This is a genomic window from Rudaea cellulosilytica DSM 22992 (assembly GCF_000378125.1).
In the GTDB taxonomy this organism is placed as follows: Bacteria; Pseudomonadota; Gammaproteobacteria; order Xanthomonadales; family Rhodanobacteraceae; genus Rudaea; species Rudaea cellulosilytica.
The window spans coordinates 285652-516337 of the sequence record NZ_KB899241.1; the positions used below are offsets into that span (position 1 = coordinate 285652).

Genomic DNA, 230686 nt, shown 5'->3' on the forward strand with positions numbered 1-230686 from the left:
ACGCTCAACGTCCAATCGGGCAGCGGCGGCATGTTCCCACCAAACTTCGACAAGACCAGGATCGTGCGCACCAACTGGGGCACGCTGACCCTGAAATTCACCGACTGCAACAACGCCACGGCGCAATGGAATCCGGTCATCCCGGCTTACCCGAACGGCTCGATGGACCTGGTTCGCCTCAGCGGCGTCAGCGGACTGGCTTGCCCATGAGCAGCCACGCAAGCAACTCGCCCGCGGCGAAGCCGGTACCTCGGCTTCGTCGCGCGGCGATCGCGATGCTCGCCGCGGCGATGTTGCTCGCGGCCGACATCGGCCATGCGGTCGGCGTTGGCGAACGCGCCCCGGATTTTCGTCTGCCGCAGCTCGGCAAGGACGCGCCGCTCGGCCTCGCTGACCTGCACGGCAAGATCGTCTTCGTCGACTTCTGGGCCTCGTGGTGCAGCCCGTGTCGCGAGGCGATGCCGCAGTACGAAAAACTGCGCGCTTCGCTGCCGGGTGACGGATTCGCGATCCTCGCGGTCAACGTCGACGAAACGCGCGCCGATGCGGAGAAATTCCTCGCCGCGCATCCGGTCGGCTACGCGATCGTGCTCGATCCCGCGGGCGAAGTGCCAAAGGCCTACGGCCTTGTCGGCATGCCGACTTCCTACTTGATCGATCGCAACGGCGTCGTGCGCTGGCGCGGCCAGGGCTTCAAATCCGTCGACATCGACACGCTGCGGCAGGAAATCGACAAACTCACCAAGGAACCTGTGCATGCGTCCTGATCTTTTGCTTCGCCTCACCTGCGCGCTCGCATGCGGCGCCGCGCTCGCCGCCTGCGCGACTAAACCCGTACAGCCCTGGGAACGCGCGCATCTCGCGCGCTGGGACATGCGTTGGGACCCGGACTCCGCACAAACCGCAATGAAGCAGCATGCGTATTTCAGCAAGGAAGGATCGAGCGGCACGATCGGCGCCGCCGGCGCCGGCTGCGGGTGCAACTGATGCTTCGCCCCTCCGCCTCACTCGCCGCCCTGCTCTCCGCCGCCGCGGCCTTGCTGCCGGCCACACCAGCGAATGCCGCCGATAGCGACGAAGCGAACACGCATGCGAGCTACCGTTTTTCCGAGTATGACGAAGATGCGCTCCACGGCAGCGTAGTCGGCGATCCGCGCCGCTATCGCGTGCTCTCGCAACAGCTCGACGTCGATACCAAGCTCGATGGCGGCGCCTGGGGCCTCAAGCTCGATGCGACGCACGAAGTGATGAGCGGTTCGTCGCCCTGGTTCGTCGCTCCCGACGCGCAGCTGCGCCCGGTGCAGGTGTTGAGCGGCGCGACGATACGCGACCATCGCAGCGCGCTGTCGGTCGCGCTGACGCAGAACCCTGGCACGAGCGCGAACACGACCTACACCGCCTCGTACTCGAGCGAGCGCGACTACCGCGCCGCCGCGATCGGCGTAGAGCGCAGCCAGCCGCTCGATGCCGCAACCACGCTCGGCTACGGCGGCAGTTTCTCGCACGACGTGATCGAGCCGACCGACGCGGCGCTGTACAACCGCATCACGCACGCGACAAAAAACACCGCGTCCACGTTTGCCAGCCTCGCCTGGGTGCTCGACCGCGACTCGGTGCTGCAGGCCGGCGTGCAGGTCAACCTCGGCCACGGTTACCTGACCGATCCGTACAAGTTGTTTACCTACGGCGCGGACATCCTCGCCGAGCGGCGCCCCGACCGCCGCGTCGAAGCCGCCGGCCTCGTTCGCTATCGCCGCTCGTACGCGCAGATCGATGCCGCGCTGCATCTCGACTACCGCTACGCGCAGGACAGCTGGGGCCTGACTTCGCATACGATCGAAGCATCCTGGTATCAGGGCCTTGGCCATGGCTGGCGCCTCGTGCCGACCCTGCGTTGGTATAGCCAGTCGGCTGCGCGCTTTTATGCACCGTTCCTTGCCGCGCCGGCCGGGCAACGCTACTACTCGAGCGACTATCGGCTCGGCACCTATGGTGCATTTTCCACAAGTATAAATATCCGCAAGGCGATCGGCCGCTGGGAGTTCAGCCTCGGCGCGGAGCGCTACCACAGCGCCAAGGGCCTGGCGCTCGACGGTGGCGGCGCGGCGGTGCCGGCCTTGGTCGACTCCACGCGGGTCTGGGCAGGGCTCGATTTCGGCATCGACTGATGCGACAGTTCGGCAATGGACCTGCACCGCTACGCGTTCTCGAGCATGGGCTGCCCGTGCGAGATCCAGTTCGAAACGGATTTTGAGTCTGTTGCGCGCGCCGCGGCAGCAAAGGCGCAAACCGAAGTCGCTCGTCTCGACGAGAAATATTCGCATTACCGCGATGACAATTGGCTCGCGCGTCTTTGCGCGAGCGCCGGCAGCGGGCGCGCGATCGAACTCGACGAAGAAGCCGCCAACCTGATCGACTTCGCCGCCGCGCTGCACGCGCAAAGCGCGGGCCGTTTCGACATCACCGCTGGCGCGCTGACCAAACTCTGGGATCTGCAAAGTGGACGCGTTCCCGCGCAAGCACAGATCGACGACGCCGTCGCACGCACCGGCTGGCATCGCGTCGAATGGCAGCGCCCGTACCTGCGCCTGCCGATCGCCGGCATGCGCATCGACTTCGGCGGCATGGTCAAGGAATACGCCGCCGACCGCGCCGCGGAAATCTGTCGGCAGAACGGAGTCACCCACGGCATCGTCGACCTCGGCGGCGATCTCGCCGTCATCGGTGCGCATGCCGGCGGCAGCGCCTGGCTGGCCGGGATCAAGTCGCCGCGCAATCCGGCCAACGTGTACGCCACTATTCAACTCGCGCGAGGTGGCCTGGCCACGAGCGGCGACTACGAGCGCGTCATGATCGTCGACGGCAAGCGTTACTCGCACATCGTCGATCCGACGAACGGGCGACCCGTGGACAGCTTTGCGAGCGTCAGTGTGCTCGCCGACAGTTGCCTCGTCGCCGGTGCGGCGTCGACCGTGGCGATGCTGCTCGGTCTCGAGCAGGGCGCCGCCTATCTGCGCGAACTCGGCCTGCCTTGGCTCGCGGTCGATGCCGATGGCAGGACACGAGGAACGATCGAGGTCGCTGCGAAATGACCCGCCTCAACGACCCGCTTGTGTCGCCAGCTCACGCGTTCCGCGCAGTCGCCATGCAGTCCAGCAGGCGCCGCCTGCGGCGAACGTCGCGAGGCAGGCGAAGCCGGTTGTGGTCATGCCGAGGCCACGCAGGCCGTTCATCGCCAGCGCAATGGTGAAGTCGCCGAGACGCCATACGGCCGTATCGATGAAGCCCTTGGCCTTGTAGCGTTCTTCGCGATCGACGCGTGTGTACAGGCTGTCCGAACTCGGCTTTTCCATGCCATAGGCGAACGAGCGTGTGGCGACGAGCGCGACCGCGATCAAGGCCGGATTGCCGACCAGCACGAGCAGGAGCAGGCCCGCCACTTTGACCGCGTCGGCCGTGATCACGGCGATGACCGGCCCGCGCCGCGTCAGCACCCACGGAGTCAAGGTGAGTTGCAGTACGGTTTGCGTGACATTGATGGCGAGATCGATGTGGGCGAAGAACTCGGTGCGCGCTATGCCGTCGGGAAAATGCGCCTTCGCGTAGTCCGCCTGCAGCGCGTAGAGCACCGTGCCGACGCCGTCGCCGAGCAGCAACAGCAAGGCCATGCTGCGCAGGAAAGGCGATGCGAACACCTGCCTCGCGCCTGCAAGCATGCCGCCGCCGATCACGACCTCGTTGCGGTCGACCCCCTTCTCGATCGGATTGCGCCGCGACCACACGACGAGACCCGCGATGCAGGCGATCGAACATCCGAGCAGGCCGGCCGATACCGCGAGCAGCTTGGCGATGCCGATATGGCCGACGAGACTGCCAGCGAGCAGCGAACCGCCGATCGCGCCGAGCCCGCCGCCAATCGAAATCACGCTGAACAGCCGGTGCGACTGGTCGACGGTGAAGATGTCGGCCATGAAGCTCCAGAACACCGCGACGACGAACAGATTGAACACGCTGACCCAGACGAAGAACACGCCGCCGAGCACCTTCGGATTCAACTGCCCCTGGATTTCGAAGAACGGGATGAAGGCGATCAGGCACAGGATGAAGAACGCATAGACGATCGGCACGAAACGCTTGCGCGGGAAGCGCGCGACGAGCGCGCCGTAGATCGGCGTCAGCGCGAGCGTGACGAGAAAGGTCGCGAGATAAAACGACGGCAGCGAAGTGGACCCGACCGCCGCGACCAGCTGCTCGCGCACCGGCCGCATCACGTAGTACGAGCCGAGCACGCAGAAGAAATACGCGAACGAGAGCAGCAACGCGGGCCATTCCGCGGACTTGATGCGGAAGAAGCCGCGGCTCTGTTCGGTGCTGGATGTCGCCAAGGCGCTGTCGCCGATTGCCGGGGGCGTGAAGGGTAACATGCGTGACGCGGTTTGCCGCCGCTCTGTCGCCGGAAGAAGGCAGGAGATGCCATCTGCAATGCGCTTACCGTATCCTTTGCCGATGACCTTCGCGCTCGCCTCGATCCACATCTATCCGCTGAAATCCGGCGCGCCGCTGGCGCTCAAGTCCTCGGCGGTCGAGACGCGCGGACTCGCCCGCGACCGGCGTTGGATGGCGGTCGATGCCGACGGCAAATTCCTCACCGGGCGCGAGCAGGCGCGCCTGACCCTGATCCGCGCGCTGCCGAATGCGGACGGCTCGCTGCATCTCGACGCACCCGCGACCTCGGGCATTCGCGTTGCCGTGCCCGATACCCACGGCCGACGCATCGCCACCGCGGTGTGGGACAACCCGGTCGCGCCGCTACTTGCCGATGAAACCACGAACGCGTGGCTGAGCAAGTTCCTCGGCAAACCAGCGCGCCTGGTGTACATGGACGCGGAATGCGTGCGCGCGGTCGACGCGAAGTATGCGCGCGCCGGCGATGAAGTCAGCTTCGCCGACGGCTTCCCGCTGCTGCTGATCTCGCAGGCGGCACTCGACCTGCTCAACTCGAAACTCGCCGTGCCCGTGACTATGCTGCGCTTCCGCCCGAATCTCGTTGTCGCCGGCAGCGAACCGCATGCCGAGGACGGCTGGAAACGCATCCGCGTCGGCGAGGTCGAGTTCGACGTGGTCAAGCCCTGCGTTCGCTGTGTGTTCACCACGGTCGATTTTGAGCGCGGCGAGCGCGATCCTTCCGGCGAACCCCTGCGCACGCTGATCGGCTACCGCCGCGGCGAAAAGGGCGTGACCTTCGGACAGAACCTGATTCCTCGCGGGCGGGGCGTGGTGCGTGTCGGCGACAGCGTCAGCGTCATCGCGTGAAGCTCGTCGTTCCGGCAGGGACTGCCGGAACCCAGATTACAGGGATGTCAATCTGAAGAAATGCCGTGGAGAAGCACCCCTGCGTCTACATCCTTGCCAGCGGACGCAACGGCACACTCTACATCGGCGTAACGTCCGACCTGATCAAGCGCATTTACGAGCATCGTAACGATGTCGTCGAGGGATTCACAAACAAGTACATCGTCCATGACCTGGTCTGGTACGAGCAGCACGCTGAAATGCTTTCGGCTATCGCACGCGAAAGGCAATTGAAGAAATGGTCGCGCAAAGCCAAGATTGTCCTTGTCGAACGGCACAACCCACAGTGGAAGGATTTGTGGTCTGATTTGATCGAAGGGTGATCGACACCTGGCATCCGTGCGGTCTGGATTCCGGCAATCCATGCCGGAATGACGAGAAAAAGGGTGAGCCGCCAGATCGCGCAAGCATGACTTCCGGCCTACCGGACCGGCGCGGAGCGCTTGCTATGCTGCGCCGTCGTCCACAAGGATCCCGCAATGCGCCGCGTACTCGCCGCCCTCGTCGTCTTTTCCACATCCACGATCGCGCAGGCTATGGCGCCTGTGCCGGCCGACACACCGTATCCCGGCGTGCTGAAGCTGCAGGTGGATGCGACCGATCTCGACCATCGCATCTTTCGCGTGCACGAAGAAATTCCGGCGACACCCGGGGGGCTGACCCTGCTCTATCCGCAATGGCTGCCCGGCAACCACGCACCGCGCGGGCCGATCGACAAATTCGCCGGTCTCGTGATCCGCGCCAACGGCAAGACGCTGGCGTGGCGGCGCGATCCGGAAAACGTCTACGCCTTTCACGTCGACGTGCCCGAGGGTGCGAACGCGATCGAGGCGGAATTCCAGTTCCTCTCGCCGCTGGACGGCGGCCAGGGCCGCGTCGTGATGACGCCGGAGATGCTCAACCTGCAATGGAACACGGTCGCGCTGTATCCGGCCGGACACAATGCGAGCCAGGTGCAGGTCGCCGCGAGCGTGACGCTGCCCGCCGGCTGGGAATTCGCCACCGCGCTCGAACGCGACGGCGCGAGCAGCGACGGCAAAGCCAACTTCAAGCCGGTCGACTTCGCCACGCTGGTCGACTCGCCGATGTTCGCCGGCCGCTATTTCAAGCGCGTCGACCTCGATCCCGGTGCGAAGGTACCGGTGCATCTCAACATCGTCGCCGACGAGGCGAAGTACCTCGAGATCAAACCCGAACAGTTGAAGGTGCACCAGCAATTGGTCAAGCAGGCGTACAAGCTCTACGGCTCGCAGCATTACGACCACTACGACTTCCTGTTCGCGCTGTCGAACAAGCTCAGCGGCATCGGCCTCGAACACCATCGCTCCAGCGAAAACGGCGTCGCGCCCGAGTACTTCACCGATTGGAACAAGCAGGCCGGTGAACGCGACCTGCTGCCGCACGAGTACACGCATTCGTGGAACGGCAAGTTCCGCCGCCCGGCGGACCTCGCCACGCCGAACTTCAACGTGAGCATGGGCGATACCCTGCTCTGGGTCTACGAAGGCCAGACGCAATACTGGGGCAACGTGCTCGCCGCACGCGCGGGCCTGCACAGCGCCGAACAGGCGCGCGACGAGCTCGCGATCACGGTGGCCAACTACGCCGACAACCGCCCGGGGTTTTCCTGGCGCAACGTGCAGGACACGACCAACGACCCGACCATCGCCCAGCGTCGCCCGCTGCCGTATCGCAACTATCAGATGAGCGAGGACTACTACAGCGCCGGCGCGCTGGTCTGGCTCGCGGTCGACACGAAGCTGCGTGAACTCAGTCAAGAAAAGAAGTCGCTCGATGATTTCGCCCACGCCTTCTTCGGTGTCGACAACGGCGACTGGAAGGTCAAAACGTATACTTTCGACGACGTCGCCGCGACGCTGAACGCGATCGCGCCGAACGACTGGGCGAAATTCCTGCGCGAACGCGTCGACGCCAATGCGCCGCCGCTCGACGGCCTCGCCGCCGCCGGCTGGAAGCTCGTCTACACCGACAAGCCCAGCGACTACCAGAAGAACGCCGAAGGCAACGCGAAGACGAACAACTTCGCCGCCTCGATCGGTCTCATGGTCGCGAGCGACGGCGGCCGCATCTCCGACGTGCGCTGGAACGGCCCCGCGTTCAAGGCCGGCATCGCGCCCGGCGGCACGCTAATCGCGATCAACGGTCGCGAGTACCGGCCAGAACGCCTCGCCGACACGATCAAGGAAGCCAAGAGCAGCAATGCGCCGATCGAACTGCTGGTGAAGAGCGGCGACCTCTATCGCACGTTCAAAATCGACTACCACAACGGCGCGAAGTACCCGCACCTCGAACGCATCCCCGGCACCGTCGACCGGCTCGGCGCAATCCTCGCGCCGCGCTGACGGCGTCCGCCGCCGTTGCCCTGCATTGCCCCTTCCCAATCGACATGTGACGACGTCAATGAGAAATCCCGTTGCCGACGAGAACCTCACGATTAGGCCGCGGAGTCAGGTGGAATTTTGTGATTGAAGGCTAGTCACAGGTGGCACAGAAATGCCCTATCCAGCCTTGTTGGTCGTATTAGCTCTAGTGACCCTGATTCTCTGGGGCATCATCTTCGGCGGGAAAGGATGCGTTCGGACACTTGAAGAGTGGTACAAAAAATATGGCGACGCGCTTTAACCCTTCTCCTGGCTCAAGCACTAGGGCGCGCGTAAGCCCAGGACATCGACCTATGGCAGAAAAACCAACTGCGGAAGACGTCGCGCTTTGGCAGAGGCGTTTGGCCTCTCAGGCCAACAACCGAGCGTGGACGCTCGCTGAAATGCTTCGCCGCTCGCCCGAGGAAGATGAAGAGATGCTGCAGGCTGCACATGCGGCGATGTACTTCTGGAAGATTGTTGGCAAGCCGAGCAATCACGCCCATGCCGCGCAGTTGCTTGCGCACGTGTACGCACTGCTCAGACTCCCCGGACCTGCAGCGCACTATCTGGGCAAATCGCTGCCGCACTTCACGCAACACGACTGTGCGCCATGGGAGCTGGCGTTTGCCCATGCGGTGGCGGCCAACGTCGCCTCAGCAAAAGGCGACACAGCGGCACATGCCGAGCACTACTTGCAGGCCAAAGCAGCCGCCGAGCACATAACCGACGCGGAGACGCGCGAGATGTTCGCCGCCACGTTGCGTGTCGTACCCGCGCCCAATCCCTGAGCACAGGTTTTGAGGCAAGGTGCAGCCAAGCTATTCGGTCGGGTGGACCGCCGCGATGGGCTTCGGTATCGTCGTGCGCTCTGCGGCAGCGGCCGCTTAGTTCAAGCGCTGAGTGTCTTCGATGCGACTTTGGTCATTGCATCCGCGGTACCTTGATCCTCAAGGCCTCGTCGCGCTGTGGCGAGAAGCGCTGCTGGCCCGCGCCGTTCTCGCCGGGAGCACCCGCGGCTACCGCAATCATCCGCAGCTCGAACGGTTTCGCGCGCACTCGACGCCGCGCTCCGCGATCAGTTCCTATCTTCGCGGCGTTCATGCCGAAGCATTGGCCCGCGGCTATTCCTTCGATCGCGACAAGATAGGCCGCGGGCAGGTGCAGGCGCCCATTCCGGTCAATACGGGACAGATGCAATACGAATGGGATCACCTGTTGCGCAAGCTGGCGGTACGCAATCCCGCGCTATGGGAGCAGTGGCGTCACATCAGCACTCCCGAATCCCATCCGATATTCCGTATCCGGCCCGGTCCGATCGAATCATGGGAGCGCATCGATGACACTCGGTCGAAACGCGACTGACCCTCGCCAATCGATGTAGACAAAGAGGCCATGATGAGCAACGAACGCGATGCCCGAGACCAATGCGGTGGACATCGCCAAACACCGGCGAGTTGAAACGCAACGGGATAGGCGTTGCGCTAAGCTGTCGCCCCCGGAGCGGCAACGGCCGCCCGGCCCCGCCGTCAGGCGGCCCACGGCATCGACAATCTACGCGGACGGACGAATCATGGCTAAAGTTACAGGAATCGGCGGCGTCTTCTTCAAGAGCAGAAACGACAACAAGGCGCTGGCCGCTTGGTATCAGAAGCACCTGGGCATACCGCTGCAGGCCTGGGGCGGCGCGGCACTGCGCTGGCCGGACGACAAGGCCGATGACAAAGGAGTGACCGCATGGCATGTCGCCGGCAAGGACAGCCAGTGGTTCAGCCCCAGCGACTCCGCCTTCATGATCAATTATCGCGTCGACGATCTTGGCGAGTTGATCGCGCAGCTGCGCGCGGACGGGATCGAAATCGTCAGCGGCCCCGAGTCGCACGAAAACGGCAAGTTCGCCTGGGTCATGGACCCGGACGGCAACAAGGTGGAGCTGTGGCAGCCGATGGCTTGGGACGAGAAGAACAAGAGCGCGTGAGGGAATCTCTGCACAAGCTGCTGCGCTCGACATTTCGCACGTCGGCGGTGCTCGGACTGCGAAGGCAGGATGCCGGAGCGAACGGCGAAGCCGGCCCGAAGGGCGAGCCGCGGATGCGGCGAGTCATCCTCACATACTTCTATGTATGCTCCGGTTCCTGCGCTCCGGCGGCACACGAACTGTCTTCGCTCGCGACGCTTGTGCAGAGATTCCTGGGGACGCCGCTTCTTTTCGAACGCGAAACGCCGTGAACGCATCTGCCGAGCAGCCGCTGCAGTCCGGCGTGCTGACTTCGCCGGCGGATCCGCTGCTCGCCGATGCCGTCGCGCGGACCCTGCGTGCACCGGCTGCCGATCGCGCCGCGCTGTTCGCCGGTCTGGTTCGCGACATCGAGGCCTTCATGGCCGCGCGTCCGCAGGAACGCCCGTGGACATGCAAGGTCTATCGTGGCACCGAAGGCTCGGTGATCTTTCGCGGCGGCGTCGGCCACTCGCTCGTGATCGATCCTGCCGGCCGCCTCTGGCGCGCGCGAAGCTACGAGGATTTCGAAACCACCTATGTGTTCGCAGGCGGCAGCTGCGACATCGACACGCTGACCCCGATCTATGCGCAGATGCGCGAATACCTTCCCGCGTGAGTCAGCATTGGCATCCCTTGCCTTCAACCCTTTCCACGGATATCTCCCATGAGCGCAGACACTCCTCTCACCGAATACCTCGTCATCTCGCGCGGCCAGTGGGACGCGTCCGCACCGAAGGAAGACATCCAGCGCGCGATCGACGCGTTCTATGTCTGGCACGAGCGCATGGTCACGGAGGGCAAGGCGACACGAGGAAGCCGGCTGATGAAGGACGGCAGGTTCGTCTCGCGCCGCGGCGTGGTCGACGGACCCTACTCCGAAGCAAAAGAAGTGATCGGTGGCTATTGGTCCGTGTATGCGCGCAGTCTCGACAAGGCGGCGCATTTGCTCGCACAGAATCCGTGCCTGGCCTTCGGACTCGTCAACGAGGTACGCGAACTCGACCCGGCGCAGGGCAACGCCTTCGCCGTGACTGCGGAAACGCCGGCAGCCGGCTGAGCATGCGATGATCGCGGTACCGGAAATCGCACTCGCCACGATCGCCGACGCGCAGGCCATCGCCGTGCTCGCGCGCGATGAGATCGAGCACGGACTGGGCTGGTCGTGGACGCCGGCGCGGGTGCAACATTGCATCCGCGATCCGCGCAGCAACGTGATCGTCGCCCGCGATGGCGTAGGCGTGATCGGCTTCGCGTTGATGAGCTACGACGCGGAACACGCACATCTCCTGTTGTTCGGCATCGCGCCGGCATGGCGGCGCCGCGGCGTCGCCAGCGCGCTGTGGGCCTGGCTCGAGGCGACGCTGCGCACGGCCGGCATCCGCAGTGCCCAGGTCGAACTGCGCGCCTCCAATCTCGCTGCGCGGGCGTTCTACGAGCGCGTCGGTTTCGAGCAGGTCAACGCAACGCAGCGCTACTACCGCGGCGTCGAGACGGCGCTGCACATGGTCAAGGAATTGACCGCGGGAAGTTCGTGACCCGCAGGCGTCGCGTGCTGCGCTGCGATGGAGCATCTGCTCTAGCGCCCCCCTTTAGCCTCGCCGAAGTCTGCCGCGCAAGCGGCGCAGGGATTTCCGCATGAAGTACGACTGCATCATCGTCGGCGCCGGATCGGCCGGCTGCGTGCTGGCCAATCGCCTGAGCGAGGATCCGAACCGGCGTGTGCTGCTGCTTGAAGCGGGCCCATCCGACTGGCACCCGTTCATTCACATGCCGGCCGGCATCGCCAAGCTGGTCGGCAAGAAAGGCATCAACTGGAACTACACGACCGAGCCCGAAGCGCAGCTCGGCGGTCGCCGTCTGTGGTGGCCGCGCGGACGCGTGCTCGGCGGCTCGAGTTCGATCAACGCGATGTGCTACGTGCGCGGCGTTGCCGGCGACTACGATGGTTGGGCGCACGCGAGCGGCGATGAGCGCTGGGCCTGGCGCAACGTGCTGCCCGTGTTCAAGCGCTCGGAGAACAATGTGCGCGGCGCGAGCGAATGGCACGGGGTCGGCGGCGCCCTCAGCGTATCGGACCTGCTCTACCACAACGAACTCTCGCAGGCGTTCATTGATGCCGCTGTGGCGGGTGGGCATGCGCGCAACGACGATTTCAATGCCGGAGAACAGGCCGGCTTCGGCTACTATCAGGTGACGCAGAAGAACGGCGCACGTGCCTCGGCCGCGCAGGCCTTCCTTAAGCCGGCGCGCGCACGCGCGAACCTGACCGTGCTCACGCGCGCGGCGACGGAACGCGTGCTGCTCTCGGGCGCGCGTGCGATCGGCGTCGACTACCGCCACCGCGGCCGGCTCACGCGCGCGGAAGGCGGCGAAGTCATCCTCTGTGGCGGCGCGATCAACTCGCCGCAACTGCTGATGCTCTCGGGCATCGGCCCGGCCGACCATCTGCGCGCGCTCGGCATCGCGGTGGCGCACGATCTCGCCGGCGTCGGCGGCAATCTGCAGGATCATCTCGACGTCTGCACCTTGCAGCACAGCACGCAGCCGATCACCTACGACAAGCTCAACGACGCGGCCGTGGCCTGGCAGTATCTGACCAAGCGCAAAGGTCCCGGCACCTCGAACGTGGCCGAGGCCGGCGGCTTTGCGCGTTCGCGTTTCGCGCGCGACGCGAACTGCGACGTGCAATTCCACTTCGTCCCGGCGATGCTCGACGATCACGGCCGCCATCGCCTGCCCGGCCACGGCTACACCGTGCATGCCTGCTTCCTGCGTCCGCGCAGCCGCGGCACGATCCGGCTGCGCTCGGCCGATCCATCCGCACCGGCGCGGATCCAGGCGAACTATCTCTCCGATGCCGAAGGCTTCGACCTGAAAATGATGATCGAGGCGACCAAGCTGTCGCGCGAGATCTTCGCTCAAGCGCCGTTCGACGCGTACCGCGGCAGCGAAATTTTTCCGGGTGCCGAGGCGAAGACGGATGCCGAACTCGAAGCGTTCGTGCGCAACAAGGCCGAGACGATCTACCATCCAGTGGGTACCTGTCGCATGGGCACGGACAACGGCGCCGTGGTCGATTCCGAATTGCGCGTGCGCGGCATCGAAGCGCTGCGCGTGGTCGATGCTTCGGTCATGCCTTCGTTGCTTGGCGGCAATACGAATGCGCCGACGATCATGATCGCGGAGCGTGCGGCGGATCTGATCCGGTCCGCCTAGCACGGTTCATCGTGCCCGTTTTTTGATTTTATCTGACCGTGTCCATCCGGTTTTCCGCGCGCGTCCAGCGTGCGGGTCACTTTCTCTTGCTTGTGCAAGAGAAAGTGACCAAAGAGAACACACTCCGGATGCCGCGCTGCCTGCGGCAGTGCGCGAGGTCAGGCCGGGGTTCGTTGAACGCACGTCCCTGATGCGTGCAGCGAACTCGCGCGCATCGTGCGCGCGCTCCTGCGGACATTTCCGTCCTGCCCTCGCCGCGGCAAACGGGGACCCGAAGATCACGAGCCGGATCAAGAGCAAGGGCATGCGAGGCGCCTCTGCTTCTGCTTTCGCGCACAGGATGCGCGCTGCTTTGGTTTTTTCGGGTCCCCATTACATTGCGGCGGCAGCGGTCGGAAACGCCCGCAGGGGCGGCGCGAGGGATCGCGCCGACCGCTGACGCGGACCCGGAGCGCAGGATGCGCGCAGGGCGCAATGTTCTGGGGCGTGTCTCTTTGCTTACTTTCTCTGCACGAGCAGAGAAAGTAAGACGCTCGTCCGCAGGACGAGTGGAAGCCCTTGCTCTAAAAAGCAAAAGATCAAAGAATCGAGAGGCGGCGCGCCTCTATGCTGCCTGCTCAAGCAGCGGCGGCAGCGGACAATGCAGCGCCGCGCAGATCGTGCGCAACAACTCGGCCTCGCTGACCGAGACCATGCCGTCGGCGCCGACCGCGCGCGTGAGGCCACGCACGAGCAGTTCCTTGCCGGCGGGCACGAGCCGATCGAGCTTCGGCAGTGCGGCGTCGAGCGCGCGCACGAAATCCTCGGGCGGCGCATAGCGCGCATTCGCATCGGGCAGCACCTCGTGCATGCCAAGCTGGAACGCACGCGCGGCCTCGGCCGCATCGTCGTTGCCGTAGCGCGCGATCGTGGCGACCACAGTGATGATCTCAGTGGCGCAATCGGTCAGCTTGCTGCTGCCGCCCGCAGCGGTCTTCGACGGGTCGAGCGCTTCGATCACCTGGGCCGAGACCAAAGTGGCAAGGCAGTACTCCTCGAGCTGGACGCGACCGTCGGTCTGGATGAGCTGGCGCAGCACGATGACGAAGGTCTGCAGCTCGCCGCGCGCGCGCTTGCGCAAGGCAGGGAACGCGAGTTGGGCAAGCGGCAGGCGCTGCATCGGGTGCAGGTTGGCGACGTCGGCGGCGATCTCCTCGATGCCGGCGCGCGTGGCGGTACCGAAATACTTTTCGATGAGGCCGAGCTGCTTGGCGCGAAGGTCTGCGCCGGCGTCGAGGGCCAGCGCAAGCACGACCTGCGGCGCGCGCTCGGCCGAATAGGCGTAAGCGCGCAGCGTGTCGGCGATCGTCGTATGGATCGCGCTCGCGGCGCGGTAATCGTCCGATCCCGGATGCGCGACCTGAGTGACAACCTTGTTCGGGGTCAGCGCGATCGCCGCATCGACCGGTGGCAGCACGCCGGGGGTCGCGGACGCGCGCGCACGTGACGCACCTGCGGGCGCGAGCCCGGAGATCGAGACCTCGGCGCCTTCTTCGTCGACCGCCTCGACCGGCGCGCTCCAGGCCTTGGCGATCGCCACCAGTTCCTGCGGATCGAACTGCGGATCGATCGCAAGGATGCGCTTGTGCAGCGGCGGATGGGTGGCGAACAGCGCGGAGTAGCCGACGCCGTCGCCGAAGAACATGTGCGCGGCTTCCTCGCGCTCCGAGGTTTCGAGTTTGGAGCCTTCGGCGAGTCCGGCGATTTTCTTCAGCGCGCCGGCGATCCCCTGCGACTGGCGCGTGAACTGCACGGCGGAAGCGTCGGCGAGGTATTCGCGCTGACGCGACACGCCGGCCTTGATCAGGCGGCCGAAGAACAGGCCGATCGAGCCGATGATCAGCAGCGCGATGCCGAGGAACACCTGCCAGTTCGAATCGCGCCCGCGCCCGCTCCACTGCAGCATCTTGCTGCCGACGATGCCGATGACGAGGATGCCGAACAGCACGCCCATGAGGCGGATGTTGAGGCGCATGTCGCCGTTGAGCACGTGGCTGAACTCGTGCGCAATCACGCCCTGCAGTTCGTCGCGCGTGAGCTTGTCGAGGCAGCCGCGCGTCACCGTGATCGCCGCGTCGGAGGAGGTATAGCCCGAGGCGAAAGCATTGATTCCCGGCTCGTTCTCGAGCACGTAGACCTCGGGTACGGGAACGCCCGAGGCGATTGCGATTTCCTCGACCACGTTGCGCAGGCGCTTGTAGGCGAAATTGCCGGCGACGGCCGGATCGTGGGGATCGAGCAGGGTCGCGCCGAGCTGGCGCGCGACTACGCCGCCGCCGGCGCGCAGGCTCGAAATCTTGTACAGCATCGAGCAGCCGATCACAGCGAGCACGACCAGCGTCGTAGCGACGAGCACGCCGGTCTGCGGCGAGGCCGCCGCGCGATAGGCGTTGCGATGGCCGTCGCCCATGACGCCGAACGCGATCGCGACGACGAGGTCGACCGCGGCGACGATGCACACCACCGCGATGGTGAACAACACGAGCATGCGCCGCGTCTGCGCGCGGGCACGATCCTGCTGGGCGAAGAAATTCATCTGCGAGGCGGGAATGGGTGCCAGGAAGCAGGGAACAGAAAGCGGCTTTCGTCGCTCTCCCGTTCCCTTTCCCGTTCCCGCTTTAGGTGAACGACACCTTGACCGCCTTGCGCGCTTCCGGCGACTCGATTTCGAGCGGCGTCGCCGGGGTGAAGGCGAACGAGTTGGCGATGATCGAGTTGGGGAACACTTCGCGCTTGTTGTTGTAGAACAACACGCCGTCGTTGTAGGCCTGACGCGCGAACGCGACTTTGTTCTCGGTCGAGGTCAGCTCCTCGGAGAGCTGCATCATGTTCTGATTGGCCTTGAGGTCGGGATACGCCTCGGCGACCGCGTTGAACTTCAAGAGCGCCTGCTGCAATTGCGTCTCTGCGCCGGACAGCGCCTGCATCGCCGACGGATCGCCCGGATTCGCCTTGGCCGCGGCCAGTCCGTTCATCGCCGCACCGCGCGCAGCGGTGACTGCCTGCAGCGTGTCGGCTTCATGCTTCATGTAACCCTTGGCCGTCTCGACCAGGTTCGGGATCAGGTCATAGCGGCGCTGCAGCTGCACGTCGATTTGCGCAAACGCGTTCTTGTAGCCGTTGCGCGCCGTCACCAAGCCATTGTAGATGCCGACCAACCACAAGCCGACCACTACGACGACGGCCAACAGAATTAGTACAGACATAACATTTTCCCCGTTTCTTGGCGCTAGAATGGCGCCCCGTGTAAGAGCATAGCACGGGGTTTTTGTTCGGATTTCGCCCGTGCAATAACAAGATCCACGCACGGAGCACGACCCGATGAATACGAAATGGCCCTTCGATCGCACGCGCTGCTGATTCTCGCAACGCTGAGCCTCGCCCCGCTCGGACTGTCGGCGGCTACGCCGACCTCCGCTGGCACGACGAAAAAAACTACTGCCTCCGCGCCGACGAAGAAGCAGTCCGCTGCCAAAAATGCGGCGGTCGGTGAAGCCGTTCCCGAAGAAGCCGAATCCGAGGACATCACGCCCATCATCAAGGGCGAGGCCGCACGCAGTGTGGGCGATGCCTCCGCCTCTGCCGCCGAGCTCGATCGCCTGCTCGACAAGGTCGAGGAAGGCAATCGCATCGCCGGTCTCGCCGTTGCCGTGGTCAAGGATGACAAGGTACTGCTGCAACGGGGCGTCGGCTACGCCGATGCAAAAGCTGGCTTGAAGGTGACGCCCGATACGGTGTTCCGTCTCGCCTCGTTGTCGAAGGCTTTCGCCAGCGCCACGGCCGCCATCCTGGTCGACGATGGCGCGTTTTCGTGGGACACGACCGTCGCCAGCCTCGTGCCGGCTTTCGAACTGATCGACGCCGACGCGAGCAGCAAGCTCACCGTGCGCGACGTGCTCAGCCAGCGCGTCGGCCTGCCACACAACACCTACGATCGCATGATCGAGGCGAACGAGCCGTATCCGCTGCTCGTCGACCGGCTCAAGGAAGTGCCGATGACTTGCGATGTCGGCGAATGCTATGGCTACCAGAACGTCACCTACTCGCTGATCGGCGACGTGATCTACGCGACCACCGGCGACTTCTTCAGCCATCAGGTCGAGAAGCGTCTGTTCCGTCCGCTCGGCATGACCACGGCGAGCTATGGCCGCGAGGCGCTCGAGTCCAGCGCGAGCTGGGCGCGCCCGCACGCACACGGTCGCGCAGGCTGGGTACCGTTCGAGAATCGGGAAGGCTACTACCACGTTGCGCCAGCAGCTGGAGTCAACGCCAGCATCAAGGACATGACGGCGTGGCTGATCGCGCAGATGGGCGGACGTCCCGACGTGCTCAGCGCGGCTGAACTCGAGACGCTGCATACGCCGCAGATCGATACGCCGCACGAGCGCCGCGTCGCGCCATGGCGGCGCGCACGCGTCAGCGACTCGCAGTACGCGCTTGGTTGGCGTGTATTCGACTATGGCGGCGAAACGCTCCTCTTTCACGCCGGCTACGTGAAGGGCTATCACTCGATGATCGCGTTCTTTCCGAAAACGCGCTTCGGCACGGTGATGCTGTGGAACTGCGAGACCGCGCTGCCGTCGGGCCTGCTGCCGATGCTGCTCGACCGCTATCTCGGCCTGCCCGAAGTCGACTGGGCGGGACTCGACGCGCCTGCCGCGCCCGTGCCGAAGCGCGCGCGCGTCGTCGCCGGCCGCAAGCGCTGATTTTTTCGTTCCGGAAAGCACAACGCCGTTCCCGCGTGCGTGGGAACGGCATCGTTCTGCCGGTATCGAACCCGGCGACTATTTATCCGGCAACTTGAACTCGATGCGCGTGCGCATCGTCTGTTCGGCTGGCTGGCCATTTTCCAGGCGCGGCTGGAACTTCCAATCCGCGATCGCGCGCAACGCCGCCGCGTTGAACAACCGCGGCGGATTGGCGTTGACCACACTGCCATTCTTGACGCTGCCGTCGGCGGCTACGGTGAACGCGACTTCAACCCAGCCTTCCTGGCGCGAGCGGAAAGCATCCGGCGGATAGCGCGGTGCTGACTGGCTGGTCACGACGGCGGCGCGCGTTTCCGCGGAAGATGCGGCCGGCGCGGCAGGCTTTGCCGGCGCGGTCGCAGGCGCTGCCGCCGGCTTCGGCGTGGCATCGGCCACCGCAGCCTTGCTCTCCGTCGCGGCCGGCGTGGCCGGCGCCGCTGCAGGCGCGGTCGTCGCCGGCGTCGCGGCATTCTTGGCCGCATTCGTCGCGAGCGCCTTCTCCTGGTCGCGCTTCTCCTGCTCGCGATCCATCTGCTTCTTCTTCAGATCGAGCTTGTTGCGCAGGATCGTCAGCGTGTAGTTGTTCGAGTCGAACTTGCCGAGCAAATCGATCGCGCGGCGACTCTCGTCGAGTTGGCCGGCATTGATCTTCTGCTCGATTTCGCCGGTAGCGAGCGGAAGCAGCTCGCGTAGGCCCTCCTGCGCTGCCGCGTTGTTCGCATCGCGACCGAGTACCAGCAGATAGAAATCGACCGCGCTGTTGTCAGGCGGATCGATGTAGCGCTTCTCGCTCAACGCGCTGCCAGCGTTGCGCAATAGATCCGCAATCGTCAAATCGGTTCGCTTGGATGCTTCGCCCCCAGCCACCTCGGCCGGCTTGCTCGGCGCGGCGGTCGATGCCGCAGCCGGTGCGCTGGACGCAGGCACGGGTTGCCCCGTACCGGTGTCACGCCTTAGAAAGAAATAAGCCGAAACTGCCGCAACCGCTACCACCACCACCAGAGCGGCCCAAAGACCGGGCCCCTTGCGTCCGCTCGCCATGCCACTTCGCCCCCTATTTTTTGCGAAGTGCGATGGATACCACGTTATGCGATCGCAATTCAATGATTACGGTCATGTTCCGTGCACAAACCCCGGCATGCCGGCGCTATCGGGATGTGACGAAGGGGAATGGTATTGCGCCACGACCGCGAGCACGCGGTGGGCAGTAGCGGAAGGAATCGGGAGCGGACGCTCCGAGCAGATGGGTTCGTTTAAGGCCTCTTCCCGCGCTGGGCAGTCACGGGAAGAGGTAAACGGGGTGTCGCTTTTCTTGTTCTGGCAAAACCGGATGCCAACTCCGCATCCGTGAATCCATCGAACCCGAAGGTTCGCGATCAGTACTGCATGTGAAAAGATGAAACGGGTGAAGCTTACTTCTTCTTGGCGGCCTTCTTGGCAACCTTCTTCGCGGCCTTCTTCACAACCTTGGCCTTCGCAACTTTCTTCACAGCTTTCTTGGCAGGTGCCTTCTTTGCAGCTTTCTTCGTAGCCATATCGCGTCTTAGCTCCTCGTCAGTTGGTAGTTGTTGCCCAGTAAAAGCATGCAGAAATGCTTCGACCAGCAAATCGCTGTTCGTCGCATGTCTTAAATTGTTCACCTGTCGGCGCGTACGTTCATCAGAGAGAAGTTTGAGTACGTGAAGCGGGATGGATACCGTCACTTTCTTCACGGCGTCGGACTTGCTGCCGTGTTCGATGTAAGGCTTTACAAACTTCGCCGCCGTCATGGATTCCATGTGCAGGTGTAACGACGGCGCAAAAATTATTCCCGAAGTGTTTAGCTGTCAACAGATTTGTGTTAACGCATGTGCAGTCCGACCGGCTGCGCGCCACCCAAGCGCCGCCCCGACCGTGGAGATCGCACCATGCGCGCACAAACAAGTATGGACGTTTGGACATCCGTTTGATCACCACCGAATTTCCGGAAACGCAGGTCGCTTGCACGACCACACCTTGGCCAACCCGAAAAAAGCTAGATTTGATGCGGGTTTCAGCGATCATGGCGCGACGCACTTAAGTATACTTTTACTGAAATGGATTTATATAAAAATGATCTCGACCGTTTCACGCCCGCGTCGCATGCGCACCGCCGAGCGGCATGCGCTCGGCAACGGCGTCTGAACAGCGGTGGCGGCAACCGAAAAATTTTTTTTCACCGCGGTCGGAAAACGGCGATTTTCGATCCGATTTGCGCGAATTTGCGCGAAGTATACTTTCTCGATACTCGCCCGGAACGCGATGGAAGCGGCCCGACTCCACTCACCTGCCGCGAAATTTTCCGCGCGCAGGTGCGAGCAAAGATCAGCTCAACGCATGCCGCAGTGCTTGCGCGAAACGATCGAGGTCGGCAGCGGTCTTCGTCTCGGTCGCGCAGACGAGCAGCGCGTTCTCGTGCTGCGCGTATTCCTCGCCGAGCGCAAAGCCGGCGACGATGTCGGCGTCCCTCGCCAACCGCTCGATGACTTCATGCGCCGGCCGCGGCAGGTCGAGCGCGACCTCGTGGAAGAACGGCCGCAAATACAGCTGACGCACGCCGGGAATGGCGACGAGAAGATCGCGCAGCGCGCGCGTGTTGCGCATGCTCGCGTTGGCGATGCGCGATGCGCCCTCCGGGCCGAGCATCGCCATGGTGATCGTCGCCGCGGTGACGAGCAGGCCCTGGTTGGTGCAGATGTTCGAGGTCGCCTTGGCGCGGCGGATATGCTGTTCGCGCGCCTGCAGGGTCAGGGCGAAGCCTTGCTTGCCGTCGAGGTCGGTGGTGCGGCCGACGATGCGCCCCGGCATCTGACGCACGAACTCCTGCTTGCAGGCGAGGATGCCGAAGTACGGACCGCCCGAGGACAGCGGCACGCCGAACGGCTGGCCGTCGCCACAGACGATGTCGGCACCGGTCGCGCCCCAATCGCGCGGCGGCTTCAACACCGCGAGCGACAGCGGGTTGACCACGCCGATGACGAGCGCACCCTTGGCGTGCGCCCAGTCGGTCAGCGTATCGACGTCCTCGAGCGCGCCGAAGAAGTTCGGCTGCGGCACGACCAGCGCGGTGAACGCGCCGACGTCTTGCGCGGCGAGCGCGGCGGCATCGATGCCGCCGTCGGTGGCGACGTCGAGTTCGACGATCTCGATGTTCTGCAGCGGCAGGATCGTGTGCAGGGTCTTGCGGTAGGCGGGGTGCACCGACTTCGGCACGAGCACACGGCGCGGACCTTTCTTGGCGCAGCGCTCGGCCATCAGCGCGGCTTCGGCGAGCGAGGTCGCGCCGTCGTACATCGACGCGTTGGATACGTCCATGCCGGTCAGGCGCGTCATCATCGTCTGGTATTCGTAGATCAGCTGCAGCGTGCCCTGGCTCGCTTCAGCCTGATACGGCGTGTAGGCCGAATAGAACTCGCCACGCGAGACGATCGCCCAGACCGCTGCAGGGATGTGGTGTTCGTAAGCGCCTGCGCCGCAGAAATTGAGCGGCGTGCCGTCCTGGGCCGCGCGTTCCTTCATCAAACGCGTGATCTCCATTTCGCTCAAGCCCGGCGGCACCGCCTTGAGCTCGTCGATCTTGAGCGCGGCGGGAATTTCGTCGAACAAGTCTTCGATCCGGCTTGCGCCGATCGCTTTCAGCATCGCGGCGACGTCGGCTTCGGAATGGGGAATGAAAGGCATGGCGTGGGACTCGCTATAAATCAAAGGGCGCGTCGAAGACGCGCCCTGCGTTGGGAAACGGGCTGCTGCGGCAAATCAGTGCTCTTCGTCTTCGATCGACTCGGCGTAGGCGTCCGGATCGAGCAGCTCCTCGCTCTCCTCGGCAAGGTTGGACGGCTTGACGACGAAAATCCAGCCTTCGCCATACGCGTCTTCATTGATCGTCTCGGGCTTGTCGCCGAGCGCGGAATTCACCGCGACCACTTCGCCCGAGACCGGCGCGTAGACGTCCGAGGCGGCCTTGACCGATTCGACCACGGCGCAGGCGTTGCCAGCCTTGACCTCGTCGCCGACGCTCGGCAGTTCGACATAGACCAGATCGCCGAGCAGACCTTGAGCGTGATCGGAAATACCGACGGTCACGTTGCCGTTGTCCTCGACACGCGCCCACTCGTGGGACTTCATGAATTTCAGATCGCCGGGAATTTCGTTCATGGCTTCAATCCTGAGGGGTAGCCGAGAGATAGGGAGAAAACGGGAGACGAATTTTACACCGCCTGCAGCAGCAAACATCAAATCGCCGCCCCGGGCGCGATCAAATGCCTTCGCAGGCCTTGCCGTCGCGCACGAACGGATACTTTACCAAGCGCACCGGCACGAGCTTGCCGCGGATATCGACTTCGACGCCGGTCGTCGCACCCGCGGGCACGCGCGCGAACGCGATCGCCTTGCCCAGCGTCGGCGAGAACGTGCCGGACAGGATTTCGCCATCGCCCTGCGCCGTGGCGACGCGCTGGCCGTGGCGCAACACGCCCTTCTCGTCCATCACCAGACCGACCAGTGCGCGCGGCACGCCGTCGGCCTTCTGCTTTTCGAGTACGGCGCGACCGATGAAATCACGGCCCGGCTCGAGCGATACGGTCCAGGCGAGCCCGGCTTCCCAAGGCGTGATTGCCTCATCCATGTCCTGGCCATAGAGATTCATGCCGGCTTCGAGGCGCAGCGTGTCGCGCGCACCGAGACCCGCCGGGGCGACACCGGCGTCCTTCAACTTGTTCCATAGCGACACTGCGTCGCCTTCGGGAACGATGATCTCGTAGCCGTCCTCACCGGTGTAGCCGGTGCGCGCGATGAACAGATTGTCGCCCTCGATCGCGGCGAACTTACCGACCTTGGCCGCCGCTTCGCGCGTGGCCGGCGACAGCAACGACTGCACCTTGGCGCGCGCGTTCGGCCCCTGCACCGCGATCATGGCGAGATCGGCGCGCTCGGCGACCTTCACGTCGAACGCCTTGGCCTGCTTCTCGATCCAGGCCAGGTCTTTGTCGTGCGTGGCCGCGTTGACGACGACGCGGAAAAAATCCTCGGTGAGGAAATAGACGATCAGATCGTCGATCACGCCGCCCTGCTCGTTGAGCATGCACGAATACAGCGCTTTGCCCCGCGTCTTGAGCTTGTCGACGCTGTTGGCGAACAGGTGGCGCAGGAATTCGCGCGTACGCGCGCCGTGCAGATCGACCACGGTCATGTGGGAGACGTCGAACATGCCGGCGTCGCGGCGTACGGCGTGGTGCTCCTCGATCTGCGAACCGTAGTTGAGCGGCATGTCCCAACCGCCGAAGTCGACCATCTTCGCGCCAAGCGCGCGGTGGGTTTCGTTGAGTATGGTCTTCTGCGTCATGACGGGCGCCGAGCGGAAAAATGGACGCGCATTATCGCATGCCCGGAGGGCATCTCGAAAAACCGTAGCGAGCGAAGAGCCGATCCTATCCGAGATCGGGCGCGTCGCCGGAGCGCAGGAACCGGAGCATACACACGAGTATGTGAGGATTACTCGCCGCTTCCGCGGCTCGCCCTTCGGGCCGGCTTCGCCGTTCGCTCCGGCATCCTGCCTGCGCAGTCCGAGCACCGCCGGCGCGCAAATTGTCGAGCGCAGCAGGTTTTTCGAGATGCCCGGGAATAAAACCGTGCCGTGGACGATCTTGTCGGTCGTGTACCTCACCCGCCGCCAGGAACCGCCATGGATACGAACGACAAAACCTCGCCTCTCGCTCTCGACGACACGCATGACCCGAATCGCCGCAAAGCCCTGAGTTGCCTCGCCGCATGGACCGGCGCCGCCGTGGTCTGGACCGTGGCCGGCGGCGTTCCGCGTGCGCTCGGCGCCACCACGGATGGCAAGACGACCGCCGCCGCGAAGAACGCACTGACTTTCGTCCAGATCAGCGACACCCACATCGGCTTCAAGAAGGACGCCAACCCCGACGTGGTCGGCTCGCTGCGTCGCGCGATCGCCGATATCCATACGCTGCCGCAGGCGCCGGCCTTCGTCGTGCACACAGGCGACATCAGCCACCTGTCCAGGGCCGACGAGTTCGGCCAGGCGCGCGAGCTGTTCCAGGAGCTGAAGGTCGACCGCCTGCACACCGTGCCGGGCGAGCACGACACGATCGACGACGGCCTCAGCGGCTATCTCAAGTTCTTCGACCACGACGGCAAGGGCAAGGGCTGGTATAGCTTCGACCAGAGCGGCGTGCATTTCATCGGTCTGACCAACACGCTCAACTTCAAGATGGGCACGATGACCTCACTCGGCGACGAACAACTCGCCTGGCTCAAATCGGACCTGGCCCGCGTCTCGCACTCGACCCCCGTCGTCGTGCTGGCCCACATTCCAATGTGGACCGTGTACGCGCAATGGGGCTGGGGCACGGCCGATGCCGACCAGGCGCTCGCGCTGCTGCGCCCGTTCGGCTCGGTCACCGTGCTCAACGGCCACATCCACCAGGTGCTGCAGAAGGTCGAGGGCAACGTCGCCCTGCATACGGCCATGTCGCTCGCCTATCCGCTGCCGACTCCAGGGCAGGAAGGCATCGGCGAGCCGGGCCCACTCAAAGTGCCGGCCGGTGAACTCGGCAAACGCCTCGGCATCCGCCAGCTCAGCGTCGTACGCGGCCAACGCGAATTGGCGCTGATCGATCGACCGCTCGAACGCTGAGCGTCCTGCGCATAAACCTCCCGACCCTGAAGACACACACATATATATATGTACGGACTCATCACCCGCCTTGCGGCGACGCCAGCTCGCGTCGCCGCCATTCTCATCGCGGTCTTTTCGATCGCCTTCGCCACGCCGTCGCTGCTCGCCGCCACGGCTTCCACGCAGACGGTCGAAATCACCAAGTTCGCCTACGCGCCGAAGGAAATCACGGTTGCTCCCGGCACCAAGATCACCTGGACCAATCGCGACGAAATCCCGCATACGGTCACCGCGAAGGACAAATCCTTCGACTCGAAGGCTTTGGATACCGGCGACAAGTTCGAGCATACTTTCGCCACGGAAGGCGATTTCGAATACTTCTGTACGGTGCATCCATTCATGACCGGCGTCGTGCACGTGCGCAAGCAGTAGCGAACCCATTACCGAGGCTCGATGAAGTGACCACGGTGGCAGCACCCGGCTGGATTGGCGACCTCGCGTTGCACAATCTCGACGCGGCCTACAACCTCGGCCGCTGGCTGCTCGGCAACGAGCACGACGCAGCCGATGCCGTGCACGACGCATTCCTGCGCGCCGCGCGTGCGGCCGACACCTACGCCGGCGGCAGCGCGCGCGCGTGGTGGTTGGCGATCGTGCGCAACTGCTGCCTCGCGCGACTCGAAACGCGCAACAAGGACCGGCGCAACGTTTCGATCGACAGTGCAGCGAACGACGACGGTCCCGCGCGCAGCATCATCGAGCAACTGCTGCCGCGCAGTGAAGCAAACGAGGTCGAGGAACGTCTCGATCAGGCACAACGACGCACGCTCATCGCGCGCGCGCTGCGCGAGCTGCCGGCCGAATTCCGCGAAACGCTGATCCTGCGCGAGATCGAGGAACTCTCCTATCGCGAGATCGCCGACGTGCTGCAAACACCGATCGGCACTGTCATGTCGCGCCTCGCGCGCGGCCGCGCACTGCTGCAAAAAACCCTGGCCGGCACCGCCGCGGCCAGCGAGGTGACGCATGGACTGTAAGACCGCACAAGACACCCTAGCGCTGTATTTCGACGGCGAACTCGACCGCGCCGCGAGTCGCGAATTCGAGACACATCTCGATGCCTGCGCCGACTGCCGCGCCGCGCTGATCGAGCTCGACGCGCTGCGCGCCGCGCTGCGCCATAACGCCCCGCGCCATGCCGCGCCGGAACTGCTGCGCAAGCGCATCGAAAAACTTGCCACCACGCAGACGGATGCCCCAGCGCCGGTTTCCGCCGGCCGCACCGCCATGCGCGCGCCGCGCTGGCTTGCCTACGCCGCCTCGACGGTACTCGCCTTCGCCGCCGGCGGCATGACTGTTTCGCTCTGGGATTCATCGGGCCGCAACGCCGAGCCTGCACAAGCATCCGCAAACGCACAGCTCGCGCGCGACCTGTTCGCCAGCCACTGGCGTGCGCTCGCCGCCGCATCGCCGGTCGACGTCGTCTCGACCGACCGGCACACGGTCAAGCCGTGGTTCGAGGGCAAGATTGGCATCGCGCCGACCGTGCACGATTTCGCCGAACAAGGCTTCGCCCTCGTCGGTGGACGCATCGATTATGCCGGCGACCTGCGCGTGCCCGTCCTCGTGTACCGGCACGGCCAGCATCTGATCGACGTGTTCGTGCTGCCGTATTCTGCAACGCTGCCCGGCGACAATGCCAAGCTGCAATCCGGTTACCGGCTGGACGCGGTCAAGCTCGGCGGCCAGAGCGCGGCCATCGTGTCGGATCTGGACCAGGTCGAACTCACCCGCTTCGCGCAACTACTCGACGGGATCAAATAGCCTACGCCCGCAGGTTCAAACCGGGCGCACCTTGATCGTCGTGCCGTTGACGCCGATCACCTCGACCTCGCTGCCGGCCGGTAGATCCGGTCCCTCGGCCAGCCACGGCGAATCGCCGATGCGCACCTTGCCGCGGCCGCCGACGATCGCCGTGTCGAGCGTGTAGCGCTGGCCGATGAACTGCTCGGCACGGCGGTTGAGCAAGGGCTGGTCGCTGCGCTCGTGGACGATTTTGCGCACGAAACGCCAATAGACGAAGCAGCTCGCCAGGGCGAGCACGGCGAACAGCACGGCCTGCGCAAGGAATGAAATTCCCGGGATCAAAAAGCTGACGACACCGAGCGCCGCTGCGGCGAAGCCGATCCAGACCAGAAAATAACCCGGCGCGAGCAGCTCGGCACCGATCAGGACGAGGGCGAGAATCCACCAACCGTAGTGCATGACGTGCTCCGTAAGCCCGTATTCGCGATCAAGCCTGTGAGTTTGGCGGCAGCGCTTTCGGCGACGCAGCCGGCTTCGCCGCAGGCGCGCCCTGTTGTTCTTGCAGGCTCGATTTCGCCAGTTCGGCGATGCCGGCGAGCGAACCGAGTATCCCGGTCGCCTCCATCGGCAACAGCATGATCTTCTGGTTCGGCGCGCCGACCATCGCCTTGAGCGCATCGACGTACTTGGTCGCGACGAAGTAGTTGATCGCGTTGATGTCGCCGGCGCGGATCGCCTGCGAGACCATCTCGGTCGCCTTCGCTTCGGCTTGCGCCGAGCGCTCGCGCGCCTCGGCTTCGCGGAACGCGGCCTCGCGCTTGCCTTCGGCGGCGAGGATCGCCGCCTGCTTCTCGCCTTCGGCCTTGAGGATCGCGGCCTGGCGGAAACCTTCGGCTTCGAGGATGTTCGCGCGCTTCTCGCGCTCGGCCTTCATCTGCCGCGCCATCGAGTCGATCAGGTTCTGCGGCGGCTGGATGTCCTTGATCTCGATGCGGTTGCATTTGAGACCCCAGGGATGCGTCGCCTCATCGACGACCTTGAGCAGGCGTGCATTGATCTCGTCGCGCTTGGACAGCGATTCGTCGAGATCCATCGAACCGAGCACGGTGCGGATGTTGGTCATGATCAGGTTGAGGATCGCCTGATTGAGATTGGCGACCTCGTAGGCCGCCTTGGCCGCGTCCAGCACCTGGTAGAACACGACGCCGTCGACGCGCACGACCGCATTGTCCTTGGTAATGACGTCCTGCGAAGGCACGTCGAGCACCTGCTCCATCATGTTCATCTTGCGCCCGACGCTGTGGTAGATCGGCACGAGAATATGCAGGCCAGGCTCCATCGTCGAGGTGTAGCGGCCGAACGTCTCCTTGGTCCACTCGTAGCCCTGCGGCACGATGCGAATCGTTTTCGAGATGCCGACGAAGATCAGCACCACCAGTACCAATGCGACTACGCCACTACCGCCCATATCTTTCTCCCCATCGAATTTGGACTGCACTGCGGCAGTATAGCTCCGGGATCTTGCCGATTTCGTGTCGCCAAAGTCACTGTCGTTGCGGCAAGGTCAACATTACCGTCAACCCGCCGCCGTCGCGGTTGGCCAGCGCGATGCGGCCGCCGTGTGCCTCGACGATCTCGCGCGCGAGCGCGAGGCCGAGGCCGGTACCGCTGCGCTTGGTCGAGTAGAACGGCAACAATGCGCTCGCGAGCACGGTCTCGTTCATGCCGCCGCCACGGTCGCGCACCTCGATGCGCACATCGTTGCCGCGCTCAGCGAGCATGAGTTCGATCTCTTCTCCGGCCCCACCCGCTTCATGTGCGTTCTTCAACAGGTTGATCAGCACTTGTTCGACCTGCGCGCGATCGAATGCGCCGGCGCGCTTCGGCATCTCGCCGACGAGGCGGAACGCATATTGCTGGGCGAGACCACCGAGGAATTCCGCCCACACGACGTTCTCGATGCGCGGCTGCGGTAATTTGGCGAATTCCGCATAACCGGCGATGAAGCCGTGCAGGTGGCGCGCACGGCCTTCGATCGTGTCGAACACCGGCGCCAGTTTTTCCGTCGCGCCGCGGCGCGCGAGTTCGCGCCCGGAATGCGCGAGCGAGGAGATCGGCGCGAGCGAGTTGTTGAGCTCGTGGCTGATCACGCGGATCACCTTTTTCCAGGTCTGCACTTCCTGGCGCGAGAGCTCGCGCGTCAGGCGCTTGATCAGTAGCATGCGATGCTCGCGGCCGTGCAGGCGGAAGGTCTTCTGGCTCAAGTGGAAGGTCTCCGCCTCGCCGTCGATGTCGACGCTGAACAGTCCGTCCTGATGGCCGATCAGCGCAGTACGCAGAGCCGGCGGGCAGCTGTCGACGAGTTCGTCGAAAGCGACGCCATTCATCGCGCGGCCGTCGTTGAGCAACGCGCGCGCGGCGAGGTTGGCGTAGACGACGAACTGCGACGCGTCGATCAGGACGAGGGCGGTCGGCGAGTTCTGCACCATCGTGTCGAGCAGCAGCTCGCGCTCGATCAGGTTCTGGCGCTGCTCGCGCAGCACGCGGCCGAGTTCGTTGTGCGCAGCGACCAGCTCGCCGAATTCGTCGCGCCGCGCTTCAACCAGCGAGGTGGAAAAATCACCGTCGCGGTAGCGCGCGACGCCACCCGACAACGCGCGCATCAGGCTTTGCACCGGCCTGGTCGCGGAATGCGCCAGCATCGATGCGGGAAGCGCAAACGCGACGCACACCGCCACCGCAGCGAACCATGGCGGCAGCCACAGCGCGAGCAGCGCGGTCGCCGCGCAGCCGACGAGCAGCGCGCCGACGAGCAGCGCGGCGAGCTTGCCTTCTAGGGAAAAGAAACGCATGCCGACAAGGCTAACCGAACCGGCACCCGGCGGGAATCGCCGCAACCCCAGGCGGCAACGATGCAGCGCAAAAAGCATCGGCGAGGACTTGTACTATGCTTGCCCCGCGGCGGCGATGCGAACACCCGACCGCAGCCACGTTCCGCCCCGGGGAAACTTTGCCATGCGCCATCGATCCCGCAGTGATTCGGCCAATGCGCCGCGTCGACATTTCCTGCAACAAGCCGGCGCGCTCGGCCTCGGCAGCGTACTCGGTGTCGCTCCGCTCGCCGCGCTCGCGGCCCAGAGTGTCGTCGATCTGCCGTTCGGCAACGGCGAACGCGCGCTTGTGAAATATCCGCAGAAGCGGCCTCTGCTGCGTCTGACCGCGCGGCCGCCGCAGCTCGAAACACCGTTCGCGGTGTTCGACGAAAACATCATCACGCCGAACGACGCGTTCTTCGTGCGTTACCACCTCGCCGGCATTCCGACCCAGATCGACCCAGCCAAGCACCGCATCAGCGTGCAGGGCAAGGTCGCCACGCCGCTGTCGCTCAGCGTCGAGGATCTGAGGAAGAATTTCGAGCCGATCGAATACGTCGCGGTCAACCAGTGCTCGGGCAACAGCCGCGGTTTTTCCGAACCGCGCGTGCCGGGCGGCCAGCTAGCCAACGGCGCAATGGGCAACGCACGCTGGAAAGGCGTGCCGCTCAAGGCCGTACTCGAAAAAGCCGGCGTGCAGGCCGGCGCGAAGCAGGCCAGCTTCAACGGCCTCGACACGCCGGTGCTGCCGACCACGCCCGATTTCGTCAAAGCGCTCGATCTCGACCACGCGCTCGATGGCGAAGTCATGCTCGCCTACGCGATGAACGGCGCCGACCTGCCGATGCTCAACGGCTATCCGGTGCGTCTGATCGTGCCGGGCCACTACGGCACCTACTGGGTCAAGCATCTGTCCGAGATCACGGTGCTCGACGAGACGTTCTCGGGATTCTGGATGAGCACGGCCTATCGCGTCCCGGCCAACGCCTGCGCCTGCGTCGAGCCGGGCACCGCACCGACGAAGACCGTGCCGATCGGCCGCTTCGACGTGCGCTCGTTCATCACCAATCTCGCCGACGGCGCGCAGCTGAAAGCGAACCAGGCACAGACCGTGCGCGGCATCGCCTTCGACGGCGGCTACGGCATCCGCGAGGTGCTGTTCTCCGACGACGGCGGCACGAACTGGCGCACTGCCAAGCTCGGTGAGGACCTCGGCAAGTACTCGTTCCGAGCGTGGACGATCGAGACCACGCTCGCGCCGGGCGCGCATGCGCTGCAGGTGCGCGCGCTCAACCGCATCGGCCAGTCGCAGCCGCTCGCCCCGCTGTGGAATCCGCCGGGCTATATGCGCAACGTGGTCGAGACCACGCACGTCACGGCGGCCTGAGGAGACGACCATGCCATCGCTGCATCGCCTCATCATCATCGCAACCGCAACGTTCGCCGCGACGCTGGCCAACGCCGGGGTTCTCAAGATCGATCTGCCGAAGGAATCGGCGACCACGTACAAACCGGGACCGAATCTTGAACTCGTCAACGCGCGCTGCCTGATCTGCCATTCAGCCGACTACGCCGCGATGCAGCCGCCGAACATGCCGCGCAAGACCTGGGAGGCGGAGGTGACGAAGATGAAGAAAGTCTACGGCGCGCCGATCGCCGACGACGAGATCGCCACGCTGGCCGACTATTTCGCCAAGACCTACGGTAACGAGGCCACGGCTGCGGCCAAACCCTAGCTTTCGATTCCCATCTTCTCCATGCGCCGATACAGCGCCTGGCGTGACAGTCCGAGTTCGGCGGCCGCCTGGCTGATGACGCCTTTCGCGCGCGCGATCGCGTCCTCGATCGCGGCGCGATCGAGTTCGCTCTCGACGCTTGCGCGCACCGGCGCCGGTGCACGCACGGCAAGGCCGAGGTCCTCCGGTTCGATCACGCCGTCGCGACAAAACAGGCTTGCGCGCTGGATCGCGTTCTTCAGTTCGCGCACGTTGCCCGGCCATACATGCGCAACGAGTGCCGCACGCGCCTGGGCACTCAACTTCACCTCGCCGCCGGCGAACGCTTCCGCCAGCGGCAGCACGTCGTCGGGCCGCGATGCGAGCGGCGGCAGTGCAAGTTCGATCACGTTGAGGCGGTAGTACAGGTCTTCGCGGAACGTGCCGGCGCGGATCATCGCCGCAAGATCGGCATTGGTCGCGCTGACCACGCGCACCTTGACCTCGCGCGTCTTGCTCGATCCGAGGCGCTCGAACTTGCCGGTCTCGAGGATGCGCAGCAATTTCATCTGTCCCGGCAACGGCAGGTTGCCGATTTCGTCGAGCAGCAGCGTGCCACCATCGGCCGCCTCGAAGCGGCCTTCGCGCGCCTTGTTCGCACCGGTGTAGGCACCGGCCTCGGCGCCGAACAGCTCGGCCTCGATCAGGTCCTGAGGCAGCGCGCCGCAATTGACCATGACGAACGGGCCGGACTTCACCGCCGAGTTGTAGTGCACGATCTCGGCGATGCGTTCCTTGCCTGCACCGTTCGGCCCGGTGATCAGCACCGGCGCATCTGCGCGCGCGACGCGGCAGGCGAGCTCGATCAGGCGTTCCATTGCAGACGAGGCGAACACGGTGCCGCGCAGGTCGAAGCGCTCGCGCAACGCACTGCGGTGGGCGCGGCGTTCGCCGTGCAGGCGCGACACTTCGCGCGAGCTTTCGGAAAGCTCCAGTAGATTCTCGACCGCGGCAACGAGCTTGTGGTCGTCCCAGGGCTTGGCCAGATAGTCCGCCGCGCCGGCCTTGACCAGCTCGACCGCGGTTTCCAGATGCGTCCACGCGGTGAGCAGGATCACCGGCAAGTCCGGCTCGCGCTCGCGGATCGCGCGGAACAGCGCGACGCCCTCCTCGCCCGAAGTGGTGTCGGCGCGGAAATTCATGTCCTGCAGGACGAGATCGACGCGCTCGCGCGCGAGCACGGCAAGCCCTTCCTCGGGCGAGGCAGCATGCAGCGTGCGAATGTCGCGCAGGCTCAACAGTACGTCGAGCGCAGTGACGATCGCGGGATTGTCGTCGATGACGAGTACGGTACGCATCGCTTTATGAAATAGAGGTCGGCCGTCGCGCATGCGGGTTTGGATGCGCCGGACTCGGTTTTGGTTGCAGCCGAGAATAAAGGAAGCGGCCGCTGCTGCAAAATCCGCGGCCGTTCACCGACATCTAGCGCCAGCCCGAGGTGATCGGATAACGGCGCTCGCGCCCAAAGGCGCGCCGCGACACCTTCGGTCCCGGCGCAGCCTGATGTCGCTTCCACTCGTTGATGCGCACGAGGCGCAGCACGTGATCGACGACCTCCGCATTGTAGCCCGCGCGCACGATGTCCTCGCGCGACTGCTCCTGGTCGACATACCGATACAGAATCGCGTCGAGCACGTCGTACGGCGGCAGCGAATCCTGGTCGGTCTGGTTCTCGCGCAGCTCGGCGGTCGGCGCGCGCTCGATAACCTCGATCGGAATGACCGGTGCGCCGGCGACCGTGTTGCGCCAGTTCGCGAGCGCATAGACATCGGTCTTGTACAGGTCCTTGATCGGCGCGTAGCCGCCGCACATGTCGCCGTAGATCGTTGCATAGCCGACCGCGTATTCGCTCTTGTTACCCGTGGTCAGCACGAGGCCGCCGAACTTGTTCGACAGCGCCATCAGGATTGCGCCGCGGCTGCGCGATTGCAGATTTTCTTCGGTCGCGTCGGGTGCGCAGCCGACGAAGACCGGGGCGAGCGCGTCGAGGAAACCTGCAAACGGCGCCTCGATCGGAACCGTCAGCAGCTTCACGCCGAGAGCATACGCCTGCAGGTCGGCCAGATCATTGCTTTGCGCGGAGGTATATTTTGACGGCAGGCGCACGCCGACTACGTTGTCGGCTCCGAGTGCATCGACCGCGATCGCCAGCACGAGCGCCGAATCGATGCCTCCGGAGAGCCCGACCCAGACCTTGTTGAAGCCGTTCTTAGCGCAGTAGTCGCGCGTGCCGCGCACGATCGCGCGCCAGGCGAGCGCGTCGCGGCTCTCGTCGCCGTCGGCCGGCCAGGCGACCGGGGTGAACTTGCGCGCGGGCGCATCGTAGTCGGCGAGGCACCAGTGATCCTCGAACGCGCGTGCCGCATGATGGATGTGGCCATCGCCGTCGGCGAGCACCGAAGCCCCGTCGAACACGAGTGCGTCTTGGCCGCCGACGACGTTGAGGTAAGCGACCGCGGTGCCCGACCCGTAACGATGCGTTTCCTTCACGCGCATGGCGAGCAGGGCATCTCGCTGCGCGTGCTTGTCGCGTTCGAACGGCGAGGCGTTCGGCACGAGCACGAGTTCGGCACCCGCCGCCGCCGTGGCAGCGAGCGGCTCGGGGAACCACAAGTCTTCGCAGATGACCAGGCCGACCGGCACACCTTTCACCTCGAACACGCAGGCGCCGCCATCCGGATCGACGTCGAAATAGCGACGCTCGTCAAAGACGGCGTAGTTGGGCAACTCGCGCTTGCGGTAGGTCGTCTCGACGCGACCGTCACGCAGCACCGAGGCGGCGTTGTAGACCACCGAACCCGCTGCCTGCGGCCAGCCGACGACGGCAACGACGCCGCGCACGCTTGCCGCAACACGCTGCAAACTCGCTTCGCACTCGGCGAGAAAACTCGGTCGCATGAGCAGGTCTTCCGGCGGATAGCCGCTGATCGCCAACTCCGGGAACAGCACGAGATCGGCACGATGCACGTCGCGCGCCTCGGCGATCATCGCGGCGATGCGCTCGGCATTGCGCGCGACGGCGCCGACGGGGAAATCGAACTGGGCAAGGGCGATGCGCAAAGTCGACATGCGTGTTCCAGAAAGCGAAAAGGCCGCGGAAGACCACGGCCTTATTATCGTCGATTGCAGCGATCGAGTTTACTTCTTGAGCTTTAACGCAATCGCCTTGCCCAGATCGGCAGGCGATTTGACCGTGGTGACGCCTGCCTTTTCCAGCGCTTCGAACTTGGCCGCGGCCGTGCCCTTGCCGCCGGAGATGATCGCGCCGGCATGGCCCATGCGCTTGCCCGCCGGGGCCGACGCGCCGGCGATAAACGCGACGACCGGCTTGGTCACGTATTCGGCGATGAATTCGGCCGCTTCTTCCTCGGCGCTGCCGCCGATTTCGCCGACCATGATGATGCCTTCGGTCTGCGCATCGTCCTGGAACAGTTTCAGGCAATCGATGAAGTTGAGGCCATTGATCGGGTCGCCGCCGATGCCGATGCAGGTCGACTGGCCGAGACCCTCGTTCGTGGTCTGGAACACGGCCTCGTAGGTGAGCGTGCCCGAGCGCGAGACGATGCCGACCTTGCCCGGCTTGTGGATGTGGCCGGGCATGATGCCGATCTTGCACTCACCCGGGGTGATGATGCCGGGGCAGTTCGGCCCGATCAGCACGGTTTCGGGATAGTCCTTGAGACGGTTCTTCACGCGCAGCATGTCGAGCACCGGGATGCCCTCGGTGATCGCGACGATGACCCTGATGCCCGCGTCGGCCGCTTCGAGGATCGCGTCAGCCGCAAACGGCGGCGGCACGAAGATCATCGTGGCATCGGCGCCGGTCTCGTCGACCGCATCCTGCACGGTGTTGAACACGGGCAGGCCGATGTGCTGCGTACCGCCCTTGCCCGGGGTCACGCCGCCGACGACCTTGGTGCCGTAGTCGAGCGCCTGCTCGGAGTGGAACGTGCCCTGCTGGCCGGTGAAGCCCTGGGTGATGACTTTCGTATTCTTGTTGACCAAAACGCTCATTTGTCTGATTCCTTCGGCTTAGGCGGCTTTGACGGCGGCAACGGCTTTCTGCGCCGCATCGTTCAAGTCGAGCGCCGGGGTGATCTTCAAGCCGGAATTGGCGAGCAGCTCGCGCCCGGCTTCGACGTTCGTGCCTTCGAGACGTGCAACGACCGGAATCGTCAGTCCCACTTCCTTCACCGCACCGATGATGCCCTCGGCGATCAGGTCGCAGCGCACGATGCCGCCGAAGATGTTGACCAGGATGCACTTGACCTTGTCGGAGGAGAGAATCAGCTTGAACGCCTCGGTCACGCGCTCCTTGGTTGCGCCGCCGCCGACGTCGAGGAAGTTCGCCGGCTCCGCACCGTTGAGCTTGATCACGTCCATCGTCGCCATCGCCAGGCCGGCGCCGTTGACCATGCAGCCGATGTTGCCGTCCATGGTGACGTAGTTGAGGTTGTGCTTGACCGCGACCGCCTCGGCCGGGTCCTCCTGCGACTCGTCGCGCATCGCGGCAAGGTCGGCATGACGGAATTCGGCGTTGTCGTCGGAGTTGACCTTGCCGTCGAGGGCGATGAGATCGCCGGCCTTGTTGATCGCAAGCGGATTCAATTCGACCAGGGCGAGATCCTTCTCGTTGAACAGCTTGTACAGGCCGAGCATGATCTTGGTCAGCTGACCGGCCTGCTTGGCGTTCAGGCCCATCGCGAAGCCGAGCTGGCGGCACTTGTATGGCTGCAGGCCTTCGACGAAGTTCACTTCGAGGGTGTGGATGTCCTCGGGGTTCTCGCGCGCGACCTGTTCGATATCGACGCCGCCTCGCGCGGATGCGATAAAGGCAACGGATTTCGTGGCGCGATCGACCAGCACCGAAAGATACAGTTCCTTGGCGATGTCGCTGGCTTCGGTAATCAGCACCACATTGACCGGCAGCGCGCGGCCGCCCGACTGGTAGGTTTCCATGTTCGTGCCGAGCATCTTGGCTGATGCGGCCTTGACCTCGTCGAAGGTTTTTACCAGCTTGACGCCGCCGGCCTTGCCGCGGCCACCGGCGTGGATCTGCGCCTTGACCACCCATTCGTCGCCGCCGAGCGCTTTCGCGGCCTCGACCGCCTCTTCCGCCGTCCTGGCGATCTTGCCGGGCGGTACGGGGATGCCGTAATCGGCGAACAATTGCTTGGCCTGATACTCGTGGAAATTCATGCGACCACCTTGGGGGGAGTGACGAAACGGCGCGAAACGCCGGCGGGGCGCGTATTGTGATGAATCGCCCGGCCAAAAAAAAGTCTGAACGGCACCGAAGGGGGGCAATCGCCCAAAGAACACTTGACCCACGGCACGGGGCTCTCCCCGGACTTGCCAAACGCTTATACTTGCGGCAAGGGGGAACACAAGGCTCAAGGAGTCTCTTGATCGTGGTCGCAGCCGCCATTCAAACCAACGTGGCCAGCCGCTCCGCCGGCGATTTAGACACGATCACGCGCGAATTCCATTTCTTCAATCTTTTCCGCGTGCTCGAGGCGGTCATCATCGTCGCCTTGATGTTCAGCCCGTATGCGGTCGAGTGGGTCAGCCTCGTGCACCCGCTGCTCGGGCGCGGCACTGCAATCTGCTACCTGATCTTCGCCCTGTTCGTGGCCGCATTCGCTTCGCGCGAACCGCGCCACTACCGGATCTGGCTCGACCTGTCGCTGGCCGTCGACATCTTCGCTTGCGCGCTGGCGATGTTCTCGATCCGCAACCAGTTCATCAGCCTAGCCTTGCTGTTGCTGGTCAATGTCGGCGGCGCCGCCACCTTGTTGCCGCGCCGCATCTCGTTCTTCTTCGCCGCGCTGGCGACATTCGGTGTGTTCGGCCAGAACGTCGTCGGCAACCTGCTCAACGGCGATCACCGCGAAGCGCTCGAAGCCGGCATCTGCGGCCTCGCCTACTTCTCGGTGACCGGCTTGTGTCTGTTCCTAGGCCGGCGCATGCGCGCCTCGGAAGCCCTGGCGAGCCGGCGCGGCAGCGACTTGCGCAATCTCGCCCAGATCAACGAGCTGATCATCCGGCGCATGAAAACCGGCGTCCTCGTCGTCGACAGCGACAACATCGTGCACCGCTGGAACGAGGCCGCGGCGGCGCTGATCGGCAATCCGACCGATGGCCACAACGACCTGGGCCGCATCGCGCCGGAGCTGTCGCGCCGGCTCTATCACTGGCGCACCTCGCGCAAGATCGACAATACCGCGATCTCGTTCGCCGAAGGCGCTCCGGAAGTGATCCCGCGGTTCACGCGCATGGCTGCGAACGACGATGAGAACGTGCTCGTCTTCCTCGACGACACCTCGCTCGTCTCGCGCCGCGCCGAGCAGCTCACGCTCGCTTCGATGGGTCGGCTGGCAGCCTCGATCGCGCACGAGATCCGCAATCCGCTCGCCGCAATCAGCTATTCGGCGCAGCTGCTCGCCGAGTCCGAAGCGCTCGACACCGCCGACCAGCGCATGATCGAGATCATCCGCAACCACGCCGGACGCGTCAACGAGATCGTCGAGAACATTCTCCACCTCGCCCGACGCGAGCGCTCGATGCCTGAGAGCATCGATCTGGTCGCCTGGGCCGAGCGTTTCATCGTCGACTTCAAGGCCACGCTCGACATCGGCGCGAACACGCTCGCGTGCAAGCCACAGAAGGCCAGCGTAGAGACGCTGGTCGATCCGAAACAACTGCACCAGGTCGTGTGGAATCTTGTGCAGAACGCGCAGCGTTACGGCCATCTCCCGGGCGAACCGGCACGGATCAACCTGATCGTGCGCCAGGCCGGCGAGAATGGACTGCCGATCCTCGACGTCGTCGACCGCGGACCGGGCATTCCGGCCAAGGTCGCCGCGCAGATCTTCGAGCCGTTCTTCACCACACACGAACTCGGCACCGGCCTCGGCCTCTATCTCGCGCGCGAGATGTGCATAGCCAATCTTGCCTCGCTCGACTATCTTCCGATTGCCGGCGGCGGCAGTTGCTTCCGCATCACCTTCCCGCCGCCACCGTCACCGTCGCTCGCCTGAGCGCAAAGACACAGCGAACCGCGGCACAACCTTAGCAAAGCGATCTGCCTGATGAGCCAACCCGCAGCACTCATAGTCGACGACGAACGCGATATCCGCGAACTGCTGGCGATCACGCTCGGCCGCATGGGGCTGAGCGTGGACACCGCCGCCGACATCGCCCAAGCGAAGGCCAGGCTCGCCGATACGCGCTATTCGCTCTGCTTCACCGACATGATGCTGCCGGACGGCTCTGGCCTCGAGATCATCGAGTGGATCGCCGCGCAGTACCCGCAAACGCCGGTGGCGATGATCACCGCGCACGGCAATATCGATGCGGCGGTAACGGCGCTCAAGGCCGGCGCCTTCGACTTCGTCTCCAAACCGGTCGACATCTCGGTGCTGCGCCGCCTGGTCCAGGCCGCGCTCAAGCTAGCCGAGGAGAAAGCCGCCGACGCGCCGAAGACCGACGCCTCGCGCTTGCTCGGCGACTCGCCGGCGATGATCCAGTTGCGCGCGACGATCGGCAAGCTCGCACGCAGCCAGGCACCGGTCTACATCTCCGGCGAATCCGGCGTCGGCAAGGAGCTCGTCGCACGCTTGATCCACGAACAGGGGCCGCGCACCGCGGCGCCATTCGTGCCGGTCAACTGCGGCGCGATCCCGGCCGAGCTCATGGAAAGCGAGTTCTTCGGCCACATGAAGGGCAGCTTCACCGGCGCGGGTGCGGACAAGACCGGCCTGTTCCAGGCCGCTGCCGGCGGCACCCTGTTCCTCGACGAGGTTGCCGACCTGCCCGTGCACATGCAGGTGAAGCTGCTGCGCGTGATCCAGGAAAAGGCAGTGCGCCCGATCGGCGGCCGCGCCGAACTGCCGATCGACGTGCGCATCCTCTGCGCCACGCACAAGGATCTCGGCCGTCTCGTCGAAGCGGGCCAATTCCGCCAGGACCTCTACTACCGCATCAATGTGATCGAGCTGCGCGTGCCGCCGTTGCGCGAGCGCCGCGAGGACGTGCCCCGGCTCGCCGGCCGCATTCTCGAGCGGCTCGCGAAAGGCTCGGGCCAGCCGCCGGTGCGGCTCAGCCCCGAGGCGCTCGATGCGCTGCTGCGCTATTCCTTTCCGGGCAACGTGCGCGAACTCGAGAACGTGCTCGAACGCGCCGTCGCGCTGTGCGAGAACAACCTGATCGTGGCCGACGACCTGCAGCTCTCGGCACGCGCACGCGCGCCGGCATCCACGGGCACGGCGACGCCATTCTCCGCGCCGGAGGAAGAAGACGATCTCGATGACCTGAGCGCGGAGGTCGGGCTCGGCAGCTACATCTCCAATCTCGAGCGCGAAGCGATCATGAAGGCGCTACAGGAGACGCGCTACAACAAGACCGCCGCGGCGAAGAAGCTCGGCATCACCTTCCGCGCGATGCGTTACAAGCTGAAGAAGCTCGGCATCGATTGAGGGAACCGAGGAACCCATGAGCTCGGACTCCACCCGGGCGGCAGCCGAGCAGCTCCGACTCGGCGCTGCTCGACAGCAAGCCGGCCAACTTGCTGCGGCGCTGAATCATTTTCGTCGCGCGACCAGACTCGACGCATCCAACCCCCAGGCCTGGTACTCCCTCGGCTTGGGCGAATTGCTGTCCGGCAACCATCAAGACGCAGCGGAATGTTTCCGCAACTGCGTGGAACGCAATCCGAGCGCTGCGGAGGCCTACAACAACCTGGGTGTTGCGTTGCGTCGGCTGGGCAATCATGCCGACGCCATCGCAGCGTTCCGTTCCGCGATGGCTGCGCGCGAAAAATACGCCAACGCGGCCTTCAATCTCGGCTTGAGCCTGGAAACGACGGGCGCCCTGGCCGAAGCAGAAGCAGCCTATCGGCAGGCGACGGCCTGGAATGGTGGCGATTTCAACGCCGCCAACGCATTGGGCAATCTGCTCCTGCGCACGAAGCGCGCGGAACAGGCACTGCCCTTTCTCAAATCCGCACGACAACTGCGTCCCGACAGCGCGCGCAGCAACGGCGTGCTGGCGATGGCGCTGCTCGAACTGAACCGCCCAAGGGAAGCGCTGGGCTACGTACGCACGGCGACAACAATCGAAACGGACGATGCTCACTGGTGGGCCACGCTCGGCAGAATCCAGCGCCTTCTGCATGAGGTGGAGCCGGCCATCGATGCGCTGCGTCGCGCCGTGGCGTTGAACCCGCAGGACTGGGTTTCGCGCTGTGAACTCGGCCTCGCCCTCGCCGAAGCGGGCGAAGTGCACGAAGCGCGCGAGATTCTCGCCAGCACGCAAGGCGGCGCGCATGTCGCCGAACGCCTGCGCTGGACGATGCTGCTTTCCTTGCCCTCGGTCTACGCCGACGAGGCCGAAGTGGATGCCGAGCGCTCGCGCTTCGTGCGTGGGCTCGAAGAAATCGCCGCGAACTTGCGCTTGGAGACGGCGCAGGAGCGCGAGTACGCGTTCACCGCGGTATGCGGCATCACCCTGTTCAACCTCGACTATCAGGCGCGCGACAACACCGCATCGCATTTGCGCTTCGGCGAAGTGGTCGAAAAGGTCATGGCTGCGGTCGCGGCGGAGCGCCTTCCATCGCCGTCTGCACCTGCACGGGGGCGCTCGGATCGCATCCGCATCGGCGTGGTCAGCAATCATCTGATGCACCACACGGTCTCGCGCTATTTCCGCAAGCTGCTGACCGGTCTGGACCCGGCGCGCTTCGAACTGCACGTCTGGTACGGAGGCGAGGCAGAGGACTTCAGCACCGCGGAAATCGTCCGCCAGGCGAAGACGTTCAACCGCAGCCACGAAGACCCGCTGCGAACCGCCGCTGAAATCCGTGCCGCGCAACTGGACGCGTTGATCTACCCCGAAATCGGCATGGACCCGTATCACAGCGCATTGGGTGCGTTGCGCCTGGCCCCGGTGCAATGCGTGCTCTACGGCCACCCTGTCACCAGCGGCCTCGCCAGCATCGACTACTTTCTCGGCGCGGACGCACTCGAGCCCGCGAACGCGCAGGAACACTATCGGGAAACTCTGGTCCGACTGCCCGGCCTCGGCACGATACCGGAACGCCCCCCGGCGCCAAGCGACGGCAGTTGGCTCGACGCACATTCGCACGGCGCTCCGATCGCACTATGCCTGCAGAATCACCTCAAGTTGCCGCCGTCGTTCGATACGACGCTCGTGCGCATCGTTCAACGATGCGGTGCGCGCCTCGGCTTCTTCGTGCGCAATACCGGTGTCGGCCAGCGCTTTCGCCGGCGCATCGAGAATGCATTTCGCGCACACGGACTTGATCCGGAGCAACATCTGACGTTCCTGCCGGCACGCAACCACGAGGAATATCTCGGCGCCATCGCGCGTGCGAACCTGATCCTCGATACGCCTGGATTCTCCGGCGGCGCGACCAGCCTCGACGCGTTCAGCGTCGGTGCGCCGGTGCTGACCTGGCAAGGCACCATGGCACGCGGCCGCCAGACCGCCGGCATGCTCGCGCTCATGGGTGTCGACGGCCTGGTCGCCACGGACGAGGACGATTACGTCGACAAAGCGGTCACGCTCATCACCGATGCCGCGCTGCGCGCAGCGCTGCACGCGCGCATCCTGGAACGTAATGGCGTGCTGTTCGAAGGCGCCGGTGTCATCGCCGCCCTCGAGAATTTCCTCGATGCGGCGACGCGGCGAGCTTCGACCAGCTAGCGCGGCAGATCGAGCGCCTGGGTCAGATCGCCCATGGGCGCCGCGCCATTCATCTTCAGCGCCGTATCGCGTTGTTCGATGCCAGGCAATGGCTTGATGCCGAAGCGATGGTTGATCAGGCGCTGGATCGAACCGGTGTCGTATTGCGTGTGATCGACCTGACCACGCCTGGAGAACGGCGAAATCACGATCGTCGGAATGCGCAGGCCCGGTCCCCAGCGATCGCCCTTCGGCGGCGCGACGTGGTCCCACCAGCCGCCGTTTTCGTCGTAGGTGACGATGACGACCATGTTCTTCCACTGCGGGCTTTTCTCCAGGTGCGCGATCACCTCGGCGATATGCGCATCGCCGGCGCTGATGGTCGCGTAGCCCGCGTGCTGGTTGAGATTGCCCTGCGGCTTGTAGAACGTCACCTGCGGCAACCTGCCGGCGTCGATATCAGCGAGGAACTTCGCGCCGTCCATGCCGCCATCGCGCAGATGCTCGGCGCGCGCGGGCGTGCCGGGCGCATAGTTTGCGTAGTAGTTGAACGGCTGGTGGTGATACTGGAACGCGATGCGCGACAGCTCCTTGCTTTCATCGAGGGCAACCTGCCATGCCCCCGAATACCACGCCCAACTCACGCTTGCCGCGCTGAGCCGGTCGCCGATCGTCTCCGCGACCTGCGGGCTCAGCGTATTGCGCTTGTCCGCATCGGCGTAGCGCGCATCGCCGCCCTTGGCCGCGGTGTTGCCCGAAGGCTGATATGGCGGCTGCATCGTATTCACCGCGTAATAGTCGGGCGTGAGCGTGCCGTAGCGTACGTACTTGGGCGGCCCATCGAGTGCGGATGCGGGATTCTTCGGGTCGAGCGTCAGGCTGACGCCGTCGGCGTTGACCACGGAAACATTGCTCTCGTAGGTTTTCGGATCGGCTTTGGTCTTGAAATCGAACGGTGCGCAGGCGCAGATCAGATACTGATGGTTGAGGAACGACGAGCCGAACGCGCCGTGGAAGAAGTTGTCGGCCAGAGTATACTTTTGCGCAACTCCCCACAGCGTCATCTTCGAACCGTCGAAATGACCCATGGTCTCGCCGCCGGCATCGCTGTAGGCGGCGAACATGTCGTTCTTGCCGCCATTGATCTGCATCTGCTCGTTGTAGAACGCGTGGATCAGATCATGCAGCTGGTAGTCGAGGCCGATGCCGTAGCCGTTCACATCATCGAGCGCATACGGACGATTGGGATGGCCGCGCGTCGCCTCGGTCGGAATCTGTTTGGGATCGGATGCGGTCGTGAGCGCATTCGGCACCGGCGGCAATTCCTTGAGGACGCTGCCGTCACGATCGCGCTGCAGGTACTGCTCGGGCTTGAGGTTCTGCAGGCCGTTCGCGCCGGGAAACATGCCGTAGAGCTGGTCGAACGACCGGTTTTCGGCATAGATGACGACGATGGTCTGGATCGCGTCGAGCTTGGCTTCGCGCCCCGTAGCGCCAGGCTTGCGTGCAGTCGGCGGGGACTGACAGGCAACCAGTAAAGCGGCGGTGACGATCAGAGCGATCGGGCGAAGACGGAGCATGCGAGTCACCATTCCAGGCAAGACATTGAGGCAGAATGGTCGCATGCGCCGCAGCCTTTGTGTACTTCTTGTGACAGCTTGCCAGCTCCTTATGCCGGTACTCGTCGCGGCGACGGAAACCGCGTCGTACGCGCAGGCACGCGAGCGTACCGCGCAATTGCGCCAGGCGGGACGGGAAATTTTCTCCGACCCGGCCTTCTCGGCCTCGGGCAAACAGTCCTGTGCCAGCTGTCACGCTCCGGCACGCCGCTACAACCCGCCGAACGCGCGCGACGTGCAGATGGGCGGACCCAAGCTGCGCGACCAGGGCCTGCGCGCGCCGCCGACGCTGACCTATCTCGACCGCATACCGCCCTACGACAACCACCACTACGATTCTGAAGACGAAGCCGATAACTCAGTCGACAACGGTCCCACGGGCGGCCTGACCTGGGATGGCCGCGTCGATACTGGCGCGCAACAGGCGACGATTCCGCTGACATCGAAGTTCGAGATGGCGAACACGGTCGCCGGTGTCGCCGCGGCCGCGCGTAAGGCGCCGCATGCCGCGCGGCTGCGCGCCGCGCTCGGTGACGATGCACTGGTCGACGACACGCGCGCGTTCGCCGCCGTCGGGCGCGCGCTGGCCGCGTTCGAGGAAGACTCCGCCGAATTCAGCCCGTATACGAGCAAGTACGATGCCTTCCTCACCGGGCAGGCATCGTTGAGCGCACAGGAAAAACGCGGCCTGGCCCTGTTCGAGGACGAACGCAAGGGCAACTGCGCGCAATGCCACCTGTCGAAGCGCGGACTCGACGGTACGCCGCCGGCACTCTCCGACTACGGCCTGATCGCGCTCGCCGTGCCGCGCAACGCGAACCTCGCGCGCAATCGCGATCCCACGTTCTTCGACCTCGGCGCCTGCGGCCCCGAGCGCCACGACAAGGCCGGCCAACGCGAATACTGCGGCCTGTTCCGCACGCCGACGCTGCGCAACGTCGCTCTGCGCGGTGCTTTTTTCCACAATGGGAAATTCCACGATCTGCGTGAAGTGGTCGAGTTCTATGTCACGCGTGACATCACGCCCGAGCGCTGGTACGCAAGGGACGCACTTGGAAAAACCTTCGCCTACGACGATCTGCCTGCGCTCTACCACGCCAACATCAACCGCGATCCGCCGTTCGCGGATCAGCATCGCAACTCGACGCCAGCGCTCAGCCCGCGTGAGATCGATGACGTCGTCGCCTTCATCCGTACCCTGACCGACGGCTATCTGAAGGACAATCCCTACCACGGCGAGCGGCGTCGCATGGCAGCCTCGCCAGACGACGCCGTGAAACCGCGTTGACTTGGCGCTGCGATCAGCTTGCGCTGCCGGTGACCACGATAGCCTCGAGACGCTTGACCGAGTCCGGGTACGTTGGCGCCACCGAGTTCGCCGGTGCGGCGGGTTCACCTTCGAGACGGAACTGCATCGGCACGAGCACGTCGCTTTCGACCGGCGCACCGTTGCGCGTTTGCGGGTTGAACTGCCAAGCCTTCAACGCAGCCAGCGCGGGCTCCTTCAAAACGAGTGCCGAGACCGGCACGGCCTGGTCGACATAGGCATCGGCGACATTGCCGTCGGCATCGATGTGCGCGCGCATGTACAACGCACCGCTGACTTTTGCGGCGATCGCCTCGCGCGGATAGACCGGCGGTCGCATCTTGCGATAGCTGACATTGACCTCGCTGACCGGGTCGGGCGGCGGCATCGGATTGCCATCGTCGTCGCGCAACATGAAATCGACCGGCACCATCACCGAGCCGCCTGCGGGAACGCCATCCTTGATGCCCGGATTGAAGCGCCACTTCATCGCCGTGGCGATGGCGGCATCGGCGAGTACGCGCGCGGATTCTTCCGGCTTGACGCTTTCCACTTCCGCCGAAGTCGGCATCCCACGCTCGTCCACGCTCACCTTGAGCATCACCTTGCCGGTTACGCGGTTGCGCACGGCTTCGGCCGGATATTTCGGCGGATACATGCGCCGATAGCTCAGGTCTTCCGTCGGCGGCGTGTCGGCGATCTTGCGCATCGTGAGGGCAAGCCCAAGGCCCTGTGCCCAGCCGTCGTTGCCTACGACGACTCCGGGCTCGGCCGGTGACGCGCTGGTGCTCGGCGGATTCGTCGCGGCGCTACCGCCTGTTCCCACTCGCACCGCTGCCTGCTTGCCGTCGACCGCGACAAGGCTGGGTTTGCTGATCACGGCGCCGTTGTGCCAAATCGTGCCGTCGAACTCGATCGTGCCATCGCCTAGGTCTTTGGCCACACCGTCCAGGTCATAGGTCTCATTGTCGCGGCGAGCCGAGATCCGGAATGTCTCGCCGAACCGGTTGAGAACAGCGAAGCTCCCGTCCCGCGTATTGACAATGGCATCGCCATCGAAGGTTGTGGTCCAACCGCCGCCCGTTAAGTCGGCGTTTCGCTGATCAGCCTTGGTGGCGAAGATACGCACGCCGTCGATGGTCAGCGCGAAATCGGTCTGCACCATCGCCGAAGCCGACGTTTGGTTGGACATCTTCGCCATCGGGGCCTGGGTTGTGGGAGCGCTGCCCGGCTGCGCTGCCCAGCTCGCGTAACCCGCGCTCGATACCAACGCGACGATCGCGGCACTTGCCAACGCGCGTCGCACACCTGTCATTGCCGGAAATTTCAACATCGCAATTCGCTCCTTCAAGGGATGGCTCTGGGGCCAATGGCAACCGGCCGGCAGTCGCAGCTCCTGTCGCGACCTGCCGACCAGTTGCGCCTTCAACATCGCGTCGGCGTAACACCGGCGCGCTTCCGGAAAACGGGACATCACGGCCGCATCGCAGGCGATTTCCTGATCGAAACGAAAACGCGACGCGGCGAGATGGAATAGCGGATTGAACCAGTTCAGGCAGCGCAACAGCGCGGCGAGTGCGTTGATCTGCGCGTCGCCGCGCACGAGGTGCGTGCGCTCGTGGGCGAGCACGAGTTCGCGCTCGCGCGGCGTGTAGCGCGACTCGAAGTCGCTCGGCACGACGATGCGCGGGCGCAAGGCACCGACCAAAGCCGGACAACCATCGGTCGCCTGCGCACGCAAGGCGCCGTGATTGTCGGCGCTGAGTACGCCGAGGTTCTTCAGGTAGCGACGCTGCTGGCGTGCGAATACAACGACCAGCGCGAGCGCACCGGCGATCCACAACGCGAGCAGCCACGGCTGCCAGTCGAAGGACACCGCTTGCGCAACCGCGGCCTGCAGTTCGATGGTTTGTGAAGACGACGGCATGGACGACGCGACCTGCAACGCGGGAATCAACGGCCGAGCGGGGGCCGGCAACAACGTCGCCAGCGCAGCGACTGGCACGAGCAGCCATAACCGGTACGCGAATGCGGCACCGAGCCAGCGCCGAGCCGGCACGCGCATGGCCAGCACAACGGCGAGGGCGAGGCCAGCGGCCAGCGCGCCGCGACCGAGGGCTATCAGCAGATCATGCGTCATTGTCGAGCTCCTCGATCAGCCGCCTGAGTTCGGCGAGATCCTTCTTGCTCAACTTGCCCGCTTCGGAAAAATGCGCGACCAGCGGTGCAACGCGGCCACCGAACAGGCGGTCGATCAAGCCCTTGCTTTCGGTGTGCACATAGTCCTCGCGCTTGAGCCGGGCGCTGTAGAGATAGCGCTTGCCGTCGCGTGTGGCGCTGATCGCGCGCTTGCCGAGCAGGCGGTTGAGCAGGGTCTTGATCGTCGCCTCCCGCCAGTCGCTGCTGCTGGCCAACGCGGCGACCACGTCCTCTGCGCTCATCGGCACGCGACTGCGCCAGAGCACGTCCATCACCACGCTTTCGGCATCGCTGATCGGCATCGCACACTCCAATTACGACCGTAATTGATTGATAGATTACAGACGTAAATGAAGAAGTCAAGTGCCGACGCAACAGCGGCGGCGCGGTTACAATTTACGCGCCGCTACAGGAAAGCATCCATGCCATACACACCCATCCTCGCCACGCTTGGCTATGTGCTCTCGCCCGACCGCAAGCGCGTGCTGATGATCCACCGCAACATGCGCGAAGGCGATCATCATCTCGGCAAGTACAACGGCCTCGGCGGCAAGCTCGAGGCGAACGAGGATGTCGTCGCCGGCATGCGCCGCGAGATCATGGAAGAAGCAGGAATCGATTGCCTCGCCATGGACTTGCGCGGCACGATCAGCTGGCCCGGCTTCGGCAAGCACGGCGAGGACTGGTTTGGCTTCGTCTTCGTAATCACGCGCTATGCGGGCTCGCCGCTGGAGCACAACGCCGAAGGCACGCTCGAGTGGGTGGAGACGGAAAAGATTCTCGACCTGCCGCTATGGGAGGGCGACCGCCATTTCCTGCCGCTGGTGTTCGACGCCGATCCGCGCGCATTCCATGGCGTGATGCCTTATCGCGACGGCAGGATGGTGAGCTGGACAGTCAGCCGCGTCTGACCGAGTCGATGTCGGGCCCCTTCGCCGCCGACGGCGAAGGGGCGAAAGCCTCACTTCAGGTTCTTCACCGCATCGGCCACCGCGGTCGCGGTGATGTCGAAGTAGGTGAACAATTGCTCGGCCGGCGCCGACGCGCCGAAACGGTCGAGACCAACCACCGCACCATCGAGTCCGACATACTTGCGCCAGTACGCGGTTACGCCCGCCTCGACTGCGACGCGTTTGCGACACCACGACGGCAGCACGCCCTCGCGGTAGGCCAGCGGTTGACGATCGAACACCTCGGCGCACGGCATCGACACGACGCGTACGGCAACTCCCTGCTGTTCGAGCATGCGCATTGCCTCCATCGCGAGGCCGACTTCCGAACCTGTGGCGATGATGATCGCATCGAATTTCGCGCTGGCCGGGTCGCTGAGCACATAGCCGCCGAGTTCGATCAGGCCAAGCTGTTCGTCGCTGCGCGACTGGTGCGGCAGGTTCTGGCGCGAGAAGATCAGGCAATCCGGACCTTCCTTGCGTTCGATCGCTGCCTTCCACGCGACCGCGCTCTCGACCGCGTCACACGGGCGCCAGACATGGTTGTTCGGAATCAGGCGCAGCGAGGCGATATGCTCGACCGGCTGATGGGTCGGGCCGTCCTCGCCGAGGCCGATCGAGTCGTGCGTGTAGACGTGGATCGCACGCGTCGGAACCAGCGCCGACATGCGCACCGCGTTGCGTGCGTAATCGGAGAACACGAGGAAGGTGGCATCGTAAGGAATGAAGCCGCCGTACAGCGCGAGGCCATTGCTGATCGCGGTCATCCCGAACTCGCGCACGCCGTAATGCACGTAGTTGGCTTTGGCGTCGTTCGACTGGACGTCCTTCGAGCCCTTCCAGATCGTCAGGTTCGACGGCGCGAGGTCGGCCGAGCCGCCGATCAGTTCGGGCAGCAAAGGGCCGTAGGCATCGAGCGACATCTGCGAGGCCTTGCGCGAGGCGACGATCGGGCCTTCCTTCTGCAGCTTGGCGATGAATGCGTCGGCCTGCACGTGGAAATCGGGCGGCAGTTCGCCGCTGACGCGACGTTCGAACTCGGCCGCAAGCTCGGGGTACGTTTTTTTATACTTCGCGAATTTTTCGTTCCAGGTCGCCTCGCGCTCAGCCCCAGCTTTCTTGGTGTCCCAGCCCGCATAGATCTCGTCGGGCACGACGAACGGCGGATAATTCCAACCGAGCGTCTTGCGCGCGGCAGCCACTTCGTCCTTGCCCAGCGCAGCACCGTGCGCCGACTCGGTGCCCTGCTTGTTCGGCGCACCGAAGCCGATGATCGTCTTGCAGATGATCAGCGTCGGCTTGTTCTCGTTCTCCTGCGCGCTGATGATCGCGGCCTTGACCGCGTCAGCATCGTGTCCATCGATCGGACCGATCACCTGCCAGCCGTAGGCCTCAAAGCGCTTGTGCGTGTCATCGGTGAACCAACCGTGCACCTCGCCGTCGATCGAAATGCCATTGTCGTCGTAGAACGCGATGAGCTTGCCGAGCTGCCAAGTGCCGGCAAGCGAGCAGACCTCGTGCGAGATACCTTCCATGAGGCAGCCATCGCCGAGGAAAACGTAGGTGCGATTGTCGACGAGCTTGATGTCGGCCTGATTGAAGCGCGCCGCGAGTACTTTCTCGGCAAGGGCGAAACCGACTGCATTCGCGAGGCCTTGGCCCAACGGCCCGGTCGTCGTCTCGATGCCGGGAAATTCGCTCGCCTCGGGATGTCCCGCCGTCTTCGAATGCAACTGGCGGAATTTTTTCAGCTGGTCGATCGGCAGACCGTAACCGGTCAAGTGCAGCAGCGAGTAGAGCAGCATCGAGCCGTGGCCATTCGAGAGCACGAAACGATCGCGCCCCGGCCATTTCGGATTGGCCGGATTGTGCTTGAGGAAATCAACCCATAGCACCTGCGCGATGTCGGCCATGCCCATCGGCATGCCCGGATGCCCGGACTTGGCGGCTTCGACCGCGTCCATACTCAACGCACGAATTGCGTTGGCCAGCTCTTTGCGACTTGGCATTCTGTCTACCCTGGGTAAAATCATATTGTCGCGTACTTGCGCCGGCTTGTCGCGGGATTCACCTGCGGCAGGGTTTGCCCGATGTGCCGACTTCGGCCAGAATCGCCGAACATCTTGCGCGCACGCCGCGCCTCTACGGGAATTCCCATGCAACAAAACAAGGCGATTCGCCGCGAAGTGGGTGCGTTCGCGCTGATGCTGACCGGCCTCGGCTCGATCATCGGCTCGGGCTGGCTGTTCGGCGCCTGGCGCGCGGCCGGACTGGCCGGCCCGGGCGCGGTCTGGGCCTGGGTGATCGGCGCGGTCGTGATCACGACGATCGCGCTGACTTACGCCGAGCTCGGCGCGATGTTCCCCGAGTCGGGCGGCATGGTGCGCATGAGCCAGTATTCGCACGGTTCGCTGGTCGGCTTCATCGGCGCTTGGGCAAATTGGATTGCCATCGTCTCGGTGATTCCGGTCGAAGCCGAGGCTTCGGTGCAGTACATGGCCTCGTGGCCGTGGCAATGGGCGCAGGACCTGTACATGCACCTGCCCGACGGCCACGGCGAGCTGACGCCGCCTGGCATCGCGATCGCCGCCGTTCTGGTAATTGTATACTTTCTGCTGAACTACTGGAGCGTGAAGCTGTTCGCGCGCTCGAACAGCGCGATCACCGTGTTCAAGCTCGTCGTGCCCGCGCTTACCGGCGTCGCCCTGATCGCCAGCGGCTTTCACTCTGAGAACTTCAGCGTCGGCATCGACGGCAGCGGCCATACGATCGACTTCGCCGCCGTGCTGACCGCGGTCGCGACCGCCGGCATCGTGTTCAGCTTCAATGGCTTCCAGAGCCCGGTCAACCTCGCCGGCGAGGCGCGCAATCCGGAGCGCAGCATTCCGTTCGCGATCTTCGGCTCGATCGCGCTGGCGACAGTCGTCTACCTGTTGCTGCAGATCGCCTATCTCGGCTCGGTGCCGCCCGATCTGCTCGCCAAAGCCGGCTGGAAGGGCATCGATTTCCGCTCGCCGTTCGCCGAACTCGCGTTGCTTGTCAATCTCAACTGGCTGGCGATGCTGCTCTACGCCGATGCCTTCATCAGCCCGAGCGGCACCGGCATCACCTACACCGCGACGACCGCGCGCATGCTTTTCGGCATGCAGAAGAACGGCACGATGCCCGAGGCGTTCGGTCGCGTGCATCCGGTCTGGGGCATCCCGCGCGCTGCGATGTGGTTCAACCTCGGCGTGTCCTACCTGTTCCTGTTCTTCTTCCGCGGCTGGGGTACGCTCGCGGCGGTGATCTCGGTGGCGACGATCATCTCGTACATGACCGGCCCGGTCAGCGCGATGACCCTGCGCCGCACCGCGCCGGAACTGCACCGGCCGCTGCACATGTCGGCGCTGCCGATCTTCGCCCTGCTCGCATTCGTGTTCTCGACCGAACTGCTGTACTGGGCGAAGTGGCCGCTGACCGGCGAGATCATCCTGCTCATCGTGGTCGCGCTGCCGTGGTATTTCTACTACCAGGCGAAAAACGGCTGGCGCGATTTCCGCCGCCAGCTCGACGGCGCATGGTGGCTGATCTGCTACCTGCCCGCGATCGCGCTCGTCTCCTGGGGCGGCAGCACGCGCTTCGGTGGCCACGGCTACCTGCCCTACGGCTGGGACCTCGTCGTCGTCGCGCTCGTCGGCGCCGCATTCTACTTCTGGGGTCTCAAGTGCGGCTGGCGTACACCCGACGTCGAGCAGAACAGCGCTCAGGCGGCACGCGATAGGGCTGCGCCTGAAGCACTGACGGCGACGACTGCTTCCGCCGGCTAAGGTTGTGCCGCGAGCAGGAGATCCTCGCCCGCTCGATAGGCGTGTAATTTGCAAACATTGAAGTCGCGGTACACGACGCTGCGTCCATCCGCGAAACCGATGCGCAGATCGCGCCGGCAGTTGCCGTCGCCCATGCGCACCACAACGGTGGTGGTATTGCCGGCGTCCCCGAAAGGCTGGCTTCTAATCGGCGCCGGACGAAAGCGATCGCTGCCGCGCCCGGCAATCTCGAACGAAGTGATGCGGCTTGGCGTGGCGACGAGATCGAGGTAGTAGGCGACGTCAGCCAGAGCGACGTTCGACAGCCCAGCGAGCAACGCGGCGAGAAAAAACTTGTGCATGACCTGCTCCGATTCGTGGACGGAAGGCGGAATTGCGGCAAGCCGAACCCGTCGGCATCGTTCGATGCCGTTTTTTCTGCAGACGAGTGACTGCCGCCAGATCAGATGCCGTGACGGTGAAATTGGTTGCCATGTTTCGGCTTCAGCGAAGCCCTAGTCGGGATGAATCGAAATAGCGAATGCCGATGGTTTCGGCGTCGGACCGGACTCAGTGCAGTGTTTGCACCGATTCGTCCGATCGCTTCGTCGCAAACGGATACAGCGGTGGCAGCGCTGACTGCGTTTTCCCTGCGGGCGTCACAATGAAGGCAAGGCCGTCGCGGAATGCCGCAGCGACACGAGCACCATCGCACGGTTGCGGGTTCGCCGCATAGAGATGGCGCTCAACTTCGATCGAGGCGGCACGCTGCGTTGCATCGAGCGTATGCGCGAGTTCGCCAAGCGTGCGCGCGTCACTGCCTTCAGCGTGCGCCCAGGCGATCAATGCGCGTGCGATCGCCGGCGCGTCGCTGCGCTTGCATGCACCGATGAAAGCCGAGCGAGCCGTGCTCGCGTTCGCGCCGGCGCGTACATCCGATGTGGGGACCGGCCCCGCATCGGCCGCCAGGCGCCGCCGTGCCACGACCGAAGCCGACCATGCCACCACGGTCAGCAACCAAAGGCCGGCCGCGACCAGCGCGAGGTTGCGCCACGGTGCCCCGGCACCGCTTCCGGGCTCTGCCTTCGGCGAAACCGGCGCAGTCGTCGGCGCAATACTTTGTATATTTGTGGAATTTGTCGCCGGAGACGCCGCGGACGTGGCAGCGCCAGCGGCAACGGCGACATTGACGGCCTGCGCAGCCACGTCGGCGCTTGCGGCACGATCATGCGCGACATCCCACCAGGCGAGGCTCAGCGCCGGCAGCGTCAGCGTGCCGGCACGGTTGGGCACGATCGCGAACTTGCGCGTGCGCTCGCCGTATTGCCAGGCGCCGTCGTCGCGGTTGACCGTGGTTTCCTTGTCGGGATAGACGTCGGCGCCCTCGATCTTCGGCAGTTTCAGTTCGGGCAACTGTTCGAAGCCAAGTCCCTGCGCCTTCAAATGCAAGGTCAACGTCAACGGCTCGCCGACGCGCGCCTGCGTGCTCGCATCGATGCCGTCCGCGCTCAGAGTGAGCGATTGCGCGGGCAGCCAAGCGTCGCTGCCCGAGTTCGCGGGACGCGGGCGCACCTGCAGCGTCGCACCGGGCACGCGCGCGGTGACACTGCGACCACGCGTGAAGAAGCTATTGACGTCGTTCGGGTTGACCGCGTGGCCACGAAACAGGATCGGCTCGATCGCGGCCGCTCCACTTTTCTCCACCGTCAGCGCGTAGTGGCGTTCGAGCACGCGGTAGCGACGACCTTCCACATCCGCGGTGTAGCTCGCGTCCTGGCCGAGCTTGCGCGCGTTGATGCCGTCGCCATGCGGATCCTCAAGGTTGCCGTCGGTCAGGTTGAGCGCGAAGAAAAGCTTGACCGTGACGCGCACTTGCTGCTGCACATAAGGTGACTTCGGCTCGACTTCGAGGTCGAGGAACAGGTCATCGCCGGCCTTGCCCGACGTGGAGCTCGCGGGGCTGACCGTCAGCGTCAACGGTTGCGTCTGCGCGCCGGCGACGGCTAGGGCCGGAATCGTCAGCGTCCCAGCATGCTTGGGTTCGAGCCCGACGGCCCAAAGCAGCTTGGAGCTGGCCGCGCCGTTGACGATGTTCATCGACGTCGAGCTCTGCGTGCCGAGCAGGGTGAAGTCCTGCTGCAGCACGTTGAAGTCAGGCTGTGCCGCGCCGGCGTTGTCGCTGACCTCGACGTTGAGCGTGACCGTCTCGCCGAGCTGCATGCTGTTGCGATCGAGCCACGCGCGCACCTGGGCGGCGTGGGCGTTGATGCCGGTGAGCAGCGCGAACAGCATCGCCACGATTCGCGCTGCTTTGCTCGACATGATTTTCTTCATTGCGATTCGTCCTGCGCCGCGCCTTGCTGGCGGCGTTGATGTTCGAGCTGGAACTTGCGCCGCAGCAGGCCGCCCGGATCGTCGGGCACGCGCTGCAGCCATTGCTCGACGGCCTGGTCCTTTTCGCTGCGCGCTTCGCCTTCACGCGCGCCGAGGCGTACGGGCTGCGGGTTCTTGCCGTCGTCGGCCTTCTGGTCCAACGCCTTGTCGATGCTCTGCTGGAATTTCTCCTGCGACTCCTTGCCGGCCTCGCTGCCTTGTGCAGGCGTGTTCTTTTCCGCGCCGGGCTTGTCGCGTCCGTTCGCGGACTTGTCCTGTTGCTGCGAATCCTGCGGCTTGCCGTCTTGCTCGCTGCTGCCCTTGTCGTCCTTGCCCTGATCCTTCGACTCTTTCTTCTCGCCGCTGTCGTCACCTTGCTGATCGCCCTTGCCGTCCTTCGAATCCTTCGAGTCCTGCGGCTGGTCGTTGCCCGGCTGTTGTTGCTTGTTGCCCTGATGGTCCTGCGAACCTTTCTGCTGCTGATCCTGTTTCTGCTGTTGTTGCTTCTTGAGGAAATCCTCGACTGCCTTCTTGTTCGCCTTGGCGTCGTCCATGTCCGGCGCATGCTTGAGCGCTTCGTCATAGGCGGCGATTGCCTCGGGAAGCTTGCCTTGCTTCGCCAGCGCGTTGCCGCGGTTGTACGACACGTCGGCGGAATCCTTCTGCGCGGCGGCCGCGGCGAAATCCGTCGTCGCCGCGACAAAGTCGCCCGCGCGATACGCCGCGCTGCCACGCAACTCGGGATTCTTGGCCAACGCCTGCGCTTCTTTCGCATTGCCCGCGTCGAGCTGCGTTTGCGCCTGCTGGTCGGCGCGCTGCCACAAGTCGGTCCACACGTTCGCTTCGGCGCGCTGCGGTTGCGCGAGCAATACAAGCGGCAGCAGCACCAGCCAGCCGCGACGAAAACCGAGCGCGGCAAGCGGCAGCAGCGCGAGCAGCAGCCACGGCCCGCGATCGAGGAAGCGCGCGCTCTGCACTTCGACGCCGGCCGCATCCTTCGCCGCTTCGCTGCCCGATGCGAGCACACCGAGCAGCGCATCGAGATCACCCGCGTCGTTGCGATATTCTGCGTAGCGTCCGCCGCCCGCCTGCGCGAGCGCGGCCAGCGCCGGGCCGTCGAGCTTGGGCAGCACGATGTTTCCGGTCCTGTCCTTGAGGAAGCCGCCGTCGCCGAGCGCGATCGGGGCACCTTGCGCGCTGCCGATGCCGAGCACCGACACGTGCATGCCGGCGCTGCGCGCACGCGCGGCCGCTGCATCGGCGCCGTCGCCCACACCGTCGGCGAGCAAGACGATTTCGCCTTCGCGCAGGCCGGCCTGATGGATCAGCTTGACGCCAAGGTCGATGGCACGGCCGGTGTCGTTGCCCGGCGCCGGCATCACCGACGGATCGAGCGAATCGACGAGGCTGGCGACCGTGTTCGCATCGTCGGTCAGCGGCGCGACGACGAAGGCATCGCCGGCGTAGGCGATCAGCGCTACCTGCGCATCGCCCGAGCGTTTCAAGATGTCGGCGATCTTGTAACGCGCGCGCTCGAAACGGCTCGGCTTCACGTCCTGCGCGGCCATCGTGGCCGACAACTCGAGCGCGATCACGCGCGCGGCCTGGTTCTTGTACAGCGGCTGCGGCAGGCGCTCCCATGCCGGCCCCGCGAGCGCGAGGCTTGCGATCACAAGCGCGGCGAGCGCAAGCCACACCGGCCCACGCGCAGGCGCCGCGTCCGCATTGCGCACGAGCAGATGTTCGAGCAGATGCGCGTCGACCGCGCCACGCCACGCCTGCGCGTCGCCGGCCGCCGACTTCAGCACGCGCCAGAGCAGCGGCAGCGCGAACAGCAACAGCAGCCACGCCGGGCGCAGGAAGTGGAAATCGTGCAGCGCGTTCACGAGGCGGCCTCGCGGGTACGCGCGAGGCGCGGTTGGCGCAGCGACGCAGCAAGCGGCGCGAATGCGCCGAGTAACGCGAGCAACACCGCGGCGCCCAGCGGCCAGAAAAACCACTCGTCGATCGGACGGAACTGCTGGCCCTTGTCGACGCCGGGTTCGAGCTTGTCGATGTCGCGATAGATCTGCGCAAGCTCTGCCGTGTCGCGCGCGCGGAAGTAACGCCCGCCGGTTTTTTCCGCCATGTCTGCGAGCATCTTCTCGTCGATCTCGGCCGAAGGATTAACCACGCGACTGCCGAAGAAACCGTCATTGATGCGCATCGCCTCGGCGCCGATGCCGATGGTATAGATTTTCACTTTTTCCGCGACCGCGAGATCGATCGCCTTGGCTGGGTCGAGCTCGCCCGCGTCGTTGACACCGTCGGTGAGCAGAATCGCAACGCGCCGATCCTCCGGACGCTCGCGCAGGCGCTTGACCGCGAGCCCGACCGCGTCGCCTATCGCCGTCTCGCGACCCGGCAGGCCGACCGCCGACTCGGCGAGCTGCTTGCCGACCGTGCCGCGATCGAAGGTCAGCGGCGTGAGCAGATAAGCCTGGCTGCCGAACACGATCAGGCCGAGACGATCGCCGACGCGGCGCTTGATGAAATCCCCCGCGATCGCCTTGACCGCGCCGTAGCGCGTGACCTCCTGACCGCCGATGCGCATGTCGGGCGTATCCATGCTGCCCGAGGCGTCGACCATCAGCATCAGATCGCGGCCGCTGCGTTCGAGATCGATCGGCTCGCCGATCCACTGCGGCCGCGCTGCCGCGGCGACGAGCAGCACCCATACGAGCCATGCGAGCCAGCGCTTCCATGGCGCGACCGGATTCGCGCCACCGGCGAGATCGAAATCGGAGAGCGCGATCGGCAGGCGCAGCGCGGTGCCCACCTCGGCCAATGCCGGCTTCAGCGTGCGCGCGACGAGCCACGGCAACGGCAGCAGCACGAACAGCCAGGGCCACGCGAACTCAAACATGCACGACCTCTTTCTCGCAGAATCTGTGCACTGTCCGACGCGTAAGCGCGACCAGCGCCGGCGCATCGAACTCGGCCTGCGCGCGATAGGGGGCCTCAATCAGAGCGCGACCGACACCTTTGGAAAACTCCTCGCCGCCGAGTCGGGCGTCGAGATGCGCAAGCCATGCTTCACCTGCGAGCGTGGCTGCGGATGGCGTCGCGTGCATCGCGAGACGGCGCAGGAAGGCGGACAGCGTCGCCGCGAGCGCAGGCGGATCCAATTGCGACGCCGACGCGGTGCGTTCGAACTCCGCCAGCAGCGCACGACGACGCAGCCGGCGTTGCCGCCTCCGGTAAAAGTACCGAAGCAAAAAAATGCACAATGTGATCGCGAGGATCGCGAGCAGCCACCAGCCCGGCGCGGGCGGCCACCACGACGGCGGCGCAGGCAGGTGGATATCGCGCAGCTCGGGGCCTTGTGTGGCGGCGGCCTGCAGCATCTCAACCCGCCCTCTTCTTACGTGCATCGAGACCGAGCAGGCTGCGCAATGCGGCTTCCGGCTCCGCCGAGGTATCGAGCACCGTCGAATTCAGCGCACGACGCTTGAGCATGGCGAGGAAGCCGCCACGCTGCTCCTCGAACCACGCCGGCCAGCGCGCACGCGTTTGCTGTGCGGAGAAATCGATCAGCACCGGCCCGCCTTCGCCCTGCAACGCATAGCGTGCCGGCGGCGGCGCGACGTGTTCGAGCGGATCACTCAGGATCACCGCGGCGACATCGCAATGCTCGGCGAGCATGGTCAACGCGGGCTCCGCGGCTTCGTCACAATCGAAACCATCGGTGAAGAGGATGACCTGGGTGCCGGGATGCCCGAGGCGCCGCGCACGTTGCAGCGCCTGCGAAAGCGGAACGGAGTCTTTCGCGCCGCGCGTGATCGCGTCCCACTCGACGAACGCACGCAGGCAGCGCAGTGCACCGCGCACGCCGCCGCCGGGTTTCACTTCCGCGTTAAGGCCGGGTCCATAGCCGATCGCGCCGATGCGATCGCCCGACAGCGCGGTCGCCCAGGCAAGCAACGCCGCCGCGCGCGCGGCCTGCACCGACTTGAAGCGCAAGCGCGTGCCAAAGCGCATCGACGGGTTGCAGTTCAGCACGACAAGCACGCTGCGCTCACGCTCCTCGGTGAACAGCTTGGTGTGTGGCCGCCCAGTGCGCGCGGTGACGCGCCAGTCCATCTGGCGGATATCGTCGCCGGGCTGGTAGGCGCGCGATTCGGCGTAGTCGACGCCGCGGCCGCGAAAGCGCGAAGCGTGCACGGCCGCATGGCTGCCGGCGACACGCTGCGCGCGCTGCGCGAGGCGCGCAGCGCGCAGGCGCATGGCGAGGAGGTCGTCGAGCTGGACTTGAATGGCGTTGTTCATTGACAAAAAGCTTTTGATTTTCTTCGCACACCGCGAGAAGGTGCTAAAGGGCGGATACGGGTGCGGGATCTACGCCGGCGTTGCCGCGACCGAACCCTCATCCTGCGCTTTCGCCCATCTTCTGCCGATGCGAGAAGGAAAATCAGGGCAACGGCACGCGGTCGAGTAGCGCCGAAACGACGCGCTCCGGCGTCACGCCTTCGGCCTCGGCCTCATAGCTCAGCAAGATGCGATGGCGCAGCACGTCGGTCGCGACCGCGTGCACGTCCTCGGGCGAGACGAAATCGCGGCCGGCGAGCCAGGCGTGCGCGCGTGCGCAGCGGTCGAGCGCGATCGTGCCGCGCGGGCTGGCGCCATAGGCGATCCAGCGCGCCAGATCATTGCCGTAGGCCTTCGGCGTGCGCGAGCCGAGCACGAGCTGGACGATGTATTCCTCGAGCGCAGGCGCTAAGTGCAGATTCAGCACCTCGGCACGCGCGGAAAAGATCTGCGCCTGGTTGAGCAGACGTTGCGGCACGATCGTTTCACGCAGCGTCTCACGCGCACGTTCGCGCGCGAGCTTGAGGATCGCCGCCTCTGAAGCGCCGTCGGGATAGCCGATGCGCACATGCATGAGGAAGCGGTCGAGTTGCGCCTCGGGCAACGGATACGTGCCCTCCTGCTCGATCGGGTTCTGCGTCGCCATGACAAGAAACAGCCGTGGCAGCGGATACGTGGTGCGGCCGACCGTGACCTGGCGCTCGCCCATCGCCTCGAGCAGCGCCGACTGCACCTTGGCCGGCGCGCGGTTGACCTCGTCGGCGAGCAGCAGGTTGTGGAAGATCGGGCCTTTCTGGAATTCGAAACTCGCCGTCTGCGGGCGATAAATCTCGGTGCCGGTCAAATCGGCCGGCAGCAGGTCCGGGGTGAACTGGATGCGGTGGAAATCGCCTTCGATGCGTGCGGCGAGTTCCTTGACCGCGAGCGTCTTGGCGAGACCCGGCGCGCCCTCGACGAGCAGATGGCCGTCGGCGAGCAGCGCGATGAGCAGGCGGTCGACGAGCGCGCTCTGACCGATGATGCAGGTAGAAAGCTCATCGCGCAGGTCGTGAAAGGCCGCGGTAAGGGTCGGGGCCGGGGAGTTGTCAGGCATGTCCATGTCGGAATCGTGAGGAGCGGCGAATATATCGCGTCCTCGGACAGCGCGACCGTGCCAAAGGTTTCCCTGAAGCCGTGCCTCAATGCCCATTCTTGCAGAATAAAAAGGGCTGCATCGAGCAGCCCTTTTTTTCGAAGCCTTGATTCAACGTCAAGGGAATGTAGCGGTACAGGTGGATGCACCGGAAATCGGAACCGTTGCCGACGTCCCGGAGCCGCTACAACCATTCGACCACGTGACACCTGCGGTGGAGGTAGCCACCATGGTTTGAGTCACCGTCGTCGCGATCGCCCATGGCCCGCAGGTTTGCGTGCTACTAGCGCTGTTGACCGAGCATGCCGGCGGAGGCGACAACGGGGAGCCCGTCCACGTAACCGTGGCGCTGCTCGTCGCGGGTCCCGTGATCACGGTGACGGTAAGCGAATTCCCCGAACCAGGCGATCCGCTCGAAGAACAGCCTCCGCTATTCAGACAGGCGCCTTGAAGATTCACAGTAGCGGTCGGTGAGCCCGTCGCGGTCGTGAAGGTGCAACTGCCGGAGCCAGGGGCGGTGGTGGCGCTATCGCTGTCCAGACTTGCCGTGATCACCGCTTGAGTACTGCCGTCTGCTCCCGTCACGCCGGGACCCGAGGCCACTCCCACGGTGTTGCCCGTACAACTTTGAACGGTCAGCTGCACACCTGGGACAGGAACGCCATTGCCGGAAAGCAAGGTTAATGTAACCGTGCCTCCGGTGCCAGGCAGCGCAGAAGGCTTCGCTTTCAGGATAAGGTCTCCACTGGCCGTGATCGGAATTGCCACGGAAGCCGTGCTGCCGGCGCTGTAACCCGCAGCGACAAAGGTCACTGTCGGCGTACCCGACGAGCCGCTGCCGCCGCCACTGCTGGACGAGCCGGCAATGCCCTGTGTGGAAACATTGGCGACAACGCAGCCGTCCGCACCGGTGACGTTCTCGGTCCAGCCCGATCCGGCAACGCCGTCGACTTCACCCGAGCCGACTCCAAGGTCGGTGAAGTTGAACCTGAAGCGCAGGCCAGGAACCGGAACATGCTGGGCGTCGGTAACGCACACGTTCACAGCCACCGTCGTGTTGCCTGCGATCGGATTCGGGCTAGCGCTGACGATCAGATCCGCCACCGCGGGATACGTGGTCATGATCGCATCGGTGACGAGGCGCGTGGTCGGATTGCCGTTGCTGTCCTTGAATGCCGTATCCGGACCCGTGCCCTGCGCCCAGATGACGACGCCGCGGTTGAGCATGGACGACGGATAGTTGAGCTTCGTCGTCGCCGTTCCGGTTACGGTTGCCGCGCCGGAACTATCGGTCGCTACAGGCGAATTGATGTTGCCGATCGTGGCGCGGCCGATCACGTACGGCAGCGGATCCGAGAGCACGCTGGCGCCGGTCGTGTCGTTGCGGTTGAACGGGAACAGGGTGAACAACTGCGTATTGCTGGCGATACCGCTGATCTGCAGCGCACTCTCAAGATCGTCGTTGCCCGCAGCAACACCATGCCATTGCTTGCCGAAGACGACCAGCGTATCGCCCGGGCCCGCGCCACCGCCCGCGGTCTTGAACTGGCCGTCAGGCGAGCTGAAATACAACGTGCCCGGTTGCGGGTTGCCCAAGGTTCCGCAGATCTGGAATGCCCCCAGCCCGTTGCAGGTCGAGGTGAAATCGGGTGCCTGCGGCGTGTCGATCAGGCCGAAGCGGATCTCGGTGCCCGGGAGAACCGGGTTGCCCTGACGGTCGGTCGCGATCGCGCTGACCGTGAGGCTGTAGGTGGCGTCTGGATTCGTGGTCGTCGTTCCACCACTGCTGCCGCTGGTGGACGTCGACGATGTGATGCCATTGACCGCGATTGCGTTGACCATCGGCGAAGTGATCGTGATGCTGTACAGCTGCCCGTCGGAGACGACCACGGTCGTGGTCGCCGTGATCGGAAGGGTGACACCGTTGCCGGCATCACCGTCGTACGCATCGACCGTCGCACGGATCTGCACCGGACCTTGCGTGTGTCCGGCGAACAGGTAGACGCTGGCGCCGGCAGCACCGGTGGCAGTCAGCACCGAGGAACCAATTTGCGGCCAGCCACTGTTGCTGAGGCCGAACAGTTGTGCATCGGTGCCACTCGGCCCGACGATGTCGAAGCGGATATTGTCGACGCCCGGATTGGGAATCGCAGGCGTGCCATAGATGTTGGTCACCGTCGCGGTGATGAGCTTGCTCTGCGGTCCATTCGAATCCTTGACGTAGACACCGCCGGCTGCTTGCGACAAGGTAAGCGCGGTCGGCAGATTGGCGCCCGGCGGGGTCACCACGTTCACATTGAGCTGCGAGGAGATCGTGCGGTTCGTCTCCGGATCGAGCGCGGTGATCGTCAACGTCGCCGGACCGGTCGTAGCCTGAGAATGGACGAAGATCGTGGCGATGCCGGCCGTGACCTTCACCGGACCGCTGCCTAGTTCGGTGAGGAATTCGTTGCCTTCCGCGGTGGGCGGCGTCTTGGCCTCTCCGGTCCACGGCGTCGTGGGATCATCGAGCGTCGAGAACGCGAGCGATCCCACCGGCGAGGTGGCGACGCTGATCGTGCCGTTGAGCAACTGCCCGGTGATCAGGCCACGCCATTCAACCGTGAGTTCGGCCATGTAGGGCGAGCCGAAATACGGGGCTGCGCCCACGAGGTTCTGCGGCAGCGTGACCGACGACGGCGAAATCTTCAGGCTCGGATTGTTGCCGTCGCCTTGGACCACCGTGATCGGGACCTTGGAGACGACCGTGTTCGGATAACCGTTGGCTGGCGGCAACGAAATCGAGACCGTCGCCGTACCCGGCGTATTGCCGGCGATGAAGACGAACGAGGCGACACCGCCGACGAGCGGACTCGTGCTGCCGCTCGCGGTACCGCTTGCGCCGACGCCGGCGACGGCGCCGATCGTCGGCGGCGACACCGTCGCGCTGATGACCGTGCCATCGGTCTCTGGCGCGCCGTTACGGCGCGTGACCGTCACGGTCAGCGTCGCGGTCGAATTGGTGCCCACCGAAGTCGAGGACACAGCGATCTTCACGCTGTCCGCCGAAGGCGGTCCAAACGCGGAAGCGCGAACGAGTCCGCTGCCGGCGATAACGAACAGAGAGCCGAACAGCAGGGTGAGGAATCGAATCGGCGCTTTCATGATGACGTCTCCGGTACTGCTATGACGATTTGCTTGGGGCAGATGGATAAAAACGGGATTTCGAATCGGAATGGACTCGAAACTGATTGGGCTACCTCAGATTCTCATCGAGAATCTTGGGCGTGACGAAGATCAGCAGCTCTGCCTTCTGGTTCGACTTCTTAACGTTGCGGAAGAACGCACCGAGGCCGGGCAGGTCGCCCAGGAACGGCACCTTGGTCACGCTGTCCTGCTTGTCAAATTCGTAGACACCGCCGAGCACGACGGTCTGGCCGTTGTCGACCAGCACCGAGGTGGTCATCTCGCGCTTGTCGATGATCGGATAGGAACCGGTGGCATTCGTGTAGTAACTGTTCAACGCATCCTTCTTCACCTCGAGAACGAGGAACACGCGGCCGTCGGCGGTGATGTTCGGCGTCACTTTGAGAGCGAGCGCCGCCTCCTTGAACGCGACGGTCGGCAACGCCCCGCCGCCTGCCGCCGAGGTGATCGTCGAATAGGGAATTTCCTGACCCTGGGTGATGTTCGCTTCCTTCTGGTTCGCGGTGACGACTCGCGGGCTCGAGATCAGTTCGCTGCGGCCCTCGGTCTGGCCGGCCGACAATTCCAGATCGAGCAGCACATTTGCGCCGAGCACGGATAACCCGATACTGCCCGCATTGGTCGTGCTCGTCGGCAGGTTGACGTTGAGACGATCGCCTAGATTGGTAGCGCCTGTCGAGCTGCCGCCGGTCACGCCCGGCGGCAGGACCGGAAACGGATCGCCCGTGGCCAATCGGTTGGCTAGGGCCTGATTGGTCATGTACTGCGAACCGTTGAGATTGCCGCTGGTCGAGACCACGCTGCTGCCGACCGTGGTCGCACCGCTGATGCCGAACTTGGCACCGAGCTCGCGCGCGAAATTGTCGGCGGCGACGACGACGCGCGCTTCGATCAGCACCTGCTGCACCGGCTTGTCGAGCTTGGCCACGAGCTCGCGTATCGCCCGCACCTTGTCGGGCGTGTCGACGACGAGCAGAGTGTTGGTGCGGTCGTCGGCGGACACGCGGCCACGCTCGGAAAGGAAGCCACTTGTGATTGCCTGACCGCTGCTGCCGCCGGTACCCTGCTTGGATTTCTGTGTCAGCAAGTCCGCAATATCCTTGGCTTGGCCATAGCTGATCGGAATGTATTCGGTGACCGTCTCGCTGACCTGCTCGAGCTTGAGCCTAGCGTCGGCCATTGCCTGTTCGCGATCGGCGATTTCCTTCTGCGGTGCTACCCAGACCACATTGCCGTTCCTGCGCTTGTCGAGTCCCTTGGACTGCAGCACGATGTCAAGCGCCTGGTCCCATGGCACGTTGTTGAGGCGCAGGGTGACGTTGCCGGTAACGCTGTCGGCAACGACGATGTTGAGTTCGGATTCCTGCGCGATCAGCTGCAACACCGCACGCGTGGGGATGTCCTGGAAATCGAAGGTGACCCGCTTGCCGGAATACACCGGGGGCGCGTTCGGGTCTCTCTTCTCCTTCTCCTTGGCCGGCGCAACTTCGACGATGTACTGGTTACCGGTCTGATAGGCGAGCTGCTCGAACGGCGCCTTGGCCGTGATGTCCATGTGCGCGCCGCCACCCTTGCTGTGCGTCTCGATGAACTGCACGGGTGTCGCGAAATCGAGCACGTCCAGGCGCTGGGCGAGCTGAGAAGGCAAGCGCGCGTTGTAGACGTCGAGCGAAATCTTGTCGCCCTGGCGCTTCAGGTCCGCGCTGGACCCTTCACCGGAAAAGGTGATGATGATGCGGCCCTCACCGTTCTTGCCGCGCCGGAAGTCAATGTTGGAAACCTCCTGCACCGCAGCGCCGACGGCCTTGGTCTGGTCGCCCGCGGCGATCACCGCGGCAGCGTTGGCAGCGTTGCCGTTGTTGACCACGAGGACGAAATTGTTGCCATCGGCGTGCGTCTCATAGGTGGAAACGCGATACAGATCGACCACGACGCGCGTACGCCCGGCCGCCTCGGCGACGTTGATGGCGCTGGCCGCGCCGCTGCCAACTTCGATATGCCGCTGGCTCGCAGTCGAACGCGTGTCGGGAATGTCGAGCGCGATGCGTGGCGGCGTCTCCGTGGTGAAGGCGCGAACCCCGGACGCGGGGCTGGCCAGCTTCAGCGTGACCTGCACGCGCCCGCCCGCCAATGGGGCATAGCTGACGTCCTGCAATACGTTTTCGGCATGCGCCGCCGCTGCCGCGACGAACGAGGCCAGCAGCACGCAGAGTGCTGCGCCGAATCGTTGCGCGGCGGTCCGCCGGATTGCGCCCGCGATGGTCCACTTCATGGTCTTCCCCGATCCGATGTTCGTTTCGCCAAACTTCACCGCGCCAACCGCAATCTGGCGCGTCATTTCGTACTGATTTCAATCGACGCCGGCCGCTCCATCCAGCCGCCGTTGCCGTTGCTCACCAATTCGACCAATTCAAGGCTGTCCGCGTGGATCGCCCTGATCTTGCCGTTGTTCTGACCGAGATAGTTTCCCGGCTTGACGCGCGACACCGTCCCTTCCGGATCGCGGATCAGTGCGACCATGGCCGGACCAGTATTGATGGTGCCCACCATCTTCAGGCTGTCGAGCGCAAACTCCTCGAGCTTTTCCTTCGGGTGCGGATCGGGCACGGCATTCTTCGCATCTTCCTCTGCTTTCTGCTCGGCGAGGCTCGGCGCGAATGGATCGCGCTGCGTCTGCGCCTTGTATTCGAATGTCTCGAACGTTTTGAGCACCGGCAGCGGCGGCAACGGACCGCCCGGCAGGTTCTTCTCGTCCGCGACCCACTTGTGCAGATCCTCAGTACCCTTCAAGCAGCCGCCGAGCAACAGCAGGGCGACGAGCAGGCCGCAACGCAGCATGGTTTGCATCGATCCCGTGCTCATTTGCCCGCCTTTGCCGCCGGCGCATTCGGCGCTCCCGGCTTCTTCGGCGCGGCCGCATCGGCCTCGTCCTCATCGACGTAACGATAGGTCTTCACCGTGCCCTCGAGCGTAAGCTGACTCGGTGCCTTGCCTGCGGCGGGCGCAGACGGCTTCAGCGAAACGTCGTGCATTGTCAGGATGACGACTCGCGGCAGTCTTGCGACCTCGCTGATGAAAGTCCCGAACTGGTGATAATTGCCAAGCATGCGCAACTTGATCGGCTTTTCAGCGTAAAAACCTTCTTGGATCGCTTCCGGTCCGGGCTCGAACAGTTGCGTTTCCAATCCGGCCGACAATGCCGCTTGCGACACATCGACCAGCAGTTCGGGCATTTCCGTTTTGCTCGGCAGCTGGCGCAGCAACTGGCGCAGGATCTCGCGCATGTCGTCGAGCTGGGTCTTCAGCCTCTCCAGATTGACGACCTTGAGTTGCTTGTCGTGAAAATCCTTCTTGAGGTCGATTTCCTGCTTCTGCTTCTGCACCAACGTGTCCGACTGGTCGCTGATCGACCACCACCAACCGAGGCCCAACAGGATGATGAAGATGAGAACGCAGGCCGCATACTTGATCCAGTCTGGCCAAGCACCGACGTTGTTGCGATCGAGATTGCGCAGATCCGAAAGCTTCATGGCGCCCTCCCCGCCGGCACGGCAGCGGGCTTGGCGGCGGGCGGCGCATCCGGCTTGGCCGGCGTGTTGCCAGGCGCAGCTGCGTTCGGCTGCTGTTCGGCCGAGCGCAACTTGACCGAGAGACCGAACTCATAGCGATTGCGCTTGTCGCTGCCCTTGATTTCGGTCTTCTTCAGATCCGAGCGCTGCATCCAGTTCGATGCATCGAGATTGCGCATGTAGTTGGCCACATCGCCGTTCGCCTGGGCCACGCCCTCAAGCGCGAGCTGGTCGCCGGTCTGCTTGATCGAAGCCAGACGAACGCCGTCCGGTATCGTCCGGACCAGTTCGTCGAACAGGTGCACCATCTGCGAACGGCTCGCCTGCAGCTGCTCGATGATCTGCTTGCGCGCGAGCAACTTGGCCTTGGTCGTCTCCAGATCCTTGATCTCTTTCAGCTTGCCTTCGAGCTGCTGGATCTCCGTGCGCAGATAGCCGTTGCGGCCTTCCTGGTCGTCGATGCGCTGGTTCATCCACCAGCCCCAGACAAGCCACGCAAGCACCGCCGAAACGGCGGCGGCAGCGAGCATGAGATAGAAGTCCCGCTCGCGCTGACGGCGCCGCTCCGCGCGCCAGGGAAGTAGATTGATATTGGCCATTAGTCGAAGCTCCGCATGGCCAGGCCCGCGGCGATCATCAGCATCGGCGCATCCTGTCTGAGCACCGCCGCCTGACTCTGCAGGCGCGGCGACAGTGACATGTTGGCGAGCGGATTGGCGATGATGCACGGCACATCGAGCTGCTGCAAAATCTTCGCGCCGATGTCGGGCACGAGTGCGCAACCGCCGGCAAGCACGATCTGATCCACCCGCGTGTAGTCACTGCCGGCGTAGAAGAACTGCAGCAGTCGGCTGATCTGCTGCACGATCGCTTCCTTGAACGGCTCGAGCACTTCGACTTCGTAGGATTCGGGCAGGCCGCCTTGACGCTTGGCGGCGCCAGCCTCCTCGTACGACAGGCCGTAGCGCCGCATCACCTCTTCGGTGAGCTGCTTGCCACCGAACACCTGTTCGCGCGAATAGATGGTGCGCTGATTCTTCAGCACGATCAGCGTGGTCATCGTCGCGCCGATGTCGACGACCGCAACGACGGCGTCCGACGGCACGGTAAGCTGATCGGCGATCAGCTTGCATGCGTTCTCCATCGCGAACGCTTCGACGTCGATGACCTTTGCGGTCAGTCCAGCGAGCTCGAGTGCGGACACGCGCAAATCGACGTTCTCGAGACGCGAGGCGGCAATGAGGACATTCACGCTGCCCGGAGCATCCTTCACCGGCCCCAGCACTTCGAAGTCGAGGCTCACTTCCTCGATCGGATAGGGGATGTACTGGTTGGCCTCGACCTGGATCTGTTCCTCCAGCGCATCCTCATCCAGCTCGGCGGGCATCGTGATGACCTTGGTAATCACTGAAGAACCGGCGACTGCCGAAGCCGCGAGCTTGAGTTTCGAGCCCGAGCGCGCTAGCGCGCGGCGCAGCGCCTCGCCAACCGGCTCTACCGCGACGATGTTCTTTTCGACGACAGAGTTTGGCGGCAATGGCTCGACCGCGTAGTGTTCGATGCGATAGCGCCCGCCGGATCGGCTCAGTTGCAGCAATTTCACTGCAGACGAGCTGATGTCCACGCCAAGTAGCGCCATCGATTTGGTCTGAAAGAAGTTCAACCCCAGATCCCCCAACCGCAAAAACGTTTGAGAAACAACACGTCCGCAGACGCCATTAAACCCGACTGTTAAATTTTTGGCAATGGGGAAATTTGCTGGACTAACAAGCACTTCCAAAAAAATTTTAGCGAACTGGATCGCATTTTCGCGTTTACCCCCCGAAAAATCGCCCTTTTGCTGCCCGCGAGCGGCCACGATCTTTCCCTATCGACCCCTCGAGCAGCCGCATATAATTCGTAATCGCCCCGCTTGTGGGCCGCCCGGCAAGATTCCATGCGTTTTTTTCGTCGCCTGCTTCGCTACACGCTGATCCTCGGGGTTGTTTGCATCGCGCTTGGAGCCATCGGCATCGGGGTCGTCTACTGGCTCATCGTGCCGCGCCTGCCTTCAGTTGAGTCGCTGCGCGACATCACCTTGCAGGTACCACTGCGCATCTACAGCGCAGACAACAAGCTTATCGCCACCTATGGCGAAACGCGCCGCATCCCAGTCAAGATCGAGGACGTGCCGCAGCAGGTGAGGAACGCATTCCTCGCTGCCGAAGATGCAAACTTCTACAGCCACCCCGGCGTGGATTATCAAGGCATCCTGCGCGCGTTCGGCCTGATGATCTCCAAGCGCACGCTGCACGTACCCGGCGGCAGCACGATCACTCAGCAGGTTGCACGCGATTTCTTCCTGAGCTCCGAGGTAAGCCTGTCGCGCAAGGCGACGGAGATCTTCCTCTCGTTCAAGATCGAGAACACGCTGAGCAAAGATCAGATCCTCGAGCTGTATCTCAACAAGATCTTCCTCGGCAACCGCGCCTACGGTGTCGCCGCCGCGGCCGAGTTCTACTATGGCAAGACACTCGACCAGCTCGACCTGGCCGAGTGCGCAATGCTCGCCTCGCTGCCGAAATTTCCCTCGACCGGGAACCCGCTCAACAACCGCGCGCGCGCACTCGAGCGCCGCCGCTATGTGCTGCAGCGCATGCTGGAGAACGGCTACATTTCGGACACCCAATTCAAGCAGGCCGACGCCGAACCCGAGCGCGCGTTCGCGCATGAGCCGCCGATCGAAGTCGAGGCGCCCTACGTCGCCGAACTCGTGCGCCAGGAAGCAATTCAGCGCCTCGGCAACAACGCACTGACCGACGCCTACACGATCCGCACCACGATCGATTCGCGCGATCAGGCTGCAGCGAACGACGCCGTGCGCGCAGGCCTGATCGCGTACGACCGACGTCACGGCTGGCGCGGTCCCGAGGCACATGTCGAGCTGGCAAGCAACACGACCGACGCCGATCTCGAGCGCAAGCTCGATGCGTTCCGCACGACATTCGGCCTTGTTCCCGCAATCGTCACCGGGAGCACGGAGAAGGAAGCGCATCTGCGCCTCAACGACGGCCAGGCCATCGTGCTCAGCCTCGAAGACATCGCCTGGGCGCGCCGTTATCAGGACGAAACCAGCCGCGGGCCCGCGCCGAAGCGGGTCGACGCTGCGCTCAAGCCGGGCGACATCGTGCGTGTCGCTAAAACAAGCGATCCGAAGAAGGAAGGCCGCTGGCAGCTCGCACAGATTCCTGCGGTGCAAGGCGCGCTCGTTGCGCTCGATCCCGAGGACGGCGCGGTGCGCGCGGAAGTCGGCGGCTTTTCGTTCGCGCGCAGCAAATTCAATCGCGTAGTGCAATCGCAACGCAACCCCGGTTCGAGCTTCAAGCCGCTGTTCTATGCCGCGGCGTTCGAGCATGGTTTCACCCCAGCCTCGGTGGTCAACGACGCGCCGGTAGTGTTCCCCGATCCGTCCAAACCAAACGGACAATGGACGCCCAAGAACGACGACGATGCATTCGCCGGCCCCATGCGTCTGCGTGAGGCGATGGTGCAATCGAAGAACCTCGTCTCGGTGCGTCTGCTCGACGCGATCGGCGTGCGCTATGCACGCGAGTTCGTCACCCGTTTCGGCTTGAGCCTCGAACAGGTACCGCCGAACCTGTCGATGGCGCTCGGCACCGCCTCGGTGTCGCCGATGAACATGGCGCGCGCGTACACCGTAATCGCAAACGGCGGTTACCTCGTCGATCCGTACTTCGTCGACGCGATCTACGACCGCGACGGCAAGGAGGTTTACAAGGCGCAGCCCGTGCAGGTGTGTGCGCAGTGCCCCGAGCGCGCCGGCGATGATGGCCGCGCGGGTGCACCGTCGACGACGCGCACCGTGGTCGACAACAATGGGGTGACGAAGGATGTCCTCTCGCCGATCGCGAGCGCGCAAGCGACGACCACAACTGGGCCTGTGACTAAGCTTGCCCCGCGCGCGCTCGACGCACGCACTGCCTATTTGATCGGCTCTCTGCTGCGCGATGTGGTCCGCCGCGGAACCGGCTCTGGCGCGATGGTACTCAAGCGCAACGACCTGTTCGGCAAGACCGGCTCGACCAACGACCATCGCGACGGCTGGTTCGTCGGCTACAACGCCGACCTCGTCGCAACGGCCTGGATGGGCTTCGACGACTTCGGCTCGATGGGGCATATCGAATTCGGCGCGCAGACCGCACTGCCGATCTGGATCGACTTCATGCGCGTCGCCCTCGACGGCGTGCCCGAGAAGCCTTTCAACACACCCGCGGGGATCAGCACGGCGCAGATCGATCCCGAAACCGGGTTCCTCGCCTCGCCGGGCACCGAGCACACGATCTCCGAGGTCTTCCGCACCGAGGACCTCACTCGCATCGCCAACAGCCCGAACCAGCCGACCGAGGCGGAGAAAAAGGTACAGCAAGAAGCCTACGGAATTTTCTGATGAGCCAGCGTCATGCCGATCGACGCGCGCAGCGCGGGCAGGATTCGCACGCATCGCGCCACCTAGACTCAGTTCGCGCGCGCATCGCGTTCGAAGCAGCACGCTTGATCAGCGAATCCGGTATCCGCGATTACGCGCTGGCCAAGCGCAAGGCCGCAACACTTCTGGGCGTCGATGCGGAATCCGCGCTGCCAAAAAATGCCGACATTGAAGACGCGTTGCGCGAATACCAGCGCCTGTTCCACTCCGAGGACCAGCCGCGGCGGTTGCGCGTGCTGCGCGAGGCTGCGATCGAAGCGATGCGCTTCTTCGCGCCATTCGAGCCGCGCCTTGTCGGCGCGGTGCTCGACGGCACCGCGGACGCGCACTCCGCAATCTGCCTGCACCTATTCAGCGACGACCCCGACGCGCCAGTACGCCTGCTCGACGAACATGGCATCGCCCATGAAATCGACACCCACCGATTTCGCCTGGATCGTGATCACGAAGCGGAATTCCCGGCCGTCCGTTTCGTTGCGGACAAAATCGTGGTTGACACCACAATTTTCGGCTACGACGGCTTGCGTCAAGCGCCGCTAAATCGCAATGGCCAGTCAATGCAGCGCGCGGCGCTTCAGGCGGTGGAGTCTCTGCTCTCGTAGGCCGGCAGCGAACCACGTCGCGTGATATCGCCAGCAAGGTTGACCTAGTGCGTGTCCGGCGCGAAAAGAGCGCCGGACACGAGTACAAGCATCAGCGCTTGTCGAGCGGCACGTAGTCGCGGTTGGTCGGACCGGTGTAGATCTGGCGCGGACGGCCGATCTTGGTGTCCTTATCGGTATGCTGCTCGAGCCAGTGCGCGACCCAGCCCGCGGTACGCGCGATTGCGAACATCACGGTGAACATCTCAGTCGGGATTTTCAGCGCCTTGTAGATGATGCCGGAGTAGAAATCGACATTCGGGTAGAGCTTGCGCTCGACGAAGTACGGATCCTTGAGCGCGACTTCCTCGAGCTTCATTGCCACATCGAGCAGCGGATCGTTGACGCCGAGATCGGCGAGCACTTTGTGGCACATTTCGCGGATGATCGTCGCGCGCGGATCGAAGTTCTTGTAAACGCGATGGCCGAAGCCCATGAGGCGGAAGCCGGAGTTCTTGTCCTTCGCCTTGTCGACCGCCTTGGACACCTTGTCGGCAGTGCCGATCTCGCCGAGCATCTTGAGCACGGCCTCGTTCGCGCCGCCATGCGCGGGCCCCCACAGCGCGGCGATGCCGGCGGCGACGCAGGCATACGGGTTCGCGCCGGTCGAGCCGACCAGGCGCACAGTCGAGGTCGACGCGTTCTGCTCATGGTCGGCGTGCAGGATGAACAGCAGATCAAGCGCCTTCGCCGCGACCGGCGAGAGCTGCAGCGGCTCGCTTGGCACTTCGAACATCATGTGCAGGAAACGGGTGACATATTCGAGGTTGTTGCGCGGGTAGCGCAACGGCCAGTCGATCGAGAAGCGGTAGGCCGCGGCGGCCAGCGTCGGCATCTTTGCAATCAGTCGGATCGCGGCGAGGCGACGCTGCTCGGGATCATTGATGTCGAGCGTATCGTGATAGAACGCCGACAGCGTCGCGACCGAGCCGCACAGCATCGCCATCGGGTGCGCGTCGTAGCGGAAACCGCTCAGGTAATGACGCAGCGACTCGTGCATCATTGTGTGATGCGTCACTTCGTCGTCGAATGCGCCGAACTCGGTGGCCGTCGGCAACTCGCCGTTGAGGAGGAGATAGGCGACTTCGAGGAAGCTCGACTGCTTGGCAAGCTGTTCGATCGGGTAGCCGCGGTAGAGCAACACGCCCTTGTCACCATCGATGAAGGTGATGGCGCTGCGCGTTGACACCGTATTGGTGAAACCGGGATCGAACGTGTAATAACCGGTGTCCTTGTTCAACTTGGCGATATCGAGCGCCGGATCGCCGAGGCTGCCGGAGACGACCGGCAACGTCGTGGATTTCGCGGACGCGGAATCGGTCAGTACTACGCTCTTGTCGGACACGGACGGGCTCCTGAAAAAGGGGGAAGCGGGGACGGTGCATCAGGCGAGATCGGCGTATTGGCAACGTCGAACGGCCGATTGAATTATCGCATGCCGCCGTATGCTGCGAAACAGCATAAAAAGGGCAAAAAAAACGGCGGGGCCCCTTGCCCCGCCGCGATGAACCGGTCACATCTGGCGTCTATGCGCCTGAATTTCCTAAATTTAATTCCGATTACTTACCGCCTTGCACACCGCATTCATCGTCTGGCACGGCGTTGGAAGTAGACACCGGTCAGCAGCAGCCCCAATCCTGCGAACAGCAACAATGCCAACTTCGACAGCGGCGCTGGGGTCGCATTCTGCGGCGGCGGTGGAGGCGGAGCCTGGTCGCTGTTCGTGATCGAGCAAGTCGCGTTCTGACCCTGCACCAGAGTCACCGTTCCACCGGCCGCACAGTCGCCGCCCCAAGCTCCGGCCGTGTAGGTGCTCAAAGTCGTCTCGCTGACCGTGTGCGTTCCCGCATTCACCGCTACCGCCGTCACCCAGGTCGTCGCCGTGCCGTCGATGCTCGGGGTGAAGCTCGACGTGGTCGCCGTGCCGCCGTGTGTATTCGACACCGTCTTCACCAGCGTCAGCGTCGTCGGCTGGTCGCTGTTGGTGATCGTGCAGATCGCGTTCTGGCCCACCGTCAGCGTGACCGCACCGTTCGCCGCACAGTCCCCTCCCCACGAACTCGCCGTATAGCCAGTCAAGCTCGTCTCGCTCGCCGTGTGTGCGCCTGCACCCAATGTTACCGCCGTGCCCCAGCTCGTCGCCGTACCGTCGACACTCGGCGTGAAGCTCGCCGACGTGGCCGTACCGCCATGCGTGTTCGACACCGTCTTTACGAGTGTCAGCGTCGCGGCCTGGTCGCTGTTCGTGATCGTGCAGGTTGCGTTCTGGCCCACTGTTAGCGTGACCGTGCCATTCGCCGCACAGGCTCCGCCCCACGAACCCGCCGTGTAACCCGCGAGAGCCGTCTCGGTAGCCGTATGCGAACCGGCGCCCAGCGACACCGCCGTGCCCCAGGTCGTTGCCGTACCGTCGATGCTCGGTGTGAAGCTCGATGCCGTAGCCGTGCCGCCGTGCGTGTTCGATACCGTCTTCACCAGCGTCAGCGTCGGCGCTACGTCGCTATTGGTGATCGTGCACGTTGCATTCTGGCCCGCCGTCAGCGTGACTGTGCCATCCGCCGCACAGGCACCGCCCCACGATCCGGCCGTGTAGCCGGCCAAGCTCGTCTCGCTCGCCGTATGCAGACCGGCGCTAACTCCCACCGCCGTGCCCCAAGTCGCCGCCGTGCCGTCGACGCTCGGCGTGAAGCTCGCCGACGTGGCCGTACCGCCATGCGTGTTCGACACCGTCTTGACCAGCGTAAGCGTCGCCACTTGGTCGCTATTGGTGATCGTGCAGGTCGCATTCTGCCCCGGGGTCAGCGTCACCGTGCCGTTCGCCGCACAGTCTCCACCCCATGAACCCGCCGTGTAGCCCGCCAGACTGGTCTCAGTTGCTGTGTGCGCGCCCGCACCCAACGTCACTGCCGTGCCCCAGCTCGTCGCCGTGCCATCGATGCTCGGCGTGAAGTTCGCCGATGTCGCCGTGCCGCCGTGTGTATTCGACACCGTCTTCACCAGCGTCAATGTCGCCGACTGGTCGCTGTTGGTGATCGTGCAGGTCGCGTTCTGACCCTGGACCAAGGTCACCGTGCCGTTCGCCGCACAGGCACCGCCCCACGACCCAGCCGTATAGCCGGCCAAGCTCGTCTCCGTTGCGGTATGCGCACCGGCAGTGACCGGCACCGCCGTGTTCCACGTCGTCGCCGTGCCGTCGACGCTCGGCGTGAAGTTCGCCGATGTCGCCGTGCCGCCGTGCGTATTCGACACCGTCTTCACCAGCGTCAGCGTTGTTTGCTGGTCGCTGTTGGTGATCGTGCAAGTCGCATTCTGACCCGGCGTCAGCGTTACCGTGCCGCCCGCCGCGCAGTCTCCGCCCCATGAACCCGCCGTATAACCCGTCAGGCTGGTCTCGGTGGCCGTATGCGCACCGGCATTGACCGCAACTGCCGTGCCCCAAGTCGCCGCCGTACCGTCGATGCTCGGCGTGAAGTTCGCCGACGTCGCCGTGCCGCCGTGCGTGTTCGACACCGTCTTTACCAGGGTCAGCGTCGTCGGCTGGTCGCTGTTCGTGATCGTGCAGGTCGCGTTCTGGCCCAACGAGAGCGTCACCGCGCCGTTTGCTGCACAGGCTCCGCCCCACGAACCGGCCGCGTAACCCGTCAGGGTCGTCTCACTCGCCGTGTGCGCACCGGCATTCACCGCCACCGCCGTGCCCCAGCTCGTCGCCGTGCCGTCGATGCTCGGCGTGAAGTTCGCCGACGTCGCTGTACCGCCGTGCGTGTTCGACACCGTCTTCACCAGGGTCAGAGTCGGCGCCTGATCGCTGTTGGTGATCGTACAGGTCGCATTCTGGCCCGGGGTCAGCGTTACCGAGCCGTTTGCCGCACAGGCACCGCCCCAAGATCCGGCCGTATACCCCGCGAGCCCCGTTTCGCTCGCCGTATGCGAACCTGCAGCCACCACCACCGCCGTGCCCCACGCCGTCGCGGTGCCGTCGATGCTCGGCGTGAAGTTCGCCGCCGTCGCCGTACCGCCATGCGTGTTGGACATCGTCTTCACCAAGGTCAGCGTCGCCGACTGCACGTTGGTATAGGTGCAGGTCGCGCTCGGATGGGTGCCGGTCAACGACGCCGACACTTGTCCGGTCGCCTGATTGACGGTGACGAAGCTGCTGGCGTCCGCGCCGTTGATGTCGACGCAGCTGATCGAGCCCAGCGTCCATCCGGCCGGAAGGGATCCCAGAGTTTCCTGCGCGGAAAGGACTTGGGCCGTCGTGGAGAGTGTGGTAGCAGTTTGAATCACCTGCTGGCCGGCGTCCGCGAGCGAGAAGTTGGCCGGGCTCGGGCTTCCAGTAAAGGGGAATGACGTGGCGCCACCGCCCGACGCCACCTTCTTGACGATGAGGCTGCCGAACACCGGAATGACAAATGCACCGGACTTGCACTTCGATGGAGCGCCGAGCACGAGCTGTGATGCGGTAGTACATGTCGCCGTGTTCTGGGCCCAAACAGCGACGGCATTGAGCGTCACGCTGCCCGAACTGCCCGGGGTGCATGGCACGTCCACGGTATGCGGCAGGGCATACGTACCCTGCGTTGAAGTCACGTTGCCGCAGGTATTCCCCGCATCCACCGAGAACGGCGAGGTAATCGGAGTGCTGAAAGCATCGCAGCTGGCGGAACCCGGACCGCTGGCGTTCGTAAACGGCACCGTCGGATCCTTGCCATCTAAGGCAATGTAAATGCCCACGTTGTGGCGGACATTCGAACTGGACTGCAACTGCGCATTCAGCTGGAGCGTCGCGACCGGATCAACGCCAGCGATGCAAGTCACCGAGCCGTTGTTGACCAGCGCGATGCTGAGATCGTTGGCAGTACACGAGCCGAGCGCGCCAGCGGGGTTGGTAGAGCCGATACATTGGACATTCGTGGCGTAGACGGGGGCCGTATTGGAAGAATCCGCCAGCGCCGCACTCGGGGCGATCAGCGCGAGCGCGGTCCCGGCGAGCGCCGCTTTGAAGACGCTTGCTAAGTGCGAAAAACGCGATCTGCCAGATATCGATTCGACCGCGAGATGCCTAGCCCGCCCTCCTTCCGATTCGATTGCAAACTCCCAACTGCCTTTGGCCCCACCCAGATTGCGGCTGGATCGACTTGTGCGTTTGAACATGACTTTCCCCTGTGATTTCGGCAATGGTCTCCGCCCAGGAGACGCGCCCCGAATTGGCGCGATGTGATTGCGGAACCTCGGCAGCCTGTTGCGCGGCAAACTTCGATGCACAACAGGCGGGCATGACGCTCCGCCCCCCTGAGCCTGTTGGGGAGTTCTTATACGCCCGGAAATAAGAGACGCACATCACTCAAATGAGCGATCTCGTGAAGTGCCTCTTGTTTTTTGCCCCCCAGAATGAGCGATTGCGCGCACTAGCCCGCTGTGGCAACCTGTTAGCATGGGGGATTATGAGCTGGTATCGCTTTTGCTCGTCGATGACGAGCCTGCGCTATTGGCGCGGCTGTGTCGCATCCTGAAAACCCTATGCGGAGAGGATGCGACCCTGTTCTGCGTGGAGAGTATCGCGCAGGCCAAGGCAGCTGCCACGGGTCGGCTGTTCACCATGGCCCTGGTCGATCTGGGACTCCCCGACGGCAGCGGCATCGAATTGATCCAATGGCTGCGCGCGCGGTCGGAGATGCCGATCCTGGTAATTTCCGCGTGGAGCACCGAGGACACGATACTCGATGCGCTGCGTGCCGGAGCGACGGGATACCTGCTCAAGGAACGCGACGATGATGAAATCGCCATGCTCCTGCGCACCGCGCTGAAGGGCGGCATGCCGATCGACCCGTTCATTGCACGCCGCATCCTCGGCGCCACGGCCTCCGTGCGTTCGGCACAAGACGAAGCAGACGTCTCCTCGAGTCAAGAGACGCTGTCGAAACGCGAAGTACAAATACTCGAGCTCGTCGCCCAAGGCCTCAGCAACCTCGAAATCGCCGAGCACACCAATCTCTCGCGCTGGACAGTGGCCACCCACGTGAAAAGCATCTACGCGAAGTTCGCGGTACATACGCGCACCGCCGCCGTTCGCGCCGGCCGCGGCAGCGGGATTTTGCGTTAACCCCAAAGCATTTTCCGAACCCCGGAAAGCAGGCGCGACCTTTCCCGCGAGATGCGACGGTGGCACTAGGGTGTTCTAGCGCCTGCTCGCATGCAAAGAGCGCATAATATGCTGACGACTTTGCGCCGGAAGGGGACCGCGCAGTGGGCTCGATAGTTCGCATTTCATTGCGCTGCTGCCTGTGGCTGGCGATTTGTTTTTTTTGTCCGCCGACAACTCAAGCGCAGGCCCCGATACGGCAGTGGCCAGGCAATGTGCACGCCGTCCGCGGCGACTGGAACATCACGACCCCGCCGCGCGAAGGATGGGTCGGCGTCGATCTGCCCGACGATTGGCGTCGCCGCTGGCCGCAATTCGACGGCGTCGTCTGGTATCGACTGAACTGGAATATCGAGGGACCGCCTGAAGACACCGGGCTATTCGTCGATTACCTCAATCTCGCCGGCACGATCAGTATCAACGGCAACGAGCTTCAGCGCGACGCCAATCTCGTCGAACCACTCTCGCGCATGTGGAACACGCCGCGCTATCTGTTGTTGCCAGCATCGATGCTGCATGCAGGCGAGAACGAAGTCCTGATTCGAGTCAGCGGGTTTGCTGATCACCAGCCGGCATTGGGCAATGTGACGATAGGTTCGCCGGCGGCAATGTTGGCCGTGTGGAAACGGACCCATTGGCTGCGCGTCGACCTGCAGTGGCTCAATCTCGGCATCGGCACGACCCTGGGGACCTTCTTCCTTGCCCTGTGGCTGATCCGTCGACGCGAAACGGCTTTCGGCTGGTATGCCGCGCAACAAGCAGCATGGTTCGTGTTCTCCTACAACTTCATATCCGTCAGCGCGTGGCCGTTCGCCACCACCGACGCGTATTCGGCGGCGATCACCGCTTCCTATCTCATCTACGATGCCTGCAGTGCGATGTTCATGCTGCGCATCATGGGACGCCACTGGGCGCGAACCGAAACGGCGATGTGGCTGCTCACCGCGCTCGTCATAGCGGGGATGCTGCTGACCCCGCATGCCCGCCTGGGCGAAATGCGCGATGCGCTTTCGCTGTTCTCCATGGCAATGATCATCGTCACCACGGCGGTGTTTCTCCACCTCGCCTGGCGGCGCAATGGCAACATCCCGCAACGCGTGCTGTCCTTGATCGCGCTGGCCGTGCTCCTGGCGAGAGCCCACGACTTCCTGGTTTTCCTCGGACTGATCGCGAGCAATCTCTATTTGGTCACTTATGCCGAGACCTTGTCGATGGTCGGCTTCGCGTTGACCCTGGCCTGGACTTTCGCGACCAATATCCGCCGCATCGAAAGTTTCAACAGCGAGCTGACCAGCTCGGTCGCGCGCGCGCGCGAAGAACTCGCGACGACACTGGAACGCCAGCACGAACTCGAGCTCGTCCACGCCCGTCTGGACGAACGCCTCACCCTCGCCCACGATCTGCACGACGGTCTCGGCGGCATCCTCATCGGCAACATCGCCACGTTCGAGGAAGCGCCCGAGACTGTGCCCACGCGTACCGTACTCGATCTATTGCGCGAACTGCGCGACGACCTGCGCCTGATCATCGACACCGCCTCGTCGCAGACCTACGGCGAAGACTCGCTCGGCGAACTCGTCGGATTGCTGCGGCATCGCATGACACGTCTGTTCGAAGCGCGCCGGATTGCGATTCGCTGGCATATCGAGGGAATCGATCGATTGCGCCTGACCTCAACGCAGAGCATGGACGTCCTGCGCATCCTGCAGGAAGCGCTGTCGAACGCGCTCAAGCACAGCGGTGCGACCGGCGTCGAAGTCGATCTGATCCATGCGGAACGCCGCCTGCTCATGGAAGTGCGCGACAACGGGGTCGGACTCCCGGCGAATGGCGGCACCCCGGGGACCGGCATACGCAGCATGCGCACGCGCGCCCGACGACTTGGGGCACAATTGACGGTCAACGCCGATGGCGGCGTGACCTTTATCCGCCTGGATGTCCCCAAGCCGGCGTCGCCGCGCGTCGCGGGCTAGGGTCGTTGCCGGGAATCGAAGCGCGAGCGGACAGGCCAGCCGGGGCGTCGAAACGCACGCTGCAACGCGCCGTGACAGCGCGTCGAAGCGGGTTCGTGCTTACTTGGCGCCGTAGCGCTTGCGGAACTTGTCCACGCGACCGCCGGAATCGACGATCTTGTGCTTGCCCGTGTAGAACGGGTGCGAGGCGCTGGAAATTTCGATCTTGACGACCGGGTATTCCTGGCCGTCTTCCCACTTGATCTTATCCTTGCTCGTCATCGTCGACCGCGTGAGGATCGCGAAGTTGGACGAGACATCCTGGAAGACCACGGGTTTGTATTCGGGATGGATGTCAGCTTTCATGGTTTTGGGCTCCGCGGATGCGGTATCGCACTGAGAAAAGAGCCGAATTTTAGCCTGAATCTCGTTTTTCGCGCAAGTTTCGAGCAAATGCCGCCGGCGAAGCGCCCGTGGCAGCCGTTAGCCAGCCGGCAGCGGTTGGGTTTGAAGTCGGCATAATGCCCTGCCCAGGCGCCTTCCACGCCATTTGAATCCCCGACTCCCCGCCGAATGCCACATCTGCTCCTCTCCTCCTTTCGTCCTCGTCGGCCCAGGCTCTCGGCCTTGTTCGCCTTCATCCTCGCGGCGATCGCGTTTGCTCCAACCGCTCGGCCCGCGCAGACCTCGAACGCCCCCCTGGCGCCGACCCAGGCGCAGCAGCTGCCTGCCGCGCTCGATGATGCGATCAACGCCGCGTTGACCGCCCTGCCGCGCGCGCGCGACCTCAACACCGACCAGCGCAAGAAAGCCGAAGACCTGCTGCGTGACGCATTGAGCGACGACCAGGCCGCAAGCGAAGCCGTAACCCGGCGCCAAGGATTTCTCGATGCCGCGCTGAAGGCGGCGCCGGTCGAGGCGACGACAGCGGTGTCCGGCAGCGACATCGGCCAGAGCTTCGCCGACTGGCGGGCGAAACTGCCGAACGACGAGGACGCGACATCGCTCACCAACCTGCTCGAAAGCGAGCGCAACCAACTCGGTGCCGCGCAGGCCTCGCTGCGCAGCCTGGAAGACACCTTGCAGAAACAGACCCAGCGGCCGGACGCGCTGCGCGACGAACTCAGCGAAGGGCGTTCGCAGCAAGCCGCCGACACGCTGTCGACGTCCGATGCACCGCGCACGCTCGCCGCCGCGATGCGCCTGCGCGCGCAGGCTGCCGATCGTCTGCAACGTTGTCGCATCGCCGAACTGGAAGCCGAGCAGCGCACCTACGAAGCACGCATCCGTGCGCTGTTCGCGCAACGCACGGCGGTCCGCCGCAGCATCGACGAGCACGGCCAGCGCGTGCACTGGCTCGAGAACATGGTCATCGATCGCTACACGAGCAAAGTCAGCGACCTCGTCACCGAACTCGCCGCCGAACGCGATAAGCTCGATGCGGCCGGCAGCGCACCGGTACTGCGCGAAACCGCAGCGGAGAATCTTGCGCTCGGCCAGGACCTCGTCGCCACGATCAAACGCATCTCCGCCTTGCGCGATCTGCAAAGCACCTACTCCAGCGAGCGCGCCGACACCGAACAGGCGGTGAAGAACACCAAGGCACGCCTCGACCTCGGCGGGGTCAGCGAGGAAGTCGGCGCACTGCTGCTTGCCGAGCGACGCAAGCTGAAATCGTTGAGCGTGCTGAATCGCGAACTTGCCGACACACGCAACCAACTCGCGCAAAGCAAACTTGCCATGATCGACCTGCGCGAGCAGCAGGATCACCTCGAAAACATGGACGGCGCGATCGCCGCCGCACTCGCACATGCGGGACAGCCGCCGGCGATCACCGGTCCGTTGCACGACGGGCTCGAACGCCTGCTCATTGCGCGCAGCGATCTGTACACGCGCCTGATCGCGGCGAAAACACGCCAGACCTCGATTACCGAAGACGCCGAACAACAGCTTGCCGGCCTGATTGCCAGCACGACCGCGCTGAACGGCATGCTCGATTCCAACCTGCTCGCGATCCCGAGCCACGCGCCGATCAACCTGGCCTGGTTCGGCGACCTCGGACATGCGCTGCGCGGTCTCGCCCATCCGAAAGAGACAACCCAGATCGTAAGCGTCGCCGACACTTTGCGCTCGAACGTAACTCTATCGATCGCCGGCCTGCTCATGCTGCTCGCCGCCGTGTACGCGCGCCGCCGCGTGCCGACCGAATTCGAGCGCATCGCCGCGCCGATGCGACGCATCCGCACCGACCGTTACCGCTACACGACCTGGGCACTCGCGCTCACTTTGCTTGCCTCCGCTCCGGTCGCGCTGTTCTGGACGATCCTCGGGCGCCTGTTCCTGCACACCTCGAATGTAGATGCGCTCGAGGGTCCGCTCGGCCTGGCCACCGGCGCAATAGCCGTGCCGTGGTTTGTGCTCGCCTTCCTGCATTGGCTCAACCGCGACGACGGCCTGGCGCATGCACACTTCCGCTGGCTGCGCGCGCGACGCGTGTCGCTGCGCCGCGCGGTGCCATGGATCGCGCTTGCCGTGCTCGTACCGACATTCATCCACAATTGGCTGCGCGAAATCAGCAATGACGAAATCGACGCGACGATGGGTCGAGCGCTATTCATCGCCGGCACGCTCGGACTCGCCACGATCACCTGGCATCTGCTCGGTCCCGGCGGAATCTGGGCACAACGCGGCGGCAAACTCGACGACGAGCCGATACGTCTGCGCCAGTTCGCGCGACTCGGATTCACCGCGGCATTCGTGGCATTCGCCGTGCTCGCCGCGCTCGGCTATTTTTTCACCGCGATCATTTTCACCGAACACCTGCTGCTCTCGATGGTCGCGATCCTCGGCGTCAGCGTGATCCACGGCCTCGCGGTGCGCTGGCTGATCCTCGGCGAGCGCCGCCTCGCCCTAAAGCGCGCGGAAGACCGGATGCGCGCCGAAGCAGAGGCGATGGGGCCGCCGACCGAAGGCGAAGCCTTGCCCGAAGTCGAACCCGACGAAACCGATGTCGCCGCTCTCGGCGCACAGACACGGCGCGTGTTGCGCCTCGCGCTCACGCTGCTGCTCGGGGCGAGCCTGCTCGTGATCTGGTCGGACATCGCGCCCGCGCTGAACTTCCTCGACAAGATCAGCGTCTGGCCGTCCACCTTCGTCGACGAAAACGGCAAGCAGATCGCGTTCAACGTGACCCTGCGTTCGGTGCTCGAATCCGCGCTGCTGCTCGTGATGACCTTCATCGCCACGCGCAACCTGCCCGGCCTGCTCGAAATCGGCGTGCTGCGCCGGCTCAACATCGATGCGCCGACGCGCTACGCCATCGTCAGCATCGTGCGCTATCTCATCGTGCTCGTCGGCGTGCTCGTCGGCCTGGGCCTGCTCGGCCTGCATTGGTCGAACCTGCAGTGGCTCGCCGCCGGCCTGACCGTCGGCCTCGGCTTCGGCCTGCAGGAAATCTTCGCCAACTTCATCTCCGGCCTCATCGTGCTGTTCGAGCGTCCATGCCGGGTCGGCGACATCATCACGATCGGCAACATTGAAGGCACGGTCACGCGCATCCGCACGCGCGCGACGACGATCCTCGATTGGGACAACAAGGAAGTCATCGTGCCGAACAAGGCGTTCATCACCGAGCGCTTGGTCAACTGGACGCTGAGCGACACGACCACGCGCGTCGTCATCAAGATCGGCGTTGCTTATCGCAACGACGCGCGCCTCGCACAAAAACTGTTGCTGCAAGTCGCGACCGAACACCCGCTCGTGCTCAACGATCCGCAGCCGCTCGCCTGGATGACCGGCTTCGGCGACTCGACTCAGGATTTCGAGCTGCGCTTCTTCGTCGCCGAAATCAGCCAGCGCAACCTCGTGCGCACCGAACTGGTCATGCGTATCGCCGAGGTGTTCCGCGACAACGACGTCGAGATTGCCTACCCGACGCGCGACGTGTGGTTCCGCAACACGCTCGACACTGCCGGCTCGAGCGCACCGTCTCAGGCGGCGCCGACGGCAGAGGCGAGCAAGCCTTCGAATCGCGCCTGATCGATATCGAGCACGATATGCGCGTTCGCGCGCTTGCCGAGGCGATCCTGCCAGTCGACCACGGTGGCGCCGCGCGTGATCCGCCCGTCGAGTTCGACGCCGACGTGATGTTCCTCGGCGTGCGTGACGATGTCGGGCTGCAGCGCGACCGCCATCGCGAGCGCATCGGCGATGAGCAATTTCGGCCGACCGCGTTCGCGCGACCAGGCGCGCGTCTTCGCCGTGATTGAATCGTAGAACTTCGCACGCGCATCGCCCTTGGCCAGCATCGCCTCGAAGCGTTCGAAATCGAGGCCGTGGCGCATCGTCGCCTCCCAGTCGACCAGGGTGAAGCGCGGCCACTGCGAGAACACGACGTGCGCGGCCTCGGGATCGAAGCCGACATTGAACTCCGCCGGCACTGTGCCGTAGTTGCCGCGCCCGCTCACCGCGCCGCCCATGACCACGAGCCGCGCCACGCGCAGCGGCAGGTCCGGATCGAGCTTGAGGGCAAGCGCGAGATTGGTCAGCGGCGCGAGCGCGACGAGGACGAGACTGCCCGCGAATTCGTGCGAGGCGCGCAGGATCGCGAGCGCGGCATGCTCGCTCTCCGCCTCGCGCGCGCTCGGCGTATAGCCGGTGTCGCCAAAGCCGTCGCTGCCGTGCACATCGGCTGCGTCTGCGGCGGAATGCACGAGCGGTGTCGCGCAGCCGGCGTAAACCGGCGTCGTCGCACCGATCACCTCGACGAGCTTGAGCGCGTTCGCGACCGTGTGCTCGATGCCGACGTTGCCGGCCGCCACTGACAGGCCGACCACCTCGGCGCGATCGTGCGCCATCAGGATCGCCATCGCGTCGTCGACGCCCGGATCGGTATCGATCAGCATTTTATACTTTTGCACTTCACGCCCTTTCATCGCTTGTGTTTCGCACATTCTAGCGGAATGCCGCGCACGCACCTGTTCCGCACGCCGCCACCCAGCCGCTATCATGAGCGCTTCGCATTGCATACGTGCATGACTTGGCAGGCATTCTCGACTCCCTGATCGATCCCGGCGCGCGGCGCGACGTCGACGTCTTCGCCGCGCGCTTCGCGCAGGCGCAGCCGTTTCGCCACGTCGTGATCGAGAACTTCCTCGCGCGCGATTTCGCGAACGCGCTGCTCGCTGCGTTCCCGGCGTTCGAGCGCGGCAACGCGATCGGCGACGATGGCGTCACCGGAGGCAAGTCCACGGTCGAGCGCATGACTGCGCTCGGCGCGGACTATCGCCAGCTCGACGCGCTGGTCCGCGCGGACGAATTTCTGCGCTTCGTGGGTCGCCTCACCAGCATCGACGACTTGCTCTACGATCCGTTCTACCTCGGCGGCGGCACGCATGAGAACCGCAACGGCCAGGCTCTGCAGGCGCACATCGATTTCAATTACCACCCGAGCGAACGCTGGCACCGGCGCCTGAACCTAATCGTCTACCTCAACCCCGACTGGAGCGAGGGCTGGGGCGGCAATCTGGAACTTTGGCGCGATCCGTACGCCGACGCCGCGCCGGCCGCGCGCATCGTGCCGGCGTTCAACCGCTGCGTGATCTTCGAGACCACCGAGCATAGCTGGCACGGTTTCGACCGCATCGCGCTGCCGGTCGAGCAAACGGGCCGCTCGCGCAAATCGATCGCCCTGTACTTTTATACCACCGCGCGGCCCGCCGCCGAAACCGCGGGCAAGCACACTACTCACTACGTGAATCGACAGTTGCCGGTGCGCTTGGTTGCGGGCCATACGCTCGACGCCGCCGACCTCGCCGAACTGCGTGAGCTGATCGCGCACCGCGACAACCAGCTGCAGCAGTTGTACGCCGAGAACGCGAGACTTCTGCAGGCGCAGGAACGCGGCCTAGGCGGCCAGATCCTCTACCTGCTCAAGCGGCTCTACGTGCGCTATCGCCGGTAGCCGGGCTGGTCCGGCGTGCAGCCGTCGAACGGTGCGAAGCCCAGCGCATGCACGGCCTGCAGACCCCGCAGCGCCGCGTCCGCACCGTCGTAGTGCATGCCCTGCAGCAGTGCATGGTCGACCTGCGGCCAGGTCGCGCACAGGATCGCCGCCTGCGCATGCGCTTCGTTCGCCAGCCGCGCAGCCCGCTTGGTCATCGCGCCTGCATTCAACAGCGCGAAGGCGATGACGACACCGAGCGCGATCGATTGCGCGCGCGGCTTGTGCGCCGTGTTCTGCGTGGCAACGGCGCACAAGCCAGTCCAGCCCATCCAGAACACCGATGAGAAGCTCACGTAGCGGCTGACAAATGCCTGCGCCGCGCCTTCGTCGACACGCGCCAGCGCGGTGAGAAACGCGCTTGCCGCGCCGAACAGCATCAACGCCGCCCACGGCCGCGCCGCGCGGCGATGTCGCGTCGCGACCATCGCAACGGCGCCGCTGACGAGCGCGAACAGGGCCAGCCAAGGCGCCGCAGCGGCGGCAAAACGCGCGACGCCGGCGCCGAGATAGTTGAGTGCATAGTGCGCATCGCGCAGGAGCGCCATCGCAATTTGGCCCTCGCCCGCATGCACATATTGAGTTAGAAAACTCGCGCCGCCCGACATCGTGTACGCGGCAGCCAAACCGCACGCCATCCAGGGAACGGCAAGACCGATGCGTCGGCCGACGCTCGACTCCGAGCGAACGGCGATCGCAAACAAGGCCACCGGCAGCAACGCGAGCGCCGTGCCGAAACTCAGCAGCGCGAGCGCGGCGGCGAGCAGCGCGCGCAGGTTGCCCTTCCAGTCCAGCTCCGCCGCGGTGAGCAGGCGGATCGTCGCCGCGCTGCCGAACAGGCACAGGAACACCGCCACCTGCCAGCCCCATTGCAGATTGGCGAGATGTCCCGGATACAGTGCGAAAAAAATCACGAGTGCGGCGATGACGCGCGCCCTCGCATCGTCCATGTGCAGTGTTTCGCGACAGATGGCGAACACGATCGCCGCGTAGCCGCACAGCAAAACCCAGCTCGCCAGGCAATCGAGCCAGGTCTGCCCGTGCGAAAGCCAGGTCGTCGCGAGCAGCACGACATACGCCGCCGTGTGCAGATGGCCACCGTGGATGCGGTAAAAAATCGTCTGTGCCAGCGTGCCGTTCTGCCAGCCGGCGTACATAGGCGCCAAGTCGAGGTGGTCCCAGAGCATGAACGGGATGCGCCAGACCAACGTCGCCACGAGCAGACCCAGGGCAAGTGCGACAGCGAACAGGCGCAAGCCCGGAACAGATTTCGGAATCATGCGTCGATTGTATTCGGCGACGCGCGATCAGACCGGCAACGCGGTGGTTCTCTTGACCGTGCGCAACGCCAGCGTCGATTGCACGCGCACGACGCCGGGCAATTGGGTCAGGATCCCGGTGTGAATGCGCTCGAAGTCCGCAGCATTCGCATACACCACGCGCACCATGTAGTCGGCGGTGCCGGCGAGCAGGCAGCACTCCGTAACCTCGGCGTGACCTTGGATCGCGGCCTCGAACGCGTCGAGCGCCGCGCGCCCCTGCTGATCGAGCGTGACGAGCACGAATGCGGTACCCGGCAGTCCCGCCGCCTTTTCATCGACCAGCATGACGTAGCGCGAGATGAGCCCGCGTTCTTCGAGCAGTTTTACCCGGCGCAGGCAGGCCGAGGGCGAAAGATTGATCTGCGCGGCGAGTTCGAGATTGGTCAGGCGCCCGTCCTGCTGAAGCAGGCGCAGGATCGCGCGGTCGCGCTCGTCGAGGGTCGGGTCGTGAATCGGCATAATAATTCAGATAAACAAGAAAAAGACGCGAAATATTCTACGACGCAACGCTAACACACGATAAATGGGCGATCAATTGCTCGATATCTCAATCATACTGCCGCACTGGCAGCGCCGCCGCAACGGCGCACAACAGACCAACCAATCAATTGAGGGAGATCGCAGTCATGCGTATCGGCGTACCGAAAGAGATCAAGAACCACGAATACCGCGTTGGCCTCGTCCCTTCGTCCGTACAGGAGCTGGTGCATCACGGCCATCAGGTCGCCGTGCAAACGGGCGCCGGTCTCGGTGCGGGCATCCCCGATGCCGACTACACGGCCGTCGGCGCCACCCTCGTCGACAGTGCCGACCAGATCTTCGCCGATGCCGAGATGATCGTGAAGGTGAAGGAACCGCTGGCCGTCGAACGCAAGAAACTGCGCAAGGGTCAGATCCTCTTCACCTACCTGCACCTCGCCCCCGACGCAGAGCAGACGAAAGACCTGATCGACTCCGGCGCCATCTGCATCGCCTACGAGACGGTGACGGCACCGAACGGTTCGCTGCCGCTGCTGACACCGATGTCCGAAGTCGCCGGCCGTCTCGCCCCGCAGGTCGGCGCGCATGCGCTGGAAAAAGCGCAGGGCGGCCGCGGCGTGCTGCTCGGCGGCGTGCCCGGCGTGCCGGCGGCCGAAGTGGTCATTCTCGGCGGCGGCGTGTCGGGTACGCACGCGGCGACGATCGCGGTCGGCATGGGTGCGCAGGTGACCGTAGTCGACCGCTCCGCCGATGCGCTAAAGCGCCTGGCCGCGCAGTTCGGCACATCGATCTCGACCGTGTTCTCCACGCGCGCGGCGATCGAGGAACTCGTGCGCCGCGCCGACCTGTTGATTGGTACGGTGCTGATTCCGGGCGCCGCCGCGCCGAAACTGGTCACGCGCGCCATGCTGAGCACGATGAAACCGGGCTCGGTGATCGTCGATGTCGCCATCGACCAGGGCGGTTGCGTGGAAACTTCACACGCGACCACGCACGCCGATCCGACCTACGTGGTCGACGGCGTCGTGCATTACTGTGTCGCCAACATGCCGGGCGCGGTCGCGCGCACGTCCACGTTCGCGCTCAACAGCGTGACTTTGCCGTTCGCGCTCGCCCTCGCCAACAATGGCTGGAAAAAGGCGCTGGCGCAGGACGTGCACCTGCGCAACGGCCTCAACGTCGCCGACGGCAAGGTGACCTGCGAACCGGTCGCCCAGGCGCACGGCCTGCCCTACGTCAAAGCGGAAAGCGTGATCGGCCTGTAACCACTGCTATCCCAGCGACCCGTCTCGTTTGATCGGAGGCGGGTCGACTGCGTAAGACTCGCCTAGGCGCCGGCAAAGCGCGCCGCATGCCCGATCCAGCGTGCGATCAGACGTGCGACCAAATCAGGGTGTTCGCGCATGAGGACTTCACCGGCGCGCTGCACGGCGGGCAACAGATGCGCATCGCGCGCGAGGTCGGCGACGCGGAATGCAGCCTCGCCGGTCTGACGCGTGCCGAGCACTTCGCCGGGGCCGCGCAATTCCAGATCCTTCTCGGCGATGCGGAAGCCGTCGTTGGTCTCGCGCAGCACGTCGAGGCGCGCGCGTGCCGTGGCCGACAGCGGCGCCTGGTATAAAAGTACACAACTCGATTTCGCCGTGCCGCGGCCGACGCGACCGCGCAGCTGGTGCAATTGGGCAAGGCCAAGCCGCTCGGCGTTCTCGATCACCATCAGGCTGGCGTTGGGCACGTCGACGCCGACCTCGATCACCGTGGTCGCGACGAGCAGGGAAATTTCGCCGCGCTTGAACGCGTCCATCGCCGCCTGCTTCTCGGCCGGTTTCATGCGCCCGTGGACGAGGCCGATGCGCATGCCGGGCAGCGCCGCAGCAAGCTCTGCATGCGCTACTTCGGCCGCCTGCGCTTCGAGCACTTCCGATTCTTCGATGACTGTGCAGACCCAGTACGCCTGCCGTCCTTCGGCACAGGCGGCGCGAATGCGCTCGACGACTTCGCTGCGGCGCGTGCCGTTGAGCACCACGGTCGCCACGGGCGTGCGGCCTGGCGGCAACTCGTCGATGATAGATACGTCGAGATCGGCGTAGGCAGTCATCGCCAGCGTGCGTGGGATCGGTGTTGCGGTGAGCACGAGCTGGTGCGGAATCTCGCTGCCGGCGCGGCCCTTGTCCCTCAGCGCGAGGCGTTGATCGACGCCGAAGCGATGCTGCTCGTCGATGATGACGAGGCCGAGGCGGTCGAATTCGACGCCTTCCTGCATCAGTGCATGCGTACCGATCGCGATCTGCGCCGGTCCGCGCAGGCTGGCAAGCGCCGCAGTGCGAGCTTTTCCCTTGAGCTTGCCGGCGAGCCAGACGACTTCGATGCCGAGCGGGGAAATCCACTTGTGGAAATTGATAAAATGTTGCTCGGCAAGCAGTTCGGTCGGCGCCATCAGCGCGGCCTGCCTGCCCGCTTCGACCGCGGCCAGCGCGGCAAGCGCGGCGACCACAGTCTTGCCCGAGCCGACGTCGCCTTGAACGAGACGCAGCATCGGCGCGGCTTCGCGGAGATCGCGCGCCACTTCCGCGGCGACGCGCGCCTGCGCCTTGGTCGGGGCGAACGCCAGCGCGGCGAGGAAGCGACGACGCAGCTTGCCGTCGCCGCGCAGCACCGGTGCCGCATGCGCACGCAGGCGATTGCGCAATTGCCGTAGCGAAAGATGCTGAGCCAGCAGCTCCTCGAACGCAAGCCGGCGCTGCGCCGGATGCGTGCCGAGGCTGAGCTGTGTCAGATCTGCGTCCGGCGGGGGGCGATGCATGTAGAGCAAGGCGTCGCGCAGCGAGATCGCCGCGTTCGCCTCGCGTAGCGCGGGAGGAACCAATTCCAGCAACTCGTCCTGCGGCAAAAGTGCGAGCGCACGCTGGATCAAGCCGCCGAGGCGCTTCTGACCGAGGCCTTCGGTGGTCGGATAGATCGGGGTCAGACGCTCCTCGACTTCGCTCGCGGCATCCTCGGCCAGGCGTTGGTACTGCGGATGCACCATCTCGAGGCTGTGCTGGCCACGGCGCACTTCGCCGTAGCAGCGCAGGCGTGTGCCGATCGCGAGCTGGTTGACCTGCGCGTTGTTGAAGTGGAAGAAGCGCAGCAGCAAGGTCGACTGCGAATCGTCCGCACCCGTGCTGTCCGAGATCGCGATGCGCAGCTGCGGACGGAATCGGAAACCCTTTTCGATCGCCTCGATGCGACCTTCGACCTGCGCCGTATCGCCGACACGTAAGTCGCGGATCGAGCTGATCCGGGTCTTGTCCTCGTAGCGCAGCGGCAGGTGGAACCAGAGATCCTGCAAGGTGAGCAGCCCGAGTTTCGCCAGCGACTCGCGCAACGCGGGGCCGACGCCGGCAAGCGACGTCAGCGAGGCGGCACCGGGATCGTTGGAAAACGCGGCAGTCGGCATGGCGATGCTTTCGTTCCCCCGTGCGGAGAAGTTGGCGCGAAGCGCCGGATGAGTGAGATGCCTCACGCCTTCCAACAGCGCGACAGTCCGTGGCGTCCTTCCGTCATCCGCTCCTTCGGGCACCTTCTCCCGGCGGGAGAAATATCAATCCACCACCGCGACCATATCGATTTCGACTTGCGCGCCTTTCGGCAAGCCCTTGACCTCGATCGTCGAACGCGCCGGATACGGCGCCTGGAAGTAATCGGCCATGACCGCATTGACCGCGGCAAAATTGGCGAGATCGGTCAGGTAGATGCCGACGCGCGCAACGTCGCCGAAGTTGATCTGTGCCGCAGCCGCCACCGCCTTGAGATTCTCGAACACCTGCACGGCTTGCTTGACGATGTCGCCTACGACGAGTTCCCCGGTCGCGGGATCGATCGGCGTCTGGCCGGAGAAGTAGATCGTGTTGCCGATGCTCACGGCCTGCGAGTACGGACCGATCGCCTTCGGGGCGCTATCGCTATGGATGGGGTTGCGGGGCATAGTCTTCGGATTCCTTGGGTTCGGTTTTTGTGAAGAGCATTGCAGACACCTCGTCCCCATGAAACCGGGACGGGGAGTAAACATCTCACTCCGGATAGCGATACACGCCGTGCACCACGCTCGCCCGGCGCACGCGATTCATCACTTCATCGAGGTGTTTGCGATCGCGCACTTCGATCGTGAACATTAGCGAGGAGGTGTTGAGGTCGCGGTCCTGGTATTCGACGTTCTCGATATTCGAGTCGGCGCCGGCGATCGCGGCCGCGATCGTCGCGAGCACGCCAGGCTTGTTCTCGACGACGATGCGCAGGCGCACGCGGTAGTCGCCGGCGACGTCGCGGTCCCAGCCCATCGCGATGATGCGTTCGGGCGTCTTGCGGTATTCGGCCGCGTTCGGGCAGTCGACGCGGTGCACGACCACGCCCTTGCCCTGCGAGAGATAGCCGAAGATCTCGTCACCCGGCAGCGGATGACAGCACTGGCCGAAGCTGAGCACGCCGCGCTCGCTGCCGGTGATCAGCACCTTCTCCTGCGCATGCCGCGCGGACTTGGTCGTCCGCGCCGCGCCTTCGGCCAGTGCTGTGGCGACCTGGTCGGGCATGCGGTTGCCGAGCGCGATGTCGGCGAGCAGCTCCTCGAGACGCTTGAACTTGGCATCGGCGAGATAGCGATCGAGCGTCTTCAGCGGAATCGCGTCGAGCGTGACACCCTGTGCCTCGAGCGCGCGATCGAGCATGCGGTGGCCAAGTTCGACCGCGTCCTCGTGCTGCAGATGTTTCAGATTGTTGCGGATCGCCACACGCGCGCGCGCGGACACGACCCACTCCAGCCATTGCGGCATCGGTTGCGCCGACGGCGCGGTGATGATCTCGACCGTCTCGCCCGAGTTCAGACGCGTGCGCAGCGGCGCGAGCTTCCTGTCGACGCGCGCAGCGACGGCATGGTTGCCGACGTCGGTGTGGACGAAGTAGGCGTAGTCGAGCGCGGTCGCATTGCGTGGCAGGGAAAAAATCTTGCCTTTCGGCGAGAACAGGTAGACATCATCGGGGAACAGGTCGACCTTGACGTTTTCGAGGAACTCCGCCGATGAGGACGTCTCGCGCGCCTGCGTCTCGACCAAGCCGGTGATCCAGTCGCGCGCGCGCGACTGCGCGGCATTCGCGGGTTCCGCCGCGGTTTTGTAGACCCAGTGCGCGGCGACACCGCGCTCGGCGGCCTGGTCCATTTCCGCGGTGCGGATTTGTATTTCTATCGGTGCGCCGAACGGGCCGAACAGCACGGTGTGCAGCGACTGGTAGCCGTTCGCCTTGGGAATTGCGATGAAGTCGCGGAAGCGCCCGTCCAGCGGCTTGAACAGCGAATGGATCGCGCCGAGCGCGTGGTAGCACTGCATCGTGTTCTCGACGATGACGCGGAAGCCGTACACGTCCATGACCTGGGCGAAGGTCTTGTGCTCCTTGTGCATCTTCGAATACGTGCTGTACGGCGTCTTGATCCGGCTCATGACGCGCGCCGGGATATGCTCGGCGACGAGGCGCGCCGCGAGCGCGGCCTCGATCTTGCCCATTGCTTCGCGGCGGTTGCCGAGCACGCCCTTGATGCGCTCGACGATGACGCGGTAGCGGTCGGGGTAGAGCGCGCGGAAGCCGAGATCCTGCAGTTCGGAACGGAACCGGTTCATGCCGAGGCGCTGCGCGATCGGCGCGTAGATGTCGAGCGTCTCGCGCGCGATGCGCCGGCGCGAGGCCAGCGCCATGCTGCCGAGCGTGCGCATGTTGTGCAGGCGGTCGGCGAGCTTGATCAGGATGACGCGCAGATCGCGCGCCATCGCCAGCAGCATCTTGCGGAAGCTTTCGGCCGCGGCGTCCTGCTGGTTGCGAAACTTGACCTTGTCGAGCTTGGTGACGCCGTCGACGAGTTCGGCCACTACGGAACCGAACTTCGATTCGATCTCCGCGCGAGGCAGCGGCGTGTCCTCGAGCGTGTCGTGCAGGATCGCGGCGATGATCGTTTCCGCGTCCATGCCGAGATCGGCGAGGATGGCCGCGACCGCGACCGGATGGGTAATGTAGGGTTCGCCGCTCTTACGTTTCTGCCCTTCGTGCGCACGCGCGCCGGTGAAGTAGGCCTCGCGCACGCGCGCGACCTGCTCGGCAGGAAGATAGGCAGCAAGACGCTGTTCGAGCGCCAGCACGTCGGCAGGGACAGCTTCCTGCAGCGCCGTGCTCATGTCGTGTTCCTAGCGCGTTACGCGAAGAAGGAGTGGAACGCGTGTGGCATGCGCGCGCCAGCCGCGCGCGGCGCGCATTGCGGAAAAGCTATGGCTTGCGCCATCGCTCACAGGTCGTCGCCGCCCTTGAGGTCGTCGTCGACTTCGGCGGCAGCCCATTCCAGCGCCTCGCGCTCGGCTTTCTCGCGCGCAGCCTTGTCGACCTCGTCGATCAGGTTCTGGTCGATCTTGCGGCCGGCGATTTCGCGCAAGGCGAGCACGGTCGGCTTGTCGTTCGCCGAATCGATCGTCGCGTCGGCGCCATTGGCGAGCTGACGCGCGCGCTTGGTCGCCATAAGGACGAGTTCGAAGCGGTTGTCGACCACTTCCAGACAATCTTCCACGGTAATGCGTGCCATAAAAAACACCTCGAAAAACCAAACTGCGAAGCCCGGGCCGCACGCGATCCGAAAGGAACCGCGCGAAACTCGAATCGTCTCGAATGCGCCGATCCGGCGCGGACCTGGGGACGTGCCTGCATGCGAATCCGTGATCAATCACACGAAACCCGCACGGGCTGGTCAAAACTATACGTTTCACATTGTAGCCGCAGCGCCGCATGCCGCGCAAACCCGATCGTCCGGAACTGAACTGCCGCTGTATTCCGCGCGGCTTGAAAGTGGGCAGGCGCGTCGCAATTGCGTACGCTTGCGCGTCAGACAGGGAAATGCGCCCTGCGCGCCCGCGCTGCGGATAGCCCAAGGACAGCCCATCGATGCCGAAAATCTCGACTACCCTCTCCCGCCTCGCCCTCGCTGCCACCGGCGCCGCCGTGCTGGCCGGCTGCGCGACGCCGGCGCCGCGCCGGGACGATCCCTACGAGAAGTTCAACCGCAAGATGTACGCGTTCAACGACTTCGCCGATCGGGTTGCAATCCGGCCGGTCGCAGTCGGCTACCGCAAGGTCACCAACGATACCTCGCGCCGTCTGATCAGCAACTTCTTCGCCAACGTCAAGTCGCCGATCACGATCGTCAACGACGTGCTGCAATGGCAGCCGAAGTATGCGTTCACACAAACCAGCCGCCTGGTCATCAACACGACCGTCGGCGTCCTCGGTCTGTTCGATCCGGCCAGCGAAATGGGCATCGATGCGCACACGACCGACTTCGGCGTGACCCTGGCCAGGTGGGGCGTGCCCGAGGGACCGTATCTCGTGCTACCGCTGTTCGGCCCGACCACTGGGCGCGATCTGCCCGCGATCGCGGTCGATCAGTACTTCCTCGACCCGCTCTCGTGGTATGCCAGTAGTCACGATTTCAAATGGCATGCCGAATATCTGCCGCAGGGGGCCTACCTCGTCACCTTGCGTTCGAGCGCCATCGACGCCGAAGGCCTGCTAGAAGGCGTCTACGACCCGTACGTGTTCTACCGCGACGCATATCGCCAGCGCCGCCTGTACAAGATCTACAACGGCAATCCGCCGATGGAAGCGATCCAGGCGCTGCAGGGCGACGAGAATCTCGACGTCGACAAGTTGCTTGAAGAGCAGCAGCAGTACGAGAAGAAGACGCCGCAGAAGCAATAACGCGCCGCTGGCGTTGACGTGATCGCCGCTTAGACGAGCGTCACGCCCACCCCTGCGCTTTCGAGCGCTTCAACGTATTCCGGCGCAGCGGCGGTGTCGCTGATCACCTTGTGCAGGCCCGACAGCGGCGCGATCACCGACAGGCTGCGCTGGCCGAACTTGCTCGAATCGAACACGCCGACGACCTCGCGCGAAACACGGATCATCAATGCATTGAGCGTCGCTTCCTGCGGATCGGGCGTGGTCACGCCGATTTCCGGATCGATGCCGTCGACGCCAAGGAACAGACGGTCGGCGGAAAGTTGAGCAAGCATCTGCTCGGCCCCGGAGCCGACCAGCGACTGCGAGCTCGCGCGCAACAGGCCGCCGAGCATCATCACGCGGATCGCCGGGATCGCACCGAGCTCGAGCGCGATGTGCAGTCCGTTCGTGATCACGGTCAGCTCGCTCCATTTGCGTTGGCGCAGCGCGCGCGCAATTTCGATCGTGGTCGAGCCCGAGTCGAGAATGATCGTCTCGCCGTCTTCGACGAGTCTGGCGGCGGCCTGGCCGATTAGCCGCTTCTGCGCGTGGTGGCGCGTTTCCTTGATGCTGAGCGGTGTGTCGACTGCATGCGCCGGCGCAGGCAATGCGCCGCCATGCGAGCGCACGATCGCGGCGTTGCGTGCGAGCGCTTCGAGGTCCGCACGGATCGTCACCGGCGAAATTTTGAAGCGCGCGGCAAGTTCCTCAACCGTGGCGCGGCCCGCGCGCTCGACCTGCTCAACGATGAGACGGCGACGTTCTTCGACGAGCAGACGGGGCGAGGACGGCGGTCGGTTCATGTACTCAAGCCAAGCAAGCGGGTAGCGTTGTAGTAGTTGTAGTAATAGATCTCGTGCGGGATCGCCTCGGGCAGGCCGATGCCGAAGATCGACCAGCGCCCACGCGGCGGAACGTCAGCGGGAGCATAGTCGAAATACTCGTCTTCCGTCTCCAGGCAGCGATTGCATATCTCGTAGAGTTCATCGTCGAGCAGTTGCCGCGGCACCCCGTCGCCCTCGTGCACGTCGATTGCCGGAAAGCGCGTCTCGCGCACGCGCAACATGCAGCGCGACTGAAGGTCGGTCGGTCGCAGATCGGCCTTGCCATCGCGCGCGGTCTGCAACGGGCTTTTGCCAGCACTGCCGCGCACGATCGACAGCGGCGGCGTAGCAAAAGCATCGGGCCCGCGCCAGCGACGCCATCGGTGGTTTGCGTTGGGTCGATGTTTTCATTCTGCTCGCCCTGGGCGTCTCACGCCGCAAAAAAGCCGCCGCTTCAATCATTGCTTTCGATCGATCGGAACGCGCGCCGCCTGTATGCAGGGCGACGCAGGCGATGAGGCACGAAAAGGATCCGTCGACCGGCGTTTGCGGCAAAACTGAAAAATGCTTGAAAGTTTCATTTACTTTCAATTACTGTATTATTCATCGTATATTACTTTCATATTACGTCAATTTGCTTCGAATGCCGGCCTCTACTTTCCTTCTCTCACCCTCGGCGAATTCAGCCAGCTCCCGCGGGCAGTGCCAAGGAACAGCGTCGGGCCGGCTACGTCGCCGTACGTCAAAACGAACGAACCGCGGCGAATGCTCTTCGCTTGCGGCCAAGGATTTTTGCAGTTGGGGGCGCTTTGCCGAGGGAGCGACGCAGCGTCGGGATCGAGAATTTCACTTGAGGCATTGACATGAAAACCAGAACCATCGGGTCGCGTTGCGCATTGAAGAAGACCTTGCTTGCAGCGAGTCTGCTCACGGCATTCGGCGCCAATTTTTCCTACGCGCAGATCATCACCGGCGGCCTCTATGGCAGCGAACCGGCGGCGGGCAGCAGCGTCGTCGTCACGAATGCGGCGACCGGCTATCGCAAGGAAGTGCAGGTCGACAAGAACGGCCGCTACAGCCTGGACGGACTCAACCCGGGCATCTACACCGTCACCGTATCGCGCGACGGCAAGGAAGTGGGCTCGCGCAACGTGCTGGTCAAGACCAACAACAATTCGCCCGTGCCGGCGATCGCCGCGGCGACGTCAGTCACGGGCGCCGCCGGCAACGCAGCCGAACTGGGCAGCGTCGAGGTGACCGCGACATCGCGCGTCGTCGACATCGCACCGATCGACGTGAGCACGCCGACCTTCATCAATCACTACGACATGCAGATCGTCAACCAGCTGCCGACGGGACGCAGCATGGAAAGCATCGCGCTGCTGCGTTCGAATGTCGTGTATGACGACCAGACGACCAAGCTCGCCGTGGCCGGCGGCGCCAGCCCGGCAGAGAACCGTTACTTCTATAACGGCTTCGACACGACGAACGAATTCATGAAGAGCGGCCCCGGCGCGAATCGCCTGCCTCCGGAAGCGCTGCAAGGTGTCGACGTCATTTCGAGCGCCGGCAGCGCGAGCTGGACCAACGTCACCGGCGGCCTCTACGCAGGCACGGTGCGCCAGGGCACGAACGAATACCAGGGCGGCTATACGCTCTACATCACGCCGGGCACATCGAGCCTGAATCCGGCATCGCCCAATTCGTACTACACCGACGCCAGCGGCAAACAGCAGTACTACCGCTACTACTCAGACAATCGGCACAACACCCAGGTCGAGCAATACATCTGGGGCTCCGGTCCGATCATCAAGGACACGCTGTTCCTGTTTGCCATGATCGGGAACAAGCCCAACTGGCAGAGCACGTCGTACTCCGTCAATCGCGCATCGGACGTCACCAACCGCGACAAGAACGGCATGGTCAACCTGACCTGGAACATCAACGCCGACCAGACCTTCGACGTGGTTGCCGAGAAGGATGTCACGACCAGTTTCACCAATCTGTACGCGCTGACCCAGAACTACACGCCGAGTTCGATCGGTGCCTACAAAGGCTGGACGCGGACCAATACGACAGACAAGTTTTTGATCGGCAACTACACCTGGCACATCAACGACAAGATGAGCTTTGTCGTGATGGGCGGTTATCTGAGCGATTATCAATACAATCCCACTTCGAGCAGCGGTACCGGGTTGCCCTACGTGACCGAAGTCGATCCGATCACGCAGCAATCGAGCAACATCGGCATTTCGAATAACTCGCTGCAGACATTCCCACAGGATTACTGGAAGCGCGGCTTCAACGCCAAGCTCAACTGGGAACTCGGCGACCACAAGATCTCGCTCGGCGCCGAGCACTATCATCACTTCGTCGACAGCCACGGCAACACGACTACCGACGGCGGCGTCTGGACTTACTACACCAAGCCCGGCACGATCCTGCCGAACGGCACGCCCGTGCCCGGCAATGGCCAGTACGTGCAACAATTCTTCGAGCGCGAAGGCGGCTCGTTCAACACGGTCAACAAGGGCGCCTTCCTCGAAGACTATTGGCAAGTGGCCGATCGTTGGGTGATTTACCTCGGCACGCGTTTCGACGAATACGCGAACAAGGATGCGAACAACAACAACTTCATGCGCCTGCCGCTGCTCTCGCCACGCATCGGCGCGGCCTGGGACGTGCACGGCGACAGCTCGACCAAGATCGGCGCGAATCTCGGCAAGTACGGGCTGGCGATACCCTCGGCCGTGAATGCCGGCGTCGGCAGCGCATCCTACATATGGAACCGCTGGTACACCTACACCGGCCGCGATCCGGTTACGCGCGCGCCGACCGGCCTGAGCCAGCTTGGCGCACAGCAGACGGTGCTCGGCGGCGAGGGCGCAGTGCAGCCTTACTACACGCTAGCTTCTTCCAACATCAAAGCACCGTATCAGTACGAACTACAGGTGTACTGGCAGCAAGCCCTGCAAAACAGCTGGTCGTTCAATCTCGAAGGCGGGTTCAGCCAGCTCAAGCGCATCGTGGACGACACCAACTGGTCGGACGGCATCACCGCCTATGCTAATGCGCACGGCTATCCGAACTACGTCGACAGCACGTTCCCGATGATCAATCCCGGCTACGCGCAACTCATCACGCGCGACTACAACGGCGACGGCAAACTCGAGTCGCTGCTGTTCCCGGCCAATTACTTCGGGCCGAAAGCCAAGCGCAACTATGCGCACATCACCTTTGAGATGATGCACGCACGCACCGAAGACGAGCCCTACTTCCTCGACCTGAGCTACACCTGGGCGCATCTGTACGGCAACGACGACGGTTATCTGAGCTTGAGCGAGCGTGTCGGCGGCGGCGTCGCCCAGCAGCCGCTGTGGGACTTCCCCGACATGATGCAGTACAGCTATGGCGATCTCGCGGCCGATGTCCGCCACAAGCTGAACCTCAATGGCGTGTACTACTTCAACACCGGTTTTCGCGTCAGCGGCATCCTGCAAATGCAAACCGGAAAACCCTTGAGCTGCTTCGGCAGCTATCCCGATCCGGACAACGAAGCGAACTACGACGGTCCACTCAGCCACTACTGCAACAACCAGCCGGCACCGGCCGGTACGGCAGGACGCACCCCGTTCTTCTGGACGCTAGGGCTAGGCGCCGGCTACGACTGGCAGGTCGGCGGCAAGAACCACTTCAGCATCGACCTGCAGATGCAGAATGTCACCAACCGCAAGGGCGTGATCGATCGCTACCAGCAATTCGACACGGGCAATCTGAACACCGATGGAAGCTGGCAGCGCGACCTCAGATACGGCACGTCGAGCTATCAAGCGCCGCGCACGACCACGCTGGTATTCCGCTACAGCTACCAGTGACTGCAACGCGCCGGCACGACGCCGGCGCGATCTTCGCCGGCCGGTTTGCAGCGCACCGGTCAGCCTTGCGGCTTCATCCGCGACCGCAAGTCAGGACGAACCCAGGGGGTGCGGACCACCCTTTTCTGTCTCATCTCTCTACGGAGGCTTTGTGCAAAACTTCGGATATCGAATTGGCGGACTGTTGCTCGTTTCCGGTTTGCTGGCTGCATCGGTCGAAGCCGCACCCACGACTGTTCCCTTGGGCGGCAACACGTACATCACGCAGTCGAAGAACAAGCCGGACGAGTCGATCGACAACACCGGCCTGCACAACTGGGATTCGTCCTCGACCACGATCAGCACCTACGTCGATGTACTGCAGCCGGGCGATCTTCAAGTCTCGCTCGTCGGCGGCCTGTTTGGCTCGACCCAGAGTACGGTCAGGGTATCGATCGGCGATCAATCGAAGATAATCTCCCTCGCGCCGGCCGGCATAGCGAACTCGGTGTTCCCTGCGGGCACGTTCACGATCAATCAGCCGGGTTACGTGAAGATCGACCTGCAAGGCGTCTCGAACGACGCCGGTTATTTCGGTGACATCTCCGCGCTGCAACTCGACGGCTCGGCGACTGCGGGCGGTCTGCTCTTCGCCAACGATCCGGACAACTTCTACTGGTCGCGGCGCGGCCCATCGGTGCATCTTGGCTTCGACGTTCCCGCGGCGACGGAATATTTCTACAGCGAAATCACCGTGCCGGTCGGGCAGGATCCGGTCGGCACGTACTACATGGCAAACGGCTTCAACGTCGGCTACTTCGGCATGCAGGTGAACGCGCCGAACAAACGCTGGATCCTGTTTTCGGTATGGGATCCGACGAGCGGCAGCACCACGCTCGTCACCAAGGGCAACCAGACCCTCGTCGACAATTTCGGCGGCGAAGGCACCGGCGGACAAAGTCATATGATCTGCAATTGGGTAGCGGGGAGCACCTATCGTTTCATCACGCGCGCCCAACCCGACGGTCAGGGCAACACGTTGTTCTCGGCCTGGTTCGGCACGCCGCAGGGCGACAACGCCTGCGGTGACAATGGTCAGGGTGCCAACCAGATACAGGCGGGTGTCAAATGGAATTTCCTCGCCACGTGGAAATATCCCGGCACATCGATGTATCACAAGGGCATGTATTCCTTCCTCGAAGGTTTCAATCCGGACACCGGCTATCTTGGGCGGCGCGGGAATTTCGGCAACGAGTGGGCGATCAGCTCGACCGGCGAGTGGACCGAGATCACTTCGGCCTGGTACGACGTCGATCCGACCGGTTACAACAACCAGCGCGCGGATTTCGCCGGCGGAGCCATCGATAATCAGTTCTACCTGCGCAATGACGGCTTCTTCACGCCGTCGGTCGCTTCGCATCAGTGGTTCTATCGCCAGGCGAACGGCACGCATCCCAGCGTGGATTTGAGCAGCTTGCCGCAACAATAGGCGCAGCCGAGCAGCCGGCGCGACGGTCGCGTCGGCTGCTTCTTCCAGATCATCGATTGGACGAGAAATTCCATGTTCGCAACGTTTCCCCGCTACGGTCATCGCGAAAGCCTTCCGCTCCGCACAGCAAAACGCGAGCTTATCTGCACGGTCGTTTCACTTGCGCTCGCAATCGCCGCAACCAACTGTGTCTTCGCCAAGGGAGATGACGCAGTCTCGGCGAAGACGACACTGACCCTGGGCAAATCCAAGTCGAGCATGGGCAATGACGCGATAGCGGCGACGTGGAAATCCGCCGATGGCCACTTGAGCGATTTTGTCGTCGTCGATCGCGCCGGCAGCACGCCGCTCAAGATCGCCGATCCGTTCACCCTCATCCTCGCCGACGGCAGGACGATCAAGGCAGCGGACATGACCCTCGTCGGCGAATCCGGCAAGCACGCGCTGAGCGCAAATCCGAAGGCATCGCGCCTCGTCGAACATTTCGCCGGCCAGGACGCCAAGGCGAGTTTCCGCGACGCCGATGGCCGCTTCCGCGTCGACTGGCAACTCGAGCAACGCGACGGATCGGCATATGTTCACCAGCGCATCACGATTACCGCGCTCAAGCAGGACGAGTCGATCGCCGAAGTGGGACAGCTGAAAGTCGACGACGTTCTCGGCGCGACGGTTTATGGCGATGTGAAGGGCTCGCCGATCGTGTTCGGGCGCTATTACTTCGGCTTCGAGAATCCGCTGTCGGAAAGCGAAGTTCGCGGCGCGCGCGCGCGAACGTTCATCAAGCGCAGCCTGCCGCTGCGCAAAGGCCAATCCATCGACTACTCCGCCGTCGTCGGCGTGAGCCGCGAAGGCCAGCTGCGTCGCGACTTCGCGACGTACGTCGAGCGCGAGCGCGCGCATCCGTATCGGCCGTTCCTGCACTACAACTCGTGGTACGACATCGGCTACTTCACGCCATACACGCAGGAGCAGGCACTCGATCGCATCAAGGCGTTCGGCGAGGAATTGAGCGTGAAGCGCCAGGTCAAGCTCGATTCGTTCCTGTTCGACGACGGTTGGGACGATCGCAGCGGCAGCTGGCATTTCAGCCAGAAAGATTTCCCGCAGGGCTTTGTGCCGCTGAAGGATGCCGCCGCGAAGTACGGCGCGGCGCCCGGCGTGTGGCTGTCGCCGTGGGGTGGATACAGCAAGCCGAAAGAAGAGCGCGTAAAGAACGGTAAGGAGGCCGGCTACGAAATCATCGACAACGGCCTCGCGCTGTCCGGACCGAAATACTACCAGCGCTTCCACGATGCAGTGCTGGAACTGCTGACGAAGAATGGCATCAACCAGTTCAAGTTCGACGGCACCGGCAACGCGGACAAGGTGTTCCCGGGCAGCCGCTTCGACAGCGATTTCGCCGCGGCGATCGAATTGATCGACGATATCCGCGCGGCCAAGCCGGACACGTTCGTCAATCTCACGACCGGCACCTATCCGTCACCGTTCTGGCTGCGTTATGCAGATTCGATCTGGCGCGACGGCGAGGATGACGATTTCGCCGGCGTCGGCACAAACCGCGAACGTTGGATCACCTACCGCGATGTGCAGACCTATCGCAACATCGTCCAGCGTGGGCCGCTGTTCCCGCTCAATTCGCTGATGCTTCACGGCATCATCTACGCGCAGATGAACAAGCGCCTCAACGCCGACCCCGGCCACGACTTCGCCAACGAAGTGCATTCATACTTCGCCAGCGGCACGCAGTTGCAGGAGATGTACATCACGCCGTCGCTGCTGAGCGGCGCCGACTGGGACACGCTCGCCGAAGGGGCGCGCTGGTCGCGCACGAACGCCGAAGTGCTGCGCGACTCGCACTGGATCGGCGGCGATCCGGGCCGTCTGGATGCCTACGGCTGGGCCGCGTGGACGCCGAAGAAGGCGATCATCACGCTGCGCAATCCCGACGCGAAACCGCAGCTCGCCGTGATCGATCTGCAGCGCCAGCTCGAACTGCCGCCGGGCAGCGCGCGACGTTATGTGGCGAAATCGGTTTGGGGCGGCGGCGAGCAGACGACATTCGACGCCGATCAAGCAACGACGCTGACCCTCGCACCGTTCCAGGTGATCACGTTCGAATTGACGCCACAGTGACGATGAACGGGGCAGGATGTCCCGCTCATGTGGGAAATTTCGAAACGCCTCTCCGTTACCGCCATGCCGCGCTTGTGCGCGGATGGCGGTCTATATTTCAGAGGCCGAGCAGGCCGTCGATGTCGGACAGGTGCGCGAGATTGCGCAGCGCGGGCGGCGCGTTGAGGTAGCGCAGCGTCGTGCCGCGCGCCCGCGCCTGGGCAGACCAGGCGATCAGCACGGCCAGCGTCGCGCTGTCCGCGTCGGCCAGCTTCGACAAATCGACGCTGTCGGTCGCTGGCGGATTGCCCAACGCAGCGCCGGCATTGTCGAAACTGATCCTCACTTCTTGATGCCTTCCGAGTCCATCGACTCGAGCGCCTTGGCGCCCTGGCTTTCCAGGCGTGTGGTCAACGCATCGAGGCTAGATTTCTGAATTTCCTCGGCGACCTGGTTGCGATAGTTGGTCACGTAGGAGATGCCTTCGATGATCACGTCGTAGGCCTTCCAGTCACCCTGCGAGGTCTTGCGGAATGCGTAGTCGACCGGCACGAGCTTGCCGTCGTCGAGCACGACCTGGGTGCGCACGAGCGTGCGCTTGTCGTTGAGTTCGCCCTGCTGCGGCAGCACGCGCACACGGCCCTCGGTGTACTTGAGCAGGCCTTCGGCGTAGCGGTGCGTGATCGAGTTGTACATCGCCTTGGCGAAGCGCGCGCGCTGTTCCGGAGATGCCGTGCGTGCGTTCTGGCCGAGCACGAGGATCGAAGCGTAGTCGATGTCGAAATGCGGCAGCACGATCTGGTCGATGACCTTGATCAGGCCTTCGCGATCCTTGGCGAGTTCGGCGCGGCGCGCCTCCATCGTCTTGCCGAGTTCGTCGACCAGAGTCTGCACGACCTGATTCGGCGCGGGCGCCTCGGCCAATGCCGGAGTCGCCGTCGCCAACGCGAGTACACAGAGCAAAGAATACAGAATGCGCATACGTCACCTTTTCAATTCGCCGGCGGATGCCCGTGCCTCCGCCCTTCCCGAAAGCCCCGCAGCCGCGCGGAGTTTCCATCCTTACGATCGCCTACGGCTTCGCCGGCGGCTTGTCCTTGTCCGCACCCGCGGCCTTGTCGCCCGCATTCTTCGCAGCGTCGCCGCTGCCGACCAGATACTTCCCGATCAGCTCCTCAAGCTGCATCGAACTCTGGGTCAGGATCACTTCGTCGCCGTTCTTGAACATGTCCGGCGAGCCGCCAGGCTGGATCGCAACATACTGGTCGCCCAATAAACCGCTGGTGAATACCGCGGCGGCCGAGTCATCGGGGATTTTGCTGAAGCGCTTGTCGATCGACAGCGTGACGAGTGCATCGAGCTTGTCCGGCTCAAGCACCACGTTCGCGACCGAACCGATGCGCACGCCTGCGATCTTCACCGGTGCGCGCAGCTTGAGCTGACCGACATTGGTAAAGCGCGCCTTCAGGTCGTAACTGTCGCCCTGGCTGAAGTTCGCGACCGAGGTGGTCTGCGTCGCCAGATAGGCAAGCGCGGCGAAGCCGAGCAGGATGAACAGCCCGGTGCCGATCTGGAAGGATTGTCGTTGTGCCATCGTTGTTCCCTTGCCTTACATCAGGAAGGCAGTCATGACGAAATCGAGCGCAAGCGTCGCGATCGAAGAAAACACCACCGTGCGCGTGGTCGCATAGGCCACGCCTTCGCTGGTCGGCGCGGTCGTGTAGCCCTGAAACGTCGCGATCAGCGTGCATACGGCGCCGAAGGCGACGCTCTTCCACACGCCGTTGATCACGTCTTTCCAAACGTCGACGCTCGAGGTCATGTTCGACCAGAACGTGCCGTTGTCGAGGCCGAGCCAGCTCACGCCAACGAGATGCGCGCCGAAGATGCCGAGCGCGTTAAACACGCAGGCGAGCAGCGGCATCGCGATGACTCCGGCGATGAAGCGCGGCGCGACGACATAGGCGAGCGGATCGACCGCCATCATTTCCATCGCCGAGATTTGGTCGGTCGCACGCATCAGGCCGATCTCGGCCGTGATCGAGGTACCGGCGCGACCGGCGAACAGCAGCGCAGTGACGACCGGCCCGAGCTCGCGGTACAGCGACAGCGACACCACCGTGCCGAGCGCCGCAGTGCCGCCGAAGATCGACAGCACGTAATAGAGTTGCAAGCCGAGCACCATGCCGACGAACAGGCCGCAGGTCATGATGATCGTCAGGCTCATCGCGCCGACGAACCAGACCTGGCGAATCGTTTCCTTGATATGGCGCAGACTGCTCGGAATGGCAGCGAGAATCTGCAGCAGGAACAGGCCGCAGGCGCCGACCTGGGCGATGCCGTCGACGAGGTAGGAGGGCTTGCGCACCGTGCTCATGCGCCCGCTCCGGCGAGGCCAAGCTGGGTGGCGTAGTCGGGCGCGGGATACTGGAACGGCACCGGGCCATCCGCCGCACCGGTGAAAAACTGCTTGGTCCACGGCGTCTCGCCGCGCGCAAGCTCGTCGGGCGTGCCGTGCGCGGCGATCTTGCCACCGGCAATCAAGAAGATGCTGTCGGCGATCAGGCGGACCGCGGCGAGCTCGTGCGCGACGAGGATACTGGTGATGCCGAGCGTATCGTTCAAGACCCGGATGAGCTTGAGGATCTGATTGAGTGCGATCGGATCGAGGCCGACGAACGGCTCGTCGTAGATGATCAGCATCGGATCGCGCACGATGGCCCTGGCAAGTGCAACGCGCCGTATCATGCCGCCCGACAGTTCGTGCGGCGTCAGCTCGGCCGCACCGCGCAGACCGACCGCCTGCAACTTGGTCAGCACGAGGTTGCGCACGAGCACTTCGGGCAGGTCGAGGTGCTGGCGCAGCGGAAACGCGACGTTCTCGAATACCGAGTAGTCGGTGAGCAGCGCCGAGTTCTGGAACAGGTAGCCGATCTTCTCGCGCAGCGCGAACAGTTTCGCGCGATCGAGCTTGACGACGTTCTGCCCGTCGACCCACACCTCGCCCGCATCGGGGGCGAGCTGGCCGGTGATGTGGCGCATCAGCGTGGTCTTGCCGGTGCCGCTGGGTCCCATGATCGCAGTGATCTTGCCGCGCGGGATGTCGAGGTCGACCTTGTCGAAGATCGTCTTGCCGTTGAGCACGGTCGACAGGCCGCGGATCCTGATCAGAGGATTCGGAGTCGGGGCATTGCCGGCAGCGGGTGCTTGCGGTTCGGTGCTCATCTCAAACAAGAAAACGGCGCATGACGCGCCCGAATGCAGTCACCTTACCGGAAGGCCGCAGGCAACGGAAGTCGCGTGAAATTGCGGTTAAGCGCCTCGTCAGGCGCGGCCGCGTTTAACTCACGCCGCGAACAGATGCAAAGCGGCGTACTGCAGCAGCATGATCGTCTTGCCGTCGCGGATGGCACCACTGCGGATCGCGGCCAGCGCCGCGTCGAAGTCCATCTCGACCACCTCGATGTCCTCGTCGTCGACGCCGCCGCCGTCGCCCACGCGCGCGGCCGCCGAGTATTCGGCGACGAAGAAATGCAGGATCTCGGTCACCGATCCGGGCGACATGTAGGCTTCGAACACCTTGCGCACCGCGCCGATCTCGTAGCCGGTCTCCTCGCGCGTTTCGCGGCGGATGGCATCCTCGGGGTTGTCCGCATCGAGCAGGCCTGCGCAGGTTTCCAGCAACATGCCCGAGGCGTTGCCGTTGACGTAGGTCGGCAGGCGGAACTGCCGCGTCAGCAACACCGTGCGGCGCTGCAGATCGTAAAGCAGGATCGTCGCGCCATTGCCGCGGTCGTAGGCTTCGCGCGTGCGCTCCGCCCAGGTTCCATCGGGCTTGCGCATGCGGTAATGCACCTTGCGCAGCACGTACCAGTTGTCGGAAAGGACTTCGGTCTTGACGATATCGATGTCGGGATTCACGCGTGCGTTCAATCCTTGAGCAAATCGGCAAGCAACGCGGCGAAGCGCTCGCGCTGGTTGTTCACACGCAGTTGCCGCGTCGTCACGATCGAGCGCAGGTCGGACAGCGCAGTGGCGAAGTCGTCGTTGACCACGATGTAGTCGAACTCGACCGCATGCGCGATGTCCTCGCGCGAGTCGGCGAGGCGGCGGCGGATCGTCGCGTCCGAATCCTGCGCGCGCGCGCGCAGGCGGCGCTCGAGCTCGACGCGCGACGGCGGCAGGATGAAGATGCTGACCGTATCCTGCATCTGCGCGCGCACCTGGCGCGCGCCCTGCCAGTCGATCTCGAGCAGCACATCCTTGCCCGAGCCGAGCGTACGCTCGACCGCGGTGCGCGCGGTGCCCTTGAGATCGCCGTGCACGATCGCGTGCTCGAAAAACTCGCCGCGCTTGATCATTTCCTCGAACACACCGCGCGAAACGAAGTGGTAGTGCACGCCATCGACTTCGCCCGGCCGCGGCAGGCGCGAGGTATAGGACACCGACAAGGCGATGTTCGGCTCGCGCTCGAGCAGCGCGCGGGTAAGGCTGGTTTTGCCGCCGCCCGAGGGCGCGGCGATGATGTAGAGGGTTCCCGACATCGGCCTATTCTATATTCTGCACTTGCTCGCGCATCTGCTCGATCAGCACTTTCAGCTCAACCGCAGCCTGCGTGGTGCGCGCATCGACCGACTTGGAGCCGAGCGTGTTCGCCTCACGGTTGAATTCCTGCATGAGGAAGTCGAGCCGGCGTCCCGCCGGGTCCGGCGCGGCTAGGATGCGCCGCGCCTCGGCGATGTGCGCGGTGAGGCGGTCGAGTTCTTCATCCACGTCAATGCGCGACAGCTGCAGCACGAGTTCCTGTTCGAGCCGGCTGTTATCGGCGCGCAAAAATTCGGCCGATTGCATGATCTCGGCGAGCTTGGCTTCCAGCCGCGCGCGCAACGCCTTACGGATGTCGGGCAGCCAAGCGCGCACGTCGGCGACGATGCGCGCGATGCCGTCGAGGCGTTCGCGCAGGAAGCCGCCGAGGCGCTCGCCCTCGCGTGCACGCGTGGCGACCATGTCGGCGAGCGCGCGCTCGAGCAGGTCGAGCGCTGCCTGGCGCAGTCCTTCCTGGTCCACCTCTTCACGCTTGAGCACGCCGGGCCAGCCGAGCAGGCTGGCGAAATCGACGTTGAGCTTTGGAAAGCGCTCGGCGAACAGCGCGGCGGTCGCTTCGAGCTTGTCGAGTACCGCGTCATTGAGGCGAATCTCGCTGGCCGCGGCCTCGCTTGCGCGAAAACGCAGGCTCAGGTCGACCTTGCCGCGCGTGAGCTTGGCGGCGGTGCGTTCGCGCAGCGCGGGCTCGATCGCGCGCAATTCGTCGGGCAGGCGCAGACCAAGCTCGAGATAGCGATGGTTCACCGAGCGCAATTCGAAGCTCAACGCGCCCCACGGCGTGTCGGCGTCGGCGCTGGCGAAGGCGGTCATGCTGCGGATCATGGGCGTGTCGCTGCGGAATTCGGACGCAAAGTATAGCGGACGCGGGAGATGGACCCCGAAGCAGGCTCGGAACGCGATCATTCCGGTCTTCTCGCGAAGCGATGAGCAAAAATTTTCTCCGCTCAAACTACAATACGGCCTCCGACGACATGGCGACTGCAATCCGATGACGAATTTTCAACGCCCCAGCGGCCGCACCGCCGACCAATTACGCCCGGTCACGATCGAACGCCGCTATACGCGCCATGCCGAAGGCTCGGTGCTGATCGCGTTCGGCGACACGCGCGTGCTGTGCACGGCCAGCGTCGAGGAAAAGGTGCCGCCGTTCCTGCGCGGCAAGGGCGAGGGCTGGGTCACGGCCGAGTACGGCATGCTGCCGCGCGCGACCAAGGAACGCACCCAGCGCGAAGCCGCACGCGGCGGCCAGGGCGGCCGCACGATGGAAATACAGCGGCTCATAGGTCGATCCTTGCGCGCATGCGTCGACCGCGCGGCGCTCGGCGAACGCACGATCACGCTCGACTGCGACGTGCTCCAGGCCGACGGCGGCACACGCACCGCGGCGATCACCGGCGCCTATGTCGCGCTGGTCGACGCGATCGGCGCGCTGACCAAGCGCGGCGCGCTGAAGAAGGCGCCGATCCTCGGTGCCGTCGCCGCGATCTCGGTCGGTATCTACCGCGGCACGCCGGTGCTCGATCTCGACTATCCCGAGGATTCCGCCTGCGACACCGATCTCAACGTCGTCATGAACGACGGCGGCGGTTTCATCGAATTGCAGGGCACCGCCGAAGGCCACGCGTTCCGCCGCGAGGAACTCGACGCGTTGCTCGGCCTCGCCAACAAGGGCATCGGCGAGTTGCTGCAGTTCCAGCAAGAGGCGTTGGCGCGTGCGTAAGATCGTTTTGGCGAGCAGCAATCCGGGCAAGCTCGCCGAGATTCGCGAGGTGCTCGCCGACAGCGGCATCGAACTCGTCGCGCAAGGCGAATTCGGCATAGGCGACGCCGAGGAAACCGGCACCACGTTCGTCGAGAATGCGCTGATCAAGGCGCGGCATGCGGCGCGGCTCTCCGGCCTGCCTGCGCTCGGCGACGACTCCGGCATCTGCGTTGACGTGCTCGGCGGCGCGCCGGGCCTGTACTCGGCGCGTTACGCCGGCACCCACGGCGACAATGCGGCGAATAATGCCAAGCTGCTGGCCACGCTGCGCGATGTAGCGGACAAGGAACGCACGGCGCACTTTCATTGCACCCTGGTCCTGCTGCGCAGCGCCGACGATCCCGCGCCGCTGATCGCCGAAGGCCTCTGGCGCGGGCGCATCCTGCACGCGCCGCAGGGCAGTCGGGGCTTTGGCTACGATCCCGTATTTTTCGATCCGGCGAATGGCCCCGCAGGCGAACTCGCGCCCGCGTTGAAGAACCGCATCAGCCACCGCGGCCTCGCGCTCGCGCGCCTGCGCGAGTTGCTCGACACAGAAAAGCGATGACGCTGCCGCCGCTCGCGCTCTACATCCACATCCCATGGTGCGTGCGCAAATGCCCGTACTGCGATTTCAATTCGCACAATGCGCCGGACGCCCTGCCGCAGCGCGAATACGTTGAGGCGTTGCTCGCCGACCTCGACCGCGATTTGCCACTGGCACAGGGCCGGCCGCTGCGCAGCATCTTCTTCGGCGGCGGCACGCCGAGCCTATTCTCGCCCGACAGCATTGCGCGCATCCTCGATGGCGCGAACGCGCGTCTCGCGTTCGCGCCGGGCATCGAAGTCACGATGGAAACCAATCCGGGCACGGTCGAGCACGGCGATTTCGCCGCGTACCGCCGCGCCGGCGTCAACCGCCTCAGCTTCGGCGTGCAGAGTTTCGACGACGCGGCGCTCAAGCGCATCGGCCGCATCCACGACGCGCAACAGGCCGAGCGCGCGATCAAGCGCGCGCAGGACGACGGTCTAAACAATCTCAATCTCGACCTGATGTACGCGCTGCCGCAACAGACGCTGGACGGCGCACTCGCCGACATCGACAAGGCGCTCGCGTTCGACACGCCGCACCTGTCGCACTACCAACTCACGCTCGAACCAAACACGCAATTCGCCGCGAATCCACCGCCACTGCCCGACGAGGACAGCGCCTGGGACATGCAGGAAGCCTGTCAGGCGCGCATCGCCGCGGCGGGCTTCGGCCACTACGAGGTGTCGGCCTACGCGCGAGCGGGCGGCGAAAGTGCGCATAATCTCAATTACTGGCATTTCGGCGACTATCTCGGCATCGGCGCCGGCGCGCATGGCAAGTATTCGAGCATCGATGAAAGCGGCGCATTGCAGGTGTGGCGGCGCTGGAAGGTGCGCGCGCCGCGCGGCTATCTCGAACATGCGAAATCGGAACGCGTGATTGGCGGCGACGATCCCGTGGCGGTCGAGCAATTGCCATTCGAGTTCATGCTCAACGGACTGCGTCTGACCGGTGGAATTCCGCTGACGGATTTTCATGCGACGACCGGGCTCGGCTCCGATGCAATTCGCCCGCAGGTCGAGGAAGCCCTGCGCCGCGGCTGGCTCGCGCCGCAAAGTGATCGGCTGCAGCCTACCGAATCGGGCCAGCGTTTCCTCAATGACCTGATCACGCTGTTTCTGCCGGAAAAGGGTGGTGAAACATGAGCGACATGGCACTCGAATTCGTGCGCATCGATTGCCCGTACTGCGGCGAAAGCTTCGAGACGCAGGTCGATCTGTCCGCGGGCTCGCAGAGCTATATCGAGGATTGCGCGGTGTGCTGCAGGCCGATCGAGATCGCCTTGCGGGTCAGCGACGAGGGCGAGTTGCTTGGCGTCGAGACGCGCACGGATCGGGAGTGACATAGCTTCCCTCGCGCGCGCGGAGAAGGAAAGCAACGCTTGCTTCGCTGGCGCCCGCTCCCTACACTGCGCGCCTCGCAGGTGCCCCGGATCAAGATCTCGGGGTGAAACGGGAAGCCGGTGTGATTCCGGCGCTGCCCCCGCAACGGTAAGCAAGTTCGAGTTCGATCACACGCCACTGTGCATGCACGGGAAGGCGATCGAACCTGGCGTCCAGACGCCGCTTGCAAGCCCGGAGACCGGCCTGCGTCGGGATCGCGTGCGATCCCACAGCTTGCGGCGTTGCGGTGGGCAACGGACGGGCGTATCGCGCGTCGTTCGCACGCCGCTACTCCTCTCCGAAACCTCCCGCGCCGCATCCCGGCGGGTGTGCTTTCGGAGTATAAAATGTCGCAAAAATCCCTTTTGTCCCTCGCCGTCGGTGCCGCACTTGCCGGCAGCTTCTTCCACGCCTCCACCGCGCGGGCGCAGGAAGCGCAATTGCAGCCTACGATCGAAGTCACCGCCTCGCGCGTCGCGCAGACGGTCGATGCGAGCCTCGCCGACGTATCGATCATCACGCGCGCCGACATCGAGAAGACCGGCGCGCCAGACCTGATCGAAGTGCTGCGCCTGCAGGCCGGCGTCGACGTCGCGCGCCTCGGCGGCGCGGGATTCCAGACCGGCGTGTTCCTGCGCGGCACCAATTCCAACCACGTGCTCGTGCTGATCGACGGCGTGCGCGTGGCCTCGGCGAACACCGGTGCGTTCGCATTCGAGAACCTGCCGCTGGACGCGGTCGAACGCATCGAGATCGTGCGCGGCCCGCGCGCGAGCTACTGGGGCTCGGACGCAGTCGGCGGCGTGATCCAGATTTTCACGCGCAAGCTCGACGGCGCGCACCTCGCCGCGAGCGTCGGCAGCTACGGCAGCGCGGACGGCAGCGTCGGCTATGGCATGCAGGGAGACACCTGGGGCTTCTCGGCACAGGCCGGCGGTCGCCATGTCGACGGTTTCTCCGCCTCGAACGTGCTTGCCGGTCCCTACGTCTACAACCCCGACGACAACCCGATGCAGAACCACAACCAGGTCGCGCAGGCCTGGTACAAACTCGGTACGCAGACCTTGTCGGCCAGCGCGTTCCGCAGCATCGGCACGCAGAGTTTCGACAACGGCCCGATCTTCGACAATGGCGGCGGCCCGGGAATTTCACACACGCTCGACCAGGCGATCGGCGTCAACCTCGAAGGCGCGCTCACGCCCGATTGGCAGCATCGACTTTCCGTCGGCACGACGCGCACAAACATCGATACACCCGCGTTCGGCTCGGCCTACCGTTCCACGCGCGAGCAGTTGTCGTGGACGAACGATTTCACGATCGCGGCGAACCAGCACCTCATCGCCGGCTTCGACTACGTGAACGACCGCGGCCGCAGCCTCGACACCTTCGGCGGCACGACGCAGTACGACAAGACGCGCGACAACAGCGGCGTCTTCGCCGGCTGGCGCGCGCAGGCCGATGCGCTCGACGGCGAAATCTCGGGCCGCTACGACCACAACAGCGATTTCGGCGGCGAGTTTTCCGGCTCGATCGCCGGCGGCTACCGTTTGAGCGACAGCCTGCGCCTGACCGCCAGCTACGGCACTGCGTTCAGCGCACCGACGCTGAGCCAGCTCTACTCGCCGGGCTACGGCGGCTACTACGCCGGTAATCCGCTGCTCGACCCGGAGCGCTCGCGCACGGGCGAGATCGGCCTCGAGTGGAAGATCGACGACGCCAACCGCTTCGACGCGCGTGCATTCAGCACGCGCGTGCGTGACCTGATCGATTTCTCCGGCGGTGCCACGTTCCAGGCGATCAACATCAACCACGCCTCGATCGACGGCCTGGAACTGACCCACAATTGGCGCGCCGGCGCCTACTCGTGGACGAACACGCTGACCTTGCAGGACCCGCGCAACGAGGACACCGACACACAACTGCTGCGCCGGCCCAAGCAGAAATTCAACAGCGTGTTCGATGCGCAACTCAGCGATGCGTTCAGCGCCGGAGCGGAACTCGTTTACGCCGGCCGCGCGGACGACTTCGGCGGCAAGCTCGGTGCCTACGCCATCGTCAATCTGCATGCGAGCTACGCGGTCAATCCGCAATGGCGCTTCGGTGCGCGCCTGGAAAACCTCGGCGACAGGAACTACCAGCTCGCGTATGGCTACAACACGCCGGGTCGCTCGGGATATCTCACGGTGAGCTGGTCTCCGGCGAAATAACTGCTCGTCATTCCGGCCTGGATTGCCGGACCGCAGTTGGCATCCATGCAGTCTGGGTCCCGGCATTCCTTGCCGGGACGACACGCGGGATTCCGCGTGTCGCTTGCGGCACAATACGCGCATACGAATCCGCGGATGCGCGTCATGACCGACCTTCTTGCCAAACTCTATCCCGACCATCTCGCGGCGTTGAAACAACGCAGCGACGCAGCGCTCGCGCGCGGCGGCCACGACCACCTCGTCATCGCCGCGGGCCAGCCGCGCATCCAGTTTCTTGACGATCGTCCGTATCCGTTCGCGGTCAATCCGCATTTCAAGCACTGGCTGCCGGTGACCAAGGCGCCGGGCTCGTGGATCGTCTATACGCCCGGGCAAAGGCCCAAACTCGTCTACCTGCAGCCGCACGATTATTGGCATGTCGTACCCGACGCACCGGCCGGCTACTGGGTCGAGCATTTCGAGATCGCGATCATCCGCGAGGCCGACGAAGCCAAGGCGCACCTGCCGAAAGATATCGCGCGCTGCGCGATCATCGGCGAAGACAGTGCCGCGATCGGTGAATACCTGCCGAACAATCCCGAGAGCGTGCTCAACTACCTGCATTGGCACCGCGCCTACAAGACCGACTACGAGCTCGGCATGATGCGCGTCGCTTCCAAGCTCGGCGTGCGTGCGCACCGTGCAGCGGAAGCGGCTTTCCGCAACGGCGCGAGCGAATACGACATCAACACGGCCTACCTCAACGCCGTGCACGAGACCGAAAACGAGCTGCCCTACACGAACATCATCGCGCTCAACCAGCATGGCGCGGTACTGCACTACATGGACCTCAACCGCGCGCCGCCGGCACACTCGAATTCGTTCGTGATCGACGCGGGCGCAAGCTTCCATGGCTATGCCTCCGACATCACGCGCACCTATGCCGCGAAGCAAGCCGGCGAATTCCAGGCGCTGATCGACGCAGTCGATTCGGCACAGAAAAGTTTCGTGGAAAAAGTGCAGAAGGGCACGAACTACGCCGACCTGCACCTGCATGCGCACCATGCCCTCGCCGGCATCCTGCGCGACCAGGGTTTTATCCGCATGAGTGCCGAAGCCGCCGTGGCGTCGGGCGTGTCGAGCGCGTTCTTCCCGCACGGGCTCGGCCATCCGATCGGCCTGCAGGTACACGACGTCGGCGGCTTCCAGAAGGACGAAGGCGGCGGCACGATTGCGAAGCCGCCGGGCCATCCCTACCTGCGCATGACGCGCACGCTCGAGCCGCGCATGGTCGTGACGATCGAACCCGGCCTCTATTTCATCGACATGCTGTTGGCCGAACTGAAGGCCAAGCCCGAGGCCAAAGACGTCGCCTGGGACAAGGTCGACTACTTCCGCCAGTACGGCGGCATCCGTATCGAGGACGACGTGGCCTGCGGCGAAACGATGCCGGAAAACCTGACGCGCGATGCGTTCTCGGCGGTCTAGAACCGTCAATTCACGCAAACTCTTTCACATTTTTCGGCTTCGAAACGACCGCAAGGGCATCATTTGCCCTATCGAAAAATAGTTGCCGTGATAGCCGGCACCTGTCTTTGACGCTTTCTTAGGATTGCAGCGGCATACTCACGCTGTGTCCCTCCCCACAGAAGAAATTACGTCATGGCTCACGCGCCTGCGCCTCCACAGCATGATGTGAAGAACCTGACGCTGAGTCGCCGCGAAGTACTCCGGCGCATCTCGCTCGGCGCATTGATGAGCATCGGCGCGCCATGGGCGATGAATCGCGCCTTGGCCGTATCGCCGTCTCTGCGCGGCAGTTGCGGCCGTGAGCTGACACCCACGCAGGGTGGCGCGCGCGCACCCTGTCTCGACCAACCGCCACGCGTCAATCCGCGAGCGGACTACGTTCCTGCAGTCGCCGATCCCTGGACCGGCAGCAAGATTGTCATTGACTCGATCGTCTCGTTCGCCGCGATCAATCCGGAAATCGCGCCGTTCGCCATCGTGATCGGCGGGTTGCTCAGCTGGCTCTGGCCGCAATCCTCGCCCACGCCGGGCCAGACCGCCGACGATATCTGGAAGTTGATCAAGGACAAGGTGCAAGCGCTGATCGACCAATCAATCTCGACCGCATTCAACGACCTCTACCAGAGCTTGGCCAAGAACGAGATCGCGTCGCTGAAGGACCTGATCTATGGCCTCGACGGCTACCAAATGCACGTGCGCAACTTGACCCGGTATCTCGCGCAGCCGGTGTCGGATCCTGCGCGCGCCGCCAACATCGAGGCGGAGCAGAGAGACATCCAGCGCCGGGCCAACGACGTTCAGAAATTCATGGAGACCAATCTGCGCACGTTCGGCGGCCTGAACTCGACGGTTCCCGCTTGGACCATGCTGCCATTTTACGTGCAAGCGACCAATCTGTACTTTGGCGTGCTCCACGACGTGTTGCTGCATGGCGACCAGTACGGGTTTGCAGCGACGGACCTGAATACCTTCCTCGGTCTTTGGCAGGCCGCGCTTAAGCAGGACACGAAGAATCCTAATTTGGCGTTCGACTGCTATGCCTACGCTTCGACGACGCTGCAGGCGGCACTCGACGGCTTCGAGCAGGACTACCAAGCGCGACGCTCGACAAGCTTCGCCGAATGGTACCCGGCGGATTTCGACGACAGCTACCGCAACGCCCACGCGGCGTTGAAGTGCCTGCAGTGGTCCGACAAGAATGTACAAAACGATAAGAACAGCCAGCTGACGATCACGGTGGCGGATTTCCTGCACATCTGGGCGAAATATCCACTGGACCCATTGAACGTTCCCGTCCCCCTGCCGCCTGTCGTCCTCGATCGCGTGCTCTGGTCCGGCCCGCATGGCGTCCCGGAGGGCCACGACATCGGCTTCTTTTGGGAGGAACACAACAACGGCCACAACGACTACGTCCAAGTTCCCGTGGTCCCGTTTCCGTCGGGCCATCCATTCCCCGATGTTCCTCCCCCTCCCGCCGTTCCCGATGGCCACCTGACCGGAATTTCCATCGATTTCACTTTCAATGCCGGTTATGAATGGCGCACCATAAATACTTGCACCAATTATCATGGTGGAGATCAACCGATATTGAATGGGGTTGATTTCAAAATCGCGTTCCCCGCCAGCAATCCGATAGTCAAGGTGGTGTTGCATGCTTGCGACTTCGCCTATGCGGGCAACTTCTGCACGGCAGGACTGTTTGTTGCCGCCCTCGGATTCGTATTCGCGGACAATAGCCAGAGTGTGGCTGGAAATAGTTACCAAACGATTGTCCCCGCTGGCTGGGGCATCTACGACAATTTCACTGTCGAGAAATACTTCGACGGACACGCGCTCTGCTTCATCGATGTGACTTCGCGCCTGTCCGGCTTGTGGACCAACGACGGCGATGCCGGCCTGCAATCGGCAGGCAGCCTGAGGCTCGCCTTCCGCCTCGTCGATCCGACCCTGAAGCCATCATTCCAACAACTCGCCAATTTGTACGTCACCAGCGCGTCGGCGTTGACGGTCGAGCAGATCGCCGCCCTCGGACACCACATCTATCGCAGCAAGGGACAGGAGCTGTCCGAGGCGGAAGCAGCCTCCATGCAAAAAGAGATCGCCGACCACATCGCACGTGAGCGGCTCGATCTGCGCCGCGAGGAATTCTGGAATCGCAACACGGCGATGACGTATTGAGGGCCGCGAACAGCGCTCTCGATCGCGCTGACAAGATCCCCATCTCATTTTCACCGCAGAAAAAACTATGATCACCCTACTCACTTCGGCTTGCCGAACACAGACTTTCCGCGCCGGCATGCTGCGTATCACATGCGTGGCGGCGATAGCGCTCGCAGCCACTGGCTGCGCGAACCTCGCCCACGCGGATGCACAGGCTGTGGCCTGCGCGGCCGATTCTCCTGTGGTTCCGAACGAGTTTTCCGGCATCGACATACCCGCAGCGCAGATCGATGCCGCCGTCGGTCAGGTCGATGCGCTCGCGCAGAAGCTGATGACTTCGAGCGGCGTCCCCGGCATGGCTGTCGCCGTCGTGCGCGACGGCAAGACCGTATTTGCAAAAGGCTACGGCGTGCGCAGCCTCGACACCGGCGTGCCAGTCGATGCCGACACAGTGTTCCAGCTCGCCTCGATGTCCAAATCGATCGGCGCGACCGTGGTCGCGCACCAGGTCGGCGCCGGCGTGGTCGCCTGGGACACGCGCATGCAGAAACTGATGCCGGCATTCAAATTGTCGGAGTGGTATGCGACGAACAACGTCACCCTCGGCGATCTGTACGCGCACCGCTCGGGCCTGCCCGAACACATCGCCGATTTCCTCGAAGATCTCGGCTTCAATCGTGCGCAGATGCTCGACAAGCTGCGCTACGCACCGCTCGCGCCGTTCCGCGCGCACTACGCCTACACGAATTTCGGCATGACCGCCGCGGCCGCAGCGGTCGCCGCCGCGAGCGGCAGCGACTGGGCCACGCTGTCGCAGCAGGCGCTGTATGCGCCGCTCGGAATGAACTCGACCAGTTCGCGCTACGCCGATTTCCTCGCGCGTGCGAACCGCGCGGTCGGCCATGTCAAGGACGGCAGCCGCTTCGTCGTCACGCCGTCGCAGCGCGATCCCGACGCGCAGTCGCCCGCGGGCGGCGTCAGTTCCAGCATCAACGATGTCGCGCGCTGGATGAACATGGTGCTCGCCAACGGCTGCGCGAACGGCACGCAACTGATCGCGGGTGCGGCGTTGCTGTCGGCGATCTCGCCGCAGGTCGTTGCCGCCGCACCGCCGAATCCGCGCTCGCGCGCGTCGTTCTATGGCTACGGCTTCAACGTCGGCGAGTCCGGCGCGGGTCGCGTCGTGCTGACGCACTCGGGCGCGTTCGCGCTCGGCGCGGCGACGGCGTACACGCTGATTCCGTCGGCCAACATCGGCATCGTCACGCTGACCAACGCGTTGCCGACCGGCGCGCCGGAAACCTTGAACGCCGAATTCGCCGACCTCGTCCAGTTTGGCCGCATCACCCTGCCGTGGGACGAGTTGTATGCGGGCGCGTTCAAGGGAATCCTCGCGCCGACCGGCGAGCATGCCTGCGCGCCGAAGCTCGACGGCGGATTCGATTGTCCCGCGCCGCCGGCCGACGCCGTACCCGCACAGCCGCTCGCGCGCTATGCCGGCAGCTACGCGAGCGACTTCTATGGACCGGCAGAAATTCTCGTCGCCGGCAGTGCGCTCAAGCTGCGCATCGGCCCGCAGAACATGACCTTCGACCTGAGCCACTGGTCCGGGGACGAATTCCTGATGACCCCGCCCGGCGAAAGCGCGATGCCCGGTTCGCGCTCGACGGTCGCGTTCGCCGACGGCACGATGACGATCGAGTACATGAATGCGGGAGACGAAAAAGGCCTCGGCGTGTTCCGCAGCGCGCGCCGGCCGCAGCCGTGACGGAGGCAGCGACGCGCTGCTCACGGAGGTCCGCTGCTCGCCGGCGCAGCACGCTGCACAAAGAATCCCGCACTCGCTAACGTTCGTTTACCGCGCCACAGTAAACGGCTTGCGCGAGGCGGCGTTGTATCCGCTGTGGCCATAGCCACCCTTTCCCACAACGGAGAACACCATGTCACGCACCCTCTTTTTCGCCCTGCTCGCCGCACTGGCCGCGGCGCCGTTCGCTGCATTCGCGCAATCGAACGGCACGAACACCGCCACGGCCGCCACGCACCCCTCACCGTTCGCGCACATGCTGAAGAAGATGGACAGCGACAGCGACGGCAAGATCTCGTCGGCGGAATTCCAGGCCGCAGCCGCGGCGCGCTTCGCAGCCATTGACACGCAAGGCGCCGGCAAGATCACGGCTGCGCAGATCGCCGCCGCGCACGGCGCTGGCGAACGCGGCGAGAAGTTCGCCGATCGCGAAGTGGCCAAGGTCGGCAGCGACGGCACGATCACCAAGGACCAGTACCTCGCCGCCGCGCAGGCCCGCTTTGCCAAGCTCGACAAGAACGGCGACGGCTTCATCACCTCCGACGAGGTGCCGGCCGGTCGCTGGGCGAAGAAGGACGGCGCGCAGCCTAAATAAGCGGCACGCGGAAAACGGTTTCAGCCTGGGGCCGCGCAAGCGGCCCTTTTTTCACTCCGTCAAACAATGGGTTTGTCACAAGCGATCGCGGTTTCGTCGCAGACCGCATTACATCCGCGATGTGCGCGGCTATGCTGCGCCCCAATCGGTTTCGATGGAACTTCGCGGTCATGGCAGGTCTTCTCTTCATCGGGCGCACGGCGCTAGTCTGGTTCATCGCGGCATTGGCCGTGACGGCACTCTGGCACATCGTCGGCTTTCCGCACATCCGTCCTCTCGACTGGCTGTTCGCCGTCGCGGTCATCGGCTTCGTGACGGCGAAGGTCATCCACGCGATCGCGCATCTGCGCCGTGTGCAGCTGATCAAGGGACGCATCGATGCGGACGCGCTGAGCCAGCGCCAACGCCGCCAGATCGAGATTCCGTTCGACACCGCCGAAGCATTCGCGATCGTGGATGCCTCGATCCGCGAACTGCCGAACATCAGCATCGACGAAAGCACTCGCGACAGCCTCAACCTGCGCGCGCACATCGAAAAGCCGGTCGCGCCCAAGGCCTACATGTTCGCCGGCATCGACTTCGGTTTCCTCGTCGTGCGCCGCCACCAGATTCTCGCCACGCTGACGCCGGCGAACGGCACCAGCAGCGCGCTGCTGATCTGCGAGGCAGCAGGCGGCATCTTCAGTGACTGGCTGCAGTTCGACGACGGCTCTAACCTCGAAAACGCGGAAGCGCTGACGCGCGCGATCACGCGCCGCATCGCCGAGCGCCGGCGCGGCGAGCAGGCCAGCGCGCAGCAGACCAGCACGGAGAAGGAACTCGCCGTGGCCAAGCTCAATCTGCTGCACGCGCAGATCGAACCGCATTTTCTCTACAACACCCTGGCGAACGCGCAGATCCTCACGCGCACCGATCCCGCGCGTGCCGACGAAATGCTCGGCAACCTCATCGCCTACCTGCGCTCTTCGATGCCGCGCCCCGAGAACGCGCCGTCCACGCTCGGCGAGGAACTCGAGCGCTCGCGCGCCTATCTGGAAATCCTGCGCATCCGCATGGGCGATCGGCTCAAGCTGCAGATCGAAGTGCCGGAAAGCCTCAAGTCGGCAGCGTTCCCGGCAATGATGCTGCAAACCCTGGTCGAGAACGCGATCAAGCACGGCCTCGAACCGAAGTACGGCGGCGGCACGATCTGGATTCTCGCGCGCGAGAACGCGGGCCAGCTCACCGTCACCGTCGCCGATGACGGCCAGGGTTTCAACGCGCAATCGAGCGGCACGGGCATCGGCCTGAAGAACGTGCGCGAACGCCTGAAGCTCGCCTACGGCACGGCGGCATCGTTCGTGATCGCGGCAAATTTCCCCAACGGTGTCGCGGCGACGATCACGGTGCCGATTTCGACGGACGCCGCCGCAACGGGAGCGAACCATGCCTAAGTGCGTCGTCGCCGAAGACGAACCGCTGCTGCGCGAGTCGCTTGTCGGCCTGCTGCGCGAAGTCTGGCCGCAGCTCGACATCGTCGCCGAGTGCGAGGACGGCGGCGAGGCGCTGGAAGCAATCGCCGAGCATCAGCCCGATGTTGCTTTTCTCGACATCCGCATGCCGGGGCTGACCGGGCTCGAAGTCGCCGCGGCCAGCGCCGACGCGAGTCCGCAAACGCAGATCGTCTTCGTCACTGCTTACAACCAGTACGCGATCGATGCCTTCGACAAGGGTGCGGTCGATTACCTGTTGAAACCGATCGCGCGCGATCGCCTCGCCGCAACGGTCGCGCGCCTGCAGGCACGCAGTGCAAGCGACGCGGGCGCGCTTGCTGCGGTCATCCGCCAGCTCGGCATCGTGCCACACGTGGCCGACAAGCCGCCGCTGGTCTGGATCACCGCGAGCACGGGCAAGGAAACCAAGCTGATCCTGGTCGACGACGTGGCCTATTTCCAGGCTGACAACAAGTACACAGTCGTGATGACCAAGGACGGCGAAGCACTGCTGCGCACGCCGATCCGCGAGCTGCTCGGCCTGCTCGATCCGACCGTGTTCAAGCAGATCCACCGCGCGACCATCGTCAACCTCAAGGCGATCGCCTCGATCGTGCGCGACGACACCGGCCGCGGCACGGTGAAGCTGAAGACGCGGCCGGAGACGCTGACCGTGAGTCAGCCGTTCATGACCCTGTTCCGTTCGATGTAACGCTCCCTACCGAGATCCGACCATGCGCCCGATAGCCTTCATCGCCACGCTGCCCCTGATCCTCGCCGGTTGCAACTATGCGCCCAGCACCTCGATCACCACGACGACGGTCAACGGCGTCGATGTGCTCGACTCGGCCATTCGCGAATCGACGCCGGGCATTACCCAATTCGCCTGCAACGAGAGCGCGAGCGGACATTGCTACTACGCGGTGTTCACGAGCGACTGCCACGACGACGGCAAGGATGCGCGCGCAAGCACCTGCACGACGCACCGCATCGCGGATTTCACCCTTGCCAAGGGCGAGTCAAAGTCGCTTAGCGGCCTGCCCGCCAGCTACAAGCACTGCGTCGCGCGTACGATGCCGACGCCCCCGTATTGCGCAACGGCAACGCAAGGCGGATAGGCGGCAAACCGGATGCGCGCCCGATAGCTCACCGCAGCAGCAGCCACGCGGCTTGCCTGTTCCGCGAACAGGGTTCGGCATGTGATGCCGCTCGCAGTAGCCGGAAAGGGATCGAGTCGGCCATTCTTTTCCAAAAGGTTACGACTCATGCGCCTGGCTTCGCTCCTCGCAACAATGCTGTTCGCATCGACTGCCTTCGGCCAGCCCTCAACCACGCACGAGCGCGGCAGGATAGATGCCTTCGTGCAGAAAGAAATGCGGGAACGCCACATCCCCGGGATGCAGGTGGCCGTAGTCCAGCACGGGAAGCTGGTCCTGACGCGCGCCTATGGCCTCGCGGATGTCCAACATTCCATTCCTGTGACCCCGAGAACGCCGTTTTCGATTGCATCCATCACCAAGGCCTTTACCGGGGTGGCTGTCATGCAACTCGTGGAGGAAGGAAAGCTGGATCTCGATGCACCGGTTTCGCGATACCTCGACAACCTCCCCCTGTCGTGGCGGCCGGTGACGCTGCGCCAGCTGCTGACGCACGTTTCCGGCATACCCGACATCGTTGATCAAAAGAGCGGAAAACTCGTGCGGGACAGCGACCCGGAGGCCTTTGTCAGCGAAGCCAATACCTTGCCTATGGAATTCGCTCGCGGGGAGAGATTCAGCTACAACCAGACGAATTATCTGCTTCTCGGCAAAATCATCGAAAAAGCCGGCGGCCAACCGTTCGTGCAGTTCGTGACTCGCAGGCAATTCGATGTCGCCGATATGCGAAACACCCAATTCGGCGGCTTCTCGGACATCATCAAGGATCGAGCCCAGCCTTATACGCTGCAGCGCATCGCCACCGGCAACGGCGATGCGGACGTGCCGATGAATATTTTCTACGAATCGGTGCCTGCCCTACTGCCCGCGAACGGGATCAACACTTCTGCCGAGCAAGTCGCCAACTGGATCATCGCTCTCCAGCACGGGCGATTGCTAAGAAAGGAAGGCAGTCTGAGCACGATGTGGACGCCCGGCGTACTCAACAACGGATCCCATGGCGGTTTTGGAGGGCCCCTGAACGGCTACGCGTTGGGCTGGCCGGTGATCGTCCGTACCGCGCACAAAGCCGTGGCGCCGATCGGAGGAAATTGGTCCGCGTTTTTCATCTACCCGGACGACGATCTGTCCGTGGTGATTCTGACCAACTTGCAGGGTTCCCATCCCGAGGCCTTCGTCGACGAGGTGGCCGGCTATTTCGTTGCGGACATCCGCGATGCGGTTGGCTTCGGCGTACCCCGCCTCATCCGCGAGCTCGAAGGCGAGTTGACGAAGGCAGGCTTCGACCATGCCCTCGACATCGTCAACGATTCCCGACACGCGGCGGCAAAGAATCAGTTGCGCGAGGAAGATGTCAACGCCTGGGGATACAGGCTGCGCGGACAGGGGCGGCAGGCTCAGGCCCTGGAAATATTCAAACTGAATGTCGTTCTGTTCCCGCAGAGCGCCAACACCTACGACAGCTTGGCCGACGCGTACGAAGGACTCGGCGAGCAGAGCCTGGCCATCGACAACTACAGGCGGTCACTGGCATTGAATCCCAAAAATCGGAATGCCGCGGAGCGCCTGAAGGCTCTCGGATCCGGCCCTGCCGAATAGCGGCGCGCGGTTCCGCCACTACACGCGCCCTTGGAGCTTTTGCTCCAGCCAATCGGGTAAAATCGCCTTCCCCTCCGCTACGCCTGCGTACGGAACCCACCAGGGAAGTCAGCACTCGATGAAAATTCTTGTCGGCTACAAGCGCGTCGTCGATTACAACGTGCGCATCCAGGTCAAGCCGGACGGTTCCGGCGTTGTCACGGAAGGCGTCAAGCTGTCGGCCAACCCGTTCGACGACATCGCGCTCGAAGAAGCGCTGCGCCTGCGGGAGAAAGGCATCGCGAGCGAAGTCGTCGTCGCCACGATCGCGCCGGCCGACGCCCAGGCGCATCTGCGCAACGGCCTCGCCATGGGCGCGAACCGCGCGATCCATGTCGTCACGGGAGATGCCGTGCAGCCGCTCACCGCGGCGCGCGTGTTTCTCAAGCTGATCGAGAAGGAACAACCGCAGATCGTGATCCTCGGCAAGCAGGCGATCGACGACGACTGCAACCAGACCGGGCAGATGCTCGCCGCGCTGTGGGACCGGCCGCAGGCGACGTTCGCCTCGAAGGTCGAAGTATCCGGCAACGCGGCCAAGGTCACGCGCGAAGTCGACGCGGGCCTGGAAACGATCGAAGTCGATCTGCCTGCGGTGATCACCACCGACCTGCGCTTGAACGAGCCGCGCTTCATCAAGCTGCCGGACATCATGAAGGCCAAGTCCAAGCCGCTGGAGACGCTGCAACTCGCCGATCTCGGCGTCGCCTCGGGCGATACGCTGAAGACCACGAACTACGCGCCGCCGGCCAAGCGCAGCAAGGGCGTGATGGTGAAGGACGCCGCCGAACTCGTCGCGGCGCTGAAAACCAAAGGACTCCTGTGATGAGCAAAGTTCTGATTATTGCCGAACACCTGAACGGCAAACTCAATCCGAGCACCGCACGCTGCGTGAGCTGCGCGCAGGCGATCAAAGCGGACAGCATCGACGTCCTCGTGCTCGCCGATACGCCTGACGCCATCGGCGCGGAAGCGGCCAAGATCCAGGGCGTATCGAAAGTCCTGACAGTTGCCAATCCGGTGAACGCGCATGCGCTCGCGGCGATCTATGCGCCGCAGATCGTCGCAGCCGCGAAGAATGGTTATACCCACGTGCTCGCACCGTCGACCACGTTCGGCAAGGACGTCGCGCCGCGCGTCGCCGCGTTGCTCGGGGTAGCTCAAGTCAGCGACATCATAAGCGTGGTCGATGCGCACACATTCACGCGCCCGATTTACGCAGGCAACGCGATCATCACCGTGCAAGCGCCGGCGGACCAGATTCTCGTCGCGACCGTGCGTACGGCGTCGTGGCCGGCCGCTGCGAATGGCGGCAACGCGCCGATCGAGGCGCTCACCGTCGGCGTCGAATTGCCGAGCCACACGCGCTTCGTCGAACTTGCGCAGGGGTCGAGCGAACGCCCGGATCTGCAGAGCGCCTCCAAGGTCGTCTCCGGCGGTCGCGGCGTCGGTTCGGCGGAGAACTTCGCGATCATCTTCAAGCTCGCCGACAAGCTCGGCGCGGCCGTAGGCGCCTCGCGCGCCGCGGTCGATGCGGGCTACGTGCCGAGCGACCTGCAGGTCGGCCAGACCGGCAAGATCATCGCACCGCAACTGTACATGGCGATCGGCATTTCCGGCGCGATCCAGCATCTGACCGGAATCAAGGACGCCGGTACGATCGTCGCGATCAACAAGGACGCCGAGGCGCCAATCTTCGAGATCGCCGACATCGGCCTCGTCGGCGACCTGTTCAAGATCATTCCGGAACTCGAAGCGGCGTTGGGTTGATCGATCCCGCCGCGGGTCGAGAACCCGGGACGGCGCGCGAAGCCCACTGCTGGCAAAGCGTGGGCGCGGCGGCTTGTGTCCGGCGTTCACGTTCGATCGTGCGTACGCTGCGAAAAAACCGTTCGGCAACATGATGTGAGACGCCAGGGTTCCCTGCGCTGATTTATAATCGGTGCCAGCCAGGCCACTGCATAGGGAATGTCGCTTGAACACCCAACGCCCCATCTGGGAACCGAGCAAGGAGCGCATCGAACGCGCGAACCTGTCCCGTTTCATCCGCTTCGTGCAGACCGAGCACAAGGCGCAGGTCGAGGACCACTACAGCCTCTACGACTATTCGATCCGCCAGCCGGAGGCGTTTTGGCGCGCCGTGTGGGAATTCTGCGGCATCCGCGCCTCGGGCGACTTCGACCAGGTGCTCGTCGACGCCGACAAGATGCCCGGCGCGCGTTGGTTTCCCGGTGTGCGCCTTAACTTCGCCCAGAACCTGCTGCGCTACAAGGATGACCGTGTCGCCCTGGTTGCGCGCAACGAATGGGGACACAAGCGCGAGTTCACCTACGCGCAGTTGCACGAGGAAGTCGGCAAGCTCGCGCATGCGTTGCGCGAAGCCGGCGTCGCTGCCGGCGATCGCGTCGCCGGCTTCATGCCGAACATCCCCGAAACCGTGATCGCGATGCTCGCGGCGACTTCGCTCGGCGCAACCTGGTCGTCTTGCTCGCCCGACTTCGGCATCAACGGCGTCGTCGACCGCTTCGGCCAGATTGCGCCGAAGGTGCTGTTCACGGCGGACGCCTATCCGTACGGCGGCAAGAGCTTCGACTGTCTCGCCAAGATCCGCGACGTGCTCGCACAGATTCCCTCGGTCGAGAAGCTCGTCGTCGTGCCATATTCGGGCGCGGCGCTCAAACTCGACGGCATCGCCAATGCAGTCGCCTGGTCGGACTTCCTCGGCGACGAAGCGCGCGAGCTCGAATTCACACCGACGGCGTTCGACCACCCGCTCTACGTGATGTATTCCTCCGGCACCACCGGCGTGCCGAAATGCATCGTGCACGGCGCCGGCGGCACGCTGATCCAGCACCTGAAGGAACTCGTGCTGCACACGGATCTCAAGCGCGAAGACAAGATCTTTTATTACACCACCTGTGGCTGGATGATGTGGAACTGGCTCGTGTCGAGCCTCGCCGTCGGCGCGACACTCGTGCTCTACGACGGCTCGCCGTCCCATCCCGACGCGACGGCGCTGTGGGACCTGATCGACGAAGTCGGTATCAGCGTATTCGGCACGAGCGCGAAATGGATCGCGGCGAGCGAAAAGGCCGGAATCAAGCCGCGCGAATCGCACAAGCTGATCACGCTGAAGACGATCCTCTCGACCGGCTCGCCGCTCGCCGACGAGAGCTTCGACTATGTTTACCGTGACGTGAAGGAGCGCCTGCTGCTCGCCTCGATCTCGGGCGGCACCGACATCATTTCCTGCTTCGCGCTCGGCAGCCCGCTGCTGCCGGTGTACCGCGGCGAATTGCAATGCCGCGGCCTCGGATTGAAAGTCGAGATACTCGATGACGACGGCAAACCGCTGCGCGGCGAGAAAGGCGAGCTCGCCTGCACCGCGCCGTTCCCGTGCATGCCAGTCGGCTTCTGGAACGACCCGGACGGATCGAAGTATAAAAATGCCTATTTTTCCAAAGTGGAAAATGTCTGGTGTCACGGCGACCATGCTTTATTGACCGAGCACGACGGCATCGTCATCTACGGCCGCTCCGACGCGGTGCTCAACCCGGGCGGCGTGCGCATCGGCACGGCTGAGATCTACCGCCAGGTCGAGCAGCTGCCCGAGGTGCTCGAGTCGATCGCGGTCGGCCAGGAGTGGGACAGCGACGTGCGTGTGATTCTGTTCGTGCGCCTGCGCGAGGGCTTCACCCTCGACGATGCGCTGCGCGAACGCATCAAGAAGCAGGTCCGCACGAACACGACACCGCGTCACGTGCCAGCGAAGATCCTGCAAGTGGCCGACATCCCGCGCACGATCTCGGGCAAGATCACTGAGATCGCGGTGCGCGAAACGATTCACGGTCGGCCGGTGAAGAACACCGATGCGCTGGCCAACCCGCAAGCACTGAAATTGTTCGAGGCATTGCGCCCGCAACTGCAGGAAATGTCCTCGTAATGGAAGCCATCGCTGGGGCGGAGGATTGGCTCGCCCGACGAAACTGGGCAGCCTGGTTCCTGGCTTTCACGGCATCGGCACTCGTTCTGGCCCTGCGCGCACCGGACAGCCTTGTCCATCCGCAATTCTGGGCAGAGGACGGGAGCGTATTCTTCGCCGATCAACTGCATCACGGCGCTCCTCGACTGTTCCTGCCCTATGCGGGGTACCTGCTTCTGATTCCGCGCGCGGTTGCATGGATCGCGTCAGCCTTCTCGGCCTTCTACGCACCGGCCATCTACAGTTACTCCGCCCTTCTCATTGGCGCGGCGAGCATCGCCAGCCTGCGCGAGATGCGCCTGGGCCTCGGTGGCTTTGCCTTCCTACTCGCACCTTTCGCATTGACGCCCACAAACGGCGAGGTATTCGGAACCCTGACGAACGTGCAGTGGTTCACCCAGTTCTATGAAATCGTCGTGGTCAGCCGTTTCATCGATGGCAGGCCGCCGGCAAACACTTGGCGCGCGGGGGCGGCGACTATCCTCGCCGGGTTGACCGGTCCGTTCTGCGTGTTCGCCTCTGCAGCCGCCGCGATCGGCTGGCTTTGGATCTGGCGCGTCGGACAGCGTGGTGCCTCCTCGCCGTGGTCGCGATTGCGTTCGCCCGCTGCTTATGGCGTCGGAATCCTGATGCTATGCAGCTTCGTCCAGTTGTGGGTGATGCGAAACGGTGCTGAGGATACGCATGCCACGTTTGCGCAGTGGATCGGCGGTGTCGATATCATGTTCGCAGCGCTGCAATCCCATTTCTTCGGCCACAGACTGATGTGGGACAGTGTTTTCCTTGCGATCGTGACGATCGTCGTCGCGGCCAGCCTCATCTGGATTCCGCTTGCCGGCGGAGACCGTGCCACCCTTGCCTGCATCCTTGTATTCGTTCTCGCCGGCTTTCTCGCCGCTGGCATCAAAGCCCACAATCCGGCCCTGATCTGGACGGAAATCGTTTTCGGCGACCGCTACTTCTTCGCGACCAAGATATTCATATGGTGGTGTGTGGCCGCCGCGCTTGCACTGATTTTGCGTCGCGGTCCCGGCGTTCGACTCGCAACGCTTACGCTCTTGCTCGGCGCCAGTGTCGTATACGCAAATTCCTCGCTGCAGCGTGCGCCCATGCAGAACAAGAACTGGGGGCAATTCGCAAGACAGATCGACAACGGCGAGGCGGTGACAGTCCCCATCAATCCGAATTGGCAAATGAGTTTGCCGGCACGCAAACCGCCGTCATTCGAGCAATGAAGGCTACTGCCAGCCGCGCAGCCACTCAGGATCGATAGCGCTGGAGTGGCCACCGCAACTCTCGCCGGAATCCGGCGATCTTCAAGCCAGAAATCACTCCGGCACACGATCGTCGTTTAGAATTGCACGAACCCCACGACTTCGCCTCGCGCGCATGCACGACCAGGCCTTTCCTCTCTGCGTCGATCTCGACGGCACCTTGATCCGCTCTGACCTGCTGATCGAGTCGACGCTCGGGCTCGTGCGGCGCAATCCGCTCAACATCCTGCGCTGCGGCGTTTGGCTGCTGCGCGGCAAGGCGGCAATGAAACGCGAGATCGCCGCACGCAGCGAAATCGATGTTGCCCTGCTGCCCTATGACGAACGTGTCGTCGCGCGGCTGCGCGAGTCGACTCGGCACCGCGTGCTCTGCACTGCTTCCGACCGCAAATACGCGGAGGCTGTTGCCGCGCACATCGGCGTGTTCGATGAGGTGATTGCCAGCGACGGCGAGCACAATCTTGCCGGCGCGAACAAGGCGCATGCACTCGTCGAACGCTACGGCGAACGCGGCTTCGACTATGCTGGCAACGCCACGCCGGATCTCAAAGTGTGGCGTTCCGCACGGCGCGCGATCGTCGTCAACGCCTCCGCTGGTCTCGCGGCCAGTGCCGCCGCGGTAACCCAAGTCGATGAGGTACTGCCGCGTGAAGGCGGTGGCTTGCGCGTGTGGTTCAAGGCATTGCGCCTGCACCAGTGGTTGAAGAATCTGCTCGTGTTCCTGCCGCTGCTCGCCGCGCACAAGCTGTTCCAGTTCGACGCGGCGTTGCTGTCGCTGCTCGCCTTCGTCGCGTTCGGCCTGTGTGCGTCGGGCGTCTATGTGCTCAACGATCTGCTTGATCTCGAGTCCGACCGCAATCATCCGCGCAAGCGCCTGCGCCCGTTCGCAGCCGGCACATTGCCGCTCGCATCGGGCCTCGTCGCCGCGCCGCTGCTGACGATCGCCGCATTCGTGGTGGCGCTCGCGGTCGGGGCGAAATTCGCGCTCGTGCTGTTCGGTTACTGGCTGCTAACGCTAGCCTATTCGTTCCGCCTCAAGCGCATCGCGATGCTCGATACCATCGTGCTCGCCGCACTGTATACGCTGCGCATCATCGCCGGCACCGCGGCGATCCACTCGGCGCTGTCGTTCTGGCTACTGGCCTTCTCGATGTTCCTATTCCTGAGTCTGGCCCTGGTCAAGCGCTACACCGAGCTGCAGAGCCTGGTTCAGCAAGGCCGCGATCGCACCGATGGACGCGGCTATGAAGTGGATGATCTCGGCCTCATCGCCTCGCTCGGCGGCTCCAGCGGCTATCTCGCCGTGCTCGTGCTCGCGCTCTACATCAACAGCGCCGCGAGCGAGGCGCTGTATCGGCATCAGCAGGTGCTGTGGCTGCTGTGCCCATTGCTGCTGTACTGGGTCAGCCGCGTCTGGTTCAAGGCGCATCGCGGCTTGATGGACGACGATCCGATCGTGTTCGCGCTGACCGATTACGTCAGCCGCGTCGTGCTCGTGCTGTGCGCTGTCGTGATCGTCGCGGCGATCTGATGTCTGCGATCGGTACATCCTGGGGCCGCTATCCGCATGCGCGGCAGGCCGTCGTGCCGCTGCACTGGCGCGATGCCGCGCTGCCGTCGACTGAAGGCAATATGCTGCCTTATGGCAACGGCCGCAGCTACGGCGACGTCTGCCTCAATGATGGCGGCACGCTTCTGCACACGCGCGGACTCGACCGCTACATCGCCTTCGATCCGGCCAGCGGCATCCTGCGTTGCGAGGCCGGCGTGCTGTTCGCCGATATTCTGGACTTCGCCGTGCCACGGGGCTGGTTCCTGCCGGTGACGCCGGGCACGCGCTTCGTCACCGTCGGCGGGGCGATCGCCAACGACGTGCACGGCAAGAATCATCACGGCGCAGGCACGTTCGGCGAGCATCTGCTGCGCTTCGAGCTGTTGCGCTCGGACGGCACGCGCATCGAGTGCAGTCCGACGCAACATGCGGATTTGTATAGCGCGACGATTGCCGGCCTCGGCCTGACCGGCGTCATCGTCTGGGCAGAGTTCCGCCTGTTGCGTATCGCCAGCCCATGGATGGCGCAGGAGACGCGGCGCTTCGCCAACCTCGGCGAATTCTTCGCCCTATCCGCGCAGTCCGAACGCGACTACGCCTACACCGTCGCCTGGATCGACTGTGCCGCGAGCGGCGACAGCTTCGGTCGCGGCCTGTTCTTCCGTGCCAATCACGCACCGGTCACGGCTGCGACGCGCACGCCGCGGCAGCGCCGGCTCGCCGTGCCGTTCACACCGCCGTTTTCGCTGATCAATGGCCTGAGCCTGCGCGCGTTCAACGAGCTGTACTTCCGCCGCGCGCGCGAAGGCAATGCGATAGTGCACTACGAGCCGTACTTCTATCCGCTCGACGCGGTAGGCGAGTGGAATCGCATTTACGGCCCGCGCGGATTTCTGCAGTACCAGTGCGTGGTGCCTCCGGCGGCAGCGGAAGCGGCGGTCACCGAATTGCTCAAGCGCATCGCGGCGAGCGGCACCGGCTCGTTCCTGGCAGTGCTCAAGGTCTTCGCCGATCGCGCGCCAGCAGGTATACTTTCATTCCCGCGCGCCGGCACGACGCTGGCGCTGGATTTCCCCAATCGCGGCGCAGCGACGTTCTCGCTGCTCGACCGGCTCGACGACATCGTCGCCGCAGCCGGTGGCGCCGTGTATCCAGCCAAGGACGCACGCATGAGCGGCGTGCGTTTTCGTCAATATTTTCCGCACTGGCAATCCATGCTGCCGCGGATCGACCCCAAGTTTTCCTCCGGATTCTGGCGTCGGGTAATGGAATGAGTTCATGAAAAAAATCCTGATCATCGGCGCCACATCGGCGATCGCCGAAGTCACCGCGCGCATCTTCGCCGCGCGCGGCGAGGCGTTGTTCCTTGTCGCGCGCAATGCCGAACGGCTGCAGGCAATCAAGGCCGATCTCGACGTGCGCGGCGCCGTGCGCACCGCGACCGCGACGCTCGACGTCGCCGATGTCGCCGCGCAGCAGGCGATCATCGACCAAGCCGAACGCGAGCTCGGTGGCCTCGATATCGTATTGATCGCGCACGGCACACTGTCGGATCAGGGCGAGTGTGAGAAATCCGTAGCCGCGCTGCGCCGCGAATTCGAAGTCAACGCATTGTCTACCATGGCGCTGCTTACGATATTGGCGAACACATTTGAAGCACGCAGGACCGGTACGCTCGCGGTGATTTCCTCGGTCGCTGGCGACCGTGGGCGCCAGAGCAACTATGTCTACGGCGCCGCCAAGGCCGCCGTGACGGCGTTTCTTTCGGGCCTGCGCCAGCGTTTGGCGAAATCGAATGTCGACGTGCTGACGATCAAGCCCGGTTTCGTCGATACGCCTATGACCGCGAACGTCGCGAACAAGGGCGCGCTGTGGGCCAAGCCCGATGCTGTGGCCGCGGGCATCGTGCGCGCAATCGACAAGCGCCGCAACGTAGTTTATCTGCCCGGGTTCTGGGCGCTGATCATGCTCGTGATCAAGCATATTCCGGAAGCGATCTTCAAGAAATTGAAGCTGTGACGAACCGCATCATATGATCGCCAAGGACGCAAAAATCGTTCTGACCGGAGCCGCCGGCCTGGTCGGGCAGAACCTCGTCGTTGAACTGAAGGCGCAGGGCTACACCAACCTCGTCGCGATCGACAAGCACGAGTACAACCTCGGCATCCTGCGCCGGCTGCATCCGGACGTGCAGGCGATCCTCGCCGATGTCGCCGAGCGCGGCGAGTGGCAGTCGAGCTTCGACGGCGCTGCCTGCGTCGTGCAGTTGCACGCGCAGATCACCGGCAAGCAAGCCGAAATCTTCGTGCGCAACAACATCGACGCGACGCGCGTCGTGCTCGACGCAGTGAAACGCTACGACGTGCCCTATCTCGTGCACATATCTTCGTCGGTCGTGAATTCGGTCGCGAACGACGACTACACGAACACGAAGAAGGCACAGGAAAAACTCGTCATCGAATCTGGCATCACGCATTGCGTGCTGCGTCCGACACTGATGTTCGGCTGGTTTGACCCCAAGCATCTGGGCTGGCTGTCGCGTTTCATGGCGAAGACGCCCGTGTTTCCGATTCCCGGCGATGGCAAGTACATGCGCCAGCCGCTGTACGAGCGCGATTTTTGCCGCTGTATCGCCAGATGCATCGAGACGCAGCCCGACGGCGCGGTCTACGACGTTTGCGGCGACACGCGCATCGATTACGTCGACATCATCCGCACGATCAAGCGCGTCAAGCGGCTGCACACACTGATCGTGCATATCCCCTATTCGCTGTTCCGTTTCCTGCTCAAAGTCTATGCGCTGTTCAGCGGCAAGCCGCCTTTCACTGCTGACCAGCTCGAGGCGCTCAGTGCCGGTGACGAGTTTCACGGCGTCGATACGCGCGCGACGTTTGGTGTCGTGCAAACGCCATTCGAAGACGCCGTAAGCGAAAGCTATTGCGATCCGCGTTACAGCGGCGTGGTATTGCGCCGCTGAACGACCCGAACGTGTCCATCTGGAGGTAATCACATGACAGAGCACGGAGCCGATCTGGAAAAGCTATATGATCAACGCTTTCCCGAGAAGGAATTGGCTCAGAAACACGCAATCTGGGAGGTATTGTGCAAGCACTTCTTCCAGCGATTTGTCGATCCGTCGGCGACCGTTGTCGACGTCGGTGCGGGCTACTGCGAATTCATCAACAATATCCGCGCCGCGCACAAGATCGCCGTGGACCTGAATCCGGATGTGCGGCGTTTCGCGGGAGCCGAGGTTCAGGTGATGAATGCCCCGTGCACGGCAATCAGCCAACTCGACGCCGAGAGCGTCGACATTGTTTTCATGAGCAATTTCCTCGAGCATCTGCCGAGCAAGCAGCTCGTTCTCGACACATTCCGCGAGGCCTCACGCATCCTGAAAACCGGCGGCAAGATCATTGTGCTGCAACCCAATATCCGCTTCCTTCCCGGCGAATATTGGGATTTTTTCGATCACCACACCCCGCTGACCGACCGCAGTCTCGTCGAAGGCTTACAGTTGGCAGGATTTGAAGCGGAGACTGTCCATCCGCGGTTCCTGCCGTACACCACGAAAAGCCGTCTGCCGAAGGCTGCCTGGTTGGTCGGGCTATACCTCCGTGTGCCGCTGGCTTGGCGCTTTCTCGGCAAGCAGGCATTGGTCGTTGCGGTGAAGCGCCCACAGTCCGCGCCGAGCAACGGACAGCGGAGCTGACCGGTTCATGAAGAAAACATCAACCGCCATTATCGGCGCCGGCCCGATGGGCCTGATCTGCGCGCTCGACCTGCTCAAGGCCGGGCACGAGGTCGACGTCTACGAGCGCGACGATCGTATCGGCGGCATGTCCGCGCATTTCGATTTCGACGGCCTCGCGATCGAGCGCTACTACCACTTCATCTGCAAGACCGACTATCCGCTGTTCGACCTGCTTGCCGAGTTGAATCTGTCCGATCGGCTGCATTGGACCGACACGAAGATGGGTTTCTACTGGAACGGCCGCTTGTACAAGTGGGGCACGCCGCAGGCGCTGTTGCGCTTCGACGGGCTGAGCCTGATCGAGAAGATCCGCTACGCGCTGCAGGTGATGAAGACCAAGAGCGTCAAGGACTGGACGGCACTCGACAAGATCGGTGCGCTGCCCTGGCTCAAATCCTGGCTCGGCGAGCGCGCCTACAAAGTGCTGTGGGAGCGCTTGTTTTATCTCAAGTTCTACGAACTGAGCGACCAGCTCTCAGCGGCGTGGCTCGGCACCCGCATCAAGCGCGTGGCGCTGTCGCGGCGAGACCTGTTCCATGAATCGCTCGGCTATCTCGACGGCGGCTCAATCACGCTGCTCGATGCACTGCGCGCGCGCATCGAGTCACTCGGCGGTCGCATTCACCTGCGTTCGGGCATCGACAGGGTGACGACCAACGGCTTGAGCAAAGTGCGCGGCATCGTGGTCGCAGGCGAAGAACGCGCAGTCGACAACGTCGTCAGCACGGCGCCGATCCAATATCTGCCGGAACTCGTACCCGACCTGCCCGAGGACTTCGCCGCGCGCATCCGTGCGATCAGGAACATTCCGGTCGCCTGCGTCATTCTGAAATTGAAACAGCCGCTGAGCGAGAATTTCTGGATGAACATCTGTGACGAGAGCATCGAGATTCCGGGCGTCATCGAATACTCCAACCTGAATCCTGGTACCGGGCCCGCGATCGTCTACGCGCCGTTCTACATGCCGAAGACGCACCCGAAGTACGCACGCGACAACCAGTCTTTCATCGACGAGACGATTGGTTATCTGGCAAAGCTCAACCCGCAGTTCAAACCGGACTGGGTGCTCGCGAGCCACTGCCACCGCTATGACTTCGCGCAGACGATCTGTCCGCCGGGCTTCGCCGCAATGCTGCCGCCTATGAAGACTCCGATCGCGGGCTTCTACATGGCCGACACGTCGTACTACTACCCCGAAGATCGTTCGATTTCCGAGAGCGTGAAGATCGGGCGCGAGCTCGCGCGCGCGACGCTGGCATGAATCGCGAGCCGGCTGCCGCGTCTCCTTTTCTACGCTTTCTCGCCGTTGGCGGATTCGCCGCAGCGGTCAACTTCGGCTCGCGCATCGTGCTGAGCCGCTGGCTGCCGTATTCGGCGGCGATCGTCGTTGCCTATCTGCTCGGGCTGATCACCGCGTTCGTGCTCAACCGCCTGTTCGTCTTCACCGGTGCAACCAACCGCCTGCATCAGCAGATATTCTGGTTCGTCGCGGTGAACGCCGTCGCACTGCTGCAGACCCTGCTCGTCAGCCTGCTGTTTCGGAACGTGGTCCTCCCTTGGCTCGGAATCGGCCGGCATGCGGACGAAATTGCCCATGCCGTCGGCATCGTCACGCCGATATTCACGAGCTATCTCGGACACAGGCACTTTTCGTTTTCTGCGCGAACGCCTTCCAATTCGCAGAGCAAATGAGGTTCGGTTACACTTTATTTCTTGTATATCCTTGGATTTCTGGATGTCGGCCACATTGTCGCAAATTCCACTCCAGGGTCAGGCGTTGCCGGCAGTCACGGTCACGATCCCGCTCTACAACGAAGCGGAAAACATTCCGATTCTGTATGAACGCCTGGCGGCGGCGATGGACCAGTGCGGTCGCACGTGGGAAGCGGTACTCGTGAACGACGGCAGCACGGACGATTCCGCGTCGCGGCTCGACGCAATCGCTAGTGCGGATTCACGCATCACGATCGTGCACTTTCGCCGCAACTATGGCCAGACCGCCGCTTTCATGGCCGGCCTCGACCATGCACGCGGCGAGATTATCGTGCCAATGGATGGCGACCTGCAGAACGATCCCGCCGATGTATCGCGTCTGCTGGCCAGACTGGACGAAGGCTTCGATGTCGTTTCCGGCTGGCGCAAGGATCGCAAGGACAATGCGATCAGGCGCAATCTGCCGAGCCGGATCGCGAACAGCCTGATTTCCCGGGTTTCCGGTGTGCATCTGCACGACTACGGGTGCTCGCTCAAGGCGTATCGCCGCGACGTGCTGGACGGGGTGAAGCTGTACGGCGAAATGCACCGCTTCGTCCCGGTCTATGCGGCATGGAACGGCGCGCGCGTGACGGAAATGGAAGTCACCCATCATCCGCGCTTGCACGGCGAGTCCAAATACGGACTGGAACGCGTGATAAAGGTCGTGCTCGATCTGATCGTCGTCAAATTTCTGTTCCGCTACGCCTCGAAACCAATCTATGTTTTCGGCGGTTTCGGTTTTCTGAGCATTCTTCTCGGTGGGCTGCTCGGCATCACCGCCCTCGCCCTGAAGGCAATCTACGGCACCTCGTTGATCCAGACCCCGCTGCCTTTGCTGAGTGTCTTTCTCTGCGTCGTCGGCATCTTGAGTATCCTCATGGGGCTGCTGGCAGAAATGCTCAACCGTACTTATCACGAATCGCAGGCGAAGGCGGTCTATCGCGTTGGCCGTGTGGTCAATGGCGCGAAAGCCCCTTAGCGCATGTGCGGAATAACAGGAATCCTCGGCGCGGGCGACGCGGACGTCCTGCGCCGCATGACGGCGCGCATCGCGCATCGCGGTCCGGACGACGAAGCCTTCCTTATCCAGGCCGAGCGCGGCGTGTACCTGGGCTTCCGCCGCCTCGCCTTTCTCGACATCGAAGGCGGCCGCCAACCGATGACGACGCTGGACGGTCGCCTGTCGATCGTCTTCAACGGCGAAATCTACAACTTCGCCGAATTGCGGCGCGAACTGGAACAGCTCGGCGCAGTATTCGCCACCGATCACTCCGACACCGAAGTCCTGTTGCACGGCTGGCGACACTGGGGCAAGGACTTGCCGAATCGACTCAACGGCATGTGGGCGTTCGCCCTCGTCGATCGCGAGCAAGGCCAGGTGTTTTTTTCGCGCGACCGCTTCGGCAAGAAACCGCTTTTTTTCTATCCCGGCAAGCGCGCATTTGTGTTCGCCTCGGAATTGACCGCCCTGCGCGAGCATCCCGACGTGCCAACCGCGCCGGACGAGCGCGCGCTGCGCAAATACTTCGCCTACGGCTACGTGCCGGCACCGCTGACGCTCCTGCGCGGTGTTTCGAAATTGCCTGCCGGCCATTCGCTCACGCTCGATCTAGCGACCCTGGAACATCGGATCGAACGCTACTGGCATTACGTCCCCGACCCGGGTGAGGTGCGCGACGAGAACCAGTGCGTGGAAGAGTTCCGCGCGCTGCTCGACGCGGCCGTGGCGCGCCGGCTCGTCGCCGACGTGCCAATCGGTTGTTTCCTTTCCGGCGGCATCGATTCATCGGCTGTCACCGCGCTCGCAGTCAAGCACGCGGGAGCCGAACGCATCAAGGCATTCTCGATCGGTTTCGAGGAAGCAAGCTTCGACGAAACGCGCTATGCGCGACTCGTCGCGGAACACGTCGGCGCGGATCACCGCATCGAAACACTGTCCGTGCAGCGCGCGCTCGACATCCTGCCTGACCTCGCCGCGCGTCTCGACGAACCGATCGCCGACTCGTCGATCCTGCCGACCTATCTGCTGTGTGAGCACGCACGGCATTTCGTCACCGGCGCCCTCGGCGGCGACGGCGCGGACGAACTGCTTGCCGGCTACGACCCGTTCCGTGCGCTGCGTTATGCGCGCTGGTACGAAAAATTCGTGCCGAAGCCGATGCATCGCGGCATGTCGCTGGCCATTTCGCGCCTGCCCGTTTCGCACCAATACATGAGCCTGGATTTCCGGCTCAAACGCACGCTACGCGGCCTCGACCACCGCCCGGCACTGTGGCTGCCGGTCTGGATGGCACCGCTGGCGCCATCGGAACTGGACGAGTTGTTTTCCGCGCCCGTGGATCTCGATGACGTCTACAGCGAGGCGATCGACGCCTGGGACAGTTGCCCATCGGGCGATCCGGTCGACCGCACGATCGCGTTCTATATCCGCCTGTATCTGCAGGACGACATTCTGGTCAAGGTCGATCGCGCCAGCATGCTGCATTCGCTCGAGGTGCGCGCGCCGTTCCTCGACATCGAACTGGTCGAGTTTCTGCGCCGCCTCCCCTCGCGGATGAAACTCCGCGGCACGCAAACGAAATGGATTCTGCGCCAATCCGTACGCTCGTTGTTGCCCAAGGAAATCCTTGAACGTAGCAAGCAGGGGTTTGCCGTCCCTGTCGGCCGCTGGTTCAAGGATGGTCTTCTCGCGCCAGACGATGCGTCGATCCCGATCAACCCCGCCTTCTGGCGCAAGCGCCTGGACGAGCACCGCAACGGAAGATCGGACCAACGCTTGTATCTGTGGAGCAAATGGATGCTCGCCAGCATGCGACATCCGCCATCGCTCGGTTGACAACGCGGTCCGCCGCGTCGCTGCGCAGCACGAAGTGACATTCGCCACCTCGGTTTATGCTGCGGTGCAGTATCGAATTTTAGGCTTGCGCCCTTTGTCGGCCTACCTCATCCAATCGATTTCTGTTAGCTTGATCACGGTTTGCCTGATAGCGACTATCGCAACCGCGTTTTGGGGCTCACAAGCGTATTCCGCTCGGCAGGCAGACTGCACTCACGTAATTTCTTTTGCGTTTTCCGTAAATGCATCAGGCGGTTTGGCGAAAGACCGGCAACACGGAGTGACACATCCCCATCCCTTTTTACGTCTGCTTAAGGGACGGAGAACTGGAGAAAGTGGTTCATCGTCAAACAATGCTTTGCGCCACCGACCTTTTTCCGAATATTTTCTCTAGGAGACGCACCATGAACACTCGCAAGTTTCGCTCGTTCGGCCCGCAGCTGACCGCCATTGCCGCAAGCCTGCTCGTTTCCGCGGCGGCTTTCGCCGCCGGACCGGTAGCAGGTCCCGCTGGCCCCGCGAACGCGCCGGCAAAAAAGACGCTGAGCGCGGCCCAGCTCGCAGAAGCCCAGGCGCGCGTGAATCTGGCCAACCAGATCGTGCAGAACGTCGCCGCCGACGCGCTCGCCAACGGCGCCACCGATTCCTGGCGCCTCAGTCTGCTCGCCAACTTGTACAACACGCCGAGCAGCGCCCTGCAGAATATTCGTGGTTCGGCGACCACGCTCGGCAAGGTGCAGGAAATGGCCTTGGCAGCGCGCGCGCAGGCCGCAGCCAGCGCTGCCCCTGCAGCGGGAGGCACCTCCGCAGCTAGCGGTGCGGGCCCGACCTCCTCGACCGATGGCCTGGGCAGCACGACCGACAGCCTGGTCTTCACCCCGATGACGCCCTGCCGCTTCATCGATACGCGCAATATCGGCACGCCGATCGGCACGAGTGCTGCAACATTCGACACGTTCAATTTCGGCAGCAGCTACGGCGGTTCCGGCACCTGCACCCTGCCAAGCATCGGCGAACCGGCCATCGCGGTCAATGTCACCGTCGTCAACCCGAGCGCGGCGCCGGGCTATATCAACGTCCGCCCGGCCGGCAGCACGCAGAATACCAGCTTCATCAACTGGTACCAGAGCGGCGCTTCCGTGCAGGTGGCAAACGCCGGCATCATCGCCACCGCGCTGACCGGCGGCCACTACAAATTCGAAATGTTGACTGGCGGCGGCACCGCTAGCGCGATCATGGACTACTTCGGCTATTTCGGAGCAAGCGCGGCCGTGGCGCTCACTGTGACAGAGCCGGCTTCAGAAGCTGTCACGCTTGCCTCCGGCTACAACAATTTCCATTACACGACCTCAACTTGCCCCAGCGGCACGACAGCGGTTTCGGCATATTGCTACAACAGCCAAATCGATGGCGTATATCTCGTCGGTTCCGGAGTCAATGGCGGTGCCTGGTGTGGTTGGCGCAATCTGACTGGCGCCACCCAAACGGTTTATCAGAGCACGTTCTGCGCCTCGGTACCGTAATAGAAGGCATATAGGAGGAATCAAAGGCACCGGTAAAGCCGGTGCCTTTTTTTGCGTCTGCGGGACGTGGCTCGCTCCGTCACATACGGCGTGCCGGCTCGGCAAAACCGGGTTCGGCGGTATACTGATACCGTATGACGACCCTGCAAATGGAAACCCTCAACGCCTGTCCCCTTTGCGGCACCTCGGCGTTGCGCCACACCCTCACCGCCCCGGATTACGAGTCCCACACAGGCGACTACGGCATCGACGAATGCAGCGGCTGCGGCGCGGCATTCACCAACCCGCGTCCGGTCGAGGCGGACCTGCCCAAGCTTTATGCGCAGCGCAGCACCGTGGATTTTCCCGCGCTCGACAGCGGGCTTGTCGCGCGCCTGCGCGATTTTGCGATCGACCGCTATCTCGCCGATCCGTTGCGCTGCCTGAACTCCGCTCCGACCGAGCGCAGCGTCGACATCCTCGATTACGGTTGCGGCGACGGCGCGCTTGCGCGTGGCCTCGTGCGCGCTGCGCGCAAACACGGTCGCGACTATCGCATCACCGCGACGGATTTTCACGATGCCGCGCCACCGCGCCTCGCCGGCATCGAGTCGATCCGTTACGTACCGCAGGCCCACTCGCAAAACGAAGACTTCCGCTACCACGCGATCTTCCTGCGCCATGTCGTCGAACACCACCCGCAACCGGACCGGCTGATCCGCGAACTGAAAACCCGGCTGCATCCCGGCGGGCGCCTGTTCATCGAAGTGCCGAACCGGCGCAGCATCTGGGCGCGCGCGTTCGGCGGCGCCTACTGCGCGTACAATCTGCCGCGGCACCTGTTCCATTTCGATGCGCGCAGCCTGAGCGGCGCGATCGAACGGGGAAATTTGCGCTGCGAACGCGTCGCGCTTGCGCACACCCCGCTGCTCGGGCACTCGCTCGGTTATCTGCTCTCGCGCAAGATTCAGAATACGGGTTTGGTCGGCGTGGCCACGTATCCGCTCCAGATCGCCGTCGATGCGCTGGCGCGCACATCGTCGACCTTACGCGCCACCGCCGTCGCCGATGGCTGAGGTCACACTCGCCATCCCGGTGTTCAACTCGGGCGCATTTCTCGACGATCTGTTCGCCTGCATCCTGCAACTCGATCCGCCGCCGCGCGAAGTCGTCTTCCTCGACGATGCCTCGCGCGACGATTCGCTTGCCCGCGTGCAACGATTCGCCGCCAGCGGCGCGTGCAAAGCGCCGGTGCGCGCGTTGAGCAATGAGCGCAACCTCGGCATCGCCGGCACCTACAATCGTCTGGTTGGCGAAGCGCGCAGCGAGTGGGTGCAGCTGCTCGATGCGGACGATCTGATCGTCGAGCGCGATTTCTATCGACGCGCAGGCGCCGATCTCGACAGCGGCAATGGCCTCGTGGTAGCAGCTTTGCAAAGCAATGCGCGTCTGCTGCATATCGGCGCCGACATCGTGTCGCGTTTCGTTCCACGCCGGTTGCCGCGTTGGTTGCCCGTGCTCGGCACCGTTGCCACGCGCGCAGGCGTGCTGTATCGCCGTGAAGCAGCAGCCGCACTGCCGTTTCCCGATCCGGCCTATCCGGGTTCCGACGTCGTCCACCTGCTGCGCCTTCGCCAGACGCAGCGTTGCGCGTTCGTGCGCCGCGCGCATGTGCGCTACCGCATCCATGCCGCGGCGCAGTCCGCTCAGGCGCGAGACTATTCGCTCTACCGCGACGCGCTCGCCCGCTTCGATCTGCCGACGCGGCTCGCCCACCGTTTCGACTTGTGGCTGCGCCAACTTGCCCAGCGCATAGTCCGATGAGCAGGCTGCTCCAGGCGATCCGATCCAACGCAGCACGCAGCGTACTCAAACTGCTGATCGGCATCGCGCTTATCGCGCTGCTGCTCAGGCGGCTGGACTTTCATGCCGTACTGGAAGCGTTCCATCGCTTCAGCGCCAGCAGCATCATCCTCACGCTCACCCTGTTCGTCGCCTCGTGGCCGATCGCCGCGGCGCGCTGGAAATTGTTCGCCCCGCGGTTTGCGTTTCGCCGCCTGTTCGAACTGACCATGATCGGCCAGTTTTATTCGATCGTCTTGCCCGGCCAAATCGCCGGCGAGGCAGTGAAGGCCTATCGCCTGGCGAAGGGCAATGCGGATGCGGAACGCCTCGCCGCCTCGGTGGCCATGGACCGCATCATCGGCATGATCGCGCTGCTGCTTATCGCCGGCGTTGGCACCGCCCTGACTCCGCACGCCGTACCAGCTAGTCTGCGCGTGCTGCTCCCGTCGATCTGTGCGGTGTTGGTCTTCGGCCTGTTCGGATTTCGCATTCCGATGCTGCATGCGGCCGCCTTGCGACTCACGGACGCGGTCGGCGCGCTGCCGCCGTTGCGGCGCTTCATTCCTGCACTGCAACGCCTCGTCCATGCATGGCGCGATTTCGCCCACATGCCCGCACGGGTATTCGCAAGCCTGGCTCTTGCCTGCCTTTTCCAGCTCCTCGCACTCGGCACCTATGCGGCCCTGGCCAGCGGCCTCGGCATTGAATTGCCTGCGGCCGATTGGGCCTGGGTCGTTGCGGTCGCTTCACTCGCGGTGCTGCTGCCCGTCTCGATCGGCGGCCTGGGCCTGCGCGAAGGCGCCCTGGTCGGTTGCCTCAGTTATCTGGGCGTGCCGGGCGAGCTGGCTATCGCGCTTTCACTCGGGTTGTTTGCAGTAATGCTTTCCGGGGCGATTGTCGGAGGCCTGATCGAAATGACGGCTCACGTACCGGATGCACAGTAGCGCATCTTCAGTGCATGAGCACTAGCGGCATGGCAAACCAGAGGAAAGACCCGACTCCGATGGCGGCCGCCGTCAGGACGACCGCTGCGACTCGGCGATGACTCAACCGCTCAGCACCTGCACACGCCGCCATAGCGAGCAAGGCGAGGATCGGAAACAGATATCGCCCTTGCGGTTCCAGCGCATAGACCCAGCTCAACAGCAGGGACTGCGTGAACACGAGCAGGCTCACGCCCAGAACAATCGCCATCAGGCGCATTCCTTGCGCGGGATGGGCACGCCTGACGGCCGCCAGGGACAAGGCGAGAAACATCAAGAACAAGAGCCCCAACGCCCAGTAAGTCCATTCCGGTGCGTAATAGATCATGTAGCCGTATACGCCGAAGGCGCTGCAGAGGGTACGGGACAGCCACTCTTTCTTCGGCGCGAACATGACGTCCTTGAGCGATACCCCATGCGCGGCGAGCGCCAGTCCTTCGTAGCCTTCGCCGACGGCGATGGCGGATGGCTTGAAGTCAGCACGCGCGCGCGCTTCGACCGTCGTCTCCAGCTTTGCGCTTTTCTCTGCCGGCGTTCCGTTTTTCCAGACGTCCCACGCGAGACGCGGAGCCGCGACCGCCAAGCACAGGAGCACCATCGCAACCAGACGCAGGAATATTTTTCGCTTCGAGGGATCCTTCGAGCAGATCCACGTGAACGACAGAGTCGGGATGATCGCCGCGAGACCACCGACCACGATCATCCCCTTCGGCATCCCAGTCGCCGATATGGCAGGGACCTGGACGAGGAAGAACGCCATCCCCAGCGCGAGCAGGCCGAACAGGATGGCAAGCAGATCGCGCATGCGCAGATCCAGATGCAGCACCGCAAGCCAGAGCACAATCGCAGGAAAGACCGCCATGTAGTTGCGCTTGGAGACGAGCAACAATCCCAGGCATACGATCGCCGCAAGCGCCCCTGCGCCGAACTTGTCTCCTGCTAGATAACGCCTCAGTCCGCTCTCCTCGTCGCCGACAAACAGGACCGCCAATAACGCCAAGGTCAGCGGAAACGCATCGGCGTTGAAGTACGAAAACACGTACCAGATCTGCGGCGACAGCAGCAACACGCTCAGGCCCCAGGCCCAACGCCGTTTGCGCAGCGCGGTCACGCAAAGCAGGAGCCACAGACCCAACTGGAACATGCGGGCGGCAAACAAGTCGTCCGACCAGACCGATGCCAGCGGCGCGGCAATTCGCGCTGCGATGGCGTAGACGACATCGAGTTCTTCCAGATAGCTGTGCCCCCACATCGAGGTCGACGGAATCGTTGCCGGGTCGTCCACCGCCGGAGGCAGCGGATGCTCCAGGTAGTACTGAAACGCCCCCAGATGCGAGCGCTCGTCGGGCTGATGGTGGATGTAAGCCGACTGCGCCATGGCCAGGATGAGCACCGCCACTACCCAGGGTGCCACGACCACCGGCTTGAGCAGGGTCTCGTCTCCGGCGGAAAGCCAGCGGCGCAGCAATGCGGCAAGAATCCAGCCGAGCATAACCGCCACGAACACGCGCTCGATCGGATACGGGTCGTCGGCGCTCAAGCCAAGGGTTTCAGTCGAAATCAACTCCAACCCGGGATCCATGGTCTTTCCAGGCACGATGGCAAGGCCTGCGTCGGCCCACTCGACCACCGTTTCGCGGAGAGGTTTCCATACTTCCGGAGACAGCTCGCGCCATTCCGACGAGGGGATGCGTGCTTGCGGAGAGAGCTTTCGCCAAGCCGCCAACGTGGCGCGCGAGCGCACGGCGATGCGGGTCATGACCACGCCCGCATCGGAATCGATCGGATCCAGACGCAGGCCACGCAAGTGTTCGAGCGAAAAGACGAAACTCACATGATTGGTGCCCTTGCTCAACGGCAGCCGAGTGGTTTCCTGCTCGGAATAACCCCGGCCGGTATCCAGATACAGCTGCACGTAGCCTTTTGCCGTCGCCTCGAGATCGACGCTCAACTCCGCGCGCTGTCCGAGCAACGACAACGCCGCCCAAATCGCGAGCGTCGACAGCAACCACAGCGCGATCTGCGGCCAATGTGACTTGCGATCGCCCACAGGAGCCGCGGACCGGAACACTTGCGTCATGCTCGCCTCATCGAAATTCCGCAATCATACGAACGGAGCCATGTACCAAATCATCACCTGAAATCCCGTCGACGAATCAGCGCGACAACGAGCCATGCGAAAACAACTGCCGAATTGCACCGGAGAGATAGTCGGCATCGTAGAAGCGCGGAGTCATGTATCGAAGAAATGCCCTGCCGCGAATCGCCTTGCGGGATTGGATCGTGCGCCGCTTGCGCAGCATCGCCGGCATTCCGCGCAACGCATCGCGGTAAAGCCTGAAAACTACTCGCACCTTGCCGCGCAGGCTGTGACGAACCGCAATGGCGATATGTAACGCCACGATCAAAGGACTGCAGAGCAGCAACACGGGCCAGGGCACGCACTTTATCAACACCCAGACGGAGTTGCGAATGCCGTGATACAGCACAAAATCGCTGAAGCCGCCGCCGCTGCTGACCTGGCCCTCGTGGCGAGCGACGACGCCGTCGAAATACGCCGGCCGGTAGCCGAGCAGCAGCGCACGCGCCGCGACATCCGTGTCTTCCGCATAGCAGAAAAACTCGGAGTCGAACATGTGGCCATGCTCGGCCTGTAACGCCTCGAGCAATTCGCGGCGGTAGATCGCACAACCGCCGGTCGGACCAAAAAAACGGTCGCCTGTCGTCATCCGGTTCGATGCGAGGCAAGAGGCGTAAAACGCGATACCGAGCGAATCTATCGCACCCGACGGTTTGATCATGCGTCCGCCGACGAGGCCGATGTTTGGACCGGCAGAGAATAAATCCAACATGGGCGCAACGGAACCGGGTACGAGTTGCGCATCGCTGTTCAAGAACAATACGCCGTCACAATCGCGTGATGCGAGCGCCGCGCGAATTCCCGCGTTGCTGCCTTCGGCGAACCCGAGATTGGATTCAAGCCGGACCATTTCCGCGCGCGGCTCATCTGCTATGAAACGCGTCAACTCGGCCAGATCATTCTCCGCCGAGCCGTTGTCCAGCACCAGGATGCGGGTAATTTCTGGCTCCTCGCGCAGACTGGCCACGCAGCTCCATGTGTATGCTGCCGTATTGAAATTGATGACCACTGCAGTCAAACGCATCTAGGCTCGTTCCGATTCGCCCTTGCTCGGGAAACGCCAGCTTCGGCAAAAGCGACTAGCTGGCTGGTGCGGCCAAGTATACGGTTGTTATCATGCTAAATAAGGTCAAGAGGGGTTCGCACGAATGAGTAGTATGGAATACGTCACCGCCACCCTCTTGATTCTGTTCTGGTATCTCACGCGCCTCAAAGTTTCATTCGGCCGATCGCTGCCGGGGATCAGCGTAGAAATCATTTCACTATGGTTTGCCGCCGCGTATTCGATATCCGAAACAACGCAATTTCTCACGATAGACGAAACAGGCCTGACTGCAGCCCTCGCGAGCGACGGCAAGTTCATCCTCATGCAATGGATGGCAGTCACATTTCATACGACCCCGGCAATTTTGTTGCCAATCGCCAAGCTCGCCAGCTGGCGTGGGATTTCCCTCGAGGATTCAATCCAGATCCTGAAAGCACTGCACTGGCTGCTTTCCGCCTCGATTCTTGCGGCAATAGCACACTATTGTGCGGCATCGATTGATTCACCCTGCGCCGAGCTGCGCGCGCGCGCGGAATCCATTTTTCTCGCGATGCTTCTGCTGTTGCCGATCGATCAACTCGCGTTGAAGGTGTTCAATTACGATGCAGTTGCATTGTTTGGTGGCGTTCTTGCAGTCCTGCTCGTCGCAAAAGCACTTCAGTCCAACAACAAAAGGCTGGGATATTTCGCCGTAATCGTCGCCACGCTGGCTGCCGCCGAAAAAATCAGTTCCTCACCGCTGCTTCTGCTGACCCTCATGGGAAATGCGCTGCTCGCAGCGAGAACCTCCAATGCCGCACCCTGGACGCATGCGGTGCGCGTCCTGCTGTATTCAATTTCCGCCAGCATCGCGTGCTCGTTGTTGCTTGGCCTGCTCTACGCAGCCTGCACCTCCAACGATCTCCCCGAAGGATATTGGACCACCACGCTCGCCCCAATCAGCTCATGGTTGGTGCTTCCAGCGATATTCCTGTTCAAAAGCTCAAACCCCTACGATCATCTGGCAATCTTTTCAGTCGTAACGATATTCACGCTGATCCTCGCGGTTATTTTGTTGGTGTATTTCGACAACCAGAAATTATTCGCGGAACTGCAAGCGAGATCACGCAGTTTGAATTTGTACCCCGTCCTTGCCGCAATCTTTGTCGTTGGCGCCGTCGGGGTATATTCGGTACATCCGTACTACGCACCGATGCTGGCCAGCAACATTCCGCGATTGCAGAATTCGTTCGCCTTCAATGGCCTGGTTCTGCATTTTGGCGCAAGCAATCTTCCTCAGCATTACCTCGAATATGTCATCTACAGTGCAACGATATTCGTGTGCGCGATTCCCAGCGCACTATGGCTTGGCCTAGTTCTCGGGTATCGATCCCGCAAGGTACAAGGCTCCATTCCGGGCCTCGGCTTTCTCGTACTGGTCGGCCTGTTGCTGACTTTAGTCGCAATCATAAACGGGGTACCGATATTGAGCAGATATTTGGGGGTCGCGATTCTACCTATCTACCTTTATCTGGCGGCCCCTTTGATCAGCCATATCGCCGCGGCAAGGACAACGGCCGGCAGGGCGCTGGCACTGACGTTCTGCGTCGCATTCATAATGGAGATACTGCCCTTCGCGCCACTGTCCGCGACGTTTCGCCCGTTTTGGGCCAACTATCCCGATCCTGTGCCGCGCCCCGGGGTGCTGAATCCGTCGTGGACTGGCTGGGGCGAAGAATTGATGCAAGCGGGTAAAGAATTGGTTGCCCGTTGCGTCGCCTCGCCCGATCATCGTCTAGCGGACGTTCCATGCGAGCAATTGCGCATACACACCCTCTATCCGGGGGGATGGGTGCATCCGACGATACAGGCGGACACGCAGCCGAAATTTCCAAATCCGGCACTGAGTACTGACGCTGATTACTATGTGCTCAACCGATCCGCTGCGACACAGCACTACGTCGATTTTCCCACGATCGATCCAGAGTTCACTATCGACGCGCGCGGGTATCCGATGGCCTGGGTTTATCGGGGCGATCGCTTGATGCTAGCGACATCGCGCTGACGACGTTCACCCGGCAGCCGCGACTCCGACGCGCAAACGCCGGGAGGTTGCCGTCAACCAATAGCGGAAAAGTCCTGCTTCTGTTCGGCTTCCGCAACGATCTGCCAACTCCTCACCCGCTCCGTCGGATCGGGTGAATGTGTCATATGGACAAAGAATTCAAACGTATCGCGCTGGGTCACGACCAAGCGCTCGCAACCAAATTCGAGCAATCCGTCGCGCGCGAGTTCGAGCATGAGTGAGGCGAAGGACGCCGGAGTGAACACCCAGCAATGCACGTCGTGATAAGTGCCGTTGTGCTCCGCCTCCTGCGCCAGGCGGATTGCCCGCTCGTGAGTGTACATATGACGCAAGCTGGCGAGGTCGAGCCCATTTCGCCAGGCTTTCTGGCAATCGACCTCTACGGAATTGAGCGCGAAGTCGAGCACTCTCGAAGACGAAGGAACTTTGCGCTGGCGCACGTGCCCATCGAAAACCTCCGCCAGCGTCGTGGTGTTCCGGAGTATGTCGAAGGTATAGCGCTTATCCGGCACAGCCAAACGCAAGGATCCCCGCTCCTTCAACACACCCGAGAGCTCCTGCAGCCAACCGATGAGGTTGGGAACGTGCTCGATCACGTGCGATGCAATCACGTAGTCGAGGCGAGTATCGGCACCGGCGACAGCAGCGATCGACTCGCGAAGCGGATTCGATCGCCATACCGCATCTACCTCTATCTTAGCTTCATCGACGTTCGGGTCCGACGCCCATCTTCTTCTCAGCTCCGTTGTGTCGCAATGATCCACGTAGATCACGCGCCCGCTTCCCGCATCCGACCTCTGAACCAACGGTCGGTCCAGAGGACCAATCTCGGCTCCGATCATTCGCTTGAGATCTAGCCCCGACAGAATGCTTTCATCTCTATTCGGCATGGTACTGCCTTTCAATGAAGGTGTTGCGATGGCCACGAACCATCAGCGCCTCCACGTCACCGCGGCGAGAATCGCATTCAGCATCGCCGAACCTGAGTAGGCGCCCACGGCTTTGTCCCGCGTCGCCTGCATCATATCGAGATGCTTGTCGAAATCACCGATCGCGTTTTCAAGAACGGACTCCCATTCCAGGCTCGACGACAGCCAGCCGTTGACTCCGGGTTCGATCGCCGCGGAATACGTTGAAGTCGGACTCGCCACGGTCAAGCATCCCACGGCGGCCGCCTCGAAATACTTCAGTTCCGACTTGCAGTTCGTGAAAACGTTGTCGACCAAGGGGACGACATTGATTTCCACGAGCGAAATGATCCGCTGCAGATTGACGAAATCGTGCAATGGATAAATCTCGGTCCGATCTTTAAAACGTTCCAGCATCGGCGGAAGCGAAAGATAGCCGACGATGAACAGCCTCGCGTGATCGTAACGTTCGAGCAACGACGCCAGCGCCGGCACGGCGAGATCGAAGTCGCGCTTGTGCGTGGGAGTGCCGCTGAAGTAACCGATATGACACCGGCCGTTGCGCTGAAATGCTCGCGCGCGCTTGTCTTCGTACAACGCCGCGGAGAACTCCAGCTGTTGCCGGTTCATGTAGTTCGGCACGATGAATACCGGCTTGCCGCTGAATTCGGTGATGCGCCGGGCGAGAAACGGGTTGGTCGTGATCGCCGCATCGCACATGCGCAACGTCGTGCCGATGCGCGAGATGTACGCGAACCAGTGATCCCAGACACCGGGATGTTTGAAGTCCTGCGCCAGCGTGCCCAAGATGAGATGGGTCAGGTCGGTATCGAATACGAGGTCGTCCACATCGTAGAGAACGGTCTTGCCCATCGATCGGGCACGGGCGACGATATGGCTGATGTTGGCGTCGTAGCGCATGCGGCAAAGCACGACCGTATCGGCCAGCTTGAGAACGGAATCGATGCGGCCACTGCCGTCGCTCGGGAAAAAGTATCCGGCCGAAACGTCGCTCGTCGAATCGGCAAGCGTCTGCACCATGTTGTAGGCGCGATAACGAAACGTGCTGTTGTCCGCCTTTTCGTAAAAATAGGCGACGCGATGCGACCCTTTGCGAAACGTGGCGAAGCGGGACCAGAAATCTTCCGACCAGGGATCGGAATAGTCGCGCGGCGGCGTATCGATGAAAAACATCAGCCCTCGTCTCCGGCGAACCGGCAATGCGCAAACGCGCTCCTCCAGCTGCGGCCCAGGCCACTGCTCGCATAGTTGCGTTCACGCCGCTCATCGTTTCGGGTCAAATCCACAGCATGCTGCAAGCCCGCAAGCAGTTGCTCCAGTTCCAACGGCGCAACGACGATGTTTTCGGAGTAGTGAGAGAGATCTGTCTTGGAGCCAAACTGGTTGGTCAGCACCACGCCCCCCGACGCTGCAAGATCGAGCGGCGGATAGCTTGGATGCGGGGTGCTCATCAGATATACGCCGAGATCCACGCTGCGCAGGAAGTTGGCGTATTCGTCCCACTCCATGGTCCCGAGCACGCGCGGCTCGCAACCGCAGGCAAGCGACAGCCGCGGGATGTCTTTGCCGACGAAGACGATTTCCCATTGGTCGGGATCGAGCACGCCGCGCAGCAGCGCCTCGTTGAGCAGTTCGATGCCGCGATAGAACAGGTTGCGCAGGTTGTTCGGCCTGGCGTAAAAACACAATCTCGATTTCGAACCGGGTTCGCGCGGCGCGGCGTGGAATACCGCGTCGGGAAAAGCCGGCTCGAACCAGGTCGCACACTCGGCGATGTTGCGAAGCCCGCTGCCGATCAGGTGGTCATAGAGCAGCTTCGTATTGATGAGGAAGCGGATGTCGGGGCGCGCCAGGGTCTCGTGACAACGTACCCAGTCGTCGCCGAGCGGATAGAACATGCGCTCGTCCTCCTGCAGCAAATAGGTAACTCGCTCGGGAGCGATACTGCGCAGAGTGGAATTCGTCGTCCACCACGACGTCGTGATGAATTCGTCATTGTCATGCACGTCGAGAAACGCGTTCGCATCCGCCAACGGCACATGGGCAATCTCGGGATTTAGCTTCGTCGCGATGCCGTTGGCGGTAAGCACACGGTATACGCCGCGCGGATTGGGCGCCTCCGTCCGGGTGACGATGCGCAGCTGCGCGTTCAAGGCATTTGCGCGTTGCGCGGCGAGAATCAACGCCGTGCCGACACCGCCGAACAGGCTTCCGGCATTGACCGAATCGGTGATCATGTTGACGCGTGGCGGGCCCGCGGGCACACGCACGACCTGCAGCGCTCGCAGTTGCCCGAAACGAGCCTCGACAATGGCGTCCGCCGTAGGCGCGGCGCCGACTTCGGCGACGACCCGGGCCAGCCCCTCTGCCTTTTGCTGTGCCGCTCCGAAGACGACGCGAAAGGCGTGCCTGATCACGGCGATCAGCCCGTAGTCGCGGTAGTAAGCGGGGATATTCTTGATTGAGTGCATTCTTGTTCCTTGATCAGGATTTGCGTCCGAGCAAGCGGCTCAAGAACGATCGGGATCGTGAATCGGCTTCAGAAGATGCTTCATCGTTGTTCGGCTCTGCCGTTGCCGTGCGAGGGTTGCTGCCCAGCATTTCGTCCAGTGTGCGCCGCATCGCAAGGGCCGCGTCGCGCGCACGGTCATGCGAGATCTGAAGCTTCTCCAATTCCTGTTTACTTGCCGCGACGGCTGCTTGTTCGTGCGCAAGTTGTTCGGCAATTTCCTGGCGCCCCAAAGCCTGCGTATGTTCGCGTTCGGTCGCCAGCGCGAGACTTGATTCCAGTCCGACCACTTGCTCCTGCAGGAGATCGCGTTCCTTCGCAGTCGCGGACAACTCGCCAGCCAAACGCGCGTGTATGTCCGCCATCTCCGTCAGCCGGTGTTCCGCTGCGGCGATGTCCTGGCGATACTGATCGAGTTGCTCCATACACCCTTTCAGCTCGGCCTCGCGACGCACCCCCTCGAAAACCGCGTGCTCCAAATCGCGCATTCGCTGGCTGATGACGGCACTCGCGAAATCCATCGATGCCCGCCATTCTTGTCCGGCGAGAACCACGGCGGCTTGCGTCACGACCTGACCATGGCGCACATCCTGCTCGGCCGTCAGCGCCCGCTGCATCCAATTCTTGTGCTGGACACGACTGGCCTGGAGAAGATTCGACAACCCTGTCGCTTTCATCATCTTGAGCACGACAGAGTACGCATTTGCATTGTCGGCAACCCATTCGTCGAGCGGAACGGCACCTCGCCCCCGTCGTCCTGGAATGTGGCGCAGCCTAGGTTCAATCACGCTGCTGGCAGCCTCAACCAGGCTCGGATCGCTGCCCACGAATTCACCCAGCTGTTTCGCTACCCCTCGGGGATCGTCGAGCAGCATATCGAAATCAACGGCAACCCAAGGATGGGATCTGACGAAATAGCTGGCCGCCAACGACGACAGAACGGCGATTCTGCGATTGTGCTCCGGTTCAAGGACTCGATTTACCTGCGCGTTCGATGCGACAACCGCTTCGTTGGCGCGTCTGGTGATAACGCATTGGAGTTCAAAACCGGACTCGCGCAGCAACGAGCACCACAGCGGAAGCGTGAAGCAGAATCGCGGATCCTTGAGACCAATTCGCGCCGATCCAGAATAAGTGTCGGCGAGGAATGCGGAAACGCGTGGCTGGAACTTCGCGCACAGTTCATCGGTGAAGTCCGACTGAGCCGGAATGACATCGCAGTCGATGAAACTGCCGCCGAGTTCGGCCAGGATTTCATCATTGATCGCATTCAATTCGACCTGCTCGAAGAAAATCGGATTGTGCGAGTTCTCCTCCGGGCTGACGAAAGTGGAGGGATCACCGAACTCCATTCCGAGCCGGCTGAGCATGTGCGATACGGCAGACGTTCCGCTGCGTGGAGAGCCTACGACGAGAACGGCGAGCTTGCGGCCGTTCGTATCCGATGTGGTGGTGGCCAAAGTTGTCATCGAGCTTCACTGGGAATCAAGGTGAGTCTTACTGCCGGCTCGACACTGATGTCGAAGAATCCGTCTAACCGCCTGTTTGTTTGAGTGGAATCGATGCGGAACATCACGGCATCGACAATGCGATGCACGAATACGTCGCTCTGACCGTTTACGACACCCATGACCCCGGCATTCAGGAAATACGTCCCCGGCACCATCAGCGCCGCCAATTCGAACTGCACCCGAATCCGGCTGCCGGCGCGGACCAGGGGAATGGCGTCGCCATGCGCGTGCGAAGCCATCCCAGACAGTTCTACGCCGCTCACCGACTTGACCATCATGCCGAAATGGACGCGCTCGACGTCGCGGTCGAACTCGACGTCGTAACAATACACATAGGTCTTCCTCGGCGAGAGGACATTGACGGCCTCGCCGGCGTCGGTTTCCAGATGCGGGGCGAGGATGCGTGCGCCCAGCGACGCGTATTCCAAGGTGCTGGCCGGCTTCATGTTCGCGTCGAGCCAATGCGTGGACTCCGACCGGCTGATCTTGCTGAGCGGTATCTCGGCGCCGTCGACTTCGCTCAACACGGGGTCCTCCAGTGCAAGAGGCAATTCATCCGCCATGCGCGCATCGTCTTTGCAAATCTGCTCGAGGATGGCCGCGCGCTCAGCCGCAGGCGCGTTGATCAACTTCTGGTAGCGCGCCACCACCGCCTTTGGTTCGCCGGTCATGATCCGGCGCCCGCCGTCCAGCAGGATTGCGCGATCACACAGTTGCGTGACCATACTCGCCGAATGCGAGACGAAAAGAATCGTCGCGCCATCACGCTTCATCTGCTCGATGCGTGCGAAGCACTTGCGCTGGAACGCTTCGTCGCCGACAGACAGCGCTTCGTCGATGATCAGCACATCGGGATTCACGCTGATCGCGACGGCAAAAGCGAGCCGGATGTACATGCCGCTTGAATAAGTGCGAACCGGCTCGTCGACGAACTCTCCTATGTCGGCGAAGTCCAGTATCGCCTGCATGCGGCTGTCGATCAGAGCCCCTTCGAGTCCCAGCACCGCGGCATTCAACCGGATGTTCTCGCGGCCAGTGAACTCGGGGTTGAATCCGGTGCCCAGTTCGAGCAGCGCCGCCACCCGGCCGACGACCTCCACCGAACCTTCCGAGGGGGAAACCGTGCCGCTGACGATCTGCAGCAAGGTGGACTTGCCGGAACCGTTGCGGCCGACGATACCCACCGTTTCGCCCTTCTTGATGGAAAAATCCACGTCGCGCAACGCCCAGAAAGCGCGTCCGCGCTCGGCCGAAGGGCTCAGCATGTCCAGAAGCCGATGGTGCGGCTTGGCGTAGATCTGATACTTCTTGCCTAGCCCCTGGGCTGCGATACACACGTCAGAGGACATCGGCAAACCCCGTTCTAGCTTTCTGGAACCAGGCGAATCCCGACAGCGCGAAAACGATCGCCAATGCGCAGTACACGGCCAACGCAGTCCAATCTGGCAGGCCGCCCTGCAGCGTCACGATGCGAAGCTGGTCGACGATCAGGGTAATCGGGTTCATCTTGAAATAAATCTGATACTCAGCCGGCACAAGACCCACGGGCATGATCGTCGAGGAAATAAACAGCATCGCCGTGGTGACAACCGGCATCATCTGTCCGATGTCGCGGAAATAGACGCTGAGCGCACCCAGCCACCATGCGAAGCCGAGCGCGACGATCGCCATCGGCAAAAACACCAGCGGAGCGAGCAGGAAAGTGAGGGGAATCGCCCCATGCACCACGAGCAACCCGATCGCGAGCACAAGGAGATTCGCCAGGAAATGAAATGCCGAAGCAATCACCAACGGCCATGGCAGGATCTCCAGGGGGAAAACCACACGCTTGACGTATGCTGGATTCGACGTAACCAGCATCGGGGCGCGGTTGAGACATTCGGCCAAGAACCCGTGCGTTATCAGGCCGACGAAAATGATCAGGACGAATTCACTTGTCGAATCGACGCCGGGCCAGCGCGATTTCAATATATGGCCAAAGGCGATCGAATACACCCCAAGCATCACGAACGGCGCGAGGACAGACCAGACCACTCCGAGCAGCGCGCCGCGATAGCGCCCGAGTACCTCGCGCTTCGACAACTCGACCACCATCGAGCGATACGGATTCCAAGCGGGGACGAGTATCGAATTCCTCGAGTTCACGCGCAGACTACTCCGATCCATCAGGCGAGCGCGGCGGAAAGCTCGGCGCGCAGGTCGCTCACGTCTTCGACACCGACGGACAACCGGATCAGGCCGTCACTGATGCCGAGCTGCTTGCGGTTCGCCGGAGGAATCGAGGCGTGAGTCATGATCGCCGGATGCTCGATCAGGCTTTCGACGCCGCCGAGCGATTCGGCCAGCGCAAACAGATGGCAGCGCTCGAGCACGCGGCGCGCCTTGCGCAGACCGCCCTTGACCTCGACCGAGATGATCCCGCCCGGGCCGTCCATCTGTTTCTTCGCGAGCGCATGCTGCCGGTGCGACTTCAGGCCCGGATAGATCACGCGTTCGACCGCGGGATGTTTTTCCACCCAGCTGGCGAGTTCCTGTGCGCTCGCGCAATGCGCGCGCATGCGCAGATGCAGCGTCTTCAGGCCGCGCATCGCGAGGAAGGCGTCGAACGGCCCCGCGATCGCACCGACCGAGTTGTGCAGGAACGCCATCTGCTCGGCGAGTTCCTTGTCGTCGCCGGCGACGACGATGCCGCCGACCATGTCGGAATGGCCGTTGAGATATTTCGTCGCCGAATGCAGCACCAGATGCGCGCCGTATTCGAGCGGACGTTGCAGCATCGGCGAGCAGAACGTGTTGTCGACGACGAAGATCAGTCCGTGCTTCTTCGCGAATGCGCCAACCTTGGCGAGATCGACCAGAGTCAGCATCGGATTGGTCGGCGTCTCGGCCCAGATCATGCGCGTGTTCGGCTTGAGCGCCGCTTTCAACGCAGCCTGATCGTTCAAGTCGAGAAACGTGAAATCCAATCCGGCGGAACGCCGGCGCACGCGCTCGAACAGGCGGTAACTGCCGCCGTAGAGATCGTTCATCGCGATGACGTGACTGCCCGAGTCGAGAAGGTCGAGCACCGTACTCGCTGCGGCGAGGCCGGACGCAAACGCATAGCCGCGCGTGCCGCCTTCGAGGTCGGCGACGCAACGCTCATAGGCCATGCGCGTCGGATTCTGCGTGCGGCTGTACTCGTAGCCTTTGTGCACGCCCGGGCTCGACTGCACATAGGTCGAGGTCGCGTAGATCGGCGTCATGATCGCGCCGGTCGAGGGATCGGGGTGCTGGCCGGCGTGGATTGCGCGCGTACCGAGGCCGAGAGATTTCACTGACTTTGTCATGGATGTGCTTTTTTTTGGAAAGTGCAATCAGGGATGACTGCTTTTGGTTCTCGTGATCGGGGACGATCTCAAAAATTACTGCACGCGTCTGCGCAGATAGTTGAGCAGATCGATACGCGTGATCAGACCGAGGAACTTGTCACCGTCCACGACGATGGCAACGTGGCCGGCATCGAACACCGGCAGCAGCGCCTCGATCGGCGATTTGACGTCGAGCTTCTGCAGCTTGCCGACCATCGCGGTCGAGACCGGATCGCGGAATTTTGACTCGTCGCCGTAGACGTGCAACAGCACGTCGGATTCGTCGACGATGCCGACGATCGCATCGCCGTCCATCACCGGCAGTTGCGACACGTCGTACAGCTTCATGCGCTGGTAGGCGGTGACGAGCGGTTCGGCCGGGCCGACGACGACAGTGTCGCGCTGCGAGTAGGGGCGCAAGATCAGATCGCGCAGGTCGCCGTAATGCTCGCGCTCGAGGAAGCCGTTGTCGAGCATCCAGTAGTCGTTGTACATCTTCGACAGGTATTTGTTGCCGGTGTCGCAGACGAAAACGAGCACGCGCTTCTTCGTCGTCTGCGCGCGGCAGTACTTGAGCGCCGCGGCGGTCAGCGTGCCGGTGGACGAGCCGCCGAAGATGCCTTCCTTCGCGAGCAGCTCGCGCGCGGCAAGGAAGCTTTCCTTGTCGGTGATCGCATACGCCTTCTTCACGCGCGAGAAATCGGAGATCGACGGCAGGAAATCCTCGCCGATGCCCTCGACCATCCAGCTCGCCGACTTGGTCGAAAGCGTACCCTCATTGATGTACTGGGCGAGGATCGAGCCGACCGGGTCGGCAAGGACCAACTCGACGTTCGGCGCCGCCTTGGCGAAGTATCGCGACAGGCCGGTCATCGTGCCTGAGGAGCCGCAGCCGAACACGATCGCGTCGAGTTTGCCGTCCATCTGGCGCAGGATCTCGGGGCCGGTGCCTTCCTCGTGCGCACGCGGGTTGTCGGGATTGCCGAACTGGTTGATGAAGTATGCGCCCGGCGTGTCGTCGGCGATCTGCTGAGCCAGATCCTGGTAGTACTGCGGATGGCCCTTGGCCACGTCCGAACGCGTCAGCACGACCTCGGCACCCATCGCCTTCAAATTGAAGATCTTCTCGCGGCTCATCTTGTCGGGCACGACGAGGATCAACCGGTAGCCCTTCTGCTGAGCGACGAGCGCAAGGCCGATGCCGGTGTTGCCCGCGGTGCCTTCGACCAGCGTGTCGCCGGGCTTGATCTTGCCGGCCTTTTCCGCGGCTTCGATCATCGACAGGCCGATACGATCCTTGATCGAGCCACCGGGGTTGGCGCTTTCGAGCTTGAAATACAGCTCGCACGGACCCGCGTCGAGGCGTTGCGCCTGGACGATCGGCGTCTCGCCGATCAGTTCGAGCACGCTGCGGTGTACGGCCATGAAGACTCCTGTATGCAGGTACCGGCACAGGAGCCGGCGACTGGGCCGAATATGATACAGGACTAAGCGCGCCGGGCCTTTGCGGTCGCGCGCGGGGCGCCTTGGGGGTTACGGACCACAGGGGCGCTATCGATCAAGCAAGCCCCTGCGATCCACCGGGAAAGCCCGGTTTTGTGTGTGGTGATCGCCGGTCAGTGCAACGACTGATGGCGGTCCCACAGCTCGGTGAGACGGTCCTTGGTGCGCAACTTTTCGCGCTTCATGGTCATCAGGGTCATGCTGTCCATCGGCAGCACGCCTATTTCGGCGTCGTGCACTTTCTTGTCGAGATCCTTGTGATGCCGGTACAGGTCGCGAAACTCCGTGTCGCTGGCCAGCAGGGCATCGATTTCGCTTTTCTGACGGTCTTCGAACATCGGCCAATCTCCTCTTTCAGGGGTGCACGCCGACGCCGCTCCGGCCGCGGGGCCGGAACGTGGGGGTGTGCAGGGTCAAGGAAGGAGCGAAGGGTGCATGCCAGCTACGCTTCACCGCGGCGGGTGAAGTGCAGGCGCAATGGAAGGCGAAGGCTGCACTCATGGGCTCGGCTGCCGGCCCGCTGAGGACGGAACGGCAACCCCACGCTACTCCTTTGCCGGCGCTCGCGCAACCCGCAAAATGCCCGGGGTTCAGCGGTCGGAAAAGCTGGCCACTGCCCCGCGTGAAGCACCGCTCTTGGCGCCGGCACCGACCGCGCTGATGCGCTTGGCTGGGACGCCGGCGGCGACCAAGGCGTCGCGAACCGCCTGCGCGCGCAGCTGTGACAGGGCCTGGTTGGCTTTGGCTCCGCCGCCGTCGTTGGCGTACGCCTCGATATGCACGGACTTGCCCGCGGCGGCCGCGGCGATCTTGGCGATCTGAGCGCTGCCGGCTGGCTTGAGTGCGGCCTGGCCAGGCGCAAAGGCAGCCTCGCCGAGTGCAATTGGCGCGACCGATTTGGCCGCCGGCGCCGCGGGTTTGCCGGCGCCGGGCGGCGGCTTGGCCCCGCTCGCGGCGAGCAATTCGGCCTCCTTGCGCGCCAGCTCCGCCTCGCGCGCCTGCGCATCGGCGAGCTTACGCGCCTGCGCCGCTTGTTTCTTTGCGGTTTCGGCCTGCTTGGTCGTCTGCGCGCTGGTCTCGCGTGCCTCGTCGGCCTCGGCGCGCAGGCGATCGGCCTCTTCCTGCTGGGCGAGGCTCTGGATGCGCTGACGCTCGAGCTCGAGGCGTGCCTGTTCCGCATCGCGCCGGCTTGCGGCGATCAGGATCTGATCGTGCTCGCGGTCGAGTGTCTGGATCTTGCGCTCCTGCACCACCGCCTGCGCCGCGGCGTAGGCGATATCGATGCGGCGCTCGGCGAGGAAAACGTAGTGGTCGTGTAGCTTGCGCTTGCCGCCGAACTCGGCGAGATTGGCCAGCGCCTGCTCGGCCAATGCGACTTCTGCCGGCGCCAGGCCGCCGAGCGTGCGATCGCCGATCAACTGGTTGAGGCTGCCGCGCAATCGATCGTAGTCGGGGTCATCTTTTTGCGCCCAGGCCGTGCCGGCAAGCGCCAGCAGCAGCAAGAAAGCGACGCGACGCAGCGGTCGAATCCCGAACCTCGAACCATCCATCGCGGCTTTCACTGAAACCCCTCCTGCTTCGCCTCGGCCGGTATCGACAGGTCGTTGCGCAATTGTGTGTTCTCGCGCATACGCGCGTCGACGCGCTCGCGCGCCTTGCCCAGCCGGGTCTTGGCCTGAGCGAGATCGCCGGCCACCTGCGCCTCGTCGGCGAACTGCGCGGCCACGTCGTAATCTTCCTGCTTCATCGCCCCGCGTGCTTGGCCGAGACGCTCCTGCGCCATGCGCAGCTCTGCGGATGCGTAGATCGAGGCGCCGGCCTCGCGCGCGCTGTCCACGCGTCGCGTAGCCTCCTGCATCTCTGCGAGTGGTGGCTTGGTCTGCGCGCAGCCCGCGACGCAGATCACAAAAATCGAGAACCCGGACAGGGCCATGGCACGCAGGATTGTCATATCATTCCGCAGGGGTTCAAAAGCTCGAAGTCGGTTCGCGCATTGTCCACAAAGCGCAGGCACAATGGCAACGACCGCATCGGCATCGCAACGACAGGGGCAAGACTCAGCGTGGATATCGGCTATTTCCTCAAATTGATGAACGAGAAGAACGCTTCGGACCTGTTTCTGTCCACGGGCGCTCCAATCAACATCAAGATTTCCGGCGTGCTGACGCCGCTGGGCACCGCCGCGATGCCAGCCGGTCTGGCCAAGCGCATCGCCTACTCGATGATGGACGAAAACCAGATCATGCGGTTCGAGCGCGATCTGGAGATGAACCTCGTCACCCAACTCAAGGACGTGGGCCGCTTCCGCGTCAACATCTTCAAGCAGCGCGGCGAGATCGGCCTGGTGATCCGCGCGATCAAGGCCGTCGTGCCAAGCGTCGAAGAACTGCAATTGCCGCTCGTGCTCAAGGACCTGATCATGGAGCCGCGCGGACTCGTGCTCGCCGTCGGCTCGACCGGTTCGGGCAAATCGACCACGCTCGCCGCGATGGTCGACCATCGCAACACGAGCATGGCGGGCCACATCCTCACGATCGAGGACCCGATCGAATACCTGCATAGCCACAAGAAATCGATCGTCAATCAGCGCGAGGTCGGCTTCGATACGCACAGTTTCCACGATGCGCTGAAGAACGCGATGCGCGAAGCGCCCGATGTGATCATGATCGGCGAGATCCGCGACTCGGAGACGATGGAGGCGGCGATCGCCTTCTCCGAAACCGGCCATCTTTGCCTGGCCACGCTGCACTCGAACAACGCCGACCAAGCGCTCGAGCGCATCCTCAACTTCTTCCCCGAGGCCGCGCACCGCAACACGCTGCTGAACCTCGCACTCAACCTGCGCGGCATCATCGCCCAGCGCCTCGTCGTCGGCGTAGACGGTCAGCGTCTGCCCGCCGTCGAAGTGCTGATCAACACGCCGCTGATCCGCGACATGATCCGCCGCGGCCAGGTGCACGAGATCAAGGAAGCGATGGACCGCAGCTTGTCCGAAGGCACCCAGACCTTCGATCAGTCGCTGCTCCGACTCTACCGCGACGGCCGCATCGACCTAGAAGAGGCGCTGTCGAAAGCCGACTCGCGCGACGGCCTCGCGCTCAAGATCCGTCTCGGCGAAGGCACCGAGGACATGCACCTGCCGATGCTCGACTCGTTCGAGATGCCGAATTTGTAGGCGGTGTTCGTGCGATCGATCCTTGGCCGCACTTCGGTATATCTGTGCATTCGTCCGTGAATGCGAAAAGTCAAAAAAGCGGCCATCGCTGGCCGCACTTCGCAATAGAAGCTTCGACCCCTCAGGCTTTTTCGATCTTCTGCTCAATCGAGCCGAACACGTTCGCGCCCGCGCGGTCGAACATCTCGATACGCACGCTGTCACCGAACTTGAGGAATGGCGTCGACGGCTTGCCGTCGCGGATCGTCTCGAGCGTGCGCTTCTCGGCAAGGCAGGATGCGCCTTTCGATTCGTCCTGATTCGCGATCGTGCCCGAGCCGACGATCGTGCCGGCCGACAGCGGCCGCGTCTTCGCCGCATGCGCGACGAGGTCGGCGAACGAGAACTGCATGTCCTCGCCCGCTTCGGGCTGGCCGAACAACTTGCCGTTGATGTGCGTGGTCAGCGCCAGATGCACCTTCGAACTCTTCCACGCGTCACCGAGTTCGTCCGGCGTGACGAACACCGGCGACAGCGCCGAGCGCGGCTTCGATTGCAGGAAGCCGAAGCCCTTCGCCAGCTCGCCCGGAATCAGATTGCGCAGGCTCACGTCGTTGACCAGACCGACCAGCTGGATATGCTCGGCGGCCTGCGCGATCGTCACCGCCATCGGCACGTCGTCGGTGACGACGACGACTTCGGCTTCAAGGTCGATGCCGTAGTCCTCGCTGGTCACGCGCACCGCGTCGCGCGGTCCGTAGAAGCCCGCGCCGACGGCGTGGTACATGAGCGGATCGGTGTAGAAGCTCTCCGGCACCTCGGCGCCGCGCGCGCGGCGCACGCGCTCGACGTGCGGCAGATAGGCGCTGCCGTCGACGAACTCGTAACTACGCGGCAACGGCGCGGCGAGTGCCGCCGCATCGAGCACGAACACGCTCTCGCCGTTGATCGTCTGCGCGCGCGTCGCGTCGTTGAGCAGCTCGTAGACGCGATGCAGGCGCGGCGCGGCGTTATGCCAGTCCTCGAGCGCGCGTTGCAGCGTGTGGGCGATATCGGTCGCGCGCACGGCACGCGAAAGATCGCGACTGACGACGATGAGCGTGCCGTCGCGGCCGCCTTCCTTCAGGCTTGCAAGTTTCATCGATGGATATCCCTGTTATTTCTGCGGCGGGCGGAAATGTTTCTCCAACCCTTGCCAGCATTGATGATAATCGGGCTGCAATTGCGCCGACTCCAGCGCCTGTTTCGTCGGCCTGATCACCGCGCGCGTCTCGAACATGAAGGCCATGGTGTCGACGATATGGTCGGGCTTGGTCGTATCGGCTGCGCTCGCCTTGTCGAAGCTGGCCGCATCGGGACCGTGGCCGCTCATCGAATTGTGCAGGCTCGCGCCGCCGGGGACGAAGCCGCCGGCCTTCGCATCGTAGGCGCCGTGCACGAGGCCCATGAATTCGCTCGCGATGTTGCGATGGAACCACGGCGGGCGGAACGTGTCTTCGGCCACGAGCCAGCGCGGCGGGAAGATGACGAAATCCATGTTCGCCGTGCCGGGCGTGTCGCTCGGCGAAGTCAGCACGGTGAAGATCGACGGATCGGGATGATCGTAGGAGATCGAACCGATCGTGTTGAAGCGGCGCAGATCGTATTTGTACGGCGCGTAATTGCCGTGCCAGGCGACGACATCGAGCGGCGAATGATCGATCTTCGCCGACCAGAGATGACCCTGGAATTTCGCAATCAGCTCGAATTCGCCGTCGACATCTTCGTAGGCTGCGACCGGCGTGAGGAAATCGCGCGCGTTGGCGAGGCAGTTCGAACCGATCGGGCCAAGATCGGGCAAGCGCAACATCGCGCCGAAATTCTCCGCGACGTAGCCACGTGCTTCACCATCGAGCAGTTCGACGCGAAAGCGCACGCCGCGCGGGATCACCGCGATTTCCTGCGGCTCGACTTCGATTGCGCCGAATTCGGTCGCCAAACGCAGGCGGCCGAGCTGCGGCACGATCAGCAGTTCGCCGTCGGCATCGTAGAAATAGCGCCCCTGCATCGAGCGGTTCGCCGCGTAGATATGGACGCCGATGCCGGCCTGCATCGCCGCAGTACCGTTGCCGGCGATCGCGACCAGGCCATCGACGAAATCGGTCGGCGCGCTCGGCAGCGGCCATGGGTCCCAACGCAATTGGTTCGGCGTCGCCGGGACCTCGTCGAATATGTTGTGGAATTTTCCACTTTTCAGCATCGAGAAAGGTTGATGCATCGCCGCCGGTCGAATGCGGTACAGCCAGCTGCGCCGGTTCGCATGGCGTGGCGCGGTGAATGCCGTACCCGAAAGCTGCTCGGCATAGAGCCCGAGCGCTACGCGCTGCGGCGAATTTCGGCCTTCGGGCAACGTGCCCGCGACCGCTTCGCTCGCGAACTCGTTGCCGAAGCCGGATTGATAGTCGAGCGCGCTCACAGCACCCCGCGCTCCATCTGCTCGCGTTCGATCGACTCGAACAGCGCCTGGAAATTGCCTTCGCCGAAGCCGCTGTTGCCCTTGCGCTGAATGATCTCGAAGAAGATCGGGCCGACGCAGTTCTTGGTGAATATCTGCAGCAGCAGCTTCTGCTTCGTCTCCACATCAGCGTCGATCAGGATCTTGTTCTGCTTCATGCGCGCAATGTCTTCGCCGTGATGCGGAATGCGCTGGTCGATCACGCTGTAATAAGCATTCGGCGTGTCGAGAAACTCGATTCCGCGCGCGCGCATCGCCTCGACCGTTTCGTAGATGTTGTCGGTGAAGCAGGCGATGTGCTGGATGCCCTCGCCGTTGTACTGCTCGAGGTATTCGTTGATCTGGCTCTTCGGATCGGCCGACTCGTTGAGCGGAATGCGCACCATGCCGTCGGGCGCGGTCATCGCCTTCGACAAAAGGCCGGTCTTCGCGCCCTTGATGTCGAAGTAGCGGATCTCGCGGAACTGGAATAGACGCTCGTAGTAGTCCGCCCACTTCGCCATGTTGCCGAAGTAAAGGTTGTGGGTCAGATGGTCGATGAAAGTGAGACCGAAACCGCGCGGCATCATTTCCGCGCCCGGCAGCCATTCCCAATCCGGATCGTGGATCGTCCCTTTGTCGTCGTAGCGATCGACGATATAGAGCATGCAGCCGCCGATGCCCTCGATCACGGGCGCGGCGACGGCCTTCGAGGTTTCCTTGTACTCGATCGACTTGGCGCCATTCTTCAGCGCCTGCACGCGCACCCACTCGGCGAGCTTGGACACGCGGATCGCGAAACCACACGCGCTCGGTCCGTGCTTGCGCGCGAATTCGCCGGCGAACGAGTCCGGGTCCTCGTTGATCAGAAAAGTGCAATCGCCCTGGCGATAGTTGTAGATCGGCCGCGTCTTGTGCCGCGCCACCTGGACGAAACCGAGGTTGCGGAACAGCTCGTGCAGTTTCGCAGGCTCCGGCGAGGCGAATTCGACGAACTCGAAGCCGTCGATGCCCATCGGGTTCTCGAAAATCACCGGCGGCATGCCGGATGGTTGGGAATGCGTCTGCATCTGTGCGTTCATAATCGGCTCCGCGGGGCTCGCGAGCCCCGGCTGTCGTCGGACCTGCAGCTGGCGCTTGCGCACGCCCGACTTTGCAATGGGGAAAGATTGCATTAATCTAGTTTCAATTGAAACTAATTGCAAGCGGCGAGCAGCATGAAGAAGAATGCGCAAGGCAAACGGATAGCGGCGGACCAGGCGATCCTCGAACTCGAGCAGTTCCTGCCGTATCGCCTGTCGGTGTTGTCGAACACGGCGAGCCGCGCGATCGCCGATCTGTACGAAAGCCGCTATGGCCTGTCGATCGCCGAATGGCGCACGATGGCCGTGCTCGGCAGCTACGACGGCATCGCCGCGCGCGAGGTCGCCGAGCGCACGGCGATGGACAAGGTCGCGGTCAGCCGCGCGCTCGCACGCTTGATCGCAGACGGCCGCGTGCGCCGGCGCACCGCCGAGCACGACAAGCGCCGGTCGGTGCTCGGCCTGACCGCGAAGGGCTGGAAGGTCTACGCCGAAGTGGCGCCGCTCGCACTCGAACACGAGAAGCGCCTGCTCTCCCACCTCAACGCCGAGGAACGGCGCTGGCTCGCCCACATCCTCGACCGCTTATGGCAGGCGGAGTTGGAGGAGATCGCGAAGTAGCATCGACAGGCCGATCGGTCCGTCAAACCTCAACCGGGACAGGGCGTGCACCACGTGATCGCGAGCTCGTCCGTGCACTGGTAGAGCTGCTGGTTCGCCGAGCACCGCTCATTCCAATCCTGGATGCACACGGGCACCGGACCGCCGTTGCAATAAGTGTGTTGGGATCCGCCGATCACCGGACAATTTGGGTCCCTTTGTACCCCGCCGCAGGAACCGCCGTTGATGTTGTACTTGCTGCAGGCCAAGATGACCTCCACCTTGTCGTGCGCAAACAGATTCCAGTTCGTCATCAGTATGTCGTACGTTTGCGGGGTGACGTCGCGGACGATCCCCATGGCGCTGATCGACGGGGAACCGGTTTGTATGTATGTGTAGTAATTGGCGTACGGATAGGCCCCGACGCAAGTGTAGCCCTGCGCTATCGATCCCCACGGACCAATGTCCTGCCAAGGCTGGGGCTGGACCTGGCACTCTCTGATCCCATTGCATACCGAAGTGTCAGTGGAGAGCGGAGGGCTCGCCTGTCGGGCCTCCGACCTGTGCTGGTGACCCATGAACCGCGTCGGCGCCAGGTGGCGCGATTGCTGCACCACACTTCCCGCGTAAGGCTGGGTTGAGCAGCCGAGCGAGACCTCGAACTCTCCCACCGTCGAGGTGGTGTTTACGCCTTCGACCGTCACCGTCCGGCGGTCGATCGCGACCATCTGGACAGTGACGTGCTCGTGCTGCGCGGAGTCCCACGCCCACAGGTTGGGATGGCTGTCCGGGCAGGCGAAGCGCTCCGCCTTTTTCTTGCTCGCGGGCACGACGACTCTCGCCATGGTCGCGGACAGGCAGGAGGGAACACCCGAGCATTCGTTCTTGTTGGATGCAACGAACAGATCCGTGCGATAGCCCAGTGGGTCGTTGCCGGCACCGGCATTGGCGGCGATCGCTGCGAAGGCAAAAGCGAAGCCAAGGCGTGCGACGAAGGCATGCTGCATCGAAATCCGCATAAACGCTCCAGGCGGCGAATGCCGCGTAGTTGGTCAGGGATTGAAGCGACTGCACCCGCGCACCTACGATACCGTATTTACAGTGGGGTAACATCCTCCGCACATCACGACGGAGACATCTTCATGCGCGTTGCGCTCGTGCTCGCAGTCGGTGCCCTGTTTACCTGCATCACGTCCACAAGCGCGGGCGCAGAGGTTGGCACGGGCTCATGGCACACCCACGGCCACCGCATCGAGGACAGCGCCAATCAGCCCCTGCGCCTCGCGGGCATCAACTGGTTCGGCTTGGAGACGAGCAACTTCGCTCCGCATGGCCTTTGGGCGCGCGGCTACAAGTCGATGCTCGACCAGATCAAAGCGCAGGGTTACAACACGATCCGCCTGCCGTACAGCAACCAGCTGTTCGACGCCGGCAGCATTCCCAACGGCATCGACTTCGCGCAGAACGCGGATCTCGCCGGACTCACCGGATTGCAGATCATGGACAAGATCGTCGCGTACGCAAGCGAGATCGGCCTGCGCATCCTGCTCGACCGCCATCGTCCGGACGCCAACGGCCAATCGGAGCTCTGGTACACCGCGCAGTACGATGAAGCGCGCTGGATCAATGACTGGACGATGCTCGCCACGCGATACGCGGGCAACCACACGGTGATCGGCGCGGACTTGCACAACGAGCCGCATGGCGCGGCGTGCTGGGGATGCGGCGACCTCGCGCGCGATTGGCGGCTCGCGGCCGAGCGCGCCGGCAATGCGATTCTTGCCGCGAATCCGGACTGGCTGATCGTCGTCGAAGGTGTCGAGAGCTACAACGGACGGAACTACTGGTGGGGCGGCAACCTTGCCGGTGCGAGCGCTGCACCGGTGCGGCTCAACGTGGCGAACCGCCTCGTGTACTCGATCCACGACTATCCCGCGAGCGTGCATGCGCAGCCGTGGTTCTCGGCGCCGGACTACCCCGCGAACTTGCCCGCGCTATGGGACGCGACGTGGCGCTACCTGCACAAGACGAACGTCGCGCCGGTGCTCGTCGGCGAGTTCGGAACGAAGCTGCAGACGACTTCCGACCGGGACTGGCTGACGGCGCTTGCGAGCTGTCTCGGAACCGGCGCCGACGGCGTGCATTGGACGTACTGGTCGTGGAATCCGAACTCCGCAGATACCGGCGGCATCCTGAAGGACGATTGGCAGACCGTCGACACCGCGAAGCAGGCGTATCTCGTACCGCTGATGTTCAAGCTCGGCGACAACTTGACCTCGACACCGCCCAAGGGGTCCGAGGTCGAGTATTACAACGCAAGCTTCGATCACTATTTCCATGCCGACACAGCCTGCGGACCAGGCCAACCTCTACGCACGGTCGAACCCGAGAGCATAGGAAATACGACCGACTTGTCGGAGTAGCTATGCGTGAGCCGGCATATTTATGCCTGGCTCCGCCGTGTGCTTCGGCCATCCTGCCGAAGCGTCTCCCGAGGCGGGGGGAAGTTATTTGACTCCGTGCATCAACCGGCTGATCAGCGGCGCGACGAGCAGCAACAGCGCGCCCGAGCCGACCAGCGCCCAGAAGCCGAAGGTGTAGCCCGACAGCGCCGACGCCGTGGTCATGCCGCTTTCGCCCGAGACTTCGCCGGCAAAAATGCCCGAGAGATTGTTGCCGTTGGCCACGGACAGGAACCAGCCGCCCATGGCGAAGGCGACGTAGCGCGCCGGCGCCAGCTTGGTCACCATCGACAGGCCGATCGGCGACAGGCACAACTCGCCGACCGACTGGATCACGTAGACCATGAACAGGGTCCAGAACGGAATCTTGCTGCCGCCGTCGACCATGTGGGTCAGCGCAACCATCAGCAGCAGGAAGGCGAGGCCGTTGAAGATCAGGCCGAGGCTGAACTTGAACGCGATCGACGGCTCGGCGTTACGCCTGCCGAGCCACACCCAGATCGCAGCGATGATCGGCGCGAGGGTGATGATCGCCAACGAATTGACCGACTGGAACCAGGCGACCGGGAATTCCCAGCTGCCGAAATCGCGATGGACAATCTTCTCGGCGAGGAAGTTGAACGACGATCCGGCCTGCTCGAAGAACATCCAGAACAGCACGTTGAAGACGAAGATGATCAGCATCGCGATCACTTTGTCGCGCGCGACTGCGCCTTCACGCAGGCCTTCGATCAGCAGCATCGCGGCCAAGCCGATGAACAGAATGCCGAGGATCCAGGCCAGCGCCGTCGCGCCGAGCTTGGCGAGCAGGAAATACATCAGCGGTACGCCAACCACGAGATAGGCGGCGACGAGGCCGAGATTGCGCGTGCTCAGCGACGTCCGCGCCGACTGGCCGACGCCGTGCAACTGCCGCCGCCCGATCCAGAACCACAGCCAGCAGATCGCCATGCCGACGCCGGCGGAAGCGAACACGACTTTGTAGTTCTGCTGCATCGGCGTCGCGGTGATCACGCTCGCCAGCCAGCTCGTCACCACCGGCGAAACCATCGCACCGACGTTGATGCCCATGTAGAAGATCGTGAAGCCCGCATCGCGCCGGCTGTCGCCCTGCGCATAGAGCTGGCCGACCATGGTCGAGATGTTCGGCTTGAACAGGCCGTTGCCGATGATGACGAGGGCGAGGCCGAGGAGGAACAGGTCCATGCTCGGTAGCATCATCACGAATAAGCCCGAGCCCATGACGATCGCGCCGGTCAGGATCGAGCGCTGATGACCGATCAACTGGTCGGCGATGTAGCCACCGAACACGCCAGCCGCGTAGACCAGTGCAAGGTAGGCGCCGTAGATGTTGCTCGCCGGTTTTTCGCCGGTCGCATCGCCGTTGTAGAACTGGGCGACGATGTACAGCGCCAGCGCCCAGCGCATGCCGTAGAACGCGAAGCGCTCCCAAAACTCGGTCATGAACAGCAGCCACAGCGGACGCGGGTGGCCGAGCATTTCCGGGAAGGTCATTCGCCCCGCCGCGACCTCGGCGGCCGCATCGCCGCTCGCCACACCCGCACCCGCTGCCCCTGTCGCTGCCATGTTCTGCTCCGAGTCGTTTCGCGCATCGAGCGCGCTGGAAAGTACGAAGATGTAACCGCTTCGCCGCAGGCCGTCAAACAAATCCGTTGCGGCACTGCGGGATTTCGCTCATGGATTACGGCGCCGCGCGGCGCGTGCCGATCGTCGTGCGCACTTCGAACAGCTCGGGGAAGAAGGTCAGGTCCAACGCTTTTTTCAAAAAGCCGACACCCGAGGACCCGCCCGTGCCGCGCCGGTAGCCGATGATGCGTTCGACCGTCTTCATATGGCGGAAGCGCCAGAGCTGGAACTGCGTTTCCAGGTCGACCAGGTCCTCGCACAGCGCATATTCGCGCCAGTAGCGATTGGTATCTTCGTAAATGCGCTCGAACAGGGGCAGCAGCTCGTGATCGGACACGTGCGGCTGCGACCAGTCGCGCTGGAGATTACGCACCGGCACGGCATGACCCCAGCGCGCGAGATAGCGCAGGAACTCGTCGTACAGGCTTGGTGCCTGCAGCACTTCCTGCAGACGCGCGTGCGCGCTCGCGTCGTGCGCGAACACGCGCAGCATCGCCTCGTTCTTGTTGCCGAGCAGGAATTCGACGATGCGATACTGCAGCGACTGGAATCCCGAAGACGGCCCGAGTACGTCACGGAATTCGAGATACTCCGCCGGCGTCAGCGTCTCCAGCACCGACCATTGCTCGGTCAGCTGGCGCAGCACCTGCTTGACCCGCGCGACGATCTTGCCGAACTGCCAGACCTGATCGCTGCGCAGGCACTCGATCGCGGCGCTCAGCTCGTGAATCATCAGCTTGAGCCACAGCTCCGACACTTGATGCTGGACGATGAAGAGCATTTCGTCATGGTGGGGCGGATGCGACAACGGCTGCTGTGCGGACAGGAGTTTGTCGAGTTGCAGATAGCCGCCGTAGCTGAGCCGGTCGCGCAGGTCGGTTTCGATGCCGGCCTCGAGTTCGCGGCGATTATCACTGGCACTCATCAGGCGGGGCTCCGGCGTCGATTACAATTATTTACGCGAATGACATTGATAGATGTCATGTTCTGTGGTGAGAATCGACGCAGGGGTCTCACCAGAAACGGGGTCAAAATCGATGCTCGACAGTATAGCTGCGCCGCGCGGCGCGTCGTTTTTTCGTTCTCCAATACGCGCGGTGATACGCGTTGTTGCGGGATCGGCATTGCTCTGCCTAGCCTCGCTCGCTCAGGCGCAGGTTTCGATCACGGCGCCGGGTACCCCGGTGTCGCAGAATTTCGATACGTTATCGACGATCGGCACCGCCAACGCGTGGACGGACGGCAGCACCCTGCCGGGTTGGTATGCCGCGTACAGCGGCGGCACCGGTACCTTCCCGGGAACCTACCGGGCCGATACGGGTACCAGCAATACCGGCGCGCTGTACAGCTACGGCAGCGCCGGCTCGACCGAGCGAGCGCTCGGCTCGACGTCCTCCGGCACGCCAGGAACGATCTACTACGCCTGGCGTCTGGTCAACAACACCGGAAGCGCGATCACCTCGCTGACGATCAACTACACCGGCGAGCAATGGCGTAACGGCGGCAATACCACCGCGCAAAAATTGACGTTCGAACATCAAATCGGTGCCGCCGGCGCGGTCACCGGCGCGAACACGCCGAGCACCGGCTGGACGGCCGATCCCACGCTGGATTTCGTCGGCCCGATTGCGACGGCCACGGCCGGCGCCCTCGACGGCAACGCTGTGGCGAATCGCACGGCAAAGACCGACACCTTGACGATCAACCTGCCGGCCGGCCAGGAAATCTGGCTGCGCTGGTACGACATCAACGACGCCGGCAACGACCACGGGCTCGCGATCGACGATGTTTCGGTCACCGCCGGCGGCAGCGGTTCGTCGACGCCATCGCTGTCGATCAACAACGTAACGCTGCCCGAGGGCAACAGCGGCGCGACGTTGTTCAATTTCACCGTCACGCTTTCGGCTTCGCCGACAGCGGATGTCACCGTCCAGTGCACCACCGTGGACGGAACGGCAACCGCTGCCGACAACGACTTCGGCGCGGGCGGCACCCAGCTTACGTTCGTCGCCGGCACGACCACGCTGACACAGACGGTTACCGTCATCGTCGCCGGCGACACCAAGGTCGAACCCGACGAAACCTTTTCGCTCGTCCTCAGCAACCCCACGAACGCCACAATCACGCCGGGGGGCGGAATCGGCACGATCCTCAACGACGATTTCGTCCTGACCCCGATCCACGACATCCAGGGTAACGGCGCGACCTCGCCGCTCGTCGGCAACAGCATCGTCACGCGCGGCATCGTCACCGGGTTGAAGTCGAACGGCTTCTTCATCCAGGAGCCCGATGCCAGCGTCGATGCCGATCCGAACACGTCCGAAGGCATCTTCGTCTTCACCTCGTCGGCGCCGCCCGCCGCGGCCGCAGTCGGCAACCTCGTCCAGGTCGGCGCCAAGGTGCAGGAATTCGTTCCGAGTACCGATCTGAATTCACCGCCGGTGACTGAACTGAGCGGCTCGCCGACCGTGACCATTGTCTCCACCGGCAACGCATTGCCCACGCCGATCACACTGACCTCCAACGACTTCATCAACCAGGTCGACAATCTCGAGAAATACGAAGGAATGCGCGTGCGTGTCGCCTCGCTGACCGCGGTCAGCGGTACCGACGGGTTCTTGTCCGAAGCCAATGCGACGAGCACCAGCGACGGCACGTTCTACGGCGTGCTGACCGGCACGCCGCGGCCGTTCCGCGAGGCCGGCATCGATGTCTCCGACCCGTTGCCTGCAGGATCGCCCTGCTGCGTGCCGCGTTTCGACTCCAACCCCGAACGCCTGCGCGTGGACAGCGACGCGCTCGGCGGCGCGGCGATCAACGTCAGCACCGGCGCCGCGTTGACCAGCGTCGTCGGCCCACTCGACTACCAGTACCGCACCTACATGATCGACATCGACCCGCCGGCCGTATCGCCGGCGCCGACGGTGACGCCGGGCATGGCGGTGACGCCGACGGCAGCGCCGCTCGCCGGCGAAGTCACGATCGCCTCGTTCAACATGGAGCGTTTCTACGATACGACCAACGATCCGGCCACCAGCGACGTCACCCTGACCTCGGCCGCGTTCAATATGCGCCTGAAGAAAGCGTCGCTCGCGATCCGCAACTTCCTGCGCACGCCCGACATCGTCGGCGTCGAGGAAATGGAAAACCTGACCACGTTGCAAGCCGTCGCCGCCCAGATCAGCAGCGATGCGATCGCCGCGGGCCAGCCCGATCCGCAGTACACCGCCTATCTGATGGAGGGCAACGACATCGGCGGCATCGACGTCGGCTTCCTCGTCAAGGGCGCTGCTGCAACGGCGACGACGCATCACGTCGAAGCGATCACCGTCACCCAATACGGCAAGAACTCGCTGTTTGTGAACCCTGACAGTTCGACCGCGTTGCTCAACGACCGACCAACCCTGGAACTCGTCGCCGCGGTCAGCAACCTCGCCGGCGACAGCTTTCCGGTCACGGTCTACGTCAACCACCTGCGCTCGCTCAACGGCCAGAACGATCCGACCGCCGGCTCCAACGGCTGGCCCACCGAAGGCGACCGCGTGCGCGCCAAGCGTCAGGCGCAGGCCGTGGAGCTCGCCAACCTCATCCAGACCCGCCAGGCGAACTTCCCGGCCGACCACATCGTCGTGCTCGGCGACTTCAACGCTTTCGACGTCAACGACGGCTACGGCGACTCGATGGGCACGATCGCCGGCACGCCCGCGCCGGACAACCAGACCGTCGTCACCGGCGACGGCACCTCGCCGGTCAGCCCAGCCCTGACCAATCTCTCGAATACACCGGCGCCGGCGGAACGCTACTCGTACTCCTTCGGCGGCAATGCGCAGTCGATCGACCATATCCTGATCAACTCGACCCTGACCGGCTTTGCCCATCGCATCGAGCATGCGCGTATCGACGCGGATTTCCCCGAGATCCTGCGCGGTGATGCGACCACGCCTGCGCGCATTTCCGATCATGATCCGGCGCTGCTCTACCTCGGCGCACTGCCGACCGCGAAAGTCTCTGTCACCAAGACGGCTACGCCGAATCCGGTCGCGGCCGGCGCGCAGATCACCTATTCGATCGGCGTGGCCAACAACGGTCTCGGCACGGCAGGCAACGTCACCCTGACGGATGCCCTCCCCGCGGGCACGACGTTCGCCTCGCTCGCAGCGGCGGCCGGCTGGAGCTGCATCACGCCATCTGCAGGCACGAATGGCACGGTGACCTGCACGATCGCCAGTCTCGCCCCTAGCGCGAACGCGGCATTCACCCTGGTCGCTGGCGTTGCCGCAGGTACCGTCGACGGCACTTCGATCTCGAACACCGCCACCGTCGCCGTCACCACGAACGACGACGGCAGCGGCCCACTCAGCGCAACCGCCGCGGTCGACGTGCTGACTCCGGTCAACGGCAGTTGCGGCACGGCGAACGGCGGCAGCTTCACCACGCTCGCATCGGACGATCCTGCGTTGTGCGCCAGCGGTGCCGTCACCGGCTTCGGCGGCAGCGGTCCGTGGACCTGGACCTGCTCCGGCAGCGGCGGCGGCACGCCTTCGCCGACCTGCACGGCGAACATCCGCACCTGGACCGTCAGCACGACGATCAGCGGCGCCGGCGGCACGATCTCCGCGCCCGCGCAGTCTGCGGTCAATCATGGCAGCGCGACGACGTTCACGGTCACTCCGCTCGGCGGCTACTCGATCGTCTCGGTCGTCGGCACCACCTGCACGCCGACCCTGCAGAGCGGCAACACCTGGACCAGCGGCGCGATCACCGCGGACTGCACGATCACCGCTTCGTTCAGTGCCGATCCGGTCAACGGCGTCTGCGGCGGCGACAACGGCCGCACACTGAGTTCGACGCCGACCAACCTGTGCGCCTCCGGCAATCCCGGCCCGGTAATCGGCAACGGCCCATGGACCTGGAGCTGCGTGGGCAGCACGACGGCCAACTGCGCCGCCAATGCGACGACGGGCAGCATCACCGTGCTCGGCGCCACGACGATCACCAATGGCGACGCTGCACCGAGCACGGCCAAGGGCACCGACTTCGGCAACGTGACCGTCGGCACGCAGGCCGCACGCAGCTTCACGATTGGCAACCCGGCGGGCGCGCCAGCGCCGACCGGAGCCGCACCGAAGACGACCGATACTACTGGCGCGATAGTCGCTACGCTCGAGCTGCCGAACGCGGCGGGCGATCTCGTCGTCAGCGGCATCACGAGCAACAATCCGGCGTTCACCGTCTCGGGCGGCACCGGCACGGTGCCCAAGGGTGGCTCGGCCACGTTCACGGTGACGTTCAACGCCACCGGCGTCGGCGTTCAGAACGCGACGATTAGCATCGCGAGCAACGACGCAACAACACCGACTTTCACCTTCGCCGTGACCGCGAACGCGATCGCCGCGCCTCCCGCGACGGCGGTAGCTGCACCTTTGCTCGATGCGAAGACGCTGCTGCTGTTGATCGCCGCGCTTGCGGCCATCGGCCACTTCGCGCTGCGTCGACGCGAAGCGGCGAAGTAGAAACCGCTGCTGCCGGGTCGGGCTCACTCCGATCCGGCAGCATCATGGTGCGGATCGCGCGACGCGCGACGCGCCGCATTGGCGGCAGCCGGCCTCACATCCGACAAGTTCGCGTCCGGGATCGTGACCATCGATGCGTTCAGCCGCATATGCATCGGGACTTTTCCACATGTGTACTGGTGTCGCCGTCAGCTGGTATACAAACCTGAAGCAAATTAGTGACGGCCCAAGGTTGCTCTCTGTCACAGAATGTGGCGAGAATGCATTTGGCTAGGATCGGTTCAAACTACGGGGTAATCCATGATCGGTCGTGTATATGCGCCGCGCGGCGCAGGCTTTGCTTTTCTTGCGTTTTTTCTCGCTTGCGTCCCGGCGTCGTTCGCGGCCGCCGCAGGCAACGTGGTCATCAGCCAGGTTTACGGGGCCGGCGGCAATACCGGCGCCGCGCTGCAGAACGACTACGTCGAGTTGTTCAACCGCTCCGCCACCACGGTCAGCCTCTCCGGCTGGTCGGTGCAGTACGCGAGTGCGACCGGTACCGGCAACTTCAGTAGCAGCGTCGTTGCGCTGAGTGGCTCGATCGCCCCCGGGCATTATTTCCTTTTGCAACTGGCTGGCGGCGCCAACGGCAGTCCGCTGCCTACCGCAGACCAGAGCAGCACGGCGATCAACATGGCCGCTGGCGGCGGCAAGGTGATCCTGGCGAATGTCGCCACCGGCCTCGCCTGCAACGGCAGCAGCACGGCGTGCAGCGCCGCGCAGCTCGCGCAGATCGTCGATCTCGTCGGCCAGGGCAGCGCAAATTTCTATGAAGGCTCCGGCACGGCGCCGACGCCAAGTACGACGCTTGCCGATTTCCGCGCCAACGGCGGCTGCACCGACACCGACGACAACAAGGCCGACTTCGCCACCGCCGCGCCCGCGCCGCGCAACAGCGCCAGCGCCGGCAACGCGGCCTGCGGCGGCAATCCGAGCACGAATCCGACGGGCACGGGCAGCGCCTCGCCAGCCGCGGTGCAGGCCGGTGCGACGAGCCTGCTGACCGTTGCGGTGGCGCAAGGCACCAATCCCGCCAGCCCGATCCAGTCGGTCACAGCCAATCTGTCGAGCATCGGCGGCTCGTCGACGCAGACGCTGTACGACGACGGCACGAACGGCGACGCGGTCGCCGGAGACGGCACGTATTCCTACCTCGCCACGGTCGCAGCGAACACGCCGTCCGGCGGCAAGACGCTCAACGTGACGATTGCCGACGCGGTACCGCGCACCGGCACGACGACGATCGCGCTGGCGGTAACCTCGGCACCGCTGACGATCATGCAGATCCAGGGCCACGGTGCGGCGTCGCCGTATGCCGGTCAGGTCGTGACCACGACCGGCCCCGACATCGTCACCGCACTCGACACCAACGGCTTCTTCGTGCAGGACGCGACTGGCGACAACGACCTCACCACTTCGGATGCGATCTTCGTTTTCACCAGCACGGCGCCGACCGTGCACGTCGGCGATGCGGTGCAGGTCACCGGCACGGTGGTCGAGTTCAACGGCTCAAGCGAGCTGTCCGCGCCGAGCGTAACCGTGCTCAGCAGCGGGAATACCCTGCCCGCCGCCTACGATCTCAGCACGCACGCACCGACGACAAGCCCGACGACCGGCATCTGCATGGGTGCGGGTTCGACGATCAATCCGCCGATCGACGGCTATCAGTCGAGCAACTTCGCCTGCCTCGATGGCATGCTCGTCGCGATGAGCGACGGCGTTGTCGTCGCACCGACCTTCGGCGCCGGCGGCAGCGGCATCAAGGCCGACACGGTGCAGGGATTCTACGCAACGGTCGCCAGCCAGCCGCGTCCGTTCCGCGAACCGGGCCTGACCTATCCGGGCGATGCGACGCATCCGCTCGTGCCAGTGTTCGACGGCAATCCGGAAACCGTGGAAATCTACTTCGGCGGCCTGCCGCTCGTGCTCGCCAACCTGCCGAATGGAGGCATCTACAACTCAGGTCAGCATTTCAGCGTGACCGGCATCGTGCAGGGTTTCAAGGGTACCTACGAAATCTATCCGACCGGCAATGATGCGTTCGCGCTGGTCGGGCCGGCCAAGACCTACCCGGTACGGGTGCCCGATTCGACACCGGGCACGCTGACAGTCGGCTCGCAGAACATGCTGCACTTCTTCAACAACACCGCCGACGGCGCCGACACCTCGGCCTACAACGACACCTGTACCGGCACCGGCGCGAATGACCAATGCCCGACGCTCACGCAGTACCAGGCGCGCCTGGCGAAGATGTCGCTGCAGATCCGCACCGTGCTCAAGGCACCGGTGATTCAGGTCGTGCAGGAAGCGGAGAATCTCTCGGCCATGCGCGACCTCGCCGCGCAAATGAGCCTCGATGATGCCAGCGTGAGCTACCAACCGTACCTGATCCCCGGCAACGATCCTGGCGGCATCAACCTCGGCTTCTTCGCGCGCGACGGCGTCGCGGTCAATTCAGTCACGCAGTTGTACAAGGGCACGACAACTTCCGCGTGCAGCAGCGGCAGTTCCTGCCTGCTCAACGATCGTCCGCCTGTGCTACTCGATGCGAGCTACCACGGCTACCGCGTGCGCGTGCTCGCGATCTACGACCGCTCGCTGCTCAATCTCGGCGTCAACGACTACGTCGGCATCAAGCGCCGCGCACAGGCCGAGCAGGTCGCCTGCATCGTGCGCGCCTTGCAGACCACCGGCGCCAACGTGGACTGCGATCCGAACAACCCGGGCGCCTACGCCGGTAACGCGATCCAGAACGCCGATGGCAGCATCGTCAACGGCGGTGTGCCCGTGGTCGGCGATGCGTCGGTGCCGGTCGTCGTGGTCGGCGACTTCAACGCTTACGAATTCAGCGACGGCTATGTCGACGTGACCGGCCTGATCATGGGCATGGCTGACACCGATCCCGCGCACAGTATTTATCCGCCGAGCGCGAGCTACGTCGCACCGAACCCGGCGTTGTGGGACAGCGGTGCGGCGCAGGTTCCGGCCGACCATTATTCGTACACGTTCAGCGGCTATGCGCAGGAGATCGACCATATCCTGCTCAGCGACACCGGCAAGCAGGACTTCATCCAGATCGGCAACGCGCACGGCAATGCCGATGTGTCGTCATCCAGCAGCGACGTGCTCGATCCGACCACGGCACGACGCAGCTCCGACCACGACGGCCAGGTCGTCACGCTCGGCTACGTCGTCGACATCATCGCAGGCAACCACGGCTCGGCAGATCCGACCGGCCAGCGTCTGGTCTCTAAGGGCGCGCGTCAGGTCGTCAACGTCACGCCCGACCCTGGCTACTTCGCCACGACTTCGGGATCTTGCGGCGGTGCGTTGAACGGCAGCACCTACCTCAGCGATCCGGTTACCGCGAATTGCAACGTCGTCGTCACCTTCACGCCGAGCCCGATCGACGGTGCCTGCGGCAGCGACAATGGCCAGGTTCTGCTCGTAGCACCGACCAATCTGTGCAGCGTCGGCACCGCCAGTGCGATCGACGGCAGCGGCCATCCGTGGAGCTGGAGCTGCTCGGGTCAATACGGCGGCGCCGCGGCAACCTGCTCGGCGACGATCAAGACGTGGACGGTGAGCGCCAGCGCCGGCAGCAACGGCGGCATTTCGCCGGCGACGCAAACCGTCGACAACAACACGACGGCGAACTTCACCGTGACACCGAATCCGGGTTACGCCGCGACGGTGACCGGCTGCGACGGCACACTGCTCGGCAATATCTACACCACGGGCCCGGTCACCGCGGACTGCGCGGTGAGCGCGACGTTCACGCCCGCGGTCTACACAGTGACGCCGGTCGTCGTCGGTGGCAACGGCACGCTCACGCCGGCCGTGCCGCAGCAGGTCGGCTATCAGGCCGTCGTGAACTTCCGCGCCGACCCCGCACCGGGCTACAAGGTGGCCACGGTCACCGGTTGCGGCGCGACGTTCAACAACAAGAAGGTCCAGACCGCGCCGATTAGCGACAGCTGCACGCTGGCCGTCACTTTCGCACGCGCAAATCAATAGTTAGCTGTGTGACTGGACGATAAGACTGCTGCTTATCGTCCTGCGATCGCGGCGTTGAGTGGCCCGCCAGGGTCCGCCCAACGCCGCGGGTTATTACGGGCGTAACACCTGCAACAACCAGTATTGCGCCGCGCCTTGCATCGGCGATGCCAAGACTGCTATCAAGCACGTCCGCATCGCACACCACGGCAGCAGCGTGAGCATCGCAGCCAGTTTCGAAATCGAATATCTGCAATATCTGGACGAGTCGGGCAAGCTCCTCAATGAAGATGCCCCGGCGTTCGCGCGCGACGTGCGCGCGCTCGTCGACGCGTACAAGCTCATGTGTTTCACGCGCGTCTTCGACGGTAAGGCGATCGCCTTGCAGCGCACCGGCAAGCTCGGCACCTATGCCTCGTGCCTCGGCATGGAGGCGACGCATGTCGCGATCGGTTCGGCGCTTGCCGAAGACGACGTGTTCGCGCCGTTCTATCGCGACTACGGCGCGCAGTTCCAGCGCGGCGTCAAACCGCGCGAGGTGTTGCTGTATTGGGGCGGCGATGAGCGCGGCAACGATTTCGCCGAGCCGGCGCACGACTTCGCCTGGAGCGTGCCGATCGCGACGCAATGCCTGCACGCTGCCGGTTCCGCACTCGCGTTCAAGATCCGCAAGGAACCTCGCGTCGCCTTGGCCACAGTCGGCGACGGCGGCACGTCGAAAGGCGATTTCTACGCGGCGATCAATGCCGGCGGTGCGTTCACCCTGCCGCTCGTGGTCGTCATCGTCAATAACCAGTATGCGATCTCGATTCCACGCGCGCAGCAGACCGCGGCGAAGACGCTCGCACAGAAAGGCATCGCCGCGGGTATCGAAAGCATCCAGGTCGACGGCAATGATCTCATCGCGATGCGCGTCGCGCTCGACCACGCGATCAAGCGCGCGCGCCATGGCCACGGCGCAACGCTGATCGAAGCGGTGACGTATCGCCTCTCCGACCACACCACAGCCGACGACGCGCGCCGCTACCGCAGCGAGGACGAAGTGAAGGCGGCGTGGGAGAAGGAGCCGGTCAAGCGCCTGCGCGCCTATCTGCAAGGCATGAACGCCTGGACCGACGACGAGGAAAAGGAATGGCTGGCCGAGTGCGGCAAACGCGTCGATGAGGAAATCGACGCTTATCTGGCCGTCAAACCGCAGCCAGTGTCGGCAATGTTCGACTACACCTATGCCGAGCTTCCGCTCGATCTCGAACGCCAGCGCGCCGACGCGCTCACCGCGGCGAAGGGCTGAGGCGATGGCGCAGATCAACCTCATCGAAGGCATCACCATGGCGCTCGCGCACGAGATGGCGCGCGATCCTGCCGTCGTCGTGCTCGGCGAAGACGTCGGCGTCAACGGTGGCGTGTTCCGCGCCACGGTCGGCCTACAGCAGAAGTTCGGCGCCGAGCGCGTGATCGATACGCCGCTCGACGAGGCGATGATCGCCGGCCTCGCCGTCGGCCTCGCCGTGCAGGGCATGAAGCCGGTCGCCGAGGCGCAGTTCGAAGGCTTCATGTATCCGATGATCGATCAGATCGCTTCGCACGCGGCGCGCATGCGCACGCGCACGCGCGGGCGCCTGACCTGCCCGGCCGTGTTCCGCGCGCCATGGGGCGGCGGCATCCATGCGCCCGAACATCATTCCGAGGCGATCGAAGCGCTGTTCACCAATATCGCCGGCCTGCGCGTCGTGATCGCTTCCTCGCCGGGGCGTGCCTACGGCTTGCTGCTCGCCTCGATCCGCGATCCCGATCCGGTGATCTTCTTCGAGCCCAAGCGTATCTATCGCCAGTACAAGGAAGAAGTCGCCGACGACGGCGAGGCGCTGCCGCTCGACGTCTGCTTCGTGCTGCGCGACGGCAGCGATGTAACCCTCGTGACCTGGGGCGCGCAGGTCAAGGAAACGCTCGAGGCGGCCGACGCGCTCGCCGCGGAAGGCATCCACGCCGAGGTGATCGATGTCGCCACGCTCAAACCGCTCGACTTCGACACGATCCACGAATCGGTGAAGAAAACGCATCGCTGCGTGATCGTGCACGAGGCGCCGTACACCGGCGGCTTCGGTGGCGAGATCGCGGCGCGTCTCGTCGAACATGCGCTGTACGATCTGCACGCGCCGGTCGAACGCGTCGCCGGCTACGACGTGCCGATGCCGCTGTACAAACTCGAGATGAACTATCTGCCCAGCGTTGCGCGCATCGTCGCCGCGGCGAAGCGCACGTTGCAGGCAAGCTGAATTGCACCAGGGGAACGCCATGCATCTCGTCACGCAAATCCTGATCGCCGTCGTCGCACTGCTGCATCTGTACTTTCTTGCCCTCGAAATGTTCTTCTGGGACAAACCGCTCGGGCGCCGCGTGTTCAACCTCACGCCCGAATTCGCAGCGGCGTCGAAAGCACTCGCCGCGAACCAGGGCCTGTACAACGGCTTCCTCGCCGCCGGCCTGATCTGGAGCCTCGTGCTCGGTGGCCACGAAGGCTTCCACGTCGCGATCTTCTTCCTGACCTGCGTCATCGTCGCCGGCATCTACGGCGCATTGACGGTCAACAAGCGCATCTTTTTCTTCCAGGCGCTGCCGGCGATCGTGGCTCTGATCCTGCTGCACCTGCACTGAGGTGGTCGTGAGCGAAACAAAGACATTCCGCCTGCCCGACCTAGGCGAAGGCCTGCCAGACGCGACGATCGTCGAATGGCTGGTCAAGCCCGGCGACACAATCGCGCTCGACGCGCCGTTGATCTCGATGGAGACGGCGAAGGCCATCGTCGAAGTGCCGTCGCCGTATTCGGGAAAATTGGTAAAAGTATACGGAAACGATGGCGACGTGATCGCGACCGGCGCACCGCTCGCCGATTTCGAGATCGATGCGAGCGCACCGCAGCGCGCGGAGGGGCACTCGACCGGGCATCACGCCGCTGCGGCAACAGCTGCCGCACCTGCGCCAACCCCGGCATCTGTCGAACGACCCGACACCGGCACGGTCGTCGGCGAAATGCAGAGCAGCGACCGCGTCATCGCCGAGGCTGCGGTCGCGGTCGGTGGCGTCAAGGCCGTGCCTGCGGTGCGCGCGCTGGCAAAGAAGCTCGGCATCGATCTCTCGCGAGTGCCGCCGAGCGGAGCGGGCGGTGTCGTGACCCTGAAGGACGTGCGCGATTTCGCAAGTCGACCGGATGCCAAATCGGCCAAGCAGCAACCAGCGCCGCAGCGAGCCGAAACACAGCGCACAGCGAACGTCGCCGCACAATTCGCGACACCGATGCCATCACGCACACGAGAAGCCTCCGCACCAATCACGGTGGAACCAGGCAGCTACGGCGAACCGCAGCAGCTCAAAGGCGTCCGCCGCAACATGGCGCGCGTGATGGCCGACGCGCAATCGAAAGTGGTGCCGACGACACTCAACGACGATGCCGACATCCATGCCTGGCGTGCGGGCGAAAACGTCAGCGTGCGCCTGCTGCGCTCGATCACGACGGCGTGCAAGGCCGTACCCGCGCTCAACGCCTGGTTCGACGGCGAGAACCTGACGCGCACGCTGCACGAGCGCGTCGACATCGGCGTCGCGGTCGACACGGTCGATGGCTTGTTCGTGCCCGCGCTGCGCAACGCCGACGCGCTCGACGCGCACGGTCTGCGCACCGCGCTCGATCAGCTGATGCGCCAGGTGCGCGAACGCAGCATCCCGTCCTCGGAACTGACTGGCTACACGATCTCACTGTCGAACTTCGGCGTGTTCGCCGGACGCTACGCGACACCGATCGTCGTGCCGCCAACCGTTGCGATCGTCGCCGCGGGCAAGTTGCGTTACGAAGCAGTGCCGGTCATCGGCGGCATCGAGGCGCATCGCGTGATTCCACTGTCGCTGACTTTCGACCATCGTGCCTGCACCGGCGGCGAGGCGGCGCGTTTCCTCAAGGCGATGCTCGAAGACCTTGCCCTTGCGGAATAGCCGTTGGCACATTGACGTCGTGCGCAACCGGGCGTATACCATTGCGCCCAGCCTGATCCGGAATGAGATGAAACCTAACGGATTGAAGCCCATCGAGGCGAATCAAACTCGATTGACCGCCGACGAGCGCGCGCTCGTCACCGCGGCGAAGAAGGCAAGATTGCGTGCGCATGCGCACCAGTCGCAGTTCAAGGTCGGCGCCGCGGCGCGCTACGGCAACGAGATCGTGCTCGGCTGCAATGTCGAATCGGATTCCTACGGACTGACCAACTGCGCCGAACGCACCGCCGTATTCTCCGCTCACGCGAACGGCATCGCGCGCAAAGGCCTGCGCATGATCGCGGTCATCGCCGACTCGCCCGAACCAGTCTCGCCCTGCGGGGCCTGCCGCCAGGTGCTGTTCGAGCAGGGCGGCCCGGACCTGCGTGTGATCATGTGCAACACGCGCGGCGACGTGCGCGTGGCCACGCTGGCCGAGCTGCTGCCCGGCGGTTTCCGCCTCGAGACCACGCCGCCACGCCGTGCTGCTGCCGTGGCAAAGCCGCGCAAGGCGACGAAACGCGGGCCGGCCGATGCACCATAGCCGCATTTCCGCCTACGTCCTCGATTGCAAAACGGACGATCTGAAAGATGCGGCGGAATTCTGGAGCAAGGCTCTCGGGCGCCCGATCGAAACATTCGACCAGGACGGCGACGGCAAGTACGCCGAACTGAAAACCGACGCCGACGAACCATTCCTGCTGCTGCAACGCGTCGACCACGACGCGCGCATCCATTTCGACATCGAAACCGACGACCTCGATGCCGAAGTCGCGCGCCTCGAAGCACTCGGCGCGACGCGCATCGCCTTCGTCAAGCGCTGGTGGGTCATGCAGGCGCCGACCGGGCATCGCTTCTGCGTCGTGCGCAAGCAGCGCGCGGAATTCGGGCCGCACTTGAATCACTGGGACTGAAAAAAAGGGGACGTACGATGCGTCACGCCATTTGCCTCACGATTGCGTTGCTGACCGCAGCCACCAGTGCGCACGCCGACGAGAAGGACTACATCGCCTACTCGCAACCGACCATCGCTTTCGTCCACGCGAGTGTGGTCGACGGCACCGGGGCGAAAGTCCGTCGCGACCAGACTCTCGTTGTCGACAAGGGCCGCATCGTCGCGCTCGGTGATGCGAAGCGCGTGAAGATTCCCACGGACGCGCAACAGATCGACGCGCATGGCAAGACACTGCTGCCCGGCTTCGTGATGATGCACGAACATCTGTTTTATCCGACCGGGCACCGCGCCTACACCGAAATGGTCTACAGCTTTCCGCGCCTCTATCTTGCCGGCGGCACGACGACGATGCGCACCGCCGGCACGATGATGCCTTACGCCGACCTCAACCTGCGCCGCGAGATCGACAAGGGCACGGTCGCCGGCCCCGACATTGATGTCACCGCGCCGTATCTCAACGGGCCCGGCCTGCCGATCCTCGGCGTCAACGCACTCGGCGGCGTCGACGATGCCGAGCGCATGGTCAACTACTGGGCCGACGAAGGCGTGACTTCGTACAAGGCCTATATGCACATCCGCCGCGACGAACTGCAGCGCATCATCGAGGTCGCGCACCGACGCGGGCACAAGGTGACCGCGCACTTATGCTCGGTGACCTATCGCGAGGCGATCGATCTCGGCATCGACAATCTCGAGCACGGCTTCTTCGTCGCATCGGATTTCGTCAAGGACAAGCAAGCCGACGTCTGCCCCGGCACGGTGAATTCATCGCTCGCCGCGCTCGACATCGACTCGCCCGAGGCGAAGGCGCTGATCAAGCACCTCGTCGACCATCACGTCGCCCTGACCTCGACGCTGACCGTGTTCGAGACGTTCGTCCCCGGCCGGCCCAAAGCGCCGCAGGCTGCGCTCGACCTGCTGATTCCCGAAATCCGCGCGCAGTACGAAAAGAGCTGGGATGGCGTGCAGGCCAAGCCGAATCCGGAGCAAGTCGCGCTATTCGCGAAACTCGGCAAGCTCGAAAAGCGTTTCGTCGAGGCCGGCGGCCTGCTCATGGCCGGCACCGATCCGACCGGTTATGGCGGCGTCGTGCCGGGCTATTCGGGCAAGCGCCAGATCGAACTGCTGGTCGAGAACGGCTTCCGCTTCGAGGATGCGATCAGGATCAGCACGTTGAACGGGGCGAAATTCCTCGGTCGCGACAAGGACGTCGGCACGCTCGAAGTCGGCAAGCGCGCCGACATCGTCGTCGTCGACGGCGATCCGCTTCAACAGACCAGCGCGATCGAGAACATGCCGCTCGTGTTCAAGAACGGCGTCGGCTACAAGACCGAGGCGATCTTCGCGGCAATGAAGAATACGGTCGGCCTGAACTAGCCCGACCCAGCATCACTGTGCGGCTTCGACCGCCTCCATCGCTGCGCGCGCCGCGGCCATCGCCGCCTTCGCGTCGGCAAATCCGCCCTGGGTCTTGAGCACATTGCGCTTGGCGTCGAGTACCTTGAACGCGAACGCGTCGGCCTCGCGAAACACGACCGGCTGCAGCGCGGGCTTCTCGCTGCGCGCGGCGGACTTCGTTTCCTTCTCTGCACTCGCGCGCAGATCGCGCAACCCCGCCGCGTAGCGCAGCTTGTCGAGGAACGGGCCAGCCAGTGCACGGGTTCGCGCGGCGCCGGCATGCAGGATGTCTTCGATCTCGGCAGGCTTGGCCACCAGCGCCTCGTAGCGTTCGCGCATCGGTGCGAGTTCGGCGTCGATGCGTTCGAACAGCTTCTGCTTTGCATCGCCCCAGCCGATGCCGTCGGCATAGGCCTGGCGCATCGCTGCGGTTTCCTCGGCGCTCGCGAAGGCCTGGTAGATGCTGAAGATGTTGGAGTCGTCGGGATTCTTTGCCTCGCCCGGCGCGAGCGAATTGGTCACGATGCCGAGGATCGCCTTGCGCAATTCCTTGGCCGGCAGCCACAGCGGGATCGTGTTGTTGTAGCTCTTCGACATCTTGCGCCCGTCGAGGCCCGGAAGCGTCGCCACGTTCTCTTCGATCGCCGCTTCAGGCAGGACGAAGTATTCGCCGCCGTAGAGATGGTTGAAGCGCTGACCGATGTCGCGCGCCATCTCGATATGCTGGACCTGGTCGCGCCCGACGGGCACCTTGTTCGCGTTGAAGATCAAAATATCCGCAGCCATCAGCGCCGGATACATGTACAGACCCGCGGTGACGCCGGCGTCGGCGTCCTCGCCCTGCGCACGATTCGCGTCGGTCGCAGCCTTGTAGGCATGCGCACGGTTGAGCAGGCCCTTGGCGGTGACGCAGGTCAGCATCCAGGTCAGCTCGGGTATCTCGCGGATGTCGGACTGACGGTAAAAGTACACTTTTGCAGGATCGAGCCCGCAGGCCAGCCAGCTCGCCGCGATCTCGAGCGTCGAGCGCTGGATGCGCGCCGGATCGTCGCATTTGATCAGCGCGTGGTAGTCGGCAAGAAAATAGAACGACTCGGCGTCCGCGTCGCGGCTCGCCGCGATCGCTGGCCGGATCGCACCAACGTAGTTGCCCAGATGCGGGGTGCCGGATGTGGTGATGCCGGTGAGAATGCGGGTTTTCGAGATCATTTGCGGTAGGCCAGCGCGGAACACGCAGTTTAAGCGATAGCGGCAGCCTTGCGCGCAGCGGGCAGCTTAACCCCGCCGGACGCGCCGCCCCGTTGCATCGTTCACCTTGCCAACGGAGTGTCCAATGAAAACGCTACTGTCTGCCCTCGTTCTCGCTGCCCTGTCCTGCGCTACGCTCGCCCGCGCCGGCGACTTCGTCGATCTGCGCGTGATCGACCGTGATACCGGCACGACCCTGCCCACCTACGCTCGCGACGGAAAAATCTTCGTCGCCGGCATGCCGGGCCATCGCTACAGCGTGCGCATCGCCAACCGCATCGGTGAACGCGTGCTCGCCGTGCTTTCGGTCGACGGCGTCAACGCGGTCACCGGCCAGACCGCGAGCCCCGACCAGTCCGGCTACGTGCTCGATGCCTACCAGAGCACCGACGTTGCCGGCTGGCGCAAGAGCGCGGACGAAGTCGCCCAGTTCAACTTCACCGCGCTATCCGGCAGCTACGCTGCGAAGACCGGACGCCCCGACAACGTCGGCGTGATCGGCGTTGCCGTGTTCCGCGAGAAGCCGCTCGATCTGCCCTGGCGCGAAGGCAAGATCGCGAGCGCGCCGCTGGCCGACCGTTACGTGCCGCCGGCGCCGCCCGCTCAGCCTGCATCGCCGACCTCTGCGCCCGCCTCCGTGCCACCCGGCGCGGCCGAAGCCGAGACTGCGGCCAAGTCGGCCGCCTCCGGCGGCGCAATGGCCCGCGCGGAATCTTCTGCCGATTCATCCGTCGCGCGCATGCGCAAGCCCGAGGAATCCCTCGGCACCGGCCACGGCGCGCGCGAAGCCTCGCATGTGAGCTGGACGCAATTTGCGCGCGCAAGTTCGCAGCCGAACGAAGTGGTCTCGGTGTGGTACGACAGCTACAACAACCTCGTCGCGCGCGGCGTGATTCCGCAGCCGCCCCCGCCGCGGCGTTTCGTCGAACCGCAGGCATTTCCCGGCGGCTTCGTGCCGGACCCGAGGAGCTGAACCCGGCGGCACGGCAACCGAAAAGCCTTTCATGCACCGAAACGGGAGGGGATAATGGCGTTTCCTTCCGTTTCGCATCGCCTTCGTGCGCGGCGACCCCAGCGAGCCGCCATGTCCGATTCTTCCACCGCACCCACCACTACCTTCCGCGACCTCGGTCTGCGCGAGGAACTGCTCAAGGTCCTCACCAGCCTCGGCTACGAATCACCCTCGCCGATCCAGGCGGCGACGATTCCGCCCCTGATCGAAGGCCGTGACGTGCTCGGCCAGGCGCAGACCGGCACGGGCAAGACCGCCGCGTTCGCGCTGCCGATCCTGCAGCGCCTCGATCTGCACAAGAGCAAGCCGCAGGCGCTGATCCTCGCGCCGACGCGCGAACTCGCGATTCAGGTCGCCGAAGCGCTGCAGCGCTACGCGCAGCACCTGCCGGGTTTCCACGTGCTGCCGATCTACGGCGGCCAGGCCTATGGCCCACAGCTCAGCGGCCTGCGCCGCGGCGCGCACGTCGTCGTCGGCACGCCGGGGCGCGTGATCGATCACCTCGAGCGTGGCTCGCTCGATCTGTCGCAGCTGACCACGCTCGTGCTCGACGAGGCCGACGAAATGCTGCGCATGGGTTTCATCGACGACGTCGAAGCGGTGCTGAAGAAAACGCCGCCGACGCGCCAAATCGCGCTGTTCTCGGCGACGATGCCGAGCCAGATCAAGCGCATCGCGCAAACCTACCTGCGCGATCCGGTCGAGGTGAAGATCGCGTCGAAAACGACGACCGCGGCGAACATCCGCCAGCGCTACTGGCTGGTCAGCGGCGTGCAGAAACTGGATGCGCTGACGCGCATCCTCGAAGCCGAGCCGTTCGACGCGATGATCGTGTTCGCACGCACCAAGCAGGCCACCGAGGAACTCGCCGAACGCCTGCAGGCGCGCGGTTTCAGCGCCGCGGCGATCAACGGCGACATCGTCCAGGCGCAGCGCGAGCGTACGATCCAGCAGCTCAAGGACGGCAAGATCGATATCCTCGTCGCCACCGACGTCGCCGCGCGCGGACTCGACGTCGAGCGCATCAGCCATGTGCTCAACTACGACATCCCGAACGACACTGAGCCTTACGTGCACCGCATCGGCCGCACCGGCCGCGCAGGCCGTAGCGGCGAGGCGATCCTGTTCGTCGCGCCGCGCGAGCGCGGCATGCTGCGCGCGATCGAGCGCGCGACGCGGCAGACGATCGAGCCGATGCAGCTGCCGTCGGTCGAGACGGTCAACGAGGCGCGCGTGGGCAAGTTCAAGGACCGCATCACCAGCGCGCTCGCCGCCGACGGCCTCGCCGTGTTCCGCAACGTCATCGAAGCCTACGAACGCGAGCACAACGTGCCGGCGATCGAGATCGCCTCCGCGCTCGCGCGCCTCGCCCAGGGCGACAAGTCGCTGTTGCTCGATGCAAAGCCGAAATTCGAGCCGCGCGAATTTCCCCAGCGCGAATATCCCGCCAAGGACGCGCCGGCACACAAACCGCGCCCACGCCGCGAGGAACGCACGCCGTTCGCCGCATCGCCGGGCAAGAGCGAATTCGACAAGGCGGCGAAGCCGGCCAAACACCACGACGAACATGAAAAACCCGCGCGCAAGCCGCGTAACGACGCGCCGCGCGAAAGGCCACGCGAACGCGCGCAGGAACACGGCATGGAAACCTTCCGCGTCGAAGTCGGTCACACGCACGGCGTCAAGCCGAACAACCTCGTCGGCGCGATCGCGAACGAAGCCGGGCTCGACTCGAAACACATCGGCCGCATCGATATCCGCGACGATCACAGCCTGATCGACCTGCCCGAGGGCATGCCGGCGGAATTGCTCGCCCACCTGAAGAAAGTCTGGGTGGCCGGGCAGCGGCTGCGGATCAGCCGCGATACGGGGAAGCCGGAGCCCGCCAGTCCGCACGCGCATCATGCGGGGAACAAGCCGCCGAGGAAGAAGCGGTTTTGATTTTTCGCTCGTCACTCCTGCTTTCGCGGGAATGACGACAAAGAGCGCTCTCAACCGCGCATCAACGTCGATTTGCCGAACAGGCTTTCGACAAGATCGACAGCGAGCTTGCCGGTCTGGTTGCGCTTGTCGAACGCGGGATTCAATTCGACGATGTCGAGCGAACCGAGGCGTCCGGTGTCGGCGATCATCTCCATGACGAGTTGCGCCTCGCGATAGTCCGGGCCGCCGCGCACGCGCGTGCCGACACCAGGGGCGATCGCCGGATCGAGGAAGTCGACGTCGAAGCTGACGTGGATGTGCGTCTTCGCATCGACGCCGTCGAGCGCTTCCTCCATCGCGCGCTTGATGCCGATCTCGTCGATGTAGCGCATGTCGTAGATGTCGAGGCCGACGTCGTGCACGAGTTTCTTCTCGCCCGCATCGACCGAACGGATGCCGATTTGGCGGATCGCGTCCTTGTCTAGCATCGGCGCCGCGCCGGCGAGCGTGGTCAGCTCATGCGGACCGTAGCCGCACAGGCAGGACACGGGCATGCCGTGGATGTTGCCCGACGGCGTGATCGCCGAGGTGTTGAAGTCGGCGTGGGCGTCGAGCCAGAGCACGCGCAGCTTCCTGCTGTTCTCGCGGCAGTGGCGTGCGACCGCACCGATCGTGCCGATCGCGAGGCAATGATCGCCGCCGAGCAGAATCGGCAGGCGGTCGATTGCGAGCTCCGCCGCAACCGCCTGCATCACCGCGCGGTTCCATTCGACGACTTCCGGCAGATGGCGATAGCCCGCGCGCGGCGGCTGCCATGGATTGAACGGACCGGCGACGTTGCCGCGGTCGATCACGTCGAGTCCGCGCTTGCGCAGGGCCTCGGCGATGCCGGCGACGCGCAGCGCCTCGGGGCCCATCGACGCGCCGCGATGACCGGCGCCGATATCGGTTGGTGCGCCGATCAAGGAAACGGGGGTGAAGTTCTGCATACAGTGAATCCGGCTGGCCCCGGCACAGCTGGAAACGGGGCGGTCGCCGCGACGGATGGCGGGACGCGAGCACATTTTACTTCGGTCCGCCGTCGCATGTTCTTTGGCGCTTGCGTGCTATGCTCGGAACGAAACATGACGGTGTCTGCCTTCTGGCAAAACCGTCGTTTTGTCCACTCGTCAGGAGCCGAAACCATGAGCGGTTTGATCGACAACATCCTTGGCCACCTCGACAGCAACCAGATCGGCGCGATCGCCAATCAGCTCGGCACCGATCCTGCCACGGCACAGGCCGCGATCGAGCAGGCGCTGCCGCTGATCGTCGGCGGCATGGCGAAGAACGCGAGCACGCCCGAAGGCGCCGATGCGCTGCACAACGCATTGAGCAATCACGCCGGCGGCAACGTCGGCGACATCCTCGGCAGCATGCTCGGCGGTAGCGCGGGACAGGCCGGCGGTGGCGGACTCGGTTCCATCCTCGGCAGCGTACTTGGCGGTGGCCAGCAAGGCGGCGGCGGACTCGGCTCGATCCTCGGCAGCGTGCTCGGCGGCGGGGGCCAACAAGCCGGCGGCGGCATCGATCCGGGTATCGGCGGCGCGATTCTCGGCCATGTCTTCGGCAACAACGTCAACGCGGCGAATCAGGGCCTCGGCCAGACCACCGGCCTCGGTACGCAGGGCGCGGGACAGTTGATGGCGATCCTCGCGCCGATCGTGATGAGCGTGCTTGCCAACCAGACGCGCAGCCAGGGACTTTCGCCCGGCGGCCTCGGCAGCGTGCTCGCCCAGCAGACGCAGACGACGCAGCAGCAAGGCGGCGTCACCGGCGGCCTGCTCAACGCCGTGCTCGACCACAACGGCGACGGCCACATCGATCTGTCCGAAATGATGGCCGCGGCCGGCGGCTTGATGGGCGCGCTCGGCGGCCGGCGTCAGGTCTGAGCCTGCGTTCGCTGCGGGGAAAGGACGGGCGCACGGCGCCCGTCTTTCGTTTGCGCGAAACGATCGCGGCGAATCGGTTCCGTCGAAGTGGCTCTGGAACCGCGTGACGATTCTGCTAGGGTTTCGCCATGACCCGCGCACCTGCCGATGCCGTCGATGAATTGTCCGCCGCGCTGCGCCGCGACGGCTACGCGTTCGTCGCGCATGCGCGCATGCGCGAGTTGCTCGATACGGTCGGCACGCTCGACGACTGGCCCGCGTTCGCGGCAAGCTGGAACGACCTCGCACTCGACACCTATCTCGCCGACTTTGGCCGCTATCGCCGCCGCCGACATGCGGTGTTCCGTATCGAGCGCGATGGCGCGATCGTGCGCGAAGCGCACCAGCCGCACTGGCAGAGCCGCGAGTACAACGCGCTGCAAGGCGGTATCGAACGCTGGTTCGAACCGCTGGAAAACTCCATCGTTTCAGGCGCCAGCCTGCAAACGACCCTGCGTTTATCTCTTGCTCTTTTCGGTACGCTCGCGCCCGAAGTGAAAAGCTGGCGCAGCGAAGTCCACCAGTTCCGCATCGAAGCGCGCCCCGACGAACCCGGCCAACCGACGCCCGAAGGCGTGCATCGCGACGGCGTCGACTACGTCCTCGTGCTGCTCGTCGACCGCGTCAACATCGCCAGCGGCACGACGACGATCCACCTCGCGGGCACGCGCGAACTGCTCGGCAGTTTCACTCTGACCAAGCCGCTCGATGCGGCGCTGGTCGACGACGCACGCGTGTTCCACGGTGTCACCCCAGTCGAGCCTCTCGACCCGGCGCAGCCCGCGCATCGCGACGTGCTCGTGGTGACGTTCAAGCGCGCGCAGCGTTCCTGAAAGGACTGAAAGGGAAGCAAAAGCAGGCCGTGCTATAGTCCCGCGAAACTCAGCAACGAAGCGGTGCGCAAGGCATCGCTCCCGGGAAAGACCGCATGTCGTCGAACAAAGCCAACGATCTCAAGCAAGCCGCCCTCGACTATCACCGCGCACTGCCGTACGGCAAGATCAAGGTCTCGCCGACCAAGCCGATGGTGACGCAGCGCGACCTGTCGTTGGCCTATTCTCCCGGTGTCGCGGCAGCCTGCGAAGCGATCGTTGCCGATCCTTCCGAAGCGTCCAGGGTCACCGCGCGCGGCAACCTCGTCGCCGTGATCACGAACGGCACCGCGGTGCTCGGCCTCGGCGCGATCGGCCCGCTCGCAGCCAAGCCCGTCATGGAAGGCAAGGGTGTGCTGTTCCAGAAGTTCGCCGGCATCGACGTGTTCGACATTGAGATCGACGAGCGCGATCCGGACAAGCTGGTCGATATCATCGCCGCACTGGAGCCGACTTTCGGCGGCATCAATCTCGAGGACATCAAGGCGCCGGAATGCTTCGAGGTCGAGCGCAAGCTGCGCGAGCGCGTGAAGATTCCGGTGTTCCACGATGACCAGCACGGCACCGCGATCATAGTTGGCGTCGCCGTGATCAACGCGCTGCACATCATCGGCAAGAAGATCGGCGAGGTGAGGCTCGCCGCCTCGGGCGCGGGCGCGGCCGGCATCGCCTGCCTCGACATGCTCGTGCGCCTCGGCGTGAAGCCGGAGAACATCCTGGTCAACGACAAGGACGGCGTGCTCTACCAGGGTCGGCCCGGGCTGTGCGGCGAGCTCGAGCGCTATGCGCGCGAGACGAGCGCGCGCACGCTCGGCGACATCGTCAACGGCGCCGACATCTTTCTCGGCGTCTCCGCGGGCGGCGTGCTGACCCAGGACATGGTCAAGACGATGGCCGGCCAGCCGGTCATCCTCGCGCTCGCAAATCCGACGCCGGAGATCCTGCCGGAACTGGCCAAGGAAGTGCGCCCCGACGCGATCATCGCGACCGGACGCTCGGACTATCCGAACCAGGTCAACAACGCGCTGTGCTTCCCGTACATCTTCCGCGGCGCGCTCGACGTCGGCGCGACGACGATCAACGCGCAGATGGAAGTGGCGAGCGTGCATGCGATTGCCGAACTCGCGCGGCGCGAGACCTCCGACGTGGCCGAGCGCGCCTACGGCCTCGGCGATGCGCACCTGACCTTCGGCCCCGAATACCTGATCCCGCAGCCGTTCGATCCGCGCCTGCTCGTCTCGGTTGCGCCGGCGGTAGCGCGCGCGGCGATGGAGTCGGGCGTGGCGACGCAGCCGATCACCGACCTGCGCGCCTACACCGAGAAACTCTCGCAATTCGTGTTCCGCACGACGACGCTGATGAAGCCGCTGTTCGAGCGCGCGCGCGCCGACATCAAACGCATCGCCTTCGCCGAGGGCGAGGAAGACACGGTGCTGCGCGCGGTACAGGTGATCGTCGACGAGGGCCTCGCAAAACCGATCCTGATCGGCCGCCCCGCGGTGATCGAAAAACGCATCAAGCGCCTCGGCTTGCGCATCCGTGCGGGCGAGCACTTCGAGCTGACCAACGTCGACGACGATCCGCGCTACGACGAATACTGGAACTACTACCACAAGCTCAATGCGCGCCGCGGCACGACGCCGGCGCTGGCCAAGGCGATGATCCGCACGCGCGTCACCCTGATCGCGGCGATCATGGTTGCGCGCGGCGAGGCCGACGGCATGATCACCGGCCTTGTCGGCACCTACCAGTCCAAGCTCAACTACATCCGCAACGTGTTGCCGCTGGACCCGAATGTCTGCGCGCCGGCGGCAATGACCGGCGTGCAGAACGACCGCGGCGCATTCTTCTTCATCGACACGCACGTGCAACCGGATCCGACGGCGGAGCAATTGGCCGAAGCGACGCTGCAGGGTGTGCTGCGCCTGAAGATGTTCGGCATCAAACCGCGCGTGGCCCTGTTGTCCCACTCCAACTTCGGCGGCTACGCGACACCAAGTTCGCTGAAGATGCGCAAGGTGTTGGAGCTCGTGCGTGCCGCCGATCCGACCCTCGAGATCGACGGCGAGATGCAGGCCGATACGGCGCTCAACGAAGCGGTGCGCGCGCGCATCTTCCCCGAGTCGACCCTGACCGGCATGGCCAATGTCTTCGTTTGCCCGAACATGGACGCAGCGAACATCGCCTACAACCTCGTGCGTCACATGACCGAGGGCGTGGCGATCGGACCGATCCTCATGGGCATCTCCAAACCCGCGCACATCCTCACGCCGGTCTCGACCGTGCGCCGCGTGGTCAACATGACCGCGGTGGCCTGCGTCGAAGCGCAGATCCGCGCGCAGCTCGAAAACGCACAGTCGGGAAAACTGGCATAACCGGCATTCCCGGTGCAGTCATCGATTTCTTCCGGAGAAAGACGCCATGAACTGCAAACACAAAATCGCAACGATCGCCGCCGCGCTCATGCTGACCTGCATCGTGCCGGCGCTGCACGCGGATGACGCGCCGAAAGTCCAGCGCCAGATCCTGCTCAAGGACGACCTGAGCATCGCTGGCCACGAAGGCCTGATGGTGCGCGTTGAAATCCCGCCCGGCGTAGCCGAGGGTTATCACACCCATCCAGCCGACGTGTTTGCGTTCATTCTCGAAGGCGAAGTCGTGCAGGAAGTCGCCGGCAAACCGACGGTCACACTCAAGGCCGGCGACGTGTTCCACGTGCCGGCGGGCGCGGTGCATCAGGCGACCAACAAGGGCAGCGTGCCGGCAAGGATCGCGGTCGTGTTCGTAGCCGAGAAAGGCAAACCGCTGACCACGCCGGTCAAGTGATTTCTGCTGACATCTATCGGGTCGAGCGCAAAGGCAACGCTCAGCGCTTTTCGGCAGTGGCGATATAACCTGCAATCGGGCTGTCCGCCTCGAGGCGCAGCACGATGTCCTCGAATGTGCAATCGGCAAAGCCTGCCTCGCGGCACAGACTTGCGATCGATGCGCGCGAGTGCGCGTAACGCCCACTCGCGCGCAGCCGCAGCGCGCCTTCGTCGGCACGCGTTTCCTCGCAGGAAAAGATCAGCATCCCACCCGGGCGCAGGGCGCGAAAAGCGGCCGGGATGAGATCGGACAAGTCGCCGACGTAGATGAACACGTCACAAGCGGCGATGCAGTCGTAGCGCGCCGCCTGCGTGTCACGCAATTCTGCGAGCGCATCGCCCTGGCGCAGTTCGGCGTAGAGTCCCAGCGGCACCGCTTGATCGAGCATCCGCGCCGAGAGATCGACGCCGACCAACTCGCCGTCGAGACGACCAAGGCAGAGGCCGAGCAAACCGGTGCCGCAACCGAGATCGAGCAGGTCGAGCCTGCGCTGCGGATGGCGGCCGAGCACGATGTCGGCGACGCGATGCGGCACACGATATTGCAGGCGTCCGACCAGATGCTTCTCGAAGCGCTCGGCAAGGCCGTCGAACAACTCGGCAACGAGCGCGGCCGGCTGCGCGCGCGGCGTCTCGCCGCGCGCCACGGCCTCACGAAATCGTCGAACGTCCTCGTCGGAGTGGTCGGCTTGGCCGGTCATGCGGCGGCGAATGTATCACGCCGATGCTCCGCGAAATAAGCCGATGGATGGCTGGTCAGCCACACTCCGCGACGGCGATGAAACCGGGAATCGCCGTCTGCTTTTCCTGGCGCAGGTCGATGTCTTCGAAAGCGAGTTGCGCACAACCCGCCTCGCGGCACAGCCGCTCGATGTAGGCGCGTGAATGCGCATAACGCTTGCTCGGGCGCAACACGAAACCGCGCCCGTCGTCGACCGCGGTCTCGCAGGAGAAGATCAACTGGCCGCCGCGGCGCAGAACCCGGAAACAGTCTGCGACGATCTCCACGATGTCGCCGACATAGATGAACACGTCGTTGGCGATCACGCAGTCGTACGAATCCGCCGCGGATCTTTGCAGCTCTGCGCGCAGATCATCATGGACAAAGCGAGTGTAGATCGCGTGCCGCCGCGCCTGCTCGATCATGCCTGCGGACAGGTCGACGCCGACCAGACTGCCTTTCACGCCGCCGAGATAGACTCCGGTCAAGCCGGTGCCGCAACCTAGATCAAGCACGTCGATGCGCAGATCGGGATGTCGCTCGCGCAGCATCTCGGCCACGCGCTTGGGAACGCGATACTTAAGCGCGCCGACCAGATGCTTGTCGAAGCGCTTGGAGTAGTCGTCGAACAGCGCCCGGGTCATCTCGTTGGGCTGCGTGCTGGGTGTTTCGCCGCGCGCCAGTGCGAGGTTGAAGCGGATCGTGGCATTGCCGGGTAACCGTTCGAGCGCATGCTCAAGGGCGTCGGCCGCCTCGTCATACCTATGCAATTGGATCAGGCACTCGCCAAGGCTGGCGAGGTCGACTGGATCATGCGCGCCGTGTTCGAACAGTTCGCGATACAGCGCTGCGGCGTCGGCATAACGCGCACTGTTGAATAGGCAAACGGCAAGCGCGCGTGTGATCTGCGCGTCCGGCCGCAGCGCGCTGGCGGCACGCAAGTGCCGCTCTGCGCTCGAATAGTTGCCGGCCTGATTGGCGACGGCGACGGCGGCCTCGAGCACCGCGAGATCGTTCGGCGCGAGTTCCACCGCCTTGTCGACTGTCTCGACAGCGTCTTCGTGAGCGTTCGCACGCGCGAGCGCCCTGCCGAGTTCAAGCTGCGGCACCACCCAGCGCGGCGTCAGCGCCGCGGCACGCCGCAGCGCCGCGATTTCGCGTTGCTGCTCGTTCAACGCACGCGCGAGCGTGGCTTCGACCAGACTCGCGCGCACGTCGTTCGGCACAGCGGCGAGAACCGCATCGAGCAGGCTGCCCGCACGGGCAAGATCGCCCGCGCGGATCGAGGCTTCGACGGCAACGAGTCGAGCAAGAATGGGGTCGGCAGCGGGCGCGCTCATCGATCAAGCTCACGTGGACAGCGGTCGATGCAGCGATGACACGGACAGGCAGGGATCATGCCCGGAACCATACCGCCCGGCGTGCCGCGACGCCAAGTTTTTTCCAGTTTCCGCAGGTGTCACGACAAGCGCGGTCGGTTAGACTTGCGTGCAGCGGCCAAACAATCAATCAGCGCTCGACGGGGCACTCGCGGAGGGAAAGACCATGAACAAACTCGACGACATCCTCAACCAGGACATCGACCCCACCGAAACCCGCGAGTGGACCGAATCGCTCGACGCGGTGATCGGCAGCGACGGCCCCGAACGCGCGCACTTCCTGCTCGAAAAGATGGTCGACGCGACGCGACGCGCCGGCGGCCACCTGCCGTTCCAGCCGACGACCGAATACATCAACACGATCCCGCCGCATCTGGAAGCGAAGAGCCCGGGCGACGCCGAGATGGAGTGGAAGATCCGCTGCCTCGTGCGCTGGAACGCGATGGCGATGGTCGTGCGCGCGAACCGCAAGCCGGGCGATCTCGGCGGCCACATCGCCAGCTTCGCCTCGAGCGCGACCCTGGTCGACGTCGGCTTCAACCATTTCTGGCGCGCACCGAGCGAGGACCATCCGGGCGATCTCGTTTTCCATCAGGGCCATGCGAGCCCGGGCGTGTACGCGCGCTCGTTCCTCGAAGGCCGCATCGGCGAGGATCAGATGGACCTGTTCCGCATGGAAGTCGCGGGCAAGGGCCGCGGCCTGTCCTCGTATCCGCATCCGTGGCTGATGCCGGACTACTGGCAGGCGCCGACCGTGTCGATGGGTCTGGGTCCGCTGCAGGCGATTTATCAGGCGCACGTGATGCGCTACCTGGAAAACCGCGGGCTGATTCCGAAGAGCGATCGCAAGGTGTGGTGCTTCATCGGCGACGGCGAATCGGATGAGCCGGAGACGCTCGGCGCGATCTCGCTTGCCGGCCGCGAAAAGCTCGACAACCTGATCTTCGTGCTCAACTGCAACCTGCAGCGTCTCGACGGCCCGGTGCGCGGCAACGGCAAGATCATCCAGGAACTCGAAGGCGTATTCCGCGGCGCGGGCTGGAACGTGCTCAAGCTGGTCTGGGGCAGCTATTGGGATCCGCTCCTCGCGCGCGACACCAAGGGCGTGCTGCGCAAGCTGATGATGGAAACGGTCGACGGCGAATACCAGGCGTGCAAGGCCTTCGGCGGCGCGTACACGCGCGAGCACTTCTTCGGCAAGTATCCGGAGACGGCCGAAATGGTGCGCAGCCTCTCCGACGACGACATCTGGCGCCTCAACCGCGGCGGCCACGATCCACACAAGGTCTACGCGGCCTATCACGAAGCGGTCAACACCCAGGGCATGCCGACCGTGATCCTGGCCAAGACGGTGAAGGGCTACGGCATGGGCGCGTCGGGTGAATCGCTCAATCCGACCCATCAGCAGAAGAAGCTCGACAACGAGGCCGTGCGTGCGTTCCGCGACCGCTTCCGCATTCCGATTCCGGACGACAAGGTCGATCAGGTCCCCTACTACCATCCGGGCAAAGATTCGCCGGAAGTGAAGTACATGCTCGAGCGCCGCGCTGCGCTCGGCGGCTTCCTGCCGCAGCGCCGGCGCAAGAGCACCTCGTTCGAGGCGCCGGCCCTGTCCGCGTTCGAGCAGATCACCAAAGGCACGGGCGACCGCGAAATCTCGACGACGATGGCGTTCGTGCGCGGCATCAACCTACTGCTGCGCGACAAGGGCCTCGGCCAGCGCATCGTGCCGATCGTCGCCGACGAGGCGCGCACGTTCGGCATGGAAGGCATGTTCCGCCAGATCGGCATCTATGCGCCGTTCGGGCAGAAGTATCGCCCGCAGGACGCCGACCAGCTCATGTACTACCGTGAAGACATCAAGGGCCAGGTGCTACAGGAAGGCATCAGCGAGCCCGGCGCGATGAGTGCGTGGATCGCCGCGGCGACGAGCTATTCGGTATCGAACGTGCCGATGTTGCCGTTCTACATCTACTACTCGATGTTCGGCTTCCAGCGCATCGGCGATCTGGCCTGGGCCGCGGGCGACATGCGCGCGCGCGGTTTCCTCGTCGGCGGCACCGCGGGCCGCACCACGCTCAACGGCGAAGGCCTGCAGCACGAGGATGGCCACAGCCACCTGTTCGCCGCCAACATCCCGAACTGCAAGGCCTACGACCCGACGTTCTCCTACGAAATCGCCGTGGTCATGCAGGACGGCGTGCGCCGCATGATGCAGGAGCAGGAAGACGTCTACTACTACGTCACCGTAATGAACGAGAACTACCCGCACCCGGATCTGCCGAAGGGCGCGGAGGAAGGCATCATCAAGGGCATGTACCTGTTCAAGGATGCCGGCAAGCCGAAGAAGAACGAGCCGCGCGTGCAACTGCTCGGCAGCGGCACAATCCTGCGCGAGGCGATCGCCGCGGCCGAACTGCTCGAGAAGGAATTCGGCGTGACCGCCGACATCTGGAGCTGCCCGAGCTTCTCCGAACTGCGCCGCGACGGCTATGACGCCGAGCGCTGGAATCGCCTGCATCCTGAGGACAAGCCGCGCCAAGCGTACGTGACGCAGTGTCTCGCCGACCGCGCCGGCCCCGCCGTCGCCGCGACCGACTACGTGCGCGAGTACGCCGACATGATCCGCGCCTTCATTCCCGACGGGAAAAAGTATACCTCGCTCGGATGCGACGGCTATGGCCGCAGCGACTCGCGCGAGAACCTGCGCCGCTTCTTCGAGGTCGACCGTTACTACATCGCCCAGGCGGCGATCGCCGCACTCGCCGCCGAAGGCAAGATGAGCGCCAAGGACGTCGCGCGCGCGATCAAGACCTGGAAGATCGACGCGGACAAGCCGAATCCGCTGACGGTGTGAACAGATGGAAACGCCCGGGGATGGCGTGAAGTCCACACATCCCCGCCGAATCGCCACAGCCTATCTTCCGCAGCGCCCGCACTATTGGTACGCGCGCTGCAAGCTTGCCATCGACCCGCTGTATGCGGCCGTCGGCGAGACGTTGCACGAGACCACGGCACCGCTGCTCGATCTCGGCTGCGGTATCGGTCTGCTCGCGCACACGCTGCGTGCGCGCGGTTTTGCCGGCAGCTATGCCGGCATCGACAACGACGCGAACAAGATCGCCGCCGCGCGCGCGGCGGCCGAACGTGCTGACTTGGGTGATGTCCGCTTCGCTTGCGTCGATCTCGCGTGCGAAACCCTTCCCGTCCACCGCGGCAGCGTCGCCTTGCTCGATGTACTGCAATACCTGTCGCCGCAGGCGGCGAGCGAACTGGTCGCAAGTGCGGCCGCCTGCATCGCGCCGGGCGCACGCCTGGTGATCCGCAGCGGCCTCGACGATGCCGACGCACGCACGCGCTTCACCCGCGCGATGGACGTGTTCTCGCGCCGGATCGGCTGGATGAACAGCGCACCGAAGCGCTATCCGACACGCGCGGGACTCGAAGGACTGTTGGCGCGTTGCGGTCTGAGCGCGAGCTTCGCGCCGCTGAGCGGACGCCTGCCGTTCAACAACTGGCTGATCGTCGGCGAAAGGATTTAAGCAGGCGACGATTGCTCGAAGGTCGAGTTCGCGCGCAAGAAGCGGAGTTCGCATGCGACGCCGGCGCGGCAAACTGCGCCCGAACCCACTCTTCGAGTAACAGCCATGCATTTCCGCATCCTCGGCCTCCCGGCCGGACCGTTCGCCGATCTGTTCGCTTTGCCCGACGCCGAGCTCGCGCAGCGCTGTGCCGTGCGGCGCAGCGTCGACGAAGATCATGGCTATCCGTGCCGCATCAGCCTGACCGATGCGAAGATCGGCGACGAGGTCATCCTCGTCAACTACGAGCACCTCGCCGTCGCCTCGCCTTACCGTTCACGCCATGCGATCTACGTACGCGAAGGCGAGGTCCGCTTCGATGCCATCGACACGGTGCCCGACATGCTGCGTCGGCGCCTGCTCTCGCTGCGTGGCTTCGACGGCGACGGCATGATGACTTCGGCCGACGTCGTCGAAGGCCGCGAACTCGAAGCGGCGATCGCGCACCAACTCGCCGACCCGCGCACCGCGTACCTGCATGCACATATCGCGCGGCCCGGCTGCTACGCCGCACGCATCGAACGCGCCTGAGAAGCGGTTCTGCCGCGAGCGCCGCGTGGGTACGCCACGCGCTCCCAAGTCCGTTATGCTTGTACGGTCTTTCGGGCAGCAGGGTGGGCGATGGAAGCAGCGCAGTGGCGCGCGGAGTGGCTCGGCTGGAACGGCAATGCACTGCGCTGGCGCATCGCCGGCGATCTCGCCGGGTTGCCGGCGACCGAGCTGACGCTCGACGGCGTCGCCTTCGCGCGCTTCGCCGCGGACGCTGCCGGTGAACGCGAATTTGAATTCGAGTTTCCGTGGTCACCGAGCGGCCACGACGAACTGCGTTTCGGCTTGGCCGTAACCGGGGCCGAGCCGGCGCTCGATCTGCTGCCAGGCTGGGAGGTTCGGCTCGGCTTACCTGCGGCACTGCCGGTCGCGTCGACGCCGACGCCAGTGCGCGGCCTTGCGGCGCTCGCCGGCACGCCGCGCCTGCCCGCCGCAGCGCTGGCCGAATTGCCCGGCGTCAGCGTCATCGTCCCCATCTACAATTCGCCACAAAGTGTACAAAGCTGCATCGCCTCGGTGCTGCGCCATTCGCCGAACGCGCGGCTGATCCTGATTGACGATGCGAGCACCGATGCGCGCATCGCGCCCATCCTCGACGACGCCGCGAAGCACCGGCAGGTGCATGTCCATCGCAACGAGCGCAACCGCGGCTACACCGGCAGCGTCAACATCGGCATGCGCCTCGCCGGCGGTGACGATGTCGTCCTGCTCAACAGCGATACCGAGGTCGGCCCGCGCTGGCTGGCCGCGCTGAAGATTGCCGCCTACGGTTCCGACGACATCGGCACGGTCACTGCCGTATCCGACAACGCCGGAGCGTTCAGCGTGCCCGAGCTGGAACGGCATTGCCCGATCCCCGCACGCTGGACACTCGCCCAGGCGCAACGCGCCGTGCTGCAGCAGGCCGGCACGCGCTATCCGCAACTGCCGACCGGCAACGGCTTCTGCATGTACGTCAAGCGCGTGCTGCTCGCGCGCATCGGGCCGATGGACGAGGCCGCGTTCCCGCAAGGCTACGGCGAGGAGAACGACTTCTGCCAACGTGGCGAACGCGCCGGTTATCGAAACATCATCGCCGGCAACGTGCTCGTGCATCACGAGCGCAGCGCGAGCTTCGGCGACGAACGCCGCGCCGCGCTCGGCGTGCAGGGCATGGCCGTGCTGCGCGAGCGCTACCCCGGCTACGAGGACGAAGTCGGCGCGACGCTGTGGAGTTTCGAGCGGCGTGTACTCGACTGGCGCGTGCGCCGCATCTACGCCGAAGGCGACACGACTTACGCGAAGCAGCCGCCGAAGCCGCGCCTGCTGCTCGCCGCCGACCCACAGGACGCGGGCACGGCCAAGCTGCTCGCGACCTTGTCGCGCAACCAGGAATGCTTTCTGCTGCGCAACGACGGCGACCGCGTCGGCCTGTACCGGCTCGAAGGCGCCACGTTCCATGCTCAGGATTCGGTCGAACTCGGCCACGACGCCGCCGCGCTAGCGCGCGTCGAAACGCGCCTGCGCGAATGGCTGGTCGGCTATGCGGTCGAGTCGGTGCACGCTCGCGGCAGCGCCGCGAGCGACCGTTGGCTCGCGACGATCGCTGCGGAATTCGACATTCCGACTTTGTGACGGTATTGATCTGTTTCGCGCGAGGCGCGCGGACGTGTTGAAGCTTTCGCGCGAGGCGCGCGGACGTGTTGAAGCTTTCGCGCGAGGCGCGCGGACGCGTTGAAGCTTTCGCGCGAGGCGCGCGAAAGCGCCTACTTGATGACGCCGGGCAGGAACGATTGCCAGCGCAAGCCGCGTTTGTGCGTGCCGACCGGGCTGCCTTCGCCGAGATTGTTGCCGGCGTCGTCGTTCGGTGCCGAAGAACCTGCGGTCACTGCAGGCTGAGCCGAGGCAACCTCGGGTCTGACCACGGGCGCAACGACTTGTGGTGCCGCAGGCGTCACCGTCGCCGGCAGTGGCGAGGCAACGGCCTTGGCCGTGCCGACTCCGTCGGCATCGCAGCAGTGCCCGGCTTCGGAATACAGGCCGGCGCCAAGAAAAGCGAGCAAGGCGGCGAGAACGACGTAGCGTGGGTGCGTGCGGTTCATCGGAATACTCATCTTGCAGGAGGGGAATGGTCGCATGCCCTCCGGGCCCGCGCCAGTGTCTAGCCTCAACGGAGAAGCAGCAATCGTGCCATCACGAAAATCCTTTTCCGATCAATGCTCCAGAGAAAATCCGCCAGCGCGTCCGCGTGTCCGTTGCGGACAGATCGGACACGTGCATCGGCGGCGGTCAGGAATTCAGATGCGCCAGCGGCGCCAAGGGTTGCAACCCGGTCTTTCGCTGCAATGCACTATCATCGATCCATGGCCATCGACCCGTCCGCTTTGCTCGCCTCGCTGTCCGCCGAACATGCGGTTTCGGGCGCCGAGCTCGCGCGGCGATTGCAGGTGACTCGCGCCGCGGTGTGGAAGCAGATCGAGCACTTGCGCGAGCTCGGCGCCCCGGTCGAAGCCGTGGCCGGCAGCGGCTATCGCCTCGCCTGGCCGCTGGAGCCGCTGGCCGCAGGCGACATCCGCGATCGACTCGACGCGGCGACGCGCACACGCCTCGCTGGGCTCAGCGTGCACTGGCGGATCGATTCGACCAATACCGAACTGCAACGACGCGCGGCTACGACGAGCGGCATCGAAGTCTGCCTTGCGGAGACACAGACCGCAGGCCGCGGCCGGCGCGGGCGCGAGTGGCAGTCGCCGCTTGGCGGCAATCTTTACTTCTCCCTGCTGCGCCGCTTCGAAGTCGGCATGGCGGAACTGTCCGGACTGAGTCTCGTCGTCGGCGTCGCCGTCGTCGACGCGCTAGCCGACTGCGGAGTCACTGCCGGCCTGAAGTGGCCGAACGACGTACTCGCGAATGGACAAAAGCTCGCCGGCATCCTGGTCGAGCTTGGCGGCGAATTCCTCGGCCCCTGTCATGCAGTGATCGGCGTCGGCATCAATCTGCGTCTGCCGGCCGCTGCGCGCCATCGCATCGACCAGCCCGCGATCGACATCGCCAGTCTGTGTCGCGAGGTTCCCTCGCGCAACGCTCTGGCGGCGCGCCTGATCACGCGCCTGGTCGATGCACTCGATCGCTTCGAGGGGCAAGGCTTTGCCGCATTCGGCGAAGCCTATGCGCGCCACGACCTGCTGCGCGGACGCAACGTGCGCGTGCTCGCTGCCGGGACAGCACACGAAGGCATCGGCGCGGGCGTGGACGAACGCGGTGCGCTGATCGTCCGTCATGGCAAGACCGACACGCACTACGACAGTGCGGAAGTTTCCGTGCGCGCGGCATGAATCCGGATACCAACGCATGAAATTGTTGATCGACCTCGGCAACTCGCGCCTGAAGTGGGCGCTGTGGAACGGCACGCAACTGCAGCGCGGCTCGACGCTCACTCATGCGCGCAGCGGCGATGGCGAGCTCGCCGAAGGCGCTTCTGCAGCGGTGGACTTTTCCTTGTTGTGGAAGGAGTTGCCGCCGGTCAACGCAATCTGGGTCGCCTCGGTCGCGGCGAGCACACTCGAGCAGACGCTGACGCGTTCGCTCAACGAAAGCTTCGCTGTCCCCGTGCGCTATGCGCGCAGTCCGGCCGCAGCCTGTGGCGTGCACAATGCCTACTCGGCTCCGGCGCGCCTCGGCATCGACCGCTTCCTCGGCATGGTCGCTGCGCACCGCGAAAACGCCGGTGCGGCCGTCATCGCAAGCTGCGGCACGGCGCTTGCGCTCGATGCGGTCGGTGCCGACGGCCGCCATCTCGGCGGTCTGATCGCACCCGCGCCGCCGCTGATGCGCCAAGCCTTGCTCGAACGCACCGCGCGCCTGGGCGAGCTGACACCCGCGCCGATCACCGAATTCGCCGACACAACTGCAGGCGCGGTCGAGTCGGGCACCTGGCTGGCCGCAGTCGCGCTGGTCGAACGTTTCGCGCGGCATGCGCATGCGGCGTTCGGCATGACGCCCGCGCTGATTCTCAGTGGTGGCGGCGCCAAACGCCTGGCGCCACTGCTCGAGCTCGAGCATCGCTACGAACCCGATCTCGTTTTGCGCGGGCTCTCACACTTCGCCGACGCGGACGGCAAGTGATCGCTGCGGCGCGCTGCTAGAATCCGCAGTCCGCCGAATTCGCCAACCGATCACCCACGGATGTTCGTTCGCGTCCTTTTCCTGCTCTTGCTCGCACTCGATATCGGCGCGGGATGCTGGCTGTATTTCGCGCCGCGCGCGCGCCTGGCCGAGACCCCGGCCGCAGACCCTGGTGTAGCCAAGCTCGTGCTGCTCAGCGAAACCGACCACAGCACACCCGCCGCAATGCCCGCGCCACCGAAGCCGGTCACGGATGCTTCCGGGGAGACCTGCTTTTCCATCGGCGCGTTCGCGACCCAGGCCGACGTGCGCGCGGCGGTCAAGGCGCTGACGCCGCTCGTCGCGCGCATCCAGTTTCGCGAAACACGTGTCACCGAAGTACGCGGCTACTGGGTCTACCTGCCTGCTCCCGGTAACCGCGAGCGCGCCCTCGACATCGCCCGTCAGCTCTCGAGCAAGGGCATCAGCGACTACTACGTCGTCACCGCGGGCGAGCAGCCGAACGCGATTTCGCTCGGCCTGTTCCGCGAACAAACGAATGCCGACAAGCGTCTCGCCGAGATTCGCGCGCTCGGCTTCAAGCCGGAGACGGTCCAACGCAGTGACGAGGTGCCGATCTATTGGATCGATTTCGCGCAGGTGGGCAACGCGCCAATCGACTGGCGCGCCCAGGTGCCGGCGCGCAGCGAGCTGCACGCACAGCCTATCGATTGTTTTTGAACGACGGGTTTCGTGCGAAAATATCCCTGCGCCCACGCATCGTGTGCGGGCAGCGAGAGTCGTCCCGTTGCCGCTTTAGCTCAGTTGGTAGAGCAACCGCCTTGTAAGCGGTAGGTCATCCGTTCAAATCGGATAAGCGGCACCAAAAAAATCAACGCCTTACGTCGGTGCGACGCAAAGTGTTCGTTGCAGTAGGGTTGTCCGTCAGATAACCGTCGGTCAGTGCCTTGACCAAGGCGACGAGATCGTCAATCTCGGTGATGCTCGGACGGCACACCCGCCGCGCGATCGTCTTCACCAAAGCGCGTCGACAGGGTGAGCGTCACCTTCCGCGCGCAACGCCCGACCACCATACCGCCCACGAAGCCGGGGCCGACGAGCGCAAGCATCGACGACACGCCCACGCGCGGATGCCGGACTTTCGCCACTGGCGTTCGTCACGCGCCAGCGGCGCCTTTTTCGATTGTCAGAGAAACTGCATCAGGGCAGCGTGAACAACAGGCCCTGCGCGGCCCCCGACACGTTGTCCGCGCCGAACAGCATCACGCCGAGGGCCGGCGTATTGGTGTTCTCCGCGGTGACTGAGAAGCTCATCGAGCCCGAGCCGTTCACCGGCACCGTCGGCGAGGATGAGAAGGTGACGGCCGGAGTGATGCCGTTCAGCCAGCCCTGGCCCGGCATCTGCGCGCCGCCGCCGTCCGTGCCGTAATAGGCCAGCGAGTACCTGATCCGCGGGTTGGCCGCGTTCATGCCCAGGGACGCCATGGTGACCGGCAGTTGCAGCGTCGAGTTGTCGGTCGGCTGGGTGATGGTGAACAGCAGGGTGCCGCTGCCGTTGATATTGCAGTTGGCGTCCGTCGGGAAGATCGCCGTCGCGAACTGCGACAGCAACAGCGACGTGCTGAGCGCGTTCCCGTTGATGCCGATCAGGATCTTGTTCGGCGTGAACGAACTCGGGTTGCCCGAGGTGTCGATGCAGATGTCGAATTCCTGTTTGGCCAGCGTCGTAGAAGTGCGGTTGTGCGTGTTGATGCCGAAGACGACATTGGTCCCCGAGATCCGCGCGCCGATGGCACGCACATCGGCCTGCTCGACGCCTTGCGGTGTCGGCTGGTACTGGCCGAGGATGAAGGGCGTCGGCGTGCTGGAAAGCTGGCCGCCAGCGTTCGTCAGGTTGATCGTCGTGCCGCTCTGCACGCCGGCCAGATTGGCACGACTGTGCGCCACCAGGTAGTACGGGACCGTCAGCTTCACGTTGCCGTTCAGCCGTGAGTTCGAAGGCGTCAGCGTGATATAGCCGCCGATGTCCTGGAACCCGGTACCTCCGCCCACGGCGTTGGCTGGCACCTGCAGCGTCACCGGAAAGCTGGCATCCGCATTCGCGTTCACGATCACCGAGGCCGGTGTCGTCACAACCGTGCCCGCCGGCCCGGTGCTCTTCGTGGTGGTGATGTTGAACTGCACCGCCTTAGGAGAAGCGTTGTGGACGGTGACCGTATTCGTGGCGTTGAAGTTGGTCAGCAGGTCGGCGAAACCGAACGACACGCTCTCTTCGGGCGTGCGCACGACCGCCTGCGTGGCGGTAGCCGCCTGCGCCTGCGCGAGGCCGGCGCCTTCGTTGCGTTGCAACAGGTCCTGCAGCAGTGCCGGTGACGAGGTCTGGACGACGGCGGCGCGAAGATCGGCCTGCGACCAGCCGGGGTGCGCCTGTTTGGCCAGCGCGGCGACACCAGCGACGACCGGCGTCGCCATCGAGGTGCCCGAGAGGAGCTGGAAGCCGTTGCCGGTGCCGGAAGCGACCGAGACCACCGAGGTACCCGGCGCCGTAATGCCCGGGCGCAGCACGCTGTCGCCGATGCGCGGGCCGCCCGACGAGAAGCTCGCGATGCGTTCGAAGCCGGGGTTGGCGATAGCGCCGGCATTGGTGGCGACGGCGCTCGCCGGCGCCGGACCGCCGGTCGGGCCGGTGAGCGCGGTGGCGTCGGCCTGTGCGATGCCGAAGAACGGGATCGTCACCGGCTCGTAGATATTGCCTGAATTCGGGTCGCTGGCGCCGCCGGGAATCTGACCCTCATAGGGAGGCAACCCGGCGGAAGAGTTGATCATCGCCGCTGCGGCAGCGCCGAAGTGCTGGGCGGCGCCGGCACGGAAGGAGCGCGCACAGGTGCCGCGCAGACTCACGACGACCTTGCCGGCCAGGCTGACGCCGGTGACCGCGGGGTCGTATTCGTTCGGGTTGCAGCCGAGCGAGACCGTGCCGTCCGCATTGCGCAGTACCCGGATCGGATAGCTGGTGCCGTTGGCGAAGACCGCGCTGTTGGAATTCTGTGCCGTCAGTGTCGAGCCCCCGGACAGCGCGAGCGAGACCGACGGGATGCTGGCTAGCGCATCGGTGGCGGCCACCGAGATAGCGCCTTCGAAAACGGCCGGTGCGCTGGTGATGTAAGGAATCTGCCCGGCGTTGCCCGAGGCGGCGACGACCAGGATGCCGGCCGCCGCAGCATTGGCCACTGCCTGCGCCTCGGCCAGGCTGCCGGCGTCGCCGTTGCCGGTGTTGCCAAAGTTGGAACCCAGCGACATGCTGATCACGTCCATGTCGTTGGCCACCGCCCAGTCGATGGCTTCGGCAACGACGTTGGTGGTGCCACTGCAGCCGAACACGCGCACCGAGTAGACGTCCGCCAGCGGCGCGACGCCAGGGCCGATCGAGAAGGCGCCAGGCGTGTAGGCGGCGGCGGTGTACGGGCCGGTGTAGCGGACACCGGCAGCGGTGACGCCGAAGCCCGCGGCCGTGCCGGCGACGTGGCTGCCGTGGCCGACGCTGCCGGAGGTGTAGACGCAGTCCAGCGGATTCGGGTCGGGCACCGGCGTGTTGCTTCCGGTGTAGGCGTCACCTACGAGATCGGTGCCGCCCTTGACCTTGGGCGCCGCGGGGCCGACGAGCGTGGGATCGGGCGCCGCGCTGTCGGTGGCCTTGGCCGAGTTGTAGGCGGCCACCGTGCCCGGGCCGCCGAAGTCGGCGTGGGTGTAGTCGATGCCGGTGTCCACGATGGCGATCTTCACCCCCTGGCCCTGGAAGGCGCCGGCAGCGGACTGCCAGGCCTGCGGCGCTCCCACGAGGTTCACCTCGTTGACGTTGAGACGTTCGTAGGTGCCGACCGCCTTCACGTCGACCACGCCCGGCAGGCCGCGTAGCTGCGCGACGCGATTGCGCGGAATCTGGACCTTGATGCCGTCGATGGCGCTCTGCAGGAGCGCGAGTACCGTGCCGCCGAGGTGCTCGATCGCCGGCTGCGCCGCATGCTGCTCGGCCAGACGCGCCTTGATGACCGAGTCGCGCTCACCACGCGCGAGCTTGCGACCGAGCCGCTTCTGCATCGCGGCCACCGGCTCACCCGCGAGTACCACCATCACCGTCACGGGCCGCGTATCGGCGCCGCGCGGGACGAAGGCTTGGTCGAGCACCGTGCCGCTCGGCACCGGCCGGAACAGCTCCTGCGCCATTGACGGCAGGGTGACGGAAGAAGCCAACGCGACGACGGCAATGCCGACTGCCGATTTGCGAAGAACGCGAGACATCATCACTTCCCCTAGTGGTTGACCTTGTCCTTACCCGTTCTGCGAAGAACGATTTCCTGTCACGCGCGCCAAACCGATCGCCGCAAGCAGACTGCCGAGCAAGCCCAGCAGCCACGGTGAGAGCAAGGGCGCCGGCACCGCTGGGGAAGCCACCGTCTCCGCCAGCGCTTGTTCCGTCGCCGTGGCAGTGTAGTTGCCGTCGCCTGCGTAGAACGCGCTCAGCAGGTGCGTCCCCGGGCTCGAGAATGTGGTCGTGCAACTCGCCGTCGAACTCGTCGCCGTCGTCGCAGTCAGTGCCGATGCGCACAGCAGCGTACCGCCCGTGCAGCTTGCATTGATCGTCGCGGCGCCGTCGCAGAAGGTCACCGTACCCGTCGGCGGATCGCCCGTCACCGTTGCGGTCAGCGTTACGCTGTGTCCCACGACGACCGGGTTCGGCGATACCACAAGCGTCAGCGTTGTGGCGTCCTGACCGATGCTCAGCGTCTGCGTTGCGGTGCCCGTGGTGTAGCTGCCGTTGCCCGCCTGCGTCGCTACGATCGCACAATTATTCGTGCCCGCTGTGATGCCGGTGACGACGCCCGCGCTCGTCACCGTGCAATCCGTCGATGTCGTCGAGAATGTGATCGGATTGCCTGAATTCGGCAACGCGCTGCTCGCGGTCACTGTGCCCGTTCCATTTACTCTCACTGTCGGCGCCGCGCCGAACGTAAGCGTCTGCGGCGCCACGCCAATTGCCACATTCTGCGTGACCTGCGCGGCATTGTTGTAGTTGCCGTTACCAGCCTGATCGGCAGCAAGGGTGCAAGTGCCGGCGCCAAGCATCGTCACCGTCGTGCCGCTGACCGAGCACACGCTGCCGGTAAGCGAGGAGTAGGCAATCGCATTGCCCGAGTTCGGCGTCGCGCTCGTCGCCAGCGGATTGATCGCAAACGTACCGCTCGGCACGAAAGCATGGCTCGCCGGACTCTGCGCAGCAAAGGTGATGGTCTGGTTCGCCTTGCCGATGCTGAAGGTCTGCGTCGCCGTGCCCGCAGCGTAGTTCGCATCGCCCGCCTGCGTCGCAACGATCGCACAATTGTTCGTGCCCGCGTTGATGCCGCTCACCGTCCCCGCGCTCGTCACCGAGCAGTCGGTCGAACTCGTTGAGTACGTAATCGGATTGCCCGAGTTCGGACTCGCACTCGTCGCGCTCACCGTGCCCGTGCCGTTCACGTTCACCGTCGGCGCCGCGCCGAACGTAAGCGTCTGCGGCGCCACGCCAATTGCCACATTCTGCGTGACCTGCGCGGCATTGTTGTAGTTGCCGTTACCAGCCTGATCGGCAGCAAGGGTGCAAGTGCCGGCGCCAAGCATCGTCACCGTCGTGCCGCTCACCGAGCACACGCCGCCGGTAAGCGAGGAATAGGTAACCGCATTGCCCGAATTCGGCGTCGCGCTTATCGCCAGCGGATTGATCACAAACGTGCCGCTCGGCACGAAAGCCTGGCTCGCCGGACTCTGCGCACCAAAGGTGATGGTCTGGTTCGCCTTGCCGATGCTGAAGGTCTGCGTCGCGGTGCCCGTGTTGTAGCTGCCGTTGCCCGCCTGGGTCGCAACGATCGCACAATTGTTCGTGCCCGCTGTAATGCCGGTGACAACACCCGCGCTCGTCACCGTGCAATCCGTCGATGTCGTCGAGAATGTGATCGGATTGCCTGAATTCGGCAACGCGCTGCTCGCGCTCACCGTGCCCGTGCCGTTCACTTTCACCGTCGGCGCCGCGCCGAACGTCAGCGTTTGATTAGCGGTCACGTAGGTGAACTGGTCCGCAGCCGAGATCGCGCTCGTGCCGACCGCTGTGGTTACCGTCACGTCGACCGTCCCCGCTCCCGTGGACGCCGGCGTGGATGCCGTAATCTGTGTTGCGCTGTCGACGCTGTAGCTGGCTGCATCGATCGCACCGAACTTCACCGCGCTGGCGCCGGTGAAACCCGTGCCGGTGATCGTCACGGATGTGCCGCCCGGCACCGGGCCCGATGCGGGCGAAACAGAGGTAACTGACGGAGGGCTGAGGACGACGCTGACGTCGTCGAGATCGATGAAGGCGACCTGATCAGTGGCGAGGAACTGGATTCGCGAGGTCGATGAGGTCGCATTCACGGTCAGCGTCACCTGCGTCCATGACGTGGCAAGCAAAGCCGAGTCCCAGATGCAATTCCCGCTGCAGCTTCCCAGTGTACCGGTCAGACTCCCCGAGCCGAACAAGACCTGCAGTTCGGAAGGTTGGGAGACATTGTTTGGATCGAACTCCGCTTGGTACCAGAAACTGATCGTGTACGTTGCGCCCGCAACCGTGGGGAAGTCCTGGTAGATCGAGGAGGTTTGGGGATTGCCGAAATAAGCCTCGTACGTCCCCGAATGGGGGGACTGGCTATCCACTGCGTCCCATACCGGATCCAAGTTTGTCGACCACGAGGAAAAATCGCCGGTTTCAAACCCAGGATTGCTCAGAAGATTCTGCGCGTGCACGCTTGTTGCAAGCGAAAGCGCGAAAAAAAAAGAAATCAGCGCGGACGCGAACCTGGAAGCTCGCCTTTGCGCAGGAGCAGAGGAGCGCAGTGCCGCGGGCGCTGCCAAATCGACAGTCTTGCCAGAAGACGCCGCCAACCAGAAATGGGCATTCATGTAGTGATGCACCCGACTCTCTCCCCCAGAGCGTTGGCGTTGCAGATGATAATACACGATCCGGTCAATCGCAGGATATGCCGTCAGCGCACTCTTGCGGCTGAACTGCGCGGATGCTTACGCAGCATCCAGATGGCTCCGAACCGAAGTGGTCCATCGCAATTGAGCGGAGGGAACATGCAGCCGAACGGCCTGGGAATGCTTGTCAGCATGTGCCTCATCGAAAAACCGTCAATGACGAACTTCGACCACTCATCGAGAAACGCTTGGATACTATGACGAGCGGAGAAACTATCCAGCTAGTCAGTACGGTTAAGGGCAATGTGATATGGACTGGCTAAGGGACACTTTTGGGACAGCTTGAGGACAAAAGTGGGCCTCGTAAGCGGTAGGTCGTCCGTTCGATTCGGACAAGCGGCACCAACGATACAGTTCGCCCCGGCTCCGCCGACGCGGGATTTATCTTTTCCTCCCTCTTGAATCCTTGCCGCACAGGCGCATATCTCCCGCGCCGGCGATCGTTGCAAGGGGAAATCTTCGCCGCTAAACTTGGCACTCAGCACACCGGAGTGCTAACAATCCGGACAAATTTCCAATTTTTCAATCAGTTGAGGATACGCTTATGAAGCTTCGTCCATTGCATGATCGCGTGATCATCAAGCGCCTGGAGGCCGAAACCAAGTCGGCCGGCGGCATCGTCATTCCCGACACCGCGACCGAGAAGCCGATCAAGGGCGAGGTCATCGCGGTCGGCGCCGGCAAGATTCTCGAGAACGGCAACGTGCGCGCGCTCGCGGTCAAGGCCGGCGACAAGGTGCTGTTCGGCAAGTACTCGGGCACCGAAGTGAAGGTCGACGGCGAAGAGCTGCTCGTGATGCGCGAGGAAGACCTCGTCGCCGTGATCGAGGGCTGAGCACGAGCGCTTGCGCGATGCCTGAGGCATTGCGCGCGAGTGCGAAGGCCGCAGGCAGGATGCAGAAGGATGGGTTGCTTGGCGAGGCAGGAGCCGAGCCTAGCAACATCCAGCCCGCGAAGCGGGCGCAGCATCCCAGCCACCAAACCATTCAACGAAGAACATTCCAAATTCCCTAGAGGTAGTTAGTCATGGCATCTAAAGAGATTCGTTTCGGTGAAGACGCGCGCGCCAAGATCCTGCGCGGCGTGAACACCTTGGCCAATGCGGTCAAGGCCACCCTCGGCCCGAAGGGCCGCAACGTCGTGCTCGACAAGAGCTTCGGCGCGCCGACGATCACCAAGGACGGCGTGTCCGTCGCCAAGGAGATCGAGCTGGCCGACAAGTTCGAGAACATGGGCGCGCAGATGGTCAAGGAAGTCGCTTCCAAGACCTCCGACGTCGCCGGTGACGGCACCACCACCGCGACCGTGCTTGCACAGGCGCTGATCCGCGAAGGCCTCAAGGCCGTCGCCGCGGGCATGAACCCGATGGACCTCAAGCGCGGCATCGACAAGGCCGTGATCGGCGCGGTCGCCGAGCTGAAGAACCTGTCCAAGCCGTCGGCGGACAACAAGTCGATCGCCCAGGTCGGCACGATCTCCGCGAACGGCGACACCAACATCGGCGACATCATTGCCGAAGCGATGAACAAGGTCGGCAAGGAAGGCGTGATCACGGTTGAAGAAGGTTCGGGTCTCGAGAACGAGCTCGACGTCGTCGAGGGCATGCAGTTCGACCGCGGCTACCTCTCGCCGTACTTCATCAACAACCAGCAGTCGCAGCAGGTCGAGCTCGAAGATCCGTACATCCTCCTGCACGACAAGAAGATCTCGAACGTGCGCGAACTCCTGCCGGTGCTCGAAGGCGTGGCCAAGGCCGGCAAGCCGCTGCTGATCGTCGCCGAGGAAGTCGAAGGCGAAGCGCTGGCGACCCTCGTCGTCAACACGATCCGCGGCATCGTCAAGGTTGCGGCCGTGAAGGCGCCGGGCTTCGGCGATCGTCGCAAGGCGATGCTCGAAGACATGGCCATCCTGACCGGCGGCCAGGTCATTTCCGAAGAAGTTGGCCTCTCGCTCGAGAAGGCAACGCTCAAGGATCTCGGCCGCGCAAAGAAGATCGTCATCACCAAGGAAAACTCCACGATCATCGACGGTGCGGGCGAAGGCAAGGCCATCGAATCGCGCATCGCGCAGATCAAGGCGCAGATCGAAGAAACCTCGTCCGACTACGACCGCGAGAAGCTGCAGGAGCGCGTGGCCAAGCTGGCAGGCGGCGTGGCGGTGATCAAGGTGGGCGCCGCAACCGAAGTAGAAATGAAAGAGAAGAAGGCGCGTGTCGAAGACGCCCTGCACGCCACGCGTGCGGCGGTGGAAGAAGGCGTGGTGCCGGGCGGCGGCGTGGCCCTGATTCGCGCGTTGGATGCGATCAAGAAATTGAAGGGCGACAACGAAGACCAGACGCACGGCATCGTCATCGCGCGTCGCGCGATGGAAGCGCCGCTGCGCGAAATCGTCGCCAACTGCGGCGATGAGCCGAGCGTCGTGTTGAACAAGGTCGCCGGCGGCAAAGGCAACTACGGCTACAACGCCGCGAACGGCGAGTACGGCGACATGGTCGAGTTCGGCATCCTCGATCCGACCAAGGTCACGCGCACCGCGCTGCAGAACGCCGCGTCGATTGCCGGTCTCGTCATCACGACGGAAGCCATGGTCGCCGAAGCGCCGAAGAAGGACGAAGGCCACAGCCACGGCGCGCCGGGTGGCGGCATGGGCGGCATGGGCGGCGGGATGGATTTCTGAGCAGTCCCAACGTTTGAAGCCTCAAGAGAAGCCCCGCGTTTGCGGGGCTTCTTTTTTTACTGGACGTCCCACAGCGCATTTCCCCGATGGCAGGCCACGCTCAGCGGCATCGTCGCCCACGCGCGTGCGCGAATGCGCCGATCAGCATGACGAGCAGCAGCATCGCGCGACGATCGAGCGGTGCTGCAACTGATGCGGGAGCCGCATAGGCCCGAGAGCATCGCCCAAGAAATCCGCCCTGCGGCAAAGCAAGGCCGCGGGCTCTGCCACCCGCGCCTTCTTTCCCGCTTGAGGAGTTGGCCGATCCGGCCCAAACTTCGCCCTCCCTTGCAAACCCGAACGACCAAGATGACCCATCCCCGCCTCGCCCTCGTCACTGCTGCCGCCGCGCGAGACCTCGATGAAGACTTGCCGCCGCTTGCCGATGCGCTGCACGAATACGGCCTGCCTTTCGATATCGTGAATTGGGACGACGCGCGAATCGACTGGTCGCGCTACGATTTCGCCGTGCTGCGCTCGACCTGGGATTACACGACCCGCTTGCACGAATTTCTCGACTGGGCCGACCGCGTGAGCCGAGCGACGCGCCTCGTCAATCCGCTCGACGTCATCCGCTGGAACACCGACAAGCACTACCTCGGCGACCTCGCGCGTGCGGGCGTGACGAGCGTGGCCAGCCACTTCATCGAACCGGGCGAAGACGCGGCCACCCTGCTCGACCGCTTCCTGCACAAACACGCAGCGGGCGAGTTCGTAGTCAAGCCCAGCGTCGGCGCGGGCTCGCGCGATGCACAGCGTTACGGGCGCGAGGAACATGCCGCCGCGCTCGCGCATGCGCAGCGCCTGCTCGATGCGGGACGCAGTGTGCTGCTGCAACCGTATCTCGATCGAGTCGACGAGCACGGCGAGACGGCATTGATCTTCTTCGACGGCGTCTTCAGCCACGCGATCCGCAAGGGACCGCTGCTCAAGCGCGGCGAAGGCCCGACCCGCGCGCTGTTCGCCGCCGAGCACATCACGCCGCGCACGCCGACAGCCGACGAATTGCGCGTCGCCGCAGACGCGCTCGCCGAGATACCGTACGAGAAACCGCTGCTTTACGCCCGCGTCGACCTGATCCTCGATGGCGCGGGTAAGCCGTGCGTGCTCGAACTCGAGCTGACCGAACCCTCGCTGTTCTTCGCACATGCGAAGGGCGCGGCTCTGCGGTTCGTGGAAGCGATCGCGCAACGGCTGGGGTAACCGCGCGGTAAATTGCAATCTGCGGCACCGCGCCACATCCTGCGAAGCGGGGATCGCGATAGACTTGGCGCATGTTCCGACATGCGCAAGCGCTCGGCAACCGCGGCCCGGATCACGCATCGTCGTGGTTCCGCTCGGGCGAGGGCCGTCGCTACCTGCGCCACTTCGGTGGATTGATCGCGCTGAAGATCACTCTGCTCGCGATCCTGTACTTCGTTTTCGTCGCGCCACAGCCGCGCGCGGACACGTCGCCCGATCATGTGTTCGATGCCGTCCGCGGCGCACACGACACAACCGCCGTCAGTCAGCCTCGAAGCGAGCCCACGCCATGATCGACAACGACGTCGTCACCCTGTCACGCCTGCAATTCGCCCTGACCGCGCTCTACCACTTCCTGTTCGTGCCGCTGACCTTGGGTCTGTCGTGGATCCTCGCGATCATGGAGGCGGTGTACGTGATGACTGGGCGCGAGATCTGGAAACGCATGACCCAGTTCTGGGGCGTGCTGTTCGGTATCAACTTCGCGATGGGCGTGGCGACCGGGGTGACGATGGAGTTCCAGTTCGGCACCAACTGGGCTTACTACTCGCACTACGTCGGTGACGTATTCGGCACGCCGCTCGCGATCGAAGGCCTGATGGCGTTTTTCCTCGAGGCGACGTTCATCGGCCTGTTCTTCTTCGGCTGGGACCGGCTGTCGAAGGTGAAGCACCTGATCGTCACCACGCTGCTCGCGCTCGGCACGAACCTGTCCGCGTTGTGGATCCTGATCGCCAATGCGTGGATGCAGAATCCGGTCGGCGCCGAGTTCAATCTCGACACGATGCGCATGGAAGTCACTTCGTTCGCGACGGTGATGTTCAATCCGGTCGCGCAGTCGAAGTTCGTGCACACGGTCAGCGCGGGCTACACGCTCGGCGCGATGTTCGTGTTGTCGATCAGCGCCTGGTACCTGCTCAAGGGCCGCAACATCGAATTCGCCAAGCGCTCGATGACGGTGGCTGCGAGCTTCGGCCTCGCTTCGGCGCTCAGCGTGGTCGTGCTCGGCGACGAGTCGGGCTACACCGTATCGGAAAACCAGAAGATGAAGCTGGCCGCAATCGAGGCGATGTGGGAGACGGAGAAACCGCCTGCCTCGTTCACCGCGTTCGGCTGGCCGGACGTGGCCGAGCGCAAGACGCATTTCGCGATTCACGTGCCTTGGGTCATGGGCATCATCGGCACGCGCTCGCTCGACGGCGTGTTGCCCGGCATCCACCAGCTCGTCGACGAGGCCGGGCAGCGCATCGAGAGCGGACGCATCGCCTACGCCGCGATGCTGCGCCTGCGCGCCGATCGCAACGATGCGCAGGCGCGCTCGGACTTCGACGCGCACAAGAAAGATCTCGGCTACGCGCTGCTGCTGCGCAAGGTCGTCGCCGACCCCGCGCAAGCCAGCGCAGCGGACGTGCAGACCGCGGCCAGCAGCATCATCCCGAACGTGCCCGTGCTGTTCTGGTCGTTCCGCCTCATGGTCGGCTGCGGCCTCTATTTCATCGCGCTGTTCGCCTATTCGTTTTGGCTCGCATCGAAGCGACGGCTTGATGCACAACGCTGGTATCTCAAACTCGTGCTGTACAGTCTGCCGCTGCCCTGGCTCGCGATCGAGCTTGGCTGGATCGTCGCCGAATACGGCCGCCAGCCGTGGGCGATCGAAGGCGTGCTGCCGACCGCGCTTGGTGTGTCCTCGGTCTCCGCGGGACAGGTGCTGTTTTCGCTTTGTGGATTTGTGGTTTTCTATACCGCACTCGCCGTCGTCGATTTCTTCCTGATGCGCAAGTACGTGCGACGCGGGCCGGACGGGTTGGGCATCTGGCCAGAAGCAAACACCGCTGCGGGAGCCGTGTCATGATTGACTACGAAAGCCTGCGTCTCGTCTGGTGGCTGATCCTCGGCGTGCTGCTGATCGGCTTCGCGATCATGGACGGCTTCGACTTCGGCATTGCCGCACTGCTGCGCGTGCTCGGCCGCAACGACGAGGAGCGCCGCGTGCTGCTCGAAACCGTCGAGCCCGTGTGGGAAGGCAACCAGGTCTGGTTCATCCTCGCCGGCGGCGCCGTGTTTGCGGCGTGGCCGTTCGTCTACGCGATCGCGTTCTCGGGGTTGTATCCGGCGATGTTCTTGCTGCTCGCCGCGTTCATCCTGCGCCCGGTCGGCTTCGGCTACCGCAACAAACTCGCCGATCCGCGCTGGCGCAGCGCCTGGGACTGGGCGCTGACCGCTTCGGGCCTGGTCCCGATACTGATCTTCGGCGTCGCCTTCGGCAATCTGTTCCTCGGCCTGCCGTTCCGCCTCGACGCGGAAATGCGCATGACCTGCGCAGGCGGCTTCTTCGACCTGCTCACACCGTTCGCGCTGCTGACCGGCCTCATCAGCATCGCGATGCTGCTCGCACACGGCGCGAGCTACGCCGCGTTCAAGGCCGATGTTTCGCTTGCGGAGCGCGCCGGCAAGGTCGCACGCAGTGCCTCTCTCGTTTTCCTCGTGCTGTATCTGCTCGCCGGCGCGGTGCTCGCGTTCGGCCTGCCCGGCTACGCGATCGTTTCGCCGATCCACGGCGATGCGCCGTCCAATCCGCTGCTCAAGCAGGTCGTGATGCAAGGCCGCTGGTTCGCGGGCTACGCCGCGCATCCGCTGTTCTGGTTCGCGCCTGCGCTTGCCCTTGCGGCGGCAGTAGGCAACCTCGTAATGATTGCAGCGAAGAAGTACTTCGCCGCGTTTCTCGCCAGTTCACTGGTGTGCGCCGGCACGATCCTCTCGGCCGGATTCGCGCTGTTCCCGTTCCTGATGCCGTCGAGCCTCGATCCGAACAGCAGCCTGACGGTCTGGGATGCTTCGTCGAGCCAGCGCACGCTCGGCATCATGCTAGTGGTCGTGATCGTGTTCTTGCCGATCGTGCTCGCCTACACGGGCTGGGTCTACCGCGTGCTGCGCGGTCGCGTGACATTCGAGCACATCAAGCACCACCTCGGATATTGAAAACTGCGGCCAGGCATGGCCGCTTAGTGACCATCGCGATCGGGGACGATCGCAGTATTTTCTGGAGTTGAGACGATGTGGTATTTCAGCTGGATACTCGGCATCGGACTCGCGGTCAGCTTCGCGATCCTCAATGCGATGTGGTTCGAGGTACACGCCGACTCGCAGGCGAAGCAGCGCAGCGACGAGGGTTGACTTCCGGCCCCTTGCCGGAGTTTCGAGCGACGCTAGCCGAGTCGTTCGGCAGTCGCGGATGAAAGCAAACTCGGGCGATTGCCTGCGATAATGCGCGTCCCGCACTACCGTCGCAGCCGATGACCGACCCCGGCAACACCGCCCACCATTCCGCATCGCAGGGCGCACTCGCACGCCTGCGCTGGCTGGTGCCGCTGGCGTTCCTCGTGGTGACGGGCTGGTTGCTCTGGCGCGAGGTCGGCACGCAATTCGATCTGCCCGAGATCCAGCGCACCCTGCTCGACGTACCGACGCTGCCGGCGCTGGCCATCGCCCTGCTGGCGCTGTTCGCGGTCGCCTTCACCGGGCTCGTCGACGGCCTGATCGGGCACTGGCTCAGCCTCGGTCTGCACTGGCGCGATTACCTGCGCCTGTCCTTCGTCGCCAACGCGCTGGCGAACACGCTCAACCTGTCCGGCGCGATGGGCGCAGGTATCCGCCTGATGGGGCTGACTTCGCACAAGGTACACCTGCCGCGTGCGGCCGCTCTCATCGGCATGCAGGCGCTATCCCTGCCTCTCGGTCTGTCGCTGCTTGTCGTGCTGACCTTGACGACACACTCGCTGCCGCTGACCGCGGGAACGACCGAGCGCACAATCGCTTATCTGGTGCTGGCCGCGGCCGCACTTTATCTGCCCCTGTACTTCTTCCTGACGACGCGGCGGTCGCTGATGCGCTGGCTGCCGCACGATCTCAGCCTGCCACCGTTGCGGCTGAAACTCGAGCTCGTCGCGATTTCTCTGATCGACTGGGTGCTCGCCGCGGCAGTGCTCTGGGCTTGCCTGTGGATTTCCGGCGCGCACGTGAAGGGCAGTTTGCTGCTCGGTGCGTTCGCCGGTGCATCGGTGCTCGGCCTCGCGAGCCAGGTGCCGGGTGGGCTCGGCGTGTTCGACGGTTTGATCCTGATCGCGCTGAAGGAAGCTGGTTACGATCCGCCCGTGATCGTCTCCGGCCTGCTGCTGTTCCGCGTCACCTACTACCTCCTGCCGCTGCTCGCCGGGCTCTACGTCGGCTCGGAGATGTTCACGCAGAATTCGCAGGCGCTGGCGCGGCTGCGCACGCGCCTGTCCAGCCATCCGCTGTTCGGCCTGCTCGGCCTGCCCGCGGTGCTGCTCGCCGATCTCGGCACGCGCCTCGTCGCGATCCTGACCTTCCTCGCCGGCGCCTTGCTGCTCGCCTCCGCGGCGATGCCCTCGGTGATCGAGCATGTCAACGTCGTGCGCGAGCATCTGCCGATCCTGTTCGTCGAGGGCGCGAGCTGGTTTTCGATCCTCACCGGCGTGTTGTTGTTGGGACTCGCGCGAGGTATCGACGGCCGCTTGCGCGTGGCCTATCGCCTGACTACGTGGCTGCTGCTGATCAGCGCGGGCCTCGCGGTGACCAAGGGCCTGCATTTCGGCGAGGCGCTGTTCCTGCTCGCCGTGGCACTGCTGCTGCGCACGCGCAAGCGCGCGTTCACGCGGCGCGCGATGACCCTCGGCGCGATGACCTCGGCCGGCTGGTACACGGGCCTTGCCGTGTGCGTGCTCGTGTTCTTCGCGATCGGCGCGGCGCAGGTACTCGGCGATGATTCGTTCGACCTGTTCTATTTCGGCTTCGGCGAACACACCTCGCGCATCGGCCGCGGTCTCGTCGCAGCGGGCTTCGGCCTCGTCGTCTATTTCATCTGGCAGTTCTTCGCCGTGCGCCGGCCGGAGCTCTCGCTACCGAACCGCGGCGACCTCGAGCAGGCGCGCGCGATCTACCGCGCGCACGGCGGCGGCGAGTTCGCGCACCTGACCTTCATGCGCGACAAGCACCTGTTCTGGGCCGCCGACCACAAGGCCGTCGTCGCCTACGGCAGCGTGCGCAACCGCCTCGTCGCGCTCGGCTCGCCCTGCGGACCGGAGAACGAGATCGACCGCGCGATCCTCGAATTCCGCCGCCACGCCGACGCACAGGATCGCGTGCCGATCTTCTACGAGGTGCTCGAACCGGATCTCTCGCACTTCCACGACGCCGGCTTCGACCTGTTCAAGCTCGGCGAACTCGCGATCGTCAAGCTCGACGAATTCTCTCTCGCCGGAAAAAGGTGGGAAGACCTGCGCCAGGCGGTCAACCGTTCGACCAAGGAACAACTCACGTTCGAGATGGTCGCACCGCCGCACGACTCCGGCCTGATTGCGGAGGTGCGTGAAGTCTCCGACGCCTGGCTCGCCGAAAAGGGCTCGGTCGAGAAAGGATTTTCTCTCGGCCGCTTCGACGGCGACTATCTCGACTGGAGTGCGCTCGCGCTCGTGCGCCGCGCCGGCAAGCTGATCGCCTTCGCCAATTTCGTTCCCGGCTACGGAGCAAACGGCACGGCCAGTGTCGACCTGATGCGCCACCTCAGCGACGCGCCGCGCAGCACGATGGATTTCCTCTTCGCCAAGGTCATGCTCTGGGCACAGGCGCAGGGCTATCCGTCCTTCAGCCTTGGCATGGCGCCGCTGTCGCGCGTCGGCGACAACCCCTACGCACGCATCAACGAGCGCCTCGCCTCGCTCGCGTTCCGCTACGGCAACAACCTGTACAACTATCAGGGCGTGCGCCGCTACAAAGACAAGTTCAAGCCGGAGTGGATCGGCTCGTACCTCGCCTATCCGCGCGGCGCGTGGGTGCCGGGACTCTTGATCGACATCGCGGCCCTGGTTTCCGGCGGCTATGGGCGCTTCCTGTTCAAGCGCTGAGAATCCGCCCTCAAAGCTACTGCGCTCGACAATTTACGCGCCGGCGGTGCTCGGAATCCTCATTTACTGCTACGTAAACTCCGGTTCCTGCGCTACGGCGTTACGCAAATTCTCTTCGCTCGCTACGCTTGAGGGCGGATTCTGAATGCCTGCCCGAAAGTCCGGATGCGGCACCGCATCATTTCGCGTATCCTGCGCGGCCTCGACAAGCATCATCAAGGAGCGCACATGGGCCTCGACCTCGTATCCAGCGGCAAGGACGTGCCGAACGAAATCAACGTGATCATCGAAATTCCGAAGGACGCGGAGCCGGTGAAATACGAAGTGGACAAGGCCTCGGGCGCGATCTTCGTCGACCGCGTTCTGTCGACGCCGATGCGCTACCCGTGCAACTACGGCTACGTGCCGAACACGCTCGGCGGCGACGGCGATCCGCTCGACGCGCTCGTGATCCTGCCGCTGCCGCTGGTGCCGGGCTCGGTGATCCGCTGCACGCCGGTCGGCATGCTCAAGATGACCGACGAAGCCGGCGCCGACGAGAAACTCGTCGTCGTGCCGGTGATCAAGGTGTTCGCCGGCTACGCACACATCACCGACATCGGTCAGGTCTCGGCGAACTGGCTCGAGCGCATCGGCCATTTCTTCGAGCACTACAAGGATCTCGAGAAGGGCAAGTGGGTCAAGATCGATGGCTGGCAGGGCGCGGACGCGGCGAAGAAGGAAATTCTCGACGGCGTGAAGCGCTACGAAGCGTCGCCGGAGAAGCCGAAGTTCTGAGGGCGCAACGACCGGTGATCGGGCCGGACTCGCCCGACCGCGGCGGCGACGAGCTCAATCGTCGCTCTTGTTTTCCTCTTCTACCTTTCCTTGCGGCGCGATGTGCGGACCGTTGCACAGGTCCGACGAGCGCCAGATCAGGATGCGCCCCGTGCGCCACGGCACTTCGAGCTCCGGTTTCACCGGCACGCCGTACTTGGTGTAGAAGGTGATCACCTCGCCATCGGGATGCGCGGCGCACCATGTATACAGCTCGCCGAGGTTGATCGCTTCGAACGGCTGCGTGAGCCGCCCCGGAAATTCGAACAGGCCGTGATGCCAGCCGAGATGGACGACCGGCTTGCCGGCTTCCTGTGCGGCGTGGATGCGGTTGGCCGTTGCGCTGACGTCGAGCGTCGGCCCGACCGCCTGGGCGATCGTGAGCACGCCAAGCGTCGCCGCGGCGACACCGCAAAAGGCAACGGTTTGCAGTTGAGCCCGCGCGCGCGGATGCACGAGCAAAAGCACGCCGAGCGCGGCAATCAGCGCACCCCACAACGGCCAGATGCCGCCGAACACCGCCTGTTCGGTCACCGAGAAGCTGCCGCTACGCACGAGGCCTTCGAGGCCTGGCACACTCATCGCGTGCTGCACGAGCCAAGGCGCCGCGAACAGAACAATGCCGACTAGCAGAAGCAGAACGCCGAATGCACGCCCACGCACTCGCGCCGCGCCGTCGCCCATGACGAGCGAGAAATATAGAGCGAGTCCCGGCAGCAGCGGCACGAGATAGTGCGGCTGCTTGCCGCTGGCGAAACAGAACAACACGAACGCCGGCAGAAACCAGGCCACGGCGAAACGCGCAGCCTTGCTGCTGGCTAGATTGTCGCGCCAAGCACGCCACGGCGCGCGCAGACTCAAGCTCCAGGGCAGGATCATGAACGGGAGCACCATGAAGTACCACCAGACAGGCCGCGCATGGGCGAAGCTCTGCGTCATGCGCTCGGCGGTTTGATGGAACACCACGTCGTTGACATAGCTCCAGCCGCCAGCCGAGACCATGTAGACAAGCCCGACTACGACGCTGGCCACGACACCGGCCAACACCGCCGCGTACCAGCGCAGCGGCGCTTGCCGCGCGGTCGTGCTCCACCATGGCCCGAGCAGGCCGACGAGGCCGGCGTCTAGCAGCATCACCGGCCCCTTGTTGAGCAGGCCCAGGCTCAGACCCGCCGCGAAGATCGCGATGCCGCGGTACCAACGCCGCTCGTCGAAATCAATGATGCCGTGTAGGGCGAGCAGCACGCACGCGGCCAGCACGACATCGAACATGATCGCGCTGGCGAACACCGCGAAGAACACCATGCTCGCGAAAATCTGCGCGGCACGAATGGCCGTGCCGTCGTTCGCCGCGGCATCGATCGGATCGAGGCGACGCACGAGGCGCTCGAACAGCAGCAGCGCCACCAGCGAGACGACGAGCATACCGAGGCGCACGATCCACACGTTCAAGCCGGCCACAGTCCACGCAACGTTGATCAACCAGAACAACAGCGGCCCTTTGTGCGAATACAGCTCGCCATTGAGATGCAGCAACAACCATCCCGGCGAATTGCGCAATTCCCAAGCCACCGACAGATAGCGCGTCTCGTCGATCGGCGTCGCCGGCAGGAACAGCGCGGCCGGCAGCAGGATCAGGAACCAGTAAGTCCGCCAGTCGGCAAAAATCTTCTTCATGGACGCGAAATCGGATGGCGGCCTGCCATCAGCCCCTGTTCAACAGATTCTTCAGATCGATGATCGCCGCGTTCGCGCGCGACACGTAGTTGGCCATCACCAGCGAATGATTGGCGAAGAAACCGAACGGGCTGCCGTTGAGGATCAGCGGGCTCCACACCGGCTTCTGCGATTCTTCCAGTTCGCGGATCACCTGCTTGAGACTCACCATCGCGCCCTTGCGCTCCAGCGTTGGACCGAAATCGGCCTCGATCGCCTTGAGCTGTTCGAGCAATGCCCAGGTGTAGCCGCGCGACTCGTAGAAGATGTCGTCGATCTTGTTCCACGGCGTCTTCACTACCTGCTGGCCCTGCGCGTTCTGCATCAACGCGGTGCCGGCCGGCGTCTCGCCCTGCAACTGCAGCTGGCCGACGCTGGCCGACAGGCGCTGCGACAGTGAGCCGAGGCGCGTGGAAACGAGATCGAGATAATCGGCGAGGCTGTCGGCGCGTGCGTAGAACTGCGCACCGTTCGCGTCGTTCTTGCCGAGCTTCACGAAATAATTCTCGACATGGCCGATCGCCTTGCGGTACTGGCTCTCCGAGCTTGGCAACAACCAGCGATCGTTCGGCGAGGAGAACAGCGGATCGGCTTCCTTGAGGTCGCCGTCCTCCTCCGACTGCGATTGCGAGCGCGCGAACTTGTTGCGCATCTCGCGGGCGAGGTCGCGGGTGGCGGTGAGCACGCCAAATTCCCAGTTCGGCACGTTGTCCATCAGCACGCCGGGCGGAAACTTGTCGTTGGAGAGGTAGCCGCCGCGCTTGTCGAGCAGCGTTTCGGCACTGCCGATCAGGGTTGCGGTGACGACGCTGCCGACGACGACGGGCTGGTTGTGTTGCGCAGAGCGCTCCTGCGCGAACTTGACCACGTCGAACTGCGCGGGCTCGTAACTCCACCACCACATCAGCGCGAGCACGATGAGCACGTACAGCGTGACGATGACGGTGATGCCACGCAGCCAGTAGCGCCGTCCGCCGGCGCGCGGAGTCGGGATCGCGTTCATGGGAGCCTCCTTACTGCTTGCAGCGTCGTACGGGTCTGCATTGTGCCGCAAAGCATGCGGCGCTTGCATGCTTGCCGGCGCAACCGGGAGGCGGCCGTTCAGCGCGCGGCGAACGCGTCGCTGCGCACGATCGTCTCGCGCAGCCCCGGCAGCACCGCTTCGATCGCCGCCTCGTGCTTGCGCCATTTCTCCGGATCGGGCTTCGATACCGTGTAGCGCGACAGCGGCAACTCGGCGTCGAGCGGACGGTCCCAGGCGAAGTCGACGGCAGTGTACAGGCGCGCGATCTCCGCTGCGGGATCGGCGGTCAGCGCATCGTAGCGCGCCACATGTACGCGTTCGCCCGGGAACGCGGCGAGGTCGTCGAGCAAGGCCTGCGTCACCGCCTGCCATTGCGCGGCGACGACCTCGTGCAGCGGCTTGCCATTGAGTTCGCGCCAGCCCGGCGTCAGCACGAGCGACCATGGCAGGCCATTCCAGTCGGGCAGGTTCGGATAAGTGCGGAAGCGCCCCGAGTTCCACGCCTCGATCATGCTCGCGAGCACCTGGCGTACGTCGCGATGCAGATAGATGAATTGCGCCTCGGGGAAAACCTTGGCGAGGAACGGAATGCGCAGCGAATTCTTCGGCGTCTTCTCGAGCAGGCGCAGCGGCCATTGCGCCGGCGGTGCGCCGTCGCGGTCGCGCAGCGAGGCGCGAAAGCGTGCGCGCAGCTCCTTGACCACGTCGCTGCCCGCGGCGTCGACATCGAGACGATTCGAAGCGAAGCCGCGCGCGCGCGGATGCAGCACGCCGATGCCTTCGATCAGGCCATGGCTCTCATCCCCGATCGTGTAGACGTCCTTGGCGCGTGTCAGCGTTTCGAACAGGAAGGTCGAGCCCGAGCGCGGTGGCGAGACAACGAACACCGGTCGGTCGAACTCCGCGTCGCGTGCCGATTTGGCGATGCGCGGAGCATCGCGTGGCTCGCCGAAGATGACGGGTGTAGCGTCGTCGATCAGCGCCGAGCCGACCACCATGACCATCAGCACCTTGTGGAAATCGAGATCGTTGGTCAGGAACAACTGACCGCGCAGCTGGCGCATGCGCTCGACGAACTCGTCGAGCACGCGGCGGAACTCGGCGCGGCCTGCCGGCGCGTCGCCGTGGCGCGACCACAGCGCCTGCCAGCGGCGCATGAAATGCATCGCCGCCTGCTGTGCCTCGGGAATCGCCGGCTGCTGCGGGCGCAGTTGCCCGAACAGGAATGACAGGTGCGAATGCAGCTCCCACGGTGACATCACCGCCGGCGAATTCACCGATTCGAACTGCAGATCGCGCGAAGCCTGTGTCTGCGGTGCGACGAGTTCCGCCTGCCAGCCCGCCGTATTCGCATGGTGCGGACGTGAACGCTGCATGTGCTCCCAGAACCGATCGCCGCCGACCGTATCGGCGACGAGATGGATGCGCACCTCATCGCCCTGGTTGAGCACGCGATGCAGGCGCCAGGTGTCGAAGATCCAGCACTCGCCCGCGGCCATGTTGATCTCGGCATCGCCGCAATGAAAGCGCACACCGGGCTGGGTCACGATCGGCACGTGCACGCGCATGCGCTCGGCCCAGTAGTAGGCCTGGTCGATATGCGCGGTGACTTCGGCCTGCCCGGACAGGCGCATCAGGCGCGTGCGTCCGAGCACGACGCCGAGCGAGTTGAGCACCTGCTGCAGGTACGGCAGGCGCGCAAGCAACGGCGTCGGCCGCATCGGTCCGACCAAACCGTCGTTGTCCGCATCGCCGCCGACCGCGACCAGCGGCAGCGCCGAGTTGCCCGGGAAACCCTGCGGATGCGGACGCCACTCGGCTTCCTCGATCGCCGCGACTTCGGCAGCGAGCGCCGCGGCGTCGAAACGCAGCGGCAACTGGATGAAGGGGAACTGCAATCTCACGGTGCTTGCTCGCCACCGGCCTGCAGATACACCTCGCCACCCTTCTCGCGAAACTCGCGCGCCTTCTCTTCCATGCCTTTGGCCAACGCGTCGGCTTCGTTGGCGACGCCATGGTCTTTGGCGTAGTCGCGCACGTCCTGGGTGATCTTCATCGAGCAGAAATGCGGGCCGCACATCGAGCAGAAATGCGCGTGCTTGGCGGCCTCTTTAGGCAACGTCTCGTCGTGGAATTCCTGTGCCTTCTCCGGATCGAGACCGAGGTTGAACTGGTCTTGCCAGCGGAATTCGAAGCGCGCCTTCGACAGCGCGTTGTCGCGTACCTGCGCGCCCGGGTGACCCTTGGCGAGGTCGGCGGCGTGTGCGGCGATCTTGTAGGTGACGATGCCGTCACGCACGTCCTGCTTGTTCGGCAGGCCGAGATGTTCTTTCGGCGTGACGTAGCAGAGCATTGCCGTGCCGTACCAGCCGATCATCGCAGCGCCGATCGCGCTCGTGATGTGGTCGTAGCCCGGCGCGATATCGGTGGTCAGCGGGCCGAGCGTGTAGAACGGCGCCTCGTGGCACTTCTCGAGCTGACGTTCCATGTTCTCCTTGATCAAGTGCATCGGCACGTGGCCGGGGCCTTCGATCATCGTCTGCACATCGTGCCTCCACGCGATCTGCGTGAGTTCGCCGAGCGTGTCGAGTTCGGCGAACTGCGCCGCGTCGTTCGCGTCCGCGATCGAGCCGGGGCGCAGACCGTCGCCGAGCGAGAAAGCGACGTCATACGCTTTCATGATCTCGCAGATGTCTTCGAAGTGCTCATAGAGGAACGACTCCTTGTGATGCGCAAGGCACCACTTCGCCATGATCGAACCGCCGCGGCTGACGATGCCGGTGACGCGCTTCGCCGTCAGCGGAATGAACGGCAAGCGCACGCCCGCGTGGATGGTGAAGTAGTCGACGCCCTGCTCGGCCTGTTCGATCAACGTGTCGCGGAAGATCTCCCAGGTCAGTTCCTCGGCCTTGCCGTCGACTTTTTCCAGCGCCTGGTAGATCGGCACCGTGCCGATCGGCACCGGCGAGTTGCGGATGATCCACTCGCGTGTTTCGTGGATGTGCTTGCCGGTCGACAGATCCATCACCGTATCGCCGCCCCAGCGGATCGCCCAGACCATCTTCTCGACTTCTTCTGCGATCGAACTCGTCACCGCCGAGTTGCCGATGTTCGCGTTGATCTTGGTCAGGAAGTTGCGGCCGATGATCATCGGCTCGCTTTCGGGATGGTTGATGTTGTTCGGGATGATCGCGCGGCCGCGTGCGACCTCGCTGCGTACGAATTCGGGAGTGATGATTCGCGGAATCGCCGCGCCGAAGGATTGCCCCGGATGCTGACTCGACAGCTCCGCGTCGCGCAGCGTTTCAAGTTTCTGGTTCTCGCGGATCGCGATGTATTCCATCTCCGGCGTGACGATGCCGCGGCGCGCATAGTGCATCTGCGACACGTTCGCGCCAGCCTTCGCGCGCAGCGGCGCGCGCGTGTGCGGAAAGCGCACGCCGGCGAGCTTCGGATCGGCCGCGCGCCGGCGCCCGAATTCGCTCGACAGGCCCCTCAACGTTTCCACGTCGCCGCGTTCGGCAATCCAGTTCGCACGCAGCGGCGCGAGGCCGGCGACGAGATCAATGCGCACGCCCGGATCGGTGTACGGCCCCGAAGTGTCGTACACCGCGAGCGGCGCATTCTTCTCCGCGCCGAACACGAGCGGCGTATCGGACAACTGGACCTCGCGCATCGGCACCTTCAGATCGGCACGCGAACCCTGCGCGTGAATCTTGCGCGAACCCGGAATCGGGCGCGTGACAGTTTCCGACAGCGCGGTCGCGTCACGGACGAGATCGGCGGCGAGTGCGTTCATGGTTTCAACTCCTCAACAAAAAGGGAGGCGGCGCCGGGCTTTTCGTGAAGAATTCACGCGGCGCATGCGCGTCGTTGCCTGCGCTGCATCCGCAACACTCACTCCAAGCTCCCTACGCCGGCACAACCCGGATCAGGTACCAAGGGTTTCTCTCAGCCCGCGATCTGCACGGGCACCCCTGCTTCGTATGCAATTGAAACACGTGCAACGCCGCAATGCGAGCGATCGCGCAGAAGCTGTTCTCAAATCGTAGCGAGCGAAGGCAGTTTGGCCGCGCGCGGAGCGCTGGAACCGGCGTGTACAGTCGAGTACGTGAGGATTCCGAGCACCGC

Annotated in this window: 189 protein-coding genes, 1 tRNA gene and 2 riboswitches; of the genes, 107 read left to right on the forward strand and 83 right to left on the reverse strand. The window is 64.1% G+C overall.

The genetic code is table 11. The features are described from left to right. The 5 genes from F455_RS22770 to F455_RS0101365 all read left to right on the forward strand — a co-directional run. The coding region (locus tag F455_RS22770; protein ID WP_026292952.1) for a hypothetical protein at positions 1–210 on the forward strand (210 nt) is incomplete at its 5' end. Beyond that, the gene (locus tag F455_RS19340) at positions 207–767 is read left to right on the forward strand and encodes a TlpA family protein disulfide reductase (protein ID WP_018971456.1); all 561 of its coding nucleotides are present in this window, start codon (positions 207–209) and stop codon (positions 765–767) included. The genes F455_RS22770 and F455_RS19340, both read left to right, overlap by 4 nt. Next, positions 757–987, forward strand: coding sequence for a DUF4266 domain-containing protein (locus F455_RS0101355; protein WP_018971457.1), 231 nt, complete (start codon positions 757–759; stop codon positions 985–987). Before F455_RS19340 ends, F455_RS0101355 begins: the two co-directional genes overlap by 11 nt. Further along, on the forward strand, positions 987–2168 hold the full coding sequence (locus F455_RS0101360; protein ID WP_018971458.1) for a DUF3570 domain-containing protein: 1182 nt from the start codon (positions 987–989) through the stop codon (positions 2166–2168). Before F455_RS0101355 ends, F455_RS0101360 begins: the two co-directional genes overlap by 1 nt. A gap of 15 nt (positions 2169–2183) precedes the next feature. Then, on the forward strand, positions 2184–3092 hold the full coding sequence (locus F455_RS0101365) for an FAD:protein FMN transferase (RefSeq protein ID WP_018971459.1): 909 nt from the start codon (positions 2184–2186) through the stop codon (positions 3090–3092). 6 nt (positions 3093–3098) lie between these two features. Here F455_RS0101365 and F455_RS0101370 read toward each other — a convergent pair whose 3' ends face one another. After that, a complete protein-coding gene (locus tag F455_RS0101370) occupies positions 3099–4385 on the reverse strand; it encodes an NTP/NDP exchange transporter (protein ID WP_157578371.1) in 1287 nt (428 codons plus the stop codon). A 121-nt stretch (positions 4386–4506) separates the two neighbouring features. Between F455_RS0101370 and F455_RS0101375 the strand changes: the two genes are divergently transcribed. From F455_RS0101375 to F455_RS0101430, 10 genes are all read left to right on the forward strand, one after another. Beyond that, entirely contained in the window at positions 4507–5313 is an 807-nt protein-coding gene (locus tag F455_RS0101375) for an MOSC domain-containing protein (RefSeq protein ID WP_018971461.1), read from the forward strand. A 65-nt stretch (positions 5314–5378) separates the two neighbouring features. Further along, entirely contained in the window at positions 5379–5675 is a 297-nt protein-coding gene (locus F455_RS0101380) for a GIY-YIG nuclease family protein (protein WP_018971462.1), read from the forward strand. Positions 5676–5831: 156 nt separating this feature from the next. Next, complete coding sequence (locus F455_RS0101385; protein WP_018971463.1) at positions 5832–7715, forward strand: M61 family metallopeptidase; 1884 nt, start codon at positions 5832–5834, stop codon at positions 7713–7715. Positions 7716–8137: 422 nt separating this feature from the next. Then, positions 8138–8524, forward strand: coding sequence for a hypothetical protein (locus F455_RS21720; protein ID WP_018971465.1), 387 nt, complete (start codon positions 8138–8140; stop codon positions 8522–8524). Positions 8525–8645: 121 nt separating this feature from the next. Then, positions 8646–9098, forward strand: coding sequence for a pyrimidine dimer DNA glycosylase/endonuclease V (locus F455_RS0101400; protein ID WP_033408883.1), 453 nt, complete (start codon positions 8646–8648; stop codon positions 9096–9098). A 49-nt stretch (positions 9099–9147) separates the two neighbouring features. Beyond that, positions 9148–9711, forward strand: a complete 564-nt coding sequence (locus tag F455_RS0101405; RefSeq protein ID WP_245539929.1) for a VOC family protein — start codon at positions 9148–9150, stop codon at positions 9709–9711. Positions 9712–9958: 247 nt separating this feature from the next. After that, complete coding sequence (locus F455_RS0101415) at positions 9959–10348, forward strand: hypothetical protein (protein WP_018971469.1); 390 nt, start codon at positions 9959–9961, stop codon at positions 10346–10348. A gap of 48 nt (positions 10349–10396) precedes the next feature. Continuing rightward, the gene (locus F455_RS0101420) at positions 10397–10789 is read left to right on the forward strand and encodes a YciI family protein (RefSeq protein ID WP_018971470.1); all 393 of its coding nucleotides are present in this window, start codon (positions 10397–10399) and stop codon (positions 10787–10789) included. A gap of 7 nt (positions 10790–10796) precedes the next feature. Next, positions 10797–11267: a GNAT family N-acetyltransferase gene (locus F455_RS19350; RefSeq protein ID WP_018971471.1), complete on the forward strand. Its 471-nt coding sequence runs from the start codon at positions 10797–10799 to the stop codon at positions 11265–11267. A gap of 100 nt (positions 11268–11367) precedes the next feature. Next, the gene (locus F455_RS0101430) at positions 11368–12948 is read left to right on the forward strand and encodes a GMC family oxidoreductase (protein ID WP_018971472.1); all 1581 of its coding nucleotides are present in this window, start codon (positions 11368–11370) and stop codon (positions 12946–12948) included. Positions 12949–13552: 604 nt separating this feature from the next. Here the strand turns inward: F455_RS0101430 and F455_RS0101435 are convergent. Further along, positions 13553–15523, reverse strand: coding sequence for a M48 family metallopeptidase (locus tag F455_RS0101435; protein ID WP_018971473.1), 1971 nt, complete (start codon positions 15521–15523; stop codon positions 13553–13555). A gap of 82 nt (positions 15524–15605) precedes the next feature. Beyond that, positions 15606–16193, reverse strand: coding sequence for a LemA family protein (locus F455_RS0101440; protein ID WP_026292955.1), 588 nt, complete (start codon positions 16191–16193; stop codon positions 15606–15608). Between the two features lie 126 nt (positions 16194–16319). On the opposite strand from F455_RS0101440, the gene F455_RS0101445 reads away from it, so the two are divergent. Continuing rightward, positions 16320–17693, forward strand: a complete 1374-nt coding sequence (locus F455_RS0101445) for a serine hydrolase domain-containing protein (RefSeq protein WP_018971475.1) — start codon at positions 16320–16322, stop codon at positions 17691–17693. Between the two features lie 78 nt (positions 17694–17771). On the opposite strand, the gene F455_RS0101450 is transcribed toward F455_RS0101445, so the two are convergent. Then, positions 17772–18662, reverse strand: coding sequence for an energy transducer TonB (locus F455_RS0101450; protein WP_018971476.1), 891 nt, complete (start codon positions 18660–18662; stop codon positions 17772–17774). Between the two features lie 485 nt (positions 18663–19147). Next, entirely contained in the window at positions 19148–19513 is a 366-nt protein-coding gene (gene metJ, locus F455_RS19355; RefSeq protein WP_018971477.1) for a met regulon transcriptional regulator MetJ, read from the reverse strand. Between the two features lie 202 nt (positions 19514–19715). Here metJ and F455_RS22775 point away from each other — a divergent pair, with 202 nt between their 5' ends. Next, positions 19716–19898: a hypothetical protein gene (locus F455_RS22775; protein ID WP_157578372.1), complete on the forward strand. Its 183-nt coding sequence runs from the start codon at positions 19716–19718 to the stop codon at positions 19896–19898. A 180-nt stretch (positions 19899–20078) separates the two neighbouring features. Here the strand turns inward: F455_RS22775 and gcvPA are convergent, their stop codons facing one another. The 3 genes from gcvPA to gcvT form a co-directional block, all read right to left on the reverse strand. Beyond that, positions 20079–21434, reverse strand: coding sequence for an aminomethyl-transferring glycine dehydrogenase subunit GcvPA (gene gcvPA / locus F455_RS0101465; protein ID WP_018971478.1), 1356 nt, complete (start codon positions 21432–21434; stop codon positions 20079–20081). 75 nt (positions 21435–21509) lie between these two features. Further along, on the reverse strand, positions 21510–21908 hold the full coding sequence (gene gcvH / locus F455_RS0101470) for a glycine cleavage system protein GcvH (protein ID WP_018971479.1): 399 nt from the start codon (positions 21906–21908) through the stop codon (positions 21510–21512). Positions 21909–22008: 100 nt separating this feature from the next. Further along, positions 22009–23094: a glycine cleavage system aminomethyltransferase GcvT gene (gene gcvT / locus F455_RS0101475; RefSeq protein WP_018971480.1), complete on the reverse strand. Its 1086-nt coding sequence runs from the start codon at positions 23092–23094 to the stop codon at positions 22009–22011. Between the two features lie 339 nt (positions 23095–23433). On the opposite strand from gcvT, the gene F455_RS0101480 reads away from it, so the two are divergent. From F455_RS0101480 to F455_RS19365, 4 genes are read left to right on the forward strand one after another with little or no spacing between them, the layout of a single operon-like run. Then, positions 23434–24411, forward strand: a complete 978-nt coding sequence (locus F455_RS0101480; protein WP_018971481.1) for a metallophosphoesterase family protein — start codon at positions 23434–23436, stop codon at positions 24409–24411. A gap of 48 nt (positions 24412–24459) precedes the next feature. Next, positions 24460–24825 carry a cupredoxin domain-containing protein gene (locus tag F455_RS19360; protein ID WP_018971482.1) on the forward strand — a complete coding sequence of 122 codons (366 nt, stop codon included), beginning with the start codon at positions 24460–24462 and terminating at the stop codon, positions 24823–24825. A gap of 26 nt (positions 24826–24851) precedes the next feature. Further along, complete coding sequence (locus F455_RS0101490) at positions 24852–25430, forward strand: sigma-70 family RNA polymerase sigma factor (protein ID WP_018971483.1); 579 nt, start codon at positions 24852–24854, stop codon at positions 25428–25430. Then, positions 25420–26217, forward strand: a complete 798-nt coding sequence (locus F455_RS19365; RefSeq protein ID WP_018971484.1) for an anti-sigma factor family protein — start codon at positions 25420–25422, stop codon at positions 26215–26217. Before F455_RS0101490 ends, F455_RS19365 begins: the two co-directional genes overlap by 11 nt. A 15-nt stretch (positions 26218–26232) precedes the next feature. On the opposite strand, the gene F455_RS0101500 is transcribed toward F455_RS19365, so the two are convergent. The 3 genes from F455_RS0101500 to F455_RS0101510 form a co-directional block, all read right to left on the reverse strand. Next, positions 26233–26658 (reverse strand): NfeD family protein, encoded by a 426-nt coding sequence (locus tag F455_RS0101500; protein ID WP_018971485.1) that lies wholly within the window; start codon positions 26656–26658, stop codon positions 26233–26235. A gap of 28 nt (positions 26659–26686) precedes the next feature. Then, the gene (locus F455_RS0101505; RefSeq protein ID WP_018971486.1) at positions 26687–27667 is read right to left on the reverse strand and encodes an SPFH domain-containing protein; all 981 of its coding nucleotides are present in this window, start codon (positions 27665–27667) and stop codon (positions 26687–26689) included. 76 nt (positions 27668–27743) lie between these two features. Beyond that, on the reverse strand, positions 27744–29051 hold the full coding sequence (locus tag F455_RS0101510; protein WP_018971487.1) for a sensor histidine kinase: 1308 nt from the start codon (positions 29049–29051) through the stop codon (positions 27744–27746). A 163-nt stretch (positions 29052–29214) separates the two neighbouring features. Here F455_RS0101510 and sorA point away from each other — a divergent pair, with 163 nt between their 5' ends. Both sorA and sorB read left to right on the forward strand, forming a co-directional pair. Further along, a complete protein-coding gene (gene sorA, locus F455_RS0101515) occupies positions 29215–30459 on the forward strand; it encodes a SorA family sulfite dehydrogenase catalytic subunit (protein ID WP_018971488.1) in 1245 nt (414 codons plus the stop codon). 10 nt (positions 30460–30469) lie between these two features. Continuing rightward, a complete protein-coding gene (gene sorB, locus F455_RS0101520; RefSeq protein ID WP_018971489.1) occupies positions 30470–30808 on the forward strand; it encodes a SorB family sulfite dehydrogenase c-type cytochrome subunit in 339 nt (112 codons plus the stop codon). On the opposite strand, the gene F455_RS0101525 is transcribed toward sorB, so the two are convergent. The 4 genes from F455_RS0101525 to sucC all read right to left on the reverse strand — a co-directional run bounded on the left by F455_RS0101525 (position 30805) and on the right by sucC (position 36046). Beyond that, on the reverse strand, positions 30805–32145 hold the full coding sequence (locus tag F455_RS0101525; RefSeq protein WP_018971490.1) for a sigma-54-dependent transcriptional regulator: 1341 nt from the start codon (positions 32143–32145) through the stop codon (positions 30805–30807). The two genes, sorB and F455_RS0101525, sit on opposite strands and share 4 nt — an antisense overlap. Before the next feature lie 124 nt (positions 32146–32269). Then, positions 32270–33916 carry an NAD+ synthase gene (locus F455_RS0101530; RefSeq protein ID WP_018971491.1) on the reverse strand — a complete coding sequence of 549 codons (1647 nt, stop codon included), beginning with the start codon at positions 33914–33916 and terminating at the stop codon, positions 32270–32272. A 69-nt stretch (positions 33917–33985) separates the two neighbouring features. After that, on the reverse strand, positions 33986–34861 hold the full coding sequence (sucD, locus tag F455_RS0101535) for a succinate--CoA ligase subunit alpha (RefSeq protein ID WP_018971492.1): 876 nt from the start codon (positions 34859–34861) through the stop codon (positions 33986–33988). Between the two features lie 18 nt (positions 34862–34879). Beyond that, the gene (gene sucC, locus F455_RS0101540) at positions 34880–36046 is read right to left on the reverse strand and encodes an ADP-forming succinate--CoA ligase subunit beta (protein WP_018971493.1); all 1167 of its coding nucleotides are present in this window, start codon (positions 36044–36046) and stop codon (positions 34880–34882) included. 212 nt (positions 36047–36258) lie between these two features. Between sucC and F455_RS0101545 the strand changes: the two genes are divergently transcribed. From F455_RS0101545 to F455_RS0101555, 3 genes are read left to right on the forward strand one after another with little or no spacing between them, the layout of a single operon-like run. Beyond that, positions 36259–37887 (forward strand): sensor histidine kinase, encoded by a 1629-nt coding sequence (locus tag F455_RS0101545; RefSeq protein WP_245539930.1) that lies wholly within the window; start codon positions 36259–36261, stop codon positions 37885–37887. Positions 37888–37938: 51 nt separating this feature from the next. Beyond that, the gene (locus F455_RS0101550) at positions 37939–39324 is read left to right on the forward strand and encodes a sigma-54-dependent transcriptional regulator (RefSeq protein ID WP_018971495.1); all 1386 of its coding nucleotides are present in this window, start codon (positions 37939–37941) and stop codon (positions 39322–39324) included. 16 nt (positions 39325–39340) lie between these two features. Beyond that, positions 39341–41572 carry a tetratricopeptide repeat protein gene (locus tag F455_RS0101555; RefSeq protein WP_083918755.1) on the forward strand — a complete coding sequence of 744 codons (2232 nt, stop codon included), beginning with the start codon at positions 39341–39343 and terminating at the stop codon, positions 41570–41572. Here F455_RS0101555 and acpA read toward each other — a convergent pair. Next, a complete protein-coding gene (gene acpA / locus F455_RS0101560; protein ID WP_157578373.1) occupies positions 41569–43131 on the reverse strand; it encodes an acid phosphatase in 1563 nt (520 codons plus the stop codon). The two genes, F455_RS0101555 and acpA, sit on opposite strands and share 4 nt — an antisense overlap. A 91-nt stretch (positions 43132–43222) precedes the next feature. Between acpA and F455_RS0101565 the strand changes: the two genes are divergently transcribed. Next, complete coding sequence (locus tag F455_RS0101565) at positions 43223–44458, forward strand: cytochrome-c peroxidase (RefSeq protein ID WP_018971498.1); 1236 nt, start codon at positions 43223–43225, stop codon at positions 44456–44458. 13 nt (positions 44459–44471) lie between these two features. Here the strand turns inward: F455_RS0101565 and F455_RS21725 are convergent, their stop codons facing one another. Both F455_RS21725 and F455_RS0101575 read right to left on the reverse strand, forming a co-directional pair. Then, on the reverse strand, positions 44472–46616 hold the full coding sequence (locus F455_RS21725) for a TonB family protein (protein WP_018971499.1): 2145 nt from the start codon (positions 46614–46616) through the stop codon (positions 44472–44474). Continuing rightward, on the reverse strand, positions 46606–46977 hold the full coding sequence (locus F455_RS0101575) for a BlaI/MecI/CopY family transcriptional regulator (protein WP_018971500.1): 372 nt from the start codon (positions 46975–46977) through the stop codon (positions 46606–46608). Before F455_RS0101575 ends, F455_RS21725 begins: the two co-directional genes overlap by 11 nt. 120 nt (positions 46978–47097) lie before the next feature. Here F455_RS0101575 and F455_RS0101580 point away from each other — a divergent pair, with 120 nt between their 5' ends. Further along, a complete protein-coding gene (locus F455_RS0101580; protein ID WP_018971501.1) occupies positions 47098–47586 on the forward strand; it encodes an NUDIX hydrolase in 489 nt (162 codons plus the stop codon). A gap of 50 nt (positions 47587–47636) precedes the next feature. On the opposite strand, the gene tkt is transcribed toward F455_RS0101580, so the two are convergent. Continuing rightward, entirely contained in the window at positions 47637–49634 is a 1998-nt protein-coding gene (gene tkt, locus F455_RS0101585) for a transketolase (RefSeq protein WP_026292960.1), read from the reverse strand. Between the two features lie 147 nt (positions 49635–49781). Between tkt and F455_RS0101590 the strand changes: the two genes are divergently transcribed. Continuing rightward, positions 49782–51434 (forward strand): APC family permease, encoded by a 1653-nt coding sequence (locus tag F455_RS0101590; protein WP_018971503.1) that lies wholly within the window; start codon positions 49782–49784, stop codon positions 51432–51434. Here F455_RS0101590 and F455_RS0101595 read toward each other — a convergent pair. The 13 genes from F455_RS0101595 to F455_RS0101655 all read right to left on the reverse strand — a co-directional run bounded on the left by F455_RS0101595 (position 51431) and on the right by F455_RS0101655 (position 67683). Then, positions 51431–51775: a hypothetical protein gene (locus F455_RS0101595; protein ID WP_018971504.1), complete on the reverse strand. Its 345-nt coding sequence runs from the start codon at positions 51773–51775 to the stop codon at positions 51431–51433. The two genes, F455_RS0101590 and F455_RS0101595, sit on opposite strands and share 4 nt — an antisense overlap. Positions 51776–51983: 208 nt before the next feature. After that, complete coding sequence (locus F455_RS0101600; RefSeq protein ID WP_018971505.1) at positions 51984–53747, reverse strand: BatD family protein; 1764 nt, start codon at positions 53745–53747, stop codon at positions 51984–51986. Next, positions 53744–55672 (reverse strand): VWA domain-containing protein, encoded by a 1929-nt coding sequence (locus tag F455_RS0101605; protein ID WP_018971506.1) that lies wholly within the window; start codon positions 55670–55672, stop codon positions 53744–53746. Before F455_RS0101605 ends, F455_RS0101600 begins: the two co-directional genes overlap by 4 nt. Then, entirely contained in the window at positions 55669–56691 is a 1023-nt protein-coding gene (locus tag F455_RS0101610) for a vWA domain-containing protein (protein WP_018971507.1), read from the reverse strand. The genes F455_RS0101605 and F455_RS0101610 overlap by 4 nt, the downstream gene beginning before the upstream one ends. Further along, on the reverse strand, positions 56684–57172 hold the full coding sequence (locus tag F455_RS19375) for a DUF4381 domain-containing protein (protein ID WP_018971508.1): 489 nt from the start codon (positions 57170–57172) through the stop codon (positions 56684–56686). Before F455_RS19375 ends, F455_RS0101610 begins: the two co-directional genes overlap by 8 nt. Position 57173: 1 nt before the next feature. Next, on the reverse strand, positions 57174–58094 hold the full coding sequence (locus F455_RS0101620) for a DUF58 domain-containing protein (RefSeq protein WP_018971509.1): 921 nt from the start codon (positions 58092–58094) through the stop codon (positions 57174–57176). A 142-nt stretch (positions 58095–58236) separates the two neighbouring features. Continuing rightward, positions 58237–59232 carry an AAA family ATPase gene (locus F455_RS0101625; protein ID WP_018971510.1) on the reverse strand — a complete coding sequence of 332 codons (996 nt, stop codon included), beginning with the start codon at positions 59230–59232 and terminating at the stop codon, positions 58237–58239. 150 nt (positions 59233–59382) lie between these two features. Next, entirely contained in the window at positions 59383–62409 is a 3027-nt protein-coding gene (locus tag F455_RS0101630) for a hypothetical protein (protein ID WP_018971511.1), read from the reverse strand. A gap of 91 nt (positions 62410–62500) precedes the next feature. Beyond that, a complete protein-coding gene (locus F455_RS0101635; RefSeq protein WP_033409069.1) occupies positions 62501–64723 on the reverse strand; it encodes a type IV pilus secretin PilQ in 2223 nt (740 codons plus the stop codon). Between the two features lie 62 nt (positions 64724–64785). Further along, a complete protein-coding gene (locus F455_RS0101640; RefSeq protein WP_018971513.1) occupies positions 64786–65313 on the reverse strand; it encodes a pilus assembly protein PilP in 528 nt (175 codons plus the stop codon). Continuing rightward, complete coding sequence (locus tag F455_RS0101645) at positions 65310–65981, reverse strand: type IV pilus inner membrane component PilO (RefSeq protein WP_018971514.1); 672 nt, start codon at positions 65979–65981, stop codon at positions 65310–65312. Before F455_RS0101645 ends, F455_RS0101640 begins: the two co-directional genes overlap by 4 nt. Continuing rightward, the gene (locus F455_RS0101650) at positions 65978–66619 is read right to left on the reverse strand and encodes a PilN domain-containing protein (RefSeq protein ID WP_018971515.1); all 642 of its coding nucleotides are present in this window, start codon (positions 66617–66619) and stop codon (positions 65978–65980) included. The genes F455_RS0101645 and F455_RS0101650 overlap by 4 nt, the downstream gene beginning before the upstream one ends. After that, positions 66619–67683, reverse strand: a complete 1065-nt coding sequence (locus tag F455_RS0101655; protein ID WP_026292964.1) for a pilus assembly protein PilM — start codon at positions 67681–67683, stop codon at positions 66619–66621. Before F455_RS0101655 ends, F455_RS0101650 begins: the two co-directional genes overlap by 1 nt. Before the next feature lie 273 nt (positions 67684–67956). Between F455_RS0101655 and F455_RS0101660 the strand changes: the two genes are divergently transcribed. Together F455_RS0101660 and F455_RS0101665 are read left to right on the forward strand one after the other, a co-directional pair. Further along, positions 67957–70467, forward strand: coding sequence for a penicillin-binding protein 1A (locus tag F455_RS0101660; protein ID WP_018971517.1), 2511 nt, complete (start codon positions 67957–67959; stop codon positions 70465–70467). After that, entirely contained in the window at positions 70467–71108 is a 642-nt protein-coding gene (locus F455_RS0101665; RefSeq protein WP_018971518.1) for a hypothetical protein, read from the forward strand. Before F455_RS0101660 ends, F455_RS0101665 begins: the two co-directional genes overlap by 1 nt. A gap of 91 nt (positions 71109–71199) precedes the next feature. Here F455_RS0101665 and F455_RS0101670 read toward each other — a convergent pair whose 3' ends face one another. Continuing rightward, positions 71200–72492 (reverse strand): citrate synthase, encoded by a 1293-nt coding sequence (locus tag F455_RS0101670; RefSeq protein WP_018971519.1) that lies wholly within the window; start codon positions 72490–72492, stop codon positions 71200–71202. 239 nt (positions 72493–72731) lie between these two features. After that, positions 72732–75839, reverse strand: coding sequence for a beta strand repeat-containing protein (locus F455_RS0101675; protein WP_157578375.1), 3108 nt, complete (start codon positions 75837–75839; stop codon positions 72732–72734). Positions 75840–76578: 739 nt separating this feature from the next. Between F455_RS0101675 and F455_RS0101680 the strand changes: the two genes are divergently transcribed. Together F455_RS0101680 and F455_RS0101685 are read left to right on the forward strand one after the other, a co-directional pair. Continuing rightward, entirely contained in the window at positions 76579–77247 is a 669-nt protein-coding gene (locus F455_RS0101680; RefSeq protein WP_018971521.1) for a response regulator, read from the forward strand. A gap of 254 nt (positions 77248–77501) precedes the next feature. After that, a complete protein-coding gene (locus tag F455_RS0101685) occupies positions 77502–79259 on the forward strand; it encodes a sensor histidine kinase (protein WP_018971522.1) in 1758 nt (585 codons plus the stop codon). A gap of 99 nt (positions 79260–79358) precedes the next feature. Here F455_RS0101685 and F455_RS0101690 read toward each other — a convergent pair whose 3' ends face one another. Next, positions 79359–79604, reverse strand: a complete 246-nt coding sequence (locus tag F455_RS0101690; RefSeq protein ID WP_018971523.1) for a type B 50S ribosomal protein L31 — start codon at positions 79602–79604, stop codon at positions 79359–79361. A gap of 261 nt (positions 79605–79865) precedes the next feature. On the opposite strand from F455_RS0101690, the gene F455_RS0101695 reads away from it, so the two are divergent. After that, positions 79866–83276: a mechanosensitive ion channel domain-containing protein gene (locus F455_RS0101695; RefSeq protein ID WP_018971524.1), complete on the forward strand. Its 3411-nt coding sequence runs from the start codon at positions 79866–79868 to the stop codon at positions 83274–83276. Here the strand turns inward: F455_RS0101695 and F455_RS0101700 are convergent. Beyond that, positions 83228–84172: a nucleoside hydrolase gene (locus tag F455_RS0101700; RefSeq protein WP_018971525.1), complete on the reverse strand. Its 945-nt coding sequence runs from the start codon at positions 84170–84172 to the stop codon at positions 83228–83230. The genes F455_RS0101695 and F455_RS0101700 overlap by 49 nt on opposite strands. Before the next feature lie 95 nt (positions 84173–84267). Here F455_RS0101700 and F455_RS0101705 point away from each other — a divergent pair, with 95 nt between their 5' ends. Then, positions 84268–85200, forward strand: a complete 933-nt coding sequence (locus F455_RS0101705; RefSeq protein ID WP_026292967.1) for a 2OG-Fe(II) oxygenase — start codon at positions 84268–84270, stop codon at positions 85198–85200. Here F455_RS0101705 and F455_RS0101710 read toward each other — a convergent pair. Together F455_RS0101710 and F455_RS0101715 are read right to left on the reverse strand one after the other, a co-directional pair. Continuing rightward, positions 85188–86519, reverse strand: coding sequence for a hypothetical protein (locus F455_RS0101710; RefSeq protein ID WP_018971527.1), 1332 nt, complete (start codon positions 86517–86519; stop codon positions 85188–85190). The two genes, F455_RS0101705 and F455_RS0101710, sit on opposite strands and share 13 nt — an antisense overlap. A gap of 27 nt (positions 86520–86546) precedes the next feature. After that, positions 86547–87020 carry an Lrp/AsnC family transcriptional regulator gene (locus F455_RS0101715; protein ID WP_018971528.1) on the reverse strand — a complete coding sequence of 158 codons (474 nt, stop codon included), beginning with the start codon at positions 87018–87020 and terminating at the stop codon, positions 86547–86549. Between the two features lie 167 nt (positions 87021–87187). Between F455_RS0101715 and ald the strand changes: the two genes are divergently transcribed. Next, the gene (gene ald, locus F455_RS0101720; protein ID WP_018971529.1) at positions 87188–88306 is read left to right on the forward strand and encodes an alanine dehydrogenase; all 1119 of its coding nucleotides are present in this window, start codon (positions 87188–87190) and stop codon (positions 88304–88306) included. Between the two features lie 62 nt (positions 88307–88368). Here ald and recG read toward each other — a convergent pair whose 3' ends face one another. From recG to rpoZ, 4 genes are all read right to left on the reverse strand, one after another. Then, complete coding sequence (recG, locus tag F455_RS0101725; protein WP_018971530.1) at positions 88369–90480, reverse strand: ATP-dependent DNA helicase RecG; 2112 nt, start codon at positions 90478–90480, stop codon at positions 88369–88371. Positions 90481–90624: 144 nt separating this feature from the next. Next, positions 90625–91008, reverse strand: a complete 384-nt coding sequence (locus F455_RS0101730) for a RidA family protein (protein WP_018971531.1) — start codon at positions 91006–91008, stop codon at positions 90625–90627. 85 nt (positions 91009–91093) lie between these two features. Further along, positions 91094–93238, reverse strand: coding sequence for a RelA/SpoT family protein (locus tag F455_RS0101735; protein WP_018971532.1), 2145 nt, complete (start codon positions 93236–93238; stop codon positions 91094–91096). A gap of 107 nt (positions 93239–93345) precedes the next feature. After that, positions 93346–93636 carry a DNA-directed RNA polymerase subunit omega gene (gene rpoZ / locus F455_RS0101740; RefSeq protein ID WP_026292968.1) on the reverse strand — a complete coding sequence of 97 codons (291 nt, stop codon included), beginning with the start codon at positions 93634–93636 and terminating at the stop codon, positions 93346–93348. Between the two features lie 356 nt (positions 93637–93992). Here rpoZ and F455_RS0101745 point away from each other — a divergent pair, with 356 nt between their 5' ends. Next, complete coding sequence (locus F455_RS0101745) at positions 93993–94805, forward strand: MlaA family lipoprotein (protein ID WP_018971534.1); 813 nt, start codon at positions 93993–93995, stop codon at positions 94803–94805. Between the two features lie 29 nt (positions 94806–94834). Here the strand turns inward: F455_RS0101745 and agaR are convergent, their stop codons facing one another. Together agaR and F455_RS0101755 are read right to left on the reverse strand one after the other, a co-directional pair. Continuing rightward, positions 94835–95629, reverse strand: coding sequence for a transcriptional repressor AgaR (agaR, locus tag F455_RS0101750; protein ID WP_018971535.1), 795 nt, complete (start codon positions 95627–95629; stop codon positions 94835–94837). Further along, complete coding sequence (locus F455_RS0101755) at positions 95626–95979, reverse strand: hypothetical protein (RefSeq protein WP_018971536.1); 354 nt, start codon at positions 95977–95979, stop codon at positions 95626–95628. Before F455_RS0101755 ends, agaR begins: the two co-directional genes overlap by 4 nt. Before the next feature lie 534 nt (positions 95980–96513). On the opposite strand from F455_RS0101755, the gene F455_RS0101760 reads away from it, so the two are divergent. The 3 genes from F455_RS0101760 to F455_RS0101770 all read left to right on the forward strand — a co-directional run bounded on the left by F455_RS0101760 (position 96514) and on the right by F455_RS0101770 (position 103126). After that, the gene (locus F455_RS0101760) at positions 96514–99525 is read left to right on the forward strand and encodes a TonB-dependent receptor (protein WP_018971537.1); all 3012 of its coding nucleotides are present in this window, start codon (positions 96514–96516) and stop codon (positions 99523–99525) included. Positions 99526–99676: 151 nt separating this feature from the next. Further along, entirely contained in the window at positions 99677–100993 is a 1317-nt protein-coding gene (locus F455_RS19380; protein WP_211212272.1) for a DUF3472 domain-containing protein, read from the forward strand. A gap of 72 nt (positions 100994–101065) precedes the next feature. Then, on the forward strand, positions 101066–103126 hold the full coding sequence (locus F455_RS0101770; protein ID WP_018971539.1) for an alpha-galactosidase: 2061 nt from the start codon (positions 101066–101068) through the stop codon (positions 103124–103126). 97 nt (positions 103127–103223) lie between these two features. Here the strand turns inward: F455_RS0101770 and F455_RS0101775 are convergent, their stop codons facing one another. From F455_RS0101775 to F455_RS0101810, 8 genes are all read right to left on the reverse strand, one after another. Further along, on the reverse strand, positions 103224–103451 hold the full coding sequence (locus F455_RS0101775; protein ID WP_018971540.1) for an STAS domain-containing protein: 228 nt from the start codon (positions 103449–103451) through the stop codon (positions 103224–103226). After that, on the reverse strand, positions 103448–104086 hold the full coding sequence (locus F455_RS0101780) for an MlaC/ttg2D family ABC transporter substrate-binding protein (RefSeq protein ID WP_018971541.1): 639 nt from the start codon (positions 104084–104086) through the stop codon (positions 103448–103450). The genes F455_RS0101775 and F455_RS0101780 overlap by 4 nt, the downstream gene beginning before the upstream one ends. Positions 104087–104177: 91 nt before the next feature. Continuing rightward, positions 104178–104699 carry an outer membrane lipid asymmetry maintenance protein MlaD gene (gene mlaD / locus F455_RS0101785; protein ID WP_018971542.1) on the reverse strand — a complete coding sequence of 174 codons (522 nt, stop codon included), beginning with the start codon at positions 104697–104699 and terminating at the stop codon, positions 104178–104180. Between the two features lie 15 nt (positions 104700–104714). Then, entirely contained in the window at positions 104715–105482 is a 768-nt protein-coding gene (mlaE, locus tag F455_RS0101790; protein ID WP_018971543.1) for a lipid asymmetry maintenance ABC transporter permease subunit MlaE, read from the reverse strand. Continuing rightward, a complete protein-coding gene (locus tag F455_RS0101795; protein ID WP_018971544.1) occupies positions 105479–106330 on the reverse strand; it encodes an ABC transporter ATP-binding protein in 852 nt (283 codons plus the stop codon). The genes mlaE and F455_RS0101795 overlap by 4 nt, the downstream gene beginning before the upstream one ends. Before the next feature lie 120 nt (positions 106331–106450). Then, a complete protein-coding gene (gene nudK / locus F455_RS0101800; RefSeq protein ID WP_018971545.1) occupies positions 106451–107038 on the reverse strand; it encodes a GDP-mannose pyrophosphatase NudK in 588 nt (195 codons plus the stop codon). Next, positions 107035–107649 (reverse strand): guanylate kinase, encoded by a 615-nt coding sequence (gene gmk / locus F455_RS0101805; protein ID WP_018971546.1) that lies wholly within the window; start codon positions 107647–107649, stop codon positions 107035–107037. The genes nudK and gmk overlap by 4 nt, the downstream gene beginning before the upstream one ends. Before the next feature lie 4 nt (positions 107650–107653). After that, on the reverse strand, positions 107654–108532 hold the full coding sequence (locus F455_RS0101810) for a YicC/YloC family endoribonuclease (protein ID WP_026292971.1): 879 nt from the start codon (positions 108530–108532) through the stop codon (positions 107654–107656). 166 nt (positions 108533–108698) lie between these two features. Here F455_RS0101810 and rph point away from each other — a divergent pair, with 166 nt between their 5' ends. The 30 genes from rph (at position 108699) to F455_RS0101960 (ending at position 143414) form a co-directional block, all read left to right on the forward strand. Beyond that, positions 108699–109430: a ribonuclease PH gene (gene rph, locus F455_RS0101815; RefSeq protein ID WP_018971548.1), complete on the forward strand. Its 732-nt coding sequence runs from the start codon at positions 108699–108701 to the stop codon at positions 109428–109430. Continuing rightward, a complete protein-coding gene (rdgB, locus tag F455_RS0101820; protein WP_018971549.1) occupies positions 109423–110019 on the forward strand; it encodes an RdgB/HAM1 family non-canonical purine NTP pyrophosphatase in 597 nt (198 codons plus the stop codon). Before rph ends, rdgB begins: the two co-directional genes overlap by 8 nt. Further along, positions 110016–111188 (forward strand): radical SAM family heme chaperone HemW, encoded by a 1173-nt coding sequence (hemW, locus tag F455_RS0101825; RefSeq protein WP_018971550.1) that lies wholly within the window; start codon positions 110016–110018, stop codon positions 111186–111188. The genes rdgB and hemW overlap by 4 nt, the downstream gene beginning before the upstream one ends. Next, positions 111185–111385, forward strand: a complete 201-nt coding sequence (locus F455_RS0101830; protein ID WP_018971551.1) for a CPXCG motif-containing cysteine-rich protein — start codon at positions 111185–111187, stop codon at positions 111383–111385. Before hemW ends, F455_RS0101830 begins: the two co-directional genes overlap by 4 nt. A 62-nt stretch (positions 111386–111447) precedes the next feature. Continuing rightward, a riboswitch (cobalamin riboswitch) is annotated at positions 111448–111647 on the forward strand. A gap of 125 nt (positions 111648–111772) precedes the next feature. After that, positions 111773–113632, forward strand: coding sequence for a TonB-dependent receptor domain-containing protein (locus tag F455_RS0101835; RefSeq protein ID WP_018971552.1), 1860 nt, complete (start codon positions 111773–111775; stop codon positions 113630–113632). Positions 113633–113776: 144 nt separating this feature from the next. Beyond that, positions 113777–115099, forward strand: coding sequence for a Xaa-Pro dipeptidase (gene pepQ / locus F455_RS0101840; RefSeq protein WP_026292972.1), 1323 nt, complete (start codon positions 113777–113779; stop codon positions 115097–115099). Positions 115100–115366: 267 nt separating this feature from the next. Beyond that, complete coding sequence (locus F455_RS0101845; RefSeq protein ID WP_157578376.1) at positions 115367–117319, forward strand: hypothetical protein; 1953 nt, start codon at positions 115367–115369, stop codon at positions 117317–117319. Between the two features lie 118 nt (positions 117320–117437). After that, positions 117438–119069, forward strand: coding sequence for a serine hydrolase (locus F455_RS0101850; protein ID WP_018971555.1), 1632 nt, complete (start codon positions 117438–117440; stop codon positions 119067–119069). Positions 119070–119241: 172 nt separating this feature from the next. Then, positions 119242–119703, forward strand: coding sequence for an EF-hand domain-containing protein (locus F455_RS19385; protein WP_018971556.1), 462 nt, complete (start codon positions 119242–119244; stop codon positions 119701–119703). Between the two features lie 170 nt (positions 119704–119873). Next, positions 119874–121136: a histidine kinase gene (locus F455_RS0101860; RefSeq protein WP_211212273.1), complete on the forward strand. Its 1263-nt coding sequence runs from the start codon at positions 119874–119876 to the stop codon at positions 121134–121136. Further along, positions 121129–121887, forward strand: a complete 759-nt coding sequence (locus F455_RS0101865) for a LytR/AlgR family response regulator transcription factor (protein WP_018971558.1) — start codon at positions 121129–121131, stop codon at positions 121885–121887. Before F455_RS0101860 ends, F455_RS0101865 begins: the two co-directional genes overlap by 8 nt. A gap of 22 nt (positions 121888–121909) precedes the next feature. Continuing rightward, positions 121910–122293, forward strand: a complete 384-nt coding sequence (locus F455_RS21730) for a hypothetical protein (RefSeq protein ID WP_018971559.1) — start codon at positions 121910–121912, stop codon at positions 122291–122293. Positions 122294–122440: 147 nt separating this feature from the next. Further along, on the forward strand, positions 122441–123931 hold the full coding sequence (locus F455_RS0101875; protein ID WP_026292973.1) for a serine hydrolase: 1491 nt from the start codon (positions 122441–122443) through the stop codon (positions 123929–123931). A 118-nt stretch (positions 123932–124049) separates the two neighbouring features. After that, the gene (locus F455_RS0101880; RefSeq protein ID WP_018971562.1) at positions 124050–124796 is read left to right on the forward strand and encodes an electron transfer flavoprotein subunit beta/FixA family protein; all 747 of its coding nucleotides are present in this window, start codon (positions 124050–124052) and stop codon (positions 124794–124796) included. Then, complete coding sequence (locus F455_RS0101885) at positions 124796–125740, forward strand: electron transfer flavoprotein subunit alpha/FixB family protein (protein ID WP_018971563.1); 945 nt, start codon at positions 124796–124798, stop codon at positions 125738–125740. The genes F455_RS0101880 and F455_RS0101885 overlap by 1 nt, the downstream gene beginning before the upstream one ends. A 205-nt stretch (positions 125741–125945) precedes the next feature. After that, on the forward strand, positions 125946–127913 hold the full coding sequence (locus F455_RS0101890; protein WP_018971564.1) for an acetoacetate--CoA ligase: 1968 nt from the start codon (positions 125946–125948) through the stop codon (positions 127911–127913). Further along, the gene (locus tag F455_RS0101895) at positions 127913–129187 is read left to right on the forward strand and encodes a hypothetical protein (RefSeq protein WP_018971565.1); all 1275 of its coding nucleotides are present in this window, start codon (positions 127913–127915) and stop codon (positions 129185–129187) included. The genes F455_RS0101890 and F455_RS0101895 overlap by 1 nt, the downstream gene beginning before the upstream one ends. Before the next feature lie 154 nt (positions 129188–129341). Beyond that, the gene (locus F455_RS0101900; protein WP_018971566.1) at positions 129342–130757 is read left to right on the forward strand and encodes a UbiA family prenyltransferase; all 1416 of its coding nucleotides are present in this window, start codon (positions 129342–129344) and stop codon (positions 130755–130757) included. After that, the gene (locus F455_RS0101905) at positions 130757–132052 is read left to right on the forward strand and encodes an FAD-binding oxidoreductase (protein ID WP_018971567.1); all 1296 of its coding nucleotides are present in this window, start codon (positions 130757–130759) and stop codon (positions 132050–132052) included. Before F455_RS0101900 ends, F455_RS0101905 begins: the two co-directional genes overlap by 1 nt. A gap of 4 nt (positions 132053–132056) precedes the next feature. Continuing rightward, the gene (locus F455_RS0101910; protein ID WP_018971568.1) at positions 132057–132797 is read left to right on the forward strand and encodes an SDR family oxidoreductase; all 741 of its coding nucleotides are present in this window, start codon (positions 132057–132059) and stop codon (positions 132795–132797) included. Positions 132798–132810: 13 nt separating this feature from the next. Beyond that, positions 132811–133755, forward strand: a complete 945-nt coding sequence (locus tag F455_RS0101915; protein ID WP_018971569.1) for an NAD-dependent epimerase/dehydratase family protein — start codon at positions 132811–132813, stop codon at positions 133753–133755. A 33-nt stretch (positions 133756–133788) separates the two neighbouring features. After that, positions 133789–134490 carry a class I SAM-dependent methyltransferase gene (locus tag F455_RS0101920; RefSeq protein ID WP_026292974.1) on the forward strand — a complete coding sequence of 234 codons (702 nt, stop codon included), beginning with the start codon at positions 133789–133791 and terminating at the stop codon, positions 134488–134490. 7 nt (positions 134491–134497) lie between these two features. Beyond that, positions 134498–135793: an NAD(P)/FAD-dependent oxidoreductase gene (locus F455_RS0101925; protein WP_018971571.1), complete on the forward strand. Its 1296-nt coding sequence runs from the start codon at positions 134498–134500 to the stop codon at positions 135791–135793. Next, positions 135790–136224 (forward strand): GtrA family protein, encoded by a 435-nt coding sequence (locus F455_RS0101930; RefSeq protein WP_018971572.1) that lies wholly within the window; start codon positions 135790–135792, stop codon positions 136222–136224. The genes F455_RS0101925 and F455_RS0101930 overlap by 4 nt, the downstream gene beginning before the upstream one ends. Continuing rightward, positions 136127–137266 (forward strand): glycosyltransferase family 2 protein, encoded by a 1140-nt coding sequence (locus F455_RS0101935; protein WP_211212274.1) that lies wholly within the window; start codon positions 136127–136129, stop codon positions 137264–137266. The genes F455_RS0101930 and F455_RS0101935 overlap by 98 nt, the downstream gene beginning before the upstream one ends. Positions 137267–137269: 3 nt before the next feature. Continuing rightward, positions 137270–139123, forward strand: coding sequence for an asparagine synthase (glutamine-hydrolyzing) (gene asnB, locus F455_RS0101940; RefSeq protein ID WP_026292976.1), 1854 nt, complete (start codon positions 137270–137272; stop codon positions 139121–139123). Positions 139124–139527: 404 nt separating this feature from the next. Further along, entirely contained in the window at positions 139528–140646 is a 1119-nt protein-coding gene (locus F455_RS0101945) for a hypothetical protein (RefSeq protein ID WP_020684031.1), read from the forward strand. 134 nt (positions 140647–140780) lie between these two features. Then, entirely contained in the window at positions 140781–141701 is a 921-nt protein-coding gene (locus F455_RS0101950; protein ID WP_018971575.1) for a class I SAM-dependent methyltransferase, read from the forward strand. After that, positions 141694–142449 carry a glycosyltransferase family 2 protein gene (locus F455_RS0101955; protein ID WP_018971576.1) on the forward strand — a complete coding sequence of 252 codons (756 nt, stop codon included), beginning with the start codon at positions 141694–141696 and terminating at the stop codon, positions 142447–142449. The genes F455_RS0101950 and F455_RS0101955 overlap by 8 nt, the downstream gene beginning before the upstream one ends. Then, complete coding sequence (locus F455_RS0101960) at positions 142446–143414, forward strand: lysylphosphatidylglycerol synthase transmembrane domain-containing protein (RefSeq protein WP_018971577.1); 969 nt, start codon at positions 142446–142448, stop codon at positions 143412–143414. Before F455_RS0101955 ends, F455_RS0101960 begins: the two co-directional genes overlap by 4 nt. A gap of 7 nt (positions 143415–143421) precedes the next feature. Here the strand turns inward: F455_RS0101960 and F455_RS0101965 are convergent, their stop codons facing one another. Next, entirely contained in the window at positions 143422–145533 is a 2112-nt protein-coding gene (locus F455_RS0101965; protein ID WP_018971578.1) for a hypothetical protein, read from the reverse strand. Positions 145534–145609: 76 nt separating this feature from the next. Further along, a complete protein-coding gene (locus tag F455_RS19395; protein WP_018971579.1) occupies positions 145610–146617 on the reverse strand; it encodes a glycosyltransferase family 2 protein in 1008 nt (335 codons plus the stop codon). Between the two features lie 133 nt (positions 146618–146750). Between F455_RS19395 and F455_RS0101975 the strand changes: the two genes are divergently transcribed. Continuing rightward, positions 146751–148682: a hypothetical protein gene (locus tag F455_RS0101975; protein ID WP_018971580.1), complete on the forward strand. Its 1932-nt coding sequence runs from the start codon at positions 146751–146753 to the stop codon at positions 148680–148682. A 53-nt stretch (positions 148683–148735) separates the two neighbouring features. On the opposite strand, the gene F455_RS19400 is transcribed toward F455_RS0101975, so the two are convergent. The 3 genes from F455_RS19400 to F455_RS0101990 all read right to left on the reverse strand — a co-directional run bounded on the left by F455_RS19400 (position 148736) and on the right by F455_RS0101990 (position 151869). Continuing rightward, positions 148736–149476, reverse strand: a complete 741-nt coding sequence (locus F455_RS19400) for a methyltransferase domain-containing protein (RefSeq protein ID WP_169337273.1) — start codon at positions 149474–149476, stop codon at positions 148736–148738. 159 nt (positions 149477–149635) lie between these two features. Further along, positions 149636–150805: a glycosyltransferase gene (locus F455_RS19405; RefSeq protein ID WP_018971582.1), complete on the reverse strand. Its 1170-nt coding sequence runs from the start codon at positions 150803–150805 to the stop codon at positions 149636–149638. After that, positions 150805–151869, reverse strand: coding sequence for a rhamnosyltransferase WsaF family glycosyltransferase (locus tag F455_RS0101990; protein ID WP_342662046.1), 1065 nt, complete (start codon positions 151867–151869; stop codon positions 150805–150807). The genes F455_RS19405 and F455_RS0101990 overlap by 1 nt, the downstream gene beginning before the upstream one ends. Between F455_RS0101990 and F455_RS23305 the strand changes: the two genes are divergently transcribed. Further along, complete coding sequence (locus tag F455_RS23305; RefSeq protein ID WP_157578379.1) at positions 151798–152097, forward strand: hypothetical protein; 300 nt, start codon at positions 151798–151800, stop codon at positions 152095–152097. The genes F455_RS0101990 and F455_RS23305 overlap by 72 nt on opposite strands. A gap of 19 nt (positions 152098–152116) precedes the next feature. Here F455_RS23305 and F455_RS0101995 read toward each other — a convergent pair whose 3' ends face one another. The 8 genes from F455_RS0101995 to F455_RS19410 all read right to left on the reverse strand — a co-directional run bounded on the left by F455_RS0101995 (position 152117) and on the right by F455_RS19410 (position 160456). Then, positions 152117–153610, reverse strand: coding sequence for a hypothetical protein (locus tag F455_RS0101995; RefSeq protein ID WP_157578380.1), 1494 nt, complete (start codon positions 153608–153610; stop codon positions 152117–152119). Further along, the gene (locus tag F455_RS0102000; protein ID WP_020684032.1) at positions 153607–155001 is read right to left on the reverse strand and encodes an ABC transporter ATP-binding protein; all 1395 of its coding nucleotides are present in this window, start codon (positions 154999–155001) and stop codon (positions 153607–153609) included. Before F455_RS0102000 ends, F455_RS0101995 begins: the two co-directional genes overlap by 4 nt. Beyond that, positions 154991–155746 (reverse strand): ABC transporter permease, encoded by a 756-nt coding sequence (locus tag F455_RS0102005; RefSeq protein ID WP_018971586.1) that lies wholly within the window; start codon positions 155744–155746, stop codon positions 154991–154993. Before F455_RS0102005 ends, F455_RS0102000 begins: the two co-directional genes overlap by 11 nt. 71 nt (positions 155747–155817) lie before the next feature. Next, positions 155818–156981 (reverse strand): trans-sulfuration enzyme family protein, encoded by a 1164-nt coding sequence (locus F455_RS0102010; RefSeq protein WP_020684033.1) that lies wholly within the window; start codon positions 156979–156981, stop codon positions 155818–155820. A gap of 75 nt (positions 156982–157056) precedes the next feature. Continuing rightward, the gene (locus tag F455_RS0102015; protein ID WP_018971588.1) at positions 157057–158427 is read right to left on the reverse strand and encodes a pyridoxal-phosphate dependent enzyme; all 1371 of its coding nucleotides are present in this window, start codon (positions 158425–158427) and stop codon (positions 157057–157059) included. Positions 158428–158618: 191 nt separating this feature from the next. Next, positions 158619–158843, reverse strand: coding sequence for an HP1242/YdcH family protein (locus F455_RS0102020; RefSeq protein ID WP_018971589.1), 225 nt, complete (start codon positions 158841–158843; stop codon positions 158619–158621). Positions 158844–159095: 252 nt separating this feature from the next. Continuing rightward, positions 159096–160067: an OmpA family protein gene (locus F455_RS0102025; protein ID WP_018971590.1), complete on the reverse strand. Its 972-nt coding sequence runs from the start codon at positions 160065–160067 to the stop codon at positions 159096–159098. Continuing rightward, a complete protein-coding gene (locus F455_RS19410) occupies positions 160064–160456 on the reverse strand; it encodes a DUF4398 domain-containing protein (RefSeq protein WP_018971591.1) in 393 nt (130 codons plus the stop codon). Before F455_RS19410 ends, F455_RS0102025 begins: the two co-directional genes overlap by 4 nt. Positions 160457–160567: 111 nt before the next feature. Between F455_RS19410 and F455_RS0102035 the strand changes: the two genes are divergently transcribed. Continuing rightward, positions 160568–161680 (forward strand): PilT/PilU family type 4a pilus ATPase, encoded by a 1113-nt coding sequence (locus F455_RS0102035; protein ID WP_018971592.1) that lies wholly within the window; start codon positions 160568–160570, stop codon positions 161678–161680. 121 nt (positions 161681–161801) lie between these two features. Here the strand turns inward: F455_RS0102035 and F455_RS0102040 are convergent, their stop codons facing one another. The 3 genes from F455_RS0102040 to hppD are packed head-to-tail and all read right to left on the reverse strand — an operon-like array spanning position 161802 to position 165214. Beyond that, positions 161802–162800 carry a fumarylacetoacetate hydrolase family protein gene (locus F455_RS0102040; protein ID WP_018971593.1) on the reverse strand — a complete coding sequence of 333 codons (999 nt, stop codon included), beginning with the start codon at positions 162798–162800 and terminating at the stop codon, positions 161802–161804. A 15-nt stretch (positions 162801–162815) separates the two neighbouring features. After that, entirely contained in the window at positions 162816–164114 is a 1299-nt protein-coding gene (gene hmgA, locus F455_RS0102045; RefSeq protein ID WP_018971594.1) for a homogentisate 1,2-dioxygenase, read from the reverse strand. Beyond that, positions 164111–165214 carry a 4-hydroxyphenylpyruvate dioxygenase gene (hppD, locus tag F455_RS0102050; protein ID WP_026292979.1) on the reverse strand — a complete coding sequence of 368 codons (1104 nt, stop codon included), beginning with the start codon at positions 165212–165214 and terminating at the stop codon, positions 164111–164113. The genes hmgA and hppD overlap by 4 nt, the downstream gene beginning before the upstream one ends. Positions 165215–165349: 135 nt before the next feature. Between hppD and F455_RS0102055 the strand changes: the two genes are divergently transcribed. Further along, a complete protein-coding gene (locus tag F455_RS0102055; RefSeq protein WP_018971596.1) occupies positions 165350–165835 on the forward strand; it encodes a MarR family winged helix-turn-helix transcriptional regulator in 486 nt (161 codons plus the stop codon). Between the two features lie 29 nt (positions 165836–165864). Here F455_RS0102055 and F455_RS0102060 read toward each other — a convergent pair whose 3' ends face one another. Beyond that, positions 165865–166833, reverse strand: coding sequence for a hypothetical protein (locus F455_RS0102060; protein ID WP_018971597.1), 969 nt, complete (start codon positions 166831–166833; stop codon positions 165865–165867). A gap of 123 nt (positions 166834–166956) precedes the next feature. Here F455_RS0102060 and F455_RS19415 point away from each other — a divergent pair, with 123 nt between their 5' ends. Continuing rightward, positions 166957–168237 carry a glycoside hydrolase family 5 protein gene (locus F455_RS19415; RefSeq protein ID WP_018971598.1) on the forward strand — a complete coding sequence of 427 codons (1281 nt, stop codon included), beginning with the start codon at positions 166957–166959 and terminating at the stop codon, positions 168235–168237. A gap of 84 nt (positions 168238–168321) precedes the next feature. Here the strand turns inward: F455_RS19415 and F455_RS0102070 are convergent, their stop codons facing one another. Both F455_RS0102070 and F455_RS0102075 read right to left on the reverse strand, forming a co-directional pair. Further along, on the reverse strand, positions 168322–169791 hold the full coding sequence (locus F455_RS0102070) for a peptide MFS transporter (RefSeq protein WP_051084146.1): 1470 nt from the start codon (positions 169789–169791) through the stop codon (positions 168322–168324). Between the two features lie 187 nt (positions 169792–169978). Continuing rightward, complete coding sequence (locus tag F455_RS0102075) at positions 169979–170848, reverse strand: tryptophan 2,3-dioxygenase (RefSeq protein WP_018971600.1); 870 nt, start codon at positions 170846–170848, stop codon at positions 169979–169981. Positions 170849–171047: 199 nt separating this feature from the next. Between F455_RS0102075 and F455_RS21735 the strand changes: the two genes are divergently transcribed. The 9 genes from F455_RS21735 (at position 171048) to F455_RS0102125 (ending at position 185830) form a co-directional block, all read left to right on the forward strand. Further along, complete coding sequence (locus tag F455_RS21735) at positions 171048–175436, forward strand: Calx-beta domain-containing protein (RefSeq protein WP_051084110.1); 4389 nt, start codon at positions 171048–171050, stop codon at positions 175434–175436. A gap of 300 nt (positions 175437–175736) precedes the next feature. Then, on the forward strand, positions 175737–179492 hold the full coding sequence (locus F455_RS0102090) for a lamin tail domain-containing protein (RefSeq protein WP_026292980.1): 3756 nt from the start codon (positions 175737–175739) through the stop codon (positions 179490–179492). 196 nt (positions 179493–179688) lie between these two features. After that, positions 179689–180762, forward strand: coding sequence for a pyruvate dehydrogenase (acetyl-transferring) E1 component subunit alpha (gene pdhA / locus F455_RS0102095; RefSeq protein WP_026292981.1), 1074 nt, complete (start codon positions 179689–179691; stop codon positions 180760–180762). Positions 180763–180766: 4 nt separating this feature from the next. After that, positions 180767–181747 (forward strand): alpha-ketoacid dehydrogenase subunit beta, encoded by a 981-nt coding sequence (locus tag F455_RS0102100; RefSeq protein WP_033409101.1) that lies wholly within the window; start codon positions 180767–180769, stop codon positions 181745–181747. Positions 181748–181766: 19 nt separating this feature from the next. Then, entirely contained in the window at positions 181767–182126 is a 360-nt protein-coding gene (locus F455_RS0102105; RefSeq protein ID WP_018971604.1) for a DUF1304 domain-containing protein, read from the forward strand. Between the two features lie 7 nt (positions 182127–182133). Then, on the forward strand, positions 182134–183459 hold the full coding sequence (locus F455_RS0102110) for a dihydrolipoamide acetyltransferase family protein (RefSeq protein ID WP_026292982.1): 1326 nt from the start codon (positions 182134–182136) through the stop codon (positions 183457–183459). A gap of 67 nt (positions 183460–183526) precedes the next feature. After that, on the forward strand, positions 183527–184042 hold the full coding sequence (locus tag F455_RS19430) for a cytidine deaminase (RefSeq protein ID WP_083918762.1): 516 nt from the start codon (positions 183527–183529) through the stop codon (positions 184040–184042). Further along, positions 184032–184412: a VOC family protein gene (locus F455_RS0102120; protein WP_018971607.1), complete on the forward strand. Its 381-nt coding sequence runs from the start codon at positions 184032–184034 to the stop codon at positions 184410–184412. The genes F455_RS19430 and F455_RS0102120 overlap by 11 nt, the downstream gene beginning before the upstream one ends. A 17-nt stretch (positions 184413–184429) precedes the next feature. Next, entirely contained in the window at positions 184430–185830 is a 1401-nt protein-coding gene (locus F455_RS0102125) for an amidohydrolase family protein (RefSeq protein ID WP_018971608.1), read from the forward strand. Positions 185831–185842: 12 nt separating this feature from the next. Here F455_RS0102125 and F455_RS0102130 read toward each other — a convergent pair whose 3' ends face one another. Further along, positions 185843–187060 carry a tryptophan--tRNA ligase gene (locus F455_RS0102130; RefSeq protein WP_018971609.1) on the reverse strand — a complete coding sequence of 406 codons (1218 nt, stop codon included), beginning with the start codon at positions 187058–187060 and terminating at the stop codon, positions 185843–185845. Between the two features lie 124 nt (positions 187061–187184). Between F455_RS0102130 and F455_RS0102135 the strand changes: the two genes are divergently transcribed. Together F455_RS0102135 and F455_RS19435 are read left to right on the forward strand one after the other, a co-directional pair. Further along, a complete protein-coding gene (locus F455_RS0102135; protein ID WP_018971610.1) occupies positions 187185–188072 on the forward strand; it encodes a hypothetical protein in 888 nt (295 codons plus the stop codon). Positions 188073–188183: 111 nt separating this feature from the next. Then, entirely contained in the window at positions 188184–190052 is a 1869-nt protein-coding gene (locus F455_RS19435; protein WP_018971611.1) for a DEAD/DEAH box helicase, read from the forward strand. A gap of 50 nt (positions 190053–190102) precedes the next feature. Here the strand turns inward: F455_RS19435 and rocF are convergent, their stop codons facing one another. Further along, positions 190103–191023, reverse strand: coding sequence for an arginase (gene rocF, locus F455_RS0102145; protein WP_018971612.1), 921 nt, complete (start codon positions 191021–191023; stop codon positions 190103–190105). Between the two features lie 195 nt (positions 191024–191218). Here rocF and F455_RS0102150 point away from each other — a divergent pair, with 195 nt between their 5' ends. The 4 genes from F455_RS0102150 (at position 191219) to F455_RS0102165 (ending at position 195702) form a co-directional block, all read left to right on the forward strand. After that, entirely contained in the window at positions 191219–191965 is a 747-nt protein-coding gene (locus F455_RS0102150; RefSeq protein ID WP_018971613.1) for a DUF937 domain-containing protein, read from the forward strand. A 128-nt stretch (positions 191966–192093) separates the two neighbouring features. Beyond that, positions 192094–192837, forward strand: a complete 744-nt coding sequence (locus tag F455_RS0102155; protein WP_018971614.1) for a 2OG-Fe dioxygenase family protein — start codon at positions 192094–192096, stop codon at positions 192835–192837. A gap of 95 nt (positions 192838–192932) precedes the next feature. Beyond that, positions 192933–195251, forward strand: coding sequence for an NADP-dependent malic enzyme (locus F455_RS0102160; RefSeq protein ID WP_018971615.1), 2319 nt, complete (start codon positions 192933–192935; stop codon positions 195249–195251). Between the two features lie 46 nt (positions 195252–195297). After that, entirely contained in the window at positions 195298–195702 is a 405-nt protein-coding gene (locus F455_RS0102165; RefSeq protein WP_018971616.1) for a cupin domain-containing protein, read from the forward strand. A 40-nt stretch (positions 195703–195742) separates the two neighbouring features. On the opposite strand, the gene F455_RS19440 is transcribed toward F455_RS0102165, so the two are convergent. Together F455_RS19440 and F455_RS19445 are read right to left on the reverse strand one after the other, a co-directional pair. After that, positions 195743–196444 (reverse strand): class I SAM-dependent DNA methyltransferase, encoded by a 702-nt coding sequence (locus tag F455_RS19440; protein WP_018971617.1) that lies wholly within the window; start codon positions 196442–196444, stop codon positions 195743–195745. A 55-nt stretch (positions 196445–196499) separates the two neighbouring features. Further along, positions 196500–197804 carry a methyltransferase domain-containing protein gene (locus tag F455_RS19445; protein WP_018971618.1) on the reverse strand — a complete coding sequence of 435 codons (1305 nt, stop codon included), beginning with the start codon at positions 197802–197804 and terminating at the stop codon, positions 196500–196502. Positions 197805–198009: 205 nt separating this feature from the next. Here F455_RS19445 and aceE point away from each other — a divergent pair, with 205 nt between their 5' ends. The 4 genes from aceE to F455_RS0102195 all read left to right on the forward strand — a co-directional run bounded on the left by aceE (position 198010) and on the right by F455_RS0102195 (position 203587). Continuing rightward, on the forward strand, positions 198010–200700 hold the full coding sequence (gene aceE, locus F455_RS0102180; protein WP_018971619.1) for a pyruvate dehydrogenase (acetyl-transferring), homodimeric type: 2691 nt from the start codon (positions 198010–198012) through the stop codon (positions 200698–200700). 4 nt (positions 200701–200704) lie between these two features. After that, entirely contained in the window at positions 200705–201385 is a 681-nt protein-coding gene (locus F455_RS0102185) for a class I SAM-dependent methyltransferase (RefSeq protein ID WP_018971620.1), read from the forward strand. 105 nt (positions 201386–201490) lie between these two features. After that, positions 201491–201955 (forward strand): DUF1203 domain-containing protein, encoded by a 465-nt coding sequence (locus tag F455_RS0102190; protein WP_018971621.1) that lies wholly within the window; start codon positions 201491–201493, stop codon positions 201953–201955. Between the two features lie 90 nt (positions 201956–202045). Beyond that, on the forward strand, positions 202046–203587 hold the full coding sequence (locus tag F455_RS0102195; RefSeq protein WP_018971622.1) for a glycosyltransferase family 2 protein: 1542 nt from the start codon (positions 202046–202048) through the stop codon (positions 203585–203587). Positions 203588–203718: 131 nt separating this feature from the next. Here the strand turns inward: F455_RS0102195 and F455_RS0102200 are convergent, their stop codons facing one another. After that, positions 203719–204054 carry a hypothetical protein gene (locus F455_RS0102200; RefSeq protein ID WP_018971623.1) on the reverse strand — a complete coding sequence of 112 codons (336 nt, stop codon included), beginning with the start codon at positions 204052–204054 and terminating at the stop codon, positions 203719–203721. 261 nt (positions 204055–204315) lie between these two features. On the opposite strand from F455_RS0102200, the gene F455_RS0102205 reads away from it, so the two are divergent. The 4 genes from F455_RS0102205 (at position 204316) to F455_RS0102220 (ending at position 206942) form a co-directional block, all read left to right on the forward strand. Then, positions 204316–205287: a biotin--[acetyl-CoA-carboxylase] ligase gene (locus F455_RS0102205; protein WP_018971624.1), complete on the forward strand. Its 972-nt coding sequence runs from the start codon at positions 204316–204318 to the stop codon at positions 205285–205287. Between the two features lie 16 nt (positions 205288–205303). Then, on the forward strand, positions 205304–206077 hold the full coding sequence (locus F455_RS0102210; RefSeq protein WP_018971625.1) for a type III pantothenate kinase: 774 nt from the start codon (positions 205304–205306) through the stop codon (positions 206075–206077). A 60-nt stretch (positions 206078–206137) separates the two neighbouring features. Further along, complete coding sequence (locus F455_RS0102215; protein ID WP_018971626.1) at positions 206138–206797, forward strand: SPOR domain-containing protein; 660 nt, start codon at positions 206138–206140, stop codon at positions 206795–206797. Positions 206798–206866: 69 nt separating this feature from the next. Continuing rightward, positions 206867–206942: transfer RNA gene (locus tag F455_RS0102220), tRNA-Thr, on the forward strand. Between the two features lie 103 nt (positions 206943–207045). Here the strand turns inward: F455_RS0102220 and F455_RS22785 are convergent. The 3 genes from F455_RS22785 to F455_RS0102235 are packed head-to-tail and all read right to left on the reverse strand — an operon-like array spanning position 207046 to position 212797. After that, on the reverse strand, positions 207046–207225 hold the full coding sequence (locus tag F455_RS22785; protein ID WP_157578382.1) for a hypothetical protein: 180 nt from the start codon (positions 207223–207225) through the stop codon (positions 207046–207048). Positions 207226–207277: 52 nt separating this feature from the next. Further along, positions 207278–210376 carry a S8 family serine peptidase gene (locus tag F455_RS19450; protein WP_169337275.1) on the reverse strand — a complete coding sequence of 1033 codons (3099 nt, stop codon included), beginning with the start codon at positions 210374–210376 and terminating at the stop codon, positions 207278–207280. A 30-nt stretch (positions 210377–210406) separates the two neighbouring features. Beyond that, positions 210407–212797, reverse strand: coding sequence for a beta strand repeat-containing protein (locus F455_RS0102235; protein WP_169337276.1), 2391 nt, complete (start codon positions 212795–212797; stop codon positions 210407–210409). 868 nt (positions 212798–213665) lie between these two features. Here F455_RS0102235 and groES point away from each other — a divergent pair. From groES to ppa, 9 genes are all read left to right on the forward strand, one after another. Next, positions 213666–213956, forward strand: coding sequence for a co-chaperone GroES (groES, locus tag F455_RS0102240; RefSeq protein WP_018971630.1), 291 nt, complete (start codon positions 213666–213668; stop codon positions 213954–213956). Positions 213957–214147: 191 nt separating this feature from the next. After that, positions 214148–215797: a chaperonin GroEL gene (groL, locus tag F455_RS0102245; RefSeq protein ID WP_018971631.1), complete on the forward strand. Its 1650-nt coding sequence runs from the start codon at positions 214148–214150 to the stop codon at positions 215795–215797. Positions 215798–216145: 348 nt separating this feature from the next. Then, on the forward strand, positions 216146–217039 hold the full coding sequence (locus F455_RS0102250; protein ID WP_018971632.1) for an ATP-grasp domain-containing protein: 894 nt from the start codon (positions 216146–216148) through the stop codon (positions 217037–217039). Between the two features lie 71 nt (positions 217040–217110). Beyond that, positions 217111–217371, forward strand: a complete 261-nt coding sequence (locus tag F455_RS19455; protein WP_018971633.1) for a hypothetical protein — start codon at positions 217111–217113, stop codon at positions 217369–217371. Further along, complete coding sequence (locus F455_RS0102260) at positions 217368–218930, forward strand: cytochrome ubiquinol oxidase subunit I (RefSeq protein WP_018971634.1); 1563 nt, start codon at positions 217368–217370, stop codon at positions 218928–218930. Before F455_RS19455 ends, F455_RS0102260 begins: the two co-directional genes overlap by 4 nt. Next, entirely contained in the window at positions 218927–220057 is a 1131-nt protein-coding gene (cydB, locus tag F455_RS0102265) for a cytochrome d ubiquinol oxidase subunit II (RefSeq protein ID WP_018971635.1), read from the forward strand. Before F455_RS0102260 ends, cydB begins: the two co-directional genes overlap by 4 nt. Positions 220058–220132: 75 nt before the next feature. Then, positions 220133–220252: a cytochrome bd-I oxidase subunit CydX gene (gene cydX, locus F455_RS22335; RefSeq protein WP_018971636.1), complete on the forward strand. Its 120-nt coding sequence runs from the start codon at positions 220133–220135 to the stop codon at positions 220250–220252. 119 nt (positions 220253–220371) lie between these two features. Further along, entirely contained in the window at positions 220372–222999 is a 2628-nt protein-coding gene (gene mprF, locus F455_RS0102275; RefSeq protein ID WP_018971637.1) for a bifunctional lysylphosphatidylglycerol flippase/synthetase MprF, read from the forward strand. 228 nt (positions 223000–223227) lie between these two features. Next, on the forward strand, positions 223228–223776 hold the full coding sequence (gene ppa, locus F455_RS0102280) for an inorganic diphosphatase (protein WP_026292988.1): 549 nt from the start codon (positions 223228–223230) through the stop codon (positions 223774–223776). 54 nt (positions 223777–223830) lie between these two features. Here the strand turns inward: ppa and F455_RS0102285 are convergent, their stop codons facing one another. The 4 genes from F455_RS0102285 to thiC form a co-directional block, all read right to left on the reverse strand. Next, entirely contained in the window at positions 223831–225492 is a 1662-nt protein-coding gene (locus F455_RS0102285; RefSeq protein WP_018971639.1) for an ArnT family glycosyltransferase, read from the reverse strand. A 28-nt stretch (positions 225493–225520) separates the two neighbouring features. After that, on the reverse strand, positions 225521–226534 hold the full coding sequence (locus F455_RS0102290) for a DUF2333 family protein (RefSeq protein ID WP_018971640.1): 1014 nt from the start codon (positions 226532–226534) through the stop codon (positions 225521–225523). A 98-nt stretch (positions 226535–226632) separates the two neighbouring features. Continuing rightward, positions 226633–228459: a sulfotransferase gene (locus tag F455_RS21740; RefSeq protein WP_157578384.1), complete on the reverse strand. Its 1827-nt coding sequence runs from the start codon at positions 228457–228459 to the stop codon at positions 226633–226635. Beyond that, entirely contained in the window at positions 228456–230354 is a 1899-nt protein-coding gene (thiC, locus tag F455_RS0102305; RefSeq protein ID WP_018971642.1) for a phosphomethylpyrimidine synthase ThiC, read from the reverse strand. The genes F455_RS21740 and thiC overlap by 4 nt, the downstream gene beginning before the upstream one ends. A 92-nt stretch (positions 230355–230446) precedes the next feature. Beyond that, a riboswitch (TPP riboswitch) is annotated at positions 230447–230544 on the reverse strand. Positions 230545–230686: the final 142 nt, after the last annotated feature.

Coding starts and splice junctions, on each gene's coding strand:
- F455_RS0101880 (WP_018971562.1), top strand. CDS start 124,050: ATGAAAATTCTTGTCGGCTACAAGCGCGTCGTCGATTACAACGTGCGC.
- aceE (WP_018971619.1), top strand. CDS start 198,010: ATGAACAAACTCGACGACATCCTCAACCAGGACATCGACCCCACCGAA.
- F455_RS0101510 (WP_018971487.1), bottom strand. CDS start 29,051: ATGCGTTTCTTTTCCCTAGAAGGCAAGCTCGCCGCGCTGCTCGTCGGC.
- groES (WP_018971630.1), top strand. CDS start 213,666: ATGAAGCTTCGTCCATTGCATGATCGCGTGATCATCAAGCGCCTGGAG.
- F455_RS0101760 (WP_018971537.1), top strand. CDS start 96,514: ATGAAAACCAGAACCATCGGGTCGCGTTGCGCATTGAAGAAGACCTTG.
- F455_RS0101640 (WP_018971513.1), bottom strand. CDS start 65,313: ATGAGCACGGGATCGATGCAAACCATGCTGCGTTGCGGCCTGCTCGTC.
- F455_RS19385 (WP_018971556.1), top strand. CDS start 119,242: ATGTCACGCACCCTCTTTTTCGCCCTGCTCGCCGCACTGGCCGCGGCG.
- F455_RS0101660 (WP_018971517.1), top strand. CDS start 67,957: ATGCGTTTTTTTCGTCGCCTGCTTCGCTACACGCTGATCCTCGGGGTT.
- sorB (WP_018971489.1), top strand. CDS start 30,470: ATGCCATCGCTGCATCGCCTCATCATCATCGCAACCGCAACGTTCGCC.
- F455_RS0102120 (WP_018971607.1), top strand. CDS start 184,032: ATGCACCATAGCCGCATTTCCGCCTACGTCCTCGATTGCAAAACGGAC.
- F455_RS0101745 (WP_018971534.1), top strand. CDS start 93,993: ATGCCGAAAATCTCGACTACCCTCTCCCGCCTCGCCCTCGCTGCCACC.
- F455_RS0101500 (WP_018971485.1), bottom strand. CDS start 26,658: ATGCACTACGGTTGGTGGATTCTCGCCCTCGTCCTGATCGGTGCCGAG.
- F455_RS0102055 (WP_018971596.1), top strand. CDS start 165,350: ATGAAGAAGAATGCGCAAGGCAAACGGATAGCGGCGGACCAGGCGATC.
- F455_RS0101590 (WP_018971503.1), top strand. CDS start 49,782: ATGCAACAAAACAAGGCGATTCGCCGCGAAGTGGGTGCGTTCGCGCTG.
- F455_RS0101525 (WP_018971490.1), bottom strand. CDS start 32,145: ATGCGTACCGTACTCGTCATCGACGACAATCCCGCGATCGTCACTGCG.
- F455_RS0101620 (WP_018971509.1), bottom strand. CDS start 58,094: ATGAACAACGCCATTCAAGTCCAGCTCGACGACCTCCTCGCCATGCGC.
- rpoZ (WP_026292968.1), bottom strand. CDS start 93,636: ATGGCACGCATTACCGTGGAAGATTGTCTGGAAGTGGTCGACAACCGC.
- F455_RS19415 (WP_018971598.1), top strand. CDS start 166,957: ATGCGCGTTGCGCTCGTGCTCGCAGTCGGTGCCCTGTTTACCTGCATC.
- cydB (WP_018971635.1), top strand. CDS start 218,927: ATGATTGACTACGAAAGCCTGCGTCTCGTCTGGTGGCTGATCCTCGGC.
- F455_RS0102000 (WP_020684032.1), bottom strand. CDS start 155,001: ATGTCCTCTGACGTGTGTATCGCAGCCCAGGGGCTAGGCAAGAAGTAT.
- F455_RS0101845 (WP_157578376.1), top strand. CDS start 115,367: ATGAGCATCGGCGCGCCATGGGCGATGAATCGCGCCTTGGCCGTATCG.
- F455_RS0101575 (WP_018971500.1), bottom strand. CDS start 46,977: ATGCCGATCAGCGATGCCGAAAGCGTGGTGATGGACGTGCTCTGGCGC.
- F455_RS0101405 (WP_245539929.1), top strand. CDS start 9,148: ATGCCCGAGACCAATGCGGTGGACATCGCCAAACACCGGCGAGTTGAA.
- F455_RS0101665 (WP_018971518.1), top strand. CDS start 70,467: ATGAGCCAGCGTCATGCCGATCGACGCGCGCAGCGCGGGCAGGATTCG.
- F455_RS0101810 (WP_026292971.1), bottom strand. CDS start 108,532: ATGATCCGCAGCATGACCGCCTTCGCCAGCGCCGACGCCGACACGCCG.
- F455_RS0101920 (WP_026292974.1), top strand. CDS start 133,789: ATGACAGAGCACGGAGCCGATCTGGAAAAGCTATATGATCAACGCTTT.
- mlaE (WP_018971543.1), bottom strand. CDS start 105,482: ATGAGCACGGTGCGCAAGCCCTCCTACCTCGTCGACGGCATCGCCCAG.
- F455_RS0102155 (WP_018971614.1), top strand. CDS start 192,094: ATGACCCGCGCACCTGCCGATGCCGTCGATGAATTGTCCGCCGCGCTG.
- pepQ (WP_026292972.1), top strand. CDS start 113,777: ATGACCGACCTTCTTGCCAAACTCTATCCCGACCATCTCGCGGCGTTG.
- hppD (WP_026292979.1), bottom strand. CDS start 165,214: ATGAACGCACAGATGCAGACGCATTCCCAACCATCCGGCATGCCGCCG.
- F455_RS0101355 (WP_018971457.1), top strand. CDS start 757: ATGCGTCCTGATCTTTTGCTTCGCCTCACCTGCGCGCTCGCATGCGGC.
- F455_RS19350 (WP_018971471.1), top strand. CDS start 10,797: ATGATCGCGGTACCGGAAATCGCACTCGCCACGATCGCCGACGCGCAG.
- F455_RS0101430 (WP_018971472.1), top strand. CDS start 11,368: ATGAAGTACGACTGCATCATCGTCGGCGCCGGATCGGCCGGCTGCGTG.
- F455_RS0102195 (WP_018971622.1), top strand. CDS start 202,046: ATGGAAGCAGCGCAGTGGCGCGCGGAGTGGCTCGGCTGGAACGGCAAT.
- asnB (WP_026292976.1), top strand. CDS start 137,270: ATGTGCGGAATAACAGGAATCCTCGGCGCGGGCGACGCGGACGTCCTG.
- F455_RS19440 (WP_018971617.1), bottom strand. CDS start 196,444: ATGACCGGCCAAGCCGACCACTCCGACGAGGACGTTCGACGATTTCGT.
- F455_RS0101550 (WP_018971495.1), top strand. CDS start 37,939: ATGAGCCAACCCGCAGCACTCATAGTCGACGACGAACGCGATATCCGC.
- F455_RS0102215 (WP_018971626.1), top strand. CDS start 206,138: ATGTTCGTTCGCGTCCTTTTCCTGCTCTTGCTCGCACTCGATATCGGC.
- sucC (WP_018971493.1), bottom strand. CDS start 36,046: ATGAATTTCCACGAGTATCAGGCCAAGCAATTGTTCGCCGATTACGGC.
- F455_RS0101835 (WP_018971552.1), top strand. CDS start 111,773: ATGTCGCAAAAATCCCTTTTGTCCCTCGCCGTCGGTGCCGCACTTGCC.
- F455_RS0101960 (WP_018971577.1), top strand. CDS start 142,446: ATGAGCAGGCTGCTCCAGGCGATCCGATCCAACGCAGCACGCAGCGTA.
- groL (WP_018971631.1), top strand. CDS start 214,148: ATGGCATCTAAAGAGATTCGTTTCGGTGAAGACGCGCGCGCCAAGATC.
- F455_RS0101830 (WP_018971551.1), top strand. CDS start 111,185: ATGAGCGACATGGCACTCGAATTCGTGCGCATCGATTGCCCGTACTGC.
- F455_RS0101635 (WP_033409069.1), bottom strand. CDS start 64,723: ATGAAGTGGACCATCGCGGGCGCAATCCGGCGGACCGCCGCGCAACGA.
- ppa (WP_026292988.1), top strand. CDS start 223,228: ATGGGCCTCGACCTCGTATCCAGCGGCAAGGACGTGCCGAACGAAATC.
- sorA (WP_018971488.1), top strand. CDS start 29,215: ATGCGCCATCGATCCCGCAGTGATTCGGCCAATGCGCCGCGTCGACAT.
- metJ (WP_018971477.1), bottom strand. CDS start 19,513: ATGGAATCCATGACGGCGGCGAAGTTTGTAAAGCCTTACATCGAACAC.
- F455_RS0102260 (WP_018971634.1), top strand. CDS start 217,368: ATGATCGACAACGACGTCGTCACCCTGTCACGCCTGCAATTCGCCCTG.
- F455_RS0102130 (WP_018971609.1), bottom strand. CDS start 187,060: ATGATCTCGAAAACCCGCATTCTCACCGGCATCACCACATCCGGCACC.
- F455_RS0101480 (WP_018971481.1), top strand. CDS start 23,434: ATGGATACGAACGACAAAACCTCGCCTCTCGCTCTCGACGACACGCAT.
- F455_RS0102150 (WP_018971613.1), top strand. CDS start 191,219: ATGAGCGGTTTGATCGACAACATCCTTGGCCACCTCGACAGCAACCAG.
- F455_RS0101710 (WP_018971527.1), bottom strand. CDS start 86,519: ATGATTCCGAAATCTGTTCCGGGCTTGCGCCTGTTCGCTGTCGCACTT.
- F455_RS0101770 (WP_018971539.1), top strand. CDS start 101,066: ATGTTCGCAACGTTTCCCCGCTACGGTCATCGCGAAAGCCTTCCGCTC.
- F455_RS0101955 (WP_018971576.1), top strand. CDS start 141,694: ATGGCTGAGGTCACACTCGCCATCCCGGTGTTCAACTCGGGCGCATTT.
- F455_RS0102210 (WP_018971625.1), top strand. CDS start 205,304: ATGAAATTGTTGATCGACCTCGGCAACTCGCGCCTGAAGTGGGCGCTG.
- F455_RS0101715 (WP_018971528.1), bottom strand. CDS start 87,020: ATGCCGATTCACGACCCGACCCTCGACGAGCGCGACCGCGCGATCCTG.
- F455_RS0101680 (WP_018971521.1), top strand. CDS start 76,579: ATGGGGGATTATGAGCTGGTATCGCTTTTGCTCGTCGATGACGAGCCT.
- F455_RS0101650 (WP_018971515.1), bottom strand. CDS start 66,619: ATGGCCAATATCAATCTACTTCCCTGGCGCGCGGAGCGGCGCCGTCAG.
- F455_RS0101610 (WP_018971507.1), bottom strand. CDS start 56,691: ATGTTTGAGTTCGCGTGGCCCTGGCTGTTCGTGCTGCTGCCGTTGCCG.
- F455_RS0102075 (WP_018971600.1), bottom strand. CDS start 170,848: ATGAGTGCCAGTGATAATCGCCGCGAACTCGAGGCCGGCATCGAAACC.
- F455_RS0101630 (WP_018971511.1), bottom strand. CDS start 62,409: ATGAAAGCGCCGATTCGATTCCTCACCCTGCTGTTCGGCTCTCTGTTC.
- F455_RS0101990 (WP_342662046.1), bottom strand. CDS start 151,869: ATGATCACCGATTCGGTCAATGCCGGAAGCCTGTTCGGCGGTGTCGGC.
- F455_RS0101645 (WP_018971514.1), bottom strand. CDS start 65,981: ATGAAGCTTTCGGATCTGCGCAATCTCGATCGCAACAACGTCGGTGCT.
- F455_RS0102185 (WP_018971620.1), top strand. CDS start 200,705: ATGGAAACGCCCGGGGATGGCGTGAAGTCCACACATCCCCGCCGAATC.
- F455_RS0102100 (WP_033409101.1), top strand. CDS start 180,767: ATGGCGCAGATCAACCTCATCGAAGGCATCACCATGGCGCTCGCGCAC.
- F455_RS0102070 (WP_051084146.1), bottom strand. CDS start 169,791: ATGACCTTCCCGGAAATGCTCGGCCACCCGCGTCCGCTGTGGCTGCTG.
- sucD (WP_018971492.1), bottom strand. CDS start 34,861: ATGAGCGTTTTGGTCAACAAGAATACGAAAGTCATCACCCAGGGCTTC.
- F455_RS0101505 (WP_018971486.1), bottom strand. CDS start 27,667: ATGGGCGGTAGTGGCGTAGTCGCATTGGTACTGGTGGTGCTGATCTTC.
- rph (WP_018971548.1), top strand. CDS start 108,699: ATGACGAATTTTCAACGCCCCAGCGGCCGCACCGCCGACCAATTACGC.
- F455_RS0101365 (WP_018971459.1), top strand. CDS start 2,184: ATGGACCTGCACCGCTACGCGTTCTCGAGCATGGGCTGCCCGTGCGAG.
- F455_RS0101945 (WP_020684031.1), top strand. CDS start 139,528: ATGAACACTCGCAAGTTTCGCTCGTTCGGCCCGCAGCTGACCGCCATT.
- F455_RS0101935 (WP_211212274.1), top strand. CDS start 136,127: ATGCCGTCGGCATCGTCACGCCGATATTCACGAGCTATCTCGGACACA.
- F455_RS0101995 (WP_157578380.1), bottom strand. CDS start 153,610: ATGACAACTTTGGCCACCACCACATCGGATACGAACGGCCGCAAGCTC.
- F455_RS19395 (WP_018971579.1), bottom strand. CDS start 146,617: ATGCGTTTGACTGCAGTGGTCATCAATTTCAATACGGCAGCATACACA.
- F455_RS0101435 (WP_018971473.1), bottom strand. CDS start 15,523: ATGAATTTCTTCGCCCAGCAGGATCGTGCCCGCGCGCAGACGCGGCGC.
- F455_RS19375 (WP_018971508.1), bottom strand. CDS start 57,172: ATGCTGCAGGCCGCCGCCACACAAGGCCCCGAGCTGCGCGATATCCAC.
- F455_RS19445 (WP_018971618.1), bottom strand. CDS start 197,804: ATGAGCGCGCCCGCTGCCGACCCCATTCTTGCTCGACTCGTTGCCGTC.
- F455_RS0102105 (WP_018971604.1), top strand. CDS start 181,767: ATGCATCTCGTCACGCAAATCCTGATCGCCGTCGTCGCACTGCTGCAT.
- F455_RS0102125 (WP_018971608.1), top strand. CDS start 184,430: ATGCGTCACGCCATTTGCCTCACGATTGCGTTGCTGACCGCAGCCACC.
- F455_RS19365 (WP_018971484.1), top strand. CDS start 25,420: ATGGACTGTAAGACCGCACAAGACACCCTAGCGCTGTATTTCGACGGC.
- F455_RS0102005 (WP_018971586.1), bottom strand. CDS start 155,746: ATGGTGGTCGAGTTGTCGAAGCGCGAGGTACTCGGGCGCTATCGCGGC.
- F455_RS21730 (WP_018971559.1), top strand. CDS start 121,910: ATGCGCCCGATAGCCTTCATCGCCACGCTGCCCCTGATCCTCGCCGGT.
- F455_RS0101930 (WP_018971572.1), top strand. CDS start 135,790: ATGAATCGCGAGCCGGCTGCCGCGTCTCCTTTTCTACGCTTTCTCGCC.
- F455_RS0101795 (WP_018971544.1), bottom strand. CDS start 106,330: ATGAGCACCGAACCGCAAGCACCCGCTGCCGGCAATGCCCCGACTCCG.
- F455_RS0102040 (WP_018971593.1), bottom strand. CDS start 162,800: ATGAAACTTGCAAGCCTGAAGGAAGGCGGCCGCGACGGCACGCTCATC.
- gcvH (WP_018971479.1), bottom strand. CDS start 21,908: ATGAACGAAATTCCCGGCGATCTGAAATTCATGAAGTCCCACGAGTGG.
- F455_RS0101730 (WP_018971531.1), bottom strand. CDS start 91,008: ATGCCCCGCAACCCCATCCATAGCGATAGCGCCCCGAAGGCGATCGGT.
- F455_RS0102160 (WP_018971615.1), top strand. CDS start 192,933: ATGTCGTCGAACAAAGCCAACGATCTCAAGCAAGCCGCCCTCGACTAT.
- F455_RS21720 (WP_018971465.1), top strand. CDS start 8,138: ATGCTTCGCCGCTCGCCCGAGGAAGATGAAGAGATGCTGCAGGCTGCA.
- hemW (WP_018971550.1), top strand. CDS start 110,016: ATGACGCTGCCGCCGCTCGCGCTCTACATCCACATCCCATGGTGCGTG.
- F455_RS0101595 (WP_018971504.1), bottom strand. CDS start 51,775: ATGCACAAGTTTTTTCTCGCCGCGTTGCTCGCTGGGCTGTCGAACGTC.
- ald (WP_018971529.1), top strand. CDS start 87,188: ATGCGTATCGGCGTACCGAAAGAGATCAAGAACCACGAATACCGCGTT.
- F455_RS0101895 (WP_018971565.1), top strand. CDS start 127,913: ATGGAAGCCATCGCTGGGGCGGAGGATTGGCTCGCCCGACGAAACTGG.
- tkt (WP_026292960.1), bottom strand. CDS start 49,634: ATGCCAAGTCGCAAAGAGCTGGCCAACGCAATTCGTGCGTTGAGTATG.
- mprF (WP_018971637.1), top strand. CDS start 220,372: ATGACCGACCCCGGCAACACCGCCCACCATTCCGCATCGCAGGGCGCA.
- F455_RS0101975 (WP_018971580.1), top strand. CDS start 146,751: ATGGAATACGTCACCGCCACCCTCTTGATTCTGTTCTGGTATCTCACG.
- F455_RS0101860 (WP_211212273.1), top strand. CDS start 119,874: ATGGCAGGTCTTCTCTTCATCGGGCGCACGGCGCTAGTCTGGTTCATC.
- F455_RS0102200 (WP_018971623.1), bottom strand. CDS start 204,054: ATGAACCGCACGCACCCACGCTACGTCGTTCTCGCCGCCTTGCTCGCT.
- F455_RS19410 (WP_018971591.1), bottom strand. CDS start 160,456: ATGACAATCCTGCGTGCCATGGCCCTGTCCGGGTTCTCGATTTTTGTG.
- agaR (WP_018971535.1), bottom strand. CDS start 95,629: ATGAACCGACCGCCGTCCTCGCCCCGTCTGCTCGTCGAAGAACGTCGC.
- F455_RS0101875 (WP_026292973.1), top strand. CDS start 122,441: ATGCGCCTGGCTTCGCTCCTCGCAACAATGCTGTTCGCATCGACTGCC.
- F455_RS0102015 (WP_018971588.1), bottom strand. CDS start 158,427: ATGGCCGTACACCGCAGCGTGCTCGAACTGATCGGCGAGACGCCGATC.
- thiC (WP_018971642.1), bottom strand. CDS start 230,354: ATGAACGCACTCGCCGCCGATCTCGTCCGTGACGCGACCGCGCTGTCG.
- F455_RS0101580 (WP_018971501.1), top strand. CDS start 47,098: ATGCCATACACACCCATCCTCGCCACGCTTGGCTATGTGCTCTCGCCC.
- F455_RS0102090 (WP_026292980.1), top strand. CDS start 175,737: ATGATCGGTCGTGTATATGCGCCGCGCGGCGCAGGCTTTGCTTTTCTT.
- recG (WP_018971530.1), bottom strand. CDS start 90,480: ATGCCGACTGCCGCGTTTTCCAACGATCCCGGTGCCGCCTCGCTGACG.
- F455_RS19435 (WP_018971611.1), top strand. CDS start 188,184: ATGTCCGATTCTTCCACCGCACCCACCACTACCTTCCGCGACCTCGGT.
- F455_RS0101780 (WP_018971541.1), bottom strand. CDS start 104,086: ATGCGCATTCTGTATTCTTTGCTCTGTGTACTCGCGTTGGCGACGGCG.
- F455_RS0102010 (WP_020684033.1), bottom strand. CDS start 156,981: ATGACAAAGTCAGTGAAATCTCTCGGCCTCGGTACGCGCGCAATCCAC.
- F455_RS0101735 (WP_018971532.1), bottom strand. CDS start 93,238: ATGAGCACGGCGCTGCAGGAAGCTGTCCCTGCCGACGTGCTGGCGCTC.
- F455_RS0102285 (WP_018971639.1), bottom strand. CDS start 225,492: ATGAAGAAGATTTTTGCCGACTGGCGGACTTACTGGTTCCTGATCCTG.
- F455_RS0101905 (WP_018971567.1), top strand. CDS start 130,757: ATGTCTGCGATCGGTACATCCTGGGGCCGCTATCCGCATGCGCGGCAG.
- F455_RS0101565 (WP_018971498.1), top strand. CDS start 43,223: ATGCCGGTACTCGTCGCGGCGACGGAAACCGCGTCGTACGCGCAGGCA.
- gmk (WP_018971546.1), bottom strand. CDS start 107,649: ATGTCGGGAACCCTCTACATCATCGCCGCGCCCTCGGGCGGCGGCAAA.
- F455_RS0101445 (WP_018971475.1), top strand. CDS start 16,320: ATGGCCCTTCGATCGCACGCGCTGCTGATTCTCGCAACGCTGAGCCTC.
- F455_RS0101925 (WP_018971571.1), top strand. CDS start 134,498: ATGAAGAAAACATCAACCGCCATTATCGGCGCCGGCCCGATGGGCCTG.
- mlaD (WP_018971542.1), bottom strand. CDS start 104,699: ATGGCACAACGACAATCCTTCCAGATCGGCACCGGGCTGTTCATCCTG.
- F455_RS0102190 (WP_018971621.1), top strand. CDS start 201,491: ATGCATTTCCGCATCCTCGGCCTCCCGGCCGGACCGTTCGCCGATCTG.
- F455_RS0101865 (WP_018971558.1), top strand. CDS start 121,129: ATGCCTAAGTGCGTCGTCGCCGAAGACGAACCGCTGCTGCGCGAGTCG.
- F455_RS0101400 (WP_033408883.1), top strand. CDS start 8,646: ATGCGACTTTGGTCATTGCATCCGCGGTACCTTGATCCTCAAGGCCTC.
- F455_RS19405 (WP_018971582.1), bottom strand. CDS start 150,805: ATGTTTTTCATCGATACGCCGCCGCGCGACTATTCCGATCCCTGGTCG.
- F455_RS0102205 (WP_018971624.1), top strand. CDS start 204,316: ATGGCCATCGACCCGTCCGCTTTGCTCGCCTCGCTGTCCGCCGAACAT.
- F455_RS0102135 (WP_018971610.1), top strand. CDS start 187,185: ATGAAAACGCTACTGTCTGCCCTCGTTCTCGCTGCCCTGTCCTGCGCT.
- F455_RS0101915 (WP_018971569.1), top strand. CDS start 132,811: ATGATCGCCAAGGACGCAAAAATCGTTCTGACCGGAGCCGCCGGCCTG.
- F455_RS19340 (WP_018971456.1), top strand. CDS start 207: ATGAGCAGCCACGCAAGCAACTCGCCCGCGGCGAAGCCGGTACCTCGG.
- F455_RS0101375 (WP_018971461.1), top strand. CDS start 4,507: ATGACCTTCGCGCTCGCCTCGATCCACATCTATCCGCTGAAATCCGGC.
- F455_RS19455 (WP_018971633.1), top strand. CDS start 217,111: ATGTTCCGACATGCGCAAGCGCTCGGCAACCGCGGCCCGGATCACGCA.
- F455_RS0101440 (WP_026292955.1), bottom strand. CDS start 16,193: ATGTCTGTACTAATTCTGTTGGCCGTCGTCGTAGTGGTCGGCTTGTGG.
- F455_RS21725 (WP_018971499.1), bottom strand. CDS start 46,616: ATGACGCATGATCTGCTGATAGCCCTCGGTCGCGGCGCGCTGGCCGCT.
- acpA (WP_157578373.1), bottom strand. CDS start 43,131: ATGCTCCGTCTTCGCCCGATCGCTCTGATCGTCACCGCCGCTTTACTG.
- F455_RS0102060 (WP_018971597.1), bottom strand. CDS start 166,833: ATGCGGATTTCGATGCAGCATGCCTTCGTCGCACGCCTTGGCTTCGCT.
- F455_RS0101885 (WP_018971563.1), top strand. CDS start 124,796: ATGAGCAAAGTTCTGATTATTGCCGAACACCTGAACGGCAAACTCAAT.
- F455_RS19360 (WP_018971482.1), top strand. CDS start 24,460: ATGTACGGACTCATCACCCGCCTTGCGGCGACGCCAGCTCGCGTCGCC.
- F455_RS0101965 (WP_018971578.1), bottom strand. CDS start 145,533: ATGACGCAAGTGTTCCGGTCCGCGGCTCCTGTGGGCGATCGCAAGTCA.
- F455_RS0101555 (WP_083918755.1), top strand. CDS start 39,341: ATGAGCTCGGACTCCACCCGGGCGGCAGCCGAGCAGCTCCGACTCGGC.
- F455_RS0101850 (WP_018971555.1), top strand. CDS start 117,438: ATGCTGCGTATCACATGCGTGGCGGCGATAGCGCTCGCAGCCACTGGC.
- F455_RS0101700 (WP_018971525.1), bottom strand. CDS start 84,172: ATGAAAGGGCGTGAAGTGCAAAAGTATAAAATGCTGATCGATACCGAT.
- F455_RS0101385 (WP_018971463.1), top strand. CDS start 5,832: ATGCGCCGCGTACTCGCCGCCCTCGTCGTCTTTTCCACATCCACGATC.
- F455_RS0102020 (WP_018971589.1), bottom strand. CDS start 158,843: ATGTTCGAAGACCGTCAGAAAAGCGAAATCGATGCCCTGCTGGCCAGC.
- F455_RS19430 (WP_083918762.1), top strand. CDS start 183,527: ATGAAACCTAACGGATTGAAGCCCATCGAGGCGAATCAAACTCGATTG.
- F455_RS0101360 (WP_018971458.1), top strand. CDS start 987: ATGCTTCGCCCCTCCGCCTCACTCGCCGCCCTGCTCTCCGCCGCCGCG.
- gcvT (WP_018971480.1), bottom strand. CDS start 23,094: ATGACGCAGAAGACCATACTCAACGAAACCCACCGCGCGCTTGGCGCG.
- rocF (WP_018971612.1), bottom strand. CDS start 191,023: ATGCAGAACTTCACCCCCGTTTCCTTGATCGGCGCACCAACCGATATC.
- F455_RS0101910 (WP_018971568.1), top strand. CDS start 132,057: ATGAAAAAAATCCTGATCATCGGCGCCACATCGGCGATCGCCGAAGTC.
- cydX (WP_018971636.1), top strand. CDS start 220,133: ATGTGGTATTTCAGCTGGATACTCGGCATCGGACTCGCGGTCAGCTTC.
- F455_RS0101900 (WP_018971566.1), top strand. CDS start 129,342: ATGCACGACCAGGCCTTTCCTCTCTGCGTCGATCTCGACGGCACCTTG.
- F455_RS0102290 (WP_018971640.1), bottom strand. CDS start 226,534: ATGAACGCGATCCCGACTCCGCGCGCCGGCGGACGGCGCTACTGGCTG.
- F455_RS0101625 (WP_018971510.1), bottom strand. CDS start 59,232: ATGGACATGCCTGACAACTCCCCGGCCCCGACCCTTACCGCGGCCTTT.
- F455_RS0101690 (WP_018971523.1), bottom strand. CDS start 79,604: ATGAAAGCTGACATCCATCCCGAATACAAACCCGTGGTCTTCCAGGAT.
- F455_RS0101530 (WP_018971491.1), bottom strand. CDS start 33,916: ATGTCGACTTTGCGCATCGCCCTTGCCCAGTTCGATTTCCCCGTCGGC.
- F455_RS0102250 (WP_018971632.1), top strand. CDS start 216,146: ATGACCCATCCCCGCCTCGCCCTCGTCACTGCTGCCGCCGCGCGAGAC.
- F455_RS0101600 (WP_018971505.1), bottom strand. CDS start 53,747: ATGAAGAAAATCATGTCGAGCAAAGCAGCGCGAATCGTGGCGATGCTG.
- F455_RS19450 (WP_169337275.1), bottom strand. CDS start 210,376: ATGTCTCGCGTTCTTCGCAAATCGGCAGTCGGCATTGCCGTCGTCGCG.
- gcvPA (WP_018971478.1), bottom strand. CDS start 21,434: ATGCCTTTCATTCCCCATTCCGAAGCCGACGTCGCCGCGATGCTGAAA.
- F455_RS0102165 (WP_018971616.1), top strand. CDS start 195,298: ATGAACTGCAAACACAAAATCGCAACGATCGCCGCCGCGCTCATGCTG.
- F455_RS0101950 (WP_018971575.1), top strand. CDS start 140,781: ATGACGACCCTGCAAATGGAAACCCTCAACGCCTGTCCCCTTTGCGGC.
- F455_RS0101420 (WP_018971470.1), top strand. CDS start 10,397: ATGAGCGCAGACACTCCTCTCACCGAATACCTCGTCATCTCGCGCGGC.